This window comes from Streptomyces sp. BK208 (assembly GCF_004364245.1).
Lineage (GTDB): Bacteria > Actinomycetota > Actinomycetes > Streptomycetales > Streptomycetaceae > Streptomyces.
Window position 1 is genome coordinate 172,083 of the sequence record NZ_SOAV01000009.1, and the last position, 198,623, is coordinate 370,705.

A 198,623-nucleotide genomic window follows, 5' to 3' on the forward strand; every position below is an offset into this window, starting at 1 on the left:
GCCACTCCCCCCAGCTGCTGCCGAGCAGCGCGACCACGGGGGTCGCCGCCATCGACATCCAGAAGGCACCCACCGGCCGGACCAGGGTGGCCAGCACCGGCGCCGCGCACGCCAGCCCGCTCAGCAGGGCCAACGGGCCGTCGGTCGCCCCCTCGACCGCCCCGGCGTAGAAGCACAGCAGGGCGAGGGCGGCCACCACCGCGTGCGGGAGGCGCGCCGCGTGGGGCTTCAGCCTGGCCGGCAGACGGCGGAACACCGGACCGTCCGTGCCTGCGCGGGGCAACGGCCGGTAGGCGAAGGCGTCGTGGAACAGATCCTCGCGGAGCCCGCTGAGGGCATTCTCCGCCAGCCGGAACTCGGGGCTGCGCGATCCGCTCCCCTCTCCGGGGGGCGGGGTCCGCATCTGGGTCGTCTCGGTCACGTCGGCAACGGTAGGCGCAGCACGGGTACGGCGTCGTCACCAGTGAGAGGGGTCCTGACGCATCCGTCTCAGGTACTACGGGGGTGAGGCGGCCAGCCCGCCTGCCCACACGGCAGGGCAGGGCAGGGCAGGTATCACGGGTACGACGGCACCCGCCTCCCGCTCATTCGAGCAGGTCGAGGACACGCCCGGCGGAAGTGTTCACGTTTCCGCGGCACACGCCCTCCCCCTCCCGCTCACCAAGCGAGCTGCGCGATCTCCTCCGCCACCACCGCGCACGCGTCCGCCACCGGGTCGATCAGCGGGTAGTGGCCCACGTCCTCCAGCAGCGTCACCCCCACCACCTCGCCGGCCTTCGCCGCCGCATCGGCGTACGCCTCGGCCACCGCCTGCGGCACGTCCACGTCGGCACGGCCCTGCACGAGGGTCGTCGCGATCCCGGTGGGCAGCAGCAGGGCGGGATCGGCGTACGGCCGCCGCTCGGTGAACAGCTCGCCGCCGCCGAGCAGTTGCCGCGCCGCGCCACCGCACACGCCGAGCCGGTCGGCGACCTCGAAGTCGGCGATCGGCGCGAGGGCCACCACGCCCCGAAGGGGGGCCGGGCGACCGGTCCGCCACGGGGCGTCCGCCGGCAGCAGATGCCGGGCGGCCGCCCACAGGGCGAGGTGACCGCCGGCGGAGTGGCCGGTGAGCACCGTACGGCGGGCGTCGGCCAGCGGCAGGTGGCGTCGGACCAGCTCCGGCAGCGCGTCCAGCGCTGCGGCCACGTCGTCGAACGTGTCGGGCCAGCGCCCGGCCACGGGGTCCCCGGAGCCCTCGGCATCGGGACCCTCGGCCCCGCGACGGTACTCGACGCTGGCCACGGCGAAGCCCCGCCCGGCCAGGAAACCGGCGAACGGGCTGATGTGCCGCCGGTCGTACGGGGCGCGCCACGAGCCGCCGTGCAGGACCACCACCACGGGGGCGGCCTCGTCCGGCCCGGATTCGCCGCGCGGCAGGTAGAAGTCGATCACCTGGTCGGGGTGATCGCCGTAGCCGGCGGTGGAGTCGGGCGCGACCGCCGGGTGGGAGAGGGCCGATTTCTCCTCCGCGGCGTTCCTCGCTGCAGCGGTGCCCGGTTCTGCGGCGGCGTCCGGCATGCTCAACCTCTCAGCGACGAAACGGTGTTGGCGGACCGGGGGTGGGGAATCGGCCGTTGGCGGGAAGTTATCAGGCCGGTGACGTGCGCGGACACGGGGATGTGACGCTGGGTGAGGGCCGGACGATGACGTGTCCGGCCCCACCCCGCGGCGCACCCCGGGACCCGCTCCCGCGGCTCAACCGCACCGCTGCCCGGTTCAGTCCGCCAGCGCCCGGGCCAGTACCCGCGCCGCCCGCTCCACGTCCGCGAAGCCGACGTACAGCGGGGTGAAGCCGAAGCGCAGTACATCGGGAGCGCGGTAGTCACCGACCACCCCGCGCTCGATCAGCCGCTTCATCACGTCGCCCGCGTCGTCGCAGCGCAGCGCGACCTGGCTGCCCCGCTCGGCGTGCGCCCGTGGGGTCACGGACTCCACCCGGCCGTCCGGGACGTACGCCTCGACGCAGCGCAGGAAGAAGTCGGTCAGCGCCAGTGACTTGGTCCGCACCGCCGTCACCGAGACCGCGTCCTCGTCCCACACGTCCAGCGCCGCCTCCAGGGCGAGCAGGGAGAGGATGTCCGGCGTACCGACCCTGCCGCGCGCCGCGCCCGAGGCCGGTGCGTAGGCGGACCGCATGCCGAACGGTTCGGCGTGCGAGTTCCAGCCCGGCAGCGGGGAGTCGAAGCGGGCCTGGAGGTCGCGGCGCACATACAGGAACGCGGGCGAACCGGGGCCGCCGTTGAGGTACTTGTAGGTGCAGCCGACCGCCAGGTCGACGCCGTGCTCGTCGAGCCCGACCGGCAGCGCGCCCGCACTGTGGCACAGGTCCCAGACGACGTACGCCCCCGCCGCGCGCACCGCGGCCGTGAGCGCGGGCAGGTCGTGCAGCCGGCCCGTGCGGTAGTCGACGTGGTTGAGCAGCACGGCGGCGACGCGATCGCCCCGGTCCGCCAGCACCGACGGCACCTCGGCCGGGGTGAGCGGCCGCAGGGTGCACCCCGTCATCCGCGCCACCGACTCGGCGATGTACCCGTCCGTGGGGAAGGTGGTGGCGTCGACCAGGATCTCGTCCCGGACCGGACCGCCCCCGCCCGTCCTGTCGCCGGTCCTGTCGCCGACCCCACCCGTCCCGCCGGTCGCACCGTCCGCCCGCGCCATGCGCACCGCGGCGACGAGCGCCTTGAAGACGTTGACGCTCGTCGAGTCGCCGACGACCACCTGCCCGGCGGCCGCGCCGACCAGCGGGGCGATGCGGTCGCCGATCCGCTCGGGCGCGGTCCACCAGCCGCTCTCCTCCCAGGACCGGATCCGCAACTCGCCCCACTGACGCAGTACGACGTCCGCCACGCGCGCGGGGACGTGCGCGGGAAGGGCGCCGAGGGAGTTGCCGTCGAGGTACGTGACGTCGTCGAGGACGAACCGCGCGCGCAGCGCGGCCAGCGGGTCGGCGGCGTCGAGCGCTTCGGCCGCGTTCTTGAGGTCGAGCGGTTCAGACATAGGACCGCGCCGTCCACAGCTCGGGGAACACGTTGTTGCGGGCCCGCTTCTCCAGCCAGGCCACCCCGGCGGAGCCGCCCGTGCCGGTCTTGGAGCCCATCGCGCGGCGGGTGGCGACCAGGTGGTCGTTGCGCCAGCGCCACACCAGCTCCGCCACGTCGGTGAGGGCCTCGCCGAGGCGGGCCAGCTCGCCGTTCTGGTCGCCGGAGTACACGGCCGTCCAGGCGGCCTCCACCTCGGGGGCGGCCTCGTACTTCCGGGTGACGTCACGCTGGAGCACGGCGTCGGGGATGTCGTGACCGCGCCGGGCGAGCAGCCGGACCACCTCGTCGTACAGGCTCGGCTCGTGCAGCGCCTTCTCCAGTTCCGCGTGGACGCGCGGGGCGCCGCGGTGCGGGACGAGCATGGACGCGGACTTGTCGCCGAGGAGGAACTCCAGGCGGCGGTACATCGCCGACTGGAAGCCGGAGCCCTCGCCGAGGGCGGACCGGTAGGAGTTGAACTGGGCGGGCGTGAGACCCGCGAGCGGCGTCCAGGAGGCGTTCAGCGCCTCCAACTCCCGCACCGAGCGCTTGAGCGCGTCGGTCGCCACCGGGATCCGGTCCTCGCGCAGGGCGCGGGCCGCGGTCTCCCACTCGTGGACGATGACGGTGAACCACAGCTCCATGACCTGGGTCGTGACCAGGAAGACCATCTCTCCGGGATCGTCGGAGAGGGTGTGCTGGAGGTGGGTGAGCACGTCCGCCTTGACGTAGTCCTCGTACGGCGTGCTGCCCTCGAAGTCGAGATTCGGGGCGTCGTGGGACATCGCTGTCTCCTGATGGCACTACGGGTAGCGGTCCGCCCTGCCGTTACCGGCACGGGGCCCCGGTCCCCACACGGCATCCTCCGCAATGGTCGCAGGAAACCGCAAGGCCCGCCCGCCCACCACGGGCGGGCGGGCCCCTCGCCTGCGCGGACTCAGCCGAGCACCTCGGCCGCCTCCGGCGAGGAGTCCTTCAGGAACTGGCTGCAGCGCTCGTACTCCTCCTTCTCGCCGATCGCCTGTGCGGCGCGGGCGAGGGCGTGCAGGGCGCGCAGGAAGCCGCGGTTCGGCTCGTGCTCCCAGGGCACCGGGCCGTGGCCCTTCCAGCCGCTGCGGCGCAGGGCGTCGAGGCCGCGGTGGTAGCCCGTACGGGCGTACGCGTACGACTCCACGACGCTGCCCCGCTCGAACGCCTCGTCGGCCAGCCGGGCCCAGGCGAGCGAGGACGTCGGGTACTTCGCGGCGACGTCGGCGGGGGAGGTGCCGCCGGCCAGCAGCTCGCGCGGCCCGGGGTCGTCGGGGAGGTGGGTCGGGGGCGGTCCCCCGAGGAGGTTCTCGTGAATGGCCATGGGACAAGTCTGCGGCATGCGCCGGGATCGGCCGGACGGGTCCGCAGATGCGGGCGCCGGACCCCGCGACCACGGCAGGATCCGAACGGCACTCCCTAGGCGCCGCGCTCCCTCTCCAGCGGCGGCGTCAGCACCGAGCCGTGGGTGCGGCACTCGGGGCGGACGCAGCCCGGCGCGGGGCGGCGCACGGTCGCGAAGGCGATGACGGAGCCCGCCACCAGGACGCCCGCGCAGATCAGCATCGCCGGGCCGAACGCGTCGTCGAACGCCGCGGGCGACCGGTAGGCCTCCTCCCCCATGCCGGTGAGCAGCGGCAGCGCGGCGACCGCGACGAGCCCCGCCGCGCGGGCCGCCGCGTTGTTGATACCGCTGGCCAGACCGGCGCGCGCGGTGTCCACCGCGGCCAGCACGCTCGCCGTCAGCGGCGCGACCAGGGTGACCATGCCGAGACCGAGCACCAGCAGGGCGGGCAGCACGTCGGCGAGGTAGGAGGCGCCGGGCCCGACCCGCAGCATCAGCAGCATCCCGGCCGCGCACAGCAGCGGACCGGCGGTGAGCTGGAGGCGCGGGCCGAGACGCTCGGCGAGTTCGCCGGAGCGGGCGGAGAGCAGCAGCATCAGGACGGTGGTCGGCAGCAGGGCCGTGCCGGCGGCCAGCGCGGACCAGCCGACGACGACCTGGAGCTGCAGCGCGGCGAGGAAGAAGAAACCGCCGAAGGCCGCGTACACGCACAGCGTGACCAGGTTGACCGCCGTGAACTGGCGGGAGGAGAAGACGTCGAGCGGCATCATCGGGTCCTTGCCGCGCCGTTCGACGAGGACGAAGGCCACGGCGGCCACCACCCCGGCCACCGCGCTGACCGCCACCGCCCAGGACGCCGTACGGGCCTCGATCAGCGCGTAGGTGAGCAGCGCGAGGGCCGCCGCGCACAGGGCGGCGCCGAGCACGTCGAATCGGGTGTGGGCGCGCTCGTCCGAGGACTCCGGCACGTGCCGCAGCGCGACCGGCGCGCACAGCAGCGCCAGCGGGACGTTGAGCAGGAACACCCAGCGCCAGCCCGGGCCGTCCACCAGCCAGCCCCCGAGGAACGGCCCCACCGCCGCGCCGACGCCCCCGAACCCCGACCACAGGCCGACGGCGCGGCCCCGGTCGTCGGCGTGGAAGGAGGCCTGGATCAGGGCGAGGGAACCCGGCGTGAGCAGCGCCCCGCCGACCCCCTGGAGGGCCCGGGCGGCGATCAGCACACCGGCGTTCGGCGCGAGGCCGCACAGCAGGGACGCGGCGGCGAACCACAGCACGCCGAGCACGAAGATCCGGCGGCGGCCGAACCGGTCGCCGAGGGCGCCGCCGAGCAGGATCAGACCGGCCAGTGTGACCATGTAGGCGTTGACGGTCCACTGCAGGGCGGCGAGGTCCGCGCCGAGGTCGCGCCCGATGTGGGGCAGCGCTACGTTGACGACGGTCGAGTCCAGCAGGGCCATGCTGGACCCGAGGACGGTGGTGAGCAGGATCCACTTGCCCTGCGGTGAGGCGAGCCGGACGTCGGGCATGCCCCAGGTATACAGCGAGCCCGGCGCGAAGGGCGCCGGGCTCGTGCGTACGGCCGTGTCGACCGGGAGTTACTTGATCTTCTGGCCCGCCGAGCGCAGGTGGCCGCAGGCCTCCACGACGCGCGCGGCCATGCCGGCCTCGGCCAGCTTGCCCCAGGTGCGCGGGTCGTAGGTCTTCTTGTTGCCGACCTCGCCGTCGACCTTGAGGACGCCGTCGTAGTTGCGGAACATGTGGTCGACGACCGGACGCGTGAAGGCGTACTGGGTGTCCGTGTCGATGTTCATCTTGACCACGCCGTTCTCCAGGGCGGTGGCGATCTCCTCGGCGGAGGAGCCGGAGCCGCCGTGGAAGACGAAGTCGAACGGCTTGCTGCCGGCCGGCCGGCCGTACTTCGACGCGATGCCCTCGTTCAGCTCCTTGAGCAGCTCGGGGCGGAGCACGACGTTGCCCGGCTTGTACACGCCGTGCACGTTGCCGAAGGACGCGGCCAGCAGGTAGCGGCCCTTCTCGCCCAGGCCCAGGGCCTCGACGGTGCGGACCGCGTCGTCGACCGTGGTGTAGAGGGAGTCGTTGATCTCGTGGGAGACGCCGTCCTCCTCGCCGCCGGTCGGGGTGATCTCGACCTCAAGGATGATCCTGGCGGCGCGGGCGCGCTCCAGCAGCTCCTGGGCGATGGAGAGGTTGTCGGCCAGGGTCTCGGCCGAGCCGTCCCACATGTGCGACTGGAAGAGCGGGTTGCGGCCCGCCTTCACGCGCTCCTCGGAGACCGCGAGCAGCGGACGGACGTACCCGTCGAGCTTGTCCTTCGGGCAGTGGTCCGTGTGCAGGGCGACGGTGACGTCGTACTTCTCGGCGACGATGTGCGCGAACTCGGCGAGGGCGACGGCGCCGGTCACCATGTCCTTGTTGTGCTGGCCGCCCAGGAACTCGGCGCCGCCGGTGGAGATCTGGACGATGCCGTCGCTCTCCGCCTCCGCGAATCCGCGCAGGGCCGCGTGCAGCGTCTGAGAAGAGGTCACGTTGATGGCGGGGTAGGCGAACTTTCCTGCCTTCGCCCGGTCCAGCATCTCGTTGTAGACCTCGGGAGTTGCGATGGGCATCTGTCCGCTCCTTGTATGTGCGGGTGGGCGTGTTGTTGCTTATGGCCCTGACCTAGGACTGGGGGGCGACGTCATCGTCGGCCCCATCCTTCCAGACCGGACGGGAATACCCGAGTGCACCCCGGCCCCGTCTCGGCCCCTGGTCTCAGTCCAGGCCCAGCTCGTCCTTGTCGTACGCGTACCGGTACGGCACGCCCGCCCCGTCCTGGATCTTCTCGGCGGCGCCGGTCGCCCGGTCCACGATCGTCGCGACCGCGACCACCTCCGCACCGGCCTCGCGCACGGCCTCGACGGCGGTGAGCGGGGAACCGCCGGTCGTGGAGGTGTCCTCGACGACCAGGACGCGGCGGCCCTTGATGTCCGGGCCCTCGACGCGGCGCTGCAGCCCGTGCGCCTTGGCGGCCTTGCGGACGACGAACGCGTCCAGCCTGCGGCCGCGCGCGGCGGCGGCGTGCAGCATGCTCGCGGCGACCGGGTCGGCGCCCATGGTCAGCCCGCCCACCGCGTCGAACTCCAGGTCGGCGGTCAGGTCGAGCAGCACCTGCCCGACCAGCGGCGCGGCCTCGCCGTCCAGGGTGATGCGGCGCAGGTCGACGTAGTAGTCGGCCTCCAGACCCGAGGAGAGGGTCACCTTGCCGTGCACCACGGCCTTGTCCTTGATCTGCTGCAGCAGCGCGCCGCGTGTGCCTGGCGGCATTACTTCGTTGACGTCCGTCATGTACGCCAGCTTAAAGGCGGCGCCAGGCCCAGGTCGTCGTGGCCTCCAGCGGCTCCAGGGGCGTGACCAGGCGGGGAAGGGTGTTCAGCCCGTTGGGCGGCCCGGTCTGCGGCTCCACGCAGACGGCGGCCTCCTGCTCGTCGTACACCACGACCCACGGCTCGGGGCTGGTCACCTTCAGCTCCAGCCGCCCCGGCCAGGTCAGCGTGACGTCGACGCCGTCCGGCATGCCGAAGCAGTCGTCCCAGGGGCCGGGCTTCGGCTCGACGCGGTTGCCGGTGGGGAGGTGGTCGTCGCCGCGCTCCTCCTGCCAGGCGGGGTCGAAGGCGATCTGCGCGCCGGCGCCGTCGAGGGTCCGGTTGAACCAGGGGTGCCAGCCGATCTGCGCCGGGAAGGACGACTCGTACGTCTCCACGGACATCGTCAGCGTCAGCGCGTCCTCGGCGAGCCCGATCACCTGCGTGACGCGGCCGGAGTAGGGCCAGGGGTCCACGAGGTCGTAGGTGAGGACGGCCTCGTCCGCGGTGACGCGGGCGGTGTGCCAGGCGGCGTCGCGCGCGGTGCCGTGGATGGCGTGCGGCGGCGAGTTCAGGGGCATCTGGTGGACCGCGGCGCCGTCGCTGAAGCGGCCGTCGCGGATGCGTCCGCACCAGGGGACCATCGGGAAGCAGCCGTAGCGCTCGCCCTGGCGGAGCAGTTCCGTGCCGCCGACGCGGAGCCCGCCGATCCGGCCGCCGTTGCCCGGCAGCACGGTCGCCTCCGCGTCACCCGCGGTCAGCGTGATGGGTTCGTTGCTCACGCCATGACCCTACTGGGGCGATCAAGAGCGCCCCACTCGGTCGCCGCTCCCGCGGCGTATCGGGGAGCGGTTCGGGGAAGCGGTTCAGCGGCGGCGGCGCAGCGCCCGGCCCACCACGATCGCCGACGCCACGACCAGCGCCGCCGCGGGGGCGGCCCAGCGCAGGGGGGCGCCGACCGCGTTGGCCTGGGGCGCGGGCACGGGGGCGTAGCGGCCGCGCGGCGGAGCGTGGTCCACCTCCTCGGCGCTGCGGCCGATCATCGTGCGGCGCGCGTGCGCGGCCTCGGCGGGAGGCTGGACGGCCGGCTGGGCGCCGGCCTCCTCCGGCGCCCCTCCGCCGTCCCCGGCGTCGTGCCCGTCGGTCCCGTCGTCGTGTCCGCTCGCGGCCGCGGTGCCGTCGGTGTCATCGGTGTCATCGGTGTCCGTCAGGGAGGGCGGGGGGACCTCGGTGTCGAAGACGGAGCCGGGGCGCGCTTCGGGCTCCGCCTCCGGTGCGGGCTCCGGTGCCGCGGCGGGGGGCGTCTGCGCCGCCGTGCCGAGGTTCTCCGCGAACCGGGTGAGCAGCCGGGCCGTGGCCGACGTGACCGACTCCGGCGGCAGCTCCGTGACGCGCCCGTCCGCCGTGGCCGTCCCGGTGAACACGAGGGTGCTGCCGCCGTCGGCGTCGTCCACGCGGAGGGTCAGCGCCAGCGTGACCTCGCCGGTGCCGCGCGACTCGGTGGCCTCGCCCTCGACGGCGTACGTGCCGTCCTCGCCCCCGGACAGGCGCAGGGACCCGCGGTAGGTGATGGAGTGACTGCCGATGCGCACCTTCAGCCGGCCCGCGACGGGCTCGGCACCGGCGTCCTGCTGGAGCCCCGGGACCGCCCGGGCGACCCGGAGGGGGTCGGCCAGCACGTCCCTGAGCCGCTCGGCCGGAACCGGAACGAACACCTCATGCTCCATGGCAGCGCAGCCTACCGCTCCCGGGGTGGTCGGCCGGGGTGGTTGGCCGGGGTCATCGCGCCGTCGGGCCGATCGGCCGCCCGCCGGACTCAGTACCGCGGGTGCACCAGCGTGGAGGGCGGCAGCCCGGGGAGCCGGGTGCGCGCCGCGTCGCGGGCGTCCCGGGCCAGGGAGTCGGGTGTGAGGGTGTACGGGCGGGGCGACGCCGGGCCGAGGCGCAGGACGGGGGGCGTACGGGCGGCCAGGAGGAAGCCCCAGTCGCCCGGGGCGCGGAGGTCCGCGGTGGTGCGCTCGGGGCCTGCCGCCGAGCCGGGGTGGCGGGTGCCGACGCGGTAGGCGACGGCCGGCAGGCCGGCCGCGCGGAGGGTGGCGTCCACCGTCCAGAAGGCGCGGGGGCGTGCGACCGGCGGGCCCGCGTGGACCGCCAGCCGCCCGTCGGGCGCGAGCACCCGCCGCAGCAGCCCGTAGAACTCCTGCGAGTACAGCTTCGTGCTCGCCGTGGCGGACGGGTCGGGCAGGTCCGAGATCACCACGTCGTACGTCGCGGAGGGCGTCGCGCGCAGCCGGTGGAAGGCGTCCCCCGTGACGACGTGGACGCGCGCGTCGCCGTAGGCGTGCTCGTTGAGGGCGGACAGGCCGGGGTCCTGCCGGGCCAGCCGGGCGAACTGGGGGTCGAGTTCGACGACGTCGAGGCGGCGCACGCCGGGGTGGCGCAGGATCTCCCGTGCGGCGAGGCCGTCACCGCCGCCGAGGACGAGCACGCGCGCGTGGGGGCCGTTCATGGCGGGGAGCACCAGCGCCTCGTGGTAACGCCGTTCGTCGCCGTCCCGCACCCGCAGCCGGCCGTCGAGGTACAGGTCGAGGGGCAGCCCGTCGGTGTCGCCGGTGAGGACGACCTCCTGCACGTCGGTCCGCACGGCCACGCGGACGTCCTGGCCGTACACGGCCTGCCGGGCGGCGCGTTCGAAGTCGTCGGCGAGGACGGTCGCCGTGGCGAGCAGGGCGAGGACGACCGCGTTGGCGGTCAGCAGCAGCCGGCGGGACCGGCGGGTCAGGTCCCGCCGGAACAGGCCGAGGACGAGGGCGGCGCCGACGACGGCGTTGACCGTGCCGGTGAGCAGCGCGCCGGTGAGCTGACCGAGGAAGGGCAGCAGGACGAAGGGGAAGGCGAGGCCGCCGACGAGCGCCCCGACGTAGTCCGCGGCGAACAGGTCGGCGACGGCTCCGCCGGGGTCCTGCCGGCGCACCCGCTGGATCAGCTCCATGAGCAGCGGCACCTCGGCGCCGATCAGCACCCCGATGGCCAGGGAGAAGGCGACCAGCAGGACGCGCGGCCCGTCGCCCCACAGGCCGCCCCAGCCGCCGGTCCAGGCGAAGACGGCGTACAGCACCATCGCGCTGGAGCCGCCGACGAGGGCGAGGACGGCCTCGAGCGCGCCGAAGCCGGCCGCCGCGAGGCCGCGCAGCCGTTTGGCGGCGAGCGAGCCGAGGCCCATGGCGAAGACCATGACCGACAGGACCACGGACGCCTGGGTGACCGAGTCACCCATCAGGTACGAGGCGAGCGCGACGAGTTCGAGTTCGTAGACGAGCCCGCAGGCCGCGCACACGAACACGCCCGCCAGCACCAGGAACCGGCCGACGGCCGGACGGACGGGCAGCCGCGCGGGCGCCTCGGGACCGCCGTGGCCGCGGGGACCGCCCCAGGACGGCGGGGAGCCGGGCGGGGCGGGCGCGTGCGGTTCGATCACGGAGTGACGTTACGTCACACTCTCACTGCGCTTCGTCACCCACACGTGTGAAACTCGGTTCCCGACGGGCATCACGGGTTTATCCGGCCCCCACCCGCTCAAGCCGTCGGCCACCGCCCGCCCGGGCGGCCGGTGGCCCGCCGTTCACACCGCGGACGGGCTGAGCCGCGACGTCGGCACCCGCACACCCACCCGGGTGCGGGTCGCCACCAGGCGGCCCTCCTGCGGGTAGGCGTGCCAGGTCCGCCAGTGGACCTGGCCCTCGTGCCGCCGGGCCAGCAGCGCGGTGAAGGCGTGCGGACTGCCCGGGAAGACGCCGGCCAGACCGTGCGGGTGGTCGGAGACGAGGGCGAGCAGCTCTTGGGCGCGGGCGGCGAAGGAGCCCGGCGTCAGCACCTCCACGCGGGCCGCGAACTCGTACTCCCAGTCGCCCACCCGCTTGGCGACGCCCAGCGGCAGGGGGGTGCTGCTGCCGGCCAGGCACGCCACCGTCTCGGAGCAGGTGCCCTGCTCCTCTTCGAGCAGGACCTGATGGGAGGCGCCGAGGAGCCGCAACTGCAGTTTCGCGCCCGTGAGTTCGATATCGAGACGGGCGAGTGCGGGCAGCGGCTCGCGTCCCAGCGCCCAGGCCAGGTCGGCGGCGCGCGTGTCGGTGTAGGCGGTTGTCAGGGTCGTGAGCATGGATCGGCTCCGCAAGCACACAAGGAGAGGAAGGTGTGGGGCCTGCGCATCCGGGGCACTGCCGGGGATGCGGCCCGCTCAGCCCAGTCGGCCGGTCAGGAGGGGGGTCAACAGGTCGTCCGTGGAGCTGCGTTGATGAGGGGAAGCGAATCATGAACGATGGCGCCGTCACAGCGTTTTTACCCAACTTCGTGGCGTTTCCATCCCTCAGGGGGCTCAACAGCTCAACTGTTCAACCAAGGCGCACACCCCGCCCGTACGGAGTGCGCCGGTGCGCGGAAGCGCCCGCCGGGCAGACGACCCGGCGGGCGCTCCGTGTGGGGACGTGGGGCCCGGTCCCAGGAACGGGCCCCGTGGCGGGGATGCGGTTCCCCCTGCCGGCGCTCAGCTGCCCCGTGTCAGCTGCCTCCGCCGCATCCGCCGCCGCCCCCTCCCCCGCAGGACGACCCGCCTCCGCAGGAAGAGCCGCCGCCGCAGGAAGAACCGTTCCCGCAGGAGTTGCCCGAGTGGTGCCCGCCCGAGGACGAACCGCCCCCGTCACCGACCCACCAGCTGTTGCCTCCGTCCCCGCCCGTGCCCGACCGGCGCGACCCCCTGCCGCCCCTCGGCCGGACGGTGTGCGAGGTGCGCCGCGCCCCCATGAACAGCTTGACCAGCAGGGCTGCGACCACGATCAGGATGATGCCTGTGAACACGGCTCCACCCTCCTTCCGTATCCGGGCCTGCGCCCGGAAGTCCCCCGAAGCAATCCCCCGTCGGATGCCTCGCCGCGTGTCGATCACGTCGTGGAGCTCTTCGCGTCCAGCTCTTCGCTTGCGGCTCTTCGCGTCCAGCTCGTCGCGTGAACGGGAGATGCCCTTCGCCGCCACGGCCCAAAGCAGAGTTGAGGAAGTCCAGAGCTTCGGCGCAGGATGACCGCCATGACCTCGATGAGCTCCAGCGCCCGTCCCCTCCTGAACCGCCGGCTCGCGGAGTTCGGGACGACGATCTTCGCCGAGATGTCCGCCCTGGCGGTGCGGACCGGCGCGATCAACCTCGGTCAGGGATTCCCCGACACCGAGGGTCCCGAGGAGATCCGCGAGGCCGCCGTGAGGGCGCTGCGCGACGGGCGCGGCAACCAGTACCCGCCGGGCCCCGGAGTGCCCGAGCTGCGCGCCGCGGTCGCCGACCACCAGCGCCGCCGCTACGGCCTGTCCTACGACCCCGACACGGAGGTCCTGGTCACCGCCGGCGCCACGGAGGCCATCGCCGCCGCCCTGCTGGCCCTGCTGGAGCCCGGCGACGAGGTCGTCGCGCTGGAGCCGTACTACGACTCGTACGCGGCCTGCATCGCGATGGCGGGCGGTACGCGGGTGCCCGTCACTCTGCGCCCGCACGAGGGAGCGTTCCGGCTGGACCTGGACGAGCTGCGCGACGCGGTCACCGACCGCACCCGTCTGCTGCTGCTGAACACCCCGCACAACCCGACCGGCACGGTCCTCACCCGTGAGGAACTGGCGGCGGTCGCCGAGCTGGCCGTGGAGCGGGACCTGCTGGTGGTGACGGACGAGGTGTACGAGCACCTGGTCTTCGACGCCGCCGAGCACATCCCGCCGGCGTCCTTCCCGGGGATGCGGGAGCGCACGGTGACCATCGGTTCGGCGGGCAAGACGTTCTCCTTCACCGGCTGGAAGGTCGGCTGGGTGACCGCCGCTCCCGCCCTGGTCACGGCGGTCCGCTCGGCCAAGCAGTACCTGACGTATGTGGCCTCGGGCCCCTTCCAGTACGCCGTCGCCGAGGCCCTGGCGCTGCCGGAGTCGTACTTCGACGCCTACCGGCAGGACATGCGGGCCAAGCGGGACCTGCTGGCGGCGGGGCTGGCCCGGGCGGGTTTCGGCGTGTACCGGCCCGCCGGGACGTACTTCGTCACCACCGACATCCGCCCGCTGGGCGAGAGCGACGGCTTCGCCTTCTGCCGTTCGCTGCCCGAGCGGGCCGGCGTCGTCGCCGTCCCCAACGCGGTCTTCTACGACCACCGCGAGGAGGGCGCGCCCTTCGTACGCTTCGCGTTCTGCAAGCGTCCCGAGGTGCTGGAGGAAGCGGTGCGGCGGCTGAAGACGCTGGCGGGGTGAGCCCGCGCGGACGACGAGAGCCCGGCGCCCCGCGACTGCGGGGGGCCGGGCTCTCCTCGGTTCGGCCGCGAGGGCGGACTACTCGCCGTCCTCGTCGGTCGGCTTCTCCGACTCGTTGACTTCCTGCTCCAGACCGAGCTGCTCCACGAGCCACCGGTCGAACTCGATGGCGGCCCGCACCCAGCTGACCGTCGAGGAGACGAAGTGCTCCAGGCTGACGCCCATGCCGATCAGCATCTGCGCCTCGCCGATCAGGCGGACCGTGCCGTCGTCGTGGGTGTGGGAGTACACCTTGGGCCACAGGGTGCGCCGGTTCCAGTCGTCGACCGACTCGAGCAGCTGCGGCTTCTCGTCGATCTGGTGGGGCCGGTCGTAGAACGTCCGCACCGAGAAGACCTGCTGGTCGCCCTCGCCGCGGAACATGAAGTACGTGCGGAACTGCTCCCACGGCGCCGCGAGGTCGCCCTCGTCGTCGACGACGTACTTCAGCTCCATCTGTTCGAGGAGCTGCTTCACAAGATCCTGATCCGGGACGACGGGGCCCGCCGGTCCTTGGGGCTGCGGCTCGGGCTGCTTGCCCCCGAAGTTCGGAATCGAGGACGGGTCGATGCTCACCGTGAATTTCCCTTCGTACGGATCTGGCCATCCTCCACCATGCGGGGAGGGGCCTGGCAAGCCGCCGGGCGCCTGTCAGCCCTGGGCTGACTTGATCCGGACGGTCGAGTACCCGTCGAGGGCCCCGGCAACCCGGCGGGCGGGTCGCCGGGGCGTCCGGTCACAGCGTCTTTCCGGTGGCCGGTCCCACGATCAGCTCGTCGCCGAAGCGGTCCACGCGGACCGTGTCGCCGTCCTTGATCTCGCCGGAGAGGATCTCCCGGGCGAGCCGGTCGCCGATCGCGGTCTGCACGAGGCGGCGCAGGGGGCGGGCGCCGTAGGCCGGGTCCATGCCCTCGACGGCCAGCCAGGCCAGGGCGTCGTCGGTGACGTCCAGGGTGAGGCGGCGCTCGGCGAGCCGCCGGGCGAGCGCCTCGATCTGGAGCCGCGCGATCCGGCTCAGCTCGTCCTTGCTCAGGGCCGAGAAGACCACGAGGTCGTCGAGCCGGTTGAGGAACTCCGGCTTGAACGACGCCCGGACCACCTCCAGGACCTGTTCCTTCTTCTCCGCCTCCCCGGTCAGCGGGTCGACCAGGTACTGGCTGCCCAGGTTGGAGGTGAGCACCAGGATGGTGTTGCGGAAGTCGACGGTGCGGCCCTGCCCGTCGGTGAGACGGCCGTCGTCCAGCACCTGGAGCAGGATGTCGAAGACCTCGGGGTGCGCCTTCTCCACCTCGTCGAGGAGCACGACGGTGTACGGCCGGCGCCGCACCGCCTCGGTGAGCTGGCCGCCCTCCTCGTAACCGACGTACCCGGGCGGGGCACCGACCAGCCGGGCGACGCTGTGCTTCTCGCTGTACTCCGACATGTCGATGCGGACCATCGCCCGCTCGTCGTCGAAGAGGAAGTCGGCGAGCGCCTTGGCCAGCTCGGTCTTGCCCACACCGGTCGGACCGAGGAAGAGGAACGACCCGGTGGGCCGGTCGGGGTCGGCGATCCCGGCGCGGGAGCGGCGCACGGCGTCGGAGACGGCCCGTACGGCCTCGGTCTGCCCGATGAGCCGCCTGCCCAGCTCGTCCTCCATGCGCAGCAGCTTCTGCGTCTCGCCCTCCAGGAGGCGCCCGGCGGGGATGCCGGTCCAGGAGGCGACGACGTCCGCGATGTCGTCGGCGCCGACCTCCTCCTTGACCATGGTGTCCCTGGCCACCTCTTCCTCCGCCTCGGAGGCGGCCTCCAGGTCCCGCTCCAGGGTGGGGATCTCGCCGTACAGCAGCTTGCTTGCGGTGTCGAAGTCGCCGTCGCGCTGGGCGCGTTCGGCCTGGCCGCGCAGCTCGTCGAGCTTCTCCTTCAGCTCGCCGACCCGGTTGAGGGACTGCTTCTCCTTGTCCCAGCGGGCGTTGAGGCCGCGCAGCTCCTCCTCCTTGTCGGCGAGGTCGCGCCGCAGCCGCTCCAGGCGCTCCAGCGAGGCGGCGTCGGTCTCCTTGCCGATCGCCAGCTCCTCCATCTTCAGCCGGTCGACGGCGCGCTGGAGTTCGTCGATCTCGACGGGCGAGGAGTCGATCTCCATGCGCAGCCGCGAGGCAGCCTCGTCGACGAGGTCGATGGCCTTGTCGGGCAGGAAGCGGGAGGTGATGTACCGGTCGGAGAGACTCGCGGCGGCCACCAGCGCGCTGTCCGCGATCTGCACCTTGTGGTGGGCCTCGTAGCGGCCCTTGAGCCCGCGCAGGATCGCGATGGAGTCCTCGACGGACGGCTCGGCGACCAGCACCTGCTGGAAGCGCCGCTCCAGGGCGGGGTCCTTCTCGATCCGCTCCCGGTACTCGTCGAGCGTGGTCGCGCCCACCATGCGCAGCTCACCGCGGGCCAGCATCGGCTTGAGCATGTTCCCGGCGTCCATGGCGGAGTCCCCGCCGGCGCCCGCCCCGACGACGGTGTGCAGCTCGTCGATGAAGGTGACGACCTGCCCGTCGGAGTCCTTGATCTCGGCGAGCACGGTCTTCAGCCGCTCCTCGAACTCGCCGCGGTACTTGGCGCCGGCGACCATGGCACCCAGGTCCAGCGCCACCAGCCGCTTGTCCTTCAGCGACTCGGGCACGTCCCCCTTGACGATCCGCTGGGCGAGTCCCTCGACGACGGCGGTCTTGCCGACGCCGGGCTCGCCGATGAGGACGGGGTTGTTCTTGGTCCGCCGGCTGAGCACCTGGACCACCCGCCGGATCTCCTGGTCGCGCCCGATGACGGGGTCGAGCTTGCCGTCCCGGGCCGCGGCGGTGAGGTCGGTACCGAACTTCTCCAGGGCCTTGTACTGGCCCTCGGGGTCGGGAGTGGTCACCCGGCGCCCTCCCCTCGCCTTGCGGAAGGCCTCCTGCAGCTTCTTCGCACTCGCTCCCTGCCCCTCCAGTACCTCACCGGCCGCGCCGCCCTTGGCGGCGATGCCGAGGAGCAGGTGCTCGGTGGAGAGGTACTCGTCCCCGAGCTCCTTGGCGCGGGCCTGGGCGTCGGCGACCACGGCGAGCATCTCACGGCTGGGTTGCGGGGGTGCGACGGTGGACCCCGTCACGCTGGGCAGCCCGGCGACGATGCGCTCGGCGCCGGAGCGCACGGCGGCGAGGTCTGCCTCGACGGCGGCGAGCAGGTCGGTGATGTTCTCGTTGTCCTGCCCCTGGAGCAGTGCGAGGAGCAGGTGGGCGGGGGTGAGGTCGGCGTTCCCCTCGGTCACGGCCCGGTTGCTGGCCGCGTTGATCGCGTCCCGGCTCCGGTTGGTCAGCTCGGCGTCCACGTTCTTGCTCTCCTCCTCGCGTCGGCCGTCGGCGGTCCGGCCTGTCTCCGGTCTCCCTGTGCTGCCTCATACAGCCTACACAAAGTTGAGTCTATTCCACTCAAGGAAGCCGGGACACGTGTTCCCGGAGCCGGGTTCGCCGGGTCGGCAGCGGAGAACGGTGTACCCGCCGGGGCCGGCACCCGTCGCACGAGGGCCTTTTCGGCCAGACCGCGGGCCGGCGGGTGTCGCGAGATGTCCGCACATGCGACAGCGGCGTCACCGTGTTCAGGTCACGGTGACGCCGCTGCCGGGGGGAAGCACCTGAGCGATTTGTTACGACGGGGGAATCGCGTCAGGCACTGCGGGGGGTGGCCGAGATGGACCTCACTTCGGGACTCTCCGGCTGATCGAGCCGGTGGTCCCGCTGGTCCAGGTTCACAAAGATCATTCCGTACCGGATGGCACACCGCACGGGTTGCGGCGCCCCCCGAGGCCGCCGCAGACACCGGTACGCCCGCACGTCGCCGTCCTCGTCCAGCGTGACGACGACCGGCTCGCCGAAGACGGTCACCATCAGGGAGTCACCGGCGTGCGGGATCGCGGTGACCAGGTCGATGAAGTGCCAGCCGGAGCGGTAGGCGGTGGCCATCTCCCGCCGGAAGGAGCGGTCGTCAGGTGGAGTAGTCATGTCACGACCAAATGGTGTCACTCGTAGTGGCTTCGGCGTTCGCACTGACGGACGCAGCGGGCACCGCCGTCACTGACTCCACGCTGTTCACTCGTCCTTCACCCTGCGCGGTACCGAGGCCATTCAGAGCTCCGAAGGCCACGACGGCGGAGAAGGCGGCGACAAGCACCGAGCGAAGCATTCTCTTTGACATAGTCGGCTTCGTCCTCATTTAAAGGTCCCCTCTTCCCCCGTCGGATAAGACGATGGCTCATTCAGGCACGTCATGGCCACACAATCGGTGCATCATGTTCCTGCATGTTCAGGACCCTGGGGGGTGGAGATTTGACAACGAATCGGACCAACGGGACACATCCCCATACCCTTGCTGAACTGTGCAGGGAGGGAGGGCGTCTGTACGCGAACGCCCTGCGTACCGGATACATCACTCGCGCCGACGCGCAACCCGCGCCGTGTCTCGTGGAGTTGGCCCTCCTGCATCCCGACCCCGACGATGCCGACCTGCTGCGTCCGGTGTCCCCTGCGGTCGCCCTGGCTCAGCGTCTCAATCCGATCGAGCGGGAGATCGCCGAACGCAGGCGGACGTCCATCGAATTGGCCGAAGCCTTCGAGCCGTTCATGGCCCTCAGCGCGCAAGGCGTGTCCTCCACCCACTCGATCACCGTGCTGGAGGGCCTCGACCGCATCAACACCGCTCTCGACCTGGCGACGAACCAGTGCACGAACGAAGTCCTGAGCATCCAGCCCAGCGCACGCCATCCGGAGCGGAGAGTCATCGAGGGTCTGGAGCGCGACAGGACCCTGACCGAGCGCGGAGTCCGGATCCGGACGCTGTACCAGCACACAGCACGTTACAGTCCCGAGCGGCTCGCGTACGTGGACCGCTTCTCCAGCGGCAAGGCCGAGTACCGCACCATCGACGAACTCGTGGAACGCCTGATCATCTGCGACGAGACCGTGGCGTTCATTCCTGTCCGCGACGATCGGCAGGTGGCTCTGGAGATCCGCCACCCGGGCCTCGTGGGTTACCTGATCAAGGTGTTCGAGTTCATCTGGAGCCGGGCGGTCCCGCTCACCGCCGGCGCCCCCTACGAGACGGCCCCCGACGGCCTCACCGACATCCAGCACTCCATAGCCAAGCTCCTTGTGGAGGGCCACGTCGACGAGGCCATCGCCCGGCGTCTCGGCATGAACGTACGCACCTGCCGGGCGCACATCGCCAAGCTGGCGACGGCACTGGGCAGCGGCAGCCGCGCCCAACTCGGGTACCTCATAGCCCAGTCTGGGATCCTTGAACAGGGGAACCAGAATCCGGGAGGGGAGGCCCAGCGATGACGGGCGGGACGCACGAGCACCGCGGCGACGAACTGTGCGAGACGGGGTTCGGTCTCTACGCCCGTGCTCTGCGTGAGAGCCACGTGAGCAGTGACGAGGTGGCGACCGCTCCGTGCCTGGTCGACCTCGGCTTCCTGCACCCCGCCGTCGACGACCTGGAGCGGCTGGAGCCCGTCCCGCCCACGGTGGCGCTGCAACGCCTCCTCCGCTCCTCCGAAGACCGCATCGCCGACGAGAGGCGCCGCGGCCAGCGCATGGCCGACGCCTTCGAGCCCCTCATCCGCATGGGCGGCCGTGACCTCGCCTACGAGGACACCCCGGCGCTCAGGATCCTGAGCAGCAAGAGACGCACGGGACAGGCCATCGAGGAAGCGATGGCCGAGGGCACGCAGGAGCTCCTCGCGATCCAGCCGCACGACGCACACGTCACCAAGCGCCCCGACATCCTCGAAGGCGCCCTGAAGCGGGACCAGGCCTTCCTCGACCGCGGCGCCCGCATCCGGGCCCTGTACCAGCACACCATGCGCCACGCTCCCTACGCGCGCGCCCGCTACGAGCAGTTGACCGGTGACGTGGAGGCCCGCACCCTCGACGAGGTCACCGAGCGCCTGATCGTCGTCGACCGTACCGTCGCCTTCATCCCCGCCAGCGCCGACCGTTCGCTCGCCCTGGAAGTGCGCCACCCCGCCCTCATCGCCTACTTCGTCAACATCTTCGACCGCCTGTGGCGCCTCGCCACCCCCATGTATCCCCAAGCCGTCCACCAGCCCACCCTCAACGGCATCCCTCCCCGCCAACGCGCCATAGCCGCCCTCCTCATCGAGGGTTACACCGATTCCGACATCGCCGACCGCCTCGGCATCAACGTGCGCACCGCCCGCGTCCACATCGCCAAGCTCGCCGCCACCCTCGGCAGCGAGAGCCGGGCTCAGCTCGGGTATCTCATCGGGCGGTCGGGGATTCTCGACCGGGAAGGATGACGGGGGCCGGGGCGCTGCGGGGGGAGCCGTCCAGGCCGGCCTGGGCGATGCGCACGCCCAGCTGGGTGCGGCTGGTCGCGCCCAGGGTCTCGGAGAGGCGGGCGATGTGCGCGCGGGCCGTGCGGACGCTGATGCCGAGGCGCTCCGCGATCACCGCGTCCTGGTGGCCCTCGGCGAGGAGCGCCGCGATGGACTGCTCGCGATGGGAGATGCCCTCGATGCCGGTGTCGGGAAGGGGGGCCGTCAACGGGATCGCCAGGCGCCACAGCCGTTCGAAGACCGTGCCCAGGTAGGCGATCAGGGCCGGGTGGCGCAGTTCCAGGGCCACCGTGCGGTCGGTGTTGGCGGGGATGAAGGCGACCGTGCGGTCGAAGAGGATGAGGCGGTCGATGACCTCGTCCAGGGTGCGGGCCTCCACCGCGTCACCCATCAGCTCCAGGTAGTTGAGCAGGCCCTGCCCGTGCCGGGCCACGTGCGTGTACAGGTCCCGCATCCGCACCCCGCGCCCGCGCAGCGCCAGCGCCCGGTGCAGCCCCTCCGACAGCTCGTGCTCGCGCCGGATGCCGCCGGGCTGCACGGTGAGCACCTCCGTCGTACAGGCCGCCGTCGCCTCGTCCATCGCGGCCTGGATGCGGGACAGCCCGTCGAGGACCCGGATCGCCGTGCTCTCGGGGCCGGCCGGGGCCTGGAACAGCCGGCCGAGGCTCGCGTACCACTCGAAGGCCTCCACGGCCGAGCCCACGCGCCGCTGGCTGGCGCTGACCTCGTCGTGGACCCCGCGCAGCAGCCTCGTCATGACCTCCTGCGGGGAGGTCGGCACCAGCCAGTCCATGTCGTCGGGGTCGGGGTGCAGCAGGGCCAGATCGAGGAGGCAGGGGACCGGCTCGGCGTCCCGGCGATGCACCCGGCCGCGCCGTACGGCCCGGGAGTACACGCGGTCGCCGGTCGCGCACAGCCGGTCGGCCCCGTGCGGGTGCTCCTGAGCCCCGTGCCCGGTCATCGCCCATCCCACCCCCGGTTCCGGCTCCTCCGCAGCGCAACTATGCGCGGCTCGCACCGGCCACCGCAACACGGGTCCGCGCGCAGCGGAAACCGTAAGGCGCCGGTCGCGACCGAAATGTCCGGGCCGGAGAACCGGGGTGGCACGAGGACCGTTACAGTCCCGCCTCCTTGCACGCGGCCTCGAACTTGGCGGTGCAGATGTCGGTGACCTTGTAGAAGCCCTCCGCGAGCACCGTGTCCTCGATGTTGTCCTTGGTGAGGGCGACGACGGGCACGAGCTGGGCGGGGATGCCCTTGTGGGTGGGGCTGTCGACCTTGTCGCGGGCGAGCGCCTCGAACTGGATGTCGCGGCCCTGGACCCGCGCCACGGCCATCTCCGCGGCGTTCTCCGCCTCCTGCGGGTAGGACTTGTACACGCTCATGTACTGCTCGCCGGTGACGATCCGCTGCACCGCCGCGAGTTCCGCGTCCTGGCCGGTGATCGGGGGCAGGTCGGTGACGCCCGCGTCCTCCAGCGCCTTGATGATGCCGCCGGCCATGCCGTCGTTGGCGGAGTAGACGCCCGCGATGTTCTTCTTGCCGATCTTCCCGATCGCCTCGGTCATGTTCGCCTCGGCGTTCTCCGGCTTCCAGTCCTTGGTGTCGAAGGACTGGGCGATCGTCAGCTTGCCGTTCAGCTCGGACAGCGCGCCCGCCTTGAACTGCTTCGCGTTCGGGTCGGTGGACGAGCCGTTCATCATGACGATCTTGTCGGAGCTGCTCGGGTCGCCGCCGAGCGCCTCGATGAGCGAGCGGCCCTGGACCTCGCCGACCAGCTCGTTGTCGAAGGAGATGTAGGCCTCGATCGGGCCCTCGGCCAGCCGGTCGTAGGCGATGACGGGGATGCCGGCGTCCTTGGCCTTCTGGACGCTGTCCCCGATGGCGTGCGCGTCGACCGCGTCCAGCACGATCACGTCGACCTCTTCGTCGACCATCTGCTGCATCTGCTGGGCCTGCTTGGCGGCGCTGGCCTCGGCGTTGGCGTACTTGACGTTGCCCTCGTCGCGCGTGAGGTCACCGACCTTCGCCTTGAAGAAGGGGTAGTCGAACTGCTCGTAGCGCGTGTTCTCCTTCTCCGGGAGAAGCAACCCGACGGTGATGTCGTTGCCCTTGGTCGGGCTCGCGTCGTCGCTGCCCCCCGACGCGCCCAGCACGCCGCAGGAGGCCAGCGGGAACGTCAGCAGGGACGCGGCCACGGATATGGCGATACGACGGGCACGGCTACTCACTGCGCTTTGCCTTCCGACACACGGGTGTGGGTGGTGAACCGGGGGCCTGGGGCGACTCGGGTGGCCCCGGCGACCCTCGGTGAAGGAAGCCAACGCTGTCTTCACCAAATCGTCAAGAAGTACTAGACCAATGAGACAGCACCGTTGCGAACAAGCCCCGGAGGACGGGTCGGTCCTCCGGGGCTCGCCGCGCCGTTTCCGTTGCGCCGCCTGGCGGTCCGGTCAGTCCGGGGACTGGCCGTGCCGCTTGGGCCGCCAGACCACCAGCGCGCTGGTCTGCTGTACCTCTTGGTAAGGGACCAGGTCACGGCGGTACGACGCGTGCACCGCGGCCTCGCGCTGACGCATCGCGGTGGCCGCGCCGTCGAGTGCGTCGGCCAGCTCGGCGGCCCGGGCCTGGAGCGCGGCGACCTGGTTCTCCAGTTCGATGATGCGCTTGATTCCGGCCAGGTTGATGCCTTCGTCCTGCGACAACTGCTGGACCTGACGGAGCAGTTCGATGTCACGGGCCGAGTAGCGGCGGCCGCGGCCCGCGGTGCGGTCCGGGGAGACCAGGCCGAGGCGGTCGTACTGGCGCAGGGTCTGCGGGTGCAGTCCGGAGAGCTGGGCCGCCACCGAGATGACGTAGACCGGGGTGTCCTCGGTCAGTTCGTACGGATTGCGTCGCCGACCGTCCATTCCCGTCAAGCTCCCTTCGCGGCCTGGAACAACTCCGCCCGCGGATCCTCGTCCGCGGTCGCCTCGCGATACGCCTCCAGCGCGTCACGAGCCTTCCCCGTCAGGTCCTTCGGAACACTCACCTCCACGGTGACCAGAAGGTCGCCGCGGGTGCCGTCCTTGCGTACCGCGCCCTTGCCCCGCGCCCGCATCGTACGACCGCCCGGCGTGCCGGCCGGCAGCTTCAGCGTGACGGGCGGACCGCCGAGGGTGGGGACCCGGATCTCGCCGCCGAGGGCCGCCTCGGTGTAGGTGACCGGGACGGTGACGGTGAGGTTGTCGCCCCGGCGGCCGAAGACCGGGTGCTCCTTGACGTGCACGACCACGTACAGGTCGCCCGCCGGGCCGCCCCGCTCGCCGGGCGTGCCCTTGCCGCGCAGCCGGATGCGCTGCCCGTCCGACACCCCGGCGGGGATACGGACCTGCATCGTCCGCGAGGACTTGGCGCGTCCGGAGCCCTTGCACACGTCGCAGGGGTCCTCGGCGATCAGACCGCGGCCCTTGCAGTCCGGGCACGGGTCGGTCAGCGAGAAGCCGCCACCCGAGCCCCGCGCGACCTGCCCGGTGCCGACGCAGGTCGGGCACACGCGCGGCGTGCCGTTCTTGTCGCCGGTGCCCGAACAGGCCTTGCAGGGCGCCTGCGAGGACATCCGCAGCGGCACGGTCGCGCCCTCGATGGCCTCGGTGAAGCTGAGGGTGACCTCGGACTCGATGTCCTGCCCGCGCCGCGGCTGGGTGCGGGCGCCGCCGCCCGGTGAGCCGCCGGTGCGGTTGAACAGGCCGCCGAAGACGTCCCCGAGGCCGCCGCCGAAGCCGCCGGCGCCCTGGCCCCCGCCCTGGGCGCCGCCTCCGAAGAGGTCGCCCAGGTCGAAGTTGAAGGTGCCGCCGCCGCCCGCGCCCGGCCCCGGACGGAAACCGCCGTTGCCGAAGAGGGAGCGGGCCTCGTCGTACTCCTTGCGCTTCTTGGGGTCACCGAGGATGTCGTTGGCCTCGGAGATCTCCTTGAAGCGCTCCTCCGCCCTGACGTTCCCCTTGTTGGCGTCCGGGTGGTTCTCGCGGGCGAGCTTCCGGTACGCCTTCTTGATCTCGGCCTCGGTGGCGTCCTTGGGGACGCCGAGAACCTTGTAGTAGTCCTTCTCGATGAAGTCCTTCGTGCTCATCCCCGACGTCCCTCCTCTCGCGCCTTACCCGTCGTCACCTCGAACTCAGCCCTCGTCCGGGCCACCGCTCTCCTTGTTCCCGGCGGACCCGGAGCCTCCGGGGTTCCCGGAGTTCCCGGCGCCGTCCTCCGGGCCGGAGGCGTCCTGCGCGTCGGTGGCGTCCTCGGCCGGCTTGACCGTCTGGGCGCCCGGCTGGGGCTCGGCGACCGCCACCCGCGCGGGGCGGATGGTGCGTTCGCCGATCCGGTACCCGGGCTGCAGGATCGCCACGCAGGTCGTCTCGGTGACGTCCGGTGCGTAGGAGTGCATCAAGGCCTCGTGGATCGTCGGGTCGAAGGGCTCGCCCTCCTTGCCGAACTGCTGGAGGCCCAGCTTGGCGACCGTGGTCTCCAGCGACTCCGCGACGGACTTGAAGCCGCCGACCAGTTCGCCGTGCTCCCGGGCGCGCCCGACGTCGTCGAGCACGGGAAGCAGCTCGGACAGGAGGTTCGCGACGGCGACCTCCTTGACCGCGACGCGGTCCCGCTCCACCCGGCGGCGGTAGTTCTGGTACTCGGCCTGGAGTCGCTGGAGGTCCGCCGTACGCTCGTTCAGCGCGGTGCGCACCTGGTCCAGCTGGGCCACCAGGCCCGCGTTCTCGCTCGCGTCCCCGGCCGGGGCCGCCCCCTCCTCGGAGGCGGCCTTCGGCTCGGCGTCGTCAGGGGTGGCGCCGGAGGGGACGTCGGGCTTCTCGTCAAAACCCGGGGTCTCCTCCGTCACGCGGCACCGTCCTTGCGCTCGTCGTCCACGATCTCGGCGTCGACGACGTCGTCGTCGCCCTTGTCACCGGAGGCGGCACCCGCGTCGGCGCCCGGGGCCTCGCCGCCGGCGGCCTGCGCGGCCTGGGCGTCGGCGTACATGGCCTGGCCCAGCTTCTGCGAGACGGCGGCGACCTTCTCCGTGGCGGTGCGGATCTCGGCGGTGTCCTCGCCCTTGAGCTTCTCCTTCAGCTCGGCGACGGCGGACTCGACCTCGGTCTTCACCTCGCCGGGGACCTTGTCCTCGTTGTCCTTGAGGAACTTCTCCGTCTGGTAGACGAGCTGCTCGCCCTGGTTGCGGGACTCGGCGGCCTCGCGGCGGGCGTGGTCCTCCTCCGCGTACTTCTCCGCCTCCTGGCGCATGCGGTCGACCTCGTCCTTCGGCAGCGAGGAGCCGCCGGTGACGGTCATCTTCTGCTCCTTGCCCGTGCCCAGGTCCTTCGCGGTCACGTGCATGATGCCGTTGGCGTCGATGTCGAAGGCGACCTCGATCTGCGGCACGCCGCGGGGCGCCGGCGGCAGACCGGTCAGCTCGAACATCCCGAGCTTCTTGTTGTACGCCGCGATCTCGCGCTCGCCCTGGTAGACCTGGATCTGCACGGAGGGCTGGTTGTCCTCGGCGGTGGTGAAGATCTCCGAGCGCTTGGTCGGGATCGTCGTGTTCCGCTCGATCAGCTTGGTCATGATGCCGCCCTTGGTCTCGATGCCGAGGGACAGCGGGGTGACGTCGAGCAGCAGGACGTCCTTGACCTCACCCTTGAGGACACCGGCCTGCAGGGCGGCGCCGATGGCGACGACCTCGTCCGGGTTGACGCCCTTGTTGGCGTCCTTGCCGCCGGTCAGCTCCTTGACGAGCTCGGCGACGGCGGGCATGCGGGTGGAGCCACCGACGAGAACGACGTGGTCGATCTCGGACAGCTGGATGCCGGCGTCCTTGATGACGTTGTGGAACGGCGTCTTGCAGCGCTCCAGCAGGTCGGAGGTCAGCTGCTGGAACTGGGCCCGGGTGAGCTTCTCGTCCAGGTGCAGCGGGCCCTCGGCGGACGCCGTGATGTAGGGCAGGTTGATCGTCGTCTCGGTGGACGAGGACAGCTCGATCTTGGCCTTCTCGGCGGCCTCGCGCAGCCGCTGCAGGGCCATCTTGTCCTTGGCCAGGTCCACGCCGTGGCCGGACTGGAACTGCTTGACCAGGTAGTCGACGACGCGCTGGTCCCAGTCGTCACCACCGAGGTTGTTGTCACCGTTGGTGGCCTTCACCTCGACGACACCGTCGCCGATCTCCAGCAGCGAGACGTCGAACGTACCGCCACCGAGGTCGAAGACCAGGATGACCTGCTCGTCCTTGTCCAGGCCGTACGCCAGCGCGGCGGCGGTCGGCTCGTTGACGATGCGCAGGACGTTGAGGCCCGCGATCTCACCGGCCTCCTTGGTGGCCTGGCGCTCGGCGTCGTTGAAGTACGCCGGGACGGTGATGACCGCGTCGGTCACCTTCTCGCCCAGGTAGGACTCGGCGTCCCGCTTCAGCTTCTGCAGCACGAAGGCGCTGATCTGCTGCGGGTTGAAGTCCTTGCCGTCCAGGTTGACCTTCCAGTCGGTGCCCATGTGGCGCTTGACCGAGCGGATGGTCCTGTCGACGTTCGTGACCGCCTGGCGCTTGGCCACCTCGCCGACGAGCACCTCGCCGTTCTTGGCGAAGGCGACGACGGACGGCGTGGTCCTGGCGCCCTCGGCGTTGGTGATGACGGTGGGCTCGCCGCCCTCCAGAACGCTGACGACGGAGTTAGTCGTGCCCAGGTCGATGCCGACCGCACGTGCCATGGTGAACAACCTCCAGCTGACTTGAGTGGAACAGGCTCAAGTGTGCATGACGCCCGGCAATGGGTCAACAGACGTGAGCCGGGCAGGCTCAACTCTTATCCGTTCCTTACGCGCAACAGCGCCCTGACCTGCACTTTCCCCGGCTCACCCGGCCTGACGAACCGGAAAAAACGCCGCGCGGGCGAGGCGCCGCCCGTGCCACCCGGGGCTCCGGTTGCCCCGTGCGGCGCCGCCGACTCCTCTCGCGCCCGGCGGACGGCACCCCCGGACGGCCGGCGGACCGGTGCGCGCCGCCCGGCTCACCCGGACGTACGGGGCCGGCGGGGTCAGGGTTGCCTCAGCGACGCAGATCACCGCACGTCCGACTACAGTGCGGCGGAGGATGGGGGTAGTCTCAGACGGACTGAATAAGTTACCGCTTAGTAATACCGCCCCCTCGTAACCTCGCAGGCCCGAGGAGCCCCCAAATGCAACTCGCCGCGATCATCGTGTCGCTGGTCCTGATCGTGGTCGGCGTCGCACTGTTCGGCCGCGCCGTCCTGCAGATCTTCAACTACATGCGGCTGGGCCAGCCGGTGCCGGCCGGAACGCGGACCAACGACCCCGTGGACCGCACCGTCACCGTGGTCAGGGAGTTCCTCGGCCACACCCGGATGAACCGCTGGGGCATCGTCGGGGTGGCGCACTGGTTCGTCGCCGTGGGCTTCTTCTCCCTGCTGCTGACCATCGTCAACGCCGTCGGCCAGCTCTTCGAGGCCGACTGGATCCTGCCGGTCATCGGCGACTGGGCGCCGTACAACGTCTTCGTCGAGTTCATCGGCACGATGACGGTGCTCGGCATCCTGGTCCTGATCGCGATCCGCCAGGTGAGCAAGCCGAACCGGCCGGGCCGCAAGTCCCGCTTCGCCGGCTCCAACTTCGGCCAGGCGTACTTCGTCGAGGCCGTCATCCTCATCGTCGGCGTCTGCATCTTCATGCTGCACGCGCTGGAGGGCGCCCTCCACCACGTGGACGGCTACGAGGCGTCGTTCTTCATCTCGTACCCGGTCGTCTCCGCGCTGCGGGACGCGGACCTCGGCACCCTGCAGAACCTGGTCTACTTCTTCGCCGGGCTGAAGATCGCGACCTCCTTCATCTGGATGATCACCGTCGCGCTGAAGACCGACATGGGCGTGGCCTGGCACCGCTTCCTGGCCTTCCCGAACATCTGGTTCAAGCGCGACGCGAAGGGCGGCACCTCGCTCGGCGCACTGCTCCCGATGACCTCGGGCGGCAAGCCGATCGACTTCACCGACCCCGGCGACGACGACGTCTTCGGCGTCTCCCAGGTCGAGCAGTTCTCCTGGAAGGGCCTGCTGGACTTCTCCACCTGCACCGAGTGCGGCCGCTGCCAGTCGCAGTGCCCCGCCTGGAACACCGGCAAGCCGCTCTCCCCCAAGCTCCTGATCATGTCCCTGCGCGACCACGCGCACGCCAAGGCCCCTTACCTGCTGGCCGGCGGCGGCAAGACGATGGAGGGCGAGGAGAAGGCGTCCGCCGAGCAGCTCGAGGACGTCCCGGCCGCCGCCCTCGCGGAGGCCGAGCGCCCGCTGATCGGCACCCTCGAAGAGAACGGCGTCATCGACCCCGACGTCCTGTGGTCCTGCACCACCTGCGGCGCCTGCGTCGAGCAGTGCCCCGTCGACATCGAGCACGTCGACCACATCGTCGACATGCGCCGCTACCAGGTCATGATCGAGTCCGCGTTCCCGTCCGAGGCGGGCACGATGCTCAAGAACCTGGAGAAGAAGGGCAACCCCTGGGGCCTGGCCAAGAAGCAGCGCCTGGAGTGGCTCAAGGAGCTGGACTTCGAGGTCCCGGTCGTCGGCAAGGACATCGAGGACCTCACCGAGGTCGAGTACCTGTACTGGGTCGGCTGCGCCGGCGCCCTGGAGGACCGCGCCAAGAAGACCACCAAGGCCTTCGCCGAGCTGCTGCACATCGCGGGCGTCAAGTTCGCCATCATGGGCGGCGACGAGAAGTGCACCGGTGACTCCGCCCGCCGCCTGGGCAACGAGCCGCTGTTCCAGGAGCTCGGCATGGAGAACGTCATGTCCCTCAACGCCGCCTTCGGCGAGGAGATGGACGACGACGGCAAGGTCACCGAGGAGTCGCGCAAGCCCAGGTCGGCGAAGAAGATCGTCGCCACCTGCCCGCACTGCCTCAACACCCTCGGCAACGAGTACCCGCAGCTCGGCGGCGACTACGAGGTCGTCCACCACACCCAGCTGCTCCAGCACCTGGTCGACGAGGGCAAGCTGCTCCCGGTCACCCCGGTCGAGGGCATCATCACGTACCACGACCCCTGCTACCTGGGCCGGCACAACAAGATCTACACGCCGCCGCGCGAGATCATCGCCGCCGTCCCGGGCGTCCGCAACGAGGAGATGCACCGCCACAAGGAGCGCGGCTTCTGCTGCGGCGCCGGCGGCGCGCGGATGTGGATGGAGGAGCGGATCGGCAAGCGCATCAACAACGAGCGCGTCGACGAGGCCCTCTCCGTCAACCCCGACATCGTCTCCACCGCCTGCCCGTTCTGCCTCGTCATGCTGACCGACTCGGTCAACGGCAAGAAGAACGACGGCAAGGCCAAGGAGTCCATCCAGGTCGTCGACGTCGCCCAGCTCCTGCTGGACTCCGTCAGGACCCCGGCCGACCCGACCGGCGAACCCGAGCCGGAGAACGAGCCGACGCCGGAACCGGTGAAGTAGCCGCCCGCGTCCGCGCCTTCCACCGACACCCCCGAGTCCCGCCCGGACCCGGGGGTGTCGCCGTATCCCCAACGCGTGCATCATGAACCGGTCGTTGTCGCTGATACGGGTTGATACGGACGAGGTGAACGGTGCGCCTGCGAAGACACACCCTGACCGGCACGGCCGCCGCCGGCTGCCTGCTGCTGCTCACCGCCTGCGGCCACGACGCGGCGCCGGCCGCCGAGGACGCCGGGCCCACCCCGGTGCGCGCCGCCGAGGCCCCCGCCCTGCTCCCCGTCCCGCGCGGCCGGGGCAGCGAGGTCCCCGACGACTTCAACGGCGACGGCCACCGCGACCTGGTCCTCGACGACCTGGTCACCGCGGAGAGCCACGCGGACGACGCGGGCATCGGCATCGTCTACGGCTCGCCCGGCGGACCGGTGCCGGGAGCCCGGCAGCTGCTCACCCCGAAGCGGCACGCGGCACCGACGGACGGCCAGGTGCCGGCCGTGTTCGAGGCCGAGGCGAGCTGCGACCTCGACGGCGACGGCTTCACCGACCTGGTGGTCACCACCGACCCGCCCTACGACGGCCGGGGCCGCCCCCCGGTCCCCCTCCAGATCCTCTTCGGCTCCCCCTCGGGACCGGCCCGCGCCGTCCCGCTCGCGGTCCCCTCCCGGGCCCGCTACGGCAACGACTGGCCCGAGCGCCCCGTGTGCGGCGACTTCGACGGCGACGGCGCCGAGGACCTGGTCGTCCACGCCTCCGCCGGCCGCCTCAGCTACCTGCGCGGCCCCTTCACCCGCAAGGGCGCCCCCGCCCGGGCCGGCGCCCCCGTCCCCTCTCCCGGCGAGGCGCCGACCGGCCCCGCCGCCGACGTGAACCGCGACGGGTACGACGACCTGGTCGTCCGCACCTCCGCGGGCCCCGGCGACGCGGCCGTCGTCCTGGGCGGCCCGGACGGCCCGGCCCGCACCGGGGTCACCCTCCCCGCCGGCGTCGACGTCGCCCTCGGCTCCTTCGGCAGGGGCGAGGCCCTGGACGCGGCCGTGGGCACCGTGGACGCCACCGCGCTGCGCTACGACCTGCCCACCGCCGCACGAGGCACCCTCGACACCCCCGGCTCGATGCTCGACGCCGCCGACTTCGACGGCGACGGCCTGAGCGAGCTGGTCGCCGGCGGCTCCGGCGTACGCGTGTACCCCGGCAGCCGGACGGGCCCCACGACACGGGGCGCGATCACGGTGCGGCCCGCGACGACGGGCACGACGCGGGTGCTGACGGTCGGCGACTTCGACGGCGACGGCCTGGCCGACCTGGTGGTGTGCACGGCCCAGGGCGACACGAAGGACACCGTCGAGGTCCACCGGGGCACGGCGAAGGGCACGGTGACGGCGGAACCCGCGGTCACCTTCTCGACCTCGCAGTTCCTGACACCCTGAGGCACGAAGGAACACGCGCACGACCCGCCGGCGGGGCCTCGGGGACGCCTCGGGGACCACCCGTAGGGGATGTCACAGCTCGGCCGCAAAGGACCCCCCGAACGGCCGGGCCCCGCACGTCACTCTCCGGGACCAGGTACGTTCGAAGGCGTGGCTGGATTCAGGATCGGACGCGGCCGGGACAACGGCGCTCCACACACGCGACCGCAACGCCCCCCGTACGGACAGCAGGCGCCCCAGGGACCGTCGTACGGCGGCCCGGCGACGCCCCAGCAGCCGTACCCGCAGCCGCCGTACGGAGGTGGCGGCCCCGCCCCGGCACCCGGCGGATCCCCGTGGCCCCAGGCACACGGCGGCGGCCACGGTGAACCGGAGTACTTCGGCGACGGCGGCTACGGCCACGGCGGGCAGCCCCCGCAGGCCCCGTACGACCCGTACGCGGCCAACAACCCGGGCCACACCCAGGCGTTCACCGTCGACGACCCCTACAGCCAGGGCGACACCTACCGCGCCGGTTCCGCCCCGGCGCCCGGTCCCGTCGGCCCCCGCCTGCACTGGAAGGACCTGCTGAAGGGCGTCGTCCTCGCCCCCGGCCAGACCTTCCTCCAGATGCGGGACTACGCGATGTGGGCCCCGGCGCTCATCGTCACCTTCCTCTACGGGCTGCTGGCCGTCTTCGGCTTCGACGGCGCCCGCGAGGAGGCGATCAACGCCACCCTGTCCAACGCGATCCCGATCGTCCTGACCACGGCGGTGGCGCTGGTGCTCAGCGCCTTCGTCCTGGGCGTGGTCACCCACACCCTGGCCCGCCAGCTCGGCGGCGACGGCGCCTGGCAGCCCACGGTCGGCCTCTCCATGCTGATCATGTCCCTCACGGACGCGCCGCGCCTGGTCGTCGCGATGTTCGCCGGTGGCGACGCGCCCTTCGTCCAGATCCTCGGCTGGGCCACCTGGGTCGCGGCCGGCGCCCTGCTCACCCTCATGGTCGCCCGCTCCCACGACCTGCCCTGGCCCAAGGCGCTCGGCGCGTCCGCGATCCAGCTGATCGCCCTGCTGTCGATCGTGAAGCTCGGCACCTTCTGACAGCCGGCCGTACGAAGGCCCCCGGTGTGACGCACACCGGGGGCCTTTTCCCTGCCGCACGACGCTCACCAGGTGCTACTGTCGCCCTGCTCGCGCAGGACGAGCGGCGACATCGTGAAACGCCCCCCTGCGCGACCGCCCTGGGGAGGGACCTCTTTCGTGATTCGTCCGCTGAACAAGCGGGCCGTGCGCCGTCGGCGTGCGCTCGGCCGTACCGCTCTCACCGTCACGCTCGCCGTGACCGCCGGCATCGGCACCGCGACCGTCGGCACTCACGCCGTGGCGGCCGCCGGGACCACCGCCGCGTCCGCCGACCCCGTCGTCGTCAGCCCGGGCGCACGCTTCGTGCCCCGCGCCACCGTCGTCCTGAACTCCGGCGAGACCGGCTTCCTCACCGCGCAGGAGGGTGACGACCGCCTGCGCTGGATCGACTACGCCACCGGCGCGACGTCCGTCCTCGACCACCGGCTGCCCAAGCCGCTCGCCTACGACGTGGACGACTTCCGCTTCGCCGAGTACCCCGGGGACTTCGGCCACGGCTCCGACACCGTCGCCCTGTACGCCCCGGCCCCGTCGCCGCACGTGACGCTCCAGCAGCGGGCCGGCGAAGGACCGAAGGTCACCGTCCCGATCCCGGAGGGCCAGACGTACGTCGCCACCTACGGCGACACCGTCATCACCCGCACCGGCACCGAGGAAGCCGCCACCGGCCTGCACCTGCTGCGCCAGGAGAACGGCGCGGTGCGGGACCGGAAGCTGGAAGGGCTGCCGGAGGGCTGGCGCCTCAGCATCAGCTCGGGCGACACCCGGTCCGTGGCCGTCCGCGCGATCAAGTGGGAGGACTCCCGGATGTCGCAGGGGTGGTGGGTCGTCGACCTCGCCACCGGGTCGCTGAAGACGCTGTCCACGCACGGCGAGAGCGTCGTCTTCGACCGCGACACCGTCTTCCACCTCGGCGCCCCCGAGTCCTACGCCGCCCAGGTCTACCGCCGGGACGACCTGGACGCCGAGCCGACCACCCTCGACCTGCGGGACGTGGGCGCGTACGACGACACGATCGTGCCCTTCGCCGGCGGCTTCGCCACCGTGTCCGCACCCAACCCCGGCAACAACGAGTACCGCGGCAACGCGCTCACCCTGAGGGACGCCGAGGGCCGCAGCGCGAAGACCCTGCTGACCGTCGCCTCCCCCTCGCTGCACCGCACGCCCGACGGCTCGCTGCTGGTGACCGGCGCCGAGAAGAACACCGACTACGGCCCGCTCGACTGGGGCTACTACCTCCTCACCCCCGCCGCCGACGGCACCGTCACCCGCAAGCGCGTCGCCGGCATCGAGGACCGGGAGGCCGAGCCGTACGGCATCTCGCTGGGCAGCGGCATCCTCACCACGGCCGACGACTCCAAGCTCTACATGCCGGGCACCTACGTCGGCGCCTACCGCAGCACCTGGCTGAAGACCTCCGGCCGCCCGGAGGAGCTGAACTCGACCGTCGACGGCCTCGTGAGCGGCCGTGACGACGACTGCGGCGACTCCGAGAACGGCTACTGCGTCACCATGTTCGCGAGCGGCGACGGCCACCACGGACGCGAGGCCGCCACCGAGCAGGGCGTCACCATGCTCTACCGCAACGGCGACTCCGCCTGGGGACCGCGGGTGACCTCGGGCTTCTACAGCCCCGAGCTGATCGGCCTCTCCGGCCGGTACGGCATCGCCGACGAGGCATCGGGCGGCACGCAGGCCGTCCTCCGCTTCAAGGACGGCGACACCGGGAGCGTCCTGGAGAAGCGCGAGATCACCGCGGCCTCCGTCTGGGGCAACACGCTGTGGAGCGCCACCGGCAGCTGGGACGACCCCGCACTGGACCTGCCGACCACGGTGACCGCGAAGAACCTGTCGACGGGTGCCGCCGGCGAGACCTTCGACGCGGGGTGCGTCCCCCGCGACCTCCAGGCCGTCGGCCGCTGGGTGTACTGGCAGTGCGACGACTCCTGGCCCAACTACCCGGGCGGCGGCGTCTACGACCGGCAGGCCAAGCGCTCCCTGCGGCTCGGCACCGACAAGGCCCTCCTCGGCGACGGCTACCTGGTCCGCCAGTCGGACAGGACCGGTCTGACCCTCGTCGACCTGCACGGGGGTCTCCCGGCCGGCGGCACGGAGGCGGACCTGCCGCAGCACGTGATCGTCACCGCCGCCGAGCTGGGCGACCGGACCGTGCCCCGGGCCGGCTGGACCGTGGACCGCTTCGGCGGCCACGTCGCCTACACGGGCGAGGACCGCCGGGTGCGGATCGTCCCGTCGGGCGTCCCCGCCTCCGGGATCGCCGTCATCGACGCGGAGACCTCGCCGGCCCTGGACATCCGGGCCGGGGCGCCGTGGGCGTCCCGCTGGTGGCTGTCGAAGCCGGCGGCCTCCTGGACGCTGACACTGAGGAACAAGGCGAGCGGCAGGACCGTGCGCACGCTGTCCGGCGGCGAGGCCCGCGGCCTGGTCTCGGCCTCCTGGGACGGCAAGGACGCCGCCGGGAAGTACGTCGCGAACGGCGCCCACACCTGGACCCTGACCGCGAAGCCCGCCGACGGCGTCGGGGCCGACCTGTCCGTCTCCGGCACCGTGCCGGTCACCGGCGGCGCCGCCGTGTGGCGGGACATGGCCGGCGACGACGGCTTCGGCGACCTCCTGACGACGGACGCCGCCGGCGCCGTGTCGATGTACCGGGGCACCGGGACCGGTGCACTGTCGTCCCGTCTCGCCGGAACCGGCGGCGCGCTCCCCACCGGCTCGGTGCTCGTGCCCGTCGGAGACGTGGACGGCGACCGCTGCGCCGACGTGCTGGCGCGGGTCGGCGACGAGCTGCGGGCCTACCGCCCGGGCTGCGGCAAGATCGTCGGCGCCTCCTCGCCGTACACGCCGATCGGCACGGGCTGGGCCCAGTACGACCAGCTGACCTCGCCGGGCGACCTGAACGGGGACGGCTTCACGGACCTGATCGCCCGCCAGAAGAGCACCGGCGACATCTACTTCTACGCGGGCACGGCGGATCACCACCTGAAGTCCCGGGTGCGGATCCAGACCGACTGGAAGCTGTACAAGTGGATCACCGGCGCCGGGGACCTGAACGGCGACGGCCGCGGTGACCTGCTCGGCCAGGACTCCGCCGGTGTCCTGTGGCGGTACTACGGCACCGCGGCCGGCGGCGTGACCAAGCGGGAACGGGTCGGCGGCGGCTGGAACGTCTACTCCGCCCTCGTCGGCACCGGCGATCTGACCGGCGACGGCCGCGCCGACCTGCTGGCCCGCGACACCACCGGGAAGCTGTGGCGGTACGCGTCCACGGGAGCCGGCACGTACGCCGGCCGGGTCCTGGTCGGCACGGGCGGCTGGAACACCTTCAAGGGCCTGTACTGATCCCACCCGGCCCGCACACGAAGGAGGGGCCCCCGGCGCGACGACATCGCACCGGGGGCCCCTCTTCCGTCACCGTCAGGCGTCGAGCACCTGGCCGTCGCGCCGCACCACGGGCGGAAGGACGCTCCACGGGAAGTTGATCCACTCATCGGTGCGCTTCCACACGTACTCGCACTGGACGAGGGAGTGCGACTTCTCGTAGATCACCGCGCTGCGGACCTCGGCGACCGTGTCGAGGCAGAAGTCCCGCACCAGCTTGAGCGTCTTGCCGGTGTCGGCGACGTCGTCGGTGATCAGGACCTTCTTGTCGGAGAAGTCGATGACGTTCGGGACGGGCGCGAGCATGACGGGCATGTCGAGGGTGGTCCCCACGCCGGTGTAGAACTCCACGTTCACCAGGTGGATGTTCTTGCAGTCGAGCGCGTACGCGAGCCCGCCGGCGACGAAGACGCCACCGCGGGCGATGGAGAGCACTATGTCCGGCTCGTACCCGTCGTCCGCGACGGCCTGCGCCAGCTCGCGCACGGCGACGCCGAACTGCTCGTAGGTCAGATTCTCCCGAACATCACTCATGCGCGCGTCCTGCTCATCACTGGGTTCATACCTGGGTCCGATGGAAATTGAGGAAGGACCGGGAGGCGGTCGGCCCCCGCTGGCCCTGGTAACGGGACCCGTAACGCTCGCTCCCGTACGGGTGCTCGGCCGGCGACGTGAGCCGGAACATGCACAGCTGCCCGATCTTCATCCCCGGCCACAGCTTGATCGGCAGGGTCGCGAGATTGCTCAGCTCCAGCGTCACGTGCCCCGAGAAGCCGGGGTCGATGAACCCGGCGGTGGAGTGCGTGACCAGCCCGAGCCGCCCCAGCGAGCTCTTTCCTTCGAGCCGGGAGGCGAGATCGTCGGGCAGCGTGATGACCTCGTACGTGCTGGCCAGCACGAACTCGCCGGGATGCAGGATGAACGGCTCGTCGCCCTCAGGCTCCACGAGCCGGGTCAGGTCCACCTGCTCGACGGAGGGGTCGATGTGCGGGTACCGGTGATTCTCGAACACCCGGAAATAGCGGTCGAGGCGCACGTCGATGCTCGACGGCTGCACCATGGAGTCGTCGAACGGATCGATCCGCACCCGACCGTTGTCGATCTCGGCCCGGATGTCCTTGTCTGAGAGAAGCACGCACCGAGGATACGCAAGGCGCGCGGAGCAGCGACAACCGCCGCCGCGCCGCGCGCCCGGACTGTACCTGTACCGCTGTGCTGCTCCCGCTCTGCCGCCCCCGCGCTACCGCCTCTCCGCGCCCACCGGCACGGCACTCCGCAGCCGCGCACACCGCGGACATCGGACGAGCCGGCCGGGGCCGAGCCGCTCGGCCTTCTGCATCGGGAACGAGGTGGCGGTGAACACGTGCCCATCGGCACAGCGGACGACGGTGCGCTCCATCAAGTCCTTCAAGTCCCTTCCCCAAGAGCCGCGTCTGGCTTCCTACCCTGACGACAAAAGCCACAGTACGGGATGAAAGAGACGACTCTCCAGGCGGCACTCCGCCCGCACGCAGACCCTCTCCGGGGCCCCCACCGTACGCCCCAACTGGTGCCCCTCGCAGCCGCGTCGACACCCCCGGAAACGACCACCGGCCCCACGGCGCGAACACCGGGGGCCGGGCATGGGGTAGAGTGAGCGAGCGTCCAGACACCGGCCGTGGTCGGCGTCTTACGCGGGTGTAGTTTAATGGTAGAACATCAGCTTCCCAAGCTGAGAGCGCGAGTTCGATTCTCGTCACCCGCTCCACGAAGAGGCCCAGGTTGTCGACCTGGGCCTTCCTTGTTGTCCGGTCCGGACAGCGCAGCATGCACGCCGGCAGGGTGGTGTGGCAGGCGGTCATGTCCGTACGGCCGAATCGGCGTTCGACTCTGCCCGAAGAGGCGTTCTTGACGCGGAGCCCGTTCCCTCAGCCCCGGCTGTCGGCGTGGGCCCCTTCTCGGTCGCCACGGCCTCGATGCCGGTCCCTTTCCTCTGCCTTCCCCGGAGGTCTGTCCGGGCTCCCCTTTCACCTGCGCGGCCTCGGCCGGTCCGTCGCGCCTTCGGCCGTGTATCCGGTTCGTGTCGGGCGGCGCTCGGAATCGCATCAAAGGGGAGGGAGGCGGCGGGAGGCACGAGTGCTGTCCGTTGCCTGCCGTAATGTTCCGATCGTGACGTGGTCTCGCGCACGTCGGGGACGTGGGCCGGGGCCGTCCCGCCCCCCGAACAGGAGCCCACCTCGTGTCCTCGACCGACTCCCCCGCGTCCACCGCGCGCGTGCTCCTGGTGGAGGACGACGACCTGATGCGCCGGTCCTTCGCCGTCGCCCTGGAACGGTACGGCTACGGGGTGCGGGTCGCCGCCGACGGGCTCGCCGGGCTCGAACTCTTCCGTGCGGAGGAGTTCGACCTGCTGGTCCTGGACGTGATGCTGCCCGGTCTGGACGGGATCGGGCTGTGCCGCCGGGTCCGGGAGACCAGTCTGGTCCCGGTGCTGATGATGTCCGCGCGGGGCGACGGGCTCGACGTGGTCTCGGGTCTGGAGGCCGGTGCCGACGACTACGTCGTGAAGCCGGTGGAGACGTACGTCCTGGTGGCCCGGATGCGGTCGCTGCTGCGGCGCGCCACCTACTCGCCCGCTCCCCGGAGCGGTCCGGCCGCCGGCGGTGAGCGGCCGGAGGACGAGGCCGTGCTGGAGTTCGGGGATCTGCGGATCGACACCGCCGGGATGGAGGTCTTCCTCTCCGGCCGCCCGGTCGCCCTCACCCCGACCGAACTCAAGCTCCTCCTGGAGTTCGCCGCCCACCCCGGTGTCGTCCTGGAACGGCACACCCTCCTGCGGGACGTCTGGGAGTACGGCTGGGACGGCGACAGCCGGGTCGTCGACCTGTGCGTCCAGCGGCTGCGCCGCAAAGTGGGCCGGGAGCGGATCGAGACGGTCCGGGGCTTCGGATACAAGCTCCGGCGGTGACCGTGTCTCCCGCCCGCCGGCCCCGGCGCCGCCGCACCACGCTGCGCTGGAAGATCGCCGCGCTCGCCGCCGCCACGGCCCTGCTCGTGGTGGCGGCGGTCGGTGTCCTCGTCCACCTGTGGACCGCGCACGACATCCGGGGGCGCGGCGAGGCACGGGCGTTCAACGCCGTGTACGCGGCGACGGACGTCTACCGGCGCACCGGCGTCCTCACCGACGGCGCCCGGCTCGACCCCGCCGACCTGCCCGCCGAGCTGCGCGACCCGGACGACGCCGGGCGGCACACGGCCTACGACGCCCGCGTCGAGGGAAACGTCGGGCCGAGTGCCTGGGCCGCCCAGCGGACCGGAGGGCCGGGCAGCCCTGTCCTCGCCGTGCAGGTCAACCTGGGTCCGGACCACGCCAACCTCTCCCGCCTCGACGCCGCCATGGCCGTCGCCTCGCTCCTCGCGCTCGCGGCGGCCATCCCCGTCGCCGTGTACGGCGCCGGGCTCCTCGCCCGGCGTCTCGGCCACGTCGCCGAGACGGCGGCCCGGATCTCCGCCGGGGACCTCGACGCCCGCTCCGGACCCACCAGGGGCGACGACGAGGTCGCCGACATCGCCGCCACCGTCGACCGGATGGCCGACACCCTCGCCCAGCGGCTGCGCACCGAGCGCCGGTTCACCGCCGACGTGGCCCATGAACTGCGCACTCCCGTCGGTGGTCTGCTGGCCGCCGCCGGCCTCCTGCCGCCCGGCGAGACCGAGGACCTGCTGCGGGCCCGGATCCGTGACCTGCGCGGCCTCGTCGAGGACCTCCTGGAGATCTCCCGGCTGGACGCCGGTGTCGAACAGCCGGTCCGCGCCCGGGTGCCGCTCGCCGCCGTGGTGGCCGAGGCCGTGGCCCGTACGGGCCTTGAGGCGGAGGTCGGGACGGGGGTCGTCGACGCCACCGGCCAGGGCACCACGCGGACCGTGGAGACGGACCCCCGCCGCCTGGAGCGGATCGTCGGCAACCTCGTCGTCAACGCCCACCGGCACGGCGGCGCCCCCGTGCGGGTCACCGTCGACGGGCGGACGGTCGTCGTCCGCGACCACGGACCCGGCTTCCCTCCCGACCTGCTGTCCCACGGCCCGCGCCGCTTCCACACCGGCACCCGGGAACGCGGCTCGGGCCACGGCCTGGGCCTCACCATCGCCTTCGGCCAGGCCCGCGTCCTCGGCGCCGAACTCCGGCTGTCCAACGCCTCGGACGGTGGCGCCGTGGCCACCCTGCGGCTGCCCGGCTGAGGCGGGGACGAAGCCGTCACCGTCCGACCGGTACACGATGGAGCGGGGCCCGATACGCGACCGCCCAGGACCGGATACGTTCCCTCGACACCCTTCTCTTGCGTCTTTCCGTACGAGAAGAGGAACACCATGTCCGCAGACCTCCTGTCGCCGCCCCCGATGACCGGCGTCGCGGCCGCCACCACCGACCTGTCGAAGGTCTACGGCGAGGGCGACACCAGGGTCGTCGCCCTGGACCGGGTCAGCATCGCCTTCCGGGAGGGCGAGTTCACCGCGATCATGGGCCCGTCCGGCTGCGGCAAGTCGACCCTGATGCACTGCGCCGCCGGGCTCGACGCGCCCACCTCCGGCTCCGTCCGCATCGGGACCACCGAACTGGGCGGCCTCGGCGACCGGCGGCTCACCCGACTGCGCAGGGACCGGATCGGGTTCGTCTTCCAGGCGTTCAACCTGCTGCCGACGCTGACGGCGCTGGAGAACATCACGCTGCCGCTGGACATCGCGGGCCGCGAGCCCGACCGTGCGTGGCTGGACCGCGTCGTCTCCATGGTCGGCCTCACCGAGCGCCTGGGCCACCGGCCCGCCCAGCTCTCCGGCGGACAGCAGCAGCGCGTCGCCGTCGCCCGCGCGCTGGCCTCCCGCCCGGCGATCGTCTTCGGCGACGAGCCCACCGGCAACCTCGACTCGCGCGCGGGCGCCGAAGTCCTCGGTTTCCTGAGGGACTCGGTGCGCGAACTGGGCCAGACCGTCGTCATGGTCACCCACGACCCCGTCGCCGCCGGATACGCCGACCGCGTGGTGTTCCTGTCGGACGGACGCCTCGTCGAGGAGATGGTCCGCCCCACCCCCGACCGCGTCCTGGACCTGATGAAGAACCTGGGCGCCCGGTCCCACGGCGGCTGAGCCCCCTCCGCCTTCCCCGGACACCCCCGGGGCTCCCTCTCCTCCGGACACTCCCCCAAGGCCCTGGAAGACCCCCATGCTGAGAACAACCCTGCGCAACCTCCTGGCCCACAAGGCCCGGCTGGTGATGACCGTGCTCGCCGTCTGTCTGGGGGTCGCGTTCGTCAGCGGGACCCTCGTCTTCGCGGACACCACCGCCGCCGCCCACCGCGCCGCCTCGTCGAAGGACTTCGCCGGGATCGCCGTCACCGTCACCCAGAAGGCCCCCGGGCCCGGCGCCCAGGACGGACCGCCGGCGGACGTGCTCGACGACGCGCTCGCCGTGAAGCTGGCCCGGGTGCCCGGCGTCGCCGCCGTACGCCCCTCGGTCGACGGCCGGGCGACCCTGAACGCGGCGGACGGCACCCCGCTGCGCGCCGACCGCGCCTGGTCGAACCTGGCCGGCGCGTACGTGCCGGGCGAGGACGGCGAGGACAGCCGCCACCCGCTGGCCGAAGGCCGCGCCCCCGCCCGTGCGGGTGAGATCGCCGTCGACACCGGCACCGCCGGCGCGGGCGGCCTCCACGTCGGCGACACGGTCACCCTGGCCACGGACGGCCCGGTCATGACCGCGCGGCTGGTCGGCCTCGTCACCACCGACGACACCCGGGTGACGGCGGGCGGCACCCTCGTCCTCTTCGACAAGGCGACCGCGCAGAAGCTGTTCTCGACGCCGGGCCACTACACCGGCATCGATCTGTCCGCCGCTCCCGGAACCGGCGCGTACGAACTCGCCGACCGGGTCAGGGCCGTTCTCCCCGCCGACCGCGCCGAGGCCACCACGGGCCAGGCGCAGGCCGCCCAGCAGGCGACCGTCGTCGACACCCTGACCCGCGGCTACGAGAAGATCCCGATGGTCTTCGCCGGGGTCTCGCTGTTCATCGGCTCCTTCCTCATCGTCAACACCTTCACCATGGCCGTGGCCCGCCGGAGCCGGGAGACGGCCCTGCTGCGTGCGATCGGCGCCACCCGCCGCCAGGTGTCCCGCTCCGTCCTCCTGGAGGCGTTCGTGGTCGGTCTCGCCGCCTCCGCCCTCGGCTTCCTCCTCGGTCTCGGCATCGCGGCGGCCCTCCCCCACTTCCTGGGCTCCGACGGAAGCGCCCTGCCCACCGGCCCCCTGGAGATCGGCCCGCGCCCGGTCGCGGCGGCCCTCGCCGTGGGCGTGGGCGTCACCGTCCTCGCCGCCTGGCTGCCCTCCCGCCGGGCCGCGAGGACCGCGCCCGTGGAAGCGATGCGCACGGCCGAACAGCCGCCCGCCGACCGGCGGTTCCGGCTGCGCGGCGCCGTCGGCCTCGGCCTCCTCGCGCTCGGCGTGACGTGGCTGGTCTCGCTCAGCGGCGCGAAGGACGCCTCCGAGGAGAATCTGCAGAACGCCATGGCCGGCTGCGGCCTGCTCGTCGCCGCCCTGATCGCCCTCGCACCGCTCCTCGCGCCGCCGGTGATCCGGCTGGCCGGACGCCTGACCGGCCGCCTCGGCGTCACCGGCCGCCTCGCCCGCGAGAACGCCCTGCGCGACCCGCGCCGCACCGCCGCCACCGCCGCCACCCTGCTCCTGAGCACCGGCCTCGTCACCGGCCTCGCCGTCATCGGCGACTCCACCGGCCAGGCCCTCGACCGACAGGCGGCGGCCGGTCTCGCCGCGGACTACGTCGTCAGCACCCGCTCCACCATGACGGGCATCGACCCCGGAGCCGTACGACGCCTCGCGGGCACCGACGGGGTGCGCACCGCCACCGTGATCACCGACTCCACCCTGTTCACCGGCGCCGGCGTGCGGGAGATCTCCGGCGTCGACCCCGCCACCGTCCGCGACACCATGAAGCTCGACTTCCTCTCCGGCTCCGCCGAGGACCTGGCGCCCGGCCGGCTCGCCCTCTCCAGCACCCTCGCGCGCGAGCAGGGGGTGACGACCGGCGGACTGCTCAACGTGCGCCTCGGTCGCGAGGGCGAGTTCACCCGGTACGAGATCGCCGGCGTCTACAAGGACAACCCGGTCGCCCGCGACGCACTCGGCACCCGCGCCGAGGTCGCGAGGAACAGCTTCCTGCCCGGCTCGGTCCAGCGCGTCCTGCTGCGCACCGACGACACGGCGTCCGAAGCCCTGGAGACCCGCCTGCGCACCGCCGTCGGCGACAACCCGCTCCTGAAGGTGCAGGACCGCGACCAGCTCGTCCGGGAAGCCGCGGGCACCGTCGGCGACCTGCTGGACGTGATGTACGGGATGCTCGGCATCGGCGTCGTCATCAGCGGGCTCGGCATCGTCAACACCCTCGCCATGTCCGTCGCCGAACGCACCCGGGAGATCGGCGCGCTCCGCGCCCTCGGCATGGACCGCTCCGGCGTCCGCCGCATGATCCGTCTGGAAGCCCTGACGGTCGCGGGCTTCGGCACCCTCCTCGGCCTGGCGGGTGGCCTCTTCGGCGCCTGGGCGGTCGGCTCCCTCGCCAACGGAGCGATCGACCAGTACACCCTGGCCCTCCCCTGGAGCACCCTCCTCCTCGTCTGCCTCCTCTCCCTCACGGTCGGCACCCTCGCCGCCGCCGTCCCGGCCCGCCGCGCGGCGTCCCTGGGCCCGCTGGAGGCGGTCGCGGACGTGTGAGGGGGCCGGGGCCGAGGCCCCCGGCGTGCCCATGGCCCACCGGTCGGCGGGCGCGTGCGCCCGCCGATGGTCACCGAGGCCGGTAGGCGGTGGCCAGTACGGAGACGGTGACCTGATCGGGCAGGACGCCGCCCTCGGTCAGATCCGCCCGGCTCACGTGGCGTGCACTCGGCGTCATCGCCACCAGGTCCAGGGCGTCCGGCCCGGCCAAGGACACGGAGTACTCCACCTGTTCGGTAACGGCGACCTCGAAGAAGGGGTTGAGCGCCCGGTGCAGGCGCTGTTCCTTGGCCGGGTCGACCGTGACCATCGCAGGCACCCGGCCGCGCAGCTCGGCCAGGTGCCGCCCGGTGGGGCGGACCACGATCAGCCGTCCGGCGGGGCGCAGTACGCGGTGGAACTCGGCAGGGTTGCGTGGGGCGAACACGTCCAGCACGACATCGGCCGCCGCGTCGGCAAGCGGGAAGGGGCGGAAGACGTCCCAGGTGACCGCGGCGGCCCGGTCGTGGGCGCGGGCCGCCGAGCGCAGCGCGCGCACCGATGTGTCCAGTCCCAGACCACGGGCGCCGGGCAGCCGGTCGAGTACGCCGGCCAGGTAGTAGCCCGTGCCGCACCCCACGTCGACCACGGTGCCCCGCTCGGGCACGGCGTCGGCCGCCAGGCGGGCGGCGATGTCGCGGACGGGCGCGTAGGCGCCGGTGGACAGGAACCGGTCCCGGGCCTGGACCATCGCCGCGTCGTCGCCGCTGGTGGCGCGGGTGCCCGTCAGCAGGCCGGTGTAGCCGTGGCGGGCGATGTCGAAGGTGTGGCCCACCGGGCAGCGCAGTGCGCCGTGGTCGGGGTGCAGGCGGTGCGTGCGGCACGTCGGGCAGCGCAGCAGGTCGAGAAACAGATCGAGGGCAGGGGGAAACGACACGGGCACGAGGCACTCCTGGCACGGGGTGAAGGGAGGGGACCGTGCCTGCGCGCTCAGCGCGTCACCGCCTCAGGAAGGAACGGGCAGCGTCCGGCCGTGATGCACGCGGCAGGCACACCGAGGAGGGCGACGCCGTCCGGCATCGCCCTCAGTGCCTTCCGATCACAGGAAGCAGCAGTGCGGGGTGCTCATGAATGCCACGCCACGAGTCTACGAGCACGGCAGAGCCCTTCATGCCCGTACGGACGGCGGACAGTTCCGCGCCGGTCACGAACGCCCGCAGCGCTGCGGCGTCCACGCCTCGACCTGGACTGCACAACTGCCGGTTGTGGCTGACGGGAGGCGGGGTTGTTTGATCCAGTGTTCCGCGCGGTGATGGGATCAGCGCATGTCTACCCGCACAGAGCAGGTCATGTACATCCGGACGCCGGAGTTCACGCGCTACGCGGAGAGGGTCGCGGAGGTGACCGATGCGACATCTCGACTGAACGTACTCCCGTTCAGCGACGCCGAGGGCCGCGCCGAACTGCTTTCCGTCGTCTTCGGTGGCCCGCTGCCGGAGTCGGTGGTCATCTACCCGCCGTTCTTCACCGAGCACGGACTCAACACGACGTTCGAGGGGAAGGCCTTCGTCAACCAGGGATGCACCTTCATGGACAAGGGAGGCATCCGCATCGGGAACGGCGTCATGATCGCCCCGAAGGTCAGCCTCATCACCGGGGGTCATCCGCTGCCCCTGGCCGAGCGCCGCGAGCACCTCTCCTTCGCCCCGATCGTCATCGAGGACGACGTCTGGATCGGGACGGCCGCCGTGATCACGCAGGGGGTGACCCTCGGCACCGGTTCGGTGATCGCCGCCGGTGCGGTGGTCACGCGTGACGTTCCGGCCGGCACCATGGCCGCGGGAGTGCCCGCCCGGGTGATCAAGAGGATCGACTGACCCGGGCCGGGTCGGGTCAGCTGCCCGGCTCACGGCGGTGGTGGCTCAGAGCAGCGTGGGGGGCGTGTCCCGGGTCCGCACGCTCGGTGCCGGTGTCGATGAGGATCTGTTCCGCCGGCGTCTGACTGCCGGCTCGAACGGCTGCGGCCATTGCGGCGCGCGCGGCGTCGGGCAGGGTGTGCGGCGGAACCACCAGAAGGGAGAACAGATCGTTGCCGCCCCTGGTGATGAGGACGGTGTCATCTCCGACCGGGAAGGAGTCGATGTGGACGACACGGCCGTCGATCGTCATCCGCGTCGGCAGTTCGTCCCAGGCGTCCCTGTCCAGGCCGACGCGGGTGATGGGCCCGAGGTACCCCGACAGCGCCGAGACGAGGCTGGGGAGTTCATCGGTGAGGTCGCGGGAGCGGGGCCACCATGCCCCGTCGAGCGTGCCCTTGCGGTCATGGGTCGTCTCAAGCCGCACCACGGCGCTTCCCGGTCGTGGAACGGCCTGGTGCACGGCGTCGGGCAGAAGTCCGGTCACCAGCGGGGAATCGGGCTCGGACATCGCACTCGCCTGCCTCCCGGGAACGGCAAACCGAGATCCTCCTGGGTTCACGGTACTCCGCTCTCGGCTGCTCAGGATTTGCACCGGTGAGGTCGCAGGCGACGAGAGCGTCCACTCCCACGCCTCGCAGCGCTCGCAGGACAGGGTCCTGCCCCGGCGATGCGCAACCGTCCCTGGCGTCGATCGCCGTGCCGGTGGGGGCAAAGAGGACGCCGATGCCGCCGGAATCCACAAAACCCGCGCCGCTGAGATCCGCGACCGTCCGTGGGGATGCCGCACCGTCGGGTGCAGCAGGCCCTATGGGATCTGTGCGTCGCCGTGGACGCGGTGCACGGTGGCGTGCTGAACAGCGAGCCCACCGTCCCGAGAGCCCGTGCGGCCGGAGCGGGGAGGGTCGGCCGGCACGGATGGGAGACGGTCGGAACCGTGGCCCCGGATCGCCGTTTCCGCGACGAGCCGGTGGGCAGACGCGTCACCGTCCGCTTCGGTCCGTGCGACCGCCACGACGACGTTCCCGCTCGAGTGCCGTGTGTTCGACCGGGCCGGACCGGGCATGTGCCGGGCCGCCACGGGCAGAAGACGTACATCTTGCTTTCCAGCTAAGGCGGCACCGTGACGTCCTCCGTGAACGTCCCCTCGATCCGCGCTGTGCTCCCTGAAGTGACCGCCGGTGCCGACGGCCTGCCCTGGATCGAGGACGCGGGCAAGGTCGCTCCGCGCGACGCACGTGACCTGTCCCGGGTCTTCCTCGACCGGCTGCGGGTCCTGGAGGAAGGCACACCCGAGCACCAGTACGCGCGCAACACGCTCATCGAGATGAACCTCTCCCTGGTGGCCTTCGCGGCCCGCCGGTTCCGTAACCGGGCCAGCGGCGAGACCGAGGACATCCTCCAGGTCGGAACGATCGGCCTGATCAAGGCCATCGACCGGTTCGACCTGTCCCGCGAGGTCGAGTTCAGCTCCTTCGCCATCCCCTACATCGTGGGGGAGATGAAGCGTTTCTTCCGCGACACGACCTGGGCGGTACACGTCCCCCGCCGGCTGCAGGAACTACGTGTCACGCTCGCCAGGAGCAAGGAAGCACTCGCGACGGCGCTGAACCGGCAGCCCACCGTGGCCGAGCTCGCGGCCCATCTGGACCTCGCCGAGGAGGAGGTCGTCGAGGGTCTGGTCGCAGCGAACGGCTACGTCGCCGGCTCTCTCGACAGCCCGGCCGGAGACGACGAGAGCGACGCCACGGGTCCCCGGTACGCGGACATGGTCGGCGACGTGGACCCGGCTCTGGGCCTGTTCGAGGACCTGCACGCGCTCGGCCCGCTGCTGCAGGGCCTCGGCGAGCGGGACAGGGCCGTCATCGAGATGCGCTTCGGCCAGGAGATGACCCAGGCGGACATAGGCCGTGAACTGAACGTGTCGCAGATGCACGTCTCACGCCTCCTCAGCCGTATCCTCACCCGGCTCCGCACGGGCCTCCTGAGCCCGTGACCGTCCCTGGCCGCACCGCGTCCCGTCCGTCCCTCCCGGGCTGCGAGGACGTGCCGGAACGACCGGAGCCGGGTGAGGAGCCGGCCGACCGCTTCCGCCGCACCGCCCCGGGCGCCGCGCGGCTCTTCGCCCGGGCGGCGTTCCCGTCCGACAACCGCGCCGGCCTCGCCGAGGCCGGGGCACCGACGCCCGGCGCCCGGTGTTCCCGCGACCTGCCGGCCGGCCGGAGGTGAGCACGTTCGTGGACACGCGGATACCGGGGAGCGGGCGGGTCACGCCGAACGCCACGGGACACCGCCCCCGGCTCACCGCACCCGACGGAACCACCGCGGCCGTCGCCCTCCTCACGGGAGCCGTCCGGTGATGTACGGGACGAGCGGCGGAGAGGGCGGCCCCGTGAAGGACGAGGAGCCGGTGGATGAGCTGTCCCAGTTCTCCGCGCTGCTGGAGGACAGTGCCGAGGACCTGTACGAGCACGCCCCTGCGGCTACCTGTCCACCCGGCTGGACGGCCGGATCGCGAAGGTCAACGCCACCCTGCTGAACTGGCTCGGCCGTCGACGCGACGACCTGGTCGGCCGCAAGCGCTTCTCCGACCTGCTCACCGTGGGCGGCCGGCTCTACCACGAGACCCACTTCGCCCCCCTGCTCAGGATGCAGGGCGAGATCAGCGGCATCGCCGTGGAACTCGAGGCCGCCGACGGCACCCGGCTGCCCGTCCTGATCACCTCGGCGGTGAAAACGGGCAGCGACGGACGGCCGCTGCTGATCCGCACCACCGTCTTCGACGCCCGCGACCGCCGGGCCTACGAGACCGAGCTGCTGCGCGCCCGTCGGGAAGCGGACCGGGAACGCGACCGCCTGCAGACCCTGGCCGCCACCCTGCAGAAGACCCTCCTGCCGCCCACGCTGGTCGACGTCCCCGGTCTGGAAGTGGCCGCCCACTATCACATCGCGTCCGTGGACAAGGTCGGCGGCGACTTCTACGACCTCTTCCCCCTCGCCGCCGGCACCTGGGGTCTCTTCCTCGGCGACGTGTGCGGCAAGGGCGCCGCGGCCGCGGCCATCACCTCCCTGGCCCGCTACACCCTGCGCGCCGCCGCCGTCTACGACCCCGACCCGGCCGCGGTCCTCGGCAACCTCAACACGGTCCTGAACCACGAGTACAACGGAACCGACCCCCGCTTCTGCACCGTCGTCTTCGGCCTGCTCACCCCCGACCACGGCCGGGGCGGCTTCCGGATCACCCTGGCCAGCGGCGGGCACCCACCCGCCCTGCTGATGCGCGCCGACGGCACCGCCGACTTCCTGCCCACCCCCGGCGGCCAGCTCATCGGCGTCCTGCCCGACGCCTTCATCGCCACCACCACCGTCCGTCTCGCCCCCGGCGACACCCTGCTTCTGCACACCGACGGGCTGACCGAAGCGCACACCAACGCCACCGCGGGAGGCGAGGACCGCTACGGCGACGACGCCCTCCTGGACTTCGGCCGCGCCCTCGCCCCCACCACCGCCTCCCGCACCGTCGGAGCCGTCCGGGACCTGCTCGACACCTTCGGTACCGGCGTGGACGACGACACCGCCGTCCTCGCCGTCCACGCGCCACGACCCCCCAGTGAAGAGCAGCAGTGACCAAGCACCCGACCTTGCACACCCGCACCACCACCGCCGGGCCCGTCGTCGAGATCGCCGGAGACCTCGACTACGACACCGCCGACCAGGTCCGCGCCGGGCTGCTCGGCCTCGGTCTGCTCCCCGGTCAGCAGCTCGTCCTCGACCTCGGCAGCCTCTCCTGCTGCGACTCCAGTGGCATCAGCGTGCTCATCGCCGCCCGTAACCACGCCCTGGCCTCCGGTGCGGGCATCGCCCTGGCCGCGGTCCCCGACCGCCTGGACCGCACCTTCCGCCTCGTCGGTCTGGAGCGGACCTTCCCCACCCACCCCACCGCCGAAGCCGCCGAAGCCGCCTGGCGGCTTCGCGGCTGATCGGCCGGGAATGACGCACTCGTGGAGACGCGTCTGCGGCACCTCCACGAGTGCGAGTCCGCCAAGCTGCGGTCTCAACCCGACGTCCCGGCGGGCGAGTGCCCGAGCGGCGGGCAGGGAACCCACTTCGCGGGGACGAAGCCACCCCGACGGCTCGGGCCGGAGTGCCGCCGGTTCGGTACGGGTTCGGTACGTGCTACCGACCGTCACGCCGCCTTTACGCGGCGGAGGGTAGGCTGAGGCGGACCGAGGGCATCAGACACGCCGGTGACGGACCGGCTCCACCCCGGTGACCGACGGCGGCGTCATCGCTCAGAGCGGACTCCCCGCTCCCCGCCTCGCCCGTCCGTACCTCCCGTTCGCCGGCCCGGGCCGTCATGGCTCATGGCAGTCCCGTCCCCGGGATGCCGGGCGGCCTCCCCGGGATTCCGCCACCGGCCCGAAGGTCCGGCTGAGATTTCGGTCCGCCCCGCCCACGCTGCAGAAACCGCGACCGTGCCGTCGGGGACCCCCGTACGTACCCGACCGGCCACCTGCCCTCCCCGACGTACAGAGAGCGGAGACAGCGTCCCTGCCCGCGCTCCGGTCAAGGGAATGCCGGCCGCTGCGCTCCCGTCCGCGGCCCACCCCATCAGAGAGAACCCATGTGATCACCGCCCATGCGACCACGACAGCCCCGGCGGCCCCGGCCGCCGTGCCCCCGCTCCGCCTGCGCCTCGCTCCCCACGGCTCACTGCCGCGCCGCATCGACGGAGTGTGGTGGCCGCGATCACGCGACCTCCTGACGCAGCTTCCCCAGCTGCTCGCCGCACTGCCGACCGCGTGGGGCGACATCACCGGCGTCACGGTGAACTCGACCGCATGGTCCGTGGCACCGGGGCGCATGCTCGTCGCCAACCAGGTCGTACGCCTGAACCGGACCATGACACCGCGCGGCCCGAACACCATGGTCCTGATCTCTCCCGGCCGAGGCCGCTGGGATCTGCTGGTCGTGCCTCCGGACACCCCGGAGGAAGCCGCTGCCTCCCTCATGACCGGCGCGGGGACGTACCAGCCCGCGTCGCCCACCGCCGACGGAGGAGCCTGAAGACCGGCTTCGCCCCGGGCGACTCCCCCCACCCCGGCGGACGCTCCGCGTCATCCGCCCACCTCGCAGAGAGTTCCGCCGTCATGACCACCGTCCCGACCCGCACTCCGCCCGCCGACCGTCACGGCAGCGACTTCGCCCGCCTGTCCAGGAAGATCACCGAAGCCGGACTGCTGGGGCGCCGTCCCGGCTACTACACGGCACGGATCACCACGGTGGTGGGCCTCTACGCCATCGGCTGGACCGTTTTCGTGCTCGTCGGACCCTCGTGGTGGACGCTGACGATCGCCGTCCTCATGGCAGTCCTCTACGGGCAGGTGGCCCTGGTCGCCCATGACGTGGCCCACCGGCAGGTGTTCCGCCGCCGTCGCACCAGCGAGGTGTCCGGGCGTGCCGCCGGGGCGCTGATCGGGATGGGGTACGGCTGGTGGCAGGACAAGCACACCCGTCACCACGCCAACCCCAACACCGAGGGCCTCGATCCCGACATCGAGCCCGACGTCCTCGTGTGGTCCCAGGAGCAGGCCGCTGCCGCCACGGGACTGCCGCGCCTGCTCGGCCGCCGGCAGGCGTTCCTCTTCTTCCCGCTGCTCACGCTGGAGGGTTTCAACCTGCACGTGTCGAGCGGCAGGTCGATCACCAACCGTTCGCTCAAACACCGGACCCTCGACGGCATCCTGCTGTTCGCGCACTGCGCGGTGTACCTGACCGTCCTGTTCCTGGTGCTGCCGCCGGGCATGGCCTTCGCCTTTCTCGCGGTCCACCAGTGCCTGTTCGGCGTCTACCTCGGCTCCGTCTTCGCCCCCAACCACAAGGGCATGCCGATCCTGTCGGCCGAGGACCGGCCCGACTTCCTCCGCCGCCAGGTCCTCACCTCGCGCAACGTGGACGGTGGCCGGTTCACCGACCTCGCGCTCGGCGGCCTGAACCACCAGATCGAGCACCACCTGTTCCCCAGCATGCCCAGCCCCAACCTGCGCAAGGCCCGCACCATCGTCCGGCAGTACTGCCGGGACCTGGGCGTCGACTACGCGGAGACGGGGCTGATCGCCTCGTACCGACTGGTGCTCACGAGCCTGCACCGAGCCGGCACCCCCCTGAGGGAATCCGCGTCCGGGACCCGGCCGCGGTCCTGATGCCGGGCGTGTCCTGATGCCGGGCGCGGTCCTGATGGCGGGCGTCGAACCGCGGGTTTCCTCGGGGTGTGCGCGGCGCAGGCCGCGCCTCTCCCCCGGTCACGGAGAGGCGCCGGTCGTCACTGAGGGCGAGAGAAGCTGCCGGAGTAGAGTGATCAGCGCTCTGGTCCCGTCGCAGATCGAGGTCGCCATGGACTCCCCCGACACGCCCTCGCACGGCTACGCCGAGGTACAGGTCACTGCCGCGTCGCCCGAGGTCGCCCGGCGTGTGGCAGAGGTCCTGAGGCACTGCTTCGCCACCACCGAGCAGCGCAGTTATCCGGCCGGCACCGAGGGCGGGACCCGTCTCGAACTCACCGTGGACACCACTCGCGCTGCGGAGCCCGCCCGCTCCTGGCTGGAATCGAGCCGCTGGGGCGGTCACTCCGACCGGGAGCCCGGACGCGGCTGAGCCGGGTGCCGTACCGGGACACCGGGCGTCACCCCGACGCCGCGACGGCCCGCGGCGGCCGTGCACCCGCGACCCCACAGGCGGACCCGGTCGACCGGGCGATGTACGCGACCCGGTGCGAGGCCGGACGACTCACGCCGCCGGCGCTCCGCGACGCCGGCGGCCGCACCCGTGATCGCTTCTCGGAGACGACCTGACGAAGGTCGGTGGCGAAAGGCGGCGTACACCGTCGGGAACCGGGTATTCGGTGGTCCGCAGAGGAAAACTCGCCACTACCGAATACGGATACCAGCACCTCAGCAGTGACCGGTCGAGGCGTATGCCTGGCGGAATCAACGGTCGAGTTCCACTCATGCGCCTTCGCGTACTGGAAAACTCGAGAGGAAAGAATCGCAATGATCGTCATTGGCCTCATCCTACTGATCATCGGAATTCTGGCAGGAATATCCCTCCTGACGACGATAGGCGGGATCTTGATAGCCGTTGGTGCGGTTCTGTGGATCCTCGGTGCCACCGGGCGTGCCGTCGGCGGTCGAAAGCACTATTTCTGACTTAGGCGCCGGGAGCTTTCCCTTCCCGAGCCGTGAGCGCCATGAGCGGTTCCCGCTCGGCGCTCGAACCCCCCGGGTCTCGACCCGGGGGGTTCTCTGCCGTCAGGCCGGTGAGCGGGCGCCGCCCCGGCCGAGGCCGAGGCCGGAGCCGTGTGCGGCGCTCGTGGGCTCAGCCGAAGTTCACGTCACTGCACCACATGTAGGCCTGGTCGAGGTGCGAGGCCTGCCAGATCACGAACAGGACGTGGTGTCCGGTGTAGCCCGAGGTCTGGACGGGGAACGTGATGTCGTTCGCCGGGGCGTAACGGCCGGTCTGCGTGATGAAGTCGAGGTTGCCCCAGCCCAGGGTCTGGGTCTTCGGGTCGAAGCCCTGCTTGCTCACGTAGACCTTGAAGTAGTCGGCACCGTGGGACGCCTGGTCGTACAGGTGGACCGAGAAGTTGTTGCCGACGGTGGTGGTCTTCCACGCCCCGGGCTTGTTCAGACTGGCGTTCCTGGAGAGGTTGTTGCTGCAGAGCGTGCCGTCGGGCGTCTTCGCCTGGAACTGGCCGCCGAGGCCGTCGCGCAGTGCGCTCATCCAGTTCCACATGGTGTCGGCGTTGGCCTGGAAGGCCTGCCAGCACATGGGGTCTTCGGTCTGCATCGCCGGGTTCGTGTGGTTGCTGCCCCAGGTCTTCCAGCACTGGTACGCGCGGGAGGCGGGGCCGACGATGGTGCCGTGGGCCTGGGCGGGGGCCGACCAGGTCAGTGCGCCGGCTACCACGGCGAACAGCATGACGAGCGCCTGGAGAGGCCGACGGAGCGACGACCGCGAAGGCCCGGTTAACGGACTCTGTGTGCGCATGTGGGGGGAACTCCTTCCAGTGGCAAGGCTGTAATGGGAGCGCTCCCAACGGTAGGACCTCCGAGTGAAATGTCAATGCAACAAACAAAGTCGATCACGGGGCGCGTGAGGAGGCCGCGTGGACCTGCACGGATGCCCAACTCCCGGGATTCCAGGGCTCGGTGGGACGACCTTCCCGCCCCCGAGTCGGTCTCGACGGGCCACGTCGACACCGGGAACATGACTGGCCGAGGAAACCCGACCAGCACATCCGGAGGGGGCGTCGGCAGGCCGACCCGCCTCCACTCCACCGAGATGAGGTCCCATGACCCGGAACCGAGCCGCCGTCGGCGCGGCCGCCGTGATCCTGTCCACCGTCGGACTCGCCGCCGGTCCGGCAGCCGCCGCCACCCCAGCCACCGCCACCGCCACCGCCACCGCCACCGCCACCGAGGCGAAGGCACGCGTCGGAGCCGACTGGGCAACCCAGTCGATCGTCTTCACCGCGGCCGCGGGGCAGACCAACGACGTCGACATCTTCTCCATGTACACCAGCGACGGGATCCGGCGGATCGGCTTCACCGACGTCGTCCCGCTCCAACCGGGCGACCACTGTGCGTACTCCAGAGCCGAGGACACCACGTCCGTCGTCTGCGAGCTGCCGGCCGAGAGCTCCCGGCCCGACAGGATCGACGTCCTCCTCGGCGACGGCGACGACACGGTCGCCGCCTTCGACCCCGGGGTCGGCACCGTCCGCGGCGGCCCCGGCGACGACGAACTGCACGCCCACACCGCCCGTACGGTGCTGGGTGACGCGGGGGACGACATGCTCATGGGACCCGCCACCCTGAACGGCGGCGACGGCATGGACCACCTGATGGGCGACGACGGCGACCAGCGGATGTGGGGCGGTCCCGGCGACGACATGATCGAGGGCTACGGCGGTGACGACACCGTGTACGCCGGCCCCGGCGACGACCACGCCATGGGCGGGGACGGCCGGGACATCGTCCTCGGCGGCCCCGGCGACGACACTCTGGACGGCGAGGGCGGCGACGACCTGGTCTGCGGCGGCCCGGGGCAGGACACCGTCGAAGGCGGCCCCGGCCGCGACATCGTCCTCCGCTAGGCCCACGCGCCACCGCCGTACCCACACCCGTATCCACGCCCGGCCGCACACCCGTATCCGCACCTGAGGACTCCGGCCCGCGGCGCGAACAGCGTCGCGGGCGCCGAGCAGTGCTCTCCCCCTGCCGAGCAAACAGTTGGCTAGCCACATAATCGGTGGTACTTTTATGTGGCTAGCCACGGAAGTGGCGGGCGCAACGGACCCCACGTCAGGAGAACAGTCATGAAGGCCATCGTTTTCGATGCGTTCGGCGGTACCGAGGTCCTGCACGAGGCGGAGATCGCGCTCCCCGAGCCCGGGCCCGGCCAGGTCCGCGTGCGGGTCCGCGCCGTCGGGGTGAACCCGGTGGACGGCAAGATCCGTTCGGGGATCATGGAGGCCATCTTCCCCACCACCCTGCCCGCCGTGCCCGGCGGGGAGATCGCGGGCGTGGTCGACGCGGTCGGGGCGGACGTCGATCACCTGAAGGTGGGCGACGAGGTGCTGGGCTGGTCCGACACCGGTTCCTACGCCCAGTACGCCCTCGCCCCGGCCTCGGTCCTCGCCGCCAAGCCGGCCGGCCTGGACTGGACCCACGCCGCCGCGCTGCCCGTGGCGAGCGACGGCGCCGAACGCGTGCTGGACCTGCTGGGCGTCGGTGCGGGCGAGACCCTGCTGATCCACGGGGCCTCGGGCGCGCTCGGCACCATCGCCGTGCAGCTCGCCGTCGCCCGCGGCGCCCGGGTCATCGGTACCGCCGGGGCGGGCAACCAGGACTACGTCACCTCGCTCGGCGCGACCGCGCTGGTCTACGGGGACGGCCTCGTCGAGCGGGTCCGCGCACTCGCTCCCGAAGGCGTGGACGCGGTCTTCGACGCGGCCGGCAAGGGCGCGTTGGAGGACTCCGTCACCCTGCGCGGCGGCACCGACCGGATCGTCACCACCGCCGACTTCCGCGCCCGCGAACTCGGCGTCGTCTTCGCCGAGGGGCCCCAGCGCCGTTCCGCGGCGCGTCTCGCCGAGATCGCCCGGCAGGCGGCGGACGGCAGACTGGTCACCACGGTCGGCGCCGCCTACCCGCTGGCACAGGCCGCCCAGGCGCAGCAGGCCAGCGACGCGGGCCACAACCGGGGCAAGATCGTCCTCACCGTCAACTGAACGACCACTGCCACCGCGGTGGCCGAGGGAGCAGCCATGTCCGGTTCCACGTCGTCCCAGCCGCCGTCGGCGGCGAGCGAGGGACGGTTGAGCTACGCCGTCTTCCAGCTCGCCCGCGCCCACCGCGGCCATGCCGCCGCCATGCTGCGTGCCATGAACCTGCACCCGGGCCAGGAGCTGCTGCTGATGCAGCTCTTCGACCGGGACGGTCAGACCCAGGCCGAACTGCTGGAGCAGGTGGGCCTGGACCACTCCACGGTCTCCAAGTCGCTGCGCCGCATGCAGGAGGCGGGGCTGCTCACCCGGGAGCCCGCCCCCCACGACCGGCGGGTCATGGTGGTCCACCTCACCGATGCCGGGCGCGCTCTGCGGGAGCCCATCGCCGACATGTGGCGCACCCTGGAGCGGATCTCCGTGCGGGACCTGACCCCTGAGCAGGTCGACGTGTTCACCGGGTGCGCGCGTGTGATCGAAACGTCGATCAGGGAGCACGGCCGGCCGGCGACCGAGGGGTGACCCCGCGCGGCCGAGCGGTCGCTTCCGCCGCTGTTCTATCTTGGCGGCCATGCAGGCATACACGATCGGCCAGGCGGCCCGGCTGCTCGGCGTCAGTCCGGACACCGCGCGGCGGTGGGCGGACGCGGGACGGGTGGCGACCCATCGCGACGAGGGCGGGAAGCGGCTCATCGACGGGAAGGACCTGGCGGCGTTCTCCGTGGAGCTCGCACAGGGCGGGAGCGGGGAGGAGGACACCTCCTGCACGTCGGTGCGCAACGCCTTTCCCGGCATCGTCACCGCGATCAAGCTGGGGGACGTGGCAGCCCAGGTGGAGATCCAGGCCGGCCCGCACCGGCTGGTCTCGCTGCTCACGCGGGAGGCCGTGGAGGAGTTGGGGCTGGAGGTCGGCGTGGAGGCCACCGCCCGGGTGAAGTCGACGAACGTGCACGTCGATCGGGTCTGATCCGGTCCGGTGGCCGGTGGGGTCCTGCAGTCCGGCCGGTCCGGTGGCCGGTGGGGTCCTACAGTCCGGCCGGTCCGGTGGCGGGCGCCGGTGGTCCCGGGCGCGGCTGCGGCCCTCGGTGTCCGGGGACGTCTCAACGGGGTGCGCGCGCCGTGGGGTAGCCGCCGTCGACGCGGATCGTGTCGACGGCGCCGACGTGGCGGCCGCCGCAGCGGTCCTGGGGCAGCACCGGTTGCGGGCCGACGCGGTCGAGCGGGGTGCCGTCCAGGGGGACGGCGAGCAGGACGGGGGCACGGCCGAAGTCCGGGTCGATCTCCGCCCAGGACAGCAGCGCCCGGTGGCCGTCGGCGCCGTGCACGGAGATCAGGAAGCGCAGCCGGTCCTTGCGGCGGGCGGGGTCGAAGGCCGGGGCGCTGTCGCTGAGGACGTCGTGCAGGAGCGGTCCGGTGAAGCGGTGGCGGCGGATGCCGCCGGTGGCGCACTCGAAGGCGACCTGCGCGGTGTGCTGGGGCCTGGCGAGCAGGTCGGACACCGTCAGCCGGCCCGGCCGGGCCAGGTCGCCGGTGAGGACGATCTCGGCCGGGGGGCCGGGTGCCGTACCGGCGGCTGCGGGGGACTGACTCACGGGCTGCCACCTCCCGCCGTCTCCGTACCCGGCAGACCCCGCCGCACAAACGCGCCGTACGAACGCACATGCCAGGGGAAGAGTTCCGAGGGGCTGCTCATGCTAAGCGACAGGAGACTTCTGGCTCGCATCTGCGGCAGTATGCTCGGCGTATGTTCTGGTCAGGAACTTGAGGGAGTGGACCCGTGATGACCCGTTCCGCGCGCCGGACCCGCCGGATGCTCCAGGTGACCGGCGCAGGTGCCGCCGCGCTGCTGACCCTGAGCGCCTGCTCGTCCTCCGACTCCGGCTCCGGCTCCGACGCGGAGGCCGGCGGTTCGGACAAGCTGTCCGGGACCGTGAACGTCTTCGCCGCGGCCTCGCTGACGGAGAGCTTCACCGAGCTGGGCAAGGAGTTCGAGAAGCAGCACCCCGGCACCAAGGTCGTCTTCAACTTCGGCGGCAGCGACTCGCTCGCCGCGGGCATCACCAACGGGGCCCCGGCCGACGTGTTCGCCTCCGCCAGCCCCAAGACCATGAAGGTCGTCACCGACGCGGACGCCGCCGCCGGGACGCCGGCCACCTTCGTCCGCAACCGGCTGGAGATCGCCACCCTGCCCGGCAACCCGGACGAGGTCGCCTCCCTGAAGGACCTCACCGGGGACGGTCTGAAGGTCGTCCTGTGCGACAGGACGGTGCCGTGCGGCGCGGCGGCCCAGAAGGCGCTGACCGCCGCCGGCCTGAAGCTCACCCCGGTCTCCTACGAGGAGGACGTGAAGTCGGCGCTCAACAAGGTGGTCCTCAAGGAGGCCGACGCCGCCGTCGTCTACAGGACGGATGTGCGGGCGGCCGGTGACAAGGTGGAGGGCGTGGAGTTCCCCGAGTCGGCGAAGGCCGTCAACGACTATCCGATCACGCTGCTCCAGGACGCCCCCAACACGGCGGCCGGCAAGGCGTTCATCGCGCTGGTGCGGTCCGCCGAGGGGCAGAAGGTGCTGACCGGGGCCGGGTTCACCGCCCCGTGACCGCTCCGCTCGAGTCAGGTGCCGCACCCGGCCCCCGTCCGGGTGGGCCGCGGCGCCGCCGTGTCCGGCCGGGGGGCCGGGTGCGCGGCGGCGCGGCTCCCCTGCCGCTGCTCGTGCCCGCGCTGATCGGCCTGGCCTTCCTGGTCCTCCCGCTGGTCGCGCTGCTGATCCGGGCGCCCTGGGCGAGCATGCCCGAGCTGCTGACCAGTACCGAGGTGTGGCAGGCGCTGCGCCTGTCGCTGATCTGCGCCACGGCGGCGACCGCGGTGAGCATGGTGATCGGCGTGCCGCTGGCCTGGCTGCTGGCCCGGGTGGAGTTCCCGGGACGCGGTCTGGTCCGGGCCCTGGTGACGCTGCCTCTGGTGCTGCCGCCGGTGGTGGGCGGTGTCGCCCTGCTCATGGCCCTGGGCCGCAACGGGGTCGTCGGGCAGTGGCTGGACTCCTGGTTCGGGATCACGCTGCCGTTCACCACCGCCGGCGTGATCCTCGCGGAGGCGTTCGTGGCGATGCCGTTCCTCGTCATCAGCGTCGAGGGCACCCTGCGCGCCGCCGACCCCCGCTACGAGGAGGCGGCCACCACCCTCGGCGCCTCCCGCTTCACCGCGTTCCGCCGGGTCACGCTGCCGCTGATCGCGCCCGGGATCGCCGCCGGTGCCGTGCTGGCCTGGGCGCGGGCGCTGGGCGAGTTCGGGGCGACGATCACCTTCGCCGGGAACTTCCCCGGCCGCACCCAGACCATGCCGCTGGCGGTGTACCTCGCCCTGCAGAGCGACCCGGAGGCCGCCGTCGCCCTCAGCCTGGTCCTGCTGGCCGTCTCCATCGCCGTACTCGCCGGACTGCGCGACCGCTGGATGACCGCCTCATGACCGACACGGAGCAGACCGCCGAGGGCACGGACGCCGGGGCCCAGGGGCTCGACGCCCGGCTCGTCGTCGAGCGGGACGCCTTCCGCCTCGACGTGGCCCTGACGGCGGCCCCCGGCGACGTCGTCGCGCTGCTCGGCCCCAACGGCGCCGGGAAGACCACCGCCCTGCGCGCCCTCGCCGGTCTCGTCCCGCTCTCGGACGGTCATCTGCGGCTGGACGGCGTGGAGCTGGACCGTACGCCGCCGGAGTCCCGGCCGGTCGGGGTCGTCTTCCAGGACTACCTGCTCTTCCCCCACCTGACCGCGCTCGACAACGTCGCCTTCGGGCCGCGCTGCCGGGGCGCGAGCAAGGCGCAGGCCCGCGCGCAGGCCGCCGGCTGGCTCGACCGCCTGGGCCTCGCCGGCCACGCCGGCGTCCGGCCGCGCCGGCTCTCCGGCGGCCAGGCCCAGCGCGTCGCCCTCGCCCGGGCCCTGGCCACCCACCCCCGGCTGCTGCTCCTGGACGAGCCGCTCGCCGCCCTCGACGCCCGCACCCGCCTCGACGTCCGCGCGCAACTCCGGCGCCACCTGGCCGACTTCGAGGCCGTCGCCGTACTCGTCACGCACGACCCCCTGGACGCGATGGTCCTCGCCGACCACCTCGTCGTCGTCGAGGACGGCCACGTCGTCCAGGAGGGCACCCCCTCGCACATCGCCCGCCACCCGCGCACCGACTACATCGCCCACCTGGTCGGGCTCAACCTCTACCGGGGGCGGGCCGAGGGCCACACGGTACGGCTCGACGACGGGCCCGCGATCACGACCACCGAGGCGCTGTCCGGGCCCGCCTTCGTCGCCTTCGCGCCCAGCGCCGTCACCCTGCACCGGGACCGTCCCACCGGCTCCAGCGCCCGCAACGTGTGGCGCTGCGAGGTGGCCGGCCTGGAGACCCACGGCGACCGGATCCGCGCCGACCTCACCGGTGAACTCCCCCTCGCCGCCGACCTGACCACCCTCGCCGCCGCCGAGCTGGGCCTGCATCCGGGCGCTGTCGTCTGGGCCACGGTGAAGGCCACCCAGACCCACGCCTACCGCGACTGACGGGGTCCGCCGCCGGGCAGACCGCGTGGACCGGGCGGCCTCCCGCGAAATGTCCGTGCTTGGTAACGGACGGATCCCGCGGCCGCCTTCTCCCGTCCTGTCATGTGGTCCCCGGCGTGAACGGGGACCGGCGGCGAGGTACTACGCGAAGGCGGGGCGGCGGACATGGCGCGGCACGGTGGTGGACGGGGCTGGTACGGCAAGGTGGTCGGGGCGGCGCTCGGCGTGACGGTGCTCGCCGGCGCCGCCTCGATGTGGACCGCGCAGGCCGATTCCGTGGGCGGCGACCCCGCACCCCGGGTATCCGCGTCGACCGCTTCGGGCAACGGCGCCGAGCCCGTCGGCACCGCCATCGCCCACGCCTCGGACGCGGGGCCGCGGGGCGTCAACATCACCGTCGACGACGGCCCCGACCCGGCGTGGACGCCGCAGGTGCTCGACCTGCTCGACGCGTACGGAGTGAAGGCGACCTTCTGCATGACGGGCCTTCAGGCGCAGGCCCACCCGGACCTGGTGAAGGACGTCGTCGCGGCCGGGCACCGGCTGTGCGACCACTCGGTGTCGCACGACACCGCCATGGACCGGAAGTCCGAGGCCTACCAGTCCAAGGAGATCCTCGACGCCGAGCGCATGATCACCGAGGCGTCCGGGGGCGTACGGCCGATGTACTACCGGGCGCCCGGCGGGGCGTTCACCCCCTTCAGCCGCGAGCTGGCCGCCTCCCGGGGCATGCGCCCGCTGGGCTGGAACGTGGACACCAAGGACTTCGAGCGGCCGGGCACGGACGCCATCGTCACCACCGTGCAGCGCGAGCTGCCGAACGGGCCGACGATCCTCTTCCACGACGCCGGGGGCGACCGCACCCAGACCGTCGAAGCGCTGCGGCGGGTCCTGCCCCGGCTCCAGGAGCAGGGCTACGCCTTCGGCTTCCCGGTGCGCTGAGTGCGGCTGCCGCTCAGACCGCCGGGGCCGGCTCCGGGCTCCTGGGCGCGACCGGGCGGCGGCGGCTCGGGACGCCGAGGGTCGGGTTGGCGACGCCCCAGGCCGCCGACCGGCAGACCAGTTCCTTGTAGACGGCGGCGAGCCGTCCGGTCAGGGCGGCGCTCACCGCGCGGTCGTCGGCCGTGACGTACTGGATCAGGCCCTGCCTGCGGCCCAGGGAGATGCACTGGTTGAAGTAGCGGGGCGTCACCTCCGGCAGCTTCCGGCCGGTCAGGCGGGCCGCGACGGCGTCGGCCGCCTGCCAGGCGCTGGGGACGCCCGAGGCGCACGACATCCGCAGGGGCTTGCCGCCGGGGCCCGCAGCCAGGGCCGCGTCGCCGACGGCGTACACGTCCGGGTGGGACACCGAGCGCATCGTCGCGTCGACCACGATCCGGCCCGAGTCCGTGACGTCCAGCGTGGTGGCCTTCGTCATGGGGTCGACGGCGAACCCGGTGGTCCACACCGTGACGTCGGCCGGGACACTCGTGCCGTCGGCGGTGACGACGCGGTCGGCGCCTACCGAGGTGACGGTGGCGTTCTCGCGCACCGTGATGCCGAGGTCGGTGAAGACCTTCCGCAGGTGGCGGCGGCCCCTGGGCGAGAGCCAGTCGCCGAGGCCGCCACCGGCCGTGAGCGTCACGTCCAGGTCCGGCCGGGCCTCGGCGATCTCGGACGCGGCCTCCAGGCCGGTGAGCCCGCCCCCGACCACCACCACGGACCGGCCCGCCTCCAGAGCGGCCAGCCGGGCCCGCAGCCGCAGCGCGCCCGCCCGGCCGGCGATCTCGTGGGCGTGCTCCACCACGCCCGGCACGTCCTGGTGGTTCCAGGCGCTGCCGAGGGCGTAGACGAGGGTGTCGTACGCCAGTTCACCGGCGCCGTCCTGATCGGTGACGGCCACGGTCCTGCGGTCGACGTCCACACCGGTGACCGTCGCGATCCGCAGGTCGACGCCGGTGCCCGCGAACATCTCGGCGAGGGGCCGGGGCTCGACGTCCTGGCCGGCCGCGAGCTGGTGCATCCGGACGCGCTCGACGAAGTGCGGCTCGGCGTTGACGAGGGTGATGGCCGCGTCGGCGCGGCGCAGGCGCCGGGCGAGCCGCCCGGCGGCGACGGCCCCGGCGTATCCGGCGCCCAGGACGACGATGCGGTGCTGCGTGGCGTGCTGCATGACGGGCTCCCTTGTCTCGGCCGCTGAGGCTCTCCAGCGGGACTCGCCCCTTGAACCGGGCAGCCCGCCGATTCCTGACAGCCGTCGGACGTGACGTGCGTCACTCACCGGCCGGAGGGTGCCGGGGGACGGCGCAGGCCGCTCCGGGAAGGACGGCGGAGGGGGTCAGAAGGCGCGGAACAGGGGTTCTCCGTGGTCGGTGGCCGCCCACTGCCGCGTGGCGCGTTCGAGCTTGTCGGGGTTGACCTGGTTGCGGAAGCCCGCGATGCCCTCGGGGGTGACCTCCAGGCACATGATCCCGACGACCCGGCCCCGCACGACGGCCACCACGGCGGGGTCGCCGTTGGCGGTGGCGGCATGGATCTCCGCGGTGCCGCCGACCAGGTCGCGCTTGGCCTTGCCCGGCTTGAACAGGCCCCGCAGGAACGTCGCCACGGCACTCGCACCCTCGAACGCCTTGGCGCGGGCCGGGACCTTCCCGCCCCCGTCGCCGATCGACACGGCGTCCTGGGTGAGCAGACGGACCAGCGGTTCGGTCCGGCCGCTGGTGGCCGCCGTGAGGAACTCGTCGACGATCCGCCGGGCCGCGGCCTCGTCGATCTCCGTGCGGGCCCTGCCCTGCGCGACGTGCTTCCGGGCACGGTGCAGGGTCTGCTGGCTGGCGTCCTCGGAGATGTCGAGGATCTCCGCGATCTCCCGGTGCGTGTACTGGAACGCCTCGCGCAGCACGTACACCGCCCGCTCGCCCGGTGAGAGCCGCTCCAGCAGCGCGAGCACCGCGAGGGAGACCGACTCGCGCTGCTCGGCCGTCTCCGCAGGGCCGAGCATGGGGTCGCCGGTGAGCAGCGGCTCGGGCAGCCACTGGCCCACGTAGGTCTCACGCCGTGCACGGGCGGAAGTGAGCTGGTTGAGACAGAGGTTGGTGAGGACCTTGGTCAGCCAGGCCTCGGGGACCTCGACGCGCTCCACCTCGGCCGCCTGCCAGCGCAGGAACGTCTCCTGCACGGCGTCCTCCGCCTCGCTCGCCGAGCCGAGGAGGCGGTAGGCGATGGCCTCCAGACGCGGCCTGGAGGCCTCGAACCGTTCCACGTCGCTCATGGTCAGGGCCATGGCCCGGATCATAGCCATTCCCCGGGACCGCGCCTCAGCGCCCGGCCGCCCGCCCCTTCAGGTCCCTCAGCGCGACGTTCAGTTCCAGGACGTTCACCCGCGGCTCACCGATGAAGCCGAGGGTGCGGGAGGCGGTGTGCTCGTCGACGAGCCGCCGGACGCGCTCGACGGACAGGCCGTTGCGCTCCGCGACCCGGCGCACCTGGAGGCCGGCGTACTCGGGGGAGATGTGCGGGTCCAGACCGGAGCCGGAGGAGGTGACGGCGTCCGCGGGCACGTCCGAGGGCCGCACGGGGTGGCCGGGCACGGAGTTGTCCTCGACCACGCTCTTCCTGGCCTGCGTCACCCAGGCCAGGAGGTCCGCGTCGTCGGCGGAGCGGTTGGTGGCGCCGGACAGGAGGAGGTCGTACCGGGTGTTGACGGTGTTGGTGCCGAGGCCGCCCCGCGGACGGCCCTGGAACCACCGCAGGTCCGGCTCGGGGGCGCTGTGCCCGTCCGCCGTGGGCAGGTCGTACGCCTGGCCGATGAGGGACAAGCCGACGACCCGGCCGTCGGCCGCCTCGATCCGCGAGCCGTTCGCCTGCGCGGGGAACAGGGCCTGGGCGGCGCCGGTGACGGCGAGCGGGTAGACGACGCCGGTGACCACGGTCAGGACGAGCAGCGCGCGCAGGCCCGCTCCGAGCAGCCGGGCGGCGCTGGTGAGGGAAGTGTTCATGTCGGTCAGCCGATCCCGGGGAGGAGCGAGACGATCAGGTCGATGAGCTTGATGCCGGCGAACGGGGCGATCAGGCCGCCCAGTCCGTAGACGGCGAGGTTGCGGCGCAGCAGCCGGTCGGCGCTCAGGGCCCGGTGGCGCACGCCCCGGAGCGCGAGCGGCACCAGGACGACGATGATCAGCGCGTTGAAGACCACCGCGGAGAGGATCGCGGAGTCCGGCGAGGACAGGCGCATGACGTTGAGCTTGTCCAGGCCCGGATGGACGGCGGCGAAGAGCGCCGGGATGATCGCGAAGTACTTGGCGACGTCGTTGGCGATGGAGAACGTCGTGAGCGCCCCGCGCGTGATCAGCAACTGCTTGCCGATCTCGACGATCTCGATGAGCTTGGTCGGGTCGGAGTCGAGGTCGACCATGTTGCCGGCCTCCTTCGCCGCCGACGTGCCCGTGTTCATCGCCACGCCGACGTCGGCCTGGGCCAGCGCGGGGGCGTCGTTGGTGCCGTCGCCGGTCATCGCGACCAGCTTGCCGCCGGCCTGCTCGCGTTCGATGAGCGCCATCTTGTCCTCGGGCGTGGCCTCCGCCAGGAAGTCGTCGACGCCAGCCTCGTCGGCGATGGCCCTGGCCGTCAGCGGGTTGTCGCCCGTGATCATGACGGTTCTGATGCCCATGCGGCGCAGCTCCGCGAAGCGTTCCCGCATGCCCGGCTTGACGACGTCCTTGAGGTGGACGACGCCCAGGACCCGTGCGCCGCGCTCGTCCTCCACCGCGACCAGCAGCGGCGTACCGCCCGCCTCGGAGATGCTCCGGGCGGTCGCCTCCGCGTCCCCGGCGACCGTGCCGCCCCGCTCCCCGACCCAGGCGACCACCGACCCCGTCGCGCCCTTGCGCACCTTGCGGCCGCCGGCGTCCACGCCCGACATGCGGGTCCGGGCGGTGAACGGGATCCACTCGGCGCCGACCGGTCCGCCCGGGCAGGGCCGGGTGAGCCCGTGCTCCTTCTCGGCGAGGGCGACGATCGAGCGGCCCTCGGGGGTCTCGTCGGCGAGTGAGGAGAGCCGGGCGGCGTCGGCGACCTCCGCCACGGTGACCCCGTGCACCGGGACGAACGCGGCCGCCTGCCGGTTGCCCAGCGTGATCGTGCCGGTCTTGTCGAGGAGCAGCGTGGAGACGTCGCCGGCGGCCTCGACGGCGCGGCCCGAGGTGGCCAGCACGTTGCGCCGGACCAGGCGGTCCATGCCCGCGATGCCGATCGCGGAGAGCAGGGCGCCGATCGTGGTCGGGATGAGGCAGACCAGCAGGGCCACCAGCACGACCAGGCTCAGACGGGCGCCGGCGTGGTCGGCGAAGACCGGGAGGGTGGCACAGGCCAGCAGGAAGACGACGGTGAGCGAGGCCAGCAGGATGTTCAGCGCGATCTCGTTCGGCGTCTTCTGCCGGTCCGCCCCCTCGACCAGGCGGATCATCCGGTCGATGAAGGTCTCGCCCGGCTCGGTGGTGATGCGGACGACGATGCGGTCGGAGAGCACCCTGGTCCCGCCGGTGACGGCACTGCGGTCGCCGCCGGACTCGCGGATGACGGGCGCCGACTCTCCGGTGATCGCCGACTCGTCGACCGAGGCGACCCCCTCGACGACGTCGCCGTCGCCCGGGATGACGTCCCCGGCCTCGCAGACGACCAGGTCACCGGCCGTGAGCCGGGTGCCGGGGACCGTGCTGCCGTCGACCCGGCGGGCGACGGTGCCGGTCCTGGCCCGGCGCAGGGTGTCGGCCTGGGCCTTGCCGCGGCCCTCGGCGACCGCCTCCGCCAGGTTGGCGAAGAGCACGGTCAGCCAGAGCCAGGCGCTGATGGCCCAGCCGAACGGGTCGCCGGGGTCGGTGAAGGAGAAGGCCGTGGTCAGGACGGAGCCGACCAGGACGACGAACATGACGGGCGACTTCACCATCAGCCGCGGGTCCAGCTTGCGCAGCGCGTCGGGCAGCGACGCGGCCAGCTGCGCCGGGTCGAAGAGGCCCGCGCCGAGGCGGCCCCGGCCCGGGTGGCGTCCGTGGGGTGCGTCGCCGTGCGGCGCCCGGGTGGGGGTGGCTGTGGACATGGCACCCTCGTGTTTCCGCGTCTCGTGTTTCCGCGTCTCGTGTCGGCGTGGGTCGGTTTTCCGCGTGTCGGTGGTCATGCCAGCCCCTCGGCGAGCGGGCCCAGGGCGAGGGCCGGGAAGTAGGTGAGGGCGGTGACGATCAGCACGGTGCCCACCAGCAGACCGCTGAACAGCGGCTTCTCGGTACGCAGGGTGCCCGCGGTGACCGGCACCGGCCGCTGGCCGGCCAGCGAGCCCGCGAGGGCCAGCACGAACACCATCGGCAGGAAACGGCCCAGCAGCATGGCGAGACCGAGGGTGGTGTTGAACCACTGGGTGTCGGCGTTCAGGCCCGCGAAGGCCGAGCCGTTGTTGTTCGCGGCCGAGGTGTAGGCGTAGAGGATCTCGGTGAAGCCGTGCGCCCCGGTGTTGGCCGTCGAGTTTCCCGGGGTGGGCAGGGCCGTCGCGGCGGCGGTGAGGACCAGCACCAGCGCCGGGGTGACCAGGAGGTAGCAGGCCGCGTACTTGATCTCGCGGATGCCGATCTTGCGGCCCAGGTACTCGGGCGTACGGCCGACCATGAGGCCCGCGACGAAGACGGCGATCACCGCCATGACCAGCATGCCGTACAGGCCGGACCCGACCCCGCCGGGCGCGATCTCGCCCAGCATCATGCCGAGCAGGGTGATGCCGCCGCCGAGGCCGGTGAAGGACGAGTGGAAGGAGTCCACCGCGCCGGTGGAGGTGAGGGTGGTGGACACCGCGAAGAGCGACGAGCCGCCGATGCCGAAACGGACCTCCTTGCCCTCCGTCGCCCCGCCGGCCGCCTCCAACGCGGGGCCGTGGTGGGCGAACTCGGTCCACATCATCAGGGCGGTGAAGCAGACCCAGATGGTCGCCATGGCGGCGAGGATCGCGTAGCCCTGGCGCGGCGAGCCGGTCATGACCCCGAAGGTGCGGGTCAGGGCGACCGGGATCAGCAGGATCAGGAAGATCTCGAACAGGTTGGTGAACGGCGTCGGATTCTCGAAGGGATGGGCGGAGTTGGCGTTGAAGTAGCCGCCGCCGTTGGTGCCCAGCTCCTTGATGACCTCCTGCGAGGCGACCGCGCCCCCGTTCCACTGCTGGGCGCCGCCCGTGAACTGCCCGACCTCGTGGATGCCGGAGAAGTTCTGGATCACTCCGCAGGCGACCAGCACCAGCGCGCCGGCCACGGCGATCGGCACCAGCACGCGGACGACCCCGCGGACCAGGTCGGCCCAGAAGTTGCCCAGTTCACCGGTACGGGACCTGGTGAAGCCGCGGACCAGGGCGACGGCCACGGCGATGCCGACGGCCGCCGAGACGAAGTTCTGCACGGCCAGGCCGGCGGTCTGCACGACGTGGCCCATGGCCTGCTCGCCGTAGTACGACTGCCAGTTGGTGTTGGACACGAAGGACGCGGCGGTGTTGAACGCCTGGTCCGGGTCGACGGAGACGAAGCCCAGCGAGCCGGGCAGGACGCCCTGGAGCCGCTGGAGCAGGTACAGGAAGAGGACACCGGCGAGGGAGAAGGCGAGGACGCCGCGCAGGTACGCGGGCCAGCGCATCTCCCGGTCCGGGTCGGCACCGACGGCCCTGTAGATCCACTTCTCCACGCGCCAGTGGGTGCCTGAGGAGTAGACCCGGGCCAGGTGGTTGCCGAGGGGTATGTGGGCGAGGGCCAGCGCGGCGACGAGCGCGAGCGCCTGGAGCACGCCGGCGAGGACGGGGCTCATCGGGTGCTCAGAACCTCTCCGGGTGGATCAGGGCCAGGACGAGGTAGCCGAGCAGGGCGACGGCCACGACCAGGCCGACGATGTTCTCCGCGGTCACAGCTTCGTCACCCCCTTGGCGACGAGGGCCACGAGCGCGAACACCGCGAGCGTGGTGACGACGAAGGCCACGTCGGCCATCGCGAGCTCCTAGGGAGGTGCGGAAGAGAAGCTGACGACACGATGAGAGCCCTCTTCCGACCCGCTTCGACCGCCGTTGACGGCTTCCATACGGCGGCGCCTACGCCTTTGACACCTCCCTGACGACGTACGCCGGGCGGGACGCCTCAGGCCGCCTCGAGTCGTGGTTCCGGCCGGGCCGGGGGTACCGCCACCACCGGTTCCCAGGTCCTGGTGGTGCGTATGTAGCCGTGGATCACCGAGGCCATCGCCAGCAGCAGGAGCGGGCCGAAGAGCCACGGGTGCCGGGCCATCTCCAGGGGCAGGTAGCGCGTCGACGCCAGGATCGCGGTGAAGACCACCGCCCCGTGCGCGACCAGCAGGCTCCCCGACCGGTCCCAGCCGCGGTCCAGCGCGCGCAGTCCCGCCTCGACGGTGACCGCGAAGACCACGCCGGCGACGAGGTCGATGGCGTAGTGGTAGCCGAATCCCAGCGTCGCGGTGAGCGTGGCGACCAGCCAGAACGCTCCCGCCCAGCGCAGGACGCGCGGGCCCGTGCGGGAGTGGATGAAGATCACGGTGGCCCACGCCGTGTGCAGGCTGGGCATGCAGTTGCGGGGGGTGACCCCGTCGTACGTGAACGGGTGGGGCACGCCGATCGGGGGTGGCGTGTGCGGCCACAGGTCGGCGATCGCCCACTCCTCGCCGCCCGTGCCGAAGGCGCCGGTGCCGTAGGCGAAGACCGGTCCGACGACCGGGAAGACCATGTAGATGGCCGGCCCGAGCAGGCCGATCAGCAGGAAGGTGCGGACCAGGTGGTGGCGCGGGAACCGGCGCTCGTCCGCCACCTTGCGCAGCTGGTACAGCGCGACGACGACCGCGGCCACCGCGAGCTGGACGTAGACCCAGTCCAGCAGGTGCCCACCGACCGGGCCGGTGGCCTCGACGGCCCGTCCCACCAGCCAGGACGGGTTTCCCAGCGCGTGGTCGGCGGTCGCCACGTACGGGTCGAGCACCTCCGGGCGGGTCTTCGAGGTGATCAGCAGCCAGGCGTCGCCGGTCTTGCGGCCGGCCACCAGCAGCAGACCGAGACCGGCGCCCTTCAGCAGGAGCAGCCGCTGCGGTCCGGTGCGTCGGGTCACGGCGACGACCCCGCAGCCCAGGACCACCCACAGCGCGCCGTTGCCGAAGCAGTGGCTGCCGGTCACGGTGGCGTCCGCCGCCCACCGCACCAGGGCGACGACGAGGTCGATGCCGACCGCGGCGGCCACCGCGATACGGCGCTCCCGCCAGGTCAGGACCACCATCGTGAGCGCCAGGCCCGCGTAGAGCAGGGGGCCCGACGCGGGGGCGAACACCAGCTCCTTCGCCTGGTTGGTCATCGGCCCCGGCAGGCCGTAGTGGCGCGCGGCCACCTCCAGCGCGATGAGGAACGCGAGGGTCGCCGCACCGGCCACGGCCCAGAGTCTCGCCCGCGACCGACGCCCGGGTATTCGCGGAGTTTCCCGTGATGACATGCACAGGAAACTAGCGGATCAGTGGCTGAGTTCCGGCTGCCAGGCGAAGCCGTCGGGGTCGGCGAACGCGCGGGTGCCGCCGGTCACGACGAGCCGGTGGGAGCCGGTGCCCTCGGCGGACACGCCCGCGACCTTGGCGAGGGCGCGACGCTTGTACAGGGAGAGCTTGACGGTACCCGGGCCGGTGGCGAACTCGACGTACTTCCCGCCGAAGCTCTTGCCCACGGTGAGGCCCTGCTCGACGTAGAACCGCTTGGTGGCCTTGACGTCCTCCACGCCCAGGAGCAGCACGATCTCGTCCACGTCGCGGGAGACCGGGGCGGTGTCCTTCTTCGCCGAGGTCGCGATCTGCCAGACCGTGCCGTCCGGGGCCTGCACGACCCCGCCGTAGCCCCACAGCGACTTCGCGGCGGGCTTGAGGACGGTGGCGCCGGCGTCGACGGCCGCGGTGAAGAGCGCGTCGACGTTGCCTGGCTGGGCCGTCACGAGCGACAGCGTGAAGCCGCGGAAGCCGCTCGTCGGGGAGTCGGAGGCGCGCAGACGCACCCGCGAGGCGTCGAGCCCGAAGGCGTCGGCGTAGAAGCGGGCGGCGGCCTCGGTGTCGGCCACTTCGAGGGTGACGGAGTCGATGGAGTTCATGTCTTCGACGGTAGGGTCCGCGGGGCCCGGGGGGCTTCTCGAAAACTGACCGGCCGCCCCGCCCTGCCGAAACCTCCGGGCGCCAGGCAGACTCGGCGTCACAGGCACGACGACGGAGGATGACCCACACATGATCACGCTCACCAAGGAAGGCGGCCCCGCGGACCTGGACGGAGTGACCCACCTGTCCATCGGCGTCTCCTGGGACCCCACCGCCGGCAGCAGCGGCGGAGTGCTCGGCAAGCTGCGGCGCAAGTCCGGCACCGACCTCGACCTGATCGCCGTCGCCCTCCAGGGCGGCGACCCGGTACGACTCGCCGGACTCGACTCGCTCGACCCGATGGGCAACGGTTCGCTGCTGCACAGCGGCGACAACCAGACCGGCCACGGGGACGGCGACGACGAGACGGTGACCGTCGAGTTCGCGCGGCTTCCCGACGTCATCACGTCGATCGTGTTCGTCGCCGCCGCCTACAAGAAGGGCAGCTCCTTCCAGAAGGCGCGCAACATCAGCTTCAAGGTCTACGACGCGACCGGGGGCAGCTCGGAGCAGGTCGCCGACATCTGGCCCAGCCTGCTCAGTCAGGACAACGGCTGCGCCGTGGCCAAGGCCGTGCGGGTCGGCGGCAGTTGGAAGCTGGAGGTCGTCAACGAGACGGGCAAGATCAAGCAGGGTGACGAGCACGCGCTGATGCGCTTCGCCGTCAGCAAGTAGCACGGGACGGGGTGCGCGGCGGCGCCCCGCGGGGCACGGGCTCGCGGACGGCGGCCGGCGCTCACCCCGCGTCGGCGCCGGTCCACGCGTCCGGGCCCGGGGCCAGGACCGCGCGGACCACCTCGGCGGCAAAAGCCATGACGTCGGCCGTGAAGCGGCGGCGGCCGACGCCGAGCCGGCGCAGCCCCGCGCCGTGGTCGGCGGCGACGACGGCGGTGACCGCGAGGAGCAGCAGCCGCCACAGGAGCATCACGGGTCGGCGCGCCACCGCGGGCAGTCCGGCCAGCGACTCGTGCAGCCGCTCGCAGTGGAAGGGGACGTGGCGCCGCTCGTCGGCCAGGATGCGGCCCGCCACCTCGGAGGTCAGCACGTCGTCGGTGCCGTCCCTGAGGGCCCGGTAGTAACGCAGCGCCACGACCTCGGCGATCATCAGCACCAGCAGTTCGGTGCGCAGGCCCAGCAGCCGCCGCAGCCGTACGAAGACGGTGTCGCTCCAGTGGCCGCTCAGCGTCGGCCGGCCGCCCGCGGCCAGCAGCCGGGCGAGGAGCCGGGCGTGGTTCTGCTCCTCGGCGACGAAGAGCCGCACCGCCCGCGCGTAGTCGGCGTCGCCCGCCTCCTCGGCCTTCGCGACCAGGTTCGCGCCGTCCCCGTCCTCGCCGACCTGGAAACGCTGGATGCCCGCCCACACCGCCCGGTGCAGCACGGCGCCCCGCGCCCAGTCCGGATCGCCCAGGGCCGCTCTGCGCTCCCGCTCGTCCTCGAACCGCCGTGTCCACCGGGCGAACCCGTCCGTACCCACTGCGCCGCCCCTTCCCGGGCACGGCCGCCGCGCCCCGGAAGAGGACGACGCAGCCGCGTGCCGAACCGTTCCGCCGGGCCCCCGGGCCGACGTGTCCTTTGTCTCCGTGGGGGCGGATCCGCGGCCCGTACCGGCGGGACCCGCCGGGCCGGCGGGGGAAATCGGCCGTCGGACGGGGAATATTCCCGAGCCTCCGACCGGGCCGGGATCATCACCGGCACCCGCCCGATCACGGCGTGCTACTGTCGATGGAAGTTGCAGTTGTGGTTGCCTGAAGGTTTTTCCGACGGGGTGATCATCACGGCGACCGGAGTGCACACAGGGTGGACTCCGAGCACCGTACCGAAGGAGAAAAACATGGCTTCCGGCACCGTGAAGTGGTTCAACGCCGAAAAGGGTTTCGGCTTCATCGAGCAGGACGGCGGCGGCCCCGACGTCTTCGCCCACTACTCGAACATCAACGCTCAGGGCTTCCGCGAGCTGCTCGAGGGTCAGAAGGTGACCTTCGACATCGCGCAGGGCCAGAAGGGCCCGACGGCCGAGAACATCACTCCGGCCTGACGCTCTCGCACACTCCGCAGCTGGGGCCCGCACCTTGGGGTGCGGGCCCCAGCTCGCCGCGTTTCCGGGCGCGCAGCGCCCCGCGGGGGCCACGGATTCCTCCCCCGCGCCTTCGCGTCCAGCGCGCTCACCGCGCTCACCGCGCCTCCTGATTTCACCAGTTCTCCCGGTCCCCTCGGCCCTCCGCGCCGAAATCGACCGGACCGGCTCGTTCTTGCGATTCCCTGCGCCGCTCTTCCGCTGCGGGTCTCCCTTGCTACGTGCCGTAACAAGGAAGGTTCCCCATGAACCGCGTACGCACCAACGACCGCCGACGCTCCGGCGACGGTCCCCGCCGCTCCCGCTCGGGCGGCCGCCCCCAGAACTCCGGCCGCCGGCCGGCCGCCGCCCCCCAGGGGGGCGAGTTCGCGCTGCCGAAGACGATCACGCCGGCGCTGCCCGCCGTCGAGACCTTCGCCGAGCTCGACCTGCCGGCCCGCATGCTGTCCGCCCTCGGCGACCAGGGCGTCAGCGTCCCGTTCCCGATCCAGGCGGCGACCCTGCCGAACTCCCTGGCCGGACGGGACGTGCTCGGCCGCGGCCGTACCGGCTCGGGCAAGACGCTCGCCTTCGGTCTGGCCCTGCTGGCCCGCACGGCCGGCAAGCGCGCCGAGCCGCGGCGGCCGCTCGCCCTGGTCCTCGTCCCCACCCGTGAGCTGGCCCAGCAGGTCACCGACGCGCTCACCCCGTACGCCCGCGCCGTGGGCCTCAGGTCGGCCACCGTGGTCGGCGGCATGTCGATCGGCCGGCAGGCCGGTGCGCTGCGGTCCGGCGCCGAGGTCGTCGTCGCCACGCCCGGACGGCTCAAGGACCTCATCGACCGCGGCGACTGCGCCCTCGGCGACGTCACCATCACGGTCCTGGACGAGGCCGACCAGATGACCGACATGGGCTTCATGCCGCAGGTCACCGCCCTGCTCGACCAGGTGCAGCCGGACGGGCAGCGGATGCTGTTCTCGGCCACCCTGGACCGCAACGTCGACCGCCTGGTCCGCCGCTACCTGACGGACCCCGTGGTGCACTCCGTCGACCCGTCGGCCGGTGCCGTCACCACGATGGAGCACCACGTGCTGCACGTGCAGGACGAGGACAAGCAGCGCACGACCGTCGAGATCGCGGCGCGCGACGGCCGGGTCATCATGTTCCTGGACACCAAGCACCGGGTGGACCGGCTGGTGAAGCAGCTGCTGAAGAGCGGCGTGCGCGCGGCCGGCCTGCACGGCGGCAAGTCCCAGCCGCAGCGCACCCGCACCCTGTCCCAGTTCAAGGACGGGCAGGTGACGGCGCTGGTGGCGACCAACGTCGCGGCCCGCGGCATCCACGTCGACAACCTCGACCTGGTCGTCAACGTGGACCCGCCCGGCGACCACAAGGACTACCTGCACCGCGGCGGCCGTACGGCCCGGGCCGGCGAGTCCGGCAGCGTCGTCACCCTGGTGACGCCGGACCAGCGGCGCGACATGACCCGCCTGATGTCCCTGGCCGGGATCACCCCGCAGGTCACGCCGGTCCGCTCGGGCGAGGCCGAGCTGGCCCGCATCACCGGTGCGCAGACCCCTTCCGGTGTCCCCGTGGTCATCGCCGCACCCGTGGTGGAGCGCCCCCGGCGCGCCGCCTCCGGCGCGGGCTCCTCGTCCCGCGGCCGCCGCGGCCGTTCCTCGCAGGGGCGCGGCGGCGGGCAGGGCGCCGGCACGTCGAGCCGTACGGGCGCCGCCCAGCCCCGCACCGGCCAGGGCCGCCCCACCGGTGAGGCCCCGCGCCGCAGGCCGCGCCGCCAGTCCACCGGCGGTTCGGCCGGCTCGACCGGCACGGCGGCCTAGGCCCCTGCCGGCACCGCCCCTGGAACACCCCGCTCCAGGACCGTCAGGCCTGGACCACCTGGTCCCGGGACCACCCGGTCCCCAGGACCTTCAGGTCCCCCCGGGACCGTCAGGACCGACCGGATCCACCCGCCCCGTCCCCTCGTGGAGGCATCATGCGCTGTGTCATCGCCCGGTACCCGTTCGACCTCACCAAGGGCGGGGTGATGGACTCGATGAAGGGCATCACGCCCGAGCCCGTCACGGGTGAGTCCGTGACCATCGGCCGCCGCCGCTACCCCGTCAAGCAGGTGGGCGAGGTCGTCACCCGGCAGGACCGCCGCGACTTCTCCGGCGGCGAGGTGACCCGGGCCATGGCCCGTCTGGGCTTCACCTGCCACCCCGCCCCGGGTGCCGAACCGGCGCCGGCCTCGCCCGCCGCGACGCCGGTCGAGACGGCGTCCGCGCTGCTCGGCGGCCCCACCGCGCCCCAGGAGCACTGAGGTCAGGACAGGCCCGTGGCCCGGCCCTCGTCGTCCCACCCGACCTCCAGCACGCGCCGGACGGCCGTGCGGTCGACGGGGCCGAACACGTGCGGGAACAGAGTGCCGTCGGCGACGCCGGGCGGTGGGGCCGGGTCGGCCGGCTCCCACACGCACCGCGCGGTGAGCCGGTCCTCGTCGAGGACCAGCGCCACCAGCGGCCTGGGCGCGTCCCGGTAGAACGCGTTGACGACGGCGAGGGTGGTCTCCTCGTCCGGCGAGCAGTGGACGAAACCGTCCTCCGTGAGGGAGGCGGGCACGTACGGCCGGCCCGGGTCGGCGTCCCAATCGGCCAGCGGCACCACGTGGTAGATCATCGTCCTGTTGTAGCAGCCGTGCCGCGCCGCTCCCCCGGATCGGGGGCCGACGGCGTGGGCACCACGGCGCCGGGCGCTCGCGTCGGGGTCTGCCCCGCGGGCGGGTCGCTCGGCGCGGCCGACGGCCTGGTGGCGGTCGGCCCGGGGGTCTCGGTGGGCCGCGCCGGGCCAGGGCCGGGCAGCGCCGTGGAACCGCGGGACGGAACCGGGCTCGGTACGGCGTCCGGGGTGGGAGCGGCCGGGGCCGGGGCCAGCGGCGGCGCCTGGCGCGTGGGCGGGGCGGGGGCCGCGAAGTGCAGCGGGAGCGCGATCAGGGCGGCGGCGGCAGCGGTCGCGGCGGCACCGGCGGCGGCACGCAGAAGACGCCGGCGGGACGCCGCCCGGCGGATCACCTCGTAACGGCCCGGGGGCGGGCCCAGGAAGTCGGCACCCGGACGCAGCAGGACCAGCAGCGGATCGTCGTCGGTGTGCCCGGGCCCCGGCTCGTCGCGGTCGTCCGGTCCGTCCTCAAGGCGTGTGGTCAAGGCTTCTCCTCAAGTGGACGCGGAGCAGTTCGCGGGCCGCGTGCAGGTCGGCCTTGACGGTTCCTTCCTTGCGTCCGGTCAGCACGGACACCTCCCGGATCGGCATGTCGGCGTAGTAGTGGAGCAGGATCGGCACCCGCAACCGCTCCGGCAGGGACTGTACGAGCAACCGCACCGAGGGGTCGGCCTGCTCGGGGTGCGGGCGCACCGCGACCTCCGCGGTGACCCGGCGCACCGCCCGGCGCTCGCGCTCCAGTCTGCGCCAGTGGTCCCGGACGAGGTTGGCGGCGGTGACGTAGAGGAAACCGCGGGGTTCCTCCACGGTCGTCCAGCGGGCCCACAGCCGGGTGAACGCCTCCGAGGCGATCTCGTGGGCCGTCCCGTCGTCGTCGACGAGCCGGCGGCACCAGCCGGCGAGGCGCGGATACAGGGCGGCGAACAGCTCGGACGCCGCCCTGTCACGGGACCGTTTCAACGCTCTCCATGGTCGTGAGGGTATGCGGGGGGGGTGCACGGGCGCCGCGCGCCCTCGCCGGCGCTCAGCCGGTTGCGCTCAGCCGGGCGAAGACGATGACGTTGTCCCGGTACTCCTCGCCGTCGCGCGGGCCGCCGCAGGTGATCAGCCGCAACTCCGGCCCGGCCACGTCGCCGTACACGTCGTCCGTCGGGAAGTCGGCCTTGGCCACCGTGCGCAGGGCCGTGACCGTGAACCCGGCCGTCGAACCGTTCTCCAGTCTGGCCTCGATCCGGTCGCCTCGGTGCAGCCGCGCGAGATGCCGGAAGACCCCGTCCCCGTACCGGCCCACCGTGACGTGGCCGAGGAGGACCGACGGCCCGACCTGGCCCGGAGTGGGCGAGTGCCGGTACCAGCCGGCGCGGTCGTCGTCCGTGACGGGCGGGACCTCCACCGTGCCGTCCGACGCCAGCCCGAGACCCATCACCGGGGTGTCGACGCCGATGGCGGGGATGCGCAGCCCCACCGGAACCGAACGCGCCAGCGGCCGCACCGGCTGCGCCGGGGCCGAGGCGGGCGGTGTCGCGGCCGCCTCGGCCGCCGGGCGGGCGGCGTCACCGTCACCCTGGCCGCCGCCGCAGCCCGCGAGCAGTACGGTCAGCGCGACGGCGGCCAGGGCGTGACCGGGACGCGGGATCATGCGCCGGTCGCTCCCGCCCGCCGGCGGCGTACGACGAAGACGACCGCGCCGCCCGCGAGGAGCACCCCGCCGGCACCCGCGCCGATCAGACCCCCGTCCGCCCCCGCCCCGTCCGCGGACGTCACCACCCCGGTGTCGGCCGCGCCTTCCGGTACGGCGGAGACCTGGCCGTCGGCGGGCGCCGGGGCCGGCGCCCGGGTCGGCTCGGCCGGCGGGACGCTGGCGCTCGGCGTGGCGGCCTCGGTGGGCGCCGCACCGGTGCCCGGGGCGCTCTCGGCGGGGGCGGAGGGGGCCGCCGTGGGGCCGTCGGCGAAGGCGGGCGCGGTGCCCGCCAGGACGGCGGTGCAGGCCAGGGCCACGGCACTGAGGATGGTTCGGCGCATCGGGTCGCTCTCTCTCGTCGTCGGCGCCCCGGCACGGCGCGTGGGTGCGGTGCGGGGCGGATCGGACGGAGAGACGAGGCAGGGGGACACCGGGTTGTAAAGGGATGGCAAAGTCGTTTTCCCCGGTGCCGCCGCCCGGCCCTTACGAAGCGGTGACGTGCCGGTCGGGGCGCCCGGTCCGGCGCTTCCGCGGGCCTAGCGTGAGACGCATGCGCGTACTGGTCACCGGCAGTGCCGGTTTCATCGGGTCCCACGTGGTGGAGGCCCTGCGGGAGCACGGGCACGAGCCCGTCGGCTACGACGTCCGCGAGGACCCCCGCGCCGACGTGCGCGACCCGGCGGCCCTCGCGCGGGCGCTGGCCGGTGTGGACGCCGTGTGCCACCAGGCGGCGATGGTCGGCCTCGGCAGCGGGTTCGCCGACGCGGCGGAGTACGTCTCGCGCAACGACCTGGGCACCGCCGTACTGCTCGCCGCGATGGCCGGCGCGGACGTCCGGCGGCTGGTGCTCGCGGGCTCGATGGTCGTGTACGGGGAGGGGCGGTACGCCTGCCCCGCGCACGGGGTGGTGCGGCCGGGGCCGCGCGCCGTCGCCGACCTGGACGCGGGCCGCTTCGAGCCGCTGTGCCCGGAGTGCGGCGCGGACCTGTCCCCGGGGCTGGTCGGCGAGGACGCCCCGGCCGACCCGCGCAACGTGTACGCCACGACCAAGCTGGCCCAGGAGCACCTGGCCGCCGCCTGGGCCCGGACGACCGGCGCTACGGCGGTGTCGCTGCGCTACCACAACGTGTACGGCCCGCGGATGCCCCGCGACACCCCGTACGCCGGGGTCGCCTCCTTCTTCCGGTCCGCGCTGGCCCGCGGCGAGGCCCCGCGCGTCTTCGAGGACGGCCGCCAGCGCCGGGACTTCGTGCACGTGCGGGACGTGGCGGCGGCGAACGTCGCCGCGCTGGAGTCCGCCCGGCCGCCCCAGGGCGCCCTGAGCGCGTACAACACCGGCAGCGGTGAGCCGCACACCGTGGGCGAGATGGCCACCGCCCTGGCCGCCGCCCACGGCGGTCCCGAGCCCGTCGTCACCGGCGAGTACCGTCTCGGCGACGTCCGCCACATCACCGCCGACTCCGCCCGCCTGCGCACCGAGTTGGGCTGGCGGCCCCGGGTGGGATTCCAGGAGGGCATGCGGGAGTTCGCGCGGGCCGGTCTGCGCGGGGCGTGAGCCCGGGGCTCAGGCCTCCGCCAGGGGCAGGGTCACCTCGAAGCGGCAGCCGCCGGGGATGTTGCGGACCGTGGCCCGGCCCCGGTGGGCCTCGACGATGCCGCGGACGATCGCGAGACCCAGGCCGGCGCCGGCCGGGGGCGTACGGGCGTGGGTGCCGCGCCAGCCGGTGTCGAAGACCCGCGGCAGGTCCTCCTCGGGGATGCCGCCGCAGCCGTCGGTCACCGAGACCACCACGCCGTCGGCGCGACGCTCCGCGGCCACCGCGACCGTGCCGTCGGCGGGGGTCCGGCGGATCGCGTTGACCAGCAGGTTGCCCAGCACCCGGCTCATCTCCCTGCCGTCCACCTCGACCGGTACGGCCGCCACGGCGTCACCGACCAGCCGTACGCCCTGTTCGCGCGCGAGCGGGTCCGCGCCCGCGAGGGCGTCGCCGACCAGGTCGTAGAGCGAGATGCGGGCCGGGGTCAGGACGAGTGTGCCGGCGTGGATGCGGGAGAGTTCGAAGAGGTCGCCGACCATGTCGTTGAGGCGTTCCACCTCGGCGCGGATCTGCCGCAGGTAGCGGTCGGGGTCGGCGGCGACGCCGTCCTCCAGCGCCTCGGCCATGGCGCGCAGACCGGCCAGCGGGGTGCGCAGGTCGTGCGAGATCCAGGCGACCAGCTCGCGCCGGGAGGACTCGAGGGCGCGCTCCCGCTCCCTGGACCGGGCGAGCCGGGCGCTGGTCGACGCCAGTTCGCGGCTGAGCGCGTCCAGTTCGGCGGTCGCCGGTGTGCTGGGAGCCGCGTAACCGCCGTCGACGCCGAACGAGCGTGCCGCGGCGGCCAGTTCGCGGCTGCGGGCGACCACCCAGCGGCCCAGCAGCAGCGCGGTGGCCAGGGAGACGACGGCCGCCATCGCCACGACGGTCGTGACGACGGACAGGTCGTGCGGGGAGAGGAACATCGCCCAGGCGACGGCCAGCGTGCCCGCGAGCATGGCGAGGACGGCGACCGCCGCCACCACGGCGAGCGACGCCGTCAGCGAGCGCCGCCGGATCAGCCGCAGCACGGCCGCGCCGGCCAGGCCGGTGGCGGCGGCGCCCGCGAAGGCGTAGAGGGCGATGAGGAGGGTGGCGTGCACGGTCAGTCCGCCTCCCGGCCGGTGGCGTCGAAGCGGTAGCCCACGCCCCACACCGTCTGGATCAGCCGGGGCCGGGCCGGATCGTCCTCGACCTTGCCGCGCAGCCGCCGTACGTGGACGGTGACGGTGGAGAGGTCGCCGAAGTCCCAGCCCCACACCTCGCGCATCAGCTCCTCCCGGGCGAACGCCCGGCCCGGGTGCCGCAGGAAGAACGTGAGGAGGTCGAACTCGCGCAGGGTCAGCGCCAGTTCGGTGCCGTCCTTGGTGGCCCTGCGGGCGGCCGGGTCGACCGTCAGGCCGGCCGCGGACGGCGGGCGCGGCGCCCGTGCCGGGGCGGGCCGGGCGCGGCGCAGCACGGACTCCACCCGCAGCACCAGCTCCCGCGGGCTGAACGGCTTGGTCACGTAGTCGTCGGCGCCGACCTCCAGGCCGAGGATGCGGTCGTCCTCGTCGCCCCGGGCGGTCAGCATGACGACCGGCACGGGCCCCCGACCCCGCAGCCGCCGGCACACCTCCAGGCCGTCCATGCCGGGCAGCATCAGGTCGAGCACCACCAGGTCGGGCCGGTGCGCGGCGGCCCGGGCGAGCGCGGCCGGACCGTCACCGGCCCGGTCGACGCGGTATCCGGCACGGTCCAGGTACCCGGCCACGACCTCCGCGACGGTGGGGTCGTCGTCGACGACGAGGACCCGGGCGGGTTCGCCGGAGAGCGACGCCGGGGGCCCGGCCGGAGGCGTGGGCGCTGGAGCAGGGGCGGGCGGGTGTTCGGTCGGGGAGGCGGTCGTCGGCCGTGTGGTGCGGGCCTGCGCCGGGGGCCCCGTGGGCTCGGGCGCGGGCCCGTCGGGGGACGCGGCCGGCGGGGCAGGCTCGGTGGGCTGCATGGGGCCAGCCTCGCACCGGCCGCTCGCCCGTGTCCTTCCCGGGCGGGGCCCGCGCCGCGACGTCCGTGTTTCGTAAGGAGTGGAAGCCCGATTCGTCCGGTTCCGGTTCGTAGGGTGAAGGCCGTGACCACCTCGCCCCCTCCGGACGTCGACGTCGTACTGCCCTGCCTGGACGAGGCCGAGGCCCTCCCCTGGGTCCTGGCCCGCATCCCGGCCGGCTGGCGTGCGCTCGTCGTCGACAACGGCTCCACCGACGGCTCGGCGGACCTCGCCCGCTCGCTCGGTGCCACGGTCGTGACCGAGCCGCGCCGCGGTTTCGGCGCCGCCTGCCACGCCGGGCTGACCGCCGCCACCGCCGACATCGTCTGCTTCTGCGACTGCGACGCCTCCCTGGACCCTTCCCTGCTGTCCCCCTTCGTGGCCGAGGTCCGGGCCGGCACCTCCGACCTGGTACTCGGCCGCCGGCGGCCGCAGGCCAGGGGAGCCTGGCCCGCGCACGCCCGGGCCGGCAACCTCGCCCTGGCCCGGCTGCTGCGCCGCCGCACCGGCCTCCGCCTGCGCGACCTCGGCCCGCTGCGCGCCGCCCGCCGCGAGCGGCTGCTCGCCCTCGGGCTCACCGACCGGCGCAGCGGCTACCCGCTCCAGATGGTGGTGCGGGCCGCCGACGCCGGCTGGCGGGTCACCGAGCACGACGTCCCGTACCTGCCCCGCACCGGCGCCTCCAAGGTGACGGGAACCTGGCGCGGCACCTGGCACGCGGTACGGGACATGCGCCGCGTGCTGGCCGAGGCACCGGCCGTCCGCGCCGGGGCGGGCGAGGGGAGCGGGGTCAGGTGACCGCCGCGACCACCCTCCTCGTCATCGCCAAGGAGCCGCGTCCCGGCCGGGTCAAGACCCGGCTCTCCCCGCCCTTCACCCCCGCCGAGGCAGCCGCGCTGGCCGAGGCGGCGCTCTCCGACACCCTGGCCGCCGTGGCCGCGACGCCCGCGCGGCGCCGGGTCCTGGTGCTCGACGGCGCGCCCGGCCCCTGGCTGCCGCCCGGTTTCGACGTCGTACCGCAATGCGCCGGCGGCCTCGACGAGCGGCTCGCCGACGCGTTCGCCGGGTGCACGGGCCCCGCCCTGCTGATCGGTATGGACACCCCGCAGGTGACGCCCGCGCTGCTCACCGCGGACTTCCGCGACTGCGACGCCTGCTTCGGTCCCGCCGAGGACGGCGGCTTCTGGGCGCTGGGCCTGGCCCGGCCCGAACCGGCCCTGCTGCGCGGCGTACCCATGTCGACGCCGGTGACGGGTGCCGTACAGCGCGAACGGCTCCTCGCGGCCGGGCTGCGGGTACGGGACCTGCCGCCCCTGCGCGACGTCGACACCGCCGCCGACGCCCGCGCCGTCGCCGCACTGGCCCCGCACGGCCGGTTCGCCGCCCGGCTGGCGGCGTGCGCACCGGCCGGGGACCGGCGGGCGAGCCGGTGAAGGCGGCCGCGCGACCCGCCCTCGGCCGGCCGGCCGCCGCCCCCGCGTGGGAGGCCTCGGACCCGTACGCCGCCGCCCTGCGGTCCGGACACGGGCCGCTGTTCCTGCGCCGCACCGACGGCTGGCTGCTGCCGCTGGACGTGGAGCGCTGGTGCGCCCGGGCCGACGCGGTCGACCTGGAGGTCCTGGACCGCTGCGAGGGCGCCGTGCTCGACGTGGGCTGCGGACCGGGACGGCTGGTGGCGGAGCTCGCCGCGCGGGGCCGCACGGCCCTCGGCATCGACGTCAGCGAGGCCGCCGTGACCCGCACCGTACGGGCCGGGGGCCGGTCGCTGCGGCGCTCCGTGTTCGAGCCGCTGCCCGGCGAGGGACGCTGGGACACCGTCCTCCTCATGGACGGCAACGTCGGCATCGGCGGCGACCCCCGCGCCCTGCTCACCCGCGTCGCAGCCCTGCTCGCACCCGGCGGCCTCCTGATCGCCGAGACGGCACCGGTCGAGGTCGACGAACGCGCCCACGTGCAGGTCGTCGACGTCACCGGCGGGCGGGCGGCCGGCGGTGCCTTCCCGTGGGCACGGGTCGGCACCGGTGCCCTGCTGCGCCGCGCCGGCGCCGCCGGCTGGCGCGGCGCCGCTCAGTGGACGTCGGGGGAGCGCCGCTTCGTCGCGCTGCGCAGCGGCCGCAGGGCGAGCAGCAGCGCCGAGCAGCCGAACAGCGCGGCCGTGATCAGCAGCCAGCGGGCGAGGAAGCCGTCCGGCGACAGCGCGGCCGCCGACCGGTAGCGCGCGTCCACCCGCCCGCTGATCAGCGGGAACCACACCAGCAGGAGCAGCCCGGAGAACGCGGCCGGGACGCGTACGTACGGCACCCAGGCACGGCGGTGCACCGCACCGAGCCCGCGTACGACGGCCCGGTCGGCCACCGCGTACAGCGGCAGCAGTACCAGGTCGTGCAGCAACGCCGACCCCACGAACCACAGGACCACGCCGGTCAGGTCGCCGTCGAGCAGCCGCACGCCCGCGTACCCCGCGAGCGCGAACGAGCAGCACAGCAGCAGGATCCGGAAGGGGCTGCCGGTCACGGACCGCGACGGCGGCCACAGCTTGCGCGCGGGGTTCATCCCAGTTCTCCGAACGTCATCCGGGCCACCCACTTGGTGTTCAGCACACCGGGCGCGGCGGGCACGATGATCCGCGCCGGATAGCCGTGGTCGGGGCTCAGCGTCTCGCCGTTCACGGACAGGGCGAGCAGGGAGCGCGGGTCGGCCACCTGGTCGGCGCGCAGGGCCCCGCTGCGGAAGGCGCCGCGCCGCTGGAGGGACTCCACGAGCAGATCCGGCGGACCGTCCTCGAAACCGGCCAGCGCCGCGAGGTCCCGCAGCCGCACTCCGCGCCACCACTGGTCGGAGGTCGACCACCCCTCGACGCAGGCGATGGGCAGCGCGGCGCTGTGCTGCGGCAGCCGGAGCAGGTCGGCGCGGGTGAGGCGGACCGTGCCGGTGCGTCCGACGACGGCGAGCCGCCAGGCGTCCTCGCGGGTCTCGGCCGCGTCGATGCCCGCGTAGGCGGCCGTCTTGTTGACCTGGAAGCCGTTCGGGCCGCCGCCCGGTTCGGCTCCGCCGTGCGGCGCGAGCAGGGCGGTGGCCCGGGCCGGTCCGTCGAAGGAACGCCCGGCGCTGGTGGCGAGGAGCAGCAGCGAGCCCCCGCCGACGGTCCACAGCGCCCCGCGCCGCGACACCGTCGGCGGGTCGGGCCGCGGCGACCGCAGGCCGTCGTCCGGCCCCCGGCCGGCCGGCGTGCCGTCCGGCTCCCGGCCGGCCCGCGCCCGCATGCGCCGTACGTTGCGCAGGGCGGCCGGCGCCTTCAGCACGGCGTGCGCGACGAACGCGGCGAAGAAGACCCAGGCGCCGTAGAAGTGCAGCGGGTAGAAAGAGCCGGGGAAGAGGTAGTCCAGCTGGATGTTGAGCACCCCGGTGACGAACTCGAAGAGCGCGCCGCCCACCAGCAGCAGCAGCGACACCCGCTCCAGCGCGTGGGCGAGCGACCGCGCCGGAGGCAGCGTGAACAGCCTCGGCACCACCGACCACAGCTTGGCCAGCAGCACCGGGATCAGCACCAGGCCGAGGGTGACGTGGACGCCCTGCGTGAGGCGGTACAGCCAGGGCGGGTCGGTCGGCCAGGCGAAGAGGTAGAAGCCGAGGATCCCCTTGTCCGGTGTCTTGTCGTTGACCGGGGACAGGTCCGGGTTGTAGGCGGCGTACGAGAGCAGTCCCGTCACGAACAGGACGGTGATGCCGGCCAGCAGGACGAGGCCGAGCACCGAGGTGAACCAGGGCCCGCGCAGCGGGCTGCGCCAGAAACCCGGCGAGGACGGAAGCCGTGGGGCGAGGTCGCGCATGTCCCGACCGTAGGCCGGGACGGGGCCCCGGAACGGTCCCCGACCCATGACGAAACGCTGACGTCCACCCCGCGCACCACCGCGTGGGCGGTCTCCCGGCCTACGGTGCCGAGGTGAACCGCCTCCGCTCCGTCCCCCGCGACCTGTACGCGGCGGTGGCCGCCGCGCTGCTCGTGGCGGCCGCCGTCCTGGTCGGCCGGTACGTGTACACGTACGACGACCTGATCGTCGGCTGGCCGCCGCTGCTGGGCCGCTGGGACCCGCACGCGGGCCCCGGCACCCCGGCCGCCGTCCTGGTGGCGGCGGCGACGGTGGTGTACGGCCCGGCCGTCGCCGCCCGCCTGCCGTGGCGTGCGCTGCTGCCCGCGGCCTGGGGGGCGTCGATGGCGTGGATCTGGTCGCTGGCCCTGGTCGACGGATGGCGGACGGGCGTCGCGGGCCGGCTCACCACCCGCCACGAGTACCTCACGGTGATCGACCGCTGGCAGGACATCCCGGCGGTCCTGCGCGACTTCACCGCGCACATCCTGATCCACTCCCCCGACAACTGGCCCGCCCACGTCGCCGGGCACCCGCCGGCGGCCACGCTCACCTTCGTGCTGCTCGACCGGATCGGGCTGGGCGGCGGGGGCTGGGCCGGGGTCTGGTGCATCACCGCGGGCGCGACCGGCTGTGTGGCGGTCCTGGTGACGGTGCGCGCCCTGGCCGGGGAGCGGCTCGCCCGGCGGGCGGCGCCCTTCCTGGTGTCGGCACCGGCCGCCGTGTGGTGCGGCACGTCCGCCGACGGCTACTTCGCCGCGGTCGCCGCCTGGGCCGTGGCGCTGCTGGCCCTCGCCGTCACCGGCCGGTCCCTGTGGTGGGCAGCGGGTTCGGGCCTGCTCTTCGGTCTGACCTGTTTCCTCTCCTACGGCCTCACGCTGCTGGCGGTGGTCGCGGCGGCCGTCCTGCTGCTGGGGCGGCGCGGGGTGCGGAGGCGGCCGGTGCTCCTCGTGCCGCTGCTGGCGGGTGCGGCGGTGATGCCGGCGGCCTTCACGGCGGTGGGCTTCGACTGGTGGGAGGCGTACCGCCTGCTGGTGACCCGCTACTACGAGGGCGCGGCCGGCGTCCGCCCCTACGGCTACTGGGTGTGGGCCAACCTCGCCTGCACGGTGCTCATCACGGGCCTGGCGACGGCGGCGGGCCTGCGCCGGGCGGGGGGCGTGCTGGTCCGGTGGCGCGGCGGGGGCGTGCGGGCCGGGAGCGGACCGGTGGAGGACGCCCGCGGGGAGGAGATCCGTCTGGCGTTCCTCGTGGCCGCCGCGCTGCTCACCCTGCTGGCCGCCGACGTGTCCGGTATGAGCAAGGCGGAGACGGAACGCATCTGGCTCCCCTTCGCCCTGTGGCTCCTGCCGTCCTGCGCGTTCCTCCCCCGCCCCCGTGCCTGGCTGGCGGCGCAGACGGTGCTGGCCCTCCTCCTCAACCACCTGCTGGCGACGGGCTGGTAGGTGGGAAAAAGCGTGAGCAGCCGGCCCGCGGCTGTCCTCGGGGCGCTCAGACGAGCCCCGCGAGGACAGAACGGGGGGAAGCGCTCACGCTTCGGCCGTGGCGCACCGCCCGCCGCGCCGGTCAGCCCTCGCAGCGCAGCTCCACCTCGAGGGCGGTCGGGCCGCCGGGCGGGCTGGTCAGGCGGAAGGTGCCGTCGAGCGCCGCGACGCGGCGGCGGATGCCGGTCAGGCCCGAGCCGCCGTCCTCGTCGGCGCCGCCCCGGCCGTCGTCCTCGACCAGCAGCCGCAGCCGGCCGCCCCGGCCCCGGACGGTGACCGAGGCCCGCCCGGCGCCGCTGTGCTTCGCGATGTTCGTCAGGGCTTCGGCGACCACGAAGTAGGCCGTCGCCTCCACCGACGCCGCACACCTGTGCGGCACGTCCGTCTCCACGCGGCACGGCACCGCGCAGTCCGCGGCGAGCCCGGACAGCGCTCCCGCGAGACCCCGGTCGGCCAGCACCGGCGGCAGGATGCCCCGCGCCACCGAACGCAGCTCCGCCAGTGCCTGCTCCGCCGCGGACTGGGCCCGCTCCAGCAGTTCGTCGGCCCCGGCCGGGTCCCGTGCCGCCATCCGCCGCGCGGCTCCCAGCAGCACGGTGACCGACACCAGGCGGTTCTGCGCGCCGTCGTGCAGGGAGCGTTCGATGCGGCGCAGTTCCGTGGCGTGGGCGTCCAGCGCCGCGGCGCGGGTCGCGGTCAGCTCGGCCACCCGCAGGGACAGGTCCGTGTCCGGTCCCGCCGCCAGAAGCCGCCGGGCCGGGGCGGCCTGGAGCCGTGCCATGCCCGGGCCGAGGCCCAGGAGGATCGCCGTCCAGCCCACACCCAGCAGCGTCGCCGTGAGCGCGTCCAGCCAGCTGTGGGCGGTGCCGACACCGATGGACGTGGTCGTCGCGTCCTCGGGGATCAGGGGCCACCACAGGGGAAAGGTGGTGTCCCGGAAGGCGCACACCGGCAGCAGGAGACCGAGCAGGCCCAGCAGCAGACCCAGCGTGCCGTGCCGCACCAGCCAGGCCAGCTCACGCCGGGTCGTCGGGTCGCCCCACGCGGACCGCAGCCGGGTGGGCGGCGGGTCGGGCGGGACGATCTCGACACCCCGGCGGGAAAGGCGCTCGCGTTCCCGGCCGGCGAGCGCGTGCAGGGCGCGCAGCGCGAGGGGCGCGAGCAGCAGCCCGGCCCCGACCGGCGCGGTCACCGCCGCCAGGGCCAGCAGCACCAGCACGCCCAGCCCCCGCACCGCCGTACCGAGTCCGCCGACGAGCTGCCCCGTCGCCGTACCGGCGGCGCGCAGGGACCGTACGGCGGTCTCCCGCACGGACGTGACCGGGACCGTCATCCGCCTGCCTCCCTCCGGGCCGTACGCACCGCCTGCGGCGGGCTCGACGGGGCCGACCCTATGCCGCGGGAGCGGTCGGCGACGGGTGCGGAGCCGGAAAGTACAGCCTGCTGTACCCCGGACCCGGTGGCCCACGGGATCGGCGGCGGGGGGTCCCGCTCCCTAGCGTCGAGGACGACCGAGAGCGACGCCGACGGAGGCCGCAGCCATGACCCACCAGGACCATCAGGACCCCTACCGCCTGGGCACACCCCAGGCCGCTCCCGCCGACGGCGACGGCCCGGGCGCCGTCTCCCGCGGGGACCTCCTGCGCACGCTGCTGTGGACGGTGGTGGTGCTCAGCGCGGTCGCCAACATGGCCCTCTCCTTCGCCGGTGCCGCCGCCCCGCTCCACCTGGCCAGCGGCCTGGTCACCGTCCTCGCCGCCGGCACCCTCGTCGTACGCGCCCTGCGGGGGCGGCGATGAGCACCGCCGCCCCCGCGACCGTCACCGCGCGCCGGGCGCCCGCCATCGCGCTGGAGGGCGTGACCAGGACCTACCCGGGCGGCGTCCGGGCCTTGGACGACGTGACGCTGACCGTCGGACACGGCACGTTCCTCGCCGTGATGGGGCCCTCGGGCTCCGGCAAGAGCACCCTGATGCACTGCGCCGCCGGGCTGGACACCCCCACGTCCGGCAGCGTCCGCGTCGACGGACAGGAGATCTCCGGCCTGAACGAGACCCGCCGCACCGAACTGCGCCGCGAACGCGTCGGGTTCGTGTTCCAGGCGTACAACCTCATCCCCTCGCTCAGCGTCGAGGACAACATCACCCTGCCGCTGCGCCTGGCCGGGCGCCGCCCGGACCGGGACTGGCTGCGCACGCTGACCGAGCGGGTGGGGCTGGCCGACCGGCTCACCCACCGGCCGGCCGAGCTGTCCGGCGGCCAGCAGCAACGGGCCGCCGTGGTACGGGCGCTGGCCGCGAAGCCCGCCGTCGTCTTCGCCGACGAACCGACCGGCGCGCTGGACCTGCGCAGCGCCCACCAGGTCCTCGGCCTGCTGCGGGCACTCGTCGACGACCTCGGTCAGACGGTGGTCATGGTCACCCACGACCCCGCCGCCGCGGCCCGTGCCCACCGCGCCCTGGTGATGGCCGACGGCCGGGTGGTCGAGGCCCTGGAACACCCGACGGCGCCGCACCTCGCCGACCGTCTCGTCGCGTTGGGGGAGCGGTAGCCGTGCTGCACCTCGCCCTGCGCACGGCCGCGCACCGGATCACCGCACTGCTCGCCGTTGCCTGCGCGGTCCTGGGCGGCGCCGCGCTGATCACCACCACCGGCGTGCTCGCCGAGTCCGGACTGCGTTCGCAGCTGCCGCCCGGGCGGCTGGGCGGCGCGGACGTCGTGGTCGCCGCCGACCAGGAGTTCCACCCGAGCGGGGACCTGCCCCTCGCGCTGCCCGAGCGGGCCACGGTCCCGGCCCGGCTCGTCGAGCGGCTGGCCGCCCTGCCGGGTGTCACCGCGGCCGTCGGCGACATCGGCTTCCCGGCCGCGCTGGTCGACGCCCGGGGCGGCATCACCCCCGTCGCCGAGGACCCGGGGACGGCGGGGCACGGCTGGTCCTCGACCGCGTTGCTGTCGGACGCGCGGGTGCGGGGCCGGGCGCCGTCCGGCGCGGACGAGGTCGCCGTGGACGTGCGCACGGGCCTGGCGGTCGGCGAGCGCGTCGAGGTGGTGGCGAACGGGCGCCCCGCTGCCGCCTACCGCGTCTCCGCACTCGTCGACGCCCCGGGCGCGGGCGTCTACTTCGCGGACGGGACGGCCGCCGGGCTGGCCGCGCGCGACGCCGGGAGCGAAGGCCCGCGCGCGGGGACCGTGGACCTGATCGGGCTGCGCACCGACGCCGGTGCCGGGGACCGGGTCGCCGCCGCCGTCCGCGAGGAGGTGGCGGGCACGGGCCTGGAGGTGAGCACCGGCGCGGACCGGGGCGACGCGGTGGCGCCCGGCGCCGGGTCGGCGCGCTCGCTGCTGGTCCTGCTCGCCGGTTCGCTCGGCGGGATCGTGCTGCTGATCACCGGGTTCGTCGTCGCGGGCGCGCTGGGCGTGACCATCGCCGGGCAGCGACGCGACCTGGCGCTGATGCGGGCCGTCGGCGCGACGCCGAAGCAGATCCGCCGCCTGGCCGCCGCGCAGGCGACGGTCGTCGCGGTGGTGGCGCTGGTACCGGGCGTGGCCGTCGGCTACCTGCTGGCGGGCCGCTTCCGGGACCTGCTGGCCGGCCACGACGTCCTCCCGCCCGAACTGCCCCTCACCCTCAGCCCCTTGCCCGCACTCGCCGCGCTGCTCCTGGTGGTGGCGGCCGTACGGCTCTCCGCCCGCTGCGCGGCCTGGCGCACCTCGCGGCTGCCGGCGACCGAGGCGGTCGCCGAGTCCCGCAGCGAACCGCGCACGCCGTCGCGGACGCGGACCGGTGCGGGGCTGCTGCTGATCCTCGGCGCCTCGGCGCTCTCGGTGGTACCGCTGCTGTCCCGGACGGTCCTCGGAGCCTCGGTCACCTCCGTCGCGGGCATCGTCGCCGCGATCGGCCTGGCGCTGTCCGGCCCGGCGCTGGTCAAACGGGCGGGCGAGGCCGCCGTCCGGCGACTGCGCCCCGACGCCGCCGCCCCGACGTGGCTGGCGCTGTCCAACGTACGGGCCTACGCCCTGCGCCTGTCGGGCGTGATCAGCCCGCTGGCCATGGGCATCGTCTTCGTCCTGACGTACACCCTCACCCAGACGACGGTGCTGGCCGCCACCTCCGACGACATCCGGGCAGGCACCCTCGCCCAGTACGAAGTGACGGCGCCGGCCCTGGGCGGGCTGCCCGACGGCACCCTGTCCGCCGTACGGGACGTGCCCGGCGTACGGGCCGCGGCACCGGCCGGGACGACCACGGTGGTGTGGGAGTACGAGGAACTGGGCGAACCCGCGGCCGAGTCCGCCTCGGCGACGGTCCTCACGCCGGACGCCCGGGGCGTCCTCGACCTCGGTGTGACCGGCGGCAGCCTGGACCGGCTGACCGGGGCCACGGTCGCCGTGAGCGGCGAGGCCGCCCGCACGCGCGGCGCCGGGCTCGGCCAGCGGGTGCGCCTGGTGCTCGGCGACGGGGCCCGCGTCGACGCCCGGGTCGTCGCCGTCTACGACCGGGGCCTGGGCTTCGGCCCGGTCGTCCTCTCCCGTCAGCTGGCCGCCGGGCACACCACGACCGGCCTCGACCAGCGGGTGCTGGTCCGCACCGACGGCACGCAGGAGGCGGGGCGGGGCCTCACCGCGCTGGCCGCCGGCCGCCCCGGCCTCACCGTCGCGGGCACCGCCCCGGACGCCTCGGGCGCGGACGCGCCGCCCGAGGTGTGGATCAACCTGGCGGTGGTCGTGGTGCTCCTCGGCTACCTGCTGCTGAGCATCGCCAACAGACTGGTCGCCGCCACCGCCCAGCGCCGGACCGAGATCGCCGCGCTGCGTCTGGTGGGCACGACCCCGCGGCAGATCCGCGCGATGATGCGCCGCGAGGCCGCCGTCGTCGCCGCCGCGGCCCTGGTCTGCGGCCTCCTGCTGTCCGCCGTCCCGCTGGCCCTCCTCGGCCAGGGCCTCCTCGGCCGCCCCTGGCCGGCGGGCCCCGTCTGGCTCCTCCCGGCGGTGGTGGCGACGGTCGTGGCGACCTCGTACCTCACGGTCGAACTCCCCACCCGCCACGCCCTGCGCACCCCTCCGGCGGAGGGACTGCGCACGGGGTGACCCCGGGCACTGCGCACGGGGTGACCCCGGGCACTGCGCACGGGATGACCCCGGGCCCGGGGCGCCGCCCCCGGAAGCGGACAGGGGACGCGTCGCACGCCGACCGGTCCGTCCCCGCGCCACCGGAAGGCCCGACGTCGGCACCGAGCCGGGTCGGGGCGCGGGACGGTCCGCGGGCCGGAAGCCGGGGCCCGCACCGGGCGGCGGGACCCACGGCCTCCGGAGGGACGGAGCCCGTCGCGGGTCCGGGACCCCGGACGGGCGAAGCCCGTCGCGGGGCCGGGACCGAGGTCCCGGGGAGCGCCACGCCCCCGTGGGGCTCAGGCCGGCCCGCGGTCGCGCAGTGCCGTGCGGGCCGGGAGGGTCACGGCGGCGAGCACGAGGGCCGTCGCGGTGGCGGCGAACGCGGCGTACAGGAGCGGGGGGACGTGCGGGGACTCGCCGGTCAGGCCGCGCATCATCGGAGTCAGCGTGATCACGGCGATGGCGGTGCCCAGGGCCACGCCCGCCGCCGAGACCAGCAGGCTCTCCCAGCCCAGCATGCGCAGCACCTGCCGCCGGGTGGAGCCGACGAGACGGAGCGTGGTCAGTTCGCGGCGGCGGTCCAGGACCGTCATCACCAGGGTGTTGACCGCGGCGACGGCGGCGAAGCCGCCCAGGACGCCGGCCATCACGTAGTTGGCCCAGGCGCCGAACTCGCGGTCCACGTTCCGCGCGAGGGCGTAGCCGGAGGCGTCGGTGACCTCGCCGAGCGCGCGGAGCGGTCCGGCGTCGCCGCCGCTGACCAGCAGCGTGTCGGCGAACGCGGACGTGACGTGCCCGTCCAGGGACGCGCGGTCCATGGTGACCGCGGGCAGGCCCAGGCCACGGCCGTAGACCGCGACGACCTCGGGGGCGGTCCTCGTGCCGTCGGGGAGGTAGAGCGGCAGCCTGTCGCCGAGTCCCGCGTCCGTGGCGTCGGCAAGGGTTCGGTCGATGGCGATCCGGCCCTCGCCCACCCGGTCCAGGCTGCCGTCGCGCACGTCCAGGTCCTGCACCTTCGCGAGCTGCGCGCCGGATCCCGAGACGCCCTGGGTCGCCGTCCCCTGCAACGACGTCTCGCCGCCGCCCCGGACGGGCACCAGGACCTGCGTGTCCAGCAGGCTCACGGCCGCGTCCACACCGGGGGCGCGGGCGGCCCGGTCGGCGGCGTCGGCGGGCAGACCCGCCGGGCCGGTGACGACGTGGTCGGCCGTGATGCCGTCGCGGAGCTGCTCGGCGGCGACGTGGCTCTCGCTGGTGTGCATGAAGACCAGCGTCGAGGCGAAGGCCATCGCCAGCACGATCGGGGTGATCGCGGAGGCCAGCCGGCGCGAGTTGGCCCGGGAGTTGGCGGCGGCCAGCGATGCGGACGCGCCGCCCCCGCGCAGCAGCAGGCCGAAGAGCGCCGCGCACACCCGCGCCAGGACCGGCCCGAGCAGGGCGACGGCCAGCATGAAGAGCATGACGACACCCAGCGAGGCGTTGGCCGCGTCGGCCCCGGCGGCGGAGGCCGCCACCCCGGCGAGCACCGAGCCGCCGGCGACCGCGGCCACCCCGAGGACGGTCCGCACGACGCCCGGCCGCAGCCGCTCCACCGAGGCCTCGGCGAGCGCCTGACCCGGCTTGGTCCTCGCGGGCCTGCGCCCAGCCGCCCAGCCGGCGCCGAGCGCCGTGAGCAGCCCGAGACCGGTGGCGGCGAGCAGCGGGAACCCCGAGACGTGCAGATCGACCGCTTCCGGTACGGCCCCGCGGTCCTGCATCTGCCCGAACCACCAGTGGGCGAGCCCGATGCCAGGCAGACAGCCGAGCAGTCCGGCGAGCGGGGCGACGAGCAGGGCCTCGGCTGCGACCGCGCGGCGGATCTGCCGCGGGGTGGCGCCCACGGCGCGCAGCAGGGCGAACTCCCGGGTGCGCTGGCCGACGGAGAGGGCGACCGTGCCCGCCGCGGTGAAGACCGCGACCAGGGTGGCGATCCCGCCGAAGGAGCCGCCGACCGCGAAGAGCGTCTCCTTGGCGTACGCCAGCCCGTGGTCCTCGACCTCGCCGCGGTCGTCGCCGGTGAGCACCTGCGCGCCGGAGCCGGCCAGGGCCTTCCCGACGGCGGCCGCGAGGTCGCCCGCATCGACGCCCTCCCGGGCCATGACGGCGATGGCGTCGGCCCGGCCCGGGTGCCCCGCCAGCACGGAGGCCTCGGCGTCGGCGAACCAGGCCACGGCCCCGCCGCCCGCCTCCTCCCCGGTGCTGTCGCCGGCGCCGGGGGAGGCGAGGCCCGACACCCGGAAGTCGGCGCGTCCGTCGGCCGTCTCCAGCGCGACGGTGTCGCCCACACCGGCCCCGGCGGCACCGGCCGCCCCGGTGCCGAGGACGACCTCGCCGGCGTGCGGCGCGGCGCCCTCGGACAACGTGGTGCCGGTGAAGACGTGCGAGCCCCAGCCGTGGCCGGTGAGCGCGCCGGACCGGGCGGCGCCGCCGTGCACGGGGAAGGTGAGGTCCGGTACGGCGGCGGCCGCGCCCGGCGCCCGGGCGGCCTTCGCCGCCAGTCCCGCGTCCACGCGGGCGGTGTCCGGCAGCGGGTACGCGGTCTCCTCGGGGCCGTCGACGGTGTCGGCGACGACCCGCGCGGACTGGTCGGCGGCCGCGACGACCGGCGCGTCCGCGTACCGCTCGGCCGGCACGGAGGCGCGGATGCCGGTCTCCAGCAGGACACCGCAGGCCGCGACGATCAACGCGGACATCATCAGCGCGACGAACGTGCCCGCGAACGAGGCGGGCTTGAAGCGGACGGCGGAACGGGCGAGACCGTTGGGCCTGAGACTCACGCCGCCACCCCCGCCCCGGCGACGGCCCCCGCCGCGGCCCGCGTACGGCCGGTGAGCGCGGCCATGCGTGCCGCGATCCGCTCCGCCGAGCCCCGTTCGAGATGGTCGGCGAAGGCTCCGTCGGCGAGGAACAGGACACGGTCGGCCCAGGCGGCCGCGGCCGGGTCGTGGGTGACCATGACGACGGTGGCGCCGAGGCTGTCCACCGCGTGCCGCAGCAGCCCGAGGACCTCGGCGGCGGTGCCGGTGTCCAGGGCGCCGGTGGGCTCGTCCGCGAAGATCACGTCGGGGGCGGTGACCAGGGCGCGGGCGACGGCCACCCGCTGCTGCTGGCCGCCGGACAGCTCCCCCGGCCGGCGCCGCGCCTTGTCGGCCAGCCCGACCCGCGCCAGCACCTCGGCGGCCCGGCCACGGTCCTGGCGCTGCCCGGCCAGGCGCATCGGCAGCAGGACGTTCTGCTCCACGGTCAGCGACGGCAGCAGGTTGAACGCCTGGAAGACGAAGCCGAGGCGGCTGCGGCGCAGCTCGGTGAGCGCGTTCTCGCTCATGCCGGTGATCTCCGTACCGCCGAGCCGCACCGATCCCGCCGACGGCCGGTCCAGCCCGGCAGCGCACTGCAGGAAGGTGGACTTGCCGGACCCGGACGGCCCCATGACGGCGGTGAAGGTGCCGCGCGGGAGGGCCAGGTCGACGCCCGCGAGCGCGTGCACGGCGCCCGCGCCGCGTCCGTACCGCCGCCGGACCCCGCGCAGTTCGACGGCGAGACCCGGGGTGGCGGCCGGCGCCCCGGGGCACTCGTCCGCTCCCGGCAGCCGCCCGGCCTCCTGCCGCCTGCCCTTGCGTAGCCTCATGGTCCCGTCTCCTCATCCGTGCGCAGGTGCGTCCTGCTGACGGGGGAAGAGTGCGGGGGCGGCCGCCCGCCGGGCGTCATACCCGGGAGCCAATGTGGGACCGGTACCCCGGTAGGGGGCGGCCGGACTACTGCTCCCCCGGGGCCACCAGTCCCGACTCGTAGGCGAAGACGACCGCCTGGGCGCGGTCGCGCAGGTCGAGCTTGGTGAGGACGCGGCTCACGTGCGTCTTCACCGTCTGCTCGGCCAGCACCAGGTGCTGGGCGATCTCCCCGTTGGACCGGCCGCGGGCGACCAGGGCCAGGACCTCGGTCTCGCGCTCCGTCAGGCCCTTGAGCCGCTGCGCGGGCCTGCCCCGGGCAGGGGGGCGCTGCCGGGCGAAGTCGGCGATGAGGCGGCGCGTCACGGAGGGCGCGAGCAGCGCGTCGCCCGCGGCCACGATCCGGACCGCCGCGATGAGGTCGGCCGGCGGCGCGTCCTTCAGCAGGAAGCCGCTGGCGCCGGCCCGCAGCGCCTCGTACACGTAGTCGTCGACGTCGAACGTGGTCAGCATCAGCACCCGCGGCCGGTGGGTCACCCCGCGTGGCGGCGACAGCAGCCGTCGCGCCGCCTCCAGGCCGTCCATCTCGGGCATCCGCACGTCCATCAGCACGACGTCGGGATGGGTACGCCGGCTCAGCTCGACGCCCTGCGCACCGTCGGGGGCCTCGCCCACCACGTCGATGTCGCTCTGGGCGGCCAGCAGTGCGGCGAATCCGGCCCGCACCATGGCCTGGTCGTCGACGATGATGACGCGCGTCGTCACGTGAAGTCCTCTTCGGTCAGCGGAAGGTGGGCTGCGACCCGGAAGCCGCCGCCGGGCAGCGGGCCGGCGTCGAGGGTGCCGCCGACGAGCCGCACCCGCTCGCGCATGCCGACGAGTCCGTGCCCGGTGCCGCCCGCTTCGAGCGGCGCGGCGGGCGGTCCGGGCGGCCGGTCGTTGACGACGAGGACGGTGAGCCGGTCGCGGCCGGGGTCACCGGCGGGCGCCGCCACCGACAGCGACACCCGCGTCCGGGCACCCGGCGCGTGGCGTACGACGTTCGCGAGGGCCTCCTGGACGATCCGGTACGCCGAGAGTCCCACCGCATCGGGCACCCCGGTCCCGCGGGGAGGGTCGCAGGGGGTGAAGTCCACCGGCACACCCGTCCTCGCCGTCGCCTCCACCAGCTGCCCGATCCGTGCGAGGCCCGGCTGGGGGGCCAGCTCGCCGTGCGCCTCCTCGTTGCGCAGGACGCCGAGGAGCCGTCGCATCTCGCCGAGCGACTCCCGGGCGGTCGCCGCGATGGACGTGAACTCCTCGCGGACGTCCGGCGGCAGCGCCGTCAGGCGGTACTCCGCGGTGTCCGCCTGCACGGTGATGACGGACATGTGGTGCGCCACCACGTCGTGCAGCTCCCGCGCGATGCGGGCCCGCTCCTCCAGCAGCGTCCGCCGGCCGCGCTCGGCCTCGCTGATCGTCTCCTGCTCGGCCAGCCTGCGCTGCACCTCGTGGCGCTCGCGCAGGGCGCCGCCCAGCAGGAGCGCGACGCCGCCGAGGATGGTGAGCAGCAGCTCCCTGGCGCCGGCGCCGTGGGGCGCGACGAACACCAGGCCGACGTTCGCACCCGCCGTCGCCAGCCACACCAGCAGCAGCGTCCGGCGCCGCTCGCGCAGGCCGAGGGCGAGGCAGAGGCCGACGTACCCGACCAGCTCCATGGGCGGGAACGGCCACAGCAGCCGCTCCGGGAAGTCCACGGTGAGCAGCGCCAGCGCACCGGCCACGTCCGCGGCGAAGACCACGTACCAGGCGTGCAGCGGACGGACCACGGCGAGCAGCAGCGGGGCCGCCTGCGCGACGGCCAGGGCGCTCGCCACGCCGCCGTTCAGGCCGTAGTCGGCGGTGAGGACCACGATGGTGGAGGGCAGCAGGGCGACGCTCAGCACGAACGCCACGGCCCACGGCAGCGCCCGCACCCACCGCCGCGAGGCCCCCGCGAGCAGCGGGCGGGGACGCTCCTCCTCCACTGAGGTCATGCGCACCACCCTAGGTGCCCGGCGCATCCGTGCCGTCCTCCCGGGGAGCCAGGCCGAGGTGATACTCCGGTAGGGGGTCGGGGACACCCGGCCGAGCCGCCCCCGCCGGGACCGGACCGCACGGCCGCGTCCCGCACGTCCAGCCCGCGGACCTCGCCCCACCCCCACGACCGTCCGCCCCGCCCCGCCCCGGTCAGCCGCACACCGGGCGCGGTACCGGCGGGTTCGGCCCCCATGTACACAGTCCTCGGTGATCCAGAACAGCCCGATCATGGCCATGGGTGTCTCCCCCCTGACGGTGCGGATGCCGGCGCGGTGCCGGTGTCGTGGGAGGAGACGGACTTGATCATCCCGGGTTCCCGGGTCAGCCCCGTCGGCCCGTGACGCGGAACTCCATCCACTCGACTCCCGGAACGGTGAAGCGGGAGCCGGTGTTCACCGAGGCGACTCCGTCGAACTCACCGTCCGCCCCCGGGTCTCCCAGCGCCCAGGGCGAGGCGATCCGCCACGCACTCCGCAGGACGGAGAGGAGCGCGGCCTCCGGAGCGACCGCCGAGAGGGGCGAGACCAGGCACAGTTCGGCAAGCTCGGGGAACTTCCGGTACCGCTCCTAGGTCTCGATCCGGACGGCCCTGTCCAGCCGAGCCGCAAGCCGGCCGACCGTGCGCTCCGCCGCGCGCCGGTCGTTGGCACGTACGTGACAACGCCATCGGATCGTCTCGAACATGCACCAAGCTTCCCGCACGGGGAGGGACCACCGTGCCCCCGCGAGACGACGCACACGCCGGGTCGCGGGCTCGCTTCGCACCCGACACGGACGCGGCGCCCCGGTCGGACGTGCCGGCCGGGGCCCTCGTCACAACCCGGATGTCAGGTCGCGGCGGCGAGTTCGGCCGAAGGCGCCGGCCGCGGAGTCGCCCGGTCCAGCGGGACGACGACGGAGCCGTGGAATCGGTGCACGGCATCGTCGACGCTGCGGATGAAGCCCGATTCGGTCTTGCCGCGGGAACTGCCCATGCTCTTGAAGAGGGAGAGCCGGAATCCGGTGATCTGGGCGCCGTTCTTCGGGAGCATGTCCCCGGGCTCCGGCCGCAGTCGCTCCAGAGTGCCTCGCGGTCCGCCCGCCTCGCCCTCGACCAGGGTCTCGACATGCAGATCGGCGGGTGCTTCGGCCAGCCGTCTGACGAGGCGTTTGGCCCAGGTCAAGGGGTATCCCTGGTCGGGAGCGGGGAGGTCGAAGGACGTGCGCAGTTTTCCGGTGCGCAGGTCGGCGGTGATCGCCAGGACGCCCGGGGTGCCCTCGATGCGCAGTTCGGCGTGCAGCCTGCCGTCCGTGCACAGACGGTCCGCCATGTCCGCTCGCCGGGCCTCGGGGGCGGACCCCCGCTTGGCGCGCCGTACGGGGAGCACCTTGTGCCCGAGCTCGCCGCCGAGTCCCAGGCAGACCTGCCTGATGAGACGCTCCCAGCTCTCGACCACCTCCAGCAGGCGCGGGTCGCCCTGGCACAGGGTCTCGTCATCGATGCCACGGCGTACGGGCACCCAGGCAGCACCCATGTTCTGGAAACCGTGGCAGCCGGAGTTCTCGTGCTGAAGGTAGTGCAGGAGCTCCTGCAGCAGCCAGGCGTGTGCGGCGTTGCCGACACCCTCGTGCCGCAGCAGCATCTGGGCCTGGTGGGCCACTTCGGCCCAGGACAGATGCCACAGAGCGACCTTGTGCTTGCGCCGGCCGTCGATCTTGACCTCGACGAGCGGGCTGCCCTCCAGGGCGACGTCGTTGGAGAGCGTGATGACGGCCTCGTAGCCTCGACGCGCGGCGATGTCCGCGTAGGCCTGCACCTGCTCGGACCTGAGCGCGTTGCCGTTGGTCTTGGTCTCGACGAGTGCCGTCCACAGCTTGCCCGCCCGCTCCACCCGGATGACCCCGTCAGGACGGCGCGGGGTGTCGCCGTGCGGCAGCGCTACCTCCGTGAAGGTCTCCATGCGGCCCGCCGGAGCACCGAAAGCGGCGGTGAGCCTCCTGCCGAACTCCGGCACCTGTGCCATCACCGACAGCAGCACCGAGGTGGCGCGTGTCTCGCGGTCGCGGTCGCTCTTGAGCGCGGAGACCGGAAAGAGCCTCGCCTCCCGCCAGGAGTCGTTCTCCGCGAGGGACTTCTTCACCACCTTGGGCAGGGTGACCTTCTTCTTGGCGGTGCGGGGACGTGCGGCAGCCTTCTTCGGCCGCGTCTCTTCCTCGGACCGCCGGGGGGCGGGGACCGCTTCCAAGGGCGCAGACGGCGCCTGGCCGGCCGAGGCCGCGGGCGAGAACTCCTGCTCCGCGGCACGAGGCGGCTGCTCCTCGGCGTCGGCCGCGGGCGGCGCGACCTCCTCCGCCTCGGCGTCCGGCTGCTCGTCCGCACCGGCCGCGTCGTCGTCGATGTCCACGCCGAAGTCCGTCGCGAGCCCGGCCAGCCCGTTGTCGTATCCCTGGCCGACTGCCCGGAACTTCCACTCCTCACCGCGCCGGTACAACTCGCCGAAGATGAAGGCGCTCACCGAGCCCGCGTCTTCGATCGTGAACCGGAGCAGGTCGTCCCCGGAGCCGTCGGCCAAGGACACCCGGAGGTCGTCCAACTCCCCGAAGCCGGCTCCTCCGTACCGGCTCGCGGCCACGACCAGCCGTTCCACGTCGGGCGGAACGGCGGTCAGGTCGAAGACGATGCGGTCCTCGCTGCCCTCCCCCGAGGGAGCCTTGCCCAGCAGCTGCACACTGCCGTCGGCGGCGACGGGGTTGTTGTAGAAGTAGAAGTCGGCGTCACTGCGCACCTTCCCGTGCCCGCCCAGCAGCAGGACGGACACGTCCGCGTCGCCCTCCCCGGTCGGGCTGGCCCAGCCCAGGCTCACGATCACCGAGCCGACGCTGTCGCTCAGGGCCGACAGGGCGATGTTGGACCCTTTGACCATTTCGTGCATGGAACCCCCCAGACACTTGCTTCCGAGCCCGGACGGGCTCCCCTCGCCCGTCCGCCATGACGCGTTGTGTGACACACGGCACAATCAACGCACGGCGGCACTCTAATGCGTGGTGAGGGCAATCGGGGCTCCGAGCACAGAAGCACCCGGTGCGGGGCACCCGGCGCACGGCCGGCCGACGGTGTGGCCGGCCGTGGGTGGGTTCTGGTTACGGCGCCACCGGCGTCGTCGGGCCCACCAGTTCCGTCAGGACGTCCTCCATCGTCACGAAGCCCAGGACCGCGCCCGTCTCGCCGGTGACGGCGGCCAGGTGGCTGTCCTCGGTGCGCAGGGCGGTGAGGGTGTCGTCCAGGGGGGTGTCGATGCGGACGCGGGTGACGCGGTGCAGGGCGGTGCGCGGGAAGGGGCTCTCGCGGTCGGTCAGGCCCAGGGTGTCCTTGATGTGCAGGTAGCCGAGGACGGTGCCGCCGGGACCGGTGACCGGGAAGCGGGAGTAGCCCGCGTCGGCGGCCGTGCGTTCCAGCTGGGCCGGGGTGACCGTGTGCGGGACCGTGCGCATCTTCTGGGCCGGGACCAGGATCTCGCCCACCGGGCGGGTGCCCAGCTCCAGCGCGTCGCGCAGGCGTTCGCCGTCGGCCGGGGTGAGCAGGCCGGCCTCGCTGGCGTCGACCACCATGCGGGCCAGCTGGTCGTCGGTGAAGACGGCCTCGACCTCGTCCTTCGGCTCCACCCGCAGCAGCTTGAGGAGCGTGTTGGCGAAGGCGTTGATGCCGAAGACGACCGGCTTGAGGGCGCGGGTGAGGGCGACCAGCGGCGGGCCGAGGACCAGCGCGGTGGTCGCCGGGGCGGCCAGCGCGATGTTCTTCGGGATCATCTCGCCGATCAGCATGTGCAGGTACGTCGCCAGGGTCAGGGCGATGGCGAAGGCGACCGGGTGGACCAGCGCGTGCGGCATGTGCACCGCCTCGAACACGGGCTCCATCAGGTGCGCGATGGCCGGCTCCGCGACCGCGCCGAGCACCAGGGAGGAGACGGTGATGCCCAGCTGGGCCGTGGCCATCAGCTGGGAGATGTGCTGGAGGCCCCACAGGGTCATCCGGGCGCGCTTGTCGCCCGTCTTCGCGCGCGGTTCGATCTGGCTGCGGCGCACCGAGATCATGGCGAACTCGGCGCCCACGAAGAACGCGTTGGTCAGCAGCGTCAGCGCGCCGACGAGGAGCTGTACGACGGTCATCGGGCCAGCTCCCGCTCAGCGTGCGCCGACGGTTCGTGCGACGCGGGTCCGTGCTCCGGCCCGGCATCGTCCGGCGCGGGTCCGTGCGCCGGCCCGGCACCGTCGGGCACGGGGGCCGTGACGCGGAGGCGGTCGGCGCGGTGGTGGTCGACGTCGAGGACGTCGATGCGCCAGCCGTCGAGGACGACCACGTCGCCCTTGGCGGGGATGCGCGTCAGGTGGGTGGCGACCAGGCCGGCCAGGGTCTCGTACGGTCCCTCCGGCGCGGTCAGGCCGATGCGCGCCAGGTGGTCCAGGCGCAGCGAGCCGTCGGCGTCCCAGGCCGCGCGGCCGTCCGACCCGGCGGGGGCGGGCAGCAGGTCCGGCGTCTCGACCGGGTCGTGCTCGTCGCGCACCTCGCCGACGACCTCCTCGACGATGTCCTCGACGGTCGCCACGCCCGCCGTACCGCCGTACTCGTCGATGACGACGGCCATGGTGCGGGTGGCGCGCATGCGCTCGAGGAGGCGGTCGGCGGGCAGGCTGTCCGGCACCAGGAGGGGCGCGGTGGCCAGCTCGGTGACGGGGGTGGACCGGCGCCGCTCCGGCTCCAGGGCCAGCACGTCGCGGATGTGGACGGTGCCGACGACCTCGTCCAGGCTGTCGCGGTAGACCGGGAAGCGGGACAGGCCGGTGGCGTGCGAGAGGTTCGCGGCGTCGGCGGCGGTGGCGTGCGCCTCCAGCGCCTTGACGTCCACGCGCGGGGTCATGACGTTCTCCGCGGTCAGCTCGCTCAGGTGCAGGGTGCGCACGAACAGCTCGGCCGAGTCGGCCTCCAGGGCGCCCTCCGCCGCCGAGTGCTGGGCGAGGGCGACCAGCTCCTCGGCGCTGCGGGCGGACGCCAGCTCCTCGGCCGGCTCCAGGCCGAAGCGGCGCACGAAGCGGTTCGCCGTGTTGTTCAGGTGCCGGATGAAGGGGCCGAAGGCGGTGGTGAAGCCGCGCTGCGGGCCCGCGACGACCTTCGCGACGGCCAGCGGCCGGGAGATCGCCCAGTTCTTGGGGACCAGCTCGCCGACGACCATGAGGACGACCGTGGAGAGGATCACGCCGAGCAGGGTCGCCACCGTGGAGGCGGCGCCGCCCAGGCCGATCGCCGCCAGCGGGCCGCGCAGCAGCGCCGCGATCGACGGCTCGGCCAGCATGCCGATGACCAGGGAGGTCACGGTGATGCCGAGCTGGGCGCCGGACAGCTGGAGGGTCAGGGAGCGTACGGCCTTCAGGGCGCCGTCGGCGCCGCGCTCACCGGACTCGGCGGCCCGCTCCAGGTCACCGCGCTCGACGGTGGTGAGGGAGAACTCGGCCGCGACGAAGACCGCGCAGGCGAGGGTGAGCAGGAGGGCCAGCAGGAGCAGCAGGACCTCGGTCACCGTGCCACCCCGCTTCCCTCACGCACAGACGGGGGAACGGACGGGCCGGCCGAGGCGCGGCCGGTACTAGGGGGCTCCATTACGGAACGGGACTCCTTAGCGGGGTCGGCGGGCGCCGGTACCAGCCGGGCGCCCGAGGGTTCTCCCTCATGGTAAAGGACGAGCAAAGAGAGCGGGAGTCCTGAGACCCCTATGCTTCTACTCGCCTGTAGAGAACGGCCGGGCCGTTCCGGTTGTTCCCCGCACGAAACGTGAAGGAGTGAACGCCTCGATGGTGTTCAAGCGGCTGCTCGGTTCCCTCGGCGTGGGCGGACCCACGGTGGACACGGTCCTCGACCCGGGCGCCGCCCGGCCGGGAGGCACGTTGTCGGGCCGGATCCACCTGGTCGGCGGCACCGCCGACCACGACGTCGAGCACGTCGCGCTGGAGCTGGTGGCCCGCGTGGAGACCGAGCACGAGGGGGGCGGCCCGGGAGGTGAGGGCGAAGGCGTCCTCACCTTCGGCCGGCAGGTCGTCGCCGGGGCCTTCCGGCTCGCGGCGGGCGAGGAGACGAGCCTCCCGTTCACGGTGGCGCTGCCCTGGGAGACCCCGGTCACCGAGCTGCACGGACAGCCCCTGGGCATCGTGCTCGGCGTGCGCACCGAGCTGGCGGTCGCCGGCGCCCGGGACAAGGGCGACCTCGACCCGCTGAGCGTGGCGCCGCTCCCGGCCCAGGAGGCGGTCCTGGAGGCCCTCGGGCAGCTCGGCTTCGGCTTCCGCTCCGCCGACCTGGAGCCGGGCCGCATCGGCGGCACCGGGCAGAAGCTGCCCTTCTACCAGGAGATCGAGCTGACTCCGCCCCCGCGCTACGCCCACCAGGCCGCCGAGATCGAGCTGACCTTCCTGGCCGTGCCGGACGCCCTCGAAGTGGTGCTGGAGGCGGACAAGCGCGGCGGCCCGTTCTCCGACGGCCACGACGCGCTCAGCCGCTTCACCGTCCCGCACGAGGGTCCCGCCGGGCCGCAGGACTGGAGCGCCCTCGTCGACGGCTGGATCCAGGAGCTGGTCGAGCACCGCGCGTCGTACGGCTCCCACGCGGTGTACGGCCACGACTCCGGGTACGGCGGCCACGACCCCGGATACGGCGGCCACGGCGGTCACGAGGCGGGCCACTCGGGCGGCGGGACCGGGACCGGTGCCGCCCTCGCGGCCGGGGCGGCGGGGATCGCCGGGGGCATGGTGGCGGCCGAAGTCGTCGACGAGGTCGGGGACTTCTTCGAGGACGCCGCCGAGGACGAGGACGGCGAGTACGACGGGTACGCCGCCGAGGACTGATAACTTCTACAGTGCTGTAGAGGTCGGGTTCGCACCCGATCACCCCCTTCCCGTCCGACCGGTACGGAGTACGGAGTTCTCATGGCCCTGTGGGACCGCCTCAAGGAGTCCGCGTCGCAGATGCAGACGCAGCTCGTCGCGAAGAAGAACGACCTCAAGAGCGGCGCCTTCCGCGACGCCAGCATGGCGATGTGCGCGCTGGTGGCGGCGGCCGACGGCACCGTCGACCCCGCCGAGCGGCAGCGGGTCGCCCAGCTGATCTCGACCAACGAGGTGCTGCAGAACTTCCCCGCCGACGACCTGCGCCGCCGGTTCGAGGGCAACCTGGACAAGCTGACCGCCGACTTCGCCTTCGGCAAGGTCGGCATCCTCCAGGAGATCGCCAAGGCGAAGAAGAAGCCCGCCGAGGCACGGGCCGTGGTGCAGATCGGCATCGTGATCGGCGGCGCCGACGGGGACTTCGACAAGGACGAGCGCGCCGTGGTCCGCGAGGCGTGCTACGCCCTCGACCTGCCGCCGCACGAGTTCGACCTCTGAGCCTCGAGGCCGCGCCGCCGGGCCCGCCGGCGGTGCCGTAGATTCCGTGGGCGGGCCCGTGCCGCGGGCCCGCACCGCACGTCCACCAGGGGAGCACCGTGTTCGGACTCAGCGAGATCGCGCTCGTCCTCGTCGTCGTCGCCGTCGTCCTCGCCGTCAAGAAGCTCCCCGAGCTGACCCGCTCGGCGGGCAGGTCGGCCCGCATCCTCAAGTCCGAGGCCCGCGCGACGAGGGACGCGGACGAACCGGGGACGCCGCGCGTCATCCAGGGGGAGGCGGTCCGGCGCGAGGACGGCCCCGGCACCGGCGCCCAGGACACGCCCCGGGCCTGACCGGCGTACCGGCGGGCGGGTCAGGACGGATCCTCCGGCACGGCCGACAGCAGGCTGTGCACGATCGGGCCCGCGGAACCGCCGCCGGTGACGCCCTCCTCGACCACGACGGCGACGGCCACGTTGCCCCGGTGGGCGACGAGCCAGCCGTTGTTGTCCTGGTCGTCGGAGACCTCCGCGGTACCGGTCTTGGCGCCGACCTCGCCGGGCAGATCGGCCAGGACGCGTGCCGTGCCGTCGGTGACGGTGGCCCGCATCAGCTCGCGCAGCTGCGTGACGACCTTGCCGGGGAGCGGCTCGGTGCGGGTCCCGTCCTCGTGGCCCGCGGTGACGGACGGCTGGTGGAACTCGCCGGAGACCGCGGTGGCCGTCACCGACGCCATGATCAGCGGGTTGGCCTGGACGCGGCCCTGCCCGATCATCGACGCCGCCTTCTCCGTCTCGTCCTTGGGATCCGGCACCGAGCCGTCGTACGTCGGGATGCCGATGTGCCACTCCTGTCCGACCCCGAAGTAGGTGCGCGCGACCTTGCCCAGCTCACCGTCGTCGAGCTTGCCGCGCAGGCCGATGAAGGCGGTGTTGCAGGACTCGGTGAAGTCCTTGCGGAAGGTGGCGCCCGGGTGTTCCGACGTCTCGACGTTGTGGAACTCCTTGCCCACCGTCAGGTACTTGGGACAGTCCACGACGTCGTCGGGCGCGACCGCGTCCTTGAGCAGCAGGGCGCTGCTGGTGACGATCTTCCAGGTGGAGCCGGGCGCGTAGGTGCCGGAGGCGGCGCGGTTGAAGCCGGTGGAGGGGGAGTTGGCGAGGGCGAGGACCTCGCCGTCGTCGACGCGCAGGGCGACGAGGGAGGCGTTCTTCCCGCCGGCCTCCCCGAGGGCCTTCTCCGCGGCGGCCTGCCAGGTCGCGTCGAGGGTGGTGCGGGCGGGCCGGTCCGCGGTCGCCGGGTCGGGCTTCTTCCCGAAGGACGCCTCGGTACGTACCGTCTCGCCGTCGGCCCGGCCGACCAGCTCGATCGCACCGCGCGGACCGCCGCCGCCCGCGTCACCGGCGAGCCGGCCCAGGAGCGGGGCCAGGGACGGGTACGCGCCGTCCACGAGCGAGACCCCCTGGCGGTCCGTGACCTGCGGCGGGGTGCTCTCCTCGCGTTCGAGGCGGAACTTCTGCGTGTCGCTCAGCCGCGGGTGCACCAGGGACAGCCGCCAGTCCACCTTCCAGCCGCCGCCCTCCTGCTCGCGCAGCGGCAGCCGCGACTCGTACGTCCAGGTGCCCAGGCCGGTGACCGGCATCCGGGCGGTGAACGGGACGCCGAGGGTGCCGTCCTCGTCCTCCTTCGCCGCGCCGGCCGCCGCCGTCAGCTTCGGTTTCTCGATGTCGAGCCCGGCGGTGAAGCTCCGCAGCACCTCCTGCGCCTTCGCCGGCTCGGTGGTGCGGCCGGCGGCGTTCGGCAGGCGCCCGGCGGCCCAGTCGGCGAGGAAGGCACGCGCCTGCCGCAACGCGGCCGGGTCGGGTCCGTCGTCGCCGCGTGCGAAGGGGCCGACCCCGGCGGCGTACGAGCCGCCCGCGGCGATCGCGAGCACGAGCGCCACGGCGGCGACGGCCCGCACACCGTTGCGGGGCCCGCGACCGCGGGGAGAGACGGGGCGGGGGGAGCGGGCGGAGTAGGGCGAGTGGGAGAGGTCGGACATCGGGAAGTCCTTGTCGGTCAGCGGCCGGGGCCGGGGTCGGTGAAGAAGTCGAGGATCGTGTCGGTCGCGTCCAGGGCCTTGCTGACGGGGCCGAACCCCTCGGGCGGGGGGACGGCCGAGCCCGGCCAGGTGTGTCCGGCGCCGTGGACGACGAGGAGGCGCACGGTGCCACCGTGCCGGGCGCCGCTCCCGAGCCGCCACACCGTCCGGTCGTAGCCCCTCTCCTGCCGCGTGACCGGTTCGCCCGCGTTCCCGGCCGCCGCGAAGGCCGCCGCGGTGTCGCGGGCCGACCGGGTCGGCAGGACCGGTTCCCCGGGGTCCGGCGGCGGGGAGGGCAGCCCGGCGAGGGGCCGGACGGGGTCGTCGGCGCCGTAGACGACCATGACGGGGACCGGCCCGGCGGGCTCCACGGCGGCGTCGCCGGTGGGCAGTTGCCCGGAGACCGAGGCCGCGCCGGCGAGCAGCTCGGGGCGCTCGGCGGCCATCCGCAGGGCCATCGAGCCGCCGTTGGAGAACCCGGCGACGTAGACCCGGGCGGGGTCGGCCCGCTCGGTGCGGACCAGGTGCGCGATCAGCGCCTCGGTGAACCGCACGTCCCGGCCGGGGTCCGGGCGCTGCTTCGTGGCCCGGGCGCCCGCGCCCCAGCCGTGGCCGAGGCCCTCGGGGAAGGCGACGAGCATGCCGCGCGCGGCGGCGGCTCGCTCCAGCCGGGTCTTGGCGCGCAGTTCGGCCGCGTCGGCGCCACGGCCGTGGAAGGCGACGACGAGGGGCCGCGGTCCTTCGGCACCGGGGGCGGGGGCGGGCCGGTGCAGGAGGTAGCGGCGGACGTCGCCGTCCACACGGAGCCGCCCGCGGACCTCGGGCCCCGGGGTGGCCGTCCCGGCGCCGCCGGCCGGGGCGGACGGGACGCCCGGCGACGGCGCCGCGTCCGGACGGTCGGAGTCGGCGGCGCAGCCGGACAGCGGCAGGACGACGGAGAGGGCGAGCACACCGGGCCACCGGCGGAATCGGTCACGGAGGGAGCGCATGGCCCGAGGAGAGCAACCCGGCGGAGCCCCTGTCCAAGACCGATATGGATGTCCGCTCGATCAATCCCCGATATGATTACTGGTCGTGGACCTGGTGCGGCACCTGGAGTGCTTCGTGGCTGTTGCAGAAGAGTCACACTTCGGGCGTGCCGCGGCCCGGCTCGGCATGGCCCAGCCGCCCCTGTCGCAGCGCATCCAGCGGCTGGAGAAGGAGCTGGGCGTCCGGCTCTTCGAGCGCACCAGCCGTCAGGTGACGATCACCGAGGCGGGCACGCTGCTGCTCACCGAGGCCCGTGAGCTGCTGGCCCGCGCCGAGTCCCTGCGCAGTGCCGCCCGCCGCATCCGGGACGGCGAGAGCGGCATGCTGCGCGCCGCGCTGTCCCCCGACATCTCCGGCGAGACCGTCGCCGCGCTGCTGGCGGACTTCCGGCGCCGGCACGCGGGGCTCCGCCTGGAGCTGCACGAGCTGACCACCGCCCAGCAACTCGCCGGTTTCGCCGCCCACGAGCTGGACGTCGGCCTCATCCACCACCCCTGCGACGTCACCGGCCTGGAGCTGGGCCCGGTGCTCCGCCGCGACCTCGGCGTCCTGCTGCCGCGGGGTGCCCCGCAGACGGAGCTGGACGAGGTGCCGCTCGCCGCCCTCGCCGGCTACGACCTGGTCCTCTTCCCGCGCGCCGACGCCCCCGCGGTCTACGACGACCTGCTCACCTCCTGTGCCCGGGGCGGCTGGACGCCGGCCACCGTGCGGCACGGCCAGGGGGCGAGTTTCGTCCGCGGCCTGGTCCTGTCGTCCGGGGCCGTCGCCCTCGGTCCCCGCGACACCCGGCTCGTGATCCCCGGCGACCAGGACCTGGTCTGGCGCCCGCTGGCCGGGGCCCCGCCCGTCTGGCGGCACTCCGCGGCCTGGCCCAAGGGACGCGGCGACGCCGCCGTGGGCGCCTTCGCGGACGCGGCGACCCACGCCCTGCGCACCACGGCCGACGCCCACTCCGAGGCACCCGCCCGGCCCCTGCACCTCCGCCCGGCATCGGAGTTCTGGCTGTGACCGACACCGCCGCCATCGGCTGCCCGCCCGCACACCGCCCGACGGCCACCGCCATCGGCTGCCCGCCCGCACACCACCCGACGGCCACCGCCATCGGCTGCCCGCCCGCACACCACCCGACGGCCACCGCCATCGGCTGCCCGCAGGCACGCCGTTCGACCACCGCCGCCACGCCCTACGGCCGTCCACCCGCACTCCGTTCGGCTGCCACCGCCTCCGGTTCTCCCCAGGCGCTCCCCGCGACCGCCACCGTCCGCCCGCCGACCGCCAACGCCTCCGGCCGTCCACCCGCGCTCCGTTCGGCTGCCACCGTCTCCGGTTCTCCCCGGGCGCTCCCCGCGACCGCCACCGTCCGCCCGCCGACCGCCAACGCCTCCGGCCGTCCACCCGCACTCCGTTCGGCTGCCACCGCCTCCGGTTCTCCCCGGGCGCTCCCCGCGACCGCCACCGTCCGCCCGCCGACCGCCAACGCCTCCGGCCGTCCGCAGGCACGCCGTTGGACCGCCACCGGCTCCGGGCGGCCACCCACGCCCCGTCGGACCGCCGCCGCCTCCGGCCGCCCCCAGGCACACCGTTGGACCGCCACCGACACCCCCGGGACCGTCCCGCCCCCCGCCGCAGAGAGCCGGCCGGTGGGCCTGCGCCCGGCGTCGGAGGTCACGGCATGACCGACACCTCCACCGCCGCCCGGCTGAACGCGGCCTTCACCGACGCCGGGGTCACCGGGTGGCTGCACGCCGTGGACATCGACTCGGGGGCACAGGTCGGGGCCGGGGCCGATCAGCCGGTCTGCACGGCCAGCGTCCACAAGCTGTGCGTACTGGTGGCGCTGCACGAGCTGGCGGCGGCCGGGGCGCTGGACCTCACGGAGCGGATCGAGTGCCCGCCGGCCGGACGCACCCCGGGGCCGACCGGGCTCGCGGCCATGCTCGACCCGGTCCGGCTGTCGCTGCGCGACGCCGCCTTCCTGATGATGTCGGTCAGCGACAACACCGCCGCCGACCTGCTGGTGCGCCGGGTCGGTCTGGACGCCGTGAACCGCACCACCGCGCGGCTCGGCCTCACCAGGACACGGGCGGTGCACGGCTTCGGCGAGATGCTGGGCACCATGCGCGAGGACGCCGGGCCCGACGGCGCCCGGGCGCTGACCGACCCGCGTGTCATCACCCGGCTGCGGGCCCTGGACCCGGCCCGCACCAACCGCAGCACCCCCCGGGACATGACCCGCCTGCTCGGCGCGGTGTGGCGGGACGAGGCCTGCCCGCCCGAGTACGGCGCCGCGATGCGCCGGATCATGGGGCTCCAGGTGTGGCCGCACCGCCTGGCCTCGGGGTTCCCCTTCGACGACGTGCACGTCGCGGGCAAGACCGGCAGCCTGCCGACCCTGCGCAACGAGGTCGGCGTCGTCGAGTACCCCGACGGCGGCCGCTACGCCGTGGCCGTCTTCACCCGCACCGCCCACACCGCGGCCGTGCTCCCGGCGGCGGACGCGGTGATCGGCACCGCCGCCCGGATCGCGGTGGACGCCCTGCGGACCCAGTAGGGACATATCGGGCGCTTTATCTCATTCGGGGGTACATAATCAGAACATGAGTACGGCAACGTATGTACTGCTGGCCGCGCCCTCGGGCGGGCTCAGGGTCGCGGTGGTCTTCATCATCGGGCTGGTGGTAGCCGGCGCGCTGATCTGGGCCGTACGCACGGGCATGCGGGTCATGGACCGGGAACCCGACCGCCCCCGCGCCGACGAACAGCCGCACCTCCCCGCCACGGGCGCCGTCCGCGAGGAGCGGGAGATGCGCGAACCCGACGAGATCCCACTGAGCGAGGACGGAAGCCCTCGGCTGATGCCCTACGAGCTGCACCACTCGGGCAGCCGCCGCGGCGAGGACCAGAACCGGCGCCGCTGGCTGCCGGGGTCCAGCGGGGCCTTCGGCAGCGGCGGGCCGGGGCACGTCTGAACCGCCCGTCCCGCACGACACAGCGGCCGGGACACCCTCCCGGCCCCTGGCCGGCACACCGTCCCGGCCCCCTTTCGCCGACGAGGGTCGCGCGGCACGGCCGAGCGGTCGGGAAAACCGCTCGCGTCCGCGCCCGTCCCCCCGCTAGCGTCCGCTCCATGAAGCGCGCCAGTGCGTCCTCGATGACGACGCCGGGAACGTCCCCGGCGCGCTGACTGCTGACCCAAGTCCGAAGCCCCGGGGCGAGTGCCCCGGGGCTTCGTCGCGCGGTGCTCGTCCTGGACCGTTCCGAGGAGACCACCGTGCCCCACCAGGACCGGCACCCCGAGCCCGGCCGGCACCCCGGCCACGCCGACGCCCACGACCGTGACCACGCCGACGACCGCGCCCACGCCCACGACCACCGGCGCCTCGGCCGCGAACTGGCGCTGTTCGACACCGACCCCCTCATCGGCGCGGGCCTGCCGTACTGGCTGCCCGACGGCGCGGTCGTGCGCCACACCCTGGAGGAGTACGTCCGCGAGGCGGAGCGCCGGGCCGGTTACCGGCACGTCTACTCGCCCGTCCTCGGCAAACGCGAGCTGTACGAGATCTCGGGGCACTGGGAGCACTACCGCGACGACATGTTCCCGCCGATGGAGCTGGGCTCCGAGGAGGTCGTGCTGCGCCCGAGCCTGTGCCCCCACCACGCCCTCGTCTACCGCTCCCGCGCCCGCAGCTACCGCGAGCTTCCCCTGCGCATCGCCGAGCTGGGCGCGATGTACCGCTCCGAGCCCTCCGGCGTACTCGGCGGACTGACCCGGGTACGGGCCATCCACCTCAACGACGCGCACGTCTTCTGCACCCCGGACCAGGCCGCCGGCGAAGCGCGCGCCGCCCTCGGGCTGATCCGCCGCGCCCACGCCGACCTCGGCATCCGGGCCGCCCGCTACCGCCTGTCCCTGCCGGGGCCCGGCGGCAAGTACGTCGCCGACCCGGAGCTGTGGCGGCGGTCCACCGCACTGCTCGAAGAGGCCCTGGACGGACTGCCGTACGAGGCGGCGGAGGGCGAGGCCGCCTTCTACGGCCCCAAGATCGACGTGCAGATCGAGGACCCGGCCGGCCGCGAGTCGACCCTGTCGACCGTACAGATCGACTTCCACCAGCCCGCACGCTTCGGCCTGCGCCACATCGGCCCCGACGGCACCGCGCACCGGCCGGTCATGGTGCACCGCAGTGTCATCGGCAGCGTGGAACGCGTGGTCGCCCACCTGATCGAGGCGCACGGCGGCGCGTTCCCGGCGTGGCTGGCCCCGGTGCAGCTGGTGGTGCTGCCGGTGGCCGAGGCGCAGCGGGACAGGGCCCACGCCCTCGTCCGGCGGGCCGTCGAGCGAGGGCTGCGCGCCGAGGTCGCCGACCCGGAGCGCGGCAGCCTCGGCGCCCGGGTCCGGGCGGCGCGCAAGGTGCCGTACCAGGCGGTGATCGGCGGGCGGGAGGCCCGGGAGGACGATCTGGTCGACGTACGCCTGCGGGACGGCCGCCGCCCCGGCCGGCTGTCCGGGACCGAGCTGCTGCGCCGGATCGCCGACCGGGTCGGGGCACGCGGCCCCGAGCTGTGGGAACCGGCCTGAGGCCGCGTAGGGTCACCGGCGCCCCGCACGCACCGTAAGGAGCCTCGCCGTGACGACCCCCGCCGACCAGCAGCAGCCCGTTCCGGTGATCATCGACTGCGACACCGGCATCGACGACGCCCTGGCCCTGCTGCTGGCGGTCCGCCACCCGCGCCTGGACCTGCGCGCGGTCACCTGTGTCGCCGGGAACACGGACGTGGCGGGGGTCGTACGGAACACGCTGACCGTGCTGGAGCACGCCGGCGCCCCGGACGTCCCGGTCGCCCGGGGTGCCGAGCGGCCGCTGATCGAGGGCGTGCGCACCGCCCGGCACGTGCACGGCGCCGACGGCATGGGCGACCTCGGTCTGCCCGCCCCCACCCGCGCCCCCGCCGACGTGGACGCGGTGACGCTGCTGCGCCGGGAGATCCTCGCCGCCCCGCGCCCGGTCACGCTGATCCCCACCGCGCCGCTGACCAACATCGCGCTGCTGCTGCGCACCCACCCGGAGGTCACCGGCAACATCGAGCGCATCGTGTTCATGGGCGGCGCGGTGGCCACCGGCAACGCGACGCCGGTCGCCGAGTTCAACGTCTGGCACGACCCGGAGGCCGCCGCGATCCTGCTCACGGCCGGGGTGCCGATCACCATGTACGGCCTGGACGTGTTCGAGCGGGTGATCGTGCCCGGCGTGGACGTGCGGCGGCTGCGGTCGAGCGCCGAACCCGGCACCCGCCTGGCCGGCGAGCTGCTCGCCCACCGCGGTCCGGCCACCGACGCCGCCGACCCCGGCGGCGGACTCGGCGACGCGGGCGCGGTCTGCGCGGTGATCGACCCTGAGGGCCTGACCACGCGGCGGCTGCCCGTCGAGGTGTCCCTCGCCCCCGGCCCCGCACGCGGCCAGACGCTCGTCGACCGCCGGCTGCGCGCCGGCGAGTCCGAACTGCACGAGGGCACACGCGAACAGCCGCTGGTGGACGTGGCGCTGGACGTGGACGTGGCCCGGTACGTGCGGCTGTACCTCGGGGCGGTCGAGCGCACGGAGGCGTAGTCACCGGCGCGTCGCGGGCGCGCGGGTTCGCTTTTCGGGTGATCTGGACAGACGTAACAGATCAGCTCGTGCCGCCCGCACGCACCGCGAAGGAGGCCGCGTGACCGTACGCAGCACCGCCGGCACCCCCGACCTGTCGTCCCAGGACCCCAACTGGTGGCGGCAGGCCGTCATCTACCAGGTCTACCCCCGCAGCTTCGCCGACGCCGACGGCGACGGGCTCGGGGACCTGCGCGGCATCACCCAGCGCCTGACCCACCTGGCCGCCCTCGGCGTGGACGCCCTGTGGCTCAGCCCCTTCTACCCCTCCGAACTGGCCGACGGCGGCTACGACGTCGACGACCACCGCGACGTCGACCCGCGCCTGGGCACCCTGGACGACTTCGACGCGATGACCGCCGAGGCCCACCGGCTGGGCCTCAAGGTGATCGTCGACCTGGTGCCCAACCACACCTCGCACCGTCACGCGTGGTTCCGCGAGGCCCTGCGGGCGGGGCCGGGTTCCGCGGCCCGCGACCGGTACGTCTTCCGGGACGGCCGCGGCGAGCACGGGGAACTGCCGCCCACCGACTGGCAGTCCGTCTTCGGCGGCAGCGCCTGGCAGCGGGTGCCCGACGGACAGTGGTACCTGCACCTCTTCGCAGCCCAGCAGCCCGACCTGAACTGGGAGAACGAGCAGGTCCGCACCGACTTCCGCACCACCCTGCGGTTCTGGTGCGACCGGGGCGTCGACGGCTTCCGCGTCGACGTGGCGCACGCGCTGGTCAAGGACCTCTCCGAGCCGCTGCGCGACCTCGGCGCCCCCGAGCTGAGCGGCGAGGCGGCCCTCGCCGAGTTCGCCCCGGGCACCCACCCCTTCTACGACCGGGACGACGTCCACGAGGTCTACCGGGACTGGCGCAAGATCCTCGACGCCTACACCCCGCCCCGCACGGCCGTCGCCGAGGCCTGGGTCCCGGGCGCCCGGCGCGTGCTCTACGCCCGCCCGGACGAACTCGGCCAGGCCTTCAACTTCGAGTACCTCCAGACCGGCTGGGACGCCGACGAGCTGCGCGAGGTCATCGCCGGGTCGCTGGCCGACGCGCGGGCCGCCGGGGCGTCGGCGACCTGGGTGCTGTCCAACCACGACGTCGTCCGCCACGCCACCCGTCTCGTCCTGCCGCCGGACACGGACCCCGACGCCTGGCTGCTGTCCGGCGGCAGCGCACCCGCCGTCGACGCGGCGGCCGGGCTGCGCCGGGCCCGCGCGGCGACGCTGCTGATGCTGGCGCTGCCCGGATCGGCGTACGTCTACCAGGGCGAGGAGCTGGGGCTGCCCGAGGTGGCCGACCTGCCCACCGAGGTCCTCCAGGACCCGATCTGGGAACAGACCGGGCACGTCCGCAAGGGCCGCGACGGCTGCCGGGTGCCGCTGCCGTGGACGACGGACGGTCCGTCGTACGGCTTCGGCGCCGGCGGCGCGTGGCTGCCGCAGCCGCCGCACTTCGCCCGGTACGCCGTCCAGGCCCAGGACGGGGTGGCGGGCTCGACGCTGGAGCTGTACCGCACGGCCCTGCGCCTGCGCCGCAAGCTGCTCGACGGTGAGTCGCTGACGTGGTCGGACGATGTGCCGGCCGGTGTCCTGCGGTTCGACCGCTCGGACGGCTGGCGCTGCGTCGCCAACCTCTCCGGCCGGACGGTCGACCTGCCGGCCGGTGAGGTCCTGCTGAGCAGCGCACCGCTGGAGGACGGGCGGCTGGGCCCCGACACGACGGTGTGGCTGGGCCTGTGACGGGACGGTGAGACCGGCCCCGGCGGCGACCCGCTCGCGCGTCCCGCCGGGGCGGGTACCGGCCGCCCGGCTCGGGCCGGGCGGCGGGGCCGGGCCCGGGTCGTCGGGGTGCCCGTGTGCCGGTGTGCCGGTGTGCCGGGGTGCCGCGGGTGGGTCAGAGGGGCGGTTGTGCGGGTGCCGGGCCCAGGGTGGTCGTGCCGGGCGCGGTGCGGTGTCCGAGGCCGGTGCGGTACGCGTCCAGGGCCGCCTCCACGCGCCCGGTGCGGCGCAGCAGGTCGCCGAGGAGCCGGCACAGGTCGGCCAGGTCGCCGGCCGCGCCGGCCCGCTCCAGCAGGCTCAGCGCACGGACGTAGTGCTCCTCGGCGGTCTCGGTGTCCCGGGCGTCCTCGGCGATGATGCCGAGCAGCCGGTGCGCGCCCGCGGAGTGCACCGCGCCGCGCTCGGAGGAGAGGTCGTCCAGGACGCCGTGCAGCAGTTCGGCGGCCTCGGCCGACTTGCCGCGCCGGTGCAGCACGTCGGCCAGTTCGACGGCGACCTGGCTGCTGTAGAGGGCGGCCCGGCTGGCCGACAGCATCCCGAGGGCCTCGCGCATCTCCTCCTCCGCGCGCGGGAGTTCGCCGTTCTGGGCGAGGACGTAGCCGCGCATCCAGTGGCAGTTGGCCAGCTCCGTGCGCAGTTGCAGCGTGCGGTACAGCTCGGCCGCCTTGGCGAGCGAGGCGTCGGCGTCGGCGAGGCGGCCCTCGGCGAGCAGGGTGCGGGCGACGGACCGGTGCATGCGGGCCACCAGCGCCGGGTCACCGGCGGTGGGGGCGAGGGAGAGGGCGAGTTCGGCGGCCTGGGCGGCGCGTGCGTGGGCGCCCATGTCCATGTACGGGCCGATCGCGCTGGCGTAGAGCAGCAGCAGCGCGTCGGGGTCGTGCAGGCCGCCGCGGTTCAGCTCGTCGAGGGTGGACTCCAGGAGGTAGACGGCGTACCGCAGTTCACCGGCGAGGTAGTGCGCGAGGGCGCGTCCGCGCACGGCGGGCACGCGGGCGGGCAACGGAGCGCCGGCCTCGGCGAGGCACTGCTCGGCACGCTCGAAGTACTCACGCCCGTCGGTCAGTTCACCCGTCTCCACGGCGCACTCCCCGAGCCCGAGCAGCGCGGCGGCCCGTTCCTCGGCCAGTTCGTGCTCCTCTGCCTCGGCGAGCAGCCCGGCGTACTGCCCGGCCGCCTCTTCGGCACCCCCGGTGGCGAGGGTGCGCTGCGCCTCGGTGAGCCTGAGGCGCAGGTCGGTGGCGAGGTGGGCGGGGCGTCCGGTGGCCAGCTCCTCGTAGCCGACGCCGAGCCGCTCGGCGAGGTGGCGCAGCGCGTCGTCGGAGGGGCGGACGCGGCCGGCCTCCAGGGTGGAGATGTAGGCGGGCGTGTAGGCCGGTTCCGCCAGCTGGCGCTGGGTCAGTCCGCGCTCGGCCCGCAGTCGCTGCACCCGGCGTCCGACGGCGTTTCGGTCGTCACGGTCACCCACTGCCGACTCCCCCTGTGGCTCTTGCCGTTCGACTCGGACGGCTCTAGGTTAAACCGCGTATTAAGTGCGCTTAACCGTGCTTGACACACCCGCTGATTCCGCAGAGGACACCGTGCCCGGACGCACCCGCACCGCCGAACGTTACGCCAGGGCCCTCGCCGCCGCCGTCGCCGCCGTGGCCTGCCTGCTGCTGGCCGCGAACGCGGTCCCCGCCGACACGGCACCCCGCTCCTCGCCGTCGGCGCCGGTACCGGAGCCCGACGGCGCCCAGCCCGCCCGGGACGCGGCCTCGGCGGTCGGCTAGCGGGGCCTGCCCGGACGCCTCGCCCGGCGTCCGGGGTCACCCCGGCAGGGGCACCGGGCGGACCGGCGGCGGCAGTCGCGGCGCTCAGCCCTGGGTCTGCAGGCGGCTCAGTTCACGCTGGACGTGGTCCAGCGCGCCCTCCCGGCTGCCCGGCACACGACCGCGCAACGCGGCCAGCGGTGGGCCCAGTTCGCGGGCCCGCACCGCGTCGCGGATCCGCCCCCACTGATGGTGGGCCCGGTCGGCGGCCGCCTCCACGGCGGGCGCCTGCGGGGGCTGCCCGGCACCGAGCCGGGTCTCGGCCACCGCCAGCCAGGCCCGGCAGCTGCGCACCGGGTCCCCCGCGAACATCGCCAGGTCGGCCCGGACCTCGGCCCAGTGCAGCGCGTCCTCCGAGGCGGGCCCGTACGCGTGGGCCGCGGCCCGCTCGTGCCGGGCGGCGAGCGCGTCGGCGTCCCCGTGCCGCCCGAAGCGCACCGCGGCGGCGATGACGGCGTGCGGGTCGCCCGCCACCGGCCCCGGCGCGGTCAGCACCAGGTCCGTCGAGGCCACCGCGCCGCCGCCCGCGGCGTCGGCGGCAGCCCGGGCCAGTGCCTGCTGGTGCAGCACGTCCGGCGGCGGCCGGTGCCCGCTGCGCAGGATCGTCGCGACACCCCGCATGTACGCCGGTACGGCCACCGTCCGCCGGGCGGGCGGCGGCGCGACGCGGCCGTAGACGGCGTTGTTGCGCCCGCAGTCGAGCGGGTGGGCGCGCAGCCACTGCCAGGTCTCGTGGTCGGCGTGCAGGTCGAGCAGCAGCGTCGTCGCGCCGCTCGGCCGCAGCCGCAGCTCCTCGCGGATCCAGTGCCAGGGCAGGGCGGTGTAGCGGACGGTCGCCGGGGTCGTGCGGGCCAGCGCCAGGTGCGGCAGGCGCTGGCGCCGGTCCAGCTGGAGCTGCCCGGCGACGTAGACGGTGAGCGGTCCGGGGGCCGCCGCGGCGGCCCGCAGCCGGGTCAGGACGGCCTGCGGCTCCAGCGGGTCGGCGAGTTCGACGACGTTCGCCGTGTCCGTGCCGGAGAGCACGGCGGGCGGCACGGCCGCGAGCACGGGGAGCACCGAGGCGGCGTCCACCAGGCACCCGCGGCCCACGGGCGCCGCCGCGAGCAGCAGCACGGTCCCGGGCATGTCCCCTCCCCCTGTCGTTCCCTGTCGTTCCGCGTCGATCACGTACGGCAGCACCGTAGCCGTTGCGACCGCGCGGCGGTGCCTCCGGGCGTCCGGCGCCCGCGCGACGCGCTGCCCGCCCCGTGCCCCGCCCCGTGCGTGCCGCGGCCAGGGCGCCTACGGCCACACCGGCGGCCGCCCCGCCCGCCGCACCGCGAAGACCGTGGTGTCGTCCCCCAGCCGCCCCCGGCAGTGCCGCAGCGTGCCGTCGCGTACGACGTTCACCAGCCGCTGCGGCGAGGTGTCCGACGGGTCGCCCGCGACGGCCGCGACGACGGCCTCGCCGTGCGGGTAGAAGGCCCCGTCGGGATCGCGGGCCTCGGTGACCCCGTCGGTCACCAGCAGCAGCGTCTCGTCCGCGGCGAGCGCGGCGCGGGCGACCGGGAGGACGGAACCCGGCGTGAGCTCGCTCATGCCCAGCGGCAGACCGCCGGTCACCGGCAGCGGACGGACACCGCCGGGCCCGACCGCGAGCGGCGGCTCGTGGCCGAAGTTCACGATCTCCACGGCGTCCGGCTGGTCGAGGCGGAAACCCACCAGGACGGCGGTGGCGAAACGGTCCCCGTCGGCCCCGCCGAGGGCCGCGGTGTGCGCCCGGTGGCGGAGCATGCGGATCTCCAGGTGTCCGGCGACCACGGCGAGGTCCGCCTCGTGGTAGGCGGCCTCGCGGAAGGTGCCGAGCAGGGCCGCGGCCGCGTCCACCGCGCCGAGCCCCTTGCCCTGCACGTCGCCGAGGAGGACGCGGGTGCCGTGCGGGCCCGGCTGGATGTCGTAGAAGTCGCCGCCCACCCGCGCCTCGCTGTCCGCGGCGAGATACACGGCGGCGTGGTCCAGGCCGCCGAAGCCCGCCGGCAGCGGACGCAGCACCGTGCGCTGCGTGGTCTCCGCGATGTCCCGCATGTGCAGCATGCGCTGTTCGCCCGCGACCCGGAACGCGGCGGCCACCACGGCGACGAGCCCGCCGATGACGACGAGCATCAGCCCGGGCAGCCCGGTCTCGTCCCGGTGTCTCCAGACGTTGTCGGCGAGGATGTAGACGACGAGGGACAGCACCGCGAACACGGCGGTGCCGCGCACCCCGCAGAGCGCGGCGGCGACGCCGGGCACCAGGACGGTCCAGGCCACGATCTGGAAGACGTTCGTGGCCACGTCGGCCACCGCGATGGCCGTGAGCATCAGGAACGGGACCATCCAGGCGACGCTGTGGCCGCGCACGCTGAGCAGTTCGTGCCGGGACTCGGCGGCGGTCCGCCCGACGGCGAAGGCCAGCCCGCCGAGCACCTTCCGGCCGCCACGCACCGGCTCTCGCACGTGTCCCCTCACACGGGACAGCGAAACACGCCCCCGCCGGGCCCGCATCCGGACTTGCCAGTCCCGGCGCCCAGGTGTGCCCTGGTAGACGGGGGCAGACGGGGCGAGGCGAGAGGAGTGCGCCCATGGCTCACGCGACACCCGCACACACGACGGCCACCGGCACCCGCACCGGCCCGGACCCGGGCACCCCCGGGCGCACGACGCCCGACGTCTTCGGCAGGAGGACCCACCTGCTGATGAAGTGGGCGATGCCCGTCGTGACCGCGCTGGTCTACGGCTACTGGGTCGCGTCCGTCCGCCGCCACGGCGGCCCCATCACCGGCTGGAACCTGCTGATCGGCTTCCTGTCGGTGCTCGCGTTCGCCGTCCTCTACTTCGCGGTCCGCGCCGTCTCCCGACGACTGCCGCGCGAGGCCCACGCGGCACTGTGGGGAGCGTTCGCGGGCAGCGCGCTGGGCTTCCTGTACTCGGGCAGCGGCGTCGCCATGTTCACCTGCGTCCTCGCCTCGCTGCTGCTCGCGGCGGCGGTGACGGCCACGCTGATCTACCACTACTACACCCACCGGGACGCGGCGGACACCCGCGCGGCCTGGGAGGCCCGCGAGGCCGGGAGGGCCCACGACGCCCGGACGGCGGTCCGGGCGGCGCGCACCACCTGACCGGCTCGTCTCCGGGGGCCATTTGCAGTCACGCCGGTCGCCCGGCGGGCCCGCGGGGGTTTGTCTCGAAGGGTGCTCCCCCGCCTCCGGGGCGTCCTGTCGGCCGTCCTGCTCGCCCTCGCCTGCCTGCTCGCGCCGTGCGCCACGCTGGCGGGCTGGGCGGTGCACGGGCCGGCCGACACCGACCGCTACGTCGCGGCCGTCGCGCCGCTCGCCGACGATCCCGACGTCAGGGAGGCGGTGGCCGACACGCTGGGCGACGGCTTCACCGGGCTCGTCGACGAGGTCACGGCCGGCCCCGTGAGCGGCAGCGTGCGGCTCTTCGTGCGGGACGCGGCCCGCTCGTTCACCCGTACCGAGGCCTTCCGCGAGGGCTGGGACGCCGCCAACCGCACCGTCCACGCCGCCGTCCTGCGCGCCCTGCGCGACGACGGGGCGGCCGGGCGCCCGGTCACCGTCGACCTGGCCCCCGTCACCGAACGCGTGCGGGACCGGCTCGCCGAGGACCACGTGCCGTTCGCCCGGCGCATCCCGGTCCGGCACACCGCGGTCACCGTGTTCCCGGCCCACGAGACGGACCGGCTCAGGAAGGGCTACCACGTGCTCGACGTCGCCGCCGTCTGGCTGCCGCTGGCGGCCGTCGTCTTCGCGCTCACCGGCATCGCCCTCGCCGCCCGCCGCCGCCGCGCCGTCACCGCCGCCGGGATCGGCACCGCCCTCGGCGGGGCGCTGCTCGCGCTCACCGTCGTGGTCGGCCGCCGGCTGACCGTCGCCGGACTCCCCGGCCCGGTGGACGGTCCCGCCGCGGGCGCCGTCTACGACGCCCTCACCGAGACCCTGCGCACCGCCTCCTGGCTCCTGGTCGCCCTCGGCCTCACGGTCGCCCTGGCCTCGTGGCTCACGGACCGCTACGGACACCGGCCGCACCGCCGCAGCCGGGCGCCGCGGGCCGCCGAGCCGTCACCGCCCCGGCCGACGCGCACCGGGCTCTGAGCCCGGAGTCGTTGCGGGAGTCGCCGGCCGGGGCGGCGTCCGGCGGGGGGGGGCGGCTCAGACGCCGATGTCGCGGCCGTCCGCGCGCCACACCGCCACGACCGCCGGGCGCACGATCTTCCCCGGCCCGTCGGGCCAGTTGCTGGCCGGCCGCTCCACGGAGGCGCCGTCGACCTCGCCGGGGTGCTGCACGGCGACCAGGACCCGCCGGTCCTGGACGAGCGGACCGCAGGTCTCCGCGCCGGTCGGCACGGTCAGGAACTGCTTCAGCTCGCCGCGCCGGTCGCCCCTGGTCGCCACACCGAAGAGCCCGTCGTGGGTGCCGAGGGCGTTGCCGTCGGTGGAGATCCACAGGTTGCCGTGGTCGTCGAAGGCGACGTTGTCCGGGCACGAGATCGGGCTGACCCGGTCCTTGGGGAAGCCCGCGAAGTAGGTCGCCGGGTCCTCCGGGTCGCCGGCGACGAGGAACAGCGACCAGCCGAACCGGGTGGCGTCGGCCCGGCCGCGGTGCTCGGTCAGCTCCAGGACGTGACCGTGCTTGTTGGCGTTGCGCGGGTTGGCCTCGTCGGGGCCCGCGTAACCGGCCTTGCCGCGGTTGGTGTTGTTGGTGAGGGCGACGTACACCTTGCCGGTGGTCGGCGACGGCTCGATGTCCTCGGGCCGGTCCATCTTGGTCGCGCCGACCTTGTCCCCGGCGAGCCGCGTGAACACGCACACCTCTTCGGCGCTCATCCCCTCGACGTGCGAGACGGCACCGCGCTCCGTGGCGGTGACCAGCGGGAGCCAGGTGCCGCCGCCGTCGAACTCGCCGTCGCGCGGCAGCGTGCCCGTCCCGTCGACCTCGATCGCCGGGGAGTCGCCGTCGAGCCTGGCGACGTACAGGGTGCCCTCGTCGAGCAGCGACAGGTTGTGCTCGCGGGCCCAGCGGGAGTTCCCGTGCCGCATCCGCTTGCTGCCGACGAACTTGTAGAAGTAGTCGAACCGCTCGTCGTCGCCGGTGTAGACGACCGGCCGCCCGTCGTGCGTCAGGCGTACGGTCGCCGCCTCGTGCTTGAACCGGCCGAGCAGCGTGTGCTTGCGCGGGGTGGAGTCCGGGTCGTACGGGTCGAGTTCGACGACGTACCCGAAGCGGTGCACCTCGTTCGGCTCCCGCGCCACGTCGAACCGCTTGTCGAACCGCTCCCACTTGCGCTCGGTGGCTCCGGTCCCGATCCCGTACCGCTTGTCGGTGGCGCTGGAGGCGTTGGCGAAGTACTGGTTGAAGTTCTCCTCGCCGTGCAGCGTCGTGCCCCACGGGGTGGTGCCGCCGGAGCAGTTGTTGAGGGTGCCGAGCACCTTGCGGCCGGTGCGGTCGGCGGAGGTCTTCACCAGGTCGGACCCGGCGGCGGGCCCGGTCAGCCGGAACTCGGTCGTGGCGGTGACCCGCCGGTTCAGCCGGTGCCGCGTGACGGGCGTCAGCCGGCCGCTCCCGCGCTCCTCCTCCACGGCGACGACGGACAGCCCGTGCGCGGCCCAGGCGATCTCGACCTGCTCGCGGGTCGGGTTCGCGGGGTCGTAGCCGCGGAACATGAGTACCTCGTCGGTGTACTCGTGGTTCGCGACGAGGAGCTGGCGGCCGTGCTCGCCCCGCAGCGGCAGCAGCGCCAGGAAGTCGTTGTTGTACCCGAACTGCCCCGCCTGCGCCCGGGCGCTCTGCCTCTCCGGGTCGAAGGCGGGCGCCCCGCGCAGAATGGGCTCACCCCATCGGATGACGACGTCCTGCCGGTACCCCTCCGGAACGGTCACGGTGTCGTCGGTGTTGGGAGCGACGGGGGTGAACCGCAGTCCGCGCGCTCCCTGATCCCCGGACGGCTCGCCGTTCCCGTGTCCCTTTCCGGCCGCGGGCGCGGCCTGCGCGGACGGCGCCCCCGCCACGCCCACCGCCCCGGCACCCGCCGCCGCGACGGTGACGACGGCGGCGGCACGCATCACGGAACGGCGGCTGAGCGCACCGGCGATGACGTCACCGACGTACTCGTTGCCGCTGGTGTTCGGCACCTCGTGGAAACAGGCGTCACCGCACCGGAAACGGCAGGTCATCGCCGACCGGCCGCCGGGGTGCGAACCGGACGGTGTGCCGATCAACGGCAGGAGCTTGCGCACTGTGTTCTCCCCTTGGGAATCCCTGTATGCCCTGGTGTCAGCGCGACCGTAGGCGCACATACGTGCGGGGACCGGGCGTCGCGGTGAACGCCGGGTGAACCCGGGGAATCCGCAGGGATCTGTGGGGACCGACGGTGACGTCTCGATCCGGCCTTGACGCGTCGCGGCCCGCATGGCAGACCCTGCACAAGATCACAAGCCGGGACCGCTAACCTTACGTGTCCGTCCTGGCCAGGGATTGACGGCATCAACTCACCCGAAGGGTTGCGCACATGGGCATTCTCACTCTCCTGCGGAACGCGTTCGGCCGGTCACGCAAAGAACGGGCCGCCCAGGCGGAGGGTGCGACGCAGGAGACGGCACCGCCGGTCACCGCGCCGGAGCCGAAGCTCCCGTCCCAGCCCACCGCGCCCCCGGAACCGGCCGAGACGCCGGCCCAGCCGGAGTCCTCCCAGATCCCCGAGCCCCGCTCGGAACCCACCCCCGACGAGCACGACCTCGTCAAGGCCGCCTTCACCAACGTCACGGTCCCCAAGCCGACGGACCCGACGCCCACCCCGGAAGCGGAATCGACCCCGGAGCCGGAGGCGGCCGCCGAGCCGAAGCCGAACGCAGCACCGGAAGCGGAGGCGGCTCCAGAGGCAGCCGAGCCGGAACCGAAGCCCGAGGCAACCGAGGCGAAGCCGAAGGCAGCACCGGAAGCCAAGCCGGAGCCCGAGGCAGCGAAGACCGAGCCGAAGACCAAGGCGGAGCCGGAGACCAAGCCGAAGCCGAAGGCCGAGCCCGAGGCCAAGCCCGAGGCCAAGCCCGAGACGAAGGCGAAGCCCGAGGCCAAGCCCGAGCCCGAGACGAAGGCGAAGCCCGAGTCCGAGCCCGAGACGAAGGTGAAGCCCGAGTCCGAGCCCGAGGCCAAGGCGAAGCCGGAAGCCAAGGCCAAGCCCGAGCCCGAGCCCGAGACGAAGGCCAAGCCCGAGCCCGAGGCCAAGGCGGAGCCCGAGGCCAAGCCGGAGCCGAAGCCGAAGCCGAAGCCGAAGGCAGCCAAGGCGGAGCCGAAGGCAGCCGAGGCCGATCCCGCGACCACGCACCCCGCACCCGCCGACGGCGAGGACACCCCACAGGGGCCACCCGCACCCGACAACGAATCCGCCACGGGTGGTGCGGGTGGGAACCGGAACGCCGAAGGCGAAGCCGAGGCGTCCCCGGCGCCCGCCCAGCCGGAGGCTAAGCCCGCCACCCCCGCCACCCGCCTCCGCTCCCACGCCCCCGGCCTCGCCGCCGCCTACAAGGCAGCCGGCACCGCCCTCAAGAAGCACGACCTCACCGGCGCCCGCGCCAAGGTCCACCTCGTCCTCGACCGCTCCGCGTCCATGCGCCCGTACTACAAGGACGGCTCCGCCCAGGCCCTCGCCGAGCAGACCCTCGCCCTCGCGGCGCACCTCGACCCCGAGGCCACGGTCCACGTCACGTTCTTCTCCACCGAGCTGGACGGCACCGGCGAGCTGACCCTCACCGACCACGAGAACAAGATCGACGAGCTGCACGCGGTGCTCGGCCGCATGGGCCGCACCAGCTACCACGCCGCCGTCGAGGCCGTCCTCGCCCACCACGACAAGGAGGCCGCCCCCGGCACCCCCGCCCTGGTGGTCTTCCAGACCGACGGCGCCCCCGACGCCAAGACCCCCGCCACCCAGGCCCTGACGGACGCCGCGGCGAACCACCCGCACGTCCACTTCGCCTTCGTGGCGTTCGGCGACCCGGAGAACAAGGCCTTCGACTACCTCCGCAAGCTGAAGACGGGCAACGCCTCCCACTTCCTGGCCGGCGAGACGCCCAAGGAGCTCACCGACAAGGAGCTCTACGAGGGCGTCCTGGCCGCCTGGCGCCCGTAGGTCCCGCCGGCACGCGCCGGAGCCACCCTCGGGGGGTGGACGGGGAACCCCCGTCCACCCCCCGAAACGCGTGTGAGGCGAGCCCGGCCGGACCAGTAGGATTTCGACCATGGCGGCCACTGGAACCGAGAAGCAGGGGGCGAAGGCGTACTACGTCTCGACCCCCATCTACTACGTCAACGACGCTCCTCACCTGGGCCACGCCTATACGACCGTCGCAGGCGACGTGCTCACCCGCTGGCACCGCCAGCGCGGTGAGAAGGTGTGGTACCTCACCGGCACGGACGAGCACGGTCAGAAGATCATGCGCACGGCCGAGGCGAACGGGGTCACCCCGCAGGCCTGGGCCGACAAGCTCGTCACGGAGGCCTGGAAGCCCCTGTGGGAGCACCTGGAGATCGCGAACGACGACTTCATCCGCACCACGCAGAAGCGGCACACCGACCGCGTCCAGGAGTTCGTGCAGGACCTGTACGACAAGGACGAGATCTACAAGGGCGGCTACGAGGGCCCGTACTGCGTGGGCTGCGAGGAGTACAAGCTCCCCGGCGAGCTGCTCGACGGCGAGGGCGAGTACGCGGGCCAGAAGCTGTGCCCGATCCACAAGAAGCCGGTGGAGATCCTCAGCGAGGAGAACTACTTCTTCAAGCTGAGCGCGTACAGCGAGAAGCTGCTCGCCCACTACGAGGCCAACCCGGGCTTCATCCAGCCCGAGTCCGCGCGCAACGAGGTCGTGAATTTCGTCCGCCAGGGCCTCCAGGACCTCTCCATCTCCCGCTCGACCTTCGACTGGGGCGTGCCGGTCCCCTGGGACGACAAGCACGTCATCTACGTGTGGGTCGACGCCCTGCTGAACTACGCCACGGCGGTCGGCTACAACGAGAACCCGGAGAAGTTCGAGTCGACGTTCCCCGCCGACGTGCACCTGGTCGGCAAGGACATCCTCCGCTTCCACGCGATCATCTGGCCGGCCATGCTGATGGCGCAGGGCCTGCCGCTGCCCGGGAAGATCGCCGCGAACGGCTGGCTGATGGTCGGCGGCGAGAAGATGAGCAAGTCCAACCTGACCGGCATCAAGCCGCAGGACCTGACCTCGCACTTCGGCGTGGACGCGTACCGCTGGTACTTCCTGCGCGCGATCGCGTTCGGCCAGGACGGCTCGTTCTCCTGGGAGGACTTCTCCGCCCGCTACACCAGCGAGCTGGCCAACGACTACGGCAACCTCGCCTCCCGCGTGGCGGCGATGGTCAACAAGTACTTCGGCGGCGAGCTGCCGGCCGCGACGGCCGACGGTGACGCGGAGAAGGCGATCCACGACGGCCTGACCAAGGCGGTCGCGGAGGCCGACCGGAAGATCGGCGAGGAGCTGGACTTCCAGGGCGGCATCCTGGCGGTCTTCGACTTCGTGAAGCAGGTCAACGGCTACATCACGGAGCAGGAGCCGTGGAAGGTCGCCAAGGACGACTCGCCGGAGGGCAGGGCCCGCCTGGCGACGATCCTCTACACGGCCGCGGAGTCCCTGCGCGCGGTGGCGGTCCTGCTCAACCCCGTCATGCCGGACACTTCCCAGAAGCTCTGGGACTCCCTCGGTGCCGAGGCCTCCCTGGGAGCCCTCGCGGACCAGCGGGTCCAGGACGCGGCGGACTGGGGCCGGCTGTCCGCCGGCGCCACCGTCACCAAGGGCGCGGTGCTCTTCCCGCGTCTTGAGGAGAAGCCGACCGCGTAACGCGCTCGCTACAGCAGGGGCCCGGGAGAAGCAGAGGCTTCTCCCGGGCCCTCCGCGTTTGCGAAGATCGAACGACAGCCATCTCACGTGGGGGGACTTTCCATGGCACTGTTCGGCAACGCGCACAGCATCGACCCGGCTCAGGCCCAGCAGGAGTACGCCCGTCTGCTCGGCCACGGCGAGCAGGTGCACGCCGCCTACCTGCTGATACGCGACACCATCATGTTCACCGACCGTCGGCTGCTGCTGGTCGACAAGCAGGGCATCACCGGCAAGAAGACCGAGTACCACTCGATCCCGTACCGCAGCATCACGCACTTCGCGGTGGAGACGGCCGGCCACCTCGACCTGGACGCCGAGCTGAAGATCTGGCTGTCCGGTTCCCAGGCGCCCATCCAGAAGACCTTCACCAAGGGCGTCGACATCTACGAGGTCCAGGCGATCCTGACCCAGTTCGTGGCGCGCTAGCCGTTCCCCCGTGAGGCCGGGTGATCCCGGCGTGCGGCATCGGACGGGGTGCCGGACCCGCGGGGTCCGGCACCCCGTCCGCCGTTCTCCGTGCCGAAGCGGCCCGCCGCTCGTGCCACCCCCGTCGGCACCAGCTCCCCTCCGTGTGGTCGCTCAGGAGACAAGGGCGGTCGGCTCCTCGTCCTCCAGGACGGCGATCTGTTCCTGGGCCCGCCTCAGGTACTCCTTGCTCCTGCGCTGGAACTCCGGTGTACGGACCTGGGCCCGGATGTGCTCTTCCACGGCCTCACGAATGACGGCGTTCGCGCTGGCATCCACCACATCGGCGTAGGCGTTCACCTTCTGCAACAGTGGTTCGGGAAATCGCACGGAGACGACGATCTGCCGCTCCTTGTCCCCTTGACGAGCTGTCTTCCGGGTGTGTTCGGTCATGGAACCCTCTTTCCGACGAGGGCATGCCGCCGCCGACCAGACGGACGACGGCACGCCGGTTACTGTCGCACCCGGGCACAGAAGTGCCAGGGAACGGAACGAACTCCGGCGGTCCACACTAGTCGTTCTGTAGTGCTGTAGTGCGGGTATCTCGTAGTTACCTCACTCTCACAGCAAGGCGTGTCGACTGAGTAACTCCCCGAAGTCCCGACTCGTCAAACGACCCGAGCGCCTTCCGGAAACGGCCCGATGACCCCTCACCGTCCCGCAACCTCAAGTCGTCCCTCGTCAGAGGCAATCAGTGCTCTCGTAGTAATAACTTGAGAACTACTGGACGTGTCACCTCTCTGTCGTTCGTGGCGCGTGTAGTCTGACGAGCAGACCCCGGAAGCTGAGAGCCAGGAGGTACCGGTGAAGTCTCACGGCGGTTCTGAGAGCGGCGGAGTACCGTCGACGCCCAGGATTTCGGCGGAGCTGGCGCGCGCCACCGCCGAAGAGGCGGTGCGGGCCATCGCCGGCGGGTCCTCCCACCTCGTCCGCGACCTCGACGTCGACCAGTCGCGCCACGTCCTACCGGAGCCGCAGTCCCCCGAGGAGAAGCTCGCCCTCCTCCACGACCCGGCCCCCCTCCGGGCCGTCCCTCCGGTCGCCGGGGTGCCCCGGGCCCGCGCGTTCTGGCGCGAGAAGACCGTGGGCGCGCTCACCGACATCTCCTCCGGCGTCCGCGGAATGCTGTGGGAGCGCACGGACCTCGACACCGACGCACTGGAGGTCATCGGTCCGCACGGCGACCCGGCCCGGCGCCTCGAGCAGGTCCGCAGGTGCATCGCGGAGGACCGGGCCTTCGTGTCGGTCGCCCTGTGCGGTTCGCTCCAGGACCTGCTGGTCACCAGCCACCCCTGGGCCGCCTCCCTGTCCGTCCTGGCCAAGGTCCCGGGTGAGCCGATCGCGGCGGCCGTCGCCACCGCCCGTCAGGCCATGGCCGCCGACTGCTCCGACGCCTACCGGTTGCTGCTGCCCGAGGGCGACTGGAAGCTGCGCACCGAGGACGACGTCCGCCACCCTGTGGCACCCGGATACGCCATCCTGCCCAAGGAGTTCCGCGCCCTTCCCTCGCCGCTGCCCGAACAGCTCTGTGCCCACGTCCAGTTCGTCGACGACACCGCCTCGGCCATCACCGAGGCCCTGATCGGCGGTCACATCCCGCTGGCGGTCTACCACGGCGGACACGTCCTGGAGTCGGCCGTGGTGCTCGTGGCCGCCGCACACGGCTTCTTCGTCCGACCCCTCACCGAGGGCGGCACCGTCCTCGCGCCCTGGCAGTGCACCGGGCTGCTGGCCTCCTCGCTGGCCGCAGGAACCGACATCCCCGGGTTGGTGCTGGGACGGTACGAGATCAACGCCAAGAACCTCGCCCAGCACCTCGGCCGGGTCCCGCTTGCCGCCCGCTGACCTCCGCCCGCCGGCGCCGCGCCGCCTCCTCGGACGTCACCGGCGGGCGGGCCGCAGCACCCCCATCCCCACCGTCCCCACCTGTGCGAAGGAACGTCGCATGAACCCCACCGACGACAACGTCACCCCGCTGCCGCAACGGGTCCAGCAGCCGCACTGGGTCCGCAAGCTCGACATCCCCGTGCCGGTGCTCCCCGCACACGTCCGCCGACGGCTGCGGACGCCCGGCTTCTGGACGGCGATGACCGCCATCGCCGCCTTCACCGCCGCCTACGGCTACGGACAGCTGCCCCGTACCCGGGACGTGGTGGTGGCGTTGGTCCTCACCGGATTCGTCGTCCTCCTGGGCGCGGTCGGCATGGTGTGCCAGACCCTCAGGGACACCCGCGGCGACTCGGCCGCCCACCAGCGCCGGGACACAGACGCGGGCACCCCCGCGACCCGGCGTCCGGCGGCCTGACCGCACGGGCGAAACGGGAAGAGCCCCGCACCGGATGATCCCCGGTGCGGGGCCCTTCTCGTACCGGCCGCTACTTCGGCTGCGGCTTGCGCACCGTCAGGTGCAGCTCCCTCAGCCGGGACTCGTCCAGCTCGGTCGGGGCGCCCATCATCAGGTCCTGGGCGTTGCCGTTGAGCGGGAAGGCGATGGTCTCGCGGATGTTGGGCTCGTCGGCCAGCAGCATGACGATGCGGTCGACACCGGGGGCGATGCCGCCGTGCGGCGGGGCGCCGAAGCGGAACGCGCGCAGCATGCCGGCGAACTCGCGCTCGACCGTCGCCGCGTCGTAGCCCGCGATCTCGAAGGCCTTGAGCATGATCTCCGGCTCGTGGTTCCGGATCGCGCCGGAGGACAGCTCCACGCCGTTGCAGACGATGTCGTACTGCCAGGCCAGGATGTCCAACGGGTCCTGGTTCTGCAGGGCGTCCATGCCGCCCTGCGGCATCGAGAAGGGGTTGTGGGAGAAGTCGATCTTCCCCGTCTCCTCGTCCTTCTCGTACATCGGGAAGTCGACGATCCAGCAGAACCGGAAGACGTTCTCCTCGAAGTGCCCGGCGCGCCGGGCGGCCTCGACGCGCACCGCGCCCATGATCTTCGAGACCTCGTCGAACTCGCCCGCGCCGAAGAACACCGCGTGGCCGGCGGCCAGCGACAGTCGCTTGGTCAGCTCCGCGACGTTCTCCTCGGTGAGGAACTTCGCGATCGGGCCGGACAGCTTGCCGTCCTCGCCGACGCGGACCCAGGCCAGGCCCTTGGCGCCCTGCGAGACGGCGTAGTCGCCGAGCTGGTCGAAGAACTTGCGGGGCTGGGCGGCGACGTCCGGGACGGGCAGCGCGCGCACGTGCTTGCCGGCGAAGGCCTTGAACTCCGAGCCCTCGAAGACGTCGGTGATGTCGACCAGCTCCAGCCGGGCGCGCAGGTCCGGCTTGTCGGAGCCGTACTTCAGCATCGCCTCGCGGAACGGGATGCGCGGGAACGGCGAGGTCACGTGGCGGCCGTTGCCGAACTCCTCGAACAGCTCCGTCATCAGCCGCTCGACCGGCTGGAAGACGTCCTCCTGCTCGACGAAGCTCATCTCGACGTCGAGCTGGTAGAACTCGCCCGGCGAGCGGTCGGCGCGGGCGTCCTCGTCACGGAAGCAGGGTGCGATCTGGAAGTACCGGTCGAAGCCGGAGATCATCAGCAGCTGCTTGAACTGCTGCGGTGCCTGCGGCAGGGCGTAGAAGCGGCCCGCGTGCAGGCGGGAGGGGACCACGAAGTCGCGGGCGCCCTCGGGGGAGGTGGCGGTGAGGATGGGCGTCGCCATCTCGTTGAAGCCCAGGGCCACCATCTTGCTGCGGATCGAGGAGATGACCGACGTGCGCAGCATGATGTTGCGGTGCATGCGCTCGCGGCGCAGGTCCAGGAAGCGGTACTCCAGGCGCCGCTCCTCGTTGACCCCGTCCTCGGTGTTGATGGTGAAGGGCAGCGGCTGGGCGGCGCCGAGCAGCTCGACCTCGCCGACCTCGACCTCGATCTCGCCGGTGGGCAGGTCGGGGTTGATGTTCTCGGCGCCGCGGGAGACGACCTTGCCGTCGACCCGAACGGTCGATTCCTTGGTGAGCTTGTCCAGCGCCTCGTAGGCCTCGGTGCCCGGACGGGCGACGAGCTGCGTGATGCCGTAGTGATCGCGCAGATCGATGAAGAGGATGCCGCCCAGGTCGCGCCGATTGTGCAGCCAGCCACTCAGTCGGACGTCGGTGCCGACGTCAGAGGAGCGGAGCTCGCCGCAGGTGTGGGACCTGTACCGATGCATCGTCGTTCATCCAGCCTTCGCGGGTCGGGGATGCGTTTCGCGTTTCACGTGAAACAACCCCAGCGTACCGGGCAGCCACGGCTGCCTTCCTCCGCATCGGCCCGCCCCGGACGCGCCACGGAGCCGGTCCGGGGCCGCGGCGACCGGTGGCAGCGTCCGATCACCTCTTCTTAAAGTGGGGCAATGCGCACTGGTGAGCCCCTGCCCGAGGTGGAGGACGTCCTTGCCGCCCTCGCGACCGGACTGTGGCACTGGGACACCGCCACCGGCGAGGTGACGGTGGACGCGGAGACCGCCCGCCTGCTCGGTCTCCCGGCGGAACAGGCGTGCCTCACGGAGGCGCAGGTGCGGGCCCGGCTGCACCCGGTGGACTGGAACGAGATCACCGGGGTGGTCCAGCTCGCCGTCGCCGAGAACACCCTCGCCGAGGTCCGGATCCGGATCATGGACGAGCACGGCCACATCGTCCGGGTCGTCCGCAGCCGCTCCAAGCCCTCGTTCGACCCCGTGCGCAAGGCGTACGAGCTGACCGGCACCCTCCAGGAGGTCGCCGAGCCGAGGCCGGGCACCCCCGCCGGGCGCAGCGCGGTCACCGGCGAGTGGCGCCGCTCGCGGGAGGCCTTCCTGCTGGACGCGGGCCGGGCGCTGGCCGAGGCGCGGTCCACCGAGGAGGTGCTGCGGGTCGCGGCCGGGCTGTCGATGCCGGGGTTCTCCCCGGACGGCCTCGCGGTCTTCGGGGTCTCGGGCGACCGGCTCACCGTCATCGGCCACCACGGGCAGCCCCAGCGGGACATGAACCCGTTCATCGACATGCCGCTGGAGACGGACTACCCGGCTGCCGAGGTGGTGCGCACCGGCCGGGCCGTCTACCTCTCCTCCCCCGGGCAGTACCGGCACCGGTACCCCCTCACCTGGCCCCTCGCCGAGCGCTTCGGCCGCCACTCCTGGGCCTTCCTGCCGCTGACGGTGGCGGGCCGCACCATGGGCGCCTGGATGGCGGCCTTCACGTATCCGGTCGCCTTCACGCCCGACGAGCGCTCCGTGCTCACCACGGTGGCGCGGATGCTGGCCCAGGCCCTGTCCCGGGCGGGCGCCGCCGAGACCCAGCGGGAACTGGCCGAGGGGCTGCAACGCTCCATGCTGCCCATGCTCGGCCCGCAGATCCCCGGCATGGACGTCGCCGCCCGCTACGTCCCCACCGGCGGCGGCCTCCAGGTCGGCGGCGACTGGTACGACATGATCCCGCTGCCCGGGGGCCGCATCGCCCTGGTGATCGGCGACGTCCAGGGCCACGACGTGCGAGCGGCCGGGCTGATGGGCCAGCTGCGCATCGCCCTGCGCGCCTACGCCTCCGAGGGCCACCGGCCCGACGCGGTGCTCGCCCGCGCCTCGCACTTCTTCCACAGCCTCGCCACGTCCGAGGACGACCCGGGCGACCTGCGCTTCGCGACCTGCTACTACGCCGAGGTCGACCCCGCCACCGGCACCGTGGAGAGCGCCCGCGCCGGGCACCTCGACCCGGTGGTGCGGATGGCCGACGGCACGGCGCTGATCCTCGCCACGGCGGGCGGACTGCCGCTGGGCATCGACCCCGACTCGGACTACCCGACGACGCGGCTCGCCCTGGCGCCCGGGGACACCCTGATGCTGTGCACGGACGGCCTGGTCGAGACCGGCGGCCACGATCTGCAGAGCGGCTGGCACCGCCTGCGCGTGATCCTGGAGGAGCACACCGGGGGTCTGGAGGAGCTGGCCGACGCGCTGGTCCAGGCCGTGCACGGTCCCTCCTCGCACCACACCACCGGGCCGCTCGCCGACCGCCGGGAGGACGACATCGCGCTGCTGCTGCTGTGCCGGCAGGGCGAGGGCTGCGGCTGCGGCGAGTCCACCGCGGCCCGGGCACCGGTCCGGCGCACGATGCTGACGATCGCCCAGGCCGAGCCGGCCCGGATCGCCACCGCCCGGCAGCACCTGCGCGACCTGCTGCACGACTGGCCCGGCGAGGAGCAGCGGGACGCGGCGGTGCTGCTGCTCTCCGAGATGCTGACGAACGTCCTGGTCCACACCGACACCGACGCCCTGCTCGTCGCCGAGGTGGTGGGGGAGCCGGGTGAGCGGCGGATCCGCGTGGAGGTCACCGACCACGGCGACGACCTGCCGCACAAGCGCAGGCCGGGGGAGATGGCGTCCTCCGGGCGCGGGCTGATGCTGATCGAGCTGCTCGCGGACGCGTGGGGCGTCGCCCCGCGCGGCGAGGGCAAGAGCATCTGGTACGAGCTCTACGAGTCCGCCGACCCCGACGACGACTCCGGCCCCGCGGCCCGCCCGGAGGTGCCGGCGGCCTCGTAACGCCCCTGGAGTTCGTGCACGATCCCGAAGGCCGCGGCGGTCAGCGGCACGGCGAGGAGCATCCCCAGGATGCCCGCCACCGAGGCGCCCGCGGTGAGCGCCAGCAGCACGACGGCCGGGTGCATCTGGACCGTGCGGCTCTGCACCATCGGCTGGAGCACATGACCCTCCAGCACCTGCACGGCCAGCACCACGCCGAGAGCCCACAGCGCGATGACGAACCCCCGGTCGGCCAGTGCCACCAGCACCGCGACGGCGCCGGAGATGAACGCGCCGAGATAGGGGATGTAGGCGCCGACGAAGACCAGCGCCCCGAGCCCGACCGCGCCGGGGACGCGCAGGACGAGCAGCCCGACGGTGATGCAGACCGCGTCGATGAGGGCGATCAGGGTGGTGCCCCGCATGAAGCCCTCGACGGCCCCGAACGCCCGCCGGGCCATGGCCTCGACCGTGTCCGCGGCGCCCGGCGGGGCGAGGGCGCGCACCGTGCCGGTGGCCCGGTCGGAGTCGCGCAGGAAGAAGAAGACGAGCAGCAGGGCCAGCACGGCCATGGCCAGCATCTCGCCGACGACGCTGATGCCGGTCACCACCCCCGAGGCGGCGGTGCCGCCGAACTTGCCCAGCAGTTCACGGGCGTTGGAGGCGACGTCGTCCAGCGAGGTGCCGGCCGCACCGAAGTGCTCGGCGATGCCCTTGGCCGCGTCCCGCAGCGAGGCGACGATCTGGTCGCCGGTCTCCACGAGCGCGGAGACCACGATGTACACGGCCCCGCCGACCACGGCCAGCACGGCCGCGCAGGTCAGTCCGGCGGCCAGCGACCGCTGCACATGGGCCTTCACCAGCCGCCGGTGCAGCGGCCGGAGCAGGGCGGTGCCGAGCAGCGCGAGCAGCGCCGGCGTCACCGCGGTGCGAAGCTCCACGCAGAGCCGGATCGCGACGTAGACCACACCGCTGGCGAGCAGGACGACGGCGCACCAGGCGGCGAAGCGACGGACCGGACCGGGGAGCAGGGACACGCTTCCACCCGATCACGCACCGGGCGGGCTGTCCTGCGTGGACGGCCCGCCCGGGTGACGCACGGTCAGGCGCCGGGACCCTCGGCGGACATCCCGTGCACCGCCGGGACCGTGCCGAGCCGGCCCTTCTGGAAGTCCTCGAAGGCCTGCTGGAGTTCGTCGCGGGTGTTCATCACGAACGGCCCGTAGTGCGCCATGGGCTCACGGATGGGCCGGCCGCCGAGGAGGACGACCTCCAGGTCCGGCGTGCGGGAGTCCTGCTTCTCGTCCGCGCGGACGGTCAGCGAGCCCCCGGCGCCGAAGACGGCGGTCTGCCCGAGGTGCACCGGCCGCCGTTCGGCACCCACCGACCCGCGCCCGGCCATCACGTACGCCAGGCCGTTGAAGTCCTCCCGCCAGGGCAGGGTGACCTCGGCGCCCGGCGCCAGCGTCGCGTGGACCATCGTGATCGGCGTGTGCGTGATCCCGGGGCCCTCGTGTCCGCCCAGCTCACCGGCGATGACGCGGAGCAGGGCGCCGCCGTCGGGGGAGGTGAGCAGCTGGACGCTGCCGCTGCGGATGTCCTGGTACCTGGGGGCCATCATCTTGTCCTTGGCCGGCAGGTTCACCCACAGCTGGAGCCCGTGGAACAGCCCGCCCGACATCACCAGCTGCTCCGGCGGCGCCTCGATGTGCAGCAGGCCGGAGCCCGCCGTCATCCACTGGGTGTCGCCGTTGGTGATGGTGCCGCCGCCGCCGTTGGAGTCCTGGTGGTCGAAGATCCCGTCGACGATGTAGGTCACGGTCTCGAAGCCGCGGTGGGGGTGCCACGGGGTGCCCTTGGGCTCGCCGGGCGCGTACTCCACCTCTCCCATCTGGTCCATCATGATGAACGGGTCGAGGTGGCGGTAGTTGATCCCGGCGAACGCGCGGCGCACCGGGAAGCCCTCGCCCTCGAAACCGCTGGGCGCGGTCGTGACGGTGAGCACGGGGCGTGCGACGGCGTCGGCGGGTGCGGAGACGCGGGGCAGCGTCAACGGGTTCTCGACGGTCACGGCAGGCATGTCGACCTCCTCGGGCGGTGTGCGACCACTTTAGTTGAGCGTTGAACTTCTTGCTACCCCGAACCACGAAAGCCCGGAGGGCATTCCCTCCGGGCTCACGGCAGGCGACGGCGACGACGACGGGTCAGCCGTACATGCGGCGCATGGCGAAATCGACCATCTGTTCGACGGCCTTCGCATCGAAGACCATCCGGTGCTCACCCTCCATGTCCAGGACGAAGCCGTAGCCGGTCGGCAGCAGGTCGATCACCTCCGCGCCGGTGATCACGAAGTACTTGGACTCCTTGCCCGCGTACCGCCGCAGCTCCTTCAGCCCGGTGAACATGGGGATCACCGGCTGCTGGGTGTTGTGCAGCGCGAGGAAGCCGGGATTGTCGCCGCGGGGGCAGTAGACCTTCGACGTCGCGAAGATCTGCTGGAAGTCCTCGGCGGACATCTGGCCGGTGGTGAAGGCGCGCACCGCGTCCGCGAGCGAGGGCGGGGACGGCTCGGGGTACAGCGGCGGCTGCTGCCCGTACCCGCCGGCCATCGGCTGCTGCGGGGGCGGGGAGTACTGCTGCTGCTGTTGGCCCGCGGTCTGGTCGTAGCCGTACATGCAGCACAGAGTAACGAGTAACGAGTCACAGATGGGCGGCTCGGGGTTGCTTCTTATTACCGACGGGTAGCATCATCGGAGCTACTAGTTGGTACGTGTACGGATGCGAGGAGCGAGTGCCTCGCCGATCTCTCAACGGAGCCGTCGCCATGGGGCACTACAAGCCGAATCTCCGGGACATCGAGTTCAACCTCTTCGAGGTGCTCGGCCGTGACAAGGTGTACGGCACGGGCCCGTTCGCGGAGATGGACACGGACACCGCCAGGAGCGTCCTGGAGGAGCTGACCCGCCTCTCCGAGAACGAGCTGGCCGAGTCCTTCGCCGACGCCGACCGCAACCCGCCGGTCTTCGACCCGGAGACCAACACCGCTCCGGTCCCGGCGTCCTTCAAGAAGAGCTACCAGGCCTTCATGGACTCCGAGTACTGGCGCCTCGGCCTGCCCGAGGAGATCGGCGGCACCACCTCGCCGCGCTCCCTGATCTGGGCGTACGCGGAGCTGATCCTCGGCGCCAACCCGGCCGTGTGGATGTACTCCTCCGGCCCGGCGTTCGCCGGCATCCTCTTCGAGGAGGGCAACGAGGTCCAGAAGCACATCGCCTCGATCGCCGTCGAGAAGCAGTGGGGCTCCACCATGGTGCTCACCGAGCCGGACGCCGGCTCGGACGTCGGCGCCGGCCGCACCAAGGCCGTGCAGCAGGAGGACGGCTCCTGGCACATCGAGGGCGTGAAGCGCTTCATCACCTCCGGCGAGCACGACATGTCGGAGAACATCCTCCACTACGTCCTCGCCCGCCCCGAGGGCGCCGGACCCGGCACCAAGGGCCTGTCCCTCTTCCTCGTCCCGAAGTACGAGTTCGACTTCGAGACCGGTGAGCTGGGCGAGCGCAACGGCGTCTACGCCACCAACGTCGAGCACAAAATGGGCCTGAAGGCCTCCAACACCTGCGAGATGACCTTCGGCGACCGCCACCCCGCCAAGGGCTGGCTGATCGGCGACAAGCACGACGGCATCCGCCAGATGTTCCGCATCATCGAGTTCGCCCGCATGATGGTCGGCACGAAGGCGATCTCCACCCTCTCCACGGGCTACCTCAACGCCCTGGAGTACGCCAAGGAGCGCGTCCAGGGCCCCGACCTGGCCAACTTCATGGACAAGACGGCCCCCAAGGTCACCATCACGCACCACCCGGACGTGCGCCGCTCCCTGATGACGCAGAAGGCGTACGCCGAGGGCATGCGCGCCCTGGTCATGTACACCGCCTCGGTGCAGGACGAGATCCAGCTCAAGGAGGCGGGCGGCGAGGACGCCTCGGCCGAGCACGCCCTCAACGACCTGCTCCTGCCGGTCGTCAAGGGCTACGGCTCCGAGAAGGCCTACGAGCAGCTCGCCCAGTCGCTCCAGACCTTCGGCGGCTCCGGCTTCCTGCAGGAGTACCCGATCGAGCAGTACATCCGGGACGCCAAGATCGACACCCTGTACGAGGGCACCACGGCGATCCAGGGCCAGGACTACTTCTTCCGGAAGATCGTCCGCAACCAGGGCGCCGCGCTGAACTCGCTCGCCGAGGACATCAAGAAGTTCCTGGCGCTCGCCACCGGCGGCGAGGAGCTGTCCGGCGCCCGCGAGCACCTGGCCAAGGCCGCCGTCGAGCTGGAGGCCATCGTCGGCCTGATGCTCACCGACCTCGCGGCCACCGAGCAGGACGTCAAGAACATCTATAAGGTCGGCCTCAACACCACCCGCCTGCTCCAGGCCTCCGGTGACGTGATCGTCGGCTACCTGCTCCTCAAGGGCGCCGCCATCGCCGTCGAGAAGCTGCCGACCGCGTCCGCCAAGGACAAGGCCTTCTACACCGGCAAGATCGCCGCGGCGAAGTTCTTCGCGGCCAACGTCCTGCCCGGCCTCACCCTGGCCCGCAAGATCGCCCAGGGCGTCGAGCTCGACCTGATGGAGCTGGACGAGGCGGCCTTCTAGGACCGGTCCGTCCCGCCCCCACGAGGGCCCGCTCCCGCCGGACGGGAGACGGGCCCTCGTACGTCGTTAAGGTGAACCCCATGAGCGCACCCTCCCGCTTCGACCGCGGCCACACCGACGATCTGATGACCTTCCTGTCGGCGAGCCCGACTCCGTACCACGCCGTGGCGAACGCCGCCGAGCGGCTGGAGAAGGCCGGGTTCCGCCAGGTCGCGGAGACCGACGCCTGGGAGGCCACGAGCGGCGGCAAGTACGTGCTGCGCGGCGGTGCGATCGTGGCCTGGTACGTCCCCGAGGGTGCCGCGGCGCACACCCCCTTCCGCATCGTCGGCGCCCACACCGACTCCCCCAACCTGCGCGTCAAGCCCCGCCCGGACACCGGGGGCCACGGCTGGCGCCAGGTCGCCGTGGAGATCTACGGCGGCCCGCTGATGAACTCCTGGCTCGACCGCGACCTCGGTCTGGCCGGTCGTCTCTCGCTGCGCGACGGCACCACCCGCCTGGTCGACGTCGACCGTCCGCTGCTGCGCGTCCCCCAACTCGCCATCCACATGGACCGCAACGTCACCGCGGACGGCCTCAAGCTCGACAAGCAGCGCCACCTCCAGCCCGTCTGGGGCCTGGGGGACACCGTGCGCGACGGCGACCTGATCGCCTTCCTGGAGGACGAGGCGGGCCTGTCCCGCGGCGAGGTCACCGGCTGGGACCTGATGACGCACCCCGTGGAACCCCCGGCGTACCTGGGCCGCGACCGGGAGCTGGTGGCCGGCCCGCGGATGGACAACCTGCTGTCCGTGCACGCCGGGACGGCCGCGCTGGCCGCCGTCGCCGCCTCCGGCGCCGAACTTCCGTACATCCCGGTGCTGGCGGCCTTCGACCACGAGGAGACCGGCTCGCAGTCGGACACCGGCGCCGACGGCCCGCTGCTCGGCACCGTCCTGGAGCGCTCGGTCTTCTCCCGCGGCGGCTCCTACGAGGACCGGGCGCGCGCCTTCGCCGGCACCGTCTGCCTGTCCTCCGACACGGGCCACGCCGTCCACCCCAACTACGCGGAGCGGCACGACCCGACGCACCACCCGCGCGTCAACGGCGGCCCGATCCTCAAGGTCAACGTCAACAACCGCTACGCCACCGACGGTTCGGGACGCGCGGTGTTCGCCGCGGCCTGCGAGAAGGCGGACGTCCCCTTCCAGACCTTCGTCTCCAACAACTCCATGCCGTGCGGCACCACCATCGGCCCCATCACCGCGGCCCGGCACGGCATCAGCACCGTCGACATCGGCGTGGCCATCCTGTCGATGCACAGCGTGCGGGAGTTGTGCGGCGCCGACGACCCGCACCTGCTGGCGAACGCCCTGGTGGCCTTCCTCCAGCCGTAGCCGGGAACGCGAACGCCGCCCCACGGCATGAGGGTTGACACCCGGGGTACCCGCACGGAACCGGATCGACCGGATTCCCGGAACCGACCGGCTCTGACAGGGAGGCAACACTCATGGGCCTCGGCGGGTGCATCATCCTCATCGCCGTGGGAGCCATCCTCACGTTCGCGACCGACTGGGACATGCAGGGCGTCAACCTCGACCTGGTCGGCGTGATCTTCATGGTCGTCGGCCTGATCGGCGTCGCGACGTTCAGCAGCATCGCCCGGCGCCGCCGCGTCATGATGCCGCCGACGACCCCGGTCGTCGAGGACCGCCCCCACACGCAGGACGGCTACCACAACGGCTACGGCGCCTGAGCCGGCCGGACGTACACGGCACTCGTCCTGTCGGCCTACCGCCCGCGTCCCGCGGCGGTCGGCGGGGAAGCGGTCAGGACATGAGATTCCTCGTGTACGACCGGCTCCTCGGCATCGGTGACGACTACTGGATCGAGGACGTCAACGGCAACAAGGTCTTCCTCGTCGACGGCAAGGCGATGCGGCTGCGGGACACCTGGGAGCTGAAGGACGCCCAGGGACGCGTGCTCATCGACATCCACCAGAAGATGTTCGCCCTGCGCGACACGATGGTGATCGAGCGGGCCGGCGAGCCCTTGGCGCGCATCAAGCGCAAACGTCTCTCCCTGCTGCGCAACCACTACCGCGTCACCCTGGCCGACGGCACCGAACTGGACGTCAGCGGCAAGATCCTCGACCGGGAGTTCGCCGTCGAGTACGACGGGGAACTGCTGGCCGTGATCTCCCGGCGGTGGCTGACCCTCCGCGACACCTACGGCGTGGACGTCGTACGGGAGGACGCGGACCCGGCGCTGCTCATCGCCCTCACCGTGTGCGTGATCCACCTGGCGGAGAAGGAGCGGGAGGACGACTGAGGCCCCGCGGCCCGGCGGCGCCTCACGCCGTGCGGCGGACGGCGCGGCCGAGGAGCAACGGCACCGCGAGGTGGTGCACGGGCGAGGCGAGGGACCACAGCGCCCGGCCGGTCCGGCGCTCGTGGAACACGTACGTCGCCCAGAGCAGCCGCGCGTCGTCGACGGTCACGACGTTCCGCACGGTCAGCGACGGCGCGCGGGCCTCCAGGACGATCCTCACCGGTCCGGTCTCCAGCACGCGCCAGCCCACCAGGTGCCGGCGCGAGCCCCGCGGCCCCAGCCGCAGCCCCAGCACGCCCGCCCAGCCCGTGCGGAACAGCTCACGCAGGACCACCGGGACGTCCTCGAAGCTGGCGCGCACCCACTTCTCGGGCGCCAGCCGGGGAAGTCCGGCGGTCGGGAGTTCGAACGCCGACGCGAAGTGGGCGCCCGCGGGTGCCACCCGGACGCGGCGAACGGCTGGGGTACCGGTGTGTGCCATACCCGGATGTCTGGGCGGCACGGACGCGCGCGAAACACGCGCGTCAACACGGCGTCACCCGGCGTCACACGGCGTCAACCGCGCGGCGGCTCCAGGCCGAGCACCCGGTCCTTCAGGGCCGGGAACTGCTCCCTGGTGCGCGCCACCTTCGCCGGGTCGAACTCGACCGTGAGGACCTCCTCGTCGGCACCGGCCTGTGCGAGCACCTCGCCCCAGGGGTCCACCACGATCGAGTGACCGGCCTGCGGGACCCCGGCGTGCGTCCCGGCCGTTCCGCAGGCGAGGACGAAGGCCTGGTTCTCCACCGCCCGCGCCTGGGCCAGGAGCGTCCAGTGGGACCGGCGGCGCTCCGGCCAGCCCGCCGGGACGACGAGCAGCTCGGCACCGGCGTCGACGAGGGAGCGGAAGAGCTCGGGGAAGCGCAGGTCGTAGCAGGTCGCGACGCCGACGGTGGTGTCCGCGAGCGGGACCGTCACCGGCTCGCGCCCCGCCCCCATCAGCACGGCCTCGCCCTGGTCGAAACCGAAGCGGTGGATCTTGCGGTACGAGGCGGCCAGCTCGCCGGAGGGGGAGAGGACGAGGGAGGTGTTGTAGAGCCGCCCGTCCTCGGCCCGCTCGGGGACCGACCCCGCGTGCAGCCACACGCCCGCGTCGCTCGCCGCCTTCGCCATGGCCTCGTACGTCGGGCCGCGCAGCGGCTCGGCCGCCGCGTCGAACTCCTCGAAGGCGAACGCGCCCGTGGTCCACAGCTCCGGCAGGACGACGAGATCGGCGCCCGCCTGCTCCCGTACCAGAGCCGCCGCCCGCAGGCGACGCGCTTCGACCTGTTCGTCCTCGTTCACGGCGATTTGGATCAGAGAGGCGCGCACACTACCACCGTCCTGGCATTCGAGCCGTCCACACGGGCCTACGATCGTCACACGAAAGCACTGCCGGGGTGCCGCACAGCAGCGTAACTTAGGAGGTGTCGATGGGATCCTGCCGGAGTCGCGGGGCCTGGCACGCACATCTGCGGCGTTGTCGTCGGTTGCCAACGCTCCGCGTTGCCGCCCTCCTCCGCCTTGCAGCTGCACGCACCAGACCCCGCTCGGGTCGGCGAAGAGGCACCCGCTGCCCGGAGTCGGCCTGATCCAATCGACACCCCCTAGCCTCCCAAGACACCCGCCGACTGCCGCCGCCGCCACTGGCACCGCCGCCACCAACCGCCCGTGTACCGACCGCCGAGGGGTCCCGTTCCGTGAGTCTGCATCCCACTCTCCAGCCCTACGCCGACGCCTGGACGCACTCCATCGAGGCGATATCCGAGCTGGTGCAGCCGCTTGTGGAGGCAGAGTGGAACCGCCGGACCCCCTGCCCGGGCTGGTCGGTGCGCGACGTCGTCTCGCACGTGATGGGCCTGGACTCCGAGATGCTCGGCGACCCGCGCCCCATCCACACGCTCCCGCGCGACCTCTACCACGTCACCAACGACCACCAGCGCTACATGGAGATGCAGGTCGACGTCCGCCGCCACCACACGGCGCCGGAGATGACGTCCGAGCTGGAGTACATGGTCATCCGGCGCAACCGCCAGCTGCGGAACGAGTCGCGGGATCCCGGCACGAAGGTGCGCGGCCCGCTCGGCACCGAGCCGACCCTCGAAGAGGCGATGCGCCGGCACGCCTTCGCCGTGTGGGCGCACGAACAGGACCTGCGCACGGCCCTCGGCCGTCCCGGCAACCTCGACTCCCCCGGCGCGCACGTCGCGCGTGACGTGCTGCTCGGCGAGCTGCCCGCCGTCGTCGCCGACCGCGCGGACGCGCCGCGCAGCTCGGCCGTCGTCTTCGACGTCCACGGCCCGGTGGAGTTCCTGCGCACCGTCCGCGTCGACATCCAGGGCCGCGGCACCCTGGAATCGTCCCCGGCTCTCGGCCCCGCCGCCACCCTCAGCCTCGACTGGGAGACGTACGTCCGCCTCGCCTGCGGCCGCGTGACCCCGCAGGCGGCGGCGGACCGCATCAAGACGGAGGGCGACCAGGACCTGGCGGAGGCGATCCTGCGGCACTTCACGGTCACGCAGTAGGTTTTCAGCCCGCTGGGGCCCCTCCGGGGAAGCTCGAGCACGAGGCCGTTCAGGCCGAGCGGGGGCCCGGGGGCGGCAGCCCCCGGCCCGGCCCGCACCCGCGCCGGGTGCCTACACCGGCACGTGCACCGCCTCCACCCGGCTGGCGACCAGCCGCTCCCGCTCCCGCAGCGCGGCCCGCTTGCGCAACCGCAGGATCTGCGTGACCCCGAGCGCCTGCAGCACGAACACCGACGAGAACGCCACGGTGTAGTCGTCCCCCGTCGCGTCCAGCAGCACCCCCACCGCGAACAACGTGGTCATCGACGCCACGAAGCCGCCCATGTTCGTGATCCCGGACGCCGTGCCCTGCCGCTCCGGCGGATTCGCCGGCCGCGCGAAGTCGAAGCCGATCATCGACGCCGGCCCGCACGCACCCAGCACCGTGCACAGCACCACCAGCAGCCACATCGGCGCGTGCGGACCCGGGCAGGCCAGCGTCGCCGCCCACAGCACGGCCGTCGCGCCCACCGTGCCGAGCGCCAGCGGCAGCCGCGCCGCGTGGTGCCGGGCGATGATCTGGCCGTAGACCAGGCCGACCGCCATGTTGGAGAGCACCACCAGGGTGAGCAGGTCCCCGGCCGTCGCCCGGGACAGCCCCTGCGCCTCGACCAGGAACGGCATCCCCCACAGCAGCAGGAACACCATCGCCGGGAACTGGGTGGTGAAGTGCACCCACAGCCCCAGCCGCGTCCCCGGCTCGCGCCAGGACAGGGCGATCTGCCGCCGCACGTACGCCGCTCCCTGGTGCGGCAGCGGCTCCGGCTCGTGCCCCTCGGGGTGGTCCTTGAGGAAGAGGAGCAGCAGGACGAAGACGACGACGCCCGCCAGCGCGCTGCCCGCGAAGGCCGCCGTCCAGCCGATGCCGTGCAGCAGCCGGGCCAGGACGAGGGTGGAGACCAGGTTGCCCGCCATGCCGACGAGACCGGCCAGCTGGGCGACCATCGGCCCGCGCCGGGCCGGGAACCAGCGGGTGCCCAGCCGCAGCACGCTGATGAACGTCATCGCGTCGCCGCAGCCCAGCAGCGCCCGCGAGGCCAGCGCCATGCCGTACGAGGGGGAGAAGGCGAAGCCCAGCTGCCCGGCCGTGAAGAGCACGACGCCGATGCCCAGCACCTTCTTCGTGCCGAGCCGGTCGACCAGCAGGCCGACGGGTATCTGCATGCCGGCGTAGACCAGCAGCTGGAGGATCGAGAAGGTGGACAGCGCCGAGGCGTTGACGTGGAACCGGTCGGCGGCGTCCAGGCCGGCGACCCCCAGCGAGGTACGGAAGATGACGGCGACGAAGTAGACGGAGACGCCGATGCCCCACACGGCGATCGCGCGCCGCCCGCCCGGCGGGTCACCGGGCAGGACCCGGCCGGCCGAGGTGGCCGCGCTCATCGGACCTCCCCCCGTGCCAGGTGCGAGAACCAGCCCACGTGCCGGCCCACCACTCCGACGGCCGCCTCGGCGTCCCCGGCGCGCAGCGCGTCGAGGAGTTCCTCGTGCTCGGCGAGGGTCTTGGCGATCCGGTCGGGGTGGGAGTGCATCACGGCGACGCCCATGCGCAGCTGCCGGTCGCGGAGCTGGTCGTAGAGACGGGAGAGGATCTCGTTGCCGCCACTGCGGACGATCTCGGCGTGGAAACAGCGGTCGGTGACGGAGGCGGCGGCGAAGTCACCGGCGGACGCCTGCTCCTTCTGCCGGTCGAGCAGCTCCTCCAGCCGCTCGACCAGTCCGGGCGGGGCGGGTACGGCCTTCCTGGCCGCGTGCTCCTCGACCAGCAGCCGGGTCTCCACCACGTCCGCGATCTCCTGCGCGGAGACGGGCAGGACCAGCGCGCCCTTCTTGGGGTAGAGCCGGATCAGCCCCTCGGCCTCCAGCCGCAGCAGCGCCTCGCGCACCGGGGTGCGGGAAACGCCCACGGCCTCGGCCAGCTCGCCCTCGGTGAGCAGCGTCCCGCCCTCGTAGCGGCGCTCGAGGACGCCCTGCTTGACGTGGGTGTAGACGCGGTCCGCCGCGGGGGGCTGCTTCACTGCCGTGGTCATGCCGACAGGATAGATACAACAGGGACGCAAGAGGGATCCGGTCCAGCATCCGGACGCCGGCTCACCCGTACGGGGGTATCCGGCATTCCCCGGTTTCCATCGCGCAACCTTTTGCCCCCCTCGGGGGTCGCACTGACACGGCCACAGCGCTGTCGACCACAACTCGGCCGTATTCCTGGGGAATTCACCACAATCGGGGTAATCGACTCAATGAACACCATTTCCGGCACCCGCCTTCACCGGGCCCTCGCCGTCGCCCTGACCGGCGGCGCCGTCCTCGCCACCGGAGCCCTCGCCACCGCGCCCGCGCAGGCCGCCGCACCCGAGCGCGTCCTCACGGCGCCCGAGCACGTCCTCAACGCTCCCGAACGCGTCCGCACCGGTCCGCGGACCGCCGTCGCCGCGCCCTCGATCGCCGCCAAGGGCGGCTTCGTGATGAACAACGCGAACGGCACGTCCCTCTACACCAAGGCCGCCGACACCAAGCGCTCGACCGGCTCGACGACCAAGATCATGACCGCCAAGGTCGTGCTCGCCCAGCCGAAGCTGAACCTGGACGCCAAGGTCACCATCCAGATGGCGTACAGCGACTACATCGTGTCGAAGAACGCCTCCTCCGCCCGCCTGATCGTCGGCGACCAGGTGACGGTGCGCCAGCTGCTCTACGGGCTGATGCTGCCGTCCGGCTGCGACGCCGCGTACGCGCTGGCCGACAAGTTCGGCTCGGGCACGACGCGGGCGGCGCGGGTGAAGTCCTTCATCGGCAAGATGAACGCGAGCGCCAAGAGCCTCGGCCTGAAGAACACGCACTTCGACTCGTTCGACGGCATCGGCAACGGCAAGAACTACTCCACGCCGCGCGACCTCACGAAACTCGCGAGCAGTGCGATGAAGAACTCCACCTTCCGCACGATCGTGAAGACCAAGAAGTACACGGCGAAGACGAAGACCAAGAAGGGCGGCACCCGCACGATGGCCGCCTGGACCAACACCAACACGCTGCTCAGCAGTTACAGCGGCACGATCGGCGTGAAGACCGGGTCGGGCGCGGAGGCCAAGTACTGCCTGGTCTTCGCCGCGACGCGCAAGGGCAAGACCGTCATCGGCACGGTCCTGGCGTCCTCGTCGTCCACCCAGCGCGCCACGGACGCCACGAAGCTCATGAACTACGCCTTCACGAAGTAGTCCTGACCCGCACGCACCACCGAGAAGGGCCCGTCGCCGACGCGACGGGCCCTTCTCGTCGTACCGGTCGCCCTGAGCCGGTCCTCTGGGCCGTCCCCTGTACCGATGGAACGCATGGTGATAGTTTCATTGGCACCATGCTGCTGAGTCTGGACAAGACCGACACCCGCCCCTTGCACGAACAGGTGGCCGGCGCCGTCCGGCGCGCCATCGCCGAAGGCGAGTGCGCCCCGAGGGACCGCCTGCCCTCGGCCCGCGACCTCTCCGCGGCCCTGGACGTCAACGTCAACACCGTGCTGCGCGCACTGCGCGACCTGCGGGACGAGGGCCTGCTGGAGTTCCGCCGGGGCCGGGGGGTGACGGTGGCCGAGGGCGCCGGGCCCCGCTCCGAGCTGCAGATCCGGGTCGGGGAACTGCTCGTCGAGGCGGCTCGGCTGGGTTACAGCAGGACCGATCTCATCGACATGATCAGGGGGATGCCATGAGGGACACGAAAGCGGCACGGCGTGCGACGGCGGCCGTCTGGACGGTCGGGGTCACAGCGGTGCTCGCCGCGATGCCCCTGCTGGCGCGAGACCGGCTGCCGGAACGGCTGGCAACCCACTGGGGCCTGAACGGCGAAGCACCCGACGGCTCGATGCCCCTGTGGGCGGCGTCTCTCGTCCCCGCGCTGATCTGGCTGGTGACGGCGGCCGCGGTCACCGTCCCCCTGACGCGGGCGGGCCCGCCGGGCCGCCCTTTGACCACCGTGCTCCTGCTCCCCATGGGCATCGTCCTCACCGGCGCGCAGGCCGCGGTCATCCGCTCCAACCTGGACCGTGCGGACTGGCACGAGGCCCGTCAGCCCACCGCCTGGGTCGTCGCGATCCTGGTCGCGGCGGTACTCGCGGGAGTGGCCGGATGGCTGATCGTCACCCGTCGGCGCGGCACCGCGGACGCCGGCACGGCGTCCGGCGAGGGCGCCCCCGCGCTGGACATCCCCGAGGGCCGGCGGCTGGTCTGGTTCGCCCGCACCGCCAACCCCTGGCTCCAGCTGGTCGCGGCCGCGATCGGCCTGGTGGCCTTGGGCGCCCTCGTCGCGCAGGCCGGTGGCGTGGCCGCCCCGGGCACCCTGTGGGCGCTGTTCGCCGGCTGCGCCGCCGGGTCCCTGGCCTGCGCGGTCTTCTCCTCCGTCCAGGCCCGCGTCTCCGAGCGGGGCCTGGAGGTCTCGTTCGGTCCGCTCGGCTGGCCCGGACGCCGCTGGGCGCCCGGTGACATCGACACGGCGCGGATGGAGGTCCGCCGTCCCGCCCAGGTCGGTGGCTGGGGCTACCGCATCAGCGGCCTCGGCACCACGGTGATGCTGCGCGCCGGCGAGTGCCTGGTCATACGGCCTCGTGGCCGCCGGAGCGACTTCGCGGTGAGCGTCGACGACGCCGAGCGGGGCGCGGCCCTGCTCAACGCGCTGCGCACGAAGGAGGCCCGGGGCTGAGGACCACGGCTCCGAAGCCGTCCGGCACCCGACTGAGCAGCCGTCCTACACGCAACTCGTCGGCCACCGCTCAGTTTTCACTCATCTTCGCTCGCAGTCGTGAACATCACCGATCCGACTGGCATATGCCCCCAGCTCCGCCCTACGTTCCGCGACGGAGGTGGTTCACATGAACGAACCCAGCAAACGGCAGAACTCTGCCGAGCAGCACGACGCGATCGACGTCAGCGACTTCGTCTACGCGGCGACCGGCGCCCGGGTACGGAGGCTGACGATGCCGGACGGCAGCCACTGGTTCCCGGCGGTCGACGTCTGCAAGGAACTCGGCCACACCAACTCTCGGAAGGCGCTCGCGGATCACGTGCCCGCCGAGCACCGAGAGATGCTCGAGACCGTAACCGGAAGTTACGGTCTCGGCGTTCCCGCAGGCAGGGGGTGGCGCCGAGACTTGCATGTCCTTTCTCTCCAAGGTCTCATCCTCCTCGTCAACGCCTGCACCAAACCGGCCTGCGCCCCCTTCAAGCAGTGGGTCGCAGAAGTCGTCGAGACCGTGCAGCGCGAAGGTTCGTACTCCCTCGACGAGGCCGAGGTGCAGCCCGCCGGACCCGGCGCGCCCGTCGCCTACGCCATGCCGGACCAGGTCGCCGAGGCCATCGTCCGGCTGGAGGCGCACAACCTCCGGCTGGACGAGGAACTGGCCGAGGGGCAGCGGACGTCGATCGCGTTGCAAAGGGAGATGCTGGCCACCCAGCAGGCCACCCTCGCCACGCAGCAGGCGGGGCTCGCCGTGCAACAGGCCATGGTCCGGGCACTGGAACGCATCGCGGACCGGTTCGACGCCCTGGCCGTTTCCCAGGCGGTGCCCCGCGGCCCTCTCGCCCCGGTGCCCACCACGGAGTCGGTGCTGGCCGACTGGCGTCGGCGGCTGTCCGTGACCGAGGACGTGTGGACGGTCGCCGTGATCATCGCTCCGGTGCTCGTCGAGAAGGGCGAGCTGCGCGAGCCGCTGGAGTCCATCGCCGTACGTACGGGACTTACCGTGCGGCGGGTCAACGAATGCCTGCGGCTGCTGCGGACGCACGCCTGCATCCGCTCACGGGGCGGGGCCGAGGACGGGACGCCGGTGTACGTGCTGCACCACGTCTGAGCCCGGACGGGCAGGAGGGGCGTCGCAACTCCAACTTGCGGCGCCCCTCCGTCATGACGTTACCCGGTCCGCGGCCCTCAGGCCCAGCTGATCAACCGCTTCGGCTGCTCCAGCACCGCCGCCACGTCGGCGAGGACCTTGGAGCCGAGCTCGCCGTCGACCAGGCGGTGGTCGAAGCTCAGGGCGAGGGTGGTCACCTGACGCGGCTTCACCTTGCCCTTGTGGACCCAAGGCTGGAGCTTGATCGCGCCGACCGCGAGGATGGCGGACTCGCCCGGGTTCAGGATCGGCGTGCCGGTGTCGACGCCGAAGACGCCGACGTTGGTGATGGTCACCGTGCCGCCCTGCATGGCGGACGGGGAGGTCTTGCCCTCCCTGGCCGTCGACACCAGCTCGCCGAGGGACCCCGCAAGCTGCGGCAGCGTCTGGGCGTGGGCGTCCTTGATGTTCGGGACGATCAGGCCCCGCGGGGTGGCGGCGGCGATGCCCAGGTTGACGTAGTGCTTGACCACGATCTCCTGGGCGGCCTCGTCCCAGGACGCGTTGATGTCCGGGTTGCGCTTGATCGCGACGAGCAGGGCCTTGGCGATCAGGAGCAGCGGGTTCACCCGCAGGCCCGTGTACTCCTTGTCCTGCTTCAGCTCCTCGACCAGCTTCATCGTGCGCGTCACGTCGACCGTCACGAACTCGGTGACGTGCGGTGCCGTGAAGGCCGAGCCGACCATCGCGGCCGCCGTCGCCTTGCGGACCCCCTTGACCGGGACGCGGGTCTCGCGGGCCGTGTCGTAGGACGCCGGTGCCGCCGCCGGGGACGGGGCGGGCACGGCGGCCGCGGGGGCCGACTCCGGTGCCGCCGCCGGGGTGGCGGCCGCGACGGCCGCGTGGACGTCCTCGCGGGTGATGACGCCGTCCGGGCCCGAGGGCACCACGGTCGCCAGGTCGACGCCGAGGTCCTTGGCCAGCTTGCGCACCGGCGGCTTGGCCAGCGGGCGGTCACCGCCGGCCGGCGCGGCCGGGGCCTCGGGCGCCGCGGGCGCCGCCGGTCCGTGGCCGTTCATCTCGGCCTGGATCGCCGCCGACGCGACCTGCGCGGCGGCCGGAGCCTGAGCGCCCTTGCGGGGGCGGCGCCTGGTCGAGGACGTGGACACGCCGTAACCCACCAGGACCGGCTGGCGGGCCGCGGGCTTGGCCTCCTCCTCGGCGGCGGGGGTGTCCGCCACGGCCTCCTGCACCGGCTCGGCGGCGGCCGCCGCACCGTCACCGACGGCCACCGCGATGATCGACGTACCGACGTCGACCGTGGTGCCCTCGGGGAAGTGCAGCTCGCGCACCACGCCGTCGTAGGGGATGGGCAGTTCGACGGCGGCCTTGGCCGTCTCGACCTCGCACACCACCTGCCCGTCGGTGACCGTGTCACCGGGCTGGACGTACCACTTGAGGATCTCGGCCTCGGTGAGGCCCTCACCCACGTCGGGCATCTTGAACTCACGCACGGAGCTGTCCGTCATCGTCGTCACGCTCCCCTCCTCAGTACGCCAGCGAGCGGTCGACGGCATCCAGCACCCGGTCCAGGTCGGGCAGGTACTCCTCCTCCAGGCGGGCCGGCGGGTACGGGGCGTGGTAGCCGCCGACCCTCAGCACCGGAGCCTCCAGGTGGTAGAAGCAGCGCTCCGTGATCCGGGCCGCGATCTCCGCGCCCGAGCCCAGGAACACCGGCGCCTCGTGGACCACGACCAGGCGGCGGGTCTTCTCCACCGACGCCTGGACCGTGTCGAAGTCCAGCGGGGAGATGGACCGCAGGTCCACCACCTCCAGGGAGCGGCCCTCCTCGGCGGCCGCGTCGGCGACCTCCTGGCAGAGCTTCACCATCGGACCGTAGGCGGCCAGCGTCAGGTCGGTGCCCTCGCGCACCACGCGCGCGGCGTGCAGCGGACCGGGGATGGCCTCCTTGTCGACCTCGGCCTTGTCCCAGTAGCGGCGCTTGGGCTCGAAGTAGATCACCGGGTCGTCGCTCTGGATGGCCTGCTGCATCATCCAGTACGCGTCCCCCGCGTTGGAGGGGCTGACCACCTTCAGGCCCGCCACGTGCGCGAACAGGGCCTCCGGCGACTCGGAATGGTGCTCGACCGCGCCGATGCCGCCGCCGTAGGGGATGCGGATGACGACGGGCATCTTGACCTTGCCCAGCGAGCGGGCGTGCATCTTCGCCAGCTGGGTGACGATCTGGTCGTAGGCCGGGAAGACGAAGCCGTCGAACTGGATCTCCACCACCGGGCGGTACCCGCGCAGGGCCAGGCCGATGGCGGTGCCGACGATGCCGGACTCGGCCAGCGGGGTGTCGATGACCCGCTCCTCGCCGAAGTCCTTCTGCAGACCGTCGGTGACCCGGAAGACACCGCCGAGCTTGCCGACGTCCTCGCCCATGATCAGGACCTTGGGGTCCGACTCCAGTGCGCGGCGCAGCGACTCGTTGATCGCCTTCGCCAGCGCCATCTTTTCCGCTGCCATGTCAGACCCCCTCTGCATCGGCGAACGATGCCTGGTACGCGGCGAACTGCGCCCGCTCCTCGTCCACGAGCGCGTGTCCGTCCGCGTACGCGTTCTCGAAGATGGCGAACCGGTCCGGGTCCGGCATGGCTCGGACCACTTCGCGCACTCGTTTGCCCAACGTCTCGCTCTCCGCGTCCAGTTCCGCGAAGAATCCCTCGTCCGCGTGGTTTGCGGCCTCCAGGAAGCGGCGCAGGCGCAGGATCGGGTCCTTCGCCTCCCAGGCGACCCGCTCGTCGTCGTGCCGGTAGCGGGAGGGGTCGTCCGACGTGGTGTGGGCGCCCATGCGGTACGTGTACGCCTCGATCAGGGCCGGGCCCTCGCCGCGCCGGGCGCGGTCCAGGGCCCAGCGGGTGACCGCGAGGGAGGCCAGGACGTCGTTGCCGTCGACGCGGACGCCGGGGAAGCCGAAGCCCTGGGCGCGCTGGTAGAGCGGCACCCGGGTCTGCTTCTCGTTGGACTCGGAGATCGCCCACTGGTTGTTCTGGCAGAAGAACACCACGGGGGCGTTGTAGACGGCCGCGAAGTTGAACGCCTCGCTGACGTCGCCCTGGCTGGAGGCGCCGTCGCCGAAGTACGCGATCACGCCGGAGTCGGCGCCGTCCTTGGCCACGCCCATCGCGTAGCCCGTGGCGTGCAGCGCCTGCGAGCCGATCACGATGGTGTAGAGGTGGAAGTTGTTGCTGTTGGGGTCCCAGCCGCCGTTGTTCACGCCGCGGAACATGCCGAGCAGGTTGGTCGGGTCCACCCCGCGGCACCAGGCGACGCCGTGCTCGCGGTAGGTCGGGAAGACGTAGTCGTCCTCGCGGGTGGCCCGCCCGGAACCGATCTGGGCGGCCTCCTGGCCGAGCAGGGAGGCCCACAGGCCCAGCTCGCCCTGGCGCTGCAGGGCGGTGGCCTCGGCGTCGAAACGCCGGGTGAGCACCATGTCGCGGTACAGGCCGCGCAGCTCGTCGGGGGTGATGTCGGCGACGTACCGGGCGTACTCGGCGTAGGCGGAGTCCGCCGCCGTCTCGATCCGCTCGCCCTCGGGCGTCAGCAGCTGCACCAGCTCCGTCTCGGAGCCCTTCTCGGCAGCGGTACGGGTGGTGCTGGTGGTGCGAGTGGTGCGCTTGCCGGTGCCGGCCTTGGTGCCGGTGGTGCCGGCCGCCTTGGTGCCGGTGGTGCCGGCCGCCTTGCTTCCGGCGCTGCGTCGCGGCTTGCGCGCGGCAGTGCTCTCGGTCACGTGTGCTCCTCCGTCGGTCCGGCCCCCGGGTTCGCCGGAAGCCAGTGCGGCTCACCTGCGGCCCGGCGGACGCACAAGGGTGGGTGCGGCCCGATCGGGAACAGGCGTGACAGGTGCCCCGGCGAGCGCCCTGCGAACAGCACGTTACCCAGTGCTCCACATTTCTGTGAAACCCCTCCTGACCTGCATTTTTACTCGGATTTCCAAGTAAATCGGCGAAGGGAGGAAGTTTTACTGGTCACAGCCTTGCAGGGGGCCGGAACAACGGCACGTTATCCCGGGCACCCCGGGCACGGGAAGAGCCGGTGTGTGACACTGACCGCGTGCGCGAAGACGGAAAAATCCGGGTATTCCTCCTCGACGATCACGAGGTGGTCCGCCGCGGGGTGCACGATCTGCTCTCCGGCGAGGCCGACATCGAGGTGGTGGGCGAGGCCGGTACGGCCGCCGAGGCGCAGGCCCGGGTCGCGGCCACCCGCCCGGACGTCGCGGTGCTGGACGTGCGGCTTCCCGACGGCAGCGGTGTGGAGGTCTGCCGCGACATCCGCTCCCGGGACGACTCCGTCCGCTGCCTGATGCTGACCTCGTTCGCCGACGACGAGGCACTCTTCGACGCGATCATGGCGGGCGCCTCCGGCTACGTCCTGAAGGACATCCGCGGCGCCGAGCTGCTCGGTGCCGTACGGGAGGTGGCGGCCGGGAAGTCGCTGCTCGACCCGGCGGCCACCGCGCGCGTGCTGGAGCGGCTGCGCGACGGCGGGGCGAAGCCCGACGACCGGCTGGCCCGGCTCACCGAGCAGGAGCGGCGCATCCTGGAGCTGGTCGGCGAGGGCCTGACCAACCGGGCGATCGGCGAACGCCTGCACCTGGCGGAGAAGACGATCAAGAACTACGTGTCGAGCCTGCTGGGCAAGCTCGGCATGCAGCGGCGCTCCCAGGCGGCCGCCTTCGTGGCCCGCCTGGAGTCCGAGAACCGCTGACGGACCCGCTCCCGGCCCCCGGCCTTACTCGGGACTTACGGCCCTGCGGGTCGGGGCGGGCGACTCTGGTCCGGCGCCCCGCCGCCGGCGCACGGTGAGGCCATGCCCTCCGACGAACAGCTCGCCGTCGGCCTGCTCGGCCGTACCGCCTACGGCCGGGCGGCCACCACCCTGCGCGCCCTGCCCGTCCTGGCCCTCGCGCGCCACATCGTGACCGACGGCCGGGTCCTGCTGCGCATGCCCCGGAGCTGGGGGTACCACCGGGTGTGCGCCGGGAGCGTCGTCGCCTACGGGACGGACAACCTGACCTCCGCGCGGCCCGGCGAGAGCCTGTGGACCGTGCAGGTGGTGGGCCGGTGCGAGGCCCACGAGCCGAGCGCCGCCGAGCTGGAGCGGTTCGGTCCCGCACCGAGCCGGGTGGACGGCGAGCCGTTCGAGCCCGCCTATCTTCGCGTCGATCCGCAGTTCGGCACCGTGCACTTCACGGACGGGGAGGCGGGACCCGCGTAGGCGAACGCAACGCGCGCGTGGAGCCCGTGTCCGGGCCGCACGCGCGCGTCAGGCGAAGGGTGTGGGTGGGGTCACTCGCCCGCGGGGTCGCTGGCTCCTCCCGAGCCTCCGGCACCGCCCTCGGTGTCACCGCCGGCCGGCGGGGTCTCACCACCGCCGGTCGGCTCACCACCGCCCGTGGGGTCGCCGCCGCCCGTCGGCTCACCGCCACCGGTCGGCTCACCGCCGCCGGTCGGCTCACCGCCGCCGGTCGGGTCGCCGGACGGGTTGCCCGAGGCGGTCTCCGACGGCGTGTACGACGGGGTGTACGGATCGTTCCAGCCCCCGCTGCCGTTGCCGTCCCCGCCGGAGCCCTGCTCGGTGCCCGGGTCGGTGCTCTCCCGCGTCTCCTTGTCGCTGGGCGAGGAGCTGGGCGTCTTCTCGTCGGTGCTCTTGGACGTGGTCGCCGACGGGCTCTTGTCCGTCTCGGTGCCGCCCTTGCCGCCACCGCCGTTGTTCAGGGCCAGCGCGACGCCGGCCGCGATGGCGATCACCGCGAGGACGGCCAGTATCCACAGCTTGCCGCGGCCGCTGCCCTTGTTGCCGCTGCCCTCGAAGCCGCCGTCGTCGCCCCCGCCGTAGCCGTTCGGCAGGATCGGCTGGGGGATCTGCTGGGTGCCGGACGCACCGTGGTCGGAATGCGGCAGCACCGTCGTGCCCGCGAGACCGGCCGAGGGGGTGTGCCGGCCGTCGTGCGCGGCGACCGGACCGGTGTTCCAGGTGCCGGTGTGACCGCCCTGCTCGTACAGCATCTGCAGCCCGTACTGGACCAGGCCGCGCATCTCCTCGGCGGTCTGGAAGCGGTCGTCGGGCTCCTTGGCCAGCGAGCGCATCACCAGGCCGTCCAGCTCCGGCGGGGTCGCGTCGGAGACCTCGGAGGGGGGCGTGGGGATGTCCTGCACGTGCTGGTAGACCACCGACAGCGGGGTCTCGCCGGTGAACGGCGGGCGCAGCGCGAGGAGTTCGTACAGCAGGCAGCCGGTCGCGTACAGGTCGGAGCGGTGGTCGACGGCCTTGCCGAGCGCCTGCTCGGGGGAGAGGTACTGCGGGGTGCCCATGACCATGCCGGTCTGGGTCATCGTCGACTGGGCGCCGTGCAGGGCGCGCGCGATGCCGAAGTCCATCACCTTCACCGCGCCGGCGTTGGTGATGATGACGTTCGCGGGCTTGATGTCGCGGTGCACGATGCCGTGCTGGTGGGAGTAGGCGAGCGCCTCCAGGACACCGGAGACGATGATCAGCGCCTGCTCGGGCCCGGGCGCCTCCGCGTTGAGCAGGAGGTCGCGGATGGTGCGGCCCTCGACGATCTCCATCACGATGTACGGCACGGACTGGCCGCCGACGACGTCCTCGCCCGAGTCGTACACGGCGACGATGGCGTGGTGGTTGAGACCCGCCACCGACTGCGCCTCGCGCGTGAATCGCGCCTTGGAGACCGGGTCCTCGGCGAGGTCCGCGCGCAGCAGCTTGACGGCCACGGTGCGCCCCAGGCGGACGTCCTCCGCGGCGAACACCTCGGCCATGCCGCCTCGCCCGAGCCTGCGGGTCAGCCGGTACCGGCCGTCGCCGACCAGGCCGCCGTTGCCCCAGTTCTCCGGCGCGTCAGACATACCGCCGCCAGATGCCTCGGGTTCGGACGGGCCCTGGGCGCGCTGCTGCTGTGCCATCAGTCCTCGCCGTCGTTTCTGCCCGCGGTACGCGCGGTGTTGTTACGGTCTCCGTCGGCCACGCTACAGCCTTCGCGGGGGCCTGCGGTCCGGGATGGACGCCGGGACCGGACCTGAGCCGGACCGGTCATGAAACCCTGGCTCCGTACTCTCGTGCAAATTCCGTGTACCGGCAGTACGCCCGCTGTAACGCTTCCGCGACGCTTCTTTCGCGTACGGTCACGGAACGGGCACCGCGCTTGACGTGTCAGTGCCCTGGGGCAGACTTGGCCGGGAATAGCACTTTCGATCACGAGCGCGCGTGCCGCTGCCACCGGCGCCCGCCGTCTATGGGGGACGCAGAGACATGAGCCAGGACGCCGGACAGGGACGGTACGCGGGGCGGGCACTCGCCGGCGGCCGTTACCAGCTGCGCGACTTGCTCGGCGAGGGCGGCATGGCCTCCGTGCACCTGGCGTACGACTCGGTCCTCGACCGTCAGGTCGCGATCAAGACGCTGCACACCGAGCTGGGCCGCGAGCAGGCCTTCCGCGAGCGCTTCCGCCGTGAGGCACAGGCCGTGGCGAAGCTCACGCACACCAACATCGTCTCGGTCTTCGACACCGGCGAGGACGAGCTGGGCGGCCTGACCACTCCGTACATCGTCATGGAGTACGTCGAGGGCCGGCCGCTGGGCTCGGTGCTCGACGAGGACGTGCGGCAGCAGGGCGCGATGCCCGCCGACAAGGCGCTGAAGATCACCGCGGACGTGCTGGCCGCCCTGGAGATCAGCCACGAGATGGGCCTGGTCCACCGGGACATCAAGCCGGGCAACGTGATGATGACCAAGCGCGGCGTGGTCAAGGTCATGGACTTCGGCATCGCCCGCGCCATGCAGTCCGGCGTGACCTCGATGACGCAGACCGGCATGGTCGTCGGCACCCCGCAGTACCTCTCGCCCGAGCAGGCCCTCGGCCGCGGCGTCGACGCCCGCTCCGACCTGTACTCGGTCGGCATCATGCTGTTCCAACTGGTCACCGGGCGCCTGCCGTTCGACGCCGACTCGCCGCTGGCGATCGCGTACGCGCACGTGCAGGAGGAGCCGGTGGCCCCCTCCGCCGTCAACCGCGCCCTGCCGCCGGCGGTGGACGCGCTGGTGGCCCGCGCGCTGAAGAAGAACCCCAACGAACGCTTCCCCAGCGCCGAGGCCATGCGCGACGAGTGCCTGCGGGTGGCGGCGTCCTTCCAGCCGGCCCCGCCCAGCATCGTGCCCGGCGCCCAGACGTCGAGCGGCGCGGGCGTCGGCTCCGCGGTCTTCCCGCCGGTCGACCAGAACACCCCGGCGCCCACCGGCCCCGTGCAGACGCCGTACCAGCCGACGCCGGCCCACGGCCCGAACCCGTACGGCGGCCCGGCCCCGGCGGCGCACTCGCCCGCCTACGGCTATCCGCAGCAGCCCGGCTACCCGACGCCGGGCCCTTCGCCGTACGCCCAGCAGCAGACCTCCACGCCGCCGCCGTACAACCTGACGCCGTCGGCCCAGGGCTCCGGGGCCTCCGGCGGCGGCAAGAACAACAAGCCGGTGATCATCGGCTCGATCGTGGTCGCCGTCGTGGCCGTCGGCGGACTGGTCGCCGCGCTGCTGATGAACGGCGGCGGGGGCGAGGACCCGGAGGCCGGCGGCGGTTCCGCGAGCGTGTCCGCGTCGCCGTCGAAGGCGGCGGGGTACCGCGGGCCGGACACGACGCGGACGATCGAGAAGGACAAGTGCACCGAGCCCGAGGAGTCGTACAACGACCCCGACAAGATCAAGGTGCCGGACTTCACCTTCAAGTACATCGGCTCGGTCAAGGAGTGCTTCAACGCCGCCGGCTGGCAGATGAAGGTCGTCGACGTCGACGAGAACACCTACGGCCAGGGATCGGTCCGCGACCAGTTCCCCGTCGCGGGCACGGACGTCGACCCGGAGAACATGCCGACGATCCAGCTCAAGGTCTCGACGGGCAACCCGGCCTCCGAGTGACCCCGTGACGCCGCCCCCGTGACGGGCGGCCGACGACGGAGGGCCCGGCAGCATCCGCTGCCGGGCCCTCGGCGGTGTCGGCACGAGCCGTGCGTACGGGTGGTGGACGCCGTACCCGCCCGTGGGGGGGCGCCCCTACAGGTAGGGGCCGCCGGACCGGCCGCCCGGGTGCGGGGGCTCCTCGCCCTCCGGGGCGACACCGGGCGGCAGTGCGCGCCGCATCTGCTCCAGCTGGGCCCGCGCGGCCATCTGCTGGGCGAACAGCGTGGTCTGGATCCCGTGGAAGAGACCCTCCAGCCAGCCGACCAGCTGTGCCTGGGCGATCCGCAGCTCGGCGTCGGTCGGGGTGCCGTCATCGGTGAACGGCAGGGAGAGCCGCTCCAGCTCCTCCACCAGCTCCGGCGCCAGGCCGTCCTCCAGCTCCTTCACCGAACTGGCGTGGATCTCCTTGAGCCGCACCCGGCTCGCCTCGTCCAGGGGCGCGACCCGCACCTCCTCGAGCAGCTGCTTGATCATGCTGCCGATCCGCATGACCTTGGCGGGCTGCTCCACCTGCTCGGTCACCGGAATCTCCCGGGAGTCGTCGTCCCCGCCGCCGCTGAGCGCCATTCCGTCCTGGCCGACGACCAGGATCTGGGGGTTCTCCGGCGACCTGTCGTTCCTCGGCATCTCCATGCCGCCATTGTCTCCCACCCGGGTGCCGCGCACGGGTGCTGCCCCCGGGCAAAACGGCCCCCACGCGTTCGGCGGCGTCCGGAATGCCGGGATCGGCGGCCGGTGTGAGGCTTGTTCCGTCGTTCCACGACGCTTCCACGACGGGCTACACCGGGAGGGGGTCACGGACGTGACTCCATGGCTGCGCACACTGCGGGCGACGGGGCTGGCCGGGGCCCTGGGGGTCGGCGCGGTGGTGGCGCCGTACGGGGCGGGAGCGGCCCACGGTGCCGCGTACCCGGCGGTGGCCGCGACGAGGCCGGTCACGGTGGCGGCGCCGTCCCCCGAGGACTCCGCCCCGGGGCACGCCTCGGCCCCCGGGGCGCCGACCGGCCCGGGCGGATCCGCCACCCATGACGGACGGGGCGGCCACGACCGCCCCCGGCACCCCGACGGTCCCGACCGCCCGGAGCACCCGGAGCATCCCGACGCGGGGCCCGCATCCCGGCCCGCCGCGGATTCTGGCCCCGCGGACAGTGCGGGGCACGCGTCCGCCACGTCCTCCCCCTCGTCCCCCGCGCCCTCGGCGACCCGCGGCACCGCCGACCCCGAGCACTCCCGGCCCGACAGCCTGCCGGGCGAGGGGCGCGGACGGCCCGGCCACGCCGGGGAGCGGGAGCGGGACGGCGGGGACGAGCACGCCGGCCGGCACCGCGACGACGGCGACGACGCCCCGGAGGAAGAGGCCGCCGCCGTCCCGCCCGCGGAGAGCGAGACCGCGGTGGCGCCCTCGGCCGCCCCGTCCCCGGCCCGGTCGGCGACCGGCACGCGGCCCCGGCAGGCGGCCGCCGAGCCGATGCTGCGGGTCCTCCCGCTGGGCAGCGGACTGGTCCTCGTCGGCCTCGGTCTGGCCCTGGGCCTCGTCGGACTGCGCCTGCGCCGCGGGTAGGGCGGCCGCCGCGCGGGGCCGCCCGCGCGGCACCGAAGGGCCGTCCCTACGGGGTGACCAGCAGCACCTTGCCGATGTGCCCGCTCTCCTCCACCACCCGATGGCCCTCCGCGGCCTCGCTCATCGGCATCTCGCGGTCGACGACCGGGCGGATGTGCCCCCCGTCGAACAGCGGCCAGACGTGCTCCCGTACGGCCGCCACGATGGCCGCCTTCTCCTCCAGGGGCCGGGCCCGCAGCGAGGTCGCGCTGACGGCGGCGCGCTTGGCGAGGAGCGTGCCGATGTTCAGCTCGCCCTTGCGGCCGCCCTGCATACCGATGATCGCGAGCCGGCCGTTCACGGCGAGGGCCTCGACGTTGCGGTCGAGGTACTTCGCGCCCATGTTGTCCAGGATGACGTCGGCGCCCGCGCCGCCCGTCGCCTCCTTCACCTCGGCGACGAAGTCCTGCTCCCGGTAGTTGATCAGGATGTCCGCGCCCAGTTCGGCGCAGCGCTCCAGCTTCTCCTTGGTCCCCGCCGTCACCGCGACCTTGGCACCGACGGCCTTGGCGAGCTGGATCGCCATGGTGCCGATGCCGCTGGAGCCGCCGTGCACGAGCAGCGTCTCGCCGGGACGCAGGTGGGCAACCATGAAGACGTTCGACCAGACGGTGCACACCACCTCGGGCAGCGCCGCCGCCCGCTTCAGGTCCACGCCCTGCGGCAGCGGCAGCAGCTGCCCCGCCGGGACGACGACCTTCTCGGCGTAACCGCCGCCCGCGAGCAGCGCGCACACCTCGTCGCCGACGGACCAGCCGGACACCCCGGGGCCGATCTCGGCGACCCGCCCGGAGCACTCCAGGCCGGGGTGGGCGGAAGCGCCGGGCGGGGGATCGTAGAAGCCCTGGCGCTGCATGATGTCGGCGCGGTTGACGGCGCTGGCCGTCACCTCCACCAGGACCTCGCCCTCGCCGGGCCGCGGGTCGGGCACCTCGGCCCACACCAGCGCCTCGGGGCCTCCGGGTTCGGAAATCGTGATCGCATGCATGAGGCCGACGCTACTCCTGTGCCCCCTCGTGGCCCGCCGCCGGAAAAAACCGGTGCGCCGCCGATGAGTTTGCGCGACGGTAAAGGTCTCCCCATGCGTAGCCCAAGAACGCGTACTCCGGCCCCGGAAGGACCCACAGCATGAGCACGCACACGTCCGGCCTCGCCATCGAGACCTCGGGACTGGTGAAGACGTTCGGTGAGACCCGGGCCGTGGACGCGGTGGACCTCGCGGTGCCGGCCGGCACGGTCTACGGCGTCCTCGGGCCGAACGGCGCCGGCAAGACCACCACGGTGAAGATGCTCGCCACCCTGCTGCGCCCGGACGACGGCCGGGCCCGCGTCTTCGGCCACGACGTCGTGCGCGAGGCCGACGAGGTCCGCGGCCGGGTGAGCCTCACCGGGCAGTACGCGTCCGTGGACGAGGACCTCACCGGCACCGAGAACCTGGTCCTGCTGGGCCGCCTCCTCGGGCACGGCAAGGCCGCGGCCCGCGAGCGGGGCGAGCAGCTGCTGGCCGCCTTCGGGCTGACGGACGCCGCGGCGAAGCAGGTCAAGCACTACTCCGGCGGCATGCGGCGGCGCATCGACATCGCCGCCTCCATCCTCAACACCCCGGACCTGCTCTTCCTCGACGAACCGACCACCGGCCTCGACCCGCGCAGCCGCAACCAGGTGTGGGACATCGTGCGCGCGGTCGTCGCCCAGGGCACGACCGTGCTGCTGACCACCCAGTACCTGGACGAGGCCGACCAGCTGGCATCCCGGATCGCCGTCATCGACAAGGGCCGGGTGATCGCCGAGGGCACCAAGGGCGAGCTGAAGGCCTCCGTCGGCGCCGGCTCCGTCCATCTGCGGCTGCGGGACGCGGAGGAGCGGCCCGAGGCCGAGCGGGTGCTGCGGAACCTGCTGGTCGCCGAGGTGCAGCTGGAGCCCGACCCGGTGGCGGTGACCGCGCGCCTCGCGGCGGCGGCCGGCGACACCGCAGCCGACCAGGCCGCCAAGGCACTCGGTGAGCTGGCCCGGGCCGGCATCACCGTCGACAGCTTCTCCCTGGGGCAGCCGAGCCTCGACGAGGTCTTCCTGGCGCTGACCGGGCACGACACCGGCCGGCACACCGACGCCGGCACCGGCACCGACACGAAGGGCGAGGTGGCGGCATGAGCACGGCCACGAGCACCGAGAACAAGGAACTCACCCCGGTCAGCACCGAGTCCCTGGCGGCCCTGCTGGTCACCAGGGAGCGGCCGCCGCGGCCCAGCGCCCTGTCCACGTCGCTGACGTTCGGCTGGCGCGCGATCCTCAAGATCAAGCACGTGCCCGAGCAGCTCTTCGACGTCACCGCCTTCCCGATCATGAACCTGCTGATGTTCACGTACCTCTTCGGCGGTGCGCTGGCCGGTTCGCCCGGTGACTACATCCAGTTCGTGCTGCCGGGCATCCTCGTGATGTCGGTCGTGATGATCACGATGTACACCGGGGTCTCGGTGAACATCGACATCGAGAAGGGCGTCTTCGACCGCATCCGCTCGCTGCCCATCTGGCGGCCCTCGGCGATGATCGGCTATCTGCTCGGCGACGCGCTGCGCTACACCATCGCGTCCGTCGTCATGCTCTCCGTCGGGCTGCTGCTCGGCTACCGGCCCGACGGCGGGTTCGTCGGCGTGGTCGCCGGGATCGCGCTCCTGCTGCTCTTCTCGTTCGCCTTCTCGTGGATCTGGACGATGTTCGGACTGATGCTGCGCACCGAGAAGTCGGTGATGAGCGTCAGCATGATGGTGATCTTCCCGCTCACCTTCCTGTCCAACGTCTTCGTCGACCCGAAGACCATGCCGGGCTGGCTGCAGGCCTTCGTGAACAACAGCCCCATCACCCACCTGGCGTCCGCGGTGCGCGGTCTGATGGCGGGCGACTGGCCCGGCGCCGAGATCGCCTGGACGCTGGGCTGGGCGGGCCTGTTCGTGCTGGTCTTCGGCCCGGTCACGATGCGGCTCTACAACCGCAAGTAGCGGGACCCGGGGAGCGGGCCCGCGACCGGGCCGCGAGAAGCGGCCCGGTCGCGGGTGAAGCGGGCGGGCCAGCCGCGTGGATCGGCTCAGTCGCGGGGAAGCGGGCGGGCGTCGGGTGCCACATGGGTGGCCGGCGTCGCCCGTACGATCGTGATCAGGCGGTCCGTCAACTCCAGCCCGCCGAGGGCCGAGTCGTCGTACCCCAGGACCCGGTGACCGCGGATCACGCTCACCACGAGGTCGTCCACCTCCCGCGGGTTCTTGCCCACCTCGGCCTTTATGACGGGCCGTTCGATGAGGTCGAGTCCGCTGCCCTGGCTGATCAGGTCCTCCATGACCATGCCGGCGGCGGGACTGAGCACGGAGAGCCCGAGCAGCCGCCCCGCGGCGCTGGCGCTGGTGATCACGGCGTCGGCACCGGACTGCTTCAGCAGCGGCGCGTTCTCCTCCTCGCGGACCGCGACCACGATCTTCGCGCCGCGGTTGAGCTGCCGGGCCGTCAGCGTGACCAGCACCGCCGTGTCGTCGCGCTGGGTGGCGATGATGATCTGCTTCGCCCGGTACGCCTCGGCCCGGTTGAGCACGTCGCTGCGGGTCGCGTCACCGACCACACCCGCGTAGCCGTGGGCCGTCGCGGCCTCGATGGCCTTCCCGCTGGGGTCGACCACGACGACCTGGTCCTTGCGCAGCCCGGTCGCACAGACGGTCTGGATCGCCGACCGTCCCTTGGTTCCGAAGCCGACGACGACGGTGTGATCGCGCAAGGCGGACCTCCAGCGGTTCAGGCGCCACTCCTCCCGAGTGCGCTCGGTGAGGGCTTCCAGCGTGGTGCCGACCAGGATGATCAGGAACAGCACGCGCAGGGGCGTGATGACGAAGATGTTGGTCAGCCGGGCGGAGTCGCTGACGGGCGTGATGTCGCCGTACCCGGTGGTGGAGAGGGTGACGGTGGCGTAGTAGAAGGCGTCGAGGAGATCCAGGGAACCGTCGGAGTTGTCGGTGTAACCGTCGTGGTCGACATACACGACGACGGCCGTCACCACGAGGACCACCAGCGCGATGGACAGCCGCTTGGCGACCTGCCGGAACGGGTGCTCCACCAGCTTCCTGGGGAGCTTCACCTTGTGCGGCACCAGATGTTCGTTCGCCTGGCGGGCGATCGCGTCATGGCCCGGAAGTTTCACGTGAAACACACCCCGATCCCAGCGGTCGCCCAGGGCAGGTCGAGCAGCTCGGTCTCCTGCCCCGGCCGCGCACCGCCCGGCGGTACGACGGCCAGCGCGTCGGCGGCCGCGATGCCGCGCAGCATCGCCGGGCCGTTGTAGCGCAGCGGCACGGCCCCCTCACCGCGCAGGACGACGGGCACGAGCCGGGTGTCGTGCGGATGCCCGTGCACCGCGTCCCGCAGCGGCAGCGTGTACGGCTCGGGCGCCGGGCGCGCGGCGAGGGTGCGCAGCAGCGGCTCGGCGAGGGTGAGCAGTCCGGAGACGGCGGCGAGGGGGTTGCCGGGGAGTCCGACGAGGTGCTGGTCGTCCTTGAGGCGGGCCAGCAGCATGGGGTGTCCGGGGCGCGCCTTGACGCCGTCCACGAGGAGTTCGGCGCCGATCCGGCGCAGGGTCGGGTGGACGTGGTCGACGGGGCCCGCGGCGGTGCCGCCGGTCGTGACGATCAGGTCGGCCTCGGAGGTCGTGACCGCGCGGTGCAGCGCCTCGGCGTCGTCGCCGATCCGGCGGACGGTGCGGACCTCGGCGCCCAGGGCGCGCAGCCAGGGCGGCAGCATCGGGCCGAGCGCGTCCCGGATCAGCCCGTCGTGCGGGAGGCCCGCGGTGAGCAGTTCGTCACCGAGGACGAGGACGTCGACGCGGGGACGGGGGACCGCGGTGAGGGTGTCGTACCCGGCGGCCGCCGCGAGGCCCAGTACCGCCGGGGTCGCCAGGGTGCCGACGGGCAGCAACTGCTCGCCGCTGCGGCACTCCTGGCCGCGCGGGCGGATGTCCTGGCCGTGCACGACCTCGCGGACGGGGTGCAGCCGGCCGCGTTCGTCGCCGCGCCCGTGCTCGGTGCGCAGTACGGCGGTGGTGTCCGGGGGGATCCGTGCGCCGGTGGCGATGCGGACGGCCTCGCCGTCGGTGAGGGGATCGGGTTCCGCGTGGCCGGCGAGGACGCCCTCGTCGCGCACCGTCCAGGGACCCGGCCCCGCGACGGCCCAGCCGTCCATCGCCGAACTGTCGAAGGAGGGCAGGTCGGTGAGGGCGGCCAGCGGCGCGGCCAGGGTGAGGCCGAGGGCCGCGTCGAGCGGCACGGAGACCGGGGTGCGGCGGACGGCACGGGCGGCGGCGCGGGCCGTCCGCTCGGCGGTCGTCCGGGCCTCGGGCCACGGGATCGCGCGGTGGTGGTCCGCCCGCCCGTGCCGCTGCTCGTCCTGGTGCCGGGGGACGGGTGCACCCTGGCCGCGGGGCTCGCGGTGGGCGGGGCCGGGATTCTCCTGCACGAGGGCGAGCGCCTCCTCGACGTCGAGGTCGTCCGCTTCCTCGTCGGCCCGCGTGCCGGGGGAGGTCATCACGCGTCCGGGCGGGCGTCGGGGGTGGCGCCGGGTGCCGGGTCGGACCGGTCCTTCGCGGGGGCGGGTGCGGGCCCCGCCGCCTCCTCGGCCCAGCGCAGCGCGAGCGCCGCGGCCTTGCGGGCGCCTGCGGCGACGGCCTCGGGACCGCCGCCCGCCCGGCCGGCCGCGTAACCGACGAGGAAGGTGGTCAGCGGGGCCGCCGGCCTGGCCACTCCGTGGGCGGCGTCGCGCGCGAGATCGAGCAGGAGCTTGGTGTCGACGTCCAGGTCGATGCCCAACTCGTCCTTGGCTGCGGAAATCCATTCATCCAACACGTGACCATGCTCCCTGATGCGTGCCCTTGCGGTGGCGATGTCGTCCCAGGTGTCGCAGTCGAAGGACGCGACGGCGTCCGGGAGTCGAGTGAGGCGCAGAGCGCCGGTCAGGCGGCGCAGCGGCAGTCCGGTGAGGTCCGGCCCGGCTGCCCGTTCTGCCCGCTCGCGGGCGAGCGCGGCCAGTTCGCGGCGGAGTGCGGGCGCGCGGTAGGCGGCGACGAGGGGCTGGTCGCGGCCGTCGGCGTCGGTGAGCAGCACGCCGTCGGCGTCGCCGGCGGCGAGGGCCGACAGCAGCCGCCCCACGGTCGGCCCGGCGAGGAACGGCAGGTCGGCGGAGAGCACCACGACGTGCTCCGCCGCGGTGCGGCGCAGTCCGGCGGCGAGGGCGGCGAGCGGTCCGCCGCCGGGCGGGTCCTCGCGCGCCCAGGTCACCGGACGCGCGGTGGGCCGGGGATCGGCGACGACGACGGTGCTCCGCGCTCCGTCGCAGGCGGCGAGCACCCGGTCCAGGAGCGCGCGCCCGCCCACCCGCAGCCCCGGTTTGTCCGCGCCGCCCAGCCTCCGGGCGGCCCCGCCCGCGAGCACCACGGCGTCGTACCCGGCGGGGCCGGGACCCGGCTCGGGGTCCCGGCCCGGCCCGGCATCGGATTCCGGTGCGGGGTCGCGGCCGGCACCCGGGGCGCCGACGGGCTCGTTCGCGGTCACCCCCCGAGTATGGGGCCCGGCGCGATCACAGGGAATGTGAGGGAGCCCGCGCGATCCCGGTGGCTGCGAACCCGTCGGCGCCCGGGGCGTGCCGTCGCTCCCGTCACAGGGTCCGCAGCAGCACCGCCGGCTGTTCCACGCAGTCCGCCACGTACCGCAGGAAACCACCCGCCGTGCCGCCGTCGCACACCCGGTGGTCGAAGGTGAGCGACAGCTGCACGACCTGACGCACCGCCAACTCGCCCTCGTGCACCCAGGGCTTGGGGACGATCCGGCCGACGCCGAGCATGGCCGCCTCGGGGTGGTTGATGATCGGTGTGGAGCCGTCGACGCCGAAGACGCCGTAGTTGTTCAGCGTGAAGGTGCCGCCGGTCAGCTCCCCCGGCGTCAGCCGGCCCGCGCGGGCCGCCTCGGTGAGCCGGGCGAACTCCGCGGTGAGCGACTCGGCGTCCCGCGCGTGCGCGTCCCGGACCACCGGCACGACCAGCCCGCGGTCCGTCTGCGCGGCGAAGCCGAGGTGGACCCCGTCGAGCCGGACGATCTCCCGGGCCTCGGTGTCGACCGTCGAGTTCAGCTCGGGGAAACGGGCCAGGGCGGCGGTGCAGATCCGGGCCAGCAGGGCGACCAGGGAGATCTTCGGCCCGCCGGACGCGTTCATCGCCGTGCGCGCACGCATCAGCTCGGTCGCGTCGGCGTCCACCCAGCAGGTGGCGTCCGGGATCTCGCGCCGGCTGCGGGAGAGCTTGTCGGCGACGGCGCCGCGCACGCCCCTGAGGGGGACGCGGGTGCCGGGAGAGGCGGAGGTGACGGAAGGGGCCGAGGTGACGGACGCGGCGACCTGCTCCCCGCTCGTCCCCGCCGCCGGGTCCGCCGTACGACCGCCCCGTGCGGCGGCGGCGCGCAGCGCGTACTCCACGTCCGCCCGCAGGATCAGCCCCTCCGGCCCTGAACCGGTCAGCTCGCGCAGGTCCAGGTCGTTCTGCCGGGCCAGCCTGCGCACCAGCGGGGAGATGACCGGCACCGGACCGTCCACCGGCTCGGCCGTGCGGACCTGTCCGCCCGCCGGCTCCGCCGGAAGGGTCCGGCCGTTCGCCCGCCCGGACGGGCCGGTGGCCGCCGGCCGGCCGGGCCGCACCCTGCGCCGCCGCGCGGGCGCCTCGGAGGTGCCGTAGCCGACCAGGACGTTGCCGGAGCCCTCCGTCTTGCCGTCCGCCTTCTCCGCGGCCCCCGACGGCTCGGCGGCCGGTGTCCCGGCGGCCCCCGCACCGGACTCCCGCGCCGGTCCCCCGGCTGCGGCCGCCCCGGCCCCGTCCACCGCCACGGTCACCAGCGGCGCCCCGACGGGCAGCTCCGTGCCCTCCTCGCCGAAGCGGGCGGTGACCACACCGCCGTAGGGGCAGGGCACCTCGACCATCGCCTTGGCGGTCTCGACCTCGACGACCGGCTGGTCGACGACGACCACGTCACCGACCTCGACCAGCCAGCGGACGATCTCCGCCTCGGTGAGCCCCTCACCGAGGTCGGGCAGCTTGAACTCCAGGCTGTGCCCGTCAGAAGCGTGTGCCATCAGCTCTCGGCCTCCCACTGCAGGCGCCCCACGGCGTCCAGGATGCGGTCCACACCGGGCAGGTGGTGACGCTCCAGCATCGGCGGAGGATACGGGATGTCGAAACCGGCCACCCGCAGCACCGGCGCCTCCAGGTGGTGGAAGCAGCGCTCCGTGACCCGGGCCGCGATCTCCCCGCCCGGGCCCCCGAAGGAACCCGACTCGTGGACGACGACCGCGCGTCCCGTCCGCCGCACCGAAGCGCACACCGTCTCGTCGTCGAACGGCACCAGGGAGCGCAGATCGACGACTTCGAGGTCCCAGCCCTCGGCCCGGGCTGCCTCGGCCGCCTCCATGCAGACGGCCAGCGACGGCCCGTACGTGATGAGCGTGGCGCTCCGGCCGGAGCGCCGCACGACCGCGCGGCCCACCGGTTCCACGGGCGCCGGCTCCTCCGGGTTCCAGGTGTCCTTCGACCAGTAGAGCCTCTTGGGTTCGAGGAAGACCACCGGGTCGTCGGAGGCGATGGAGCGGCGCAGCAGTCCGTAGGCGTCGGCGACCGTCGCGGGCGTGACGACATGGAGCCCCGGAGTCGCCATGTAGTACGCCTCGGACGAGTCGCTGTGGTGCTCGACGCCGCCGATCCCGCCGCCGTAGGGGACGCGGATGGTCAGCGGCAGGGGCATCTTGCCGCGGGTGCGGTTGCGCATCTTGGTGACGTGGCTGACGACCTGCTCGAACGCCGGGTAGGCGAAGGCGTCGAACTGCATCTCGACGACCGGGCGCAGCCCGTACATCGCCATGCCCACGGCCGTGCCGAGGATGCCGGCCTCGGCGAGCGGGGTGTCCGTGCAGCGGTCCGCGCCGAACTCCGCCGCGAGTCCGTCGGTGACGCGGAAGACACCGCCGAGGGTGCCCACGTCCTCGCCCAGGACGTGCACGCCCGGGTCGGCGGCCATGGCGTCGCGCAGCGCGCGCGTGAGGGCCTGCGCCATGGTGGCCGGCTTGGCGGCGACGGTGGTCATCGGTGTCCCCCCTGCGGAGCGGCCGCGGAATCCGCCTCGGCCTCCGCCTCCAGTTCGGCGCGCAGCTGGGCCTGCTGCTCGCGCAGCTGCGGTGTGGGCTCGGCGTAGACGTGGGCGAACAGCTCCAGCGGGTCCAGCTCCGGGTCCGCGTTCATCCGGGCGCGCAGGTCGGCGGCCATGACCTCGGCCTCCTCACGGGCGCCGCGGATGCCGTCCTCGTCGAGCAGGCCCCGCTCCGTCAGCTCCCGCTCCAGCAACGCGACCGGGTCGTGCCCGCGCCAGGCCTCCACCTCGGCGTCGCCCCGGTAGCGCGTGGCGTCGTCGGCGTTCGTGTGCGCGTCGACGCGGTACGTCACCGCCTCCACCAGCGTGGGGCCGCCGCCCGCCCGCGCGTGCCGTACGGCGTCGGAGAGGACCTCGTGCACCGCCGCCGCGTCGTTGCCGTCGACCAGGCGGCCGGGCATCCCGTAGCCGACGGCCTTGTGGGCCAGCGACGGGGCGGCGGTCTGCTTGTCGAGCGGCACGGAGATCGCGAAGCCGTTGTTCTGCACGAGGAAGACGACGGGGGCCCGCCAGACGGCGGCGAAGTTCAGCGCCTCGTGGAAGTCGCCCTCGCTGGTGCCGCCGTCGCCGACCATGGCCAGCGCGACCACGTCGTCGCCCTTGAGCCGGGCGGCGTGGGCGAGACCCACGGCGTGCGGGAGCTGGGTGGCCAGCGGCGTGGACAGCGGGGCGACCCGGTGCTCGTAGGGGTCGTAGCCGGTGTGCCAGTCACCCCGCAGCAGGGTGAGGGCCTCGACCGGGTCGACGCCGCGCGAGACGACGGCGAGGGTGTCGCGGTAGCTGGGGAAGAGCCAGTCCCGCTCCTCCAGGGCCAGCGCGGCGGCGATCTCGCACGCCTCCTGGCCGGTGCTGGAGGGATAGACGGCCAGCCGGCCCTGCTTGGTGAGCGCCGTGGCCTGCGCGTTGTAACGACGGCCGCGCACCAGCCGGGCGTACAGCGTGCGCAGCAGCCCGGGGTCGACGCGGTCCGCGGCCTTCGTGCCGAGGACGCGGTACGGCTCCACGTCGGGGAGCAGCGGCGCGGGGTCGGTACGGGGCTGCCAGGCGGGCGGCGGTGTGGGCCGGTACGCGCCCCGCTGCTCCATGACCGTCATGACGGCACCTCCTCGTGGGAGTGGCTCCGGGCTCGTCACGGGTGTGTGACGGGCCTCACCTACCGATTGTTCGGTCGTCGGCACATTTTGGCTACAGGCGGCCCCAGGCTGTGGACAAACGGTTCTCCACAGCCTGAGATGGACGCAGGACGTCCATCAGGGGAAGGCGGGGGCACGTGGCATCTGAACAAATGGCCGACCGCCCCGACGGGGGCGGCGGCCCGGACGAGGCGGGCACCGCGCCGCCCGCGCGCCCTCTGGACTCCATCGACCAGGACATCCTGCGCATGCTGCAGGCGGACGGCCGCGCGTCCATACGGTCGGTCGCGGAGCGGGTGCACGTCTCGCGCGCGAACGCCTACGCGCGCATCAACCGGCTGGTCGAGGACGGCGTCATCCGCGGTTTCGGCGCCCGCGTCGACCACGAGCGCGCCGGGCACGGCACCTCGGCCTACATCACCCTGAAGATCGTCCAGAATTCCTGGCGCACGGTCCGCGCAGAATTGCGCAAACTCCCCGGGGCCTCGCACATCGCCCTGGTGGGCGGCGACTTCGACGTCCTGCTGCTGGTGCACACCCCGGACAACCGGGCCCTGCGCGAGCTGGTGCTCAGCCGCCTCCAGGCCATCCCGGAGGTGCTCAGCACCCGCACCCTGCTGGTCTTCGAGACCGAGGACCTCGAACCGCAGAGCTGATCCGCGGGCCGGCCGGGCGCGGCCGGAGCCCGTCCGGCTGAAGAGGTCCCGCGCGGCCCGAGAGGCTCCGCGCGGCCAAGAGGCCCAGCGCGGCCCAAGAGGCCCAGCGCGGCTCAGGTGGCTCTGCGCGGCTCAGGTGGCCCTGCGCGGCTCAGGTGGCCCTGCGCGGCTCAGGTGGCCCTGCGCGGCTCAGGTGGCCCTGCGCAGCCCGCCGAACACCAGCCGCGCCACCGCGTCGGCCACCTCGCGCTCGCCGGTGCCGCCCCGGCCGTCGGGACCGTCGGGCCGGTACCACTCGACGATCGAGTTGATCATGCCGAAGACGAGGCGGGTGGCGAGCCGCACCTCCACGTCGGCGCGCACGTCCCCCTCGGCCGCCGCGTCCTTCAGCAGAGCGGCGACCCGGTGGTCGAACTCGCGCCGCCGCTCCAGCGCCCACCGCTCGGTGCCGGTGTTGCCGCGCACCCGCAGCAGCAGCGTGACGTAGGGCAGCTCGGCCATCAGCACCTCGACCATGCGCCGTACGACGTACTCCAGGCGCTCGGCGGCGGACCCCACGCGCGCGTGCTCCTCGTCGAGGATCCCGAAGAGCTCGTCCAGGGCCCGGCTCACGGCCCGGCGCAGCAGCTCCTCCTTGCCCGTGACGTGGTGGTATATCGACGACTTGGAGATCCCCGCCGCCTTGGACAGGTGCTCCATGGAGGTGCCGTCGTAGCCGCGCTCGATGAAGACCTGCACGGCGACGGACAGCAGCGTCTCGGGCGTGTACGTGTCCCGCTTGGCGGTGGTCATGGGCGGCTGCCTCCGGTGGCGTCGACTGCGTGCGCGTGGCGGAACAGCGCGAGGGACGGGGCGCAGCGGCCCGCGACGTCACGCCGGTGCAGCTCGACGAGGAGCGCGTACACCCACGCAGGGCCGAGCGCACGGCCCCACTCGAGGGGCCCCAGCGGGTAGTTGACACCCAGACGCATCGCGGTGTCGACGTCCTCCTCGGTGGCGACGCCCTTGGCGACGGCGTCGTGCGCCAGGTCGACGATCCGCGCGACGGTCCGGGCGACGATCATGCCCGGGACGTCACCGATGACGCTGACCTGCTTGCCCAGCGCCTGGAAGAGCCCCGTGGCCCCGTCGAGCGTCCCGCGCGGTGTGCCGGGAGCGGCGGACAGGGCGACGCGGGTGGCGCGGCGGTAGTCGAGGGCGAGGTCGAAGTGGACGGTGTCGCCCAGCTCCGCGGTGGTGCGGCCGTCGGCGAGCAGGAGCTGTCCGCCGCCGGGCAGGACGAGCCGCCCGCCGCTGCCGGAGTCCTTCTCGCGGACCTCGACGCCCGCCTCGCGGATCAGCCCGGGGAGCGCGGCGGCCGGCCCCAGGTCGCCCTCGACGACGACGTACGCCGGCGCCTCGGCCGGTCCGGCGGTGCGCGGCTCGGGCCGCCCGGCGCCGTCGCGGTAGTCGTACCAGCCCTGTCCGCTCTTGCGGCCGAGCCGGCCGGACTCCACCAGCCGGCGCTGGGCGAGGGACGGGGCGAAGCGCACGTCCTGGAAGAAGGAGGTCCACACGGAGTGCGTGACCGACTCGTTGACGTCCTGCCCGATGAGGTCGGTCAGCTCGAAGGCGCCCATCCTGAAGCCGCCCGACTCGCGCAGCACGGCGTCGATGGTGGCCGGGTCCGCGCCCTGCTCCTCGAAGACCGCGAGGGCCTCGGCGTAGAAGGGGCGGGCGACGCGGTTGACGATGAAGCCGGGGGTGTCGGCGCAGGCGACCGGGGTCTTGCCCCAGGCGCGGGCCGTCTCGTACGCGCGCGTGGCCGACGCGGGGTCGGTGGCGAATCCGGAGATCACCTCCACCAGCGGCAGCAGCGGCGCGGGGTTGAAGAAGTGCAGGCCGACGAAGCGGCCGGGCTCGCGCAGCGCGCCGGCGACGGCGGTGACGGAGAGGGAGGAGGTGTTGGTGGCGAGCAGGCAGTCGTCGCCGACGACGTCCTCCAGCGCGCGGAACAGCTCCTGCTTGACGTCCAGCCGCTCCACGACCGCCTCGACGACCAGCGCGCAGTCGGCGAGGGCGTCCAGGGTCGCGGCGGGCGCGAGCCTGGCCCGGGCGGCGACCCGTTCGGCGTCGGTGAGGCGGCCCTTCTCGACGAGCCGGTCGAGCCGGGCGCCGATCGCGTCGGCCGCTTCCCCGGCGCGCCCCGGGGCGGCGTCGTACAGCCGGACGGGGTGGCCCGCGACCAGCGCCACCTGGGCGATGCCCTGGCCCATGGTGCCGGTGCCGACGACGGCCACGGGGCTGCTGAGGTCGAGTGCTGTCATGTGCGCGATCCTCCCGCACGGGGTTTTCCACAGATGCGGCGGACCCCCTTGTCCCGACCGATCGTTCGGTTACTCTAGCCGTGTCCGCCTGATTCCGCCCAGGTTTCCCCCCAGGTCCACGGACTCGTCCGACCGTCGACGAGCATCGACGGCGCGCCGGCCGGTCCGTGAGAGACGAGGAGTTGGTCCCGCATGGCCGCCGAACTCACCGCACACCAGCTGATCGACCGGCACCGGCCGACCCTGGACCTGGCGCTGGAGACGATCCGCACGCGCGCGTACTGGTCCCCCCACCCCGAGCACCCCAAGGCCTACGGGGAGAACGGCAGCCTGGACACGGCCGCGGGCAAGGCCGCCTTCGACGCCCTGCTCGGCACCCGCCTCGACCTCGGCCAGCCCGGCACCGACGGCTGGGTCGGCGGCGAGGTCTCCCCGTACGGCGTGGAGCTGGGCGTGGAGTACCCGCACGCGGACCTCGACGTCCTGCTGCCCGCCATGAAGGCCGGCCAGAAGGCGTGGCGGGACGCGGGCGCGGAGCTGCGCGCGATGGTCTGCCTGGAGATCCTGCGGCGGATCGCCGACCGGACCATGGAGTTCGCCCAGGCGGTCATGCACACCTCCGGACAGGCCTTCATGATGGCCTTCCAGGCGGGCGGCCCGCACGCCCAGGACCGCGGCATGGAGGCCGTGGCCTACGCGTACGTGGAGCAGTCCCGCACGCCGGAGACCGCGGAGTGGACCAAGCCGCAGGGCAAGCGCGACCCGCTCGCGATGACCAAGCGGTTCACGCCGGTCCCGCGCGGCATCGGCCTGGTCATCGGCTGCAACACCTTCCCGACGTGGAACGGCTACCCGGGCCTGTTCGCCTCCCTGGCGACGGGCAACGCGGTCCTGGTCAAGCCCCACCCGCGCGCGGTACTGCCGCTCGCCCTCACCGTCCAGGTCGCCCGCGGCGTCCTCACCGAGGCGGGCTTCGACCCGAACCTGGTGGCGCTGGCCGCCGAGCGCCCGGGCGAGGGCATCGCCAAGACCCTGGCGACCCGCCCCGAGATCCGGATCATCGACTACACCGGCTCCACCGCCTTCGGCGACTGGCTGGAGTCCCACGCCCACCAGGCGCAGGTGTACACGGAGAAGGCCGGCGTCAACACGGTCCTCGTGGAGTCCACCGACGACTACAAGGGCATGCTCGCCAACCTGGCCTTCTCGCTCTCCCTGTACAGCGGCCAGATGTGCACCACCCCGCAGAACCTGCTGATCCCCCGTGACGGCATCCGCACCGACCAGGGCGCCAAGACCTACGACGAGGTCACCGCCGACCTCGCCCGCGCCGTCGACGGCCTCCTCGGCGACGACGCCCGCGCGAACGCCCTGCTCGGCGCGATCGTCAACCCGGACGTCAAGGCCCGCCTGGAGGCCGCCGCGGGCCTCGGCGAGGTCGCCCTCGCCTCCCGCGAGATCACCAACCCGGAGTTCCCGGGAGCGGTGGTGCGCACCCCGGTGATCGTCAAGCTGGACGCCGCCAAGCCCGAGGACGAGGCCGCCTACACCAGCGAGTGCTTCGGCCCCGTCTCCTTCGCCGTCGCCGTCGACTCCGCCGACCGTGCCGTCCAGCTGCTGCGCCGCAGCATCCGCGAGAAGGGCGCGATGACGGTCGGCGCCTACACGACCGACCCGGAGGTCGAGGAGGCCGTGCAGGAGGTCTGCCTGGACGAGGCGGCCCAGCTCTCCCTGAACCTCACCGGCGGGGTGTACGTCAACCAGACGGCCGCCTTCTCCGACTTCCACGGTTCCGGCGGCAACCCGGCGGCCAACGCGGCCCTGTGCGACGGCGCGTTCGTCGCGAACCGCTTCCGGGTGGTGGAGGTCCGCCGGCCGGCCTAGGGGGAGCCGGACCCGAGTGGTGCGCCCCCGGCCGCGCTCCAGTGGTACAGCGTCATGGCCACACTGGTCGCGAGGTTGTAGCTGGAGACCTGGGGGCGCATCGGCAGCGCCACCAGGTGATCGGCCCGCGCCCGCAGCTCCCGCGTGAGCCCGCTGCGCTCGGAGCCGAACGCGAGCAGCGCGTCGTCCGGCAGCCGCGTTCCCCGGATGTCCTCGCCCTCCGGGTCCAGTGCGAACACCGGCCCGGCCGGCAGCTCGGCGACCTCCAGCCGCTCGACGACGGTCGCGAAGTGGAGCCCCGCCCCGCCGCGCACCACCGTGGGGTGCCAGGGGTCGAGGGTGCCGGTGGTGACCACGCCGGTCGCCCCGAACCCGGCGGCCAGCCGGATCACGGCCCCCGCGTTGCCGAGGTTGCGCGGCTGGTCGAGGACGACGACGGGGGCGCGGCGCGGTGTGCGCGCCAGTGCTTCCCGGCCCGCCGCGCGCGAGGGCCGGACGGCCAGGGCGGCCACCGCCGTGGGGTGCGGGCGGGCGACGAGCGACGCGTACGCCTCCCGCGACACCTCCGTCAGCAGCCCCGCCAGCGTCCCGCGCACGTCCGGCGCCAGCTCGTCGGCGAGGGCCAGGGCTGCCGCCCGGTCACTGGTCACGGCCACCGGTACCTCGGCGCCGAAGCGCAGCGCGTGCTTGAGGGCGTGGAAACCGTCCAGCAGCACGCACCGGTCGGCGTGCAGGTGCCAGGCGGCCGGTGGGCCGGGGGCGGGATCGCTCATGCCCGGAAGCCTACGTGCGGGTCACCGGGGCCCTTCCCGCCCTGCTCGCCGATCTCGTCCTCGCCGCCCGGTCCGCCCCCGCACTCCGCCGTGCCGGCCCCCTCGCCCTCCCGGGTCCTGGGCCCCGGCACCCTCGCCGTACCGCCGCCCCCGGGCCCTCCCGTCACTCCCGCCGGTCCCGCGAGCCGCCCCCGGCCGGTCAGCCGGGCCCGCGCGCGTGCCGCCAGGCCGCCCAGCCGGCGCAGGAGCGCGGTCGGCAGGAAGACCGCGTCGGCGGCGATCATCGCCAGCGAGAAGAACGGCAGCCCGAGCGTCACCGCGATCACCGCGTGCTCCAGCATCATCGCCGCCAGCAGCACGTTCTTGACCCGCCGGTTGAGCAGCGTGAACGGGAAGGCGACCTGCACCGCGACCGTGCCGTACGTGATGAGCATGACCAGCGTGCCGTTGGCCGCGAGCGCGTCGGAGAGCGCGGGCCACGGCGAGAAGTAGTCCAGGTGCAGCGGGTAGTACACGGCCGTGCCGTCCTGCCAGCGCGAACCCTGGATCTTGTACCAGCCCGCCGTCGCGTAGATGAGACACGCCTCGGCCATGATCACGAGCAGCGCGCCGTTGTGCACGGTGTTGGTCACCACGTCCAGCAGGATCCGCGGCTGGCTGCCCTCCGCACCCCGTCCCACGGCCCACCACAGCCCCAGCGCGGCCCACACCGCCCACAGCAGGGCCGGGACGAACCAGTCGCCGTCGAGGAGGCCCGCCGCCGTCACCGTGACCAGCAGGAACCCGAAGACGCACCACAGCACAGGCCCGGCCCGGTCCACGACCCGCTCACCGCGCGCGCGTGCCACCGCCGCCCGCGCGGCACGACGCGCGTCCAGCGACCACACCCGGCCGCACCGGGTGAGCACCAGGTAGACGCTCATCAGGTGCACGACGTTGTCGCCGCCGTCCCCCATGAACACGCTGCGGTTCTGCAGCGAGAGCACGCCGACCATGAACAGCACGGACATGGTCCGGGTGCGCCAGCCCAGCAGAAGCAGCACACTGCTCAGCACGGCGAGCGCGTAGACGACCTCGAACCAGATCCGTCCGTCCGACCACATCAGCACCGTGAAGGCGCCGTTGTCCGCGATCATCTGCTCGGCGAGTTCGTGGCTCCAGGGCCCGTCCGGTCCGTACAGCTCGCCCCGGTGGGGCAGTTCGCGCAGCAGGAAGAGCAGCCAGGTGGCGCTGAAGCCGATGCGGACCACGGCGGTCTGGTACGGGCCGAGCGCGGAACCGGTGACGCGGGCGACGCCGCGGGAGACCGAGAGGGCGACGCCGTTCACGCGGCACCCCCCTCCGCCCCGGGCCTCGCACCCGCGGTCTCCGCGGCCACGGACCACCAGGGCAGCTCGCGGACGGACGGCCGGCCGGAGACCTTCTCCCCGCTCCACGAGGGCGGCTCCACGTTCGTGGTCCGGGAACGGTACTGGACCCGCTCGACGACGTCGCCGGATCCTGCCGCGCCCGACCGCTCCAGACGCAGCACGGCGATGCGCCGCAGGTAGGTCTCGGCGAGGGCGCCCCGCAGGCCCACCGGGCGGTTCTCGGAGTCGTGGCTTGCCACGAAGAAGTCCCAGGCCCGGCGCAGTTCGTTCTGCTGGGTGTGACTGGGCAGCGGATTGCCGTCGATGGCCCGGCCGTCCTCGGCGGACAGGTCGTACCAGCCGGTCGTCCGTATCCCGCCGTCCGCCGCGGATACCTCGGCACGGACCTGGACGGAGACGTTCTGCTGGAGCGGGTTGGGGGCGAAGAGCTTCCAGTTCTGCTCGAACTCCGGGAACACCCAGTCGTCCACCGCGGCGCCGTGCTGCTTCGTGAGCGTGTTGGACGGCGCCACGTGCAGGAACACCAGGCCCATGTGGGCGCAGACGGCGACCGCGACCACCGCGAGGGCGACCACGGCACCGACCTGGTAGCGCAGGGAGAGCGCGGCGACGCCGACACGGGGTTCGGGAGGCGGCGCGGGATGTACGGCACCGGCCTGTTCCGGTACGACGGCCGCGGCGCTCCCGGCCGCCCCGGACGCGCCCGACGAACCCACCGGCGCCTCCGGCTCCGCGACCGGACCTACGGGGCCGGTGGACCGGACGGGCCCGTCGGACGCGTCAGACGCGTCGGACGCGTGGGACGCGGCGGACGCGGCGGACGCGGCGGACGCGGTAGTCCCGTCGGACCCGGTAGTCACGTCGGCCGCGGCGGACCCAGGAGACACGTCGGACCCGTCGGACCCGGTAGACCCGTCGGACCCAATGGACACGTCGGACCCAGCGAACCCGGTAGACCCGTCGGACCCAGTGGACACGTCGGACCCAGCGAACCCAGTAGACCCGTCGGACCCAATGGACACGTCGGACCCAGCGAACCCGGTAGACCCGTCGGACCCGGTGGACCCGGCAGGCCCGTCGGACCCAGTGGACTCGTCGGACCCGGCGGATCGGGCGGGCCCGGCGGATCGGGCGGGCCCTTCGGACCTGGCGGGTCCATCGGAACCGCCGGTTCCCTCCGCGTCCGCGTCCACCCCGCCGTCCGGCCCGTTCTGCCCCTGCCGGGCGGCCGAGTCCTTGTCGTACGCGTCCATTCCGCCCCGTTCGGTGCCGATCCGTCCATCCGCCCGCCCCGTCACCGGGCATCCGGCGCCACCCGCCCGGCCACTCGGCGACGTTCGAACGGGAACGGTACTCAGGACCGGCCGCCCGCACAGCCCCCGGCGGACCGGTCACGCCGTGGGCGTCACCACACCCCGCGGGACCCGGGTCCGGCGGGGAGGCTCAGAGCACGTGCCCCGGCTCACCCTTGTCGTCCACCACGGGACGCCCGGCCGCGGCCCACTCCTGCATGCCGCCGTCGACGTTCACCGCGTCGACGCCCTGCTGCACGAGGTACATGGTCACCTGCGCCGAGCGGCCGCCGACGCGGCAGAGCACGTGCACCCGGCCGTCCTGCGGCGCGGCCTCGGCCAGCTCCCCGTACCGGGCCACGAACTCGCTGAGGGGAATGTGCAGCGCCCCGGCGGCATGACCCGCCTGCCACTCGTCGTCCTCGCGGACGTCCAGCAGGAAGTCGCCGTCCTTGAGGTCGCCGACCTCGACCGTGGGCACACCAGCTCCGAAACTCATGCCCCAGACGCTACCCGAGCCGCCACCCGGCTCAGTCCCGCCCGAGCATCCCCGCCAGCTCCGCCTCCCGCTCGCGCACCTGGGTCGCCAGTTGCCCGGCGATCTCCTCCAGCAGCCGGTCGGGGTCGTCCGGGGCCAGCCTGAGCATGGCGCCGATCGCGCTCTCCTCCAGCTCCTTGGCGAGCAGGGTGAGCATCTCCTTGCGCCGGTCGAGCCATTCGAGCCGGGCGTACAGCTCCTCGCCGCGGCTCGGGCGCCGCTCGGGCACCGGCCCGGCGGCCCACTCCTCGGCCAGCTCGCGCAGCTCCGCCTCGTCGCCGCGGGCGTAGGCGGCGTTGACGCGGGTGATGAACGCCTCGCGCCTGACCCGCTCGTCCTCCTCCTGCGCCAGGTCGGGGTGGGCCTTGCGGGCCAGGTCCCGGTAGAGGCGGCGGGCCTCCTCGCTCGGCCGGACCCGCTGCGGGGGCCGGACCGCACGGTCCGTCAGCATCGCCGTGGCCTCCGGGAACAGCCCGTCCCCGTCCATCCAGCCGTTCAGCAGCTCCTCGACCCCGGGGATCGGCATCAGCCGGGCCCGCGCCTCGTCGGCCCGGCGCAGGTCGTCGGCGTCGCCCGTACGGGCCGCCCTGGCCTCCAGGATCTGCGCCTCCAGCTCCTCCAGGCGCGCGTACACCGGACCGAGCCGCTGTTCGTGCAGCCGCGAGAAGTTCTCGACCTCCACGCGGAAGGTCTCCAGCGCGATCTCGTACTCGATGAGTGCCTGCTCGGCGGCCCGTACGGCCCGTTCCAGCCGTTCCTCGGGACGCGGGGCACCCTCCTGCTCGGGCTCAGCTTCCGGCGTCGTCACCCGACCAGCCTAGGGGGTGCGGGCAAGGGGAGCCGCCCGCGCGGATCCCTGCCGCTCCCGTCACACCCCCAGCTCCGCCGCGACCCGCCCCGAGCGCACCGCGGCCACCAGCTCCGCGTGGTCCGCCTCGGTGCGGTCGGCGTAGGCGACGGAGAAGGCGGCCACCGCCTCGTCCAGCTCGCCGTTCTTGCCGCAGTAGCCCGCGATCAGCCGCGGGTCGGCGCTGTGCGCGTGGGCCCTGGCCAGCAGGGCGCCGGTCATCCGGCCGTAGTCGTCCAGCTGGTCGGCGGCCAGCGCGGCCGGGTCGACGCTCCCCTTGCGGTTGCGGAACTGCCGAACCTGGAAGGGCCGCCCGTCGACGGACGTCCAGCCCAGCAGATTGTCGCTGACCACCTGCATCCGCTTCTGGCCCATGACGACCCGGCGTCCCTCGTGCACGGCCTCGGGGGCGTCGAAGCCGGCGGTCGCCAGATGGGGCAGCAGCGCGGAGGGCCTGGCCTCCTTGACCTGGAGCACGAGCGGCTCGCCCCGGTGGTCCAGGAGCAGCACGACGTACGACCGCGTGCCCACGCTGCCGGTGCCGACGACCCGGAAGGCCACGTCGTGCACCGCGTACCGGGCCAGCAGCGGCAGCCGGTCCTCGGAGAGCGTGGCCAGGTACGCCTCCAGGGCGCCCGCGACCGCCGCCGCCTCGGCGTCCGTCACCCGGCGCAGCACCGGCGCCGCGTCCACGAAGCGCCGCCCGCCGTCCTCGGTGGCCTCGGTCGACTTCGCCGCGAAGCGCCCGCTGGTGTTGGCCCGCGCCTTCTCGGAGACCCGCTCCAGCGTGCCGAGCAGGTCGTGGGCGTCGGTGTGCGAGACGAGTTCCTCGTCGGCGATGGCGTTCCAGGCGTCCAGCGCGGGCAGCTTCGCCAGCAGCCGCATGGTGCGCCGGTAGGCGCGGGCCGCGTCGTGGGCGGCCGTGCGGCAGGTGTCCTCGTCGGCGCCGGCCTCCCGGCCCGCGAGCACGAGCGAGGCGGCGAGCCGCTTGAGGTCCCACTCCCAGGGGCCGTGCACGGTCTCGTCGAAGTCGTTCAGGTCGATGACCAGGCCGCCGCGGGCGTCCCCGTAGAGGCCGAAGTTGGCGGCATGCGCGTCCCCGCAGATCTGGGCGCCGATCCCGGTCACCGGCGTGCGCGCCAGGTCGTAGGCCATCAGGCCGGCCGATCCGCGCAGGAAGGCGAACGGCGTGACCGCCATCCGCCCGGCCCGGATCGGGGTGAGCCCCGGTATCCGGCCGCGGTGGGACTCCTCGACCGCGCTCACCGCGTCCGGCCGGGCGGCGTCCAGGTCGAGCGCCGCGTGCGCGGACCTCGGCACACGCGTGCGCAGCGCCTTGCCCTCCGCCTTCGGCGAGCCCGCCCCGGGCCACCGCGCGAACCCGGGCACGACCGGCAGCCGCACGGCACCTTCCGCCGCCCGGCTCCCCTCCGTCCCCCGCGTCGCCTCCGTCCCCCGCGTCGCCTCCGTCCCCCGCGTCGCCTCCGCGTCCCCGTCGGCGCCCGCACGCGCCGTCGGCACCGCCCCGGCCGCCGCCCCCGTGCCCGCCCCCGTCGTCGCCCCGGTCATCCCGGCCGCCTTCCCGTACTCGTCCGTACCGTCGCGTCGTGCCCGCGCCCCGCACCCGCGCACCGCACGCGGGCCCGGTCCGCGGACCCGCCCGCCGGCCCGCCCGGCGCCGCCTTCGGCTCCGACGCGCCACGACCGTACTCCCGCCCGCGCCGCCCGTACACGGGCCCCGGCCCGCCGCCCGCATAACGCCGGGCAGGGGGCGAAGCAGGAGGTGCCCGAGCCCCCCGCGGCGCGCCTACGGTGGCCTGCGATTACCACGGAGCGCGCCCGCCGAAGCAACCACAGCAGCCTGCCCCGCGCCGGCGGGCGCGCTCCCTGTCCCCGACGTCCCGGATGTCGCACGTCCCGTCCAGCTTTCCCCAGGGACCACCCACCGAGGAGACCGAGGAACCGCCATGACCTCCCACACCCCCGCCACCCCCGAAGGACCCGAGCCCGGGCCCGGGCCCGGCCCCCGCCAGGCCCCCGGCGCCGACCGCGGCATCAGCCGCAAGACGCTGCTCAGGGCGGCCGTCGCCGCCGGCGCCACCGTGCCGCTGCTCGCCACCGGCGGTATCGCCCTGGCCCGGGACGCCGCCCGCTCCTCTGACGGCCGGACGCTGACACCGACGCCGTACTGCGACGACGGCGACGACTTGACGCCCGACCAGATGGAGGGCCCGTACTTCAAGCCGAACTCGCCGCTGCGCACCGACCTGGTCACGCCCGGCACCCGCGGCACCCCCCTGACCGTCAGCGGCTACGTCTTCGCCCGGAACTGCGCGCCCCTGTCCGGCGTGCTCCTCGACTTCTGGCAGGCCGACGACAACGGCGACTACGACATGGCCGGTTTCACCTTCCGCGGCCACCAGTTCAGCGACGCCACCGGTGCCTTCGCCCTGCGGACGGTCGTGCCCGGCCTCTACCCCGGCCGCACCCGGCACATCCACGTCAAGGTGCAGGCTCCCGGCGAGCCCGTGCTCACCACCCAGCTCTACTTCCCCGGCGAGCCCCGCAACAGCACGGACACGATCTTCGACCCGGCCCTGCTGATGAACGTCCGCGGCGCCGGCAACGGCAAGCAGGGCACCTTCGACTTCGTCCTGGACGTGGACGGCGGCACCGGCCCCACGGACCCGCCCACCGACCCGCCCACCGACCCGCCGGGCGGCACCTGGGCGAGCGGCCACGCCTACCGCGCCGGCGACCGGGTGACGTACGGCGGGCACTCCTACCGCTGCCTCCAGGCGCACTCCGCGATGACGGGCTGGGAGCCGCCGAACGTGCCGGCGCTGTGGCAGCGCGAGTCCTGACACCGCACGGCAGCGGGGACGGCCCGCTCCCCTCCTCCCAGGCCCCCCGCCGGTCGCACGACCGGCGGGGGGCCTCGTCGGTCACGGGCGTCCGGCGGGCGACAGCGTCGAGCGGTACCAGGGTTCGGCGCGCCGGAACCCGGTGACGAACGGGTCGCCGGGCGCCTCCCGGAGGTCCGACCAGAGGCTGTCGGACTCGAAGAGGTGGTCGGTCGTCAGCAGATCGACCACGCCCGACAGGATCTCGTCCCCGGCCAGCAGGCCCCGCGCCCGCCCGACCGGGAGATCCCGCCGGGGCCAGGAGATCCCGGCGCAGGCGGCGACGGCCCGCAGTGCCCCGCACACGGCGACCGGTTCCGGGTGCGCCGCGTGGTAGACGGACGCGGACAGCGCCGAGTCGGGCGCGAACGCGGCACCCACCAGCGCCCGGGCCAGATCCGGTACGGCGATCATCGACATCCGCGCGGACCAGCCCGCCACCGTGCCCGGCAGCACGCGCAGCACCCGGGCCATGCCGGGCCCGACCCAGGTGTCTCCCGCCCCGTACACCAGGTGGGGGCGCAGGACGACCCCGCCGGCCGAGAGCACGGCGTCCTCGGCGGCGGCGCGGGTGCGGGAGGTCCAGGACCCCGGATTGCGGACGAGTTCCTCGGGTCGCTGGCGCCGGTAGGTACCGCGGCCGTAGACCGAGGCGGTGCTGAGCTGCACGACACGGCGGACCCCGGCCCGCCGTGCCTCCGCGACCAGCGCCGCCGTGCCGTCCGCGTTCACCGCCACGTTGGCCGCCTCGGTACCGCCTATCTGCGCCGCGCAGTGGACGATCACGTCGACGCCGTCGCAGACGCCGCGCAGGGTTCCGGGATCGGTCAGGTCGCCCCGTACGCAGCGTGCGGCGGAGCGGGGGACGGGACGTCGGTGCGACAGCAGCCTGACGTCGGCCCGCCGCCGTTCCGCCTCGCGGACGACGTGTCCTCCCACGAACCCTGACGCGCCGGTGATCAGTACGGTGGGCACGGGGCACTCTCCCAGGGGGACGGGCCGGGTCAGCCGACGCGGGGCCGCAGGACGAGGTCGGCGGTGAAGACGGTCTCGTCCTCCTGGCTGCCGCGCACCCGCACCGGCAGCTCGCCCCGTGCGCCGTCCCCCTCGACGGTGGCCGTGACCCAGCACGGGGAGTCGAACTCCGCGTAGCGCGCGAACTCGGCCCGCACGCCCGAGAGCACGGCGCAGGGGAGCCCGGTGACGGCGTGGGCGGCCTGTCGGGCGGCCTCCAGCAGGACCATGCCGGGGATGTGGTCGGTCGGGTGGTCGAAGTAGGTCGGGTGGGCCGTGTCGACCCGCAGTTCCCAGCGGCCCGGCGTGGCCGGCGACGGTTCGCCCAGCAGGACGTGCCAGGGGTTGCCGTGGCGCACGGCGGCGGGGTCCAGCGCCGGCGGGGGTGTGCGGTGGCAGACCGTGGGGCGCTCCCCGCGTAACCGTCTGTACACGTCCGGGCTCATGCAGCGGAAGGCGGCCGAGGCGGTCGCCCGCACCTCGTCGCCCCGCCGGACGGTGACGTCGTAGCGCATCTCGCGCAGGCTGCGGCCGCGGCGCACGATGTCCCGGCACACGGTGCGCATCTCGACGTCGGTGGGGACCGCGTCGGCCCGGAACAGCTCCGGGTCGGCGGTCACGCTGAGGTCGGACATCAGGAACTGGTACCCGAACGGCACGTCGAACTCGGCGTGCGCGAGCAGGGAACCGATCTGCCGCACGGACTCGACCAGCAGCATCGGATCCTGGTAGCCGCGGTCGGACGCGAACAGGGAGTGGCAGCGCGGCCACTGGGCCCTGACCACGAATCCGCCGTCGTCACCGGCGGTGGGACCGTCGTGCTCCCATCCGGTGAGCAGGACTTCGGAGACGGCCGCACGGTGCACGTATTCACGCGCGACCGTGGAGGTCAGCATCCTGGGCTGTGCCTTGACGCCGGGTGCCTTCGAGGCGAGGTTCGGCATGTGCAGGGCTCCCATCGGGTTCAGACAGGGGGCGGCACGGCCGTAAGTCGGCTGCTCACCCCCGTGGCCGACTAGCTGCGGCTAAAGATACAGACAGGTCGGTCCAGTTTTTCAAGAGGCAAAGAGCTTTCGTCGACCACACGTGCGTCAAGTGATGTACGCGCGGCCCCCCGCAACCTCCGCACGGACTGGTCGATGAAACATGCAGAGGGGCACGGTTCCGAGCGGATTGACCCACTCTTGGCCAAGTATTTCCCCGGGCACATCCGCACGCCAAGGCGGCACGGGCCTCAGCCTGGTGTGGGAAACACACAGCTCATGACGGCCGAGTCCCCGTGACCAGAGGGTCACTCAGAGGCACGAGGCACCCTTTGACAATCAGACAAGTCTGTTTGGTATTGTCCTCTCCGTGAACCTCAGTCCGTGATGACGTGGTGTGCTTCCAGGTGCCTTCAGGGGGACAGATGAACCGGCAGTACGCGGAGCTCGTCGAACCGTCGCCGCAGCACCCTCCTCTTCCGCCCGCCGCCCCGGGCCGCAGGGCGGCCCGGAACGTGCTGGTCGTCGAGAACGACCGACGGGCCGCCGAAACGCTCCTGCGGGGGCTGACCCGGCAGGGGTACGCCGCGCGGAGCGTGGACACCGGCGCCCAGGCGCTGCGCGGCCACCGCGACGCCGACCTGATCCTGCTCGACCTCGACCTGCCCGACCTGGACGGCCTCGAGGTGTGCCGGGCCATCCGGGCGATCAGCGACACACCGATCATCACGGTGACCGCGCGGCGCTCGGAACTCGACTGCGTGCTCGGCCTCCAGGCGGGCTCGGACGACTACCTGGTCAAGCCGTACGGCTTCCGTGAGCTGCTGGCCCGCATGGAGGCGGTGATGCGCCGCTCGCACGGCCGCCCTGCCAGGGCGGACACCGGCCGGGTCATCACCCACGCCGGGCTGCGCATCGACGTGGCCGCCCGGGCGGCCACCCTCCACGGGGAGCCGCTGGACCTGACCCGCAAGGAGTTCGACCTGCTCCACCTGCTGGCGCTGCAGACCGGCACGGTGCTCACCCGGCGCCAGATCATGGCCCACGTGTGGGGCGACGCCTGGTCCCCGCGGGGCCGGACCGTGGACACGCACGTCGGCACCCTGCGCGGCAAACTCGGCTCCAGCACCTGGATCATCACCGTGCGCGGGGTCGGTTTCCGGCTCGGTCATCCGTGACCGAGGCCGCCTCGCGGGCTCCCGCCCACGCACACCCTGCCGCGGCCGCCGTCGGTTCTCCGGCGTAGAGACACGCAACAATACAGACTAGTCTGTTGGGCCAACAGCGGCAGGGTAAGGATGAAGGCATGGCTCAACAAGAACGCGGCAGGCAGTCACGGCGGACGATTCTCGAGGCCGCCGCCCACGTATTCGACGAGCGCGGCTACGACGCCGCGAGCACCAACGACATACTGGCCCGCACCGGGCTCACCCGCGGCTCGCTCTACCACCACTTCCCCTCCAAGGAAGCCATCGCCGTGGCCCTGGTCGAGGCCCACGGCGAAGCCCTGGCCGTGCCGGACCAGCCGGTGCGGCTGCAGTCGGTGATCGACCTGACCCTGGAGTTCGCCCGCCGTCTCCAGCACGACCAGGTGCTGCGCGCCAGCGTGCGCCTGACCACCGAGCAGACCTCCTTCCGCCGCTCCCCGCAGACCGCCTACGAGCAGTCCCTGGAGGCGATCGAGAAGCTGCTGCGGGAGGCGAAGGACCGGGACGAACTCCTGCCGGGCGTCGATGTGGACGAGGCGGCGTCGACGATCGTCGGCTGCTTCACCGGGCTGCAGATCATGTCCCAGGCGTACACCGGCCGGGAGGACCTGGGTGACCGGGTCGGCTCCTTCTGGCGCTTCTTCCTGCCCGGACTCGCCACCCCGGGTCTGATCGGGCGGCTCCGGACCGCGCCCTCCGCGTCCTGACCCGCTCACGGACGACGTGCGAACGTTGTCACGGCAGGCAGCGGTGACCGCCGTCCGCCTGGGGGAACAACGGGCGTATCAGGCCCCACAGGCGCCGGGAGGTGTCGCCGTCCCACCACCCGGGCTCCGACCGGCCCAGCGTCTCGATGCCGGCCGCCAGGACCACGGCCAGGTCGGCCAGGTCCTCGGGCGGCGCGCCGTGCCGCCGGCCGGCCGTCTCGTGCGCGGCGGCCACCCGGTCGCGGAGCAGGGACATCAGGTGGTCGCGCAGCCTCGGCGGCCCCGCTGAGCCGTCCGGGGCCAGCTCCATGCCCGCCCGGACGATCTTGTCGGTGCCCAGTGCCTCGGTGAGCGCCAGGCAGAAGCGCTCGGGTGCGTCGACGGGGGCACCGGAGAAGGCCGCGTCGACGAGCTCCTCGAGCCGGCTGCGCGCCTGTTCGTGGACGGCGGCCGCGAGGGCGGTGGTCGAGGAGAAGTGGTGGTAGAGGGCGCCGCGGCTCACACCGGCCCGGCGGCAGATGTTGACCAGACCCGCGTCCGCCGGGCGCCCGTCCGCGATCAGCTCCGCCGTGGCCCTGATCAGAGCCTCACGAGTCCGCTCGGACCGCGTCTGCATCAGACCACACCCGCCTTCGTCATCCTTACCGACTCCTCGAACGACCGAAGCATACAAGGAGGTCTGTTTTACGGTACCCGCACCGACGTTCGGCACCTCCTCATGATCTTCCTTCGTTCACAGATCCCCCACATACGTACGTCAAATGGCCTGAACCTTCCGTTCCGAGGCGCCCGTTCCCCGGGAAACCGAGTAGACTTGCCTGTATGTTTTCCTGGAACGGGCACTCGCCGGGACGCCCGGATCTGGGCACTTGGCACGGCGCTGACACTGAGCTGACCCAACCTCGAATGCTTGATGGAACCCTGCATCGCTGTCGGTAGAAGTAGCCCCGGAGCCCGGTGAGACTGAATGCCGTCTTGCGAAACTGCCACGGATCGGGGGGATTTCGATGGATGAGCGTGAGAGAGCCACCGAGGAGCACACGAGCAGGGACTGCGCACAGCGGTGCGGCCGGATCTGCACCCGCTGCCTGGACCGGACCGGCCGGGAACTGCGGACACTGCTCGCCCTGTACAAGGAGAGCGACCAGACCCTGGCCGCCGTCCCCACGGCGGCGCTGCGGCAGCGGGTGAGCGGCAGCCGCGGCAGCGTCGGCATCGTGCTGGACGAGCGGGTCGTGTCCCTGCGGAGTCAGGTCACCGAGACGCTGAGCCTGTGGGCACGGCTCGTCCTGGACGAGCGCGGCGACGCCGCCTTCGGGACGACGGAGCGCGGACTCGGCCGGCTGGTGCGGTTCCTGGGGCAGCAACTGCCCTGGTTCGCCGACCACCCCGCCGGTGTCGAGTTCACCGAGGAGATCACCGAACTGCTCGCGGAACTGGACGAGTTGTTCGGCCCGGGGCCGGTGAGCAGGTTCCCGCTCGGGCCGTGTCCGCGGCCGGAGTGCGGGGGCGCCCTCTTCGGCGTCCGGCCGGCGGACCGCGACCGCGTCCCCAGCCATGTCTCCTGCGACGCCGGCCACCCGGTGCCGCCCCGCCAGTGGCTGCTGCTGGCCGGCCGTACGGAGCAGGAGCCGGCCGCGTGAGCGGCTTCACGGAGCGCACCGGCGGGACGGCCGGGCGCCGTACGGTGCCCACGGAGCTGGCCGCCCTGGCGATGGGCGTCTCCCAGGCCACCATCCGCAAATGGGCCAGCCGCGGGAAGATCACCCGACACGGCGGTCCCCAGCGCGCGGAGTACGACCTGGAGGAACTGCTGGCCCTGACCCGTCGCACCCCGCTCGACTGACCAGGGCCCCGAAGGGGGCCGCCCTCAGGACCGACCGCTCCACAGGGACCGATCCGTGCGGGGATCGGGTCCACAGCTGCCCCCGCGGCCGACACCGGCCGCGGGGGCAGCTTGTTGTCGCCAACTCCCTTGTACACAACGGCAGTTGACGCCACGCACGGCAACTGTCACACTTTCTGCGGCGCCCCCATGCCCGGACGCCGCCCCTTCTTCGGCGGCGGTCCCCGCGGGTGGCGCGTTCCGCGGCAGGCTCTTCGCAGCCCCGCGTTCTGCAACTTCCAGGAGATCCGCGGCGAGTCGGCAGCACCGACCCGCCGCGGATCTCCTTTTTTCTGCCGCCCCCATTCGAGGAAGTGTGGTCGATGCCTGTTTCTACCTGGACCCCCGTCGGACGCTGGACGGGAACGGTCACGCACGACGACGAGGTGGACGAGTACACGGTCGCCTTCGCCGCGGACGGTTCGCTCTCGGTCACCACGCAAAAGAGCACCGGCTACGGCGCGTGGACCGCCGTCGGCGACGAGACCCTGGAGTTCTCCCTGCGCGAGGACTTCAACGTCGACGTCACCCAGATCAGCCCCAACGGCCACCACGCCGCGTACATACAGATCGACATCACGGCGCGCCTCACCGGGGACACGCTCACCGGCGAGGGCAAGGCCGTCGTGCACGGCCCCGACGACGCCGTGATCTACGCGACGGGCGCCCGGACCGAAGCGCGCAGGGTGTCATGACCCCGGTACAGGCAGCGGTACCCGCCGACCTGGCCGCCGAGGTGGCCCGGCTGTCCGACGTCACCGCGCTCAAGGACCTCGCCGACCGCTATCTGGCCAGCCTCGACGCGGGCACCTTCGACGCCGCGTGGGCCGGCTCGCTGTTCACGGACGACGTGGAGATGACGTTCCCGGTCGGCAGCCACCGGGGCAGTACGGGTGTCGACGGCTTCACCGCCCGGATCATGGCGCGCTGGGGCCGTACGCACCACCACGGTTCCGAGAGCACGGTCGAGGTCGACGGCGACCGCGCGGAAGTGGGCTGGAGCCTGATCGCCTCCCATGTGCACCACGGCTCACCGCTGCCTCCGGACGCCTCCGAGTACTTCCAGCTCGGCGGCCGCTTCGCCGGTACGGCCCGGCGCACGCCGGACGGCTGGCGCTTCGACCGGCTGCGGCTGCGCATCGTGTGGACCACCGGAGCCGTACCCGCCGGTGTCACCCGGGTCGACGCGCGGACGCTCGACACCCGCGGCGGCCGCGGCACCCCTGCCCAGTAGCCCGACCCCCAGCGAAGGAGAACCCACATGCCCAGCACGCTCACGCCGGACCAGCAGAGGCAGCTGATCGAGAAGGTCTTCCACGAGGGCCTCGACCTCGGCGACCTCTCGGCCGCCGACCGCTACCTCACCGCGGACTTCCGCAACCACGGCAGCCACGACGACTCCATGCGCGGCCCGGAGGCGTTCAAGCACACCATCCGGATCCAGCAGTCCGCCTTCAGCGACATCAAGTACGAGATCCTCGACTTCATCGCCCAGGGCGACAAGGCCGCCATCCGCTGGGTGATGCACGGCCGGCACACGGGCCCCTTCATCGGGATCCAGCCGACCGGTCTCCAGGTCCAGCACCAGGCGATCATCTGGTTCCGCTTCGAGGGCGACCGGATCGCCGAACGCTGGGGCATCGTGGACAACTTCGCCCTGCAGCGCTTCCTGCAGTCCGGCGGCAAGCCGGCCGGTCCCCTCACCCCGGCCGGCCGTCCCGGCGCCTGACCCGCACCGCTCCGGCCCCACCTCCCGGCCCACCCGGCGCCGGCCGCGCACGCCGCTCGGGCGCTGCCGCGGCCGGCGCCGGGCGCCGGGCGCCGGGACTGCCGTCGGCCCTCCGGCCCTCCGGCCGCGGAAGCACGAAGACGACACGAAGAAACACCACGACGCACCACGACGACGCACGACGCACCACGACGACGCACAAGGAGGAGGACGTCATGCCCATCGACAGAAAAGTCGCCCGGTTCAACCGGCGGTTCGCCAACCGGTTCGTAGGGCCCCTGTTCAGCCGGCTGCCGGGCTTCGGGAAGGTCCACCACCGGGGCCGCAAGTCCGGGCGGGAGTTCGCCACGCCGGTCAAACTGTTCCGGCGCGGCACGGACATCGTCATCACACTGCCGTACGGGCCGGGATCCGACTGGGTCAAGAACGTGCTGGCGGCGGGCGGTTGCGAGATCACCACGCGGGGGCGCCGCATCCGGATGGCCGACCCCGTCGTCTTCACCGACGACGGCACCACACACATGCCGGCCGTGACCCGCCGCATCCTGTCCCGGGTCGAGGCCACCGAGTTCCTCGCACTGACGCCGGTGCCCGCGCCGCTGCCGGCGGACCGGTGACGCCCGTGCCGGTCCGGGTCGCGCTCCTCGTCGGCTCGGCCCGCGAGGGACGGCTCGCGCCGGACGTGGCCGGCTGGTTCGCCGGTGTCGCCCGGCGACGCGGGGACCTCGTCCTGGACGTCGTGGACGTGGCACACCATCCGCTGCCGTCCGATCTGGCCGCGGACGACCCCGTGGCCGCGGCGCTGCGCCCGCGACTCGCCGGCGCCGATGCCTACGCGGTGGTCGTGCCGGAGTACAACCGCAGCATTCCCGGGCCGCTGAAGACGCTGGTCGACAGCTTCCAGACCGAGTGGCAGGCCAAGCCGGTCGGCTTCGTCGGCTACGGGCTCGGCGCGGCGGGCGGGGTGCGCGCGATCGAGCATCTGCGGCAGATCTTCGCCGAGTTCCACTGCGTGGGGATGAAGGACGTCGTCACCTTTCCCCGCGTGCTCGACCACTTCGACGCCGAGGGGCGTTTTCCCGCCGAGCCCGAGCGGTGCGAGGCGGCCGCCAAGCTCATGCTCGACCAGCTGATGTGGTGGGCCGAGGCCCTGCGCACGGCCAAGGCGGCTCGTCCCTACGGCTCCTGACCCCTCCGGCGGCCGCCGCGACACCGCCGGTGCCCGCCCCCGCCCCTCCTTGTCTCAGGAGACGTGATGGCCGCTGTTCCCGCCCCTCTCTCCGACCTCCTCATCGCCGTTCCGGTGGTGATCCTCGTCAGCCGGACGGCCGCCCAGCTGCTGCGCCGGGTCGGGCAGCCACCGGTGGTCGGGGAGATCCTCGCCGGCATCCTGCTCGGCCCCTCCCTGCTGGGCGCGCTGTGGCCCGACGGCCAGGCCTGGCTGTTCGACCCCTCCGTGATCCCGTACATCGACATGCTCGGCAATGTCGGACTGCTCGTCTTCATGTTCCTCGTCGGACTGGAACTCGACCTCGGCGCGCTGCGCGGGGACCGCAGGACCGCCCTCGCCGTCTCCCAGGCGGGCACCGCCGTGCCGCTCGTGCTGGGTGTCCTGCTGGCGCTCGGCATGTACGGGCCGCTCGCCCCGGAGGGCACCGACCGGCTCCCGTTCGTCCTGTTCATCGGGGTCGCGCTGAGCATCACCGCGTTCCCGGTCCTGGCCCGCATCCTCACCGATCGCGGGCTGTACCGCACCCGGGTGGGCGCGCTCGCCATGGCCAGCGCGGCCGTGGGCGACGTGAGCGCGTGGTGCCTGCTGGCCGCCGTCGTGGCGATCGCGAACAGCGGTTCGCCCTTCGACGCCGTCACGACCGCGCTGTACGCGACGGCCTTCGCCTTCTTCCTGTTCTACGTCGTCCGGCCGCTGCTGACCCGGTGGACCGCACGGGCCGAACGCGGCCACTCCGACGCCGTGGTGCTGGTCGCGCTGTTCAGCGGCCTGTGCCTGTCCGGATACGTCACCGACCTGATCGGCGTGCACGCGCTGTTCGGCGCCTTCCTGTTCGGCGCGATCACCCCGCGCGGCAGCCGCCGGACCGCGACGGCGGCGACCCGGCTGCGTGCCTTCGCGGTGCCGGTGCTGCTGCCTCTCTACTTCGTGAGCACGGGGCTGCGCACCGACGTGTCACTGCTGGGCGGCGGTTCGGCGCTGTGGTGGTGGGCCGGGGCCGTACTCGCCGTGGCGGGGCTCGGGAAGTGGGGCGGCAGTGCGCTCGCGGCCCGGCTGACCGGCAACGGGTGGCGGGACGCGATGTCCCTCGGCGCGCTGATGAACTGCCGGGGGCTGACCGAGCTGGTGGTGCTCGACATCGGGCTCGGCCTCGGGATCGTCGGCCCCGATCTGTTCACCGTCCTGGTGCTCATGGCCCTGGTGACCACGGCGGTGACCGCGCCGGCGCTGAGCCTGATCCGCCGGAGGGCGGACGTCCCGACCGCGGAGGGTCCCGCCGCCCCGGAGGGTCCCGCCGCCCCGGTCGATCCCGCCGCCCCGGAATCCGCCGAGGCGGAGAGCCCGGCGTTGCAACCGGCCGAGCAGCGCTGACCTGCACTTTCGCCACCCCTCTCAGCAATTGGTTCGCTGATGGTTGGTGTTTTGCTAGTTGGCACCTTGATAGATAAGCAAGTTGACGATACTGTCTCGGTACGGCACGGAGCAGTGAGGCGATGAGGGAGAGAGCCATGAACCAGGACTTCAAGAACCTCGACATGACGATGATGTTCGCGATCCACGACGCCCTCCGCCGCGAGCTGGAGCGCATCACCCGGATCACCGCCCGGGTCGACGAGGACCCCCGGCACGTACTGAGCACCGCGGTCGGCTGGGAGCTGTTCAAGAAGTTCCTGACCGCCCACCACGTCTCCGAGGACGTCACCGTGTGGCCCCCGATGGAGCGCGCCCTGGCCGGCCGCCCGGACGAGCTGGCCCTGCTCGAGGCCATGGAGGCCGAGCACGCGGTGATCGACCCCCTGCTGGCGGACATCGACGCCGCCCTCGCCGACCGGGACTCCGGGCTCCAGCGCCTGGGCGGCCTGGCCGACACCCTCTACACCCGGCTCGGCGGCCACCTCGACCACGAGGAGCGGGACGCCCTCGCCCTGATGGACCTCACCCTGAGCCAGGAGGAGTGGGCCGCCTTCAGTGCCGAGCAGCGCACCCGCATCGGCGACGACTCCAGCCGCTACCTGCCCTGGCTGCTGGACGACATCGACGCGGCCAAGGTGGCCACCGTGCTCGGCAAGATGCCCGAGCCGCTGCGCCAGGCCTACGCCACCGAGTGGCGCGCCGCCTACGAGGACCTGGCCATCTGGACCCCGAAGGCCGACGCCGCCCTGCGCTGAACCGCGGCCGCCGCCCGGCCGGGCCCGCCGCGCCCATCCCCTTCCGCCGGACACCCCTTCCCGCCACATCCCCTTCCCGCCAGGGACATCAGAGACATCGGAGAGAACTCATGTCGCTGCAAGACCGCACCCAGGCCGTCCCCAAGGCCGCGGCACCGCCGCGGCAGGACGGCAGGCCCGGCCTCGCTCTGCTGGTCATCGCCGCAGCTCAGCTGATGCTGGTCCTCGACAACACCATCGTCGCCGTCGCACTGCCGAGCATGCAGAGCGCCCTCGGCCTCAGCGAGTCCGGCCTCGGATGGGTCGTCACCGCCTACGCGCTGGCGTTCGGCGGCCTGCTGCTGGCCGGTGGCCGCGCCGGTGACCTCTTCGGCCGCCGCCGGGTCTTCCGCATCGGCCTGGTCCTGTTCACCGCCGCCTCCCTGCTCGGCGGCGTGGCCCAGAACGGGGAGCTGCTCATCCTCGCCCGGGTGATCCAGGGCGCGGGCGCGGCCATCGCCGCCCCCACGGCACTGTCGCTGCTGGCCACCACCTTCGAGGCGGGCCCCGCCCGCAACAAGGCCCTCGGGGTGTACGGCGCCATGGGCGGACTCGGCTCGGTCGTCGGCCTGCTGCTCGGCGGTGTCCTCACCGAGTTCCTGAGCTGGCGCTGGGTGATGTTCATCAACATCCCGATCGCCCTGGCCGTCCTGGTCGGCACCGGCGTCCTCGTCGAGGGCGACCGTGAGCGCGGCAAGGTCGACGTGCCCGGCGCGTTCGCCGCCACCTTCGGCTTCGGCGCCCTCGTCTTCGGCATCACCCGGGCCGGCGAGGAAGGCCTCGGAGACGGTCTCACCCTGATCGGCCTGGCCGCCGCCGTCGTCCTGCTCGTCGCCTTCGTCGCCATCCAGCGCGGCAGCCGGGCGCCCATGATCCCCCGGGGTCTGCTCGCCGACCGCAGCCGGGTCGGGGCCAACCTGATCATGTTCCTGGTCGGCGCCGGCATGCTCGCCACCTTCTACTTCCTCACCCTCTACATGCAGGTGGTCAAGGGTTACGAGCCGATGGTGACCGGCCTCGCGTACCTGCCCTTCGCGCTCGGCATGGGCATCGCGGCCGGCGGTCTGGGCCCGCAGCTCCTGGCCCGGATGTCGGAGCGCGCCGTCATCTCCGTGGGCCTGGTCGTCGGCATCGCGGGCATGGTCTGGTTCAGCTTCCTGGCCCCCGGCCAGAACCCGATGGCGGCCCTGCTGCCCGCCCAGCTGATCGTCGGCCTCGGCCTCGGCATGGTCTTCGTGACCGTCACCGTCATCAGCGTCCGCGGCGTCGAGCCGCAGGCCACCGGCGCCGCCTCCGGCCTGGTCAACACCGCCCAGCAGATCGGTGGCGCCATCGGTCTCGCGGCGCTGGCCGCCGCCGCCACCGTGGTCACCGACAACGAGCTGCCGGGCAGCGTGCCCGACGCGCTGACCACCGGGTACTCCTACGGCTTCCTGCTCGGAGGCGGCCTGTACCTGCTGGCCCTGGTCGTCGCCCTGGTGACCGCCCCCGCGACCGCTCCCCAGCCGCAGAACGGCACCGAGCACCCGCCGGTCGCCCTGTGACCCTCCGGCGGCCCGTCTTGTCCCCCGGGGCGGGCCGCCGGAGCCCCTCCCCAGGGGCGTGCCGGCCGGCACGCCCCTTCTCCCTTCCCGCTTCCTTCTCCCGCCCCCGCACGGGCCCGCTTTCCGCGGGGCGGCACACGCCACCGGATGTCCCGGGACACCGCCCGTATACTCGGGCAGGAGGTGCTGTTCTTGCGGTATGAACGCGACGCCGGGCGAGGCCCCGTCACACGGACCGAGGAGACCGCGGAGGTCCCCGGAGTACTCCCGGAGGAGCTCACCGACTTCATCGGCTACCTCCTGCGCCGGGTCTACGCGCAGTTCTCCTCGACCGGCACCGGCGGCGACGCGGACTCCCGCGACTTCCTGGTCCTGGACGCGCTCACCGGCCACGACTGGGAGTCCCAGCTCGATCTGGCCGAGCGGCTCGGCATCAACCGGACCATCATGGTGTCGGTCATCGACCGCCTCGAGGAGCGCGGTGAGGTCCGGCGCACCCGCAACCCCGACAACCGGCGCCAGTACGTGCTCTCCCTGACGGACGAGGGCCGCCGTGCCCTGGACGTCCGCCGGCGTGCGGTGGCCGAGCGGGACGCCCGGCTCACCTCCGTACTCACCCCCGACGAGACCGCGCGGCTCGACACCCTCCTCGCCCGTCTGCTGCCCGAGTCCGCGCAGTCGCTGGTACAGGGCACCGAGTACCTGGTGGCCCAGGCCCACCACCGGCTGCGCCGGCTCGGCGACGAGAAGCTGGCCGGTACCGGCCTGCGGGTGCGGCACTACGGCCCGCTCTCCGCCCTGGCCACGTTCGGGCCCTGTGCCCAGCAGCGGCTCGCGGAACTGCTGGCCATCACCGGGCCCGCCGTCTCCCAGCTCGTGGACGAACTGGTCAAGCAGCAGCTGGTGCGCCGAGGGCGCGATCCGCACGACCGGCGCCGCTACGCCCTCGAAGTGACCGACACCGGCCGGGAGAAGCTCGACACCGTGGCGCGGGCCGTGGCCGGCCTGGCGGCGGACGTCACGGACCTGCTCGGTTCCGACGGCACGGAGGAATTGCGCAACCTGCTGCTGAAACTCCTTTCCCCCACCCATTCCGGAAGCGCCTTCTCCGATATTTCGACACCATCGGTTCCGGCCGGGGGTTGACCCTTCGGGGAAAGGCTGTCACGCTTAACCCAGCGGTTCTCGCATGCTCGTGAGCCGCTTTACACCTCACTGATCGAGGGACCTCTTCCAGGTACCTTTCAGAATCTTCCCGAAGCCGTTTCGAGGCTCTTCACTCCACACGGAGTGAAGGGCCTTTTTCCATGCGGTCACACCGCCGTGATCAACACCGGAACCCGCTGTGCACCGCCCCGACGAAGGAGACAGCTCATGGTCGCGACACGGACCGAAGGCTCACCCGAACCGGCCGAGGTCCCCGAGGAGATGACCTTCGACGTCATCATCCTGGGCTCGGGACTGGCCGGCTCCGTGACGGGTGCGGTCCTGGCCCGGCACGGCGCGAAGGTCCTGCTGGTCGACGCGGCCGCGCACCCCCGCTTCGCCATCGGCGAGTCCATGACCCCGCAGCTCGTGGAGTGGATCCACATCCTGTCCGAACGGCACGGGATACCCGAGCTGAAGAGCCTGGCCAGCGTCCAGGCCTCCACCCGGGACATCGCCCCGACGTTCGGCACCAAGGCGCACTTCGGGTTCCTGAAGCACGAGGCCGGCAAGGAGCCCGATCCCCGGCAGGCCACCCAGCTGGCGCTGCCGAAGATCTTCCACCAGAACAGCCACATGTTCCGCCAGGACAGCGACGCCTTCATGTTCCACGTGGCGGTCAAGTACGGCTGCACCCCCCGGCAGAACTGGCGGGCGAACGAGGTCGACTTCGACGACGACGGCGTGACGGTCCTCGGCAAGAGCGCCGCCCCCGGCGCCCAGCCCGAGCTGTACCGGGCGAAGTACCTGGTGGACGCCTCCGGGTTCCGCTCGCCGCTCGCCGACAAGTTCGACCTGCGGGAGAAGCCGGCCCGCTTCAAGCACCACTCCCGGTCGATGTTCACCCACTACGTCGGCGTCAAGCGGTTCGACGACGTCAGCGGACACCCCGCGGCACTCCGCCCGCCGGCCGACTGGCACACCGGCACCATGCACCACCTCATCGAGCGCGGATGGTTCTGGATCATTCCGTTCGACAATCACGAGAAGTCCCGGAATCCGCTGTGCAGCGTCGGCCTGACCATGGACGAGCGCACCTATCCGAAACCCAAGGACCTGTCCCCGGAACAGGAATTCCAGCTCTTCCTGGACAGATATCCGGCGGTCAAGCGGCAATTCGACGGTGCCACCCGGGTACGGGAATGGATATCCACCGACCGGCTGCAGTATTCCTCGAAGCAGACCATCGGTGACCGCTGGTGCCTGATGTCGCACGCGGCCGGCTTCCTCGACCCGCTGTTCTCCCGGGGGCTGTCGAACACCCTGGAGGTGGTGGACGCGCTGACCTCGCGTCTGGTGACCGCCCTGAAGGACGGCGACTTCTCGGCCGAGCGCTTCGAGTACGTGGAGCGTCTGGAGCAGGGGCTGCTCCAGTACAACGACGAGCTGGTGAACAGCTCGTTCATCTCCTTCTCCCACTTCCGGCTGTGGAACGCGGTCTTCCGGATCTGGGGTTCCTTCATCACCCCCGGCACCATGCGGCTCACCCGGGCCCGCCTCAAGCATCTGCGCGACGGCCGTCAGGAGCACTTCGACGAGCTGGAGAACGTCCCGTACCCGGGCCTGTGGTGGCCGCAGAGCGACTCGTTCAAGCAGCTCCTGGAGACCACCGCGGAGACCTGCGAGAAGTACGAGGCGGGTGCGCTGACCGGTGACGAGGCCGCCGACATCGTCTTCAAGCTGCTCGACGAGTCCCCCGTCGTCAACCCGGTCTTCGGCTGGAAGGACGAGAGCCGCCGTTTCATCTACCCCTCGACGGCGATGATGGCCCGCTTCCTGTACTGGGCCTCCGCCCAGGCGCCGGCCGAGATGAACAGCGTCGGCCGGGAGTTCCTGCTCGGCATCCTCAAGGCCGGCTCCAAGGTCCGCAAGCTCCTCTGACCCGCGCAGCCCGAACCCGACACCGCCAGGAAAGGATGCCCATGTCCGCAGCAGCGCGGTCGCTGACCCGCGCCCCCGAGCAGCGCCGGCCCGTCGATCCCCTGGGCCTGCGCCGTGTGTGCGGTCTGTTCACGACCGGCGTCACCGTGATCACCACCGGATCGGAGAGCGAGGCGGACGGCACGACCGTCAACTCCTTCACCTCGGTCTCCCTGGAGCCCCCGCTCGTCCTGTTCTGTCTGCACCGGCGGTCCCGGTTGCACACCCTGCTGACCGAGAGCGGCGGGTTCACCGTCAACTTCCTGTCCGGCCGCCAGCAGTCGCTGGCCCGGCACTTCGCCGAGCGGCGGCCGGACATGCTCGTGGGCGTCCCGCACCACTTCAGCGCGGACGGACTGCCCGTGCTGAGCGAGGCGCTGGCCCATCTGACCTGCACGACGGTCGACGTCCACACGGCCGGTGACCACGACATCGTCGTCGGTGAGGTGGTGGATCTCGGAACGCCGGAGCAGGGCCGCGAACCGCTGATCTTCTTCGACGGATCGCTGGGACCGCTGCAGACCGGCGCCGGCCGGTTCCACCACGCGGCCCCGGACGCGCCGACGACCACCCGGCAGGCGTCCTGACATGCGGAGGGTGCTCATCGCCAATCGTGGCGAAATCGCTGTCCGCGTGGCCCGGGCCTGCCGGGACGCCGGGATCGCGAGCGTGGCCGTCTACGCGGACCCGG

Annotated in this window: 182 protein-coding genes, 1 tRNA gene and 1 pseudogene (1 of these 184 only partly in view); 93 read left to right on the forward strand and 91 right to left on the reverse strand. The window is 73.1% G+C overall.

Annotated elements, in window-relative coordinates; translation table 11 throughout:
• The 12 genes from EV562_RS22795 to EV562_RS22850 all read right to left on the reverse strand — a co-directional run.
• On the reverse strand, positions 1–421 hold the 5' portion of the coding sequence (locus EV562_RS22795) for a histidine kinase (protein WP_166661950.1). 926 nt of this gene lie to the left of the window's left edge; the window shows 421 of its 1,347 coding nt (coding positions 1–421); the start codon lies at positions 419–421; the stop codon falls past the left edge of the window.
• Between the two features lie 236 nt (positions 422–657).
• On the reverse strand, positions 658–1,560 hold the full coding sequence (locus EV562_RS22800; RefSeq protein ID WP_133888683.1) for an alpha/beta hydrolase: 903 nt from the start codon (positions 1,558–1,560) through the stop codon (positions 658–660).
• Positions 1,561–1,758: 198 nt separating this feature from the next.
• Complete coding sequence (kynU, locus tag EV562_RS22805) at positions 1,759–3,039, reverse strand: kynureninase (protein ID WP_133888684.1); 1,281 nt, start codon at positions 3,037–3,039, stop codon at positions 1,759–1,761.
• A complete protein-coding gene (locus EV562_RS22810; protein WP_133888685.1) occupies positions 3,032–3,847 on the reverse strand; it encodes a tryptophan 2,3-dioxygenase in 816 nt (271 codons plus the stop codon). The genes kynU and EV562_RS22810 overlap by 8 nt, the downstream gene beginning before the upstream one ends.
• 152 nt (positions 3,848–3,999) lie before the next feature.
• On the reverse strand, positions 4,000–4,413 hold the full coding sequence (locus tag EV562_RS22815) for a DUF3151 domain-containing protein (protein ID WP_064728996.1): 414 nt from the start codon (positions 4,411–4,413) through the stop codon (positions 4,000–4,002).
• Between the two features lie 95 nt (positions 4,414–4,508).
• Positions 4,509–5,963, reverse strand: coding sequence for an MFS transporter (locus tag EV562_RS22820; protein ID WP_133888686.1), 1,455 nt, complete (start codon positions 5,961–5,963; stop codon positions 4,509–4,511).
• A 69-nt stretch (positions 5,964–6,032) separates the two neighbouring features.
• A complete protein-coding gene (gene fbaA / locus EV562_RS22825; protein WP_133888687.1) occupies positions 6,033–7,064 on the reverse strand; it encodes a class II fructose-bisphosphate aldolase in 1,032 nt (343 codons plus the stop codon).
• 145 nt (positions 7,065–7,209) lie between these two features.
• Positions 7,210–7,761 (reverse strand): orotate phosphoribosyltransferase, encoded by a 552-nt coding sequence (gene pyrE / locus EV562_RS22830; RefSeq protein WP_208298403.1) that lies wholly within the window; start codon positions 7,759–7,761, stop codon positions 7,210–7,212.
• A gap of 31 nt (positions 7,762–7,792) precedes the next feature.
• Positions 7,793–8,581 (reverse strand): aldose 1-epimerase, encoded by a 789-nt coding sequence (locus EV562_RS22835; RefSeq protein ID WP_133888689.1) that lies wholly within the window; start codon positions 8,579–8,581, stop codon positions 7,793–7,795.
• A gap of 84 nt (positions 8,582–8,665) precedes the next feature.
• Complete coding sequence (locus EV562_RS22840) at positions 8,666–9,526, reverse strand: SRPBCC domain-containing protein (protein WP_133888690.1); 861 nt, start codon at positions 9,524–9,526, stop codon at positions 8,666–8,668.
• Between the two features lie 89 nt (positions 9,527–9,615).
• A complete protein-coding gene (locus EV562_RS22845; protein ID WP_133888691.1) occupies positions 9,616–11,277 on the reverse strand; it encodes a polyamine aminopropyltransferase in 1,662 nt (553 codons plus the stop codon).
• A gap of 144 nt (positions 11,278–11,421) precedes the next feature.
• A complete protein-coding gene (locus EV562_RS22850) occupies positions 11,422–11,958 on the reverse strand; it encodes a DUF2617 family protein (protein ID WP_166661951.1) in 537 nt (178 codons plus the stop codon).
• A gap of 920 nt (positions 11,959–12,878) precedes the next feature.
• On the opposite strand from EV562_RS22850, the gene EV562_RS22860 reads away from it, so the two are divergent.
• On the forward strand, positions 12,879–14,069 hold the full coding sequence (locus tag EV562_RS22860) for a pyridoxal phosphate-dependent aminotransferase (protein ID WP_133888694.1): 1,191 nt from the start codon (positions 12,879–12,881) through the stop codon (positions 14,067–14,069).
• A 78-nt stretch (positions 14,070–14,147) separates the two neighbouring features.
• Here EV562_RS22860 and EV562_RS22865 read toward each other — a convergent pair whose 3' ends face one another.
• The 4 genes from EV562_RS22865 to EV562_RS35650 form a co-directional block, all read right to left on the reverse strand.
• Positions 14,148–14,684 (reverse strand): YbjN domain-containing protein, encoded by a 537-nt coding sequence (locus EV562_RS22865; RefSeq protein WP_133888695.1) that lies wholly within the window; start codon positions 14,682–14,684, stop codon positions 14,148–14,150.
• A 160-nt stretch (positions 14,685–14,844) separates the two neighbouring features.
• Positions 14,845–17,442: an ATP-dependent chaperone ClpB gene (clpB, locus tag EV562_RS22870; protein ID WP_133888696.1), complete on the reverse strand. Its 2,598-nt coding sequence runs from the start codon at positions 17,440–17,442 to the stop codon at positions 14,845–14,847.
• A 334-nt stretch (positions 17,443–17,776) separates the two neighbouring features.
• Positions 17,777–18,112, reverse strand: coding sequence for a hypothetical protein (locus tag EV562_RS22875; protein WP_133888697.1), 336 nt, complete (start codon positions 18,110–18,112; stop codon positions 17,777–17,779).
• 1 nt (position 18,113) lies between these two features.
• Entirely contained in the window at positions 18,114–18,293 is a 180-nt protein-coding gene (locus EV562_RS35650) for a hypothetical protein (protein ID WP_166661963.1), read from the reverse strand.
• A 116-nt stretch (positions 18,294–18,409) separates the two neighbouring features.
• Here EV562_RS35650 and EV562_RS22885 point away from each other — a divergent pair, with 116 nt between their 5' ends.
• On the forward strand, positions 18,410–19,447 hold the full coding sequence (locus tag EV562_RS22885; protein WP_243860122.1) for a helix-turn-helix transcriptional regulator: 1,038 nt from the start codon (positions 18,410–18,412) through the stop codon (positions 19,445–19,447).
• On the forward strand, positions 19,444–20,427 hold the full coding sequence (locus EV562_RS22890) for a LuxR C-terminal-related transcriptional regulator (protein WP_133888699.1): 984 nt from the start codon (positions 19,444–19,446) through the stop codon (positions 20,425–20,427). The genes EV562_RS22885 and EV562_RS22890 overlap by 4 nt, the downstream gene beginning before the upstream one ends.
• Here the strand turns inward: EV562_RS22890 and EV562_RS22895 are convergent.
• From EV562_RS22895 to dnaK, 6 genes are all read right to left on the reverse strand, one after another.
• Positions 20,390–21,427 carry a helix-turn-helix transcriptional regulator gene (locus EV562_RS22895; RefSeq protein WP_133888700.1) on the reverse strand — a complete coding sequence of 346 codons (1,038 nt, stop codon included), beginning with the start codon at positions 21,425–21,427 and terminating at the stop codon, positions 20,390–20,392. The two genes, EV562_RS22890 and EV562_RS22895, sit on opposite strands and share 38 nt — an antisense overlap.
• A gap of 154 nt (positions 21,428–21,581) precedes the next feature.
• Positions 21,582–22,697: a substrate-binding domain-containing protein gene (locus EV562_RS22900; RefSeq protein ID WP_133888701.1), complete on the reverse strand. Its 1,116-nt coding sequence runs from the start codon at positions 22,695–22,697 to the stop codon at positions 21,582–21,584.
• Positions 22,698–22,919: 222 nt separating this feature from the next.
• Positions 22,920–23,375, reverse strand: a complete 456-nt coding sequence (locus tag EV562_RS22905; protein WP_133888702.1) for a helix-turn-helix domain-containing protein — start codon at positions 23,373–23,375, stop codon at positions 22,920–22,922.
• A gap of 5 nt (positions 23,376–23,380) precedes the next feature.
• A complete protein-coding gene (gene dnaJ, locus EV562_RS22910; RefSeq protein WP_133888703.1) occupies positions 23,381–24,574 on the reverse strand; it encodes a molecular chaperone DnaJ in 1,194 nt (397 codons plus the stop codon).
• 45 nt (positions 24,575–24,619) lie between these two features.
• Positions 24,620–25,333, reverse strand: coding sequence for a nucleotide exchange factor GrpE (grpE, locus tag EV562_RS22915; RefSeq protein WP_133888704.1), 714 nt, complete (start codon positions 25,331–25,333; stop codon positions 24,620–24,622).
• Positions 25,330–27,189: a molecular chaperone DnaK gene (dnaK, locus tag EV562_RS22920; protein WP_133888705.1), complete on the reverse strand. Its 1,860-nt coding sequence runs from the start codon at positions 27,187–27,189 to the stop codon at positions 25,330–25,332. Before dnaK ends, grpE begins: the two co-directional genes overlap by 4 nt.
• A gap of 467 nt (positions 27,190–27,656) precedes the next feature.
• Here dnaK and EV562_RS22925 point away from each other — a divergent pair, with 467 nt between their 5' ends.
• The 4 genes from EV562_RS22925 (at position 27,657) to EV562_RS22940 (ending at position 35,851) form a co-directional block, all read left to right on the forward strand.
• Positions 27,657–29,939: a (Fe-S)-binding protein gene (locus tag EV562_RS22925; protein WP_133888706.1), complete on the forward strand. Its 2,283-nt coding sequence runs from the start codon at positions 27,657–27,659 to the stop codon at positions 29,937–29,939.
• Between the two features lie 131 nt (positions 29,940–30,070).
• The gene (locus EV562_RS22930) at positions 30,071–31,363 is read left to right on the forward strand and encodes a VCBS repeat-containing protein (RefSeq protein ID WP_133888707.1); all 1,293 of its coding nucleotides are present in this window, start codon (positions 30,071–30,073) and stop codon (positions 31,361–31,363) included.
• Between the two features lie 69 nt (positions 31,364–31,432).
• Positions 31,433–32,446, forward strand: coding sequence for a Yip1 family protein (locus EV562_RS22935; RefSeq protein ID WP_133888708.1), 1,014 nt, complete (start codon positions 31,433–31,435; stop codon positions 32,444–32,446).
• A 159-nt stretch (positions 32,447–32,605) separates the two neighbouring features.
• Complete coding sequence (locus tag EV562_RS22940; protein ID WP_133888709.1) at positions 32,606–35,851, forward strand: FG-GAP-like repeat-containing protein; 3,246 nt, start codon at positions 32,606–32,608, stop codon at positions 35,849–35,851.
• A 75-nt stretch (positions 35,852–35,926) separates the two neighbouring features.
• On the opposite strand, the gene EV562_RS22945 is transcribed toward EV562_RS22940, so the two are convergent.
• Together EV562_RS22945 and dcd are read right to left on the reverse strand one after the other, a co-directional pair.
• Entirely contained in the window at positions 35,927–36,424 is a 498-nt protein-coding gene (locus tag EV562_RS22945) for a phosphoribosyltransferase (protein ID WP_031043129.1), read from the reverse strand.
• A gap of 25 nt (positions 36,425–36,449) precedes the next feature.
• Positions 36,450–37,025, reverse strand: coding sequence for a dCTP deaminase (gene dcd, locus EV562_RS22950; protein ID WP_127892587.1), 576 nt, complete (start codon positions 37,023–37,025; stop codon positions 36,450–36,452).
• Between the two features lie 538 nt (positions 37,026–37,563).
• On the opposite strand from dcd, the gene EV562_RS22955 reads away from it, so the two are divergent.
• The 5 genes from EV562_RS22955 to EV562_RS22975 all read left to right on the forward strand — a co-directional run bounded on the left by EV562_RS22955 (position 37,564) and on the right by EV562_RS22975 (position 43,649).
• Positions 37,564–37,637 (forward strand) — tRNA-Gly (locus EV562_RS22955).
• A 471-nt stretch (positions 37,638–38,108) separates the two neighbouring features.
• Positions 38,109–38,837, forward strand: coding sequence for a two-component system response regulator CseB (cseB, locus tag EV562_RS22960; protein ID WP_279588511.1), 729 nt, complete (start codon positions 38,109–38,111; stop codon positions 38,835–38,837).
• On the forward strand, positions 38,834–40,108 hold the full coding sequence (locus tag EV562_RS22965; RefSeq protein WP_243860123.1) for a HAMP domain-containing sensor histidine kinase: 1,275 nt from the start codon (positions 38,834–38,836) through the stop codon (positions 40,106–40,108). The genes cseB and EV562_RS22965 overlap by 4 nt, the downstream gene beginning before the upstream one ends.
• Positions 40,109–40,237: 129 nt before the next feature.
• Positions 40,238–41,011, forward strand: coding sequence for an ABC transporter ATP-binding protein (locus EV562_RS22970; protein WP_243860124.1), 774 nt, complete (start codon positions 40,238–40,240; stop codon positions 41,009–41,011).
• Positions 41,012–41,087: 76 nt separating this feature from the next.
• Complete coding sequence (locus EV562_RS22975; RefSeq protein ID WP_133888710.1) at positions 41,088–43,649, forward strand: ABC transporter permease; 2,562 nt, start codon at positions 41,088–41,090, stop codon at positions 43,647–43,649.
• Positions 43,650–43,719: 70 nt separating this feature from the next.
• On the opposite strand, the gene EV562_RS22980 is transcribed toward EV562_RS22975, so the two are convergent.
• On the reverse strand, positions 43,720–44,571 hold the full coding sequence (locus EV562_RS22980; RefSeq protein WP_208298404.1) for a methyltransferase domain-containing protein: 852 nt from the start codon (positions 44,569–44,571) through the stop codon (positions 43,720–43,722).
• A 406-nt stretch (positions 44,572–44,977) separates the two neighbouring features.
• Here EV562_RS22980 and EV562_RS22985 point away from each other — a divergent pair, with 406 nt between their 5' ends.
• A complete protein-coding gene (locus EV562_RS22985; protein ID WP_133888861.1) occupies positions 44,978–45,505 on the forward strand; it encodes a sugar O-acetyltransferase in 528 nt (175 codons plus the stop codon).
• 16 nt (positions 45,506–45,521) lie between these two features.
• Here the strand turns inward: EV562_RS22985 and EV562_RS22990 are convergent, their stop codons facing one another.
• On the reverse strand, positions 45,522–46,055 hold the full coding sequence (locus EV562_RS22990) for a DUF5994 family protein (protein ID WP_133888712.1): 534 nt from the start codon (positions 46,053–46,055) through the stop codon (positions 45,522–45,524).
• Between the two features lie 624 nt (positions 46,056–46,679).
• On the opposite strand from EV562_RS22990, the gene EV562_RS22995 reads away from it, so the two are divergent.
• The 8 genes and pseudogenes from EV562_RS22995 to EV562_RS23030 all read left to right on the forward strand — a co-directional run bounded on the left by EV562_RS22995 (position 46,680) and on the right by EV562_RS23030 (position 52,749).
• Positions 46,680–47,540, forward strand: a complete 861-nt coding sequence (locus tag EV562_RS22995) for a SigB/SigF/SigG family RNA polymerase sigma factor (protein WP_133888862.1) — start codon at positions 46,680–46,682, stop codon at positions 47,538–47,540.
• Positions 47,537–47,773 carry a hypothetical protein gene (locus EV562_RS23000; RefSeq protein WP_133888713.1) on the forward strand — a complete coding sequence of 79 codons (237 nt, stop codon included), beginning with the start codon at positions 47,537–47,539 and terminating at the stop codon, positions 47,771–47,773. The genes EV562_RS22995 and EV562_RS23000 overlap by 4 nt, the downstream gene beginning before the upstream one ends.
• Positions 47,774–47,903: 130 nt before the next feature.
• Positions 47,904–49,171 (forward strand): annotated as a pseudogene (locus EV562_RS23005) (SpoIIE family protein phosphatase).
• Positions 49,168–49,524 (forward strand): STAS domain-containing protein, encoded by a 357-nt coding sequence (locus EV562_RS23010; RefSeq protein WP_133888714.1) that lies wholly within the window; start codon positions 49,168–49,170, stop codon positions 49,522–49,524. The pseudogene EV562_RS23005 and the gene EV562_RS23010 overlap by 4 nt, the downstream one beginning before the upstream one ends.
• A gap of 646 nt (positions 49,525–50,170) precedes the next feature.
• Positions 50,171–50,611 (forward strand): DUF5994 family protein, encoded by a 441-nt coding sequence (locus EV562_RS23015; protein ID WP_243860125.1) that lies wholly within the window; start codon positions 50,171–50,173, stop codon positions 50,609–50,611.
• An 83-nt stretch (positions 50,612–50,694) separates the two neighbouring features.
• Entirely contained in the window at positions 50,695–51,747 is a 1,053-nt protein-coding gene (locus EV562_RS23020) for an acyl-CoA desaturase (RefSeq protein ID WP_133888715.1), read from the forward strand.
• A 190-nt stretch (positions 51,748–51,937) separates the two neighbouring features.
• Positions 51,938–52,198, forward strand: coding sequence for a hypothetical protein (locus EV562_RS23025; RefSeq protein WP_133888864.1), 261 nt, complete (start codon positions 51,938–51,940; stop codon positions 52,196–52,198).
• 395 nt (positions 52,199–52,593) lie between these two features.
• On the forward strand, positions 52,594–52,749 hold the full coding sequence (locus EV562_RS23030; RefSeq protein ID WP_133888716.1) for a DUF6131 family protein: 156 nt from the start codon (positions 52,594–52,596) through the stop codon (positions 52,747–52,749).
• 169 nt (positions 52,750–52,918) lie between these two features.
• On the opposite strand, the gene EV562_RS23035 is transcribed toward EV562_RS23030, so the two are convergent.
• Positions 52,919–53,524 carry a lytic polysaccharide monooxygenase gene (locus tag EV562_RS23035; protein WP_133888717.1) on the reverse strand — a complete coding sequence of 202 codons (606 nt, stop codon included), beginning with the start codon at positions 53,522–53,524 and terminating at the stop codon, positions 52,919–52,921.
• Between the two features lie 373 nt (positions 53,525–53,897).
• On the opposite strand from EV562_RS23035, the gene EV562_RS23040 reads away from it, so the two are divergent.
• From EV562_RS23040 to EV562_RS23055, 4 genes are all read left to right on the forward strand, one after another.
• The gene (locus EV562_RS23040; RefSeq protein WP_133888718.1) at positions 53,898–54,701 is read left to right on the forward strand and encodes a calcium-binding protein; all 804 of its coding nucleotides are present in this window, start codon (positions 53,898–53,900) and stop codon (positions 54,699–54,701) included.
• A 222-nt stretch (positions 54,702–54,923) separates the two neighbouring features.
• A complete protein-coding gene (locus EV562_RS23045; protein WP_133888719.1) occupies positions 54,924–55,838 on the forward strand; it encodes an NADP-dependent oxidoreductase in 915 nt (304 codons plus the stop codon).
• Positions 55,839–55,874: 36 nt separating this feature from the next.
• Positions 55,875–56,354 carry a MarR family transcriptional regulator gene (locus tag EV562_RS23050; RefSeq protein ID WP_133888720.1) on the forward strand — a complete coding sequence of 160 codons (480 nt, stop codon included), beginning with the start codon at positions 55,875–55,877 and terminating at the stop codon, positions 56,352–56,354.
• Between the two features lie 49 nt (positions 56,355–56,403).
• The gene (locus EV562_RS23055) at positions 56,404–56,799 is read left to right on the forward strand and encodes a helix-turn-helix transcriptional regulator (protein ID WP_133888721.1); all 396 of its coding nucleotides are present in this window, start codon (positions 56,404–56,406) and stop codon (positions 56,797–56,799) included.
• A gap of 133 nt (positions 56,800–56,932) precedes the next feature.
• Here the strand turns inward: EV562_RS23055 and EV562_RS23060 are convergent, their stop codons facing one another.
• Positions 56,933–57,424 carry a molybdopterin-dependent oxidoreductase gene (locus tag EV562_RS23060; RefSeq protein WP_133888722.1) on the reverse strand — a complete coding sequence of 164 codons (492 nt, stop codon included), beginning with the start codon at positions 57,422–57,424 and terminating at the stop codon, positions 56,933–56,935.
• Positions 57,425–57,612: 188 nt separating this feature from the next.
• Here EV562_RS23060 and modA point away from each other — a divergent pair, with 188 nt between their 5' ends.
• The 4 genes from modA (at position 57,613) to EV562_RS23080 (ending at position 61,315) form a co-directional block, all read left to right on the forward strand.
• Complete coding sequence (gene modA / locus EV562_RS23065; RefSeq protein WP_133888723.1) at positions 57,613–58,428, forward strand: molybdate ABC transporter substrate-binding protein; 816 nt, start codon at positions 57,613–57,615, stop codon at positions 58,426–58,428.
• Positions 58,425–59,294 (forward strand): molybdate ABC transporter permease subunit, encoded by an 870-nt coding sequence (gene modB / locus EV562_RS23070; RefSeq protein ID WP_133888724.1) that lies wholly within the window; start codon positions 58,425–58,427, stop codon positions 59,292–59,294. Before modA ends, modB begins: the two co-directional genes overlap by 4 nt.
• Positions 59,291–60,373: an ABC transporter ATP-binding protein gene (locus tag EV562_RS23075; protein WP_133888725.1), complete on the forward strand. Its 1,083-nt coding sequence runs from the start codon at positions 59,291–59,293 to the stop codon at positions 60,371–60,373. Before modB ends, EV562_RS23075 begins: the two co-directional genes overlap by 4 nt.
• A 165-nt stretch (positions 60,374–60,538) precedes the next feature.
• Entirely contained in the window at positions 60,539–61,315 is a 777-nt protein-coding gene (locus EV562_RS23080; protein ID WP_133888726.1) for a polysaccharide deacetylase family protein, read from the forward strand.
• A gap of 13 nt (positions 61,316–61,328) precedes the next feature.
• Here EV562_RS23080 and EV562_RS23085 read toward each other — a convergent pair whose 3' ends face one another.
• The 8 genes from EV562_RS23085 to EV562_RS23120 all read right to left on the reverse strand — a co-directional run bounded on the left by EV562_RS23085 (position 61,329) and on the right by EV562_RS23120 (position 70,494).
• Positions 61,329–62,525, reverse strand: a complete 1,197-nt coding sequence (locus EV562_RS23085; protein WP_133888727.1) for an FAD-dependent oxidoreductase — start codon at positions 62,523–62,525, stop codon at positions 61,329–61,331.
• A gap of 165 nt (positions 62,526–62,690) precedes the next feature.
• Complete coding sequence (gene sigJ, locus EV562_RS23090) at positions 62,691–63,635, reverse strand: RNA polymerase sigma factor SigJ (RefSeq protein ID WP_133888728.1); 945 nt, start codon at positions 63,633–63,635, stop codon at positions 62,691–62,693.
• A gap of 34 nt (positions 63,636–63,669) precedes the next feature.
• The gene (locus EV562_RS23095; protein WP_133888729.1) at positions 63,670–64,350 is read right to left on the reverse strand and encodes a potassium-transporting ATPase subunit C; all 681 of its coding nucleotides are present in this window, start codon (positions 64,348–64,350) and stop codon (positions 63,670–63,672) included.
• A gap of 5 nt (positions 64,351–64,355) precedes the next feature.
• Entirely contained in the window at positions 64,356–66,446 is a 2,091-nt protein-coding gene (gene kdpB / locus EV562_RS23100) for a potassium-transporting ATPase subunit KdpB (protein WP_166661953.1), read from the reverse strand.
• A gap of 74 nt (positions 66,447–66,520) precedes the next feature.
• Positions 66,521–68,182 (reverse strand): potassium-transporting ATPase subunit KdpA, encoded by a 1,662-nt coding sequence (gene kdpA, locus EV562_RS23105; RefSeq protein WP_133888731.1) that lies wholly within the window; start codon positions 68,180–68,182, stop codon positions 66,521–66,523.
• A gap of 7 nt (positions 68,183–68,189) precedes the next feature.
• Positions 68,190–68,279, reverse strand: coding sequence for a K(+)-transporting ATPase subunit F (gene kdpF, locus EV562_RS23110; RefSeq protein WP_133888732.1), 90 nt, complete (start codon positions 68,277–68,279; stop codon positions 68,190–68,192).
• Between the two features lie 226 nt (positions 68,280–68,505).
• The gene (locus tag EV562_RS23115) at positions 68,506–69,795 is read right to left on the reverse strand and encodes a phosphatase PAP2 family protein (RefSeq protein ID WP_133888733.1); all 1,290 of its coding nucleotides are present in this window, start codon (positions 69,793–69,795) and stop codon (positions 68,506–68,508) included.
• A 78-nt stretch (positions 69,796–69,873) separates the two neighbouring features.
• Positions 69,874–70,494: a VOC family protein gene (locus EV562_RS23120; protein ID WP_133888734.1), complete on the reverse strand. Its 621-nt coding sequence runs from the start codon at positions 70,492–70,494 to the stop codon at positions 69,874–69,876.
• Between the two features lie 130 nt (positions 70,495–70,624).
• On the opposite strand from EV562_RS23120, the gene EV562_RS23125 reads away from it, so the two are divergent.
• Positions 70,625–71,209, forward strand: a complete 585-nt coding sequence (locus tag EV562_RS23125) for a TerD family protein (protein ID WP_133888735.1) — start codon at positions 70,625–70,627, stop codon at positions 71,207–71,209.
• A gap of 61 nt (positions 71,210–71,270) precedes the next feature.
• Here the strand turns inward: EV562_RS23125 and EV562_RS23130 are convergent, their stop codons facing one another.
• Positions 71,271–72,008 (reverse strand): ferritin-like domain-containing protein, encoded by a 738-nt coding sequence (locus tag EV562_RS23130; protein WP_133888736.1) that lies wholly within the window; start codon positions 72,006–72,008, stop codon positions 71,271–71,273.
• A gap of 357 nt (positions 72,009–72,365) precedes the next feature.
• Here EV562_RS23130 and EV562_RS23135 point away from each other — a divergent pair, with 357 nt between their 5' ends.
• The 3 genes from EV562_RS23135 (at position 72,366) to EV562_RS23145 (ending at position 74,910) form a co-directional block, all read left to right on the forward strand.
• Positions 72,366–72,569: a cold-shock protein gene (locus EV562_RS23135; RefSeq protein WP_003975209.1), complete on the forward strand. Its 204-nt coding sequence runs from the start codon at positions 72,366–72,368 to the stop codon at positions 72,567–72,569.
• A 284-nt stretch (positions 72,570–72,853) separates the two neighbouring features.
• The gene (locus EV562_RS23140) at positions 72,854–74,428 is read left to right on the forward strand and encodes a DEAD/DEAH box helicase (protein ID WP_133888737.1); all 1,575 of its coding nucleotides are present in this window, start codon (positions 72,854–72,856) and stop codon (positions 74,426–74,428) included.
• 155 nt (positions 74,429–74,583) lie between these two features.
• Positions 74,584–74,910 (forward strand): SCO5918 family protein, encoded by a 327-nt coding sequence (locus tag EV562_RS23145; protein ID WP_133888738.1) that lies wholly within the window; start codon positions 74,584–74,586, stop codon positions 74,908–74,910.
• A 2-nt stretch (positions 74,911–74,912) separates the two neighbouring features.
• Here the strand turns inward: EV562_RS23145 and EV562_RS23150 are convergent, their stop codons facing one another.
• The 5 genes from EV562_RS23150 to EV562_RS23170 form a co-directional block, all read right to left on the reverse strand.
• On the reverse strand, positions 74,913–75,266 hold the full coding sequence (locus tag EV562_RS23150) for a DUF952 domain-containing protein (protein ID WP_133888739.1): 354 nt from the start codon (positions 75,264–75,266) through the stop codon (positions 74,913–74,915).
• Complete coding sequence (locus tag EV562_RS23155; protein ID WP_133888740.1) at positions 75,263–75,790, reverse strand: hypothetical protein; 528 nt, start codon at positions 75,788–75,790, stop codon at positions 75,263–75,265. Before EV562_RS23155 ends, EV562_RS23150 begins: the two co-directional genes overlap by 4 nt.
• Positions 75,774–76,265 carry an RNA polymerase sigma factor gene (locus EV562_RS23160; protein ID WP_133888741.1) on the reverse strand — a complete coding sequence of 164 codons (492 nt, stop codon included), beginning with the start codon at positions 76,263–76,265 and terminating at the stop codon, positions 75,774–75,776. The genes EV562_RS23155 and EV562_RS23160 overlap by 17 nt, the downstream gene beginning before the upstream one ends.
• Positions 76,266–76,329: 64 nt before the next feature.
• Positions 76,330–76,944 carry a class F sortase gene (locus EV562_RS23165; protein WP_133888742.1) on the reverse strand — a complete coding sequence of 205 codons (615 nt, stop codon included), beginning with the start codon at positions 76,942–76,944 and terminating at the stop codon, positions 76,330–76,332.
• Positions 76,941–77,327, reverse strand: a complete 387-nt coding sequence (locus EV562_RS23170; protein WP_133888743.1) for a Tat pathway signal sequence domain protein — start codon at positions 77,325–77,327, stop codon at positions 76,941–76,943. The genes EV562_RS23165 and EV562_RS23170 overlap by 4 nt, the downstream gene beginning before the upstream one ends.
• 209 nt (positions 77,328–77,536) lie before the next feature.
• Between EV562_RS23170 and EV562_RS23175 the strand changes: the two genes are divergently transcribed.
• Entirely contained in the window at positions 77,537–78,541 is a 1,005-nt protein-coding gene (locus EV562_RS23175; protein WP_133888744.1) for an NAD-dependent epimerase/dehydratase family protein, read from the forward strand.
• A gap of 9 nt (positions 78,542–78,550) precedes the next feature.
• Here the strand turns inward: EV562_RS23175 and EV562_RS23180 are convergent, their stop codons facing one another.
• Together EV562_RS23180 and EV562_RS23185 are read right to left on the reverse strand one after the other, a co-directional pair.
• Complete coding sequence (locus EV562_RS23180; protein ID WP_133888745.1) at positions 78,551–79,663, reverse strand: HAMP domain-containing sensor histidine kinase; 1,113 nt, start codon at positions 79,661–79,663, stop codon at positions 78,551–78,553.
• Positions 79,664–79,665: 2 nt separating this feature from the next.
• Complete coding sequence (locus EV562_RS23185) at positions 79,666–80,544, reverse strand: response regulator transcription factor (RefSeq protein WP_243860126.1); 879 nt, start codon at positions 80,542–80,544, stop codon at positions 79,666–79,668.
• A gap of 114 nt (positions 80,545–80,658) precedes the next feature.
• Here EV562_RS23185 and EV562_RS23190 point away from each other — a divergent pair, with 114 nt between their 5' ends.
• The 3 genes from EV562_RS23190 to EV562_RS36015 are packed head-to-tail and all read left to right on the forward strand — an operon-like array spanning position 80,659 to position 82,798.
• Complete coding sequence (locus EV562_RS23190) at positions 80,659–81,381, forward strand: glycosyltransferase family 2 protein (protein ID WP_133888746.1); 723 nt, start codon at positions 80,659–80,661, stop codon at positions 81,379–81,381.
• The gene (locus EV562_RS23195) at positions 81,378–82,016 is read left to right on the forward strand and encodes a DUF2064 domain-containing protein (RefSeq protein WP_133888747.1); all 639 of its coding nucleotides are present in this window, start codon (positions 81,378–81,380) and stop codon (positions 82,014–82,016) included. Before EV562_RS23190 ends, EV562_RS23195 begins: the two co-directional genes overlap by 4 nt.
• Complete coding sequence (locus tag EV562_RS36015) at positions 82,013–82,798, forward strand: methyltransferase domain-containing protein (RefSeq protein ID WP_133888865.1); 786 nt, start codon at positions 82,013–82,015, stop codon at positions 82,796–82,798. Before EV562_RS23195 ends, EV562_RS36015 begins: the two co-directional genes overlap by 4 nt.
• Positions 82,799–83,132: 334 nt before the next feature.
• Here the strand turns inward: EV562_RS36015 and EV562_RS23210 are convergent, their stop codons facing one another.
• Positions 83,133–84,413 carry a molybdopterin-dependent oxidoreductase gene (locus EV562_RS23210; protein ID WP_133888748.1) on the reverse strand — a complete coding sequence of 427 codons (1,281 nt, stop codon included), beginning with the start codon at positions 84,411–84,413 and terminating at the stop codon, positions 83,133–83,135.
• A 113-nt stretch (positions 84,414–84,526) separates the two neighbouring features.
• On the opposite strand from EV562_RS23210, the gene EV562_RS23215 reads away from it, so the two are divergent.
• The gene (locus EV562_RS23215; RefSeq protein ID WP_133888749.1) at positions 84,527–85,897 is read left to right on the forward strand and encodes a hypothetical protein; all 1,371 of its coding nucleotides are present in this window, start codon (positions 84,527–84,529) and stop codon (positions 85,895–85,897) included.
• Between the two features lie 121 nt (positions 85,898–86,018).
• On the opposite strand, the gene EV562_RS23220 is transcribed toward EV562_RS23215, so the two are convergent.
• On the reverse strand, positions 86,019–87,269 hold the full coding sequence (locus EV562_RS23220; RefSeq protein WP_133888750.1) for a sensor domain-containing protein: 1,251 nt from the start codon (positions 87,267–87,269) through the stop codon (positions 86,019–86,021).
• A gap of 208 nt (positions 87,270–87,477) precedes the next feature.
• Here EV562_RS23220 and EV562_RS23225 point away from each other — a divergent pair, with 208 nt between their 5' ends.
• The 3 genes from EV562_RS23225 to EV562_RS23235 are packed head-to-tail and all read left to right on the forward strand — an operon-like array spanning position 87,478 to position 91,024.
• The gene (locus tag EV562_RS23225) at positions 87,478–87,735 is read left to right on the forward strand and encodes a hypothetical protein (protein ID WP_133888751.1); all 258 of its coding nucleotides are present in this window, start codon (positions 87,478–87,480) and stop codon (positions 87,733–87,735) included.
• A complete protein-coding gene (locus EV562_RS23230; RefSeq protein ID WP_133888752.1) occupies positions 87,732–88,487 on the forward strand; it encodes an ABC transporter ATP-binding protein in 756 nt (251 codons plus the stop codon). Before EV562_RS23225 ends, EV562_RS23230 begins: the two co-directional genes overlap by 4 nt.
• A gap of 2 nt (positions 88,488–88,489) precedes the next feature.
• On the forward strand, positions 88,490–91,024 hold the full coding sequence (locus EV562_RS23235) for an FtsX-like permease family protein (RefSeq protein ID WP_133888753.1): 2,535 nt from the start codon (positions 88,490–88,492) through the stop codon (positions 91,022–91,024).
• 320 nt (positions 91,025–91,344) lie between these two features.
• Here the strand turns inward: EV562_RS23235 and EV562_RS23240 are convergent, their stop codons facing one another.
• The 7 genes from EV562_RS23240 to EV562_RS23275 all read right to left on the reverse strand — a co-directional run bounded on the left by EV562_RS23240 (position 91,345) and on the right by EV562_RS23275 (position 102,365).
• Positions 91,345–93,864, reverse strand: coding sequence for an ABC transporter permease (locus tag EV562_RS23240; RefSeq protein ID WP_133888754.1), 2,520 nt, complete (start codon positions 93,862–93,864; stop codon positions 91,345–91,347).
• Positions 93,861–94,715, reverse strand: coding sequence for an ABC transporter ATP-binding protein (locus EV562_RS23245; protein ID WP_166661955.1), 855 nt, complete (start codon positions 94,713–94,715; stop codon positions 93,861–93,863). The genes EV562_RS23240 and EV562_RS23245 overlap by 4 nt, the downstream gene beginning before the upstream one ends.
• Before the next feature lie 127 nt (positions 94,716–94,842).
• A complete protein-coding gene (locus tag EV562_RS23250) occupies positions 94,843–95,520 on the reverse strand; it encodes a response regulator transcription factor (RefSeq protein WP_133888755.1) in 678 nt (225 codons plus the stop codon).
• The gene (locus tag EV562_RS23255) at positions 95,517–96,770 is read right to left on the reverse strand and encodes a sensor histidine kinase (RefSeq protein ID WP_166661956.1); all 1,254 of its coding nucleotides are present in this window, start codon (positions 96,768–96,770) and stop codon (positions 95,517–95,519) included. Before EV562_RS23255 ends, EV562_RS23250 begins: the two co-directional genes overlap by 4 nt.
• Positions 96,771–97,640: 870 nt before the next feature.
• A complete protein-coding gene (locus tag EV562_RS23265; RefSeq protein WP_133888757.1) occupies positions 97,641–99,725 on the reverse strand; it encodes a TerD family protein in 2,085 nt (694 codons plus the stop codon).
• A 208-nt stretch (positions 99,726–99,933) separates the two neighbouring features.
• On the reverse strand, positions 99,934–100,959 hold the full coding sequence (locus EV562_RS23270) for a hemolysin family protein (RefSeq protein WP_133888758.1): 1,026 nt from the start codon (positions 100,957–100,959) through the stop codon (positions 99,934–99,936).
• Entirely contained in the window at positions 100,956–102,365 is a 1,410-nt protein-coding gene (locus EV562_RS23275) for a hemolysin family protein (RefSeq protein ID WP_133888759.1), read from the reverse strand. Before EV562_RS23275 ends, EV562_RS23270 begins: the two co-directional genes overlap by 4 nt.
• Before the next feature lie 271 nt (positions 102,366–102,636).
• On the opposite strand from EV562_RS23275, the gene EV562_RS23280 reads away from it, so the two are divergent.
• The 3 genes from EV562_RS23280 to EV562_RS23290 all read left to right on the forward strand — a co-directional run bounded on the left by EV562_RS23280 (position 102,637) and on the right by EV562_RS23290 (position 104,549).
• Positions 102,637–103,680, forward strand: a complete 1,044-nt coding sequence (locus EV562_RS23280; RefSeq protein WP_133888760.1) for a sporulation protein — start codon at positions 102,637–102,639, stop codon at positions 103,678–103,680.
• A gap of 81 nt (positions 103,681–103,761) precedes the next feature.
• Complete coding sequence (locus EV562_RS23285; RefSeq protein WP_133888761.1) at positions 103,762–104,217, forward strand: tellurite resistance TerB family protein; 456 nt, start codon at positions 103,762–103,764, stop codon at positions 104,215–104,217.
• A 98-nt stretch (positions 104,218–104,315) separates the two neighbouring features.
• On the forward strand, positions 104,316–104,549 hold the full coding sequence (locus tag EV562_RS23290) for a twin-arginine translocase TatA/TatE family subunit (protein WP_133888762.1): 234 nt from the start codon (positions 104,316–104,318) through the stop codon (positions 104,547–104,549).
• A 20-nt stretch (positions 104,550–104,569) separates the two neighbouring features.
• On the opposite strand, the gene EV562_RS23295 is transcribed toward EV562_RS23290, so the two are convergent.
• Both EV562_RS23295 and EV562_RS23300 read right to left on the reverse strand, forming a co-directional pair.
• Positions 104,570–106,237, reverse strand: a complete 1,668-nt coding sequence (locus tag EV562_RS23295) for a penicillin-binding transpeptidase domain-containing protein (protein WP_133888763.1) — start codon at positions 106,235–106,237, stop codon at positions 104,570–104,572.
• A gap of 17 nt (positions 106,238–106,254) precedes the next feature.
• Positions 106,255–107,265 carry a PHB depolymerase family esterase gene (locus EV562_RS23300; RefSeq protein WP_133888764.1) on the reverse strand — a complete coding sequence of 337 codons (1,011 nt, stop codon included), beginning with the start codon at positions 107,263–107,265 and terminating at the stop codon, positions 106,255–106,257.
• Between the two features lie 115 nt (positions 107,266–107,380).
• Here EV562_RS23300 and EV562_RS23305 point away from each other — a divergent pair, with 115 nt between their 5' ends.
• The 6 genes from EV562_RS23305 (at position 107,381) to EV562_RS23330 (ending at position 114,685) form a co-directional block, all read left to right on the forward strand.
• On the forward strand, positions 107,381–108,313 hold the full coding sequence (locus tag EV562_RS23305) for a LysR substrate-binding domain-containing protein (RefSeq protein WP_243860128.1): 933 nt from the start codon (positions 107,381–107,383) through the stop codon (positions 108,311–108,313).
• Between the two features lie 664 nt (positions 108,314–108,977).
• The gene (locus EV562_RS23310; protein ID WP_133888766.1) at positions 108,978–109,856 is read left to right on the forward strand and encodes a serine hydrolase; all 879 of its coding nucleotides are present in this window, start codon (positions 108,978–108,980) and stop codon (positions 109,854–109,856) included.
• Between the two features lie 46 nt (positions 109,857–109,902).
• On the forward strand, positions 109,903–110,274 hold the full coding sequence (locus EV562_RS23315; protein WP_133888767.1) for a DUF6479 family protein: 372 nt from the start codon (positions 109,903–109,905) through the stop codon (positions 110,272–110,274).
• A 302-nt stretch (positions 110,275–110,576) separates the two neighbouring features.
• Positions 110,577–111,884 (forward strand): threonine--tRNA ligase, encoded by a 1,308-nt coding sequence (gene thrS, locus EV562_RS23320; RefSeq protein WP_133888768.1) that lies wholly within the window; start codon positions 110,577–110,579, stop codon positions 111,882–111,884.
• A 49-nt stretch (positions 111,885–111,933) separates the two neighbouring features.
• Positions 111,934–112,914 carry a nucleoside hydrolase gene (locus EV562_RS23325; protein WP_133888769.1) on the forward strand — a complete coding sequence of 327 codons (981 nt, stop codon included), beginning with the start codon at positions 111,934–111,936 and terminating at the stop codon, positions 112,912–112,914.
• 100 nt (positions 112,915–113,014) lie between these two features.
• The gene (locus tag EV562_RS23330) at positions 113,015–114,685 is read left to right on the forward strand and encodes a glycoside hydrolase family 13 protein (RefSeq protein WP_133888770.1); all 1,671 of its coding nucleotides are present in this window, start codon (positions 113,015–113,017) and stop codon (positions 114,683–114,685) included.
• Positions 114,686–114,839: 154 nt separating this feature from the next.
• Here the strand turns inward: EV562_RS23330 and EV562_RS23335 are convergent, their stop codons facing one another.
• Entirely contained in the window at positions 114,840–116,189 is a 1,350-nt protein-coding gene (locus tag EV562_RS23335; protein WP_133888771.1) for a helix-turn-helix transcriptional regulator, read from the reverse strand.
• 112 nt (positions 116,190–116,301) lie between these two features.
• Here EV562_RS23335 and EV562_RS23340 point away from each other — a divergent pair, with 112 nt between their 5' ends.
• A complete protein-coding gene (locus tag EV562_RS23340) occupies positions 116,302–116,493 on the forward strand; it encodes a hypothetical protein (protein WP_133888772.1) in 192 nt (63 codons plus the stop codon).
• Between the two features lie 84 nt (positions 116,494–116,577).
• Here EV562_RS23340 and EV562_RS23345 read toward each other — a convergent pair whose 3' ends face one another.
• Both EV562_RS23345 and EV562_RS23350 read right to left on the reverse strand, forming a co-directional pair.
• Positions 116,578–117,657 (reverse strand): hypothetical protein, encoded by a 1,080-nt coding sequence (locus EV562_RS23345; RefSeq protein WP_133888773.1) that lies wholly within the window; start codon positions 117,655–117,657, stop codon positions 116,578–116,580.
• Positions 117,658–117,813: 156 nt separating this feature from the next.
• Positions 117,814–119,007, reverse strand: coding sequence for a PP2C family protein-serine/threonine phosphatase (locus EV562_RS23350; RefSeq protein ID WP_133888774.1), 1,194 nt, complete (start codon positions 119,005–119,007; stop codon positions 117,814–117,816).
• A 125-nt stretch (positions 119,008–119,132) separates the two neighbouring features.
• Here EV562_RS23350 and EV562_RS23355 point away from each other — a divergent pair, with 125 nt between their 5' ends.
• Together EV562_RS23355 and EV562_RS23360 are read left to right on the forward strand one after the other, a co-directional pair.
• Positions 119,133–119,669, forward strand: a complete 537-nt coding sequence (locus tag EV562_RS23355) for a hypothetical protein (protein WP_243860129.1) — start codon at positions 119,133–119,135, stop codon at positions 119,667–119,669.
• A gap of 72 nt (positions 119,670–119,741) precedes the next feature.
• Positions 119,742–120,662 (forward strand): hypothetical protein, encoded by a 921-nt coding sequence (locus EV562_RS23360; RefSeq protein WP_133888775.1) that lies wholly within the window; start codon positions 119,742–119,744, stop codon positions 120,660–120,662.
• Between the two features lie 57 nt (positions 120,663–120,719).
• Here EV562_RS23360 and EV562_RS23365 read toward each other — a convergent pair whose 3' ends face one another.
• A complete protein-coding gene (locus tag EV562_RS23365; protein WP_133888776.1) occupies positions 120,720–122,804 on the reverse strand; it encodes a PhoX family protein in 2,085 nt (694 codons plus the stop codon).
• Positions 122,805–123,076: 272 nt separating this feature from the next.
• On the opposite strand from EV562_RS23365, the gene EV562_RS23370 reads away from it, so the two are divergent.
• From EV562_RS23370 to EV562_RS23380, 3 genes are all read left to right on the forward strand, one after another.
• A complete protein-coding gene (locus tag EV562_RS23370; protein ID WP_133888777.1) occupies positions 123,077–124,693 on the forward strand; it encodes a VWA domain-containing protein in 1,617 nt (538 codons plus the stop codon).
• A gap of 109 nt (positions 124,694–124,802) precedes the next feature.
• Positions 124,803–126,419 carry a methionine--tRNA ligase gene (gene metG / locus EV562_RS23375; protein WP_133888778.1) on the forward strand — a complete coding sequence of 539 codons (1,617 nt, stop codon included), beginning with the start codon at positions 124,803–124,805 and terminating at the stop codon, positions 126,417–126,419.
• A gap of 102 nt (positions 126,420–126,521) precedes the next feature.
• Entirely contained in the window at positions 126,522–126,887 is a 366-nt protein-coding gene (locus tag EV562_RS23380; protein WP_133888779.1) for a PH domain-containing protein, read from the forward strand.
• A 153-nt stretch (positions 126,888–127,040) separates the two neighbouring features.
• On the opposite strand, the gene EV562_RS23385 is transcribed toward EV562_RS23380, so the two are convergent.
• Complete coding sequence (locus EV562_RS23385) at positions 127,041–127,319, reverse strand: hypothetical protein (RefSeq protein ID WP_133888780.1); 279 nt, start codon at positions 127,317–127,319, stop codon at positions 127,041–127,043.
• Between the two features lie 411 nt (positions 127,320–127,730).
• Here EV562_RS23385 and EV562_RS23390 point away from each other — a divergent pair, with 411 nt between their 5' ends.
• Both EV562_RS23390 and EV562_RS23395 read left to right on the forward strand, forming a co-directional pair.
• Entirely contained in the window at positions 127,731–128,771 is a 1,041-nt protein-coding gene (locus EV562_RS23390) for a hypothetical protein (RefSeq protein ID WP_133888781.1), read from the forward strand.
• A gap of 100 nt (positions 128,772–128,871) precedes the next feature.
• Positions 128,872–129,231 carry a hypothetical protein gene (locus tag EV562_RS23395; RefSeq protein ID WP_133888782.1) on the forward strand — a complete coding sequence of 120 codons (360 nt, stop codon included), beginning with the start codon at positions 128,872–128,874 and terminating at the stop codon, positions 129,229–129,231.
• Between the two features lie 70 nt (positions 129,232–129,301).
• On the opposite strand, the gene aspS is transcribed toward EV562_RS23395, so the two are convergent.
• The gene (aspS, locus tag EV562_RS23400) at positions 129,302–131,065 is read right to left on the reverse strand and encodes an aspartate--tRNA ligase (RefSeq protein WP_133888783.1); all 1,764 of its coding nucleotides are present in this window, start codon (positions 131,063–131,065) and stop codon (positions 129,302–129,304) included.
• A 183-nt stretch (positions 131,066–131,248) separates the two neighbouring features.
• Between aspS and EV562_RS23405 the strand changes: the two genes are divergently transcribed.
• Positions 131,249–133,414, forward strand: a complete 2,166-nt coding sequence (locus EV562_RS23405) for a SpoIIE family protein phosphatase (protein WP_133888784.1) — start codon at positions 131,249–131,251, stop codon at positions 133,412–133,414.
• On the opposite strand, the gene EV562_RS23410 is transcribed toward EV562_RS23405, so the two are convergent.
• The 3 genes from EV562_RS23410 to EV562_RS23420 form a co-directional block, all read right to left on the reverse strand.
• Positions 133,345–134,430 carry an AI-2E family transporter gene (locus tag EV562_RS23410; RefSeq protein WP_133888785.1) on the reverse strand — a complete coding sequence of 362 codons (1,086 nt, stop codon included), beginning with the start codon at positions 134,428–134,430 and terminating at the stop codon, positions 133,345–133,347. The two genes, EV562_RS23405 and EV562_RS23410, sit on opposite strands and share 70 nt — an antisense overlap.
• Before the next feature lie 65 nt (positions 134,431–134,495).
• The gene (locus EV562_RS23415; protein ID WP_133888786.1) at positions 134,496–135,473 is read right to left on the reverse strand and encodes a pirin family protein; all 978 of its coding nucleotides are present in this window, start codon (positions 135,471–135,473) and stop codon (positions 134,496–134,498) included.
• Between the two features lie 124 nt (positions 135,474–135,597).
• A complete protein-coding gene (locus EV562_RS23420; protein ID WP_133888787.1) occupies positions 135,598–136,068 on the reverse strand; it encodes an SseB family protein in 471 nt (156 codons plus the stop codon).
• A gap of 149 nt (positions 136,069–136,217) precedes the next feature.
• On the opposite strand from EV562_RS23420, the gene EV562_RS23425 reads away from it, so the two are divergent.
• From EV562_RS23425 to EV562_RS23440, 4 genes are all read left to right on the forward strand, one after another.
• Entirely contained in the window at positions 136,218–138,044 is a 1,827-nt protein-coding gene (locus EV562_RS23425; protein WP_133888788.1) for an acyl-CoA dehydrogenase, read from the forward strand.
• Positions 138,045–138,124: 80 nt separating this feature from the next.
• Entirely contained in the window at positions 138,125–139,423 is a 1,299-nt protein-coding gene (locus EV562_RS23430) for a M18 family aminopeptidase (RefSeq protein ID WP_133888789.1), read from the forward strand.
• 113 nt (positions 139,424–139,536) lie between these two features.
• A complete protein-coding gene (locus EV562_RS23435; RefSeq protein ID WP_133888790.1) occupies positions 139,537–139,782 on the forward strand; it encodes a DUF6458 family protein in 246 nt (81 codons plus the stop codon).
• A gap of 80 nt (positions 139,783–139,862) precedes the next feature.
• Complete coding sequence (locus EV562_RS23440) at positions 139,863–140,357, forward strand: LURP-one-related/scramblase family protein (protein ID WP_133888791.1); 495 nt, start codon at positions 139,863–139,865, stop codon at positions 140,355–140,357.
• A gap of 22 nt (positions 140,358–140,379) precedes the next feature.
• Here EV562_RS23440 and EV562_RS23445 read toward each other — a convergent pair whose 3' ends face one another.
• Both EV562_RS23445 and EV562_RS23450 read right to left on the reverse strand, forming a co-directional pair.
• Positions 140,380–140,838: a DUF2867 domain-containing protein gene (locus tag EV562_RS23445; RefSeq protein ID WP_133888792.1), complete on the reverse strand. Its 459-nt coding sequence runs from the start codon at positions 140,836–140,838 to the stop codon at positions 140,380–140,382.
• Between the two features lie 74 nt (positions 140,839–140,912).
• Positions 140,913–141,707 carry a carbon-nitrogen family hydrolase gene (locus EV562_RS23450; RefSeq protein WP_133888793.1) on the reverse strand — a complete coding sequence of 265 codons (795 nt, stop codon included), beginning with the start codon at positions 141,705–141,707 and terminating at the stop codon, positions 140,913–140,915.
• Positions 141,708–142,075: 368 nt separating this feature from the next.
• On the opposite strand from EV562_RS23450, the gene EV562_RS23460 reads away from it, so the two are divergent.
• The gene (locus EV562_RS23460; RefSeq protein ID WP_133888794.1) at positions 142,076–142,900 is read left to right on the forward strand and encodes a maleylpyruvate isomerase family mycothiol-dependent enzyme; all 825 of its coding nucleotides are present in this window, start codon (positions 142,076–142,078) and stop codon (positions 142,898–142,900) included.
• 111 nt (positions 142,901–143,011) lie between these two features.
• Here EV562_RS23460 and EV562_RS23465 read toward each other — a convergent pair whose 3' ends face one another.
• Positions 143,012–144,322, reverse strand: a complete 1,311-nt coding sequence (locus tag EV562_RS23465) for an MFS transporter (protein ID WP_133888795.1) — start codon at positions 144,320–144,322, stop codon at positions 143,012–143,014.
• On the reverse strand, positions 144,319–144,969 hold the full coding sequence (locus EV562_RS23470) for a GntR family transcriptional regulator (RefSeq protein WP_133888796.1): 651 nt from the start codon (positions 144,967–144,969) through the stop codon (positions 144,319–144,321). Before EV562_RS23470 ends, EV562_RS23465 begins: the two co-directional genes overlap by 4 nt.
• Before the next feature lie 210 nt (positions 144,970–145,179).
• Here EV562_RS23470 and EV562_RS23475 point away from each other — a divergent pair, with 210 nt between their 5' ends.
• The 4 genes from EV562_RS23475 (at position 145,180) to EV562_RS23490 (ending at position 148,772) form a co-directional block, all read left to right on the forward strand.
• The gene (locus tag EV562_RS23475; RefSeq protein ID WP_133888797.1) at positions 145,180–146,154 is read left to right on the forward strand and encodes a D-alanyl-D-alanine carboxypeptidase; all 975 of its coding nucleotides are present in this window, start codon (positions 145,180–145,182) and stop codon (positions 146,152–146,154) included.
• Positions 146,155–146,291: 137 nt separating this feature from the next.
• Positions 146,292–146,639: a GntR family transcriptional regulator gene (locus tag EV562_RS23480; RefSeq protein ID WP_133888798.1), complete on the forward strand. Its 348-nt coding sequence runs from the start codon at positions 146,292–146,294 to the stop codon at positions 146,637–146,639.
• Positions 146,636–147,625, forward strand: coding sequence for a DUF1648 domain-containing protein (locus tag EV562_RS23485; RefSeq protein ID WP_133888799.1), 990 nt, complete (start codon positions 146,636–146,638; stop codon positions 147,623–147,625). Before EV562_RS23480 ends, EV562_RS23485 begins: the two co-directional genes overlap by 4 nt.
• Positions 147,626–147,794: 169 nt before the next feature.
• Complete coding sequence (locus tag EV562_RS23490; protein ID WP_133888800.1) at positions 147,795–148,772, forward strand: Bro-N domain-containing protein; 978 nt, start codon at positions 147,795–147,797, stop codon at positions 148,770–148,772.
• Between the two features lie 77 nt (positions 148,773–148,849).
• Here the strand turns inward: EV562_RS23490 and EV562_RS23495 are convergent, their stop codons facing one another.
• From EV562_RS23495 to pdhA (EV562_RS23505), 3 genes are read right to left on the reverse strand one after another with little or no spacing between them, the layout of a single operon-like run.
• Complete coding sequence (locus EV562_RS23495; RefSeq protein ID WP_166661957.1) at positions 148,850–150,289, reverse strand: dihydrolipoamide acetyltransferase family protein; 1,440 nt, start codon at positions 150,287–150,289, stop codon at positions 148,850–148,852.
• A gap of 10 nt (positions 150,290–150,299) precedes the next feature.
• On the reverse strand, positions 150,300–151,265 hold the full coding sequence (locus tag EV562_RS23500) for an alpha-ketoacid dehydrogenase subunit beta (RefSeq protein ID WP_166661964.1): 966 nt from the start codon (positions 151,263–151,265) through the stop codon (positions 150,300–150,302).
• 16 nt (positions 151,266–151,281) lie between these two features.
• Entirely contained in the window at positions 151,282–152,544 is a 1,263-nt protein-coding gene (pdhA, locus tag EV562_RS23505) for a pyruvate dehydrogenase (acetyl-transferring) E1 component subunit alpha (protein WP_133888802.1), read from the reverse strand.
• Between the two features lie 323 nt (positions 152,545–152,867).
• Between pdhA (EV562_RS23505) and EV562_RS23510 the strand changes: the two genes are divergently transcribed.
• Entirely contained in the window at positions 152,868–153,524 is a 657-nt protein-coding gene (locus EV562_RS23510; protein ID WP_133888803.1) for a response regulator transcription factor, read from the forward strand.
• A 102-nt stretch (positions 153,525–153,626) separates the two neighbouring features.
• Positions 153,627–154,034, forward strand: a complete 408-nt coding sequence (locus tag EV562_RS23515; RefSeq protein ID WP_133888804.1) for a pyridoxamine 5'-phosphate oxidase family protein — start codon at positions 153,627–153,629, stop codon at positions 154,032–154,034.
• A 71-nt stretch (positions 154,035–154,105) separates the two neighbouring features.
• On the opposite strand, the gene EV562_RS23520 is transcribed toward EV562_RS23515, so the two are convergent.
• Complete coding sequence (locus EV562_RS23520) at positions 154,106–155,740, reverse strand: protein kinase (RefSeq protein ID WP_166661958.1); 1,635 nt, start codon at positions 155,738–155,740, stop codon at positions 154,106–154,108.
• 346 nt (positions 155,741–156,086) lie between these two features.
• Here EV562_RS23520 and EV562_RS23525 point away from each other — a divergent pair, with 346 nt between their 5' ends.
• Positions 156,087–157,742, forward strand: coding sequence for a Stk1 family PASTA domain-containing Ser/Thr kinase (locus tag EV562_RS23525; RefSeq protein WP_133888805.1), 1,656 nt, complete (start codon positions 156,087–156,089; stop codon positions 157,740–157,742).
• A 135-nt stretch (positions 157,743–157,877) separates the two neighbouring features.
• On the opposite strand, the gene EV562_RS23530 is transcribed toward EV562_RS23525, so the two are convergent.
• The gene (locus EV562_RS23530; RefSeq protein ID WP_133888806.1) at positions 157,878–158,417 is read right to left on the reverse strand and encodes a bacterial proteasome activator family protein; all 540 of its coding nucleotides are present in this window, start codon (positions 158,415–158,417) and stop codon (positions 157,878–157,880) included.
• A 169-nt stretch (positions 158,418–158,586) separates the two neighbouring features.
• On the opposite strand from EV562_RS23530, the gene EV562_RS23535 reads away from it, so the two are divergent.
• Positions 158,587–159,345: a hypothetical protein gene (locus EV562_RS23535; RefSeq protein ID WP_133888807.1), complete on the forward strand. Its 759-nt coding sequence runs from the start codon at positions 158,587–158,589 to the stop codon at positions 159,343–159,345.
• Positions 159,346–159,391: 46 nt separating this feature from the next.
• On the opposite strand, the gene EV562_RS23540 is transcribed toward EV562_RS23535, so the two are convergent.
• Positions 159,392–160,372: an NAD(P)H-quinone oxidoreductase gene (locus EV562_RS23540; RefSeq protein ID WP_133888808.1), complete on the reverse strand. Its 981-nt coding sequence runs from the start codon at positions 160,370–160,372 to the stop codon at positions 159,392–159,394.
• A 140-nt stretch (positions 160,373–160,512) separates the two neighbouring features.
• Here EV562_RS23540 and EV562_RS23545 point away from each other — a divergent pair, with 140 nt between their 5' ends.
• Both EV562_RS23545 and EV562_RS23550 read left to right on the forward strand, forming a co-directional pair.
• On the forward strand, positions 160,513–161,535 hold the full coding sequence (locus EV562_RS23545) for an ATP-binding cassette domain-containing protein (protein ID WP_133888809.1): 1,023 nt from the start codon (positions 160,513–160,515) through the stop codon (positions 161,533–161,535).
• Positions 161,532–162,380 (forward strand): ABC transporter permease, encoded by an 849-nt coding sequence (locus tag EV562_RS23550; protein WP_133888810.1) that lies wholly within the window; start codon positions 161,532–161,534, stop codon positions 162,378–162,380. The genes EV562_RS23545 and EV562_RS23550 overlap by 4 nt, the downstream gene beginning before the upstream one ends.
• A gap of 86 nt (positions 162,381–162,466) precedes the next feature.
• On the opposite strand, the gene EV562_RS23555 is transcribed toward EV562_RS23550, so the two are convergent.
• The 6 genes from EV562_RS23555 to pdhA (EV562_RS23580) all read right to left on the reverse strand — a co-directional run bounded on the left by EV562_RS23555 (position 162,467) and on the right by pdhA (EV562_RS23580) (position 169,690).
• Positions 162,467–163,564 (reverse strand): potassium channel family protein, encoded by a 1,098-nt coding sequence (locus tag EV562_RS23555; protein WP_133888811.1) that lies wholly within the window; start codon positions 163,562–163,564, stop codon positions 162,467–162,469.
• Entirely contained in the window at positions 163,561–164,940 is a 1,380-nt protein-coding gene (locus EV562_RS23560; RefSeq protein WP_133888812.1) for a molybdopterin molybdotransferase MoeA, read from the reverse strand. The genes EV562_RS23555 and EV562_RS23560 overlap by 4 nt, the downstream gene beginning before the upstream one ends.
• Positions 164,940–165,842 carry a molybdenum cofactor guanylyltransferase gene (locus EV562_RS23565; protein ID WP_133888870.1) on the reverse strand — a complete coding sequence of 301 codons (903 nt, stop codon included), beginning with the start codon at positions 165,840–165,842 and terminating at the stop codon, positions 164,940–164,942. Before EV562_RS23565 ends, EV562_RS23560 begins: the two co-directional genes overlap by 1 nt.
• A 223-nt stretch (positions 165,843–166,065) precedes the next feature.
• On the reverse strand, positions 166,066–167,529 hold the full coding sequence (locus EV562_RS23570; RefSeq protein WP_133888813.1) for a dihydrolipoamide acetyltransferase family protein: 1,464 nt from the start codon (positions 167,527–167,529) through the stop codon (positions 166,066–166,068).
• The gene (locus EV562_RS23575; RefSeq protein ID WP_133888814.1) at positions 167,529–168,533 is read right to left on the reverse strand and encodes an alpha-ketoacid dehydrogenase subunit beta; all 1,005 of its coding nucleotides are present in this window, start codon (positions 168,531–168,533) and stop codon (positions 167,529–167,531) included. The genes EV562_RS23570 and EV562_RS23575 overlap by 1 nt, the downstream gene beginning before the upstream one ends.
• Complete coding sequence (gene pdhA, locus EV562_RS23580) at positions 168,530–169,690, reverse strand: pyruvate dehydrogenase (acetyl-transferring) E1 component subunit alpha (protein ID WP_133888815.1); 1,161 nt, start codon at positions 169,688–169,690, stop codon at positions 168,530–168,532. Before pdhA (EV562_RS23580) ends, EV562_RS23575 begins: the two co-directional genes overlap by 4 nt.
• A gap of 191 nt (positions 169,691–169,881) precedes the next feature.
• On the opposite strand from pdhA (EV562_RS23580), the gene EV562_RS23585 reads away from it, so the two are divergent.
• Positions 169,882–170,385, forward strand: coding sequence for an Lrp/AsnC family transcriptional regulator (locus EV562_RS23585; protein ID WP_133888871.1), 504 nt, complete (start codon positions 169,882–169,884; stop codon positions 170,383–170,385).
• 189 nt (positions 170,386–170,574) lie between these two features.
• Here the strand turns inward: EV562_RS23585 and EV562_RS23590 are convergent, their stop codons facing one another.
• Positions 170,575–171,177 carry a TetR/AcrR family transcriptional regulator gene (locus tag EV562_RS23590; protein WP_133888816.1) on the reverse strand — a complete coding sequence of 201 codons (603 nt, stop codon included), beginning with the start codon at positions 171,175–171,177 and terminating at the stop codon, positions 170,575–170,577.
• Positions 171,174–172,691: a 3-hydroxyacyl-CoA dehydrogenase gene (locus EV562_RS23595; RefSeq protein WP_133888817.1), complete on the reverse strand. Its 1,518-nt coding sequence runs from the start codon at positions 172,689–172,691 to the stop codon at positions 171,174–171,176. The genes EV562_RS23590 and EV562_RS23595 overlap by 4 nt, the downstream gene beginning before the upstream one ends.
• Positions 172,692–172,883: 192 nt before the next feature.
• On the opposite strand from EV562_RS23595, the gene paaN reads away from it, so the two are divergent.
• On the forward strand, positions 172,884–174,575 hold the full coding sequence (paaN, locus tag EV562_RS23600) for a phenylacetic acid degradation protein PaaN (protein WP_133888818.1): 1,692 nt from the start codon (positions 172,884–172,886) through the stop codon (positions 174,573–174,575).
• On the opposite strand, the gene EV562_RS23605 is transcribed toward paaN, so the two are convergent.
• The 6 genes from EV562_RS23605 to EV562_RS23630 all read right to left on the reverse strand — a co-directional run bounded on the left by EV562_RS23605 (position 174,572) and on the right by EV562_RS23630 (position 180,964).
• Positions 174,572–175,348: a TrmH family RNA methyltransferase gene (locus EV562_RS23605; RefSeq protein ID WP_133888819.1), complete on the reverse strand. Its 777-nt coding sequence runs from the start codon at positions 175,346–175,348 to the stop codon at positions 174,572–174,574. The genes paaN and EV562_RS23605 overlap by 4 nt on opposite strands.
• Positions 175,345–176,676: an HTTM domain-containing protein gene (locus EV562_RS23610; RefSeq protein ID WP_243860130.1), complete on the reverse strand. Its 1,332-nt coding sequence runs from the start codon at positions 176,674–176,676 to the stop codon at positions 175,345–175,347. The genes EV562_RS23605 and EV562_RS23610 overlap by 4 nt, the downstream gene beginning before the upstream one ends.
• Entirely contained in the window at positions 176,673–177,434 is a 762-nt protein-coding gene (locus EV562_RS35665; RefSeq protein ID WP_243860131.1) for a DUF5819 family protein, read from the reverse strand. Before EV562_RS35665 ends, EV562_RS23610 begins: the two co-directional genes overlap by 4 nt.
• Before the next feature lie 727 nt (positions 177,435–178,161).
• Positions 178,162–178,491 carry a rhodanese-like domain-containing protein gene (locus EV562_RS23620; RefSeq protein ID WP_133888872.1) on the reverse strand — a complete coding sequence of 110 codons (330 nt, stop codon included), beginning with the start codon at positions 178,489–178,491 and terminating at the stop codon, positions 178,162–178,164.
• 49 nt (positions 178,492–178,540) lie between these two features.
• A complete protein-coding gene (locus tag EV562_RS23625; RefSeq protein WP_133888821.1) occupies positions 178,541–179,356 on the reverse strand; it encodes a hypothetical protein in 816 nt (271 codons plus the stop codon).
• A gap of 60 nt (positions 179,357–179,416) precedes the next feature.
• A complete protein-coding gene (locus tag EV562_RS23630; RefSeq protein ID WP_133888822.1) occupies positions 179,417–180,964 on the reverse strand; it encodes a DUF2252 domain-containing protein in 1,548 nt (515 codons plus the stop codon).
• A gap of 398 nt (positions 180,965–181,362) precedes the next feature.
• On the opposite strand from EV562_RS23630, the gene EV562_RS23635 reads away from it, so the two are divergent.
• On the forward strand, positions 181,363–182,259 hold the full coding sequence (locus tag EV562_RS23635) for a carbohydrate-binding protein (RefSeq protein WP_133888823.1): 897 nt from the start codon (positions 181,363–181,365) through the stop codon (positions 182,257–182,259).
• Between the two features lie 81 nt (positions 182,260–182,340).
• On the opposite strand, the gene EV562_RS23640 is transcribed toward EV562_RS23635, so the two are convergent.
• Both EV562_RS23640 and EV562_RS23645 read right to left on the reverse strand, forming a co-directional pair.
• Entirely contained in the window at positions 182,341–183,273 is a 933-nt protein-coding gene (locus EV562_RS23640) for an NAD(P)-dependent oxidoreductase (protein ID WP_133888824.1), read from the reverse strand.
• A 29-nt stretch (positions 183,274–183,302) separates the two neighbouring features.
• Positions 183,303–184,256: a ScbA/BarX family gamma-butyrolactone biosynthesis protein gene (locus tag EV562_RS23645; protein WP_133888825.1), complete on the reverse strand. Its 954-nt coding sequence runs from the start codon at positions 184,254–184,256 to the stop codon at positions 183,303–183,305.
• Between the two features lie 464 nt (positions 184,257–184,720).
• Between EV562_RS23645 and EV562_RS23650 the strand changes: the two genes are divergently transcribed.
• Entirely contained in the window at positions 184,721–185,473 is a 753-nt protein-coding gene (locus EV562_RS23650; protein WP_133888826.1) for a response regulator transcription factor, read from the forward strand.
• Positions 185,474–185,601: 128 nt separating this feature from the next.
• Positions 185,602–186,210 carry a ScbR family autoregulator-binding transcription factor gene (locus tag EV562_RS23655; protein ID WP_133888827.1) on the forward strand — a complete coding sequence of 203 codons (609 nt, stop codon included), beginning with the start codon at positions 185,602–185,604 and terminating at the stop codon, positions 186,208–186,210.
• 28 nt (positions 186,211–186,238) lie between these two features.
• Here EV562_RS23655 and EV562_RS23660 read toward each other — a convergent pair whose 3' ends face one another.
• Positions 186,239–186,826 (reverse strand): TetR/AcrR family transcriptional regulator, encoded by a 588-nt coding sequence (locus tag EV562_RS23660; protein WP_133888828.1) that lies wholly within the window; start codon positions 186,824–186,826, stop codon positions 186,239–186,241.
• A gap of 391 nt (positions 186,827–187,217) precedes the next feature.
• Between EV562_RS23660 and EV562_RS23665 the strand changes: the two genes are divergently transcribed.
• The 14 genes from EV562_RS23665 to EV562_RS23730 form a co-directional block, all read left to right on the forward strand.
• Positions 187,218–187,853: an OvmZ protein gene (locus EV562_RS23665; protein WP_243860132.1), complete on the forward strand. Its 636-nt coding sequence runs from the start codon at positions 187,218–187,220 to the stop codon at positions 187,851–187,853.
• Complete coding sequence (locus tag EV562_RS23670) at positions 187,850–188,056, forward strand: hypothetical protein (RefSeq protein ID WP_133888829.1); 207 nt, start codon at positions 187,850–187,852, stop codon at positions 188,054–188,056. Before EV562_RS23665 ends, EV562_RS23670 begins: the two co-directional genes overlap by 4 nt.
• 362 nt (positions 188,057–188,418) lie before the next feature.
• Positions 188,419–188,790, forward strand: coding sequence for a dehydrogenase (locus tag EV562_RS23675; protein ID WP_243860133.1), 372 nt, complete (start codon positions 188,419–188,421; stop codon positions 188,788–188,790).
• Positions 188,787–189,329 carry a nuclear transport factor 2 family protein gene (locus EV562_RS23680; protein ID WP_133888830.1) on the forward strand — a complete coding sequence of 181 codons (543 nt, stop codon included), beginning with the start codon at positions 188,787–188,789 and terminating at the stop codon, positions 189,327–189,329. Before EV562_RS23675 ends, EV562_RS23680 begins: the two co-directional genes overlap by 4 nt.
• Positions 189,330–189,356: 27 nt before the next feature.
• Positions 189,357–189,824: an ester cyclase gene (locus tag EV562_RS23685; protein WP_133888831.1), complete on the forward strand. Its 468-nt coding sequence runs from the start codon at positions 189,357–189,359 to the stop codon at positions 189,822–189,824.
• Positions 189,825–190,039: 215 nt separating this feature from the next.
• Positions 190,040–190,441: a nitroreductase family deazaflavin-dependent oxidoreductase gene (locus EV562_RS23690; protein ID WP_133888832.1), complete on the forward strand. Its 402-nt coding sequence runs from the start codon at positions 190,040–190,042 to the stop codon at positions 190,439–190,441.
• 5 nt (positions 190,442–190,446) lie between these two features.
• Positions 190,447–191,013 carry an NAD(P)H-dependent oxidoreductase gene (locus EV562_RS23695; protein WP_243860134.1) on the forward strand — a complete coding sequence of 189 codons (567 nt, stop codon included), beginning with the start codon at positions 190,447–190,449 and terminating at the stop codon, positions 191,011–191,013.
• A 66-nt stretch (positions 191,014–191,079) separates the two neighbouring features.
• Positions 191,080–192,426 (forward strand): cation:proton antiporter, encoded by a 1,347-nt coding sequence (locus tag EV562_RS23700; RefSeq protein WP_133888834.1) that lies wholly within the window; start codon positions 191,080–191,082, stop codon positions 192,424–192,426.
• 137 nt (positions 192,427–192,563) lie between these two features.
• Positions 192,564–193,223 (forward strand): hemerythrin domain-containing protein, encoded by a 660-nt coding sequence (locus tag EV562_RS23705; RefSeq protein ID WP_133888835.1) that lies wholly within the window; start codon positions 192,564–192,566, stop codon positions 193,221–193,223.
• 110 nt (positions 193,224–193,333) lie between these two features.
• On the forward strand, positions 193,334–194,806 hold the full coding sequence (locus tag EV562_RS23710; protein ID WP_133888836.1) for an MFS transporter: 1,473 nt from the start codon (positions 193,334–193,336) through the stop codon (positions 194,804–194,806).
• A gap of 183 nt (positions 194,807–194,989) precedes the next feature.
• Positions 194,990–195,952, forward strand: a complete 963-nt coding sequence (locus EV562_RS23715) for a MarR family transcriptional regulator (RefSeq protein ID WP_243860135.1) — start codon at positions 194,990–194,992, stop codon at positions 195,950–195,952.
• Between the two features lie 228 nt (positions 195,953–196,180).
• Complete coding sequence (locus EV562_RS23720; RefSeq protein ID WP_133888838.1) at positions 196,181–197,893, forward strand: FAD-dependent monooxygenase; 1,713 nt, start codon at positions 196,181–196,183, stop codon at positions 197,891–197,893.
• 41 nt (positions 197,894–197,934) lie between these two features.
• Positions 197,935–198,519 carry a flavin reductase family protein gene (locus EV562_RS23725; protein ID WP_133888839.1) on the forward strand — a complete coding sequence of 195 codons (585 nt, stop codon included), beginning with the start codon at positions 197,935–197,937 and terminating at the stop codon, positions 198,517–198,519.
• 1 nt (position 198,520) lies between these two features.
• The coding region (locus tag EV562_RS23730; protein ID WP_133888840.1) for a biotin carboxylase N-terminal domain-containing protein at positions 198,521–198,623 on the forward strand (103 nt) is incomplete at its 3' end.

Bases quoted from the DNA above. Each gene is read 5' to 3' on its own strand.
- EV562_RS22800 (WP_133888683.1), bottom strand. From the start codon at position 1,560: ATGCCGGACGCCGCCGCAGAACCGGGCACCGCTGCAGCGAGGAACGCC.
- kynU (WP_133888684.1), bottom strand. From the start codon at position 3,039: ATGTCTGAACCGCTCGACCTCAAGAACGCGGCCGAAGCGCTCGACGCC.
- EV562_RS22810 (WP_133888685.1), bottom strand. From the start codon at position 3,847: ATGTCCCACGACGCCCCGAATCTCGACTTCGAGGGCAGCACGCCGTAC.
- EV562_RS22815 (WP_064728996.1), bottom strand. From the start codon at position 4,413: ATGGCCATTCACGAGAACCTCCTCGGGGGACCGCCCCCGACCCACCTC.
- EV562_RS22820 (WP_133888686.1), bottom strand. From the start codon at position 5,963: ATGCCCGACGTCCGGCTCGCCTCACCGCAGGGCAAGTGGATCCTGCTC.
- fbaA (WP_133888687.1), bottom strand. From the start codon at position 7,064: ATGCCCATCGCAACTCCCGAGGTCTACAACGAGATGCTGGACCGGGCG.
- pyrE (WP_208298403.1), bottom strand. From the start codon at position 7,761: ATGCCGCCAGGCACACGCGGCGCGCTGCTGCAGCAGATCAAGGACAAG.
- EV562_RS22840 (WP_133888690.1), bottom strand. From the start codon at position 9,526: ATGGAGCATGAGGTGTTCGTTCCGGTTCCGGCCGAGCGGCTCAGGGAC.
- EV562_RS22850 (WP_166661951.1), bottom strand. From the start codon at position 11,958: ATGCTCACGACCCTGACAACCGCCTACACCGACACGCGCGCCGCCGAC.
- EV562_RS22860 (WP_133888694.1), top strand. From the start codon at position 12,879: ATGACCTCGATGAGCTCCAGCGCCCGTCCCCTCCTGAACCGCCGGCTC.
- EV562_RS22875 (WP_133888697.1), bottom strand. From the start codon at position 18,112: ATGACTACTCCACCTGACGACCGCTCCTTCCGGCGGGAGATGGCCACC.
- EV562_RS35650 (WP_166661963.1), bottom strand. From the start codon at position 18,293: ATGCTTCGCTCGGTGCTTGTCGCCGCCTTCTCCGCCGTCGTGGCCTTC.
- EV562_RS22885 (WP_243860122.1), top strand. From the start codon at position 18,410: ATGTTCAGGACCCTGGGGGGTGGAGATTTGACAACGAATCGGACCAAC.
- EV562_RS22890 (WP_133888699.1), top strand. From the start codon at position 19,444: ATGACGGGCGGGACGCACGAGCACCGCGGCGACGAACTGTGCGAGACG.
- EV562_RS22895 (WP_133888700.1), bottom strand. From the start codon at position 21,427: ATGACCGGGCACGGGGCTCAGGAGCACCCGCACGGGGCCGACCGGCTG.
- EV562_RS22905 (WP_133888702.1), bottom strand. From the start codon at position 23,375: ATGGACGGTCGGCGACGCAATCCGTACGAACTGACCGAGGACACCCCG.
- dnaJ (WP_133888703.1), bottom strand. From the start codon at position 24,574: ATGAGCACGAAGGACTTCATCGAGAAGGACTACTACAAGGTTCTCGGC.
- dnaK (WP_133888705.1), bottom strand. From the start codon at position 27,189: ATGGCACGTGCGGTCGGCATCGACCTGGGCACGACTAACTCCGTCGTC.
- EV562_RS22925 (WP_133888706.1), top strand. From the start codon at position 27,657: ATGCAACTCGCCGCGATCATCGTGTCGCTGGTCCTGATCGTGGTCGGC.
- EV562_RS22935 (WP_133888708.1), top strand. From the start codon at position 31,433: ATGTCACAGCTCGGCCGCAAAGGACCCCCCGAACGGCCGGGCCCCGCA.
- EV562_RS22945 (WP_031043129.1), bottom strand. From the start codon at position 36,424: ATGAGTGATGTTCGGGAGAATCTGACCTACGAGCAGTTCGGCGTCGCC.
- EV562_RS22970 (WP_243860124.1), top strand. From the start codon at position 40,238: ATGTCCGCAGACCTCCTGTCGCCGCCCCCGATGACCGGCGTCGCGGCC.
- EV562_RS22975 (WP_133888710.1), top strand. From the start codon at position 41,088: ATGCTGAGAACAACCCTGCGCAACCTCCTGGCCCACAAGGCCCGGCTG.
- EV562_RS22985 (WP_133888861.1), top strand. From the start codon at position 44,978: ATGTACATCCGGACGCCGGAGTTCACGCGCTACGCGGAGAGGGTCGCG.
- EV562_RS22990 (WP_133888712.1), bottom strand. From the start codon at position 46,055: ATGTCCGAGCCCGATTCCCCGCTGGTGACCGGACTTCTGCCCGACGCC.
- EV562_RS23020 (WP_133888715.1), top strand. From the start codon at position 50,695: ATGACCACCGTCCCGACCCGCACTCCGCCCGCCGACCGTCACGGCAGC.
- EV562_RS23025 (WP_133888864.1), top strand. From the start codon at position 51,938: ATGGACTCCCCCGACACGCCCTCGCACGGCTACGCCGAGGTACAGGTC.
- EV562_RS23030 (WP_133888716.1), top strand. From the start codon at position 52,594: ATGATCGTCATTGGCCTCATCCTACTGATCATCGGAATTCTGGCAGGA.
- EV562_RS23035 (WP_133888717.1), bottom strand. From the start codon at position 53,524: ATGCTGTTCGCCGTGGTAGCCGGCGCACTGACCTGGTCGGCCCCCGCC.
- EV562_RS23040 (WP_133888718.1), top strand. From the start codon at position 53,898: ATGACCCGGAACCGAGCCGCCGTCGGCGCGGCCGCCGTGATCCTGTCC.
- EV562_RS23045 (WP_133888719.1), top strand. From the start codon at position 54,924: ATGAAGGCCATCGTTTTCGATGCGTTCGGCGGTACCGAGGTCCTGCAC.
- EV562_RS23050 (WP_133888720.1), top strand. From the start codon at position 55,875: ATGTCCGGTTCCACGTCGTCCCAGCCGCCGTCGGCGGCGAGCGAGGGA.
- EV562_RS23055 (WP_133888721.1), top strand. From the start codon at position 56,404: ATGCAGGCATACACGATCGGCCAGGCGGCCCGGCTGCTCGGCGTCAGT.
- modA (WP_133888723.1), top strand. From the start codon at position 57,613: ATGACCCGTTCCGCGCGCCGGACCCGCCGGATGCTCCAGGTGACCGGC.
- EV562_RS23075 (WP_133888725.1), top strand. From the start codon at position 59,291: ATGACCGACACGGAGCAGACCGCCGAGGGCACGGACGCCGGGGCCCAG.
- EV562_RS23080 (WP_133888726.1), top strand. From the start codon at position 60,539: ATGGCGCGGCACGGTGGTGGACGGGGCTGGTACGGCAAGGTGGTCGGG.
- EV562_RS23085 (WP_133888727.1), bottom strand. From the start codon at position 62,525: ATGCAGCACGCCACGCAGCACCGCATCGTCGTCCTGGGCGCCGGATAC.
- sigJ (WP_133888728.1), bottom strand. From the start codon at position 63,635: ATGGCCCTGACCATGAGCGACGTGGAACGGTTCGAGGCCTCCAGGCCG.
- EV562_RS23095 (WP_133888729.1), bottom strand. From the start codon at position 64,350: ATGAACACTTCCCTCACCAGCGCCGCCCGGCTGCTCGGAGCGGGCCTG.
- kdpB (WP_166661953.1), bottom strand. From the start codon at position 66,446: ATGTCCACAGCCACCCCCACCCGGGCGCCGCACGGCGACGCACCCCAC.
- kdpA (WP_133888731.1), bottom strand. From the start codon at position 68,182: ATGAGCCCCGTCCTCGCCGGCGTGCTCCAGGCGCTCGCGCTCGTCGCC.
- EV562_RS23120 (WP_133888734.1), bottom strand. From the start codon at position 70,494: ATGAACTCCATCGACTCCGTCACCCTCGAAGTGGCCGACACCGAGGCC.
- EV562_RS23125 (WP_133888735.1), top strand. From the start codon at position 70,625: ATGATCACGCTCACCAAGGAAGGCGGCCCCGCGGACCTGGACGGAGTG.
- EV562_RS23135 (WP_003975209.1), top strand. From the start codon at position 72,366: ATGGCTTCCGGCACCGTGAAGTGGTTCAACGCCGAAAAGGGTTTCGGC.
- EV562_RS23140 (WP_133888737.1), top strand. From the start codon at position 72,854: ATGAACCGCGTACGCACCAACGACCGCCGACGCTCCGGCGACGGTCCC.
- EV562_RS23145 (WP_133888738.1), top strand. From the start codon at position 74,584: ATGCGCTGTGTCATCGCCCGGTACCCGTTCGACCTCACCAAGGGCGGG.
- EV562_RS23150 (WP_133888739.1), bottom strand. From the start codon at position 75,266: ATGATCTACCACGTGGTGCCGCTGGCCGATTGGGACGCCGACCCGGGC.
- EV562_RS23165 (WP_133888742.1), bottom strand. From the start codon at position 76,944: ATGATCCCGCGTCCCGGTCACGCCCTGGCCGCCGTCGCGCTGACCGTA.
- EV562_RS23170 (WP_133888743.1), bottom strand. From the start codon at position 77,327: ATGCGCCGAACCATCCTCAGTGCCGTGGCCCTGGCCTGCACCGCCGTC.
- EV562_RS23175 (WP_133888744.1), top strand. From the start codon at position 77,537: ATGCGCGTACTGGTCACCGGCAGTGCCGGTTTCATCGGGTCCCACGTG.
- EV562_RS23185 (WP_243860126.1), bottom strand. From the start codon at position 80,544: ATGCAGCCCACCGAGCCTGCCCCGCCGGCCGCGTCCCCCGACGGGCCC.
- EV562_RS23210 (WP_133888748.1), bottom strand. From the start codon at position 84,413: ATGCGCGACCTCGCCCCACGGCTTCCGTCCTCGCCGGGTTTCTGGCGC.
- EV562_RS23220 (WP_133888750.1), bottom strand. From the start codon at position 87,269: ATGACGGTCCCGGTCACGTCCGTGCGGGAGACCGCCGTACGGTCCCTG.
- EV562_RS23225 (WP_133888751.1), top strand. From the start codon at position 87,478: ATGACCCACCAGGACCATCAGGACCCCTACCGCCTGGGCACACCCCAG.
- EV562_RS23230 (WP_133888752.1), top strand. From the start codon at position 87,732: ATGAGCACCGCCGCCCCCGCGACCGTCACCGCGCGCCGGGCGCCCGCC.
- EV562_RS23245 (WP_166661955.1), bottom strand. From the start codon at position 94,715: ATGAGGCTACGCAAGGGCAGGCGGCAGGAGGCCGGGCGGCTGCCGGGA.
- EV562_RS23255 (WP_166661956.1), bottom strand. From the start codon at position 96,770: ATGACCTCAGTGGAGGAGGAGCGTCCCCGCCCGCTGCTCGCGGGGGCC.
- EV562_RS23265 (WP_133888757.1), bottom strand. From the start codon at position 99,725: ATGCACGAAATGGTCAAAGGGTCCAACATCGCCCTGTCGGCCCTGAGC.
- EV562_RS23270 (WP_133888758.1), bottom strand. From the start codon at position 100,959: ATGACCGTCGTACAGCTCCTCGTCGGCGCGCTGACGCTGCTGACCAAC.
- EV562_RS23280 (WP_133888760.1), top strand. From the start codon at position 102,637: ATGGTGTTCAAGCGGCTGCTCGGTTCCCTCGGCGTGGGCGGACCCACG.
- EV562_RS23285 (WP_133888761.1), top strand. From the start codon at position 103,762: ATGGCCCTGTGGGACCGCCTCAAGGAGTCCGCGTCGCAGATGCAGACG.
- EV562_RS23295 (WP_133888763.1), bottom strand. From the start codon at position 106,237: ATGTCCGACCTCTCCCACTCGCCCTACTCCGCCCGCTCCCCCCGCCCC.
- EV562_RS23300 (WP_133888764.1), bottom strand. From the start codon at position 107,265: ATGCGCTCCCTCCGTGACCGATTCCGCCGGTGGCCCGGTGTGCTCGCC.
- EV562_RS23310 (WP_133888766.1), top strand. From the start codon at position 108,978: ATGACCGACACCTCCACCGCCGCCCGGCTGAACGCGGCCTTCACCGAC.
- EV562_RS23315 (WP_133888767.1), top strand. From the start codon at position 109,903: ATGAGTACGGCAACGTATGTACTGCTGGCCGCGCCCTCGGGCGGGCTC.
- EV562_RS23345 (WP_133888773.1), bottom strand. From the start codon at position 117,657: ATGCCCGGGACCGTGCTGCTGCTCGCGGCGGCGCCCGTGGGCCGCGGG.
- EV562_RS23355 (WP_243860129.1), top strand. From the start codon at position 119,133: ATGGCTCACGCGACACCCGCACACACGACGGCCACCGGCACCCGCACC.
- EV562_RS23370 (WP_133888777.1), top strand. From the start codon at position 123,077: ATGGGCATTCTCACTCTCCTGCGGAACGCGTTCGGCCGGTCACGCAAA.
- metG (WP_133888778.1), top strand. From the start codon at position 124,803: ATGGCGGCCACTGGAACCGAGAAGCAGGGGGCGAAGGCGTACTACGTC.
- EV562_RS23380 (WP_133888779.1), top strand. From the start codon at position 126,522: ATGGCACTGTTCGGCAACGCGCACAGCATCGACCCGGCTCAGGCCCAG.
- EV562_RS23385 (WP_133888780.1), bottom strand. From the start codon at position 127,319: ATGACCGAACACACCCGGAAGACAGCTCGTCAAGGGGACAAGGAGCGG.
- EV562_RS23395 (WP_133888782.1), top strand. From the start codon at position 128,872: ATGAACCCCACCGACGACAACGTCACCCCGCTGCCGCAACGGGTCCAG.
- aspS (WP_133888783.1), bottom strand. From the start codon at position 131,065: ATGCATCGGTACAGGTCCCACACCTGCGGCGAGCTCCGCTCCTCTGAC.
- EV562_RS23405 (WP_133888784.1), top strand. From the start codon at position 131,249: ATGCGCACTGGTGAGCCCCTGCCCGAGGTGGAGGACGTCCTTGCCGCC.
- EV562_RS23415 (WP_133888786.1), bottom strand. From the start codon at position 135,473: ATGCCTGCCGTGACCGTCGAGAACCCGTTGACGCTGCCCCGCGTCTCC.
- EV562_RS23420 (WP_133888787.1), bottom strand. From the start codon at position 136,068: ATGTACGGCTACGACCAGACCGCGGGCCAACAGCAGCAGCAGTACTCC.
- EV562_RS23425 (WP_133888788.1), top strand. From the start codon at position 136,218: ATGGGGCACTACAAGCCGAATCTCCGGGACATCGAGTTCAACCTCTTC.
- EV562_RS23430 (WP_133888789.1), top strand. From the start codon at position 138,125: ATGAGCGCACCCTCCCGCTTCGACCGCGGCCACACCGACGATCTGATG.
- EV562_RS23435 (WP_133888790.1), top strand. From the start codon at position 139,537: ATGGGCCTCGGCGGGTGCATCATCCTCATCGCCGTGGGAGCCATCCTC.
- EV562_RS23440 (WP_133888791.1), top strand. From the start codon at position 139,863: ATGAGATTCCTCGTGTACGACCGGCTCCTCGGCATCGGTGACGACTAC.
- EV562_RS23445 (WP_133888792.1), bottom strand. From the start codon at position 140,838: ATGGCACACACCGGTACCCCAGCCGTTCGCCGCGTCCGGGTGGCACCC.
- EV562_RS23465 (WP_133888795.1), bottom strand. From the start codon at position 144,322: ATGAGCGCGGCCACCTCGGCCGGCCGGGTCCTGCCCGGTGACCCGCCG.
- EV562_RS23470 (WP_133888796.1), bottom strand. From the start codon at position 144,969: ATGACCACGGCAGTGAAGCAGCCCCCCGCGGCGGACCGCGTCTACACC.
- EV562_RS23475 (WP_133888797.1), top strand. From the start codon at position 145,180: ATGAACACCATTTCCGGCACCCGCCTTCACCGGGCCCTCGCCGTCGCC.
- EV562_RS23480 (WP_133888798.1), top strand. From the start codon at position 146,292: ATGCTGCTGAGTCTGGACAAGACCGACACCCGCCCCTTGCACGAACAG.
- EV562_RS23485 (WP_133888799.1), top strand. From the start codon at position 146,636: ATGAGGGACACGAAAGCGGCACGGCGTGCGACGGCGGCCGTCTGGACG.
- EV562_RS23490 (WP_133888800.1), top strand. From the start codon at position 147,795: ATGAACGAACCCAGCAAACGGCAGAACTCTGCCGAGCAGCACGACGCG.
- EV562_RS23500 (WP_166661964.1), bottom strand. From the start codon at position 151,265: ATGGCGCTGGCGAAGGCGATCAACGAGTCGCTGCGCCGCGCACTGGAG.
- EV562_RS23515 (WP_133888804.1), top strand. From the start codon at position 153,627: ATGCCCTCCGACGAACAGCTCGCCGTCGGCCTGCTCGGCCGTACCGCC.
- EV562_RS23520 (WP_166661958.1), bottom strand. From the start codon at position 155,740: ATGGCACAGCAGCAGCGCGCCCAGGGCCCGTCCGAACCCGAGGCATCT.
- EV562_RS23525 (WP_133888805.1), top strand. From the start codon at position 156,087: ATGAGCCAGGACGCCGGACAGGGACGGTACGCGGGGCGGGCACTCGCC.
- EV562_RS23530 (WP_133888806.1), bottom strand. From the start codon at position 158,417: ATGGAGATGCCGAGGAACGACAGGTCGCCGGAGAACCCCCAGATCCTG.
- EV562_RS23540 (WP_133888808.1), bottom strand. From the start codon at position 160,372: ATGCATGCGATCACGATTTCCGAACCCGGAGGCCCCGAGGCGCTGGTG.
- EV562_RS23545 (WP_133888809.1), top strand. From the start codon at position 160,513: ATGAGCACGCACACGTCCGGCCTCGCCATCGAGACCTCGGGACTGGTG.
- EV562_RS23550 (WP_133888810.1), top strand. From the start codon at position 161,532: ATGAGCACGGCCACGAGCACCGAGAACAAGGAACTCACCCCGGTCAGC.
- EV562_RS23560 (WP_133888812.1), bottom strand. From the start codon at position 164,940: ATGACCTCCCCCGGCACGCGGGCCGACGAGGAAGCGGACGACCTCGAC.
- EV562_RS23570 (WP_133888813.1), bottom strand. From the start codon at position 167,529: ATGGCACACGCTTCTGACGGGCACAGCCTGGAGTTCAAGCTGCCCGAC.
- EV562_RS23575 (WP_133888814.1), bottom strand. From the start codon at position 168,533: ATGACCACCGTCGCCGCCAAGCCGGCCACCATGGCGCAGGCCCTCACG.
- pdhA (WP_133888815.1), bottom strand. From the start codon at position 169,690: ATGACGGTCATGGAGCAGCGGGGCGCGTACCGGCCCACACCGCCGCCC.
- EV562_RS23585 (WP_133888871.1), top strand. From the start codon at position 169,882: ATGGCCGACCGCCCCGACGGGGGCGGCGGCCCGGACGAGGCGGGCACC.
- EV562_RS23590 (WP_133888816.1), bottom strand. From the start codon at position 171,177: ATGACCACCGCCAAGCGGGACACGTACACGCCCGAGACGCTGCTGTCC.
- EV562_RS23595 (WP_133888817.1), bottom strand. From the start codon at position 172,691: ATGACAGCACTCGACCTCAGCAGCCCCGTGGCCGTCGTCGGCACCGGC.
- paaN (WP_133888818.1), top strand. From the start codon at position 172,884: ATGGCCGCCGAACTCACCGCACACCAGCTGATCGACCGGCACCGGCCG.
- EV562_RS23605 (WP_133888819.1), bottom strand. From the start codon at position 175,348: ATGAGCGATCCCGCCCCCGGCCCACCGGCCGCCTGGCACCTGCACGCC.
- EV562_RS23630 (WP_133888822.1), bottom strand. From the start codon at position 180,964: ATGACCGGGGCGACGACGGGGGCGGGCACGGGGGCGGCGGCCGGGGCG.
- EV562_RS23635 (WP_133888823.1), top strand. From the start codon at position 181,363: ATGACCTCCCACACCCCCGCCACCCCCGAAGGACCCGAGCCCGGGCCC.
- EV562_RS23645 (WP_133888825.1), bottom strand. From the start codon at position 184,256: ATGCCGAACCTCGCCTCGAAGGCACCCGGCGTCAAGGCACAGCCCAGG.
- EV562_RS23650 (WP_133888826.1), top strand. From the start codon at position 184,721: ATGAACCGGCAGTACGCGGAGCTCGTCGAACCGTCGCCGCAGCACCCT.
- EV562_RS23655 (WP_133888827.1), top strand. From the start codon at position 185,602: ATGGCTCAACAAGAACGCGGCAGGCAGTCACGGCGGACGATTCTCGAG.
- EV562_RS23660 (WP_133888828.1), bottom strand. From the start codon at position 186,826: ATGCAGACGCGGTCCGAGCGGACTCGTGAGGCTCTGATCAGGGCCACG.
- EV562_RS23665 (WP_243860132.1), top strand. From the start codon at position 187,218: ATGGATGAGCGTGAGAGAGCCACCGAGGAGCACACGAGCAGGGACTGC.
- EV562_RS23675 (WP_243860133.1), top strand. From the start codon at position 188,419: ATGCCTGTTTCTACCTGGACCCCCGTCGGACGCTGGACGGGAACGGTC.
- EV562_RS23680 (WP_133888830.1), top strand. From the start codon at position 188,787: ATGACCCCGGTACAGGCAGCGGTACCCGCCGACCTGGCCGCCGAGGTG.
- EV562_RS23685 (WP_133888831.1), top strand. From the start codon at position 189,357: ATGCCCAGCACGCTCACGCCGGACCAGCAGAGGCAGCTGATCGAGAAG.
- EV562_RS23690 (WP_133888832.1), top strand. From the start codon at position 190,040: ATGCCCATCGACAGAAAAGTCGCCCGGTTCAACCGGCGGTTCGCCAAC.
- EV562_RS23700 (WP_133888834.1), top strand. From the start codon at position 191,080: ATGGCCGCTGTTCCCGCCCCTCTCTCCGACCTCCTCATCGCCGTTCCG.
- EV562_RS23705 (WP_133888835.1), top strand. From the start codon at position 192,564: ATGAACCAGGACTTCAAGAACCTCGACATGACGATGATGTTCGCGATC.
- EV562_RS23710 (WP_133888836.1), top strand. From the start codon at position 193,334: ATGTCGCTGCAAGACCGCACCCAGGCCGTCCCCAAGGCCGCGGCACCG.
- EV562_RS23720 (WP_133888838.1), top strand. From the start codon at position 196,181: ATGGTCGCGACACGGACCGAAGGCTCACCCGAACCGGCCGAGGTCCCC.
- EV562_RS23725 (WP_133888839.1), top strand. From the start codon at position 197,935: ATGTCCGCAGCAGCGCGGTCGCTGACCCGCGCCCCCGAGCAGCGCCGG.